Here is a 219,793-nt window from a genome sequence, read left to right on the forward strand (position 1 = left end):
CGCCGTACCGTGCGCTGCCTTCGGTGGCCGTGGCCTGCGTGACGGTGAGATGCGCGTCGACGCGGGGATGCACCCACAGCCGGTGCGGTGCCGGATCGGTGAGGTAGCACACCGCGGGCGCGGTCAGGATGCCGTCCTCCTTCAGCATGCCCAGGCTCTGCGCGGCGAACGGGAAGGTGGTCACCACCACGTCGTAGCCCTGGCCGACCCAGTCCGCCATGTCCCGGCATGCCAGTCGGCACAGGTGCATGGTGAGCGTGCGCACCGTCGAGTCCCGTTCCTCGCTGCGGAACAGCCAGTCGAAGACCCGCGGCGCGCGGCTGGCGCTGAACGCGTAGCCGTCCCGCAGCACACGGCGGTAGGCGCGCGGCAGGGTGTCGAGGTAGTCACGGTACGTGGCCTCGACACCCTGTGCCTCCAGCCGCCGCACCAGTTCCGTGGCGGCCCCGTTGTGGCCCGCGCCGACACTGCCTGTTATGACCAGTGCGCGCAGCGGCCGTTCCGGGGGGCTGGCAGGTGGCTCCGCGCCCGAGGCGCGGTTGGGGGTGTCCTGGGAGGCATGTTGAAGGACGTCCATGATCTTCCGCTCGACGAGAGCGCCCGGCCGCGTACGGCATGCGGCGCTGTCCGGTTGAAGGGGCACTGCGGCGAGTACAGCGAGCCCCTCGTGCTTGCGCCGTACCGTAGGAGCTACCTGCCCCGGTCCGCCGCTCGCCCGCGTGAGCGGCAGGAGGCGGCTTGGTGAACTTCACCCCATGTCCGGGCAGGCGGCCGGGCGGAGCGGGGAGCGCCGGGCCAGGACGGCCGCCGGTGCTACCAACTCCAGCCGTGACCGCCGCTGTTGTGACAGAAGGCGAGGACGGACGTCGTCAGGATCAGCCAGCGGATCAGTGGGGTGCGGGGGAGAAGGGCGGCCATGGCCCAGATGGTGGCGGTGTACCAGGGCATGGACCAGGGCGCCATCAGGATCCAGGCGAAGCCCAACGCGAAGGACCCCGAGACGGCCAGTGGAGCCCTGGACGGGATCCAGCGGTGGATCAGCCAGGCGAGGGCGAGCATCAGGACGGGCCACGCGATGCTGATGACGGCGCTGGTTGCGGCAGGGCCCACGGTGGCCTGGCCGAGCTGTTGTACGGCCGCCCACAACGAGGGCACGGAAACCAGGTGCGACGCCGCCGACAGCGGGGCCAGCGCGTGCAGTCCGTACCAGCGGTAGCCAACGAGTGAAATGAGTGCGAAGGCGGATATCTGCCGGGTGATCCGCCACCAGGCACGTTCGCGCAGCAGCGGCCACAACAGGCCCAGGCCCAGCAGAACCGCGCTGATCTTGATACCGCAGGCCAGCCCGACGAGCAGGCCCGCCAGCAGGTCGTCACGCGCCCCGGCGGCTCGGCGGGCGCAGTACACCGCGCAGACCGCCAGAGCGGCGATGAGGGTGTCCAGATGGCCACCCGCGACGAGCAGCACGATCAGCACCGGATTGGCGACCCACATCAATCCGGCGCGGACCGGGTCATCCGCGGTACGTATCAGAAAATATCCGGCGGCAAGGAACGCGGCACCGTTCACCAGCATCAGCAGCCAGATGGTCAACCAGGGCCGGTGACCGCCAACCTGTGCCGCCGCGGCCTGCACCCAGGTCGCGACCGGTCCGTACACCGAGGGCGTGCGCAGCCATACGTCGCTCACCAAGTGTGCGTAGGCGCCACCCAGTTGTCCGGGCGTGGTCACATAGGGGTCGCCGCCGAGAGCGGCTATCCGGCCATAGGCGGCGTAACTGGCCGTATCGGAGGAACCGACCGGCGTCAGGTTGGCGACGACCGCCACGGTGGCGGCTCCTATGCCGAACAGTCTTCGAGGACTGGGGCGCCAGCCGTGGCTGTTGGCGCCGAGCAGTCCGACCAGCCCCAGACAGCACAGCGCGATGGAGACGTAGACGGCCACCGTGGACGCGCCGCCCGGCATGGGGGCCAGCAGCGGCAGCGGAAGGGGCGCCCGCAGGGTGTGGTTGTTGGGTGCGCTGGCGCCTACGAGCACCAGCAGCACGATGCCGGCCGCCGATATGGACACCGCGACCTTCGGCCGGGTGAGCGCGCTGTCCTTGAGACGGTGGAACAGCGCGCCCCCGAGGACCCCGGGGGAGACCGTCGCGGATACCGGCGCACCGTCAAGGGCGACCCGTGGTGCCGGCGGCATCAGGGTTTTCGTCGCCGTGGCCCGTTGGTGCGCACCGACCGCCACCCTCCTCTGAACGGCCTTGCGCGTCTGGCCGGCAGTCGGAGAGAGGGTCGATGTTCGGTCGTCGGTCGTCACGGTCGCTCTCTGAGTCGCGTACGGGGGGACGGGCAGCGCAACATCTGGCGCGGATCACCGCGGAAGCCGGGCTCATCGCGTCGCCTGGCCGGTCGTCGCCATCCTGCTCACCGCCTCTCCGCGCTGCCTTACCGCGCCCGCCAGCGCCCGCACCAGCGCGGGCCCGGGACGGGTACCGCGCGCGAGGTAAGCTACTACAGCGCGTAGACGACCGCATGCGTGCCCCTTCGGCGAGTCCGCTGAACGGTCTCGCGCGGCGGCTCATCGCCGGCAACGTCACGGAGGCGCAGACGTGTTCGTGCGGTGCTCGGCCGATACCCGTGATGACCGTGGCGCCCACTCCTCCCGTGACGGGTTATGACGCGCTCCGCCGCACGGTGTTGAGTGAGGCGGTGGCGGAATCGCCGCCGGTGGGATGGGCGTCGGGAGGGGGCATGGAGGGCCTTTGGCGAGCTCGACGTGGGCGGTGGAGCGGCGGCAGCCGCGGACTGGACGCCGTCAGTGTCCCAGGTATCGCACCGTTCGGTGGACCCCAGATGGCCAGTACTGAAACAGACGTTGTCGCTACCGCGAGTTATGCGTGAGTCGACGACTGCCGCTGCGGGGCTCGTCACGCCGGTGCGTTTGTCACCCTCACAAGTCCGCCCGTGTGCAGGACGTCGGAAGCGTCGTCGTTGACGATATCGTACATGGTGGAAATGTCGGTCGGCACGGCCTCAGCGCGCGGTGCGGTCCAGGATGAGTGAACGCAGGTGCCGCAGACCCCGCTCGACCGACGGGCGCAGCGCCGGAACCAGTGCACGGGCGTCGGCGCGCAACTGGTCCACGGCACCGGGCCCGTGGGCTTCCGTAACGTCTGCCACGAACGACGGCTCGGCGAGCCAGTCGTCCAGCAGACCGATGGTGATCTCCAGGTGGAACTGCACTCCCCATGCCGCGGGTCCGGCGCGGAACGCCTGACACGGCGTGCTCTTGGTACTGGCCAGCAGATGCGTGTCCGCCTCCGGTACGATGCGGTCCCGGTGCCAGTGCAGAAGGCCGGGGGCATCCGCCAGCGGCCCGACGACCGGGTCGCGCCGGTCGACATCGCGCAGCGGCGCCCAGCCGAGTTCCCATTCCCGCGGGTCCCCAGCGCCGCTGCGTACGGTCAAACCCCCGGCTCGGGCGAGCAGTTGGGCACCCAGGCAGATGCCCAGTGTCGGCACCTCGGCCCGTAGCGCTTCGGACAGCAGGTCGAGCTCCGACCTCAAGGCGGGGTACCCGGCCGTGTCGTTGGCGTTCATCGGCCCACCCATGACCACCAGCCCGGCCAGGTCGGCCGTCGACGGAAGGTCGTTGGCCGAGGCGTCCGGAGTCGCCAGCAGGTTCCGAACCTCGACATCGCAACCGTGAAGTGCCTCCAGAACCAGGCCGGGCTTCTCCACCTCGGCATGCTGCAGGACCAACACCGTACTGGTGGGCATGCTCATCTCAATCTGGTGCGGTGAGTCAACCTCTGGCGGGCAGTTTCGCATGACACGGCATACGTGTGCTTCGACTGGTAGAGACGTTGAGATGTCCGGCGCCCGGTGTAGGCTGCGGCGCGCACCGGTGCGTACTTCGACCGCTCGGGACACGTCGCTGACGTCATCACGCTTTGGGGGAACAGGTGTTGGCGGTCCAACGGGTCACTTCTCGCAACGCCCGGTTCCAGCAGTGGCAGTCCCTGCTCGCCAACCGCAACAAGCGGCAGCGCGCCGGGAAGTTCCTTGTCCAAGGCGTGCGGCCCGTTTCGCTGGCGGTCCAGTACGGCTGGCCCATTCACGCGCTGATCTTCGACGGTGAGCGGAAGCTGTCCCAGTGGGCCGGTGAGCTGCTGCGGGAGGTCAGGACCGAGCACATCGCCATGGCTTCGGACATGCTGGCGGACCTCGGTGAGAAGAACGAGTCCGCGCCCGAACTGATCGCCGTGGTGGGGATGCCCGCCGACGACCTCGACCGGATCCCGGTCGGGGGCGACTTCCTCGGTGTGCTGTTCGACCGGCCGACGAGCCCGGGGAACATCGGCAGCATCATCCGCTCGGCCGACGCCTTCGGCGCGGGCGGGCTGATCGTGGCCGGGCACGCTGCCGACGTCTACGACCCCAAGTCGGTACGGGCCAGCACCGGTTCCCTGTTCGCACTGCCCGCCGTCCGGGTTCCGTCGCCCCGTGAGGTGATGGACTGGGTGGCGGCCCGGCGCGCGTCCGGGCAACCGGTGGTGATGGTCGGTACGGACGAGCACGGAGACTGCGATGTCTTCGACTTCGACTTCACCCAGCCGGTCCTACTGCTGGTCGGCAACGAGACCAGCGGGCTCAGCAACGCCTGGCGCGAGCTGTGCGACCACACCGTGAGCATCCCGATGACCGGCGCGGCGAGTTCCCTGAACGCGGCCAACGCCGCGACGGCCGTCCTCTACGAGGCGTCCCGGCAGCGGATCGCCGCCGGAAGGCGCACCTTGACGGGGCGCGCGCCCGAAGGTTCCCCGGCCGCCGCCCGCACGTAGCAAGCGCGCCCGGCGCACCGACGAATGGCCCCACGCCTCAGCCGCCCTGCTCGCGGTCGACCACATGGGGAGTCGGACGCACATACTGTCGAAGCGTCAGGACCACCTATTGGCGCCCCGCCGACCGGATGAATCGCTGTCGCCCGGTCATGCCATTGACCCGCGACAACGGCGCGGGGCTACTCCGGCCGGGCGACCCGAGACGCCGGTTGGATCGACATCTCAAGCTGCGACATGCGCCGAATGCTCTTTAGCTCGTAACCAGGGTGCGGATCTTCCGACGCTCAGCAGCCACTCGCCTGCGTCCGCCGCCCGAGGAGGTCATTCCCATGAGCCCTCGCATGTGGGCCGCCGCTCCGCTGGCAGGAGCGGTCATCGCCCTGGCCGCTCCGACGGCGGCTGACGCAGCCACAGTGACTGTCGCGGCGCGGCCTGCGGTCGGCGCCACGGGCGACAGCCTGCGTCACGACACCGCCGCGACCCCGTTCCGGGCCCACGACCGGCGTCAGCCGCTGGGCGGCGGCTTCTTCCCTCACTGCCCCTTCCGCAACCTGGTCATCGGCGAGGACCTCAGAGCGATCCTGACGAACTGCAGGCGCGGTCCGAGAGCGGTCATCAAGTCGATCAAGACCAACGAGATCCTGACATATCTGGACGTCAACTTCCCGGTCAACTCGACCCGGAGCTTCCAGCTGCGGATCGTCGGCTTCTACCGGCGCCACCCAGCACTGCTGGTACAGAATTTCGGCCGCCGCCCCCGGTGGTTCTACTTCCTGCCCAGCCGCTACCACTACCGCTGACCGTCGCATCGCTCCAGCGCGGTGGGCCGGTACACAACCCGCCGTTTGACGAGTTCGGGCCGCCGAGCAACCGACGACCCGAGCTACTTGGAAATCAAAGCTCACTTGACCATCGGTGACGTTTACAGGGCAAGGCACTGATCGCGCGCCCATAGTGGGTCTCGTGTCCTTGACGGCGTCGTTCACCACGCCACTGGGGCTGCGGCATCCGGTCGCACTCGCGCCCATGGGCGGTTCCGCCGGTGGGGAGTTGGCGGCCGCGGTGTCGAATGGCGGCGGATTGGCGCTGGTCGGCGGCGGGCGAGGGGACCGCGACTGGCTCCGACGTGGCGCCGGTTCCCGTACTCGCGGCGGGCGGAATCGCCGACGGGCGGGGAGTCGCGGCGCCGCTCCGGTCCTGGGCGTGGCTGGCGCCTTCGCCGGTGAGGATCTGACCTCGGGGACGTGAGGGCGAGGGGAACAGCACCGAGGCGGCGGTGCCGGATCCGGCCCCGGCAGCGGAACCGCGCACTTCGGGCTGCCCGCCGCTCGGCTGGCCGTCGGCCACGGCGGGCGTCACACTGGTGTGACGGCGCGCCACCGCGGCGCCCCAGGGCGCGTCCAGATGGCCGGTCTGCATGGCCGGTCTGGTCCCGCGTCGGTCGACGCGCGGCGGGAATGACCTGCGCGAGGTGGGCCGCTGTGGCTACGGTAGCGGCAGTCGTGGCTGCGAGGGGACGGTGTCGGATGCGTGGAATGTCGTGGCTGCGGGTCGTGATCGCTGCACTGGTCATCCTGACCGCGTTCCCCGACACCGCCAGTGCGTCCCCGTCGGGCAGGACGCCGGTCGTGCTGTTTCCCGCGTTCCACCTCACCAAGCTCAAGGTCAGGGTCCATCACCAGACAGCGGCGCCGGGATGTCCCCGGTCGGGCGGTTTCGAGGACTGGTACCGCAACGATCACCCGAGCAGGCTGTTCAGTCAGGTCTGCCAGGACAAGCTGCTGACGCTGCGCTATGACGCGAACCCGTCGAAACCGATGGCGTCGCGCTTCTCGAACCAGCCCGGCGTCGACGTGCGGATCGTCGACTACGGCCGGACGGACAGCGCGCCGTTCTACGAGCCGCTCTACCGGGCGCTGGAGGCCCACGGCTACCGGCGGGACGCCGACATCCGCGTCGCCGGTTACGACGCCCGACTCACTCCGGACATGGGCGGCTTCCCGCAGCGGACCCGCGCACTCATCGAGGACACCTACCGGGACAACGGCAACCGGCCGGTTCATCTGATCGGCCACTCGAACGGGCCGCTCTACGCGCAGTACCTGCTCACCCACATGTCACGCGCCTGGCGCGACAAGTACATCCACGGTTTCACCCCGATCGCCGGCAACTTCCCGGGGCAGGGCCTGCTCTACCCGGTGCTGTTCACCGGCCTCAACGTCCAGGACTTCGGCTATCCGACGACCGGGGACAACGCCGAGAGCAGCGCGCGTATGTACCTGAGCGCTCCGTCAAGCTACATGAGCGCCTCCGACCCCAAGGTTTTCCGGAACCGTGAGGTCGTCGTCCAGAACACCTCGACCGGCCGCAGGTACACGCCGCGCGACTACCCGGAACTGTTCGCCGACGCGGGCCTGCCGGTGGCCAAGGCGATCGCCGACCACTACGTCGGTTTCGTCAGGTTCACCGACGCCCGGTCCTTCCCCGACGTCGACGTGTACGCGGAGAGGGGATCCGGACTCGCCACGACGGTGGGCGCGCGGCTGGCGAACCTGACGCCGGGGCAGATCGTCAAGCCCGGCCAGTTCCTGAACCGGGACGGCGACAGCAACCAGGAGGACATCACCAACGAGGCGGTTCTGGCCTGGCGGGCAATGCCCTGCCACCGCTTCAGCCTCACCGACAACCGGGGTGTGGACCACTTCTCGCTACCTGGCAGCCAGCATGTCCTCGACCGCCTGCTCGCACACCTGGGTGAGCCGCGCTCACACTGCCCGGGCACGTAGGCAAGCCGCGCTCACACTGCCCGAGCCCATGCCGCTGACCGCGCCCGGTGCCGGGCTACGGCGGGAATCGCCGGACGCGCGGTGCCGTGCGAGGTGCCCCTGTCCCCATCCGAGCCGTGCCCGCACTACGCTCAGGGGCGGAACAGTGCCACTGACCTGGCAGAAGTGATCTGGACGGGGATTACCCATGCGCTACCTGGTACGCGATCGCATGCTGGCCTTTCACGAGGAGGCCTGGATCGAAACCGAGCACCGGGAGAAGGTCTTCAAAGTCAACAGGAAACTGCTGCGGCTCCGGCGCACCTTCACCTTCGTGGACGCTCAGGGCAACCACGTGGCCAGCATCGTCAAGAAGGCCCTCACCTTTCACCACACCATCCTCATCATGCGGGACGGCCAGCTGGAAGCCCGGTTCAGCAAGCGGACGTTCAAGATCTTCGGGGATCGCTTCAAGGCCAGCCTGCGGGACGGCCGACGGCTGCGGATAGTCGGCAACTTCTGGGACCGGGAGTTCGACATCCAGCACGACGGCAACACTCTCGCGCACATCTCGCGGCGCTGGTTCTCCATCCGGGACGCCTACGCGGTCGATGTGATGAGCGAGCGCGACGCGACCCTCCTGGTCATCCTGGCCGTGTGTGTGGATCACACCCTCCAGGACATGAAGGGCGACAAACTCACCAACTTCTAGAAGCAACGCCGACGGCGTTGCTTCTAGAACCCGCCTTTCCTGGCGCCGAGTTCGTCCTCGGCGCCGGGACGCCGCTCGTGGTGACCGCCAGCCCCGCGCGGGCCGGGGGCTGGCCCGGTGCTGACATGACCGGGCGGCCCGGTGCGTCAACTCGCCGTGCTGGCAGGGGCGTTGGCGGGGTGGGCGGGGTGAGAATCGGATCTGCACCGGCTCGCGGTGCAAGGCTGCGTTGGCCCTGCGGCGCCGGATGGCGCAAGACCGACTTGTCGTTATGGATCAAGAGGAGGCATCGTACATACGGTTGCCTTGGGCAACCCTATGGACTCAAGGAGGAGTTATCGATGTCTGCCGATGCCGGCGATTTCCGTACTTACGTGGAGGAGAACCTCGACGCCCTGGGGACTGACCCCGGGCGGGAGACTCTGGTCCACGAGGGGCGGCGCATGACCGCGGGAGAACTCCGTGAACTTGTCTACCGGATGGCGCGGGCACTGCAGGCCCAAGGGATAGGCCGCGGTGAGACGGTCACGTTGCTGTGCGGGAACCTTCCGGAGACCATCGCCGCACGCTATGCCGCCAATCTGATCGGTTGCCGGGTCAACCACCTCTACAACAAGCTGTCGGCCGAGGTTCAGGCCGCGATCGTCCAGGACGTCGAGACCCGAGCGCTGATCGTCGACCCGCGTCTCGCCGAGCGCGCCGCTGAGGTGACCGATCGGACGTCGGTCAAGGACGTCCTCGTGCTCGGTCCCTCGGAGATCGGTTCGGACCTCCTGGCGCTGGCCGCCGAGGAGTCCGCGGAACCGTTCGCCAGCCAGGCCGATCCGCAGGACATCTGCACCATCCGCCACACCGGCGGCACCACCGGCCATCCCAAGGGCATCTGCACCTCCTTCGAGCAGACGCGGGGCCTGCGTGGACGGCTGCCGGAGACCCGGGACGACATGCACCGGCAGTTGGTGTGCACCACCTTGGCCCACGCCGCAGGCCTCCTTGTCGACGACACCCTCAACTCGGGCGGCGTCGTGGTGCTCCTGGAGGACTTCGACCCCGCGGCCGTGCTGGCCACGATCGAGCGTGAGCGCATCACCCACCTGTTCCTGCTGCCGCCGCTGCTCTACCAGTTGATGGACCATCCGCACGCTGCCCGCACCGACACCTCCAGCCTGAGCAGTGTGGTGTACGGGGGCTGCCAGTCGTCCCCCGCCCGGATCGCCGACGCCGTGCGGCGCTTCGGCAAGGTGCTGCTCCAGTTCTACGGGCAGAACGAGGCCGGTGGCATCAGCGTGCTCACCACCGAGGATCACGATGTGGAGCGTCCGGAGCGGCTGCGCTCCGCGGGCAAGGTGTTGGACGATGTCGAGGTCGCCATCCGCGACGAGTCCGGCCGCGACCTGCCCGCGGGCGAGCACGGCGAGATTTGCGTGCGCTCCGACCAGATCATGACGGGGTACTGGAAGCAGCCCGAGTTGACCGCCGAGGTGCTGCGGGACGGCTGGCTGCACACCGGTGACATCGGCTACCTGGACGACGAGGGATATCTGACGATCGTCGACCGGCTCAAGGACATGATCGTCGTGGTGGGCGGCCATGTGTACACCACGGAGCTTGAGGACCTGCTCAACTCACACCCGCAGGTGCTGCAAAGCGCCGTCTTCGGCGTCCGGGACGACGACCGGATGGAGCGGGTGCACGCGGCCGTCGTACGCGTACCGGGCAGCGCGGTCGACGAGCGGCAGCTGCGCGAGATGGTGCGCGGGGAGCGCGGTGCGATGTACGAGCCCGCCCGGATCACGTTCGTCGAGGCCTTGCCGTTGACGGACGCGGGCAAGCCGGACAAGAAGCGGCTGCGCCAGGAGGCTGAACGGGCGCACGCTCTGAGCTGACCCGACCTCACTGAAGAATCGTTACTCCCCAGACGTTGGGGCGCAGCCGCACGTGGTCGGCGTGCGCTGCCTGACGACCTGCCAGGTGTGGCGCTCGTCCTGTGCCGCTGCGGTCGTGATGCCGCGAGGCCCCACCGGGCTGACGTCCGGTGGGGCCTCGCGATGTCGATCGGGAGATCTCCGTCAGCCATTCCCCGTTACCGCGACGAGTGCTCGGCCGGCCGGGTGCTATCCGGCGTTCTGGTGCGCTCGCGCCGCCAGATGGGCCGGGACCGGTATGTCGTCGGGGAGTGTGGGGTCGGGTTCGAGGGCGCCCCAGCTGGCGTGGAGGGGGAGCACGCCCGCCCAGACGGCGCGTTCCGCGTCGGGGATGTCACCGTCGTCCGGCGGACCGGTGCGGATCTTCACGGACGCTTCTTCGAGGGACAGGGCGAGCAGAACGGTGGCGGCGAGTTCCTTGCGGTTGGGCTGGCGGGCGTAGTCCCACTGGCCGGGGACGATGTGTTCGGTCAGGCACCGTAGACCGGCGAGTTTCTCCTCCGGGTCGGTGAGCGCCCGCGGCACGCCGTAGATCATCGCGCTGCGGTAGTTGACGCCGTGTTCGAACACGGAGCGGGCCAGCACGAGTCCGTCGACGTGAGTGACCGTGACACAGACCGTGGTCCGGGGCGAGGCGACCAGACTGCGGCTGGCGACCGAGCCGTGGAGGTACAAGGTGGTCTCGTCGGCGCCGTAGACGGTCGGCACGACCATGGTGTGTCCGTCCACGACGACACCGAGGTGGCACAGGAAGCCGACCTTCAAGATGGCGTTGAGGTCCGCCCGGTCGCGGCTGCCCTGCTCGCGCAGGCGCCGGTGGCGGGTGCGTTCGGTCTCCGGCAGGACATGGCTCGGCGTCTGCTCGCTCATTCGGTCTCTCTGTCGGTACGGCGACTGTCGGTACGGCAGCGCGAGCCGGTCAGCGGCACCCAGCCTGCGCCGTGGCGCAGGCTGGCGCTGCGGCCAAGTGGAGGACGCGTCGGTGATGATCGAAGACTAGCGATCTGCTTTGTGTATGACCATGGTCTCAACCGAATCAGTTGTCGGTTGGAGAGATCGCAACGGATATCATGTCGAAGCCGCCTGTGACGCAGTGGAGCCACATGGCGTCGGCTGAGCACGGGCGGCCCGGCGGCCCCCCTCAGCCCAGGCGTCGTACTTTGACGGAGCCGTCCTTCCAGGTGGTCAACTGGCCGTCGGGGCCGGTCTGGACGCGTTCATGCTCCTCCTTGACCAGCACTTCCCACTGCCCCTCCGGAAGGTCCAGGTCTTCGATGACCTCGTCCGGCGTGGGCAGGCGCATCTCGGAGTGCGGGCTGTGTTCGGATGTGGGGAACGCCGTGTGTCCTGCGATGAGGAGCACCCCGCCCGGCGCGACGGCCGAGGCGGCGGTGTGCAGGATCCTCTCCCGCGGCAGGTCGCCGGGGGAGTGCAGGAACTGGGCGGAGACGAGATCGAAGGTGCCGGAAGGGAAGGACGCCGCGAGGTCGTACTGCTGCCAGTCGATCCGGTCGCGGACACCTGCGGTGGCCGCGTGCTTGGCCGCTCGGTCCAGGGCGACACGGGAGATGTCGACCGCGGTGACGCGCCAGTCTCGCTGCGCGAGCCAGATCGCATCGGCCCCCTCACCGCATCCCAGGTCCAGCGCCGTGCCCGGCGTGAGGTCGGCGGCTTCACGGACCAGGACGCTGTTGGGGTTTCCGCTCCAGATCTGGTCGCTCTGGGCGTAGCGGGCATCCCAGAACTGTGCTTCCGAGACGGTTTCGTCGGCCATCGGCGTGTCCCTTCCGGTGTGGTGGTCTCGGGCGCGGTCGGTCACCGGTCACTTCGGCGGTGGGGGTGCTCGCGGAATGCCCCGTACCGGTACCGAGCGTCGTGCCGCGCCCGGGCCTGCGTTCACTGGAGAGCGTCGGCCAGCGCTCGGCAGTTTGACAAATATTTTTGCTGCGGCGGCAAATGGGGGCATGGCTGACGATGACCTCGCAAGTGTGTTGACCGCCGTGGGCCCGCGCCTGCGGGCACCGCGACGCGACCGCGGCGCCACCTCGGCCCAGCTGAGCGAGACGACCGGCCTCCCGCTGAGCACCCTCTCGCGGCTGGAGTCCGGGCAGCGTAAACCGACCGACCCTGGAACTCCTCTTGCCGCATGCAGGTACGCGCCCGCCCCGCCAGCACATGATCCGCCCGGCAGGACTTCTGGAGCACAGCACCAACGGATGCGCGCCACGGGGGTACAACCATCCTGCTTCCCGCATCAGTTGACCATCGCCGCTGCCCGAACACCACCACGCACCCCCGCCCAACGAGTTCCGTCCGCACTCGTGCGGTCATACCGACAGCAGCAACCAGCCGGCTGACCGTCACCGTCCCCTCGGCCCAGGCCACCGGCACGGTCTCCGTCTACGTCACCACGATCGGCGGGGTCTCCGACTCGCAGCCTTACACCTACGAGTGGTCGGCTCCGTCGCGCGGACCTAGGGCCACCGAGGGTTCCCGGCCGACGGGTGTCCCCCAATCCGTCAGACCGGGCAGTGCGTCCTGGTCGACGTCCCCGCGGGCAGGCCTTGGAGCACTACGTTCCGCGAGCTTGGCGCGGCAGCCGTCACCCAGTCCCCACAGGCGTGCCTCCCGGCCGGTCAGGGGCCGCCCGCACAGGCGGCAGGTGACCCGGCGGCCTTCCTCCGGCTCGCCGTCCTCGTCGAGCGGAAGGGGCGTGTGGGGCGCGATCACCGGACGGGCCTGAAGTGGACGAGGATCCGGCCCGGGTTGTTCGGGTCGGCTTCGACCCGGTCGTACAGCTTCCTGATGTGTTTCTGGCCGAGGAACGCGAGGGTGCGCTGCTTGAGTTGCCCTGACCCCTTGCCCGGGATGATCTCCACGACGGTCTCGCCGGTTCGAGCGGCCTTGAAGATGGTCTGCCGTAGGGCGAGTTCGATGTCGCGGTTGTTCCGGAAGATCGGGTGTAGGTCGAGGGTCAGCAACTGGACGCCTCCTGTCGGTTCCGGTGTCGAGTAGCCCGAGTGTGCCACGCCGTGGTCAGGACAACACCCGGCGCGGTGCGCTCGGCCTGTGACGGCCCGTGTGATGTGGCTTTGCGCCGCGCGGTCATCGGCACTCCGTCCGGAACGTTGCCTCCCAGTTTCTGCATGTCTATGCCAATCGTCCGGGTTCGGTCTAGCGTGCTCCCGCTACGCCGCGCAGGGCGGCGGATCACGGTCCCGGGCCTCGCCCGGGGGCTGGGGGGAACAACCATGCGCAATCGAACGCTGCTCGCTGTCCTGGCGGCCTCGGCCGCGATCGGCCTGGCGACTTCCGGTTCCGCGCACGCGGGTGTCGGTGCCGCCTCGGCCGGACCCCGCGTGATCGACGTGACGTCGATGGCGCAGATCCCGACCGTGCACAGTCACCTCAACAGACAGGCGGTGCCGAACCAGGTCTACCGGCTCACCATGACCAACAACGACCGTGGCGAGTGCCTTGACGGGGACACCAACACCATCCCCGCCAACGGCGCCAAGGTCCAACTGTGGGGCTGCAACGGCTGGACCAACCAAACCTGGATCTGGGCACCCGCGGCAGGACAGCCGGTCGGCTACTACACCATCCAGAACGCCGACGGCAGCGAGTGTCTCGACGGGGACACCAACACGATCCCGGCCAACGGTGCCAAGGTCCAACTGTGGGGCTGCAACGGCTGGAACAACCAGATCTGGCAGTGGCACGGCGCCACGCTGACCAACAACGACCGTGGCGAGTGTCTCGACGGGGACACCAACACGATCCCGGCCAACGGCGCCAAGGTCCAGCTGTGGGCCTGCAACGGCTGGACCAACCAGAACTGGACGCTCCACTGAAATCCCGCACCGCTCCACACGGGCCCGCCGACCACCAGGTCGGCGGGCCCCCTCAACGTCCGGACCCGCGCCGATGGATCGGGGGGCGCGCACGACCACGAGAAATTCGGGGGCTCCTCGATGCCCACCGTCGATAGTGTCGATGGCCATGCGCATTCTCGTTCTTGGCGGTACGTCATTCGTGGGCCGCGCCATCGTGGAGGACGCCCTACGCACCGGGGCCGAAGTGACCCTGTTCGGCAGGGGCAGGACCGGGACCGAACTGTTCCCCGAACTGACCCGGCTCATCGGCGACCGGGACACCGGCGACTACACCGCGCTGCGCGGCGGCAGTTGGGACGCGATCGTGGATGTCAGCGGCTACCTTCCACGACACGTCGGGCAGGCGATGGACGCGGTGGGTGACCGCGTCGGCCGGTACCTGTTCATCTCCAGCCATGCGGTGTACCAGCGCACGGGGTTGGCGCCGGGCTCGACCGAGGACACGCCGCGCCGTCCGCCCGTTCGGGACACCGAGGAACTCAACGACGACACCTACGGTCCGCTCAAGGTGGCCTGTGAGGACGATGTGCTGGCCCGGTACGGCACGCGGGCCACGATCGTACGGCCGGGGAAGGTGGCCGGGCCGTACGACCCGTCAGACACCTTCACCTACTGGGCGCGCCGGGCCGCGCGCGGTGGGCGGGTGGCGCTGCCTGCCGACCCCGAGCAGCCGGTGCAGATCATCGACTCGCGCGACCTGGCCCGCCTGGTGGTCCAGCTGCTCGTCGACGACCGTCCAGGTGTGTTCCACGCAGTGGGACCGGCCGAGCCGATCACGTTCGGCGGGCTCATCGAGACCTGCGCACGGGTGGCGGGCACCCGGGTGGAGATCGTGCCGGTGTCACCCGAAACGCTGCCGCCGCTGTTCCCGCTGGTACGGCCGAACTGGCCGACGCAGCAACGCAGCTCGGCGCGCGCCCGGGCGGCGGGTATGCCCTCGACTCCGCTGGAGGTGACCGCGGCCGACGTCCTGGCCTGGGACCGCGAGCGCGGTGAGCCGCCGCTGCGGCGGGGCTTCTCGCCCGAGGAGGAGCGAGCGCTGCTCGCGCGGCGGGACGGCGGGGCCCTGGCCGACTGACAGCCACCACGTGCGCCAGTGGTGTGAGACGGCCGTGCATCGGTTTGGCGCGGGCTCGGAACGGTTAGCCCGAAACGCTGTGCCGATGTGCTGATCCACCCAAAACGCGCGGGAAGACGCGGAGGGCACAGCAAGGCACGGGAAGGAGACGCGCCATGGGGGCCATGACCGCGGTCACCCTGCACATCAACGGCGAGCGGTTCTCACGCGAACTCGACAACCGCACCACGCTGTTGGACCTGCTGCGCGAACACGCGCATCTGTCAGGGGCGAAGAAGGGCTGCGACCACGGACAGTGCGGGGCCTGCACCGTCCTGCTCGACGGCCGCCGCGTCAACGCGTGCCTGCTGCTGGCGGTCTCCATGGACGGAACAGACGTCACCACCATCGAGGGGCTGTCGGACGGGAACGCCCTGCACCCGCTCCAGCAGGCGTTTCTCGACCACGACGCGTTCCAGTGCGGTTTTTGCACCCCGGGCCAGATCTGCTCGGCGGTCGCGGCGATCGCCGAGGCGCGGGCAGGGTGGCCGAGCGTCGTCACGGCCCAGGACGAGCCCGAGGGCCCGGTCGAGCTGACCGCACCCGAGGTCCGTGAGCGCATGAGCGGCAACCTGTGCCGCTGCGGTGCGTATGTGAACATCGTCAGCGCGGTACGGGAAGTGGCCAGGTGAAGGAATTCCGGTACGAACGGCCCGCCGACGCGGATGCGGCCGTCGCTCTGTTGACCGACGCTCCCGGTGCCGCCTACCTCGGCGGTGGCACCAACCTCGTCGACCTGATGAAACTCGGTGTGGCGGCCCCCGACCTGCTCGTCGACGTCAGCCGACTGCCGTTCGAGGAGGTCACGGAGACCGACGGCGGCGGCCTGAGCATCGGCGCCGCCGTACGCAACAGCACGCTCGCGTCCCGCGGGATCGTGCGCGAACGCTATCCGATCGTCTCCGAGGCACTGCTGTCCGGTGCCCCGGCGCAGTTGCGGAACGCGGCCACCGTCGGCGGCAACCTGCTGCAGCGGACCCGGTGCCTGTACTTCCAGGACGTGGGCAAGCCGTGCAACAAACGTCAGCCCGGCTCCGGCTGCCCCGCTCGCGAGGGCGTCCACCGGGACCTGGCGATCCTCGGCGCCTCCGAACACTGCGTCGCCACCAACCCCTCCGACCTCGCCGTGGCACTGGCCGCGCTGGACGCCATGGTGCACCTGGTCTCCGCCGCGGGACCGCGTTCGCTGCCGCTGACCGAGCTGCACCGGCTGCCGGGCGACGAACCACACCGCGACACCGTCCTCAGACACGGCGAACTGATCACCGCCGTGGAGCTTCCGCCGCCGGTGCCGGACGGCCGCTCGGCGTACCGCAAAGCCCGCGACCGCGCCTCGTTCGCCTTCGCGCTCGCCTCCGTCGCGGCCGTCCTCCAGGTGCGCGGAGGCCTTGTGCACCACGTGCGGATCGCCTTCGGCGCGCTGGCGGCCAGGCCGTGGCGGGCGCGGGTCGCCGAGGAGGCGCTGCTGGGCCAGCCGGCCACCGAGGAGGCCTTCGGGCAGGCCATCGACCGTGAGCTGGCCGCGGCCCGGCCGCTGCGGGACAACGGCTACAAAGTCCCCCTCGCCCGACGCCTGGCCGTGAGTGTGCTGGCCGACCTGGCGGCTCCCGAGCACGGAGGCCCGCGATGACCACCACCCGGCCCCTCCTCGGCTCGCCCATGACCCGGCTGGAAGGCCGCGAGAAGGTGACCGGCACCGCCCGCTATGCCGTCGACTACCCTGTCGACCGTGTGGCGTACGCGTGGCCCGTCCCCGCCGCGGTCGCCCGCGGCGAGATCACCGCGGTCGACGCGACCGCGGCCCTCGCCGACCCGGCCGTCCTGGCCGTACTCAGCTATGAGAACGCTCCCCGGCTGCACGACACCGACGACCGGACCCTGGCCGTACTGCAGAGCCCGCACATCGCCCACCGCGGCCAGTTCGCCGCGCTCGCCGTCGCCACGTCCCTGGAGGCCGCGCGGGGCGCCGCCGCCGCGATCCGCGTGGCCTACGCACCCGAGCCGCACGACGTCATCCTGACCCGCGATCACCCGGGGCTCTACAAACCTGACGAGGTCGACGAGGGCATGCCGACCGACCGTGAGCACGGTGACTTCGACACCGTCTACGCGCGGGCTCAGGTGCGGCTCGATGCCGTCTACGAGACTCCGCCGCTGCACAACCACCCCTTGGAACCGCACGCGGCCACCGCGATGTGGGACGGCGACGACCTGACGGTGTACGACTCCAACCAGGGGGCCACCGCCGTCCAGCACGTGCTGGCGGAGCTGTTCGGACTGGCGACCGGCAAGATCCACGTGATCAACGAGCACGTCGGTGGCGGTTTCGGCTCCAAGGGCACCGCGCGACCCCATGTCGTACTCGCGGCGATGGCCGCCCGGGTCGTACGCCGTCCGGTCAAGCTCGCCCTGCCGCGCAACCAACTCGCCGCGGTGACCGGGCATCGGTCCCCCACGATCCAGCGGATCCGTATCGGCGCCGACACCGAAGGGCACGTCCAGGCCCTCGCCCATGAAGTCACGACACAGATCTCGGCGCTCGACGGGTTCGTCGAGCCGGCCGCTGTGGTCAGCCGCGTCATGTACGCGGCTCCGAACAGCCGCACCACCCATCGGGTCACCCGGCTCGATGTCCCCACTCCCTCATGGATGCGCGCGCCGGGGGAGTGTCCGGGGATGTTCGCCCTGGAGTCGGCGATGGACGAGCTCGCCATCGCCTGCGGAGTCGATCCGATCGAACTCCGGGTACGCAACGAGCCGACCGTCGAGCCCGACTCGGGGCTACCGTTCAGTAGCCGCCATCTCGTGGAGTGCCTGCGCGAAGGCACCCGCAGGTTCGGCTGGCACGACCGCGACCCGCGGATCGCGGGCAAGCACGAGGGCCGCCTGCTGATCGGCAGCGGCGTCGCCGCCTCGACGTACCCGGTGTACGTCATGGCCTCGCACGCCGAGGCGCACGCCGGTCCCGACGGGAGCTACGAGGTACACGTCAGCGCCAGCGACATCGGCACTGGCGCCCGTACCGTGCTGACCCAGATCGCCGCCGACGCCCTCGGCGTCCCGCTGGACAGGGTCCGGGTACGCGTCGGCAGCAGCGATCTGCCGCCCGCCTCGGTGGCCGGCGCGTCCTCGGGTACGGCCTCCTGGGGCTGGCCGGTGCACAAGGCCTGCACGGAACTGCGGCAGCGCCTGGAGGCACTCGGCCACTCGGTTCCCGAACAGGGACTCACCGTCGCCGCGGACATCGCGGAGGACCTCGACGACCGGGAGGACTACGCACGCCACGCCTTCGGCGCGCAGTTCGCCGAGGTCCAGGTCGACACGGTCACCGGTGAGACACGGGTACGACGCCTGCTCGGCGTGTTCGCGGCGGGCCGGATCCTCAACCCCCGCACCGCACGGTCGCAGTTCATCGGCGGAATGACAATGGGCCTGGGAATGGCGCTACTTGAGGGCAGCACCATGGACCCGGCCTTCGGCGACTACGCGGAACGCGACCTGGCCTCCTACCACGTGCCCGCCTGCGCGGATGTCCCCGAGATCGACGTGCACTGGATCGAGGAGGAGGATCCGCAGCTCAACCCGATGGGGTCCAAGGGCATCGGCGAGATCGGCATCGTCGGCACCGCGGCGGCGATCGCCAACGCCGTGCACCACGCCACCGGCGTACGGATCCGTGCCCTGCCCATCCATCCCGCCGTGCTGATGCCCCCGCTGGCCGGTGCCCGACAGGCCAGCCCCTCGTAGACGCATCCAGACAGCTAGTCCCTCGTAGACGCCCCGAGGCCCCGGCGAGCGGCCCCGCCAAACGGAACAAAGTGACCACAGAGCCACAAGGTGTACGGGAAGCGTAGTGGGGGCAGGTGTCACACCAGGACAAGAGCTCACCCGGCGGTGAGGAGGGTCCCATGTCCGACGAGGTGTGGGCCAACGAGGTCTACCAACCCGATGGCTCGGAGGTCCAGGACGACGCCGGCGTCCTCGACCCGGAGGACACGCTCGATGACCGTGGCGTCACCCCGGCCATCGACGAGGGATATTCGCCGCCGGAAAGGCCCCTGGAAGTGGAGCGCACCGGCATCACCGTGAGCGAGCAGCGCCGAGGGGAGACGCTCGACCAGCGGCTGGCGGAGGAGGAACCCGACGTCGGCGAGGCCATGGGGGACGGGATCGGGGACCTGCCCGGTGGCAACGGGGAGCTGATCGACCGCGAGGTCGGCGATGCGCGGTCGGGGCGACTGGTGGCCGCCGACGAAGGAGTGCCGCACGGCTTGGAGCAGGCGGACGACACGGCGGCCTTCGACGCCGGAATCGCCGGCGGGGCCGCGTCCGCCGAGGAGGCGGCCGTCCGCATCGTCGATGAGCTGGAGGGGCCCGAGCCCGAGGACATCTGATCGGCACCCCCGAGGTGCCGCCGCGCCGACAGGAACTGCGTCATGGCTGGACAGTTCGAGATACGCCCCTTGGGCGGGCACGAGTATCTGCTGCGTACCCGCTCCACCAACCAGATGGTCGAAACCCGCCTGCAACTCACGGACGACGACCTTGAGCAGCTGGGAGTGGCATCGGCGGACGAAGCCCGTGTCGTAGCGGCGACCACGGAATACCTCGCGGAGCGCGAACCAGAGCTCGACATGCCGGGTCTGCTCGATCTGCACGACATCGCGGAGACCCACCAGGACTTCCCCGAACGGCTGCGCCAGCGGATCACCTCAGGCCGTTAGCGGGACTCCGGTCGGTCCCATCCGCGGCGGCCGCTGGGACCGGCGCGCAGCCTGGTACCGCCGGTCCCAGGAAGAACGATGCACTTCCTGCCCGTCGACCTCGGAGCGAGGCTGACGGGCATGACGACAACACTCATCACCGGAGCCAACAAGGGGCTGGGCCTGGAGACCGCACGCCGTCTCGTCGCGGCGGGGCACACCGTCTTCCTGGGGGCACGTGATCCCCAACGCGGGCAGCAGGCAGCAGAGCGGATCGGCGCCCGCCCGTTGCGGATCGATGTCACCAGCGAGGAGTCGGTGCGGGCGGCGGCGGACGTGGTACGCGAGGAGGCGGGCCTGCTCGACGTACTGGTCAACAACGCCGGGATCAGCGGCGGCTCGAAGCCGGTCGGCGAGGTCACCGCGACGGAACTGGAGACCGTCTACGCCACCAACGTGTTCGGCATGGTGCGCGTCACCCGCGCCTTCCTGCCGTTGCTCAGCGTCAGCGCCCATCCCGTGGTGGTGAACGTCAGCAGCGGCCTGGGCTCCCTCGCCCGGGTATCCGATCCCCAACGGTTCGAGTCGGCCTGGCCCGTTCTGACCTACGCCTCCTCCAAGAGCGCGGTCAACATGCTCACCGTCCAGTACGCCAAGGCGTTCCCCGAGATCAGGGTCAACGCTGTCGATCCCGGGTACACCGCGACCGACCTCAATGGCCACCGCGGAACCCAGACGGTCGAGGACGGCGCTGAAATCATCGTGCGCATGGCCACGATCGGCGCCGACGGTCCGACCGGCGGCTACTTCGCGGCCGACGGTCCGGTGCCGTGGTGACGGTGGTGGACAGGCCGACCGCGAACCAGGCCGTTCGGAGGCACGCGGCCAGGATCGACTTCGCCAGGACCGGCGGGCCCGGCTGGGGCTCGTACGACCTGGACTGCCGGGCCGGTCAGCGGTCCGACACGGCCTCCTGGCCGATCTGATGGGCACGGTTGATCTCGGCCATGTGTTCCTCCGCCCAGGCCCGCACCATCGCCAGCGGGACCTCGAGCGACAGGCCGAGATCGGTGATCCGGTAGTGCACGCGCGGCGGGACGGTCGGCTCCACCCGGCGGCTGACCAAACCGTCGCGTGCCAGGTTCCGCAAGGTCACGGACAGCATCTTCTGCGAGACACCGGCCATCCGGCGCTGGAGTTCGGCGAAGCGCACCTCGTCAGGGGAGGACTCCGCCAGCACCTTGATCGCCATAGACGTCCACTTGGTGCCGATCCGGTCCAGCAGTTGTCGGGTCGGACATTGCGGATCGAACACATCACCGCGCGCGCCGTCGGAGGTACGCGCCGCCGAGGAGGTCACCTGGAACTCACCACCTGTCGCGAGAGTGCGGTCTTGGAACGCCCACCTTAGTTACCTAACGTTGTGTTGTCACCATTGGTAACTGCATCGGAGGCGTCGTGTCCGTCCCCCCATCCTTCTTCGCCGATCCCCGTCCCGGTGCGATCGAGCTGCGCCGGGTCGCGACCAACGGCGTCGAGCTGAACGTGGCGCTGGCGGGGGACGGCCCCGCGGTCCTGCTGCTGCACGGATTTCCGCACACCTGGCAGCTCTGGGTCGAGGTGATCGGCAAGCTCGCCGACCAACACCGGGTCATCGCACCGGACTTGCGCGGACTCGGCGCCAGCCCCCGGGCGGCGGACGGCTACGACGCCGCGAACCTCGCCGCCGACGCCGAAGGCCTGCTGACCGCGCTCGGGGAAAGCTCCGCGGCGGTGGTGGCGATGGACGCGGGCACCCCGCCTGCCTTCCTGCTCGCGATGCGGCGGCCGGACCTGGTCCGGCGACTGGTGGTCATGGAGTCGCTGCTGGGCAGGCTGCCAGGCGCCGAGGAGTTCCTCGCCCCCGGTGCGCCGTGGTGGTTCGGCTTCCACGCGCAGCCCGGCCTCGCGGAATCCGTACTGACCGGCCATGAGGCGGAGTACCTCGACTGGTTCCTCAACTCCGGCACCCACGGCCGCGGCGTGCGCGCCGACATCCGCGACGCCTTCGTCAACGCCTACACCGGAGGCGAAGCCCTGCGCTGCGCCTTCTCGTACTACCGCGCCCTACCCACCAGCGCACAGCAGATCCAGGACGCCGTCGACACGGCCCGACTCACGGTCCCCACCATGGCGCTCGGCGCCCACCCCGTCGGCACCGCACTCGAACAGCAACTGCGGCCAGTCGCCGACCATCTCGAAAGCCATCTCATCGAGGACTGCGGCCACATCATCCCGCTGGACCGCCCCCAAGCCCTGCTCGACCTACTGAAACCGTTCCTCGCGACGGACCCGGCCAACTGACCGTCGATGCAACCGAAGCCCACCGCTGCGGACGGTACGGATCGGCCACCGTCACGCCGCTGACCCCCGGTGGCCGGTTCGGTCCGGTGAGAAGTCCGCGGGCCGGGCAGGGCGTAGGGCGCTCCGGCGTAGGGCGGGGGCGGGCACTACCAGTACCGGACAGTACGCCTTGGCCAGCACGTGATGGCGGACCGTGCCGCAGCCGACATGTGTCAGCAGGCCGTGTCGGCCCACGCCGATCACCCGCAGATCGTCCGCATGGCCCGCGATGCTGCACGGCGCGTGCCCGGGGCCGCTACGTACCAGTCGCATTTCGGTGCGTGTGATCGGCTTCCAGCAGCTGCTTGAGCTTTGCCAGGTCCTTGTTGTTCGCGCGGCGGATCGCGGCGGCCATGACGGGTGCGGTGAACCTGGCGAAGCCGGCGGCTTCACCGCGGTTGCGCAGCGTCATTCGAGTGTGGGTGGGATCGACGGGTTCCCAGGTGTAGGTGGTCTCCATGGGGAACGGCCCTTGGGCGGTGCGCATGACCAGCCGATCGGGGGCGTACTCGGCCACCTCGTAGGTGTAGGTCAGGGTGCGGCCGAGGAACTGGGCGACGAAGTCCAACTTCGTGCCCACGGCGAGCGGCGGTGGGGTCTGCCATCGGACAGAAGTGATGTTGACGTACCACTCAGGAGCGTTCGACGGGTCGCTGGCGTAGGCCGCGACCTGCTCGCATGGGCGCGCGATGACGATCTCGGTCAGCACGTCAACGGACACAGTTCCTCCCGGGAAGGTTTCAACGCTGTCGCATTGTGCCGGGTCGTGCGGCCCAGGACGATGGACACGCGGCCGGCGAGGGGCGTCCGTCAGTCAGGTGGGTCCGCGCTTCAGGGAGCACTGGCCACGTCGACGGCAACCTCCGGCCCTGAGCGTCCCCGCCCGAGGCATCGCTCACGAGTGACAACCGTTCCCGGGCGACGTTCCACGAAGCTCTCCGCATCGGCTAACATCGGGCGCTTGAGTCCGGTGGCTCAGCAGCATGGCACGAGGCACCGACAAACCCGTGGGTGTCCGCGGTTGGCGAGCGGCGAAGCCGACGCGAGGGGCTCCGGGGCGCCCCTATCGCACCGGCCGCGAGGTCAGTTGCCGTGGACGAGCGGGATGGTGCGGGTTACCAGGTCCTCGTAGCCCCGCTCCGACCAGGCGCCGAAGTGCACCTGGACCGACTTCAGTTGCCTGGCGGCGGTGGCCGCGATCGAGAAGCGGAACAGGAATCGGGTGTTGTGACCGCTGGGCAGATCCTGCAACAGGAAGCCGGTGTTGGCGCCGATGACCGGGTCGCAGCCGGTCGACAGGCCGAGCTTCTGCCAGCGGCCCTGGTGGTAGACCTCGACGGTCACATCCTTGGGCGCGAGGGAGACCGCCTTGCCGTTGCCGCGCTGGTCCGGGTTGCCGACCGGAGTCCAGGCGTACAGGCCGAGCGTGGGGCGGACGCTGTCGAACGCTGCGCCCGTGCCGTTGTAGATCATCCCTCCGATCTTCGCCCTGGGGCCTCCCGCGAGAACCTCCTTCGGTATCGCCAGCGGGTCGAAGGTGGCCTTGGCATGGCCGTGATGGACCGCGGCCGACGTCCGGGCGGTCCGGGTGGTGGCGGGTTGCACGTGCGCGGCATCGGCGTTGACGGACGCGGTGTCCGGTGTACCGCAGACGGCGGCGGGGGTGGCAGAGGCCAGCAGCGGAACGGCGGTGAGCATCAGCCCGGTGACGGTTCCGGCGGCGGCGGTACGGTCCGGGCGAACTCGGCGGGGCCTTCTGGTGAAACGGCGTGCCAGGTTCCTGCTCATGATGATCCCCCAGGGATGGCGTCGCGGATGTGTGTTTCGCGTACGAACCGGTGGACGGCCCTCGCAACTCGCTTCCGGGGCCCTCGCTTTCGGGGGCCTATGTCGTCAGCGGTGAAACCATGATCCTTCCGCGAGATCGCCGGGCGGTGGGGGAATCGCCAACGCCGGGTAACGGCGGACTTGCCCAGGACGGCAACCGCCCCGCCGTACGGCTGGCACCGCGACGGCTACGGCACTGATGGGCGCACCCCCCCATGTCACCGCACGGTGACCATGGCCGCCCAGCGTCGGACGACATGCGGGCAGAGATGGCCGGGGTCGGGGACGCACCGCTCGAACGAGTCGATGGCCGTGCTGCCCTCGCCTGCAGCCCGGAGGGCGGCCCTGGTGACGCCGCCTGGTGACGTGACCGTGCCGGTGCGCCGGAGGACTCGGCCGTCGGCGGCGCTCGGCAGGCTCCAGGTCCAGGTCAGCCCGTTGTGATGGGAGCCGGTGAGCCGGACCGTGATCACGCCCCCTCGGTGGACGGTCACCGCGCGGCCGTCGTCACTGTTCGACAAGGCGAGCTCGACGGCCTTCTCCGGCCGGTCCCTGTGCGGGGCGGCAGACGCAGGCACGGGGACGCAGATCGCGGTGGCGGACAGCGCCAGCCCCGCGGCGAACCCGGTAACGGTGAACCTGGCGCTCCTCATGTTCATCACCTCGGCAGTCCGGTGCAGATATGCGGATCTGTCTCCACTGTCGCCCCTCGGTGGCACCGCTCGGCCCCGGTCACCGTCCCATTCACTCCTTCGAGAACTCCACAACGGCCACCGTGACGACCCGTACCCGTCTTGCGCCTGCCCGCCGCCCCTGCCCAGGCCGGGAGGAGCCCGCGGCGTCGAGTCTCAGCGGAGGAAGCGCTGCGCGGTGGCAGTGGTGAGCGGGTACCGTCCAAGAACGAGGCGGCGCTTACCGCTCGGGATCAACGACCGCCCGAAGCACGGAACTCACCGGCGCCGCCAACAGCAGGACCGCCTCCTGAAGCACGACGACTTCCTTACCGACCGCGCGGTGTCCCAGCGGGTACGCGCGTTCTGCCGCACAGGGGAGACGGTGCGCTGACCCCTGCGACGGCCCCCGTCACGGTGGCGGTCCCTCGTCCGGGCAAACCGTTGTGCCCCGGGGGAATTGAACCTCGATCCGTCGTCGTACGTGTGGAGGGCGGCTCGGGTTCGCCGCTGACTGACGAAGCCGTTCGGAGGCGAAGCCGGCTCAACAGGACAACACCTCGCCAGTGGCCGCTTACCGCCCGGGGCAATGCACCCGGAGTGCGGGGCGGGCCAGCGATGGGCGAGGGAAGATGGGAGCTGGATTCGTGTCGCACATACGCACAGAGAAATCCCGTCGGTCGTTGCGACGGCAACGGGTACGCCGCCGAAGGTTCTCCAAGCTGACGCTCACGCTGGCGGGCGTACCGCTGATCACGGGCGTACTGGCAGGCTCCGTGTTCGCCGCGGTCGGCGGCCAGCACCACCGCGCCGGTACCGCAGCCGCGTCCCCCGGTGCGAACGCCAACGGCGCCGCGCAGGCGGCCGCGGCGGCGAACCCGAACTGCACCTTGGTCGTGCCCGCCAACCCGTTGAGCGCCCAAGGACTGGCCACCCCCTACCAGTTGACCGCGACCAACCCGGCGATGGGGCCGTGCAACGAGGCCAACGCCAACCAGTCGGCGTTCGTCGAGGCGGCGGTCATGGGCAACAACGGCCAACTGACGTTGTACGACCCGCTGGTCATCGACAAGGGCACACAACCGGCCGCGGCCCCCGCCCCCGCACAGGTCCCCGCGGGATCGACGGTCGGCATCTGGTTCGGCTTCAACGGCACCAACCTGACCTTGCAGTCGGCGGCGGGCGCCAACAGCCTCACCCAGGGAAAGTGCGTCAACGGCCAGAACGGATCGATCTTCGGGCAGTTCGCGCAGTGCAACGCCCCGGCGTTCTTCCAGGCCGCCAACGCCCAGATCACCCAGAACCAGTTGCAGGTCCCACCGGTGGGCACCGCCAAGGACGGCATGCCCTGTCCCACCACCCGCGACTTCTCGGTGGTGGACCAGGACCCGAGCGACAACGTGGTCACCCACTACCTCGCCAACGCCAAGGGACAGACCGCCCAGAACAACGCCGCGGGCAAGGCCGCGGTGCCGAACGCCACCGACCTGGCCAACGGCAGTGACAACCTCCTGCTGACCAAGTTCATCGACCCGGCCCTGGGCTGCACACCGTTGACCAAGCCCGACCAGGCCACTGACGGTCAGCCGAGCGCCGCGCTTCCGCTGGACGAACTGTCCGCCGCGGCCAACCAGAAGGCCCCGATCGCCCTCGTACCGCTGAACGACCCGATGACGCTCAACAACGCCAACGCCAGCCCCGCCAAGGCCAACCTCTACCGCATGGGAGTCGACCAGCCCGCGATCGGCGCCGCCGACAACGGCAACGGCACCACGTTCTGCCAGAACATGTTCAACAATCCGGCAGGCATCCAGCGGGTGTTCAAGGACCAGGCGATGTTCGCCAACGCTCCTTCGGTGGACGCGGCGATGGCCACCAACCTGTTCACCTTCCTGGCGATGCGGGCGAACCAGAGCTTCACCAACCTGGGCTGCGGCAAGCTCCTGAACGCGGCCAACCCGGTCACCCTGACGACCAACGGCAACGGCGTGGTCACCGCCGCCACCCTCACCCCGTTGGGCAAGATGCCGCCGCCCGGCGCGCCGATGCCCAGCGCCCCGGCCAACCCGAGCGCGCCCGCCGGCACCGGCAGCATGCCCCCCACGGCGACCGCCCCTGCACCGGCGCCCAGTGCGAGCGCCAGCGCTTCCGCCCCGGCGGGCGGCACCAACGGCAACGGCCCCACTCCCGCGCCCAGCAAGTCCTGCCGACCGCCCAAGAAGGTCCATTGGTAGACGGCCCGCACCGGCCACCAAACGGCCGCGGGTACGCGCCTGAGGCTAGTCGCCGTCGCTGTCCTCGGCAGCCGAGTGGGGCGTGGTGAAGCGGTATCCAGCGGCGATGAGGCGAGGAAGGTAGGTGCGCACAGCCGCCAGCGTCTGGGAGCGGTCGCCGCCACCGTCGTGGTTGATGATGATCGACCCGGTGCGGGTGCGACTGAGCACGGTGGCGGCTATGCGGGCACTGCCCGGACGGGACCAGTCACGGGGGTCCACCGACCACGCCAACGGCTGCAGGTCGTACGCCGAGCAGGCGGACAGCACCGCAGGGGTGAACGTCCCGAAGGGGGCACGGAAAAGCCCTGGGCGTATGCCGCCGGAGGCCGATTCGATGGCGTCGGCGGCCTGTTCGATCTGCTCGCGGATCTTGGCCGGGCTCAGGGGCCGTAGATTGGGATGGGACCAGGTGTGGTTGGCCAGGGTGTGTCCTTCGTCGACGACACGGGCCACCAACTCCGGGTGCTTTGCGGCGTGTTCACCGATCATGCAGAACGTGGCGGTGACGCCGTAGCGCCGTAGCGCGTCCAGGATGTCGGGCGTGTACCGGGGGTCCGGCCCGTCATCGAAGGTCACGGCTATGGTCTTGGGCCCGGCATCCACGTGGTACTGGGGCCCGCGCTGCTCCCCGGTCGTGGCGGGGCCGGGGGTGGGGAATCGGGACCGTGACTGTGCCCCAGCGGCCGAGTGCCGCCAGGGGGGATCGGTCAGGAGTTCCCATCCACCCACGGCCGCCACCATCAGACCGGTGGTGTACAGCACAGCCCGCCGAGGCATGCTCACCGACACCGGACATCGTCTCCCTCGAAACGGTTGCCCCCACTTCACGACGCACGGGCTGGGCCCGCTGCTGCGTACACCGTCAGCGTGACATCAGGCATCGGCCGTGGCAGGCGGGAGTACTCCATCAGACTGACGGCCCGCCTTCGCCGCCACCCTCGTCGGAAGGGGCGAGGACCGCGTACGGAACCGTGCGGACGGGCCGCGTTCAGGCCCGGCCGTGCGACTTCTGGGAGTGGCGTGACAGCGAGTCGAGGACCACGGCGGCGAGCAGCACACCACCGGTGATCATGTACTGCACCGTCGTCTGGATGCCCAGGAGCAGCATGCCGGAGGCGATCGACTGGATGACGAGCATGCCGAGCAGCGCGGACCAGGGTCTACCGCGCCCACCGAACAGGCTGACGCCGCCGATGACGGCCGCGGCGATGGAGTTGATCATCAGGATGCTGGAGCCCGCGGTCTGGCCCACCGAGGCGACCCGCGAGGCCAGGAACAGCCCGCCCAGCGCGGCTAGTGTTCCGGATACCGCGAACACCGAGACCCGTACCCACGCCACGTTGATGCCCGCGCGCCGGGTCGCTTCGACCCCGCCGCCGATCGAGAAGATCTTCCGGCCGTACTTCGTGCGGCGTAGCACGAAGTCGAGGCCGACGACGACGGCCAGGAAGATCAACAGGGCCAGCGGCAGACCCTCGAACTGGTTCAGCACATAGGCGACGGCGAACGCGATCACCGCGACCGCGCCGGTGCGCATGGCGATCTCGGTCAGTGGCCGTGCCAGCACCTCGGCGGCCCTGCGGCGCCGCGCGTCGTGGTACGAGGTGACGAAGAACGCCACCGTGCCGAGCGCGGCCAGTCCGTACGCCGCCGCGGTGTTGTGGAAGTAGTGGTTGGTCAGGCCGTAAACCAGTCCCTGGGGGCGCAGGTTGATGGTGCCGCTCGCACCCAGAACGTGCAGCATCAGTCCGTTCCAGGCCAGCAGTCCCGCCAGGGTGACGACGAACGCGGGGACGCCGATCGTGGCGAAGAAGAACCCCTGCACGGCACCGATCGCCGCGCCGACGAGCACCGCGGCGATGACCGCCAACCACTCCGGCACGCCGTTGTTCACGTTGAACACGGCGAACACGGCCGCGGAAAGCCCGCTGACCGAGCCGACCGAGAGGTCTATCTCGCCGAGGAGCAGTACGAAGACGATGCCCACCGCGATCAGTCCGGTGCCGACGATGTCCACGCTGAGGTTGGACAGGTTGCGGGGGGAGAGGAACTGATGGTCCAGGATCTGGAACACCGTCCAGATCACGACGACGCTGAAGACGCCCGGAAGCGCGCCGAGTTCGCCGCTGCGCAGCTTGCGGGTGATCTCGCTGACGTAGCCCCTGAAGCCCTGTTCGCCCTCGGCCGACTGGCGCCGGTCGGCGGCGGGCCCGGCGCGGGCGGTGCCGCCGCCTGCCCTGGTGGTGTTGAGGTCGGATGCTTCGGACTTGTTCACAGCATCGCCTCCCACGCCCACGCCTTGCGATGGGTGATGGCGTTGTCGGTGGCGCCGGTGATGGAGGAAACGATCTGTTCCTGGGATGTGGTCAGCACGTCGAAGAAGCCGTTGTTGCGGCCGAGGCGCAGCACCGCCACCTGGTCCGCGACGGCCTTGACGTCGCCCAGGTTGTGACTGATGAGCAGCACGCCGATGCCGCGTTCCCGCAACCGCTCGATGAGATCGAGGAAATGGGCGGTCTGCTCGACGCCCAGCGCGGCGGTGGGCTCGTCGAGGATGAGGATCTTGGGATCGCTGAGCAGCGCGCGGGAGATGGCAACCGTCTGCCGCTGGCCCGCGGAGAGGGAGGCGACCGGGACGCGCACGCTGGGGATGCGGATGGACAAGGTGTCCATCAGTTCCAGTTCTCGGGTGCGGCGCTCCATGGCCACCTCGTCGAGGACGCCGGCCGTGCAGATCTCATGGCCGAGGAAGACGTTCCCGACGACGTCGAGGCTCTCGCACAGCGCGAGGTCCTGGTAGACGCCCGCGATGCCCAGGGTCTGGGCGTCGTGGGGGCGATGGATCCGGACGGGCCGGCCGTTCCACTCGATGACGCCCTCGTCTGCGGGACCGACACCGGTGATCACCTTGACGAGGGTCGACTTGCCGGCGCCGTTGTCGCCCACCAGGGCGACGACCTCACCGGCGTGGATCTCCAGCTCGACGTCCGTGAGCGCTCGGACGGCGCCGAACCGTTTGCAGATTCCGCGTAGCGCCAGCACGGGCGTGGTGGACACGTGGACCATCTCCTTTGCCCATCGCCTTCTGAGCGGCGGTGATGTGGTGCGCCTTGTGGGAGATACGGGTGGCGGCTCGACCCGGACGGCCTCCGCGAAGGCCGGTCCTAGCCGAAGAGTCCGGCTTTCTGGCAGGCGGACTTCAACTTCGGTGTGCAGATCTGGCTGACGGTGTACGGACCGTGGTTGACGATGGTTTGCTTGACGGTGCCGATGGTCACCGGCACGAGGGTGCCCAGGACGGCCGGAATCCGATTGCTGGTGTCGTTGCTGACCCGGTCCTTGGCGATGGCGTTGATGCTCTCGCCACGGCCCAGGGCGACAGCCATCTCCGCGGCGGCGTCGGCCTCCGCCACGAAGGACTTGTAGACGGTGACGCACTGCTCGCCGGTGAGGACCCGCCGCACCGCCGCGAGGTCGGCGTCCTGGCCGGTGATCGGCGGCAGCGGCTTGATGTCGGCGGCCTTGAGGGCGGACAGCGCGCCGTATGCGAGGCCGTCGTTGGCGGACAGGACGCCGTCGATCTTGCCCGCGCCCAGCCCGGCGATGGCGGCGGACATGTTGCTGAAGGCGTTCTCGGGTATCCATCCGGCGGTGTAGTAGGCCATGCCGATCTTCGTCTTGCCCTTGAGTACGGAGAGCGCGCCGTTCATCAGGGCTGCCGTGTTCGGATCGGTGGGGTCTCCGTTCATCATGACGATCTGCGGGGCCTTCGCCCTGTGCCCCATGGCGGCGAGCAGCGCTTGGGCCTGGATCTTGCCGATCTGCCGTGAGTCGTAGCTGGAGTAGGCGGAGATGGGGCCCTGGGCGAGGCGGTCATAGGAGACGACGGGTATGTGCGCGTCGTGCGCCCTGGTGACCGAGGAGCGGAGCGCCTTGTAGTCGACCGGATCGAGGACCAGCACCCTGACCCCGTTCGCGATCATGGAGTCGATCTGCTGCTGCTGGGTTGCCACGTCCGCCGAGGCGTTGGCGTACCGCACCGTGCAGTCGCGGCACAGTTGCTTGACCTTCTTCTCGACCAGGGGCCTGTCGGAAGTCGCCCAGCGGGCGGTGTGGGTGTCGGGGAACAGCAGGCCGATCGTGAAGCCGCCGTGGGCGGAGACACTCCCGCTCGGGGTGCCGGGCCCGCGCGCGGCCCCGCACGCGGCGAGGCTGACGGCCATGGACACCGCTGTCACCGCAACGGCAGCGCGACCCAGATTGCTCTTCATCCGCGGGCACTTCCTGCCACGTCTGTCGGCGCCCGTTCGCCGCCGGGGGGCGGACCGGTCGCACGCGGTCGAGGCGTTGCGCGATCGCAGGGCACTCGCGAACAGGCCGTGTTTTCTTCAAACGACAATAGTCGCAATACGCGAAATTTCGATCCGGGAGGCCGGGGGACAGCCTGTCCCGCTCCGAGCCGCCACGAGTTCCGGGTGCACGCGGCGGCCCGGCCCTGGCGCATGAGCTGACGCGAATGTCTCCTCAACTCCCAGTGCGTCAGAGCTCGCACGACGGGAGGATGATCTCACCCCACACCTGTTTGCCACCGCTGAGCGGCACCGCGCCCCAGGACCCCGACATCGCCTCCACCAGCAGAAGGCCCCGGCCGCCGGTGACTTCCCAGTCCACACTCGTCGGCTTGACGGGGGCGCGCGGCGACGAGTCGCTGACCGCCACCCGCAGGCGCTCTCCGGCGAGTGTGAGATCGAGGCGCACCTCGCCCTGGGTGTGCACCAGGGCGTTGGTGACCAGTTCGGAGACGATCAGCAGGACCGCGTCCGTCTCCTGCGTCACGTTCCAGGTGCGCAGGGTGCGCGCGGTGAACCGGCGGGCGTGCATCACGGCGTCGGGAAGCCGCCACACCGCCCAGCCCGCCCGTAGCGGTCGGGCGCGCAGCCCGTCGTAGCGCAGGAGCAGCAGCGCCACGTCGTCGTCACGTTTGTCGGCACCGCTGATCAGCGCGTCGGCCATCCGGTCGGCGTCGGACGGGTCGGTGGCGGAGAGCACCTCGCACACGCGGCGCAGGCCGTCTTCCAGACGGAGGCTGGAGGACTCCACCAGGCCGTCCGTCAGCAGGGTGAGGACCGTTCCGGCCGACAGCCCGACCACGGTCAGGGGGAACTCCGCGTCCGCCAGCACTCCCAGCGGGGGCCCGCCCTCGGCCGCCACCTCGCAGGTGCTGCCGTCGGGATCACGCAGCAACGGCGGCAGGTGCCCCGCCCGGACGAACCAGGCGTCGCCTTCCTCGGTGTCCAGGGCGACATAGCAGCAGGTGGCGAAGGCGTCGGTCTCCATGCTGACCAGCAGCCGGTTAGCGTGCGAGACCACCACATCGGGCGGGTGGCCCTCCAGGGCGTAGGCCCGGATCGCTGTGCGTATCTGGCCCATGATCGTCGCGGCCTCGGCGCTGTGTCCCTGCACATCTCCGATGACCAGCGCCACATGCCGATCGGACAGCGGGATCACGTCGTACCAGTCGCCGCCCACCTCAAGCCCGGCCGTAGCGGGCAGATAGCGCGCGACAGCCGCACAGCCGGGCAGCGAAGGAAGCTTGCGGGGCAGCAGACTGCGCTGCAGCATCGCGGCGAGCTCGTGCTCGGCGTCGAAGGCGCGGGCTCGAACCAGCGCCTGCCCCACCAGGCCCGCGGTCGCGGTCAGCAGCGAACGTTCCTCGGTGCCGAACTCGTGAGGTTCGTCCCAGCCGAGCAGGCACGCGCCGACCAGCCGCCCATCGGCCGGGAGCGGCAGGACGGCGAGACCGCCGCGTCCGACCGCCGCAAGACCGGGCTCCAGGCCGGTGCTGGTGGTCCAGAGGCTGGCCCGGCCCTCGCGTAGGGCGGCCTGCAGGGTGGGCAGGGCACGGGCCGGGGCGTCCGGCCACTCGGACCGCCACTCGGAGCGCCAGATCTCCGGCCATGCCGAGGGTTCCGGCGGGTCCAGGACGGTGACCACCAGTCGGCTGGCGTGCAGTTCGGAGAGCGCCACCCGATCGGCTCCCAGAGGCTCCCGCAGGGCGGCGACCACGCCGCGGCTGACGTCGCGGACGGTCATCGCGGTGGCCAGGATGGCGGACAGCCGCTGTACCCGGGAGACCTCGTCCGTGCTGGGGCGCAGATGCGAGGCTTCGGCGACCACGCCCAGCATCCGCTCCGGCTTGCCGTCGGCGTCGGCCAGCACCCGGCAGCGCAGCCGCAGCCAGCGCAACTCTCCGGTGGGCCAGCGGATACGGAACTCCAACTCCCGCCCGCCGGGCGTCATATGGCCCGGCTCGACGACGGACATCAGCGCGGGCAGGTCCTCCGGGACGGTGTGCGCGAGCAGTGTCTCCACGCGTCCGTCGAATTCGTCCCGGTCGATGCCCGCGAGTTCCAGCACCTGCGCGTCCGCGTCGATCCGTCCCGTCTCGAGTACCAGGGTGAACGAGCCGACGCGCATGTACCGCAAGGGGGAGCACGGCGCCCTCCCGGGCTCTGCGCCGCCAACGGGCCCACCGCCGCCCGGTTCGTCGCACGCTTCGAGCAGCGCGGCGACCTGGTCCGCATACAACTCCAGAAAGTTGCGCCGCACGGTGTCAAAGCCGTCCCCGCCGTGGTCCACGACGACCAGGCAGCCCAGCCGCCTGCCATCGGCGCCCAGTGGCAGGGCGCCCAGCGAAACATCGGCTGCGGCTGCCTCCGCGCGGCCGTCGCCGTGCGCGGTCACCTCCGCCGGTGTCAGCCACAGGGGTTGGCCGCTGCGGAAGGCGTCGGCCACCGGTGAACGGCCGGACAGGGGGTAGCTCGACGACAGCCCGTACACGGTGCCGGGGCAGTCCCCGACCGTCTCGGCCTGCCGCAGCTCGTCAGTGTTCTCGTCCAGCACGTAGACGGCGGCGAGCGCCGCCCCGGCGAACCCCACCACCCTTGTCGTCACAGCCAGCAGCACCCCTGTAGCAGAGAGTCGACTTCATGTGCCCCGGCCGCCAGGTTTCGCGGCATCAGGGCCGCCCTCACTCTGACCTTTTATCATCACATATTCCCCTTACGGGCGTGACTGTCGCGGCTCTGTGAGTGACCTGTCGCGCTGCCCGCAGGGCGGGGGTGCTGGCGCCGTGGGGCCTCAGGTGCGGTCGATGTGGACGTTGGTGGACTTCACGCGGGCGGTGGCCTGGACGCCGACCTCCAGTCCGAGTTCCTCGACCGCCTCCCGGGTGAGCAGGGAGACCAGCCGGTGGGGGCCCGCCTGGATTTCGACCTGGGCGGCCACGTCGCCGAGCTTGACCGCGGTGACGATGCCCGGGAAGGCGTTACGGGCCGTGGTGTACGAGGCGTCGTCCTCTCCGCCCGCGCTCTGCGCCAGTTCCACGGAGAAGGCGGCCAGATCCCGGCCGTCGATGAGACGTCGGCCTGCCTCGTCGCGATGTGTGGGGACCCGGCCGCCGTCCGCCCAGCGCCGGGCGGTGTCCGGACTGACGCCCAGCAGCCGCGCCGCCTGGCCGATTGTGTAGGACTGCATGTCCCTCAGATTAGGACCGCATGCCTTGCATTTGCAATCGTCTTTCGTCGCTGAGCATCGCAAATGCGAGGGTCGGCGGAGGTCTGCCGAGGCGCCCGGACGGTGGCGTCCCCCCGTTCGCCAGGTGGTGGCTCTGGTCTGCCAACTGGTGCGCAGGCAACGCCTGGCGTTTACGAGGGGTTGCCGCCACGCGGTGTCGGCGCTGGTTAATCTACCTCTGCCGCTAAGGAGCAAGTGGGAAATTCCGCACGATGGACTTGAGGTGGCTTCCATGAGCCTGAGCATTCGCAATCAGCTTCCCGGCACCGTCGTCTCCGTGACCCCCGGCACGGTCATGGCCACCGTGAAGACACGCCTGAACGGCGGTCAGCAGATCACCGCCGCGGTGACCCTGGAGGCGGTCAAGGACCTCGGGATCGCCGAGGGCAGCGCGGTGCGCGCCCTGGTCAAGTCCACCGAGGTGTCGTTGGCCACCGGCCCGGTGACCGGTCTCACCATCCGCAACCAGATCCCCGGTACCGTCTCGTCGGTCGCCACCGGCGACGCCATGGCGACGGTGAAAGTGGCCGTGGAGGGTGGGGAGTTGACGGCTGCCGTCACCAAGGACGCCGTCGACGACCTCCGGCTGGCCGAGGGATCCTCGGTCGTCGCCCTGATCAAGTCGACCGAGATCTCACTCGCCGCCGCCTGACAGCACGAGCGCGGCCATCTGGTGGCGACGTCACGGCTGTGCCGGGGCCTGCCGGCCACCGGGCCGTCACACGTCGGCCGTCGATGTCGCTACACCTGGTGTTCTCCGCTCCCCGGCGGAAGATAGGCGCCGACCCAGATACTGGTGATCGCGCTGACGTAGCGTGCCCCGCACGCATCGCCGGGCACGACGAGCTGGCTGCCCTCCGCGTCGAGCGGATGCCCGTCCAGGCTGGTGGCCAGCAGTACGGGAGAGTCGCCGAACTCGGCGTCGATCTCCGGCCAGGACAGCACCGCCCGATGACCGTCACCGCCGAAGACCGCTATCAGGAAGTGCGAACGGTCCTTGCGGCGGCGCACATCGAACGTCGGTCCCGCCTCGGCCACCACATCACGCAGCAGAGGCCCGGCGAAGACATGGTGCTGGGCGCCGTTGGCCGCGCAGTCGAAGACCACTTCGGCCTGGTGGGTGGGCCAGCGTCGCAGCTGGGCCACCGACAGGTTGACGGGGCGTTCGAGGTCGCCGTACAAGCGCAGCGTCCGAATACGGACAGTCGGCATCAGAGGCGGTGCTGTGATGCGGCTCATCGGCGTCCCCTCATTCCCCTGTGAACCCGAGTGCGTCGAGGTGTCCGGAGAACGTGATGCCCGCCCGCGAAGATCAGGAACCGAAAATGCCGCACCTTTCGGCCAGTCAGCCTTGCGAATGTTTGGGGTGGATGAGTGAACCCCTGTCAGATGCGTAACTCTCCATGCCCACCGCTAGGCATCTGCCTGCCACTGCCATCGCATTCACCGGCGGCGGTCGACGTGCACGCTGGTCGACTTCACCCGGGCCGTAGCCGCGACCCCCACGGCCAGCCCCAGATCCTCCACCGCCTCGCGCGTCACCAGCGAGACCAGCCGGTGTGGCCCAGCCTGGATCTCCACCTGTGCCACCACACCGTCCGTGTGGACAGCGGTGACGATGCCCCGGAACCCATTGCGCACCGACGTCGGGACCTCGGCACCCGCACCGTCGACCCCCGCCGCCCAATCGACTGCGAACGCGGCGAGACTTGCCCCGTCGATCACCCGGTTCCCGGCGTCGTCCCGCTCGGTGGCCACACGCCCCGCATCGGCCCACCGCCGGACAGTCTCCCCACTGACCCCCAGCAGGCGGGCGGCCTGGCCAATGCTGTAAGACGGCATACCCGCACTCTAACGACCGCGCACCGTCACAACCGCGCTGCAGGCCACCGCGGATGGGGCGGGCATTCGGTCCGCTGATCAGTAGATGTCGCGGAGGTAGCGCTTGTCGGCGGCGAGCTGCTTGACGTACACGGTCGCGGCGTCCTCGCTCAGGCCGCCGTGGACTGTGGCGATGTCACGCAGCGCCTGGTCGACGTCCTTGGCCATACGGGATGCGTTGCCGCAGACGTAGAAGTGCGCGCCGTCCTGGAGCCAGGACCACAGCTGGGGGCCGTGCTCGCGCATCCGGTCCTGGACGTAGACCTTGGCCCGCTGGTCACGGGAGAACGCGGTGTCGAGACGGGTGAGGGTGCCGTCCGCGAGGTGGGCGGCCAGCTCGTCCTCGTAGTAGAAGTCGGTGGCGCGGTGCTGTTCGCCGAAGAACAGCCAGGCGGGGGAGCGCTGGCCGAGGGCGCGGCGCTCGTCGAGGAAGCCGATGAACGGGGCGACACCGGTGCCGGGGCCCACCATCACCATCGGGGTGGCGGGATCCGCCGGCGGCCGGAAGTGCGGGGAGCTTTGGACGAAGACCGGCACCGGGCTGTCGGGTGCGGAGTCGGCGAGGAAAGGCGAGCAGACGCCGCCCCGCGAGTGGCCGCGGGGATTCTCGTACCGGACGACGGAGACGGTCAGCGAGATCAGGTGCGGGTCGCTGAGCGGGCTGGAGGATATGGAGTACCGGCGCGGGTGAAGGTGTTTGAGGACCGTGGACCACTCCTGGGCGGTGGCGCGGACCGCGTGCTCGGCGATCACATCGACGGCCTGGCGGCCCCAGCACCACTTCGCCAGTTCGCCCTTGTTGTCGGGGCGCAGCAACTTCTTCAGCAGGCGGTCGCCGGTGCGCTCGGTGACGAAACGCAGTAGGGCGGGGGTGATTCCGGTGATGTCCAGGTGCCGGTGCAGGGCCTGGTGCAGGGGGACCTCGCCGATGCCCTCGACCTCCACACCGGTCGCCGGGTCGAGGCCGGTGACGGCCAGCCATTCGGCGACCAGCTGGGGCGAGTTGACGGGGCGGACGCCGAGCGCGTCCCCCACCTGGTAGGCCAGCGGCGTCTCGCTGTCGCGGGTGTCGAAGGTGAACCGGCGCACCTCCTTGCCCGCCCCCGGGCCGCTGAGCAACCGGTTGCCGGTCAGTCGAGCGGCTACGGAGGCGGGCTTCCGGGAACTCGGGGCCAGGGCGAGGGCGGATGCCGGAGCCGTCGCGGTCTCGCAGGCCAGGGCGGTGAGGACCTGGTCGAGCCAGGCGTGGGCGGAACGCTCGTAGTCCGGTTCGCAGTCCGTGCGCGGCGCCAGCCGCATCGCGCCCAGTTCGTCCAGGCGCTCGTCCAGTCGGCGGCCGTGGCCGCAGAAGTCGTCGTACGAGGAGTCGCCGAAGGCGAGGACGGCATACCGCACCCCCTCCAGGCGCGGGGTGTCGGGCGCGGCCAGGGCGTCCCAGAAGCCGGAGCCGTTGTCGGGGGCGCCCCCGTCGCCGAACGTACTGGTGATCAGCAGGAGGTCGGCGGCGGTCGGCAGCGCGCCGGGAGTGGTGTCGTCCATGCCGACCAGCGTCGCCTTGTGGCCGTTGGCGATGAGCCGTTCAGCGGTGGCCGCCGCGAAGTCCTCGGCGTTGCCGGTCTGCGAGGCCCACAACACGAAGACCTGGTCGCCGCTGCCGCCGCGGGCTTCGGTCTGCGGGGCGGCGGCCCGGGAGTACATCCCGGCCAGCACACCGTTCACCCACAGCGCGTGTTCCGGGCTGAAGGGCGCCGACGGCGGCAGCACCGGCACGCCGGGCGCGCCCACTTGGAGTCCGGCCAAGAAGCCTGCCAGGTAACGGCGTTCACGCTCGGCCAGTAGGGGTGGGGGCGTGCTGGCTATGCCCAGTTGCTCCCAGGCCGAACCGGCGGTTGGTGCCTCGTCGGCGGCCTGCGGGGCGGCGGGCGGGTTGTGCCCGCCCCTTCCGCCCTGCGCGACGTCCGCCCACGGCCGGGTGGCGGGGGCCGAGACTCTCGTCAACGACACCGCGCAGACCTTGAACTCCGGCTGGAAGGAGATCGGGTCCACCGCATCGCTGGTCACGGCGTTGACACTGAGGTACTCGCCGAACAGGTCGTTCCAGTGGAACGGCGCGAAGCAGCACCCCGGCCGCACCCGGTCCGTCACCACCGCCGGGAGCACCGCGCGGCCCCGCCGCGAGGCGACCTCCACCGAGTCGCCCTCCGCGATGCCCAACTCCCCTGCGTCCTGCGGATGCAGCTCCACGAACGGCCCCGGATTGCCCTTGTTGAGCTTGGCTACCTTCCCCGTCTTGGTGAGGGTGTGCCACTGGTGCTGCAGCCGACCGGTGTTCAGCACGTACGGGAAGTCGTCGTCCGGCATCTCGGCGGCTGTCATGAACGGCCGAGCGTGGAACACCGCCCGCCCGCTCGCTGTGGGGAAGACCGGGCCGTCGCCGCTGGCGTCCATGTACCGGATCGGATTGCGGTCCGGGCCGTCCTCGGCGGGCGCGGGCCACTGCACGGGCATGGCACGGAGCCGCTCGTAGGTCACCCCCCGCAGGTCGTAGCCGGTCTTCGGATTCCAGGCGCGTTTGATCTCCTCGAAGACCTCCTCCGCGCTGCCGTACGAGAACCCGTGCTCGTATCCCATCTCGCGGGCCACGGCCGCGATGATCCGCCAGTCCGCCAGTGCCTCTCCAGGAGGATCCACCGCCTGCTGGGCAAGGGTGAGATCGCGCTCGCTGTTGATCAGCACGCCCTCGGCCTCGACCCACATGGCGGCGGGAAGCACGACATCGGCGTAGGCGTTGGTCTCGGTCTCGGCGAAGACGTCCTGTGTGACGACGAACTCGGCCGCCTCCAACCCCTCGATGACGGTCCTCCGGTTGGCCACCGAGGCCACCGGGTTGGTGCAGATGATCCAGCAGGCCTTGATGGCACCGTCCACCATCCGCTGGAACATCTCCACGGTGCCCTGGCCGACACCGTCCTTGCGAAGCGTCCCCGCGGGCAGCTCCCACAACTCCTCGACGAACGCCCGCTCCTCGTCCACCAGCACCGACCGCTGGCCGGGCAGACCCGGGCCCATGTAGCCCATCTCGCGCCCGCCCATGGCGTTGGGCTGGCCGGTGAGGGAGAACGGGCCGCTGCCGGGACGGCAGATCGCGCCGGTGGCGAGATGGAGGTTGACCAGCGCGTTGGTGTTCCAGGTGCCGTGGGTGGACTGGTTGAGGCCCATGGTCCAGCAGCTCATCCACTCCCCGGCCTCGCCGATCAGCCGTGCCGCCCGCCGGATGTCCTCCTCCGGTAGGCCGGTCAGCTCGGCGACGGCGGCGGGGGAGAAGTCCTGGAGGAACTCCGGCATCACCGCCCAGCCCTCGGTGTGCCGCTCGATGAACTCGGGATCGGTGTGCCCGTTCTCGTGCAGCAGGTACAGCAGCCCGTTGAGCAGCGCCAGATCCGTCCCCGGCCGGATCTGCAGAAACAGATCCGCCTTGTCGGCGGTCGCGCTGCGGCGCGGGTCGACGACGATCAGCTTGGCGCCCGCCCTGACCCGGGCCATCAGACGGAGGAAGAGGATCGGGTGGCAGTCGGCCATGTTCGAGCCGATGACGAAGAAGACGTCCGCCTTCTCGAAGTCCTGGTACGACCCGGGCGGGCCGTCCGCGCCGAGCGACAGCTTGTAGCCGCTGCCCGCACTGGCCATGCACAGCCGGGAGTTCGACTCGATCTGGTTGGTGCGCACGAAGCCCTTGGCCAGCTTGTTCGCCAGGTACTGGGCTTCGAGGCTCATCTGTCCGGACACATAGAACGCGACGGCGTCCGGCCCGTGTTCGTCGATGACGGCCCGCAGCCGCCGGGCGGTCTGGCCGATCGCCGCCTCCACGGGGGAGGGCGCCGGCTCCGCGCCACGTTCGGCGCGGGTCAGCGCGGTGGTCAGCCGCCCAGGGGCGGCGAGCATGTCGGCCGTGGTCGCGCCCTTGGTGCACAGTCGCCCGAAGTTGGCGGGGTGGTCCTTGTCGCCGGACGCCTTCAGGACGGTACGCCGCCCGTCCGGGCCGAACCCGATGTCGAGGACCATCCCACACCCCACACCGCAGTACGAGCAGACCGTCCGCACCTGTGCGGTGTCACGGATACCCGGCTCCTGCACGGTCGTCACGGACGGCCCCCCTTGTGATCGGCTTGTGCGCGCTCAGCGTAAGGAGTGCCCGTTGCGCGGTCGTCACACGACTTGACCATGGCGGTTACGTCAGCTCGACAGCCGCCGCGGGGGCGTGTGAGATGCCGCAGGGCCGTACATATGCGACGTGAAGTGTGTTACCGGATGGGGGCGATTTCCGGTGCGCTGGACTCCCTTTGATGAAAATGAAAACCGATTGCGTTAAGCTGGGGTCATGCTGGTCCGCTATCCCCGAACGCGATACCCGATCCGCCGAAACTGCCTCTACCAACAGCCGGTTCGAGACCACCGCGATGCCCGGCCCGCGCAGGAACCCCTTCCGCGGCCCACGCCACCGGCGCAGGGCCTCGTCATCGACCGGGAGCGGCGCACGGCGTCGATCGACGGACGGTTCCTCACCCTGACCTACCTGGAGTTCGAACTCCTCGCCCACCTCGTCGCACATCCGCGACGCGTCCACACCCGCGCACAGTTGACCAGCGAAGTCTGGGGGCAACCGCCCGTCGGCGACACCCGCACGGTGGACGTCCACATCGCCAGGCTCCGACGCAAGCTCGGCCCGGAGCGCCGGGCCCTCATCGTGACCGTCCGCCAGGTCGGCTACACCTACGCCCCGCCGCGAACGGAACGCGCCCTCCCCGGGTGCATGGGCTGAGCCAGCGGTGCCCCAACGAGCGTTCGGACTACCCGTTTCCGGCCGCGAGGCGCTTTACGCCCCCTTCGCCCAGGGGCCTGATGTCGGCGGTGGTCCGAAACATCATGTAGACATGGAAGTCATTTTCATTTAGCCTCGACGGCATGATCGGCGCCGACTCTCAAGGGAGGTGATCCGCCGTGGGCGGCCGCACAGCCGACAAGCCGCCGCGTGGTCCGGCGCAGGTCCGGACGACCTGGCAGCGGACCGCGGTGCTACGGGTGCTGGCGGGCTGTCAGGACTTCGTCTCGGCCCAGGAGTTGCACGGACTGCTGGCCGCCGCCGGGAGCGGGGTCGGGCTGACCACCGTCTATCGCGCGCTGCGGGACCTGGAGACGGCCGGGCGCGTCGACGTCGTACGCGATGACGCGGGGGAGCGGCTCTACCGGCGGCGGGTCTCGGACGGTCATCGCCACTACCTGATATGCCGCTGCTGCGGTCGCAGCCAGCCGGTGGCCTCCGAGGTGGTGGAGGAATGGGCGGACCGGGTCGGCGAGGGCGCGGGGTTCGCCGCGGTCCAGCACACGGTCGAGCTCACCGGCATCTGCGCCGACTGCCTGCCCACCGTCGACAACGGAGAGCCGCCCTGCCGCTCGGCCCCCACCCGCCACGGCGACTACCGAACCCACTCGAACCGCGAAGAAACCTGACCCAACAGGTCGTGTTCATCGGCGCGTTCGGGCTGGCATTGACCCGCCGGTGAGCTCAGCTGTAACGAGCTCAACCAGTGGCCCGATGGCCTGTTGCGCGCCAAGGGTGCTGATATCTTCCGGTCAAAGGGCATCCCCGGCATCGCGGGTGAGCCCAGGACAGTACGTCTTCCAGGGGGGCAGATGCTGTTGGACGGCGCGTCCGGCCGCGGCTGGAACGACGGCGAAACCCAGGGCAATCGAACTGACTTCATCGAACCCGACCTCGACCGCGACGGCCGGGTAAGGGCCCATCATCTGTCCTCCCGGACGGCTCTGTGAGCGGCCGAATGGTGATCGGTGCCGCCCGCAACCGCCCGTGCACGGTGATGGTGTGCCGGGGCTGCTGCTGCGGCGACTCCCGCAAGCACCCCGGTACCGACCACCAGTGGCAACTGGAGCGGCTGCTGGCCGCCGCCACGCAGTCCGCGGGTCGGCTCGCTGTCCGGACGACGGACTGCCTGGGCCCCTGCGGTCAGGCCAACGTCATCGTGGTCCAACCTTCCGGCGAGGGAAGGCGCAATGGCGGCCGGGCGACCTGGATCGGCTGGGCCCTGGACGACGACTGCACCGACGACATACTGCGCTGGGTCGCCGACGGTGGCCCCGGCGTCAGCGAACCGCCAGCGACCCTGGAACTCCAGTTCATCCCACCGGCGGGCGAAGCACGGGCACGAGCCCGCGGCCGCGGCCGTGCACGAGGGTAGGGGCACGGGCCGACCAGCCCGCGTCCCGCCCGCGGGGCTGCACGACGACCACGTCGCCCAACTCCTCAACGAGGCCGTCTACCACATCGAGCACCTCAAGATCGAACACTCGGCGATCGGTGCCCCGGACAAGGCCTGAATCCGGACAAGGTCGGATTCCAGTCGACAAGTGTCACTCGGGTGCAATCCCGATCGCAGGGTGACAGGATCGAAGACGAAGTACACGACGACGCGGGGCAGACTGACGTAACCGAAGGGAAAGAGGGAATCACTATGGTGACCGCCACGCACGCTCCCCACACCAACCACACCCACCAGCACGGTGCTGGTTGCGGCCATGTGGCCGTCCCGCACGGCGACCACGTCGACTACGTCCACGACGGGCATCTGCACCGCGCTCATGAGGGCCACACGGACGAGTGCGAGCCCGGCGGTCACACCGTCCACGCCAGCCACACCCACCAGCACGGTGCTGGTTGCGGCCATGTGGCCGTCCCGCACGGCGACCACGTGGACTACATCCACGACGGCCACCGCCACGCCCCGCACGACGACCACTGGGACGACCACTGACCGCTGTCCCCGCCGCATCAGCGAAGGTCGGCGCCTCGGTCCGGGACCGAAGCGCCGACCTTCGCTGTTCGACCGCGCCTACTTGCCGGTCGCCTTGGCCAGGGCCTGCTCGATGCCCTGCAACTGGCTGGTCTGCCACTGCTGGAAGCTGGCGTTGGCGGGGGCGAGCGTCTCGGTCACGGTGGTGACCGGAATGCCCTGCGCCTTGACCTCCTTGACCTGCGCCTGCACGTCCGGCGTGGAGTTCTGGCTGTTGTAGACGTAGATCTTGATCTGCTTGTTCTTGATCTGCTGGTCGATGGTGGCCTTGTCCTTGGCCGTGGGGTCGGAGCCCTCGCTCATCGCGTCCAGGAACGTCTCCGGCGTCATCATCTTCAGCCCGAGGCCCTCGGCGAGCGGGGTGACGATGGACTCCGAGGCCCCGATCGGGGTGCCCGCGTACTTGCTCTTGATCTGCGATATCAGCTGGTTGTACTGGGTGAGAGTCTTCGTCTCGAAGGTGTTCTTCTGCTGGTCGAAGTAGGCGGCGTCGGCCGGGTCGATCTTCTTGTAGTCGGCGGTGATCTTCTCGATGACCTGGTGGACGTTGTCGGGGGAGTACCAGCGGTGCGGGTTGCCGCCCGGCTTGACGCCCACCAGATCGCCGACCTTGAGCTCGGTGCGGTCGCTGCCGGAGTTGCTGGCCAGCAGCTTGTCGGTCCAGGCGTCGTAGCCGATGCCGTTGACGATCGCGTACTGGGCGGAGGCGACGGTGCGGCCGTCGGCGGCGGTCGGCTCGTAGGAGTGCGGGTCGGTGTCCGGGTTGGTGATGACGCTGCTCACCTTCACATGGCTGCCGCCGAGTTGGGCGGCGATGCTGCCCCAGAAGTTCTCCGCCGCCACGACCTGGATCACTTTTCCGGACCCGGAACCGCCAGCGCTGGACGACGAGTTGCCCGTGCCCGAGGACGAGGTGGAACAAGCGGTGGCCGTGGCGGCGGTCAGCGTGGCGACGGCGGCGACCAGCGCGAGCCGGGCAGGCCGGTGACCGGCGGAACGGGGGACGGACGACATGGGCGACTCTCCTTGCGATGACCTTCCGGACCCACGACAGGGCCCGGCGATGAGGCTTCACCCAAGATAATCGGTAATGATTTTCATATCATCCAGGCATGACAATCGTTACCGTCTCTTGATGGGGAGTGTTGGGGTCCACTGGAACTGGCGGCGTGCGGCCGAGGCGCCCCCCCCGTGATGAAAATGAAAACCAGTTCCGTGTACGCTGTCGTCCATGGCTCGCAACGAACTACGCCCGATCATCAAGCTCAGGTCCACCGCCGGAACCGGCTACACGTACGTGACCCGCAAGAACCGCCGAAACGACCCCGACCGGCTCACCCTGCGCAAGTACGACCCGGTCGTCGGGCGCCATGTCGACTTCCGAGAGGAGCGCTGACCGTCATGAAGCCCGGCATCCACCCCGAATACCGGCACGTCGTCTTCCGCGACCGCTCAGCCGACTTCGCCTTCCTCACCCGGTCCACCGCCACCAGCGACAGGACCATCGAGTGGGCGGACGGCAACACCTACCCCGTCATCGACGTCGAGATCTCCTCCGCCAGCCACCCCTTCTACACCGGCAACCAGCGCGTCCTGGACACCGCCGGCCGCGTCGAGCTCTTCCAGCGCCGATACGGACGGAGGTCACGGTGAGCTTCGCCGAGCGCCGACTGCCGGTGGCGATCGTCGGCGGTCTGTACGCCGATGCGCGCCGCGCCGCGGTCGGCGACATCCTGCGCACCGTGCCCGGCACGGTCGTTCTGCACCACGACCTGTCCGCGGCACCCGACGGCACGGTGTACCGCACCATCCGCGACCTGAGCGGACCGGTCAGCGATGGCCACACCCCGCTGGTCAACGACTGCGCCTGCTGCGCCCTGCGCGAGGACCTGGTCCCCGAGTTGCTGCGGCTCGCCCGGGCCGGGACGTACCGGCTGGCCGTCGTCGAGCTGTGGGACTCCGTCGAGCCGCAGGCCATGGCCGCCGTCATCGACGCGGCGGGCGCTCCGCTCGAACTGACCGGTGTGGCCACCGCGGTGGACCCGGCCCTCGTCCTGCCGTACCTGGCCAACGGCGACGACCTCGCCGAGGTCGGCCTGGCTGCCGCACCCACCGACCAGCGCACCGTCGCCGACACCTTCGCCCGGCAGATCGAGTACCCCACCGTGCTCGCCATCGCCGAAGGCGAGGAGCGGCCGGAAGACGCCGATTACGCGCTGCTGGCCCAAATCACCCCCACCGCACGGCGGTTGCGGGTCGGCGAGGGCGCTCTCGGCCCGGCACTGCTGACCGGATTCGACCTCGGCGCCGCGGCAGCACGGCAGCACCCGTCCTGCGCGCTGCTGCCGCAGGAGGCCGATGCCCACGGTGTGACCACTGTGGCCTGGCGCCGGGACCGCCCCTTTCATCCGCAACGGCTCTACGCGGCGCTGGAGGATCTGGCCTGTGTCGCCGCTCGCAGTCGCGGCCGGTTCTGGCTCGCCGACCGCCCCGACACCCTGCTGTCCTGGGACGCGGCGGGAGGCGCGCTGTGCGTCGAGTCCACCGGGCCGTGGCTCGCCGCGTTGCCCGAGGCCGCCTGGGAGATGGTCCCGCCCGAACGCCGGGCCGCCGCCGCCCTCGACTGGCACCCCGAACACGGCGACCGCTGCCAGCACCTGACGTTCACCTCTCCCGGCCTGGACCGTGAAGGCCTGCTGCAACTCCTCGACTCCTGCCTGCTCTCCGACGACGAGTACGAGGCCGGCCCTGCCGTGTGGCAGCACCTACCGCACACCTTCGACGAGTTCCTCGACCCCGTCTCCTGACCCCTTGGGGTCCGCTGTCCCCCGTTGGAAAGGTCCCGGCCATGTCCCGCCGCGTGTACACCAAGACCACAGACCGCCGCCGTAAGCAGCGCGTCAACCCGCTCGAAGCCGCAGGCATCACCTACGTCGACTACAAGGACACCGACCTGCTGCGTAAGTTCATCTCCGACCGAGGGAAGATCCGCAGCCGCCGTGTCACCGGCGTAACCCTTCAGCAGCAGCGCCAGTTGGCCCAGGCCATCAAGAACGCCCGCGAGATGGCCCTGCTGCCCTACGCCGGTCGATAGGCACCGGCATCTCAGAGAACAAGGCGTTCAGCCTCCGTCAGCCGCACCCGGCCGACGGAGGCTGCTTCATGAAGCCTTGGGATTGACCTGTTGCGACGTCAAGTGCGTCTGCCCGCGATCGGTTGAGGTGAGCTCGGATGGGGAGGCGAGCCGATGGGCGGGCCCGGGTGCTGCCCACCCCTATGATCGGGTCGCGGATCGCCGATTCCCCTGCTGAGCAGGTGAGTTGGACGTCCACGTACATTCGGCCGTCCCGTTTCGGTCGGAACGACCCGCACTGAGGGAAATGAGGAAGCGCCGTGCGTGAAGAGTTCTTCGAGCGCGAAGAGATCATCGAGCGGGACGGGTTCTTCGGCGAGGAGGAGATCATCGAACGCGAGACGGTTGTCGAGCACGACGGCTTCTTCGGGCGCGAGGAGGTCATCGAGCGGGAGGAGATAGTCGAGCGCGACTTCTTCTGACAGCCGGCGCCGCCGGGCCTCGGGCCCGGCGGCTCCCATGACGGTGAAGGACTTCACCAGCGCAGTGCGCTGATGCGGTCCTCGACCTCCCCGGGCCAGTACGGGTTCGGCAGACCGACGTTGGCCATGTGCTCCCGACGCCACAGGCCGGGCCACAGGTCCTTCTCACGCGGATGAAGGTAGTGCGGCTGGCCGCAGACGCAGGAACGCAGTAACGCCCCGCAACCCCGGCAAAGGTCGATGAACCCATGGCCGGTCGAACGGGACACGCCGGACCGCAGGCCGCCGCTGCGTGCGCAACCGGTCAACGCCGCGCCGTTCGCGGACGGAGTGTCGCCCGCACGGATCCGGCTGCCGTGGACCCTGCACCAGGGCCCGCGCGTGCTGGCCATCCCCGGCACCGGCAACCCGGATCACCTCGCCGACACCGTGGCCGCCGGCGCGCTGCGGCTCACGGCGGAGGACATGGCCCTCCTCGACTCGCTCGGCCACCACGCGAACCGAGCGAGGCGCCCGCGACGTCCCGGAGCAGCCGACATCAGGGGGCGCCTTACTGCCGCCAGACGAGGGATGACCGCGTGCCTAGCGGCGTCACCCGCGCTCCGGAGGGCAATGCGTCGTTCATGGACGCCGTCACCGCGCTGGATCGCATCGCGTTCCTCCTGGAGCGCCGCCACGAGCCCACCTACCGGGTGCGTGCCTTTCGCAACGCCGCCGCCACGATCGCGGCCCTGCCACCCGAGGAACTGCGCGCCCGGACCGCAGCGGGCACACTGACCGCCCTACCGGGCATCGGCCCGGTCACCGCACAGGTCATCAGCGAAGCCACGGCCGGGCGGGTACCGGGCTACCTGGCCGAACTGGAAAGGACGTCCGCGCAGCCGCTGACCAGCGGTGGGCGACAACTGCGCAGCGAGTTGGTCGGCGACTGCCACATGCACTCCAACTGGTCAGACGGCGGAAGCCCGATCGCGGACATGGCATACGCCGCCCGTGACCACATCGGGCACCGCTGGGCGGTACTGACCGACCACTCGCCACGACTGACGATCGCCCGAGGCCTGTCCGCGGACCGGCTGCGGGAGCAACTGGACGTCGTCGCCGAACTCAACGCGGAGCTGACCCCGTTCCAACTGCTCACCGGCATCGAGTGCGACATCCTCGACGACGGCTCACTGGACCAGGAGGAGGCACTGCTGGACCAGCTGGACGTTGTCGTGGCATCGGTGCACTCCAAGCTCCGAATGGACCCGGTGGCCATGACCCGACGGCTTGTCGCGGCGGTCCGCAACCCCTTGGTCGATGTGCTCGGCCACTGCACCGGACGCATCGTCGCGGGGCGCCAGCGGCCGCCCTCGCTGTTCGACGCCCCGGCCGTGTTCGCCGCGTGTGCCGAGTCCGGAACCGCCGTGGAGATCAACAGCCGACCCGAACGCCTGGACCCGCCACGGGACCTTCTGCGCTTGGCCGTGGAGTGCGGCACGCTGTTCGCCATCGACAGCGACGCACACGCACCGGGCCAGCTCGACTGGCAGATCCACGGCTGTGCCCGTGCCGAGGAGTGCGGCGTCCCCGCCGATCGGGTGGTCACCACCTGGCCTGTCGAACGCCTTCTGGCGTGGACCCGGAACCACGCGGGCTAGGGGTACGCCCATCGAGGGCGGGCGGACGTCGATGTGATCACCGTCTGGTGACCGCCGTCCGTCACGTCACCGCCTCCTCGCCCAGATGGCCGACAGCACCGGACTCCGCCAGCCGCGGGTACTGGTCGGGCCCGCCGATCCACCGGGCCGTGACCGTCGGGCTGCTCCCCGACGTGGCTGACGCGGCATTCGACTGCGCACCGGCCTCAACGCCTTGTATTCTCACCGTAGTTCCGCCAGTTCCTCCCCACAGCTTCGTTGGCAGTGACGCCAGCGAGGGCCCTGTCCTTCGGGGCCTGTTCGGAGGGGCGAGGAGGAGCGATGGACGATCAAGACGAGGGCGAGACGAACGACCACTGGACCACCCCTGAAAGGTGGGATGTTGTGATCAGGGTCCTGGGTCTGCTCGTGGCGATCGTCGCCTGTGTGGGGCAGTTCGCGCGTTAGCGCGTTCGGGCGCCGCATCGGAGGTCCGGACACGGCCGGTGCTCGCTGATAGAGCGAGTTCGGTCAACGGGAGAGTGTCCGGCCACTCCGTCATCCCGACCCCGGCATCCGCCAGGTGCCTCGTTTGCCCGCTACCAGGGACCCCTCACGCGACGGCGCGCGCTCGTCGTTTGAGGCGCGCTGTCAGGCAGGACGCTGATGCACCGGCCACATTCCCGGCTGCTCCGCGCGGCGGGCGAGGAAGTGCAGGCGGTCCGCTCCACTCAGGCCCGCGCGGCTGTGCGGACGTTCGGTGGTGGCGCGCTCGGCTCCCGCGGCGTACGACGCGGCGTCGTCGGGGAGCCAGTTGCCGTGGAACCCGGCCGGGACGCGGCGGGGCAGGTGGATGGTGGCGACCGGGGGCCCGGCCAGGTCGTCCGCGTCGAGGATGACCAAGTCGCTGCGGTCGGTTGCCGCGTCGTGGACGTAGGCCATCAGCCAGCCGGGCCCGCCCGCAGTGTCATCGGCGGGGGCGAAGGCGGCCTCGCCGGGTGTGCGGCCCTGGCCGAAGACATGGCTGGTGACGGTACCGTCCCGCAGGTCGTAGCGGTGGATCGCGCCGCCGTCCGGGCCGTGCCCGGTGCTTGCGTGGCCGTGCCGGCAGGGAAGGCCGGTGAGGCGGTCGTCGATACGCGGGAACTCGGCTCTACGGTCGTCCAGTTGTTCCTCGCGGACCGTCCCCGCCGAGAGGTCGATGGTCCACCGCCACAGTGAGCCGTGCCCGTTGACGTCCACGCCGTCGCCCAGCGTGTCATACCGGATGACATGCAGGACCAGGCGCTGTCCGGCGGCCTCCTCGTGGCCGCCCAGGGCGTGGAAGACGTAGCACGGCTCGATGTCGAACCAGCGCACCGCGCCGTAGGGGTCCGTACGGCGTAGGACGCCGAGCCGGGCGCCGTAGTCGGGGGCCCAGGTGTAGGGCAGGCCGACACCTGCCATGGCCTTGGACCGGTCGAACACCACCGGCAGGTCCATGAAGACCACATGCCCTGAGGTGAGCTGGAAGTCGTGCATCATCGTCAGCGCGGGCACGTCGATGGGCCGGCTGACGGTGAGTTCGCCGCTCATGTCGGCGCGGTGATAGGTCAGATAGGGAGCGGTGGGGCCGCCGTAGCCGAAGAAGTGCAGTTCGCCGGTACGGGGACAGGTCTTGGGGTGGGCCGTCATGGGCGTTCGCAGGCGTCCGTTGAAGTCGTGGGCCCCGATGGTCTCCAGCTCGTGGCCGGGCTGGCAGTTGAGCTCGTAGGGGTAGGAGGACTCGACCAGGGCCAGCGTACGTCCGGCGTGGCGCACGACGTGGGTGTTGGCGACACCGGCGGTCAGATCGAGGTTGCCCTGTTCATCGCGTGCGCGGGCGCCGCGGGTGAGGGTGGCGGTCTGCACCCAGCGGTTGCGGTACGAGACGGCGGTCCCGCCTTCCAGCCGCACCCCGTGGACCATGCCGTCGCCCAGGAACCAGTGCTGCGAGGCGGCCTCGCGGGGGTTGGGGCCGTTGCGTAGGTACCAGCCGGTCAACTCGGGCGGTATGGAGCCGGTTACCCGCAGTTCGGTGACGGTGAGTTCGTCGGGGACGGGCGCGAAGTTGCCCAGCAGATGAGGTGCGGTGGTGGTCATGGCGGGCTCCGTGAGCACGGTTGAGGACGGTGGGGACCCGAAGCGTGGCGGGGGCTTCAGCGGGTGGGTTGGCCACCCGAGGCGAGGCGGGCCTGGATGATCGCGCGGTAGCGGTTGGTGAACGCGGCGGGGGCGAGGAAGCCGACGACCTGGCAGGCGGTCGTGGCCAGCGCACTGGTGTGTGTGGCGTCGCAGGCGGCGATGGCGGCGGCGGTCAGGGCGAAGGAGGTGGCCCAGACGGTGGTGATGACGGTGTTGATGCGCAGGAACTGCGGGGTGTGCCACAGCTCCTGCGGGGTGCTGCGCCGGGCGATGCCCAGGGTGAACGGGCGGCGGACGGCCAGCGTGCTCCAGGCGGTGGCGGCGAGCCAGGTGAAGGACAGCGCCCCGACGTAGTGCTCGACCGGCGAGTGCGGGGCGGCGAACGCGAAGGCGGTCAGGGCGGCGAAGTAGGCGATGGTGCTGGCCTCCAGGATCAGCGCATCGAGAGCCACCCCCGACCTGCGGTCCTTGATCAGCAATTGCAGGCCGATGAGCAGTCCGGCCAGCGCTCCCCACTGCCAGCCGACGGTGGAGATGACGGCGAAGGCGATCCACGGGATGAAGCCGCGCAGGTAATTCATGACAGGTCCCCCTTGGCGCAGGCTCGGACATTCCAAGACTGACATGTCGAACATAGAACCTCATGGATCGACCTGTCAAACCTGGAAGGTAGAATCGTTCGTATGAGCCTTCGCCACGCAGTCCTCGGCCTCCTCGTCGACAAGCCCGCCAGTGGGTACGACCTGATGAAGCTGTTCAACACCTCGCTGGCCAATGTCTGGCCGGCCACGCAGAGCCAGGTCTACGGGGAACTCGCCCGCCTCGCCGCTGGCGGACTGATCGACGTTGCCGCCGAAGGCCCGCGCGGACGCAAGGAGTACGCGCTGACAGACGACGGCCTGGCCGAACTGCGTCGCTGGCTGGCCGAGGCCCAACCCGGGCAGCAGCGCAGCGCCGCCCTGCTGCGTGTGTTCTTCCTCGGCGTGCTCACCCCGGAGCAGGCCGTGCACCACCTGGCCGAGGTGGCCGAGCAGGCCGCCTCTGACCATGCCCGACTGCGGCAACTCCAGGACTCCCTCGACTGGGATGAGGAGGGCATGCTGACCGCCAACGGCCGACTCGCGCTCGAATACGGGCTGCGTCTGCACGCGATGCGGGAGGAGTGGGCACAGTGGGCCGCCCAGCAGCTCACTGCCACGACCGAGTGAACCGGCTTCCCGCATTGGACCACCGAGATGTTCACCGAGTGGCCCATATGTCGGGCCAACCGGCCGGTTACCGTCGCTGTGTGACCAAAGATCATCAGAGTCTGTCGGCGGCGGCGGTGAATACCGCCGCAGCCACGCAAGCGACCACCGTCGACTTCTACTTCGACTCCGCCTGCCCCTTCGCCTGGATCGCCTCCCGCTGGATCCTGGAGGTCGAGGCACAGCGCGACGTCGACGTGCGGTTCCACGCAATGAGCCTGTTCCTGCACAACGTCGGCAATGAACTTCCCAGCTGGTACCGCGAGTTGGTCGACAAGTCGATCGGCCCGGCACGGGTGGCCGCGGCCGTGGCGCAGCACCATGGCGAGGAGCGACTCCGCGACCTGTACACGGCCTTCGGTACCCGCATCCACCAGCGGAAGAACGACGACTTCGACGCGGTGATCGGCGAGTCCCTCGGCGAGCTTGGCCTGTCGGCAGAGCTCGCCGGCGCCGCACACAGCACCGAATACGACGAGGCGCTCCGGGCCAGCCATGACGCGGGCATGGATCCAGCGGCCGGGGCGTATGTCGGCACCCCCACCCTCCACATCGACGGTGTCGCGTTCTTCGGCCCGGTGCTCAGCTCCATACCGCGTGGCGAGGACGCGCTCCGGGTCTTCGACGGCGTACGGCTGCTCGCCGGGTACCAGGACTTCTTCGAGCTCAAGCGCACCCGTACGGGCTCCCTGGACGTCAACTGAAGCGTCTGGCGCGGCCGTCGGCGGTGCGATGAACTCGACGGGCGGGGCTGCCGTGGCCCCATGCCGACGCACGCACGTCGGGGGCGGCGTGGAGCCGCCGGAATGCCGCTTCGTCGCGGTCAGCGACCGCGGAGAGGAGCTCGCGGCGGCTGCGAGTGGCCAAGGCGGTGTCCAGGTCCACGCGACTGGTGATGTCGGGATGCCGCAGCTGCACGGGTGGTGCACACAGTCGCCGGTGACGACGGCTGACCGGCCGGCGCCGCGCAGTTCTTCGGCGACCTGCCCCGGAGTGCGGCCGGGTGTGGGCAGCGGGCGGATGCCGGGGGCCACTTCGGTACCCGTTCGCGGTACGTCGGTCCGGTCGAGCAGACCGGCGTCGTGGATCGGGTGGACCGAGTCCCGGAACATCTGCCGTCGGCGAGCCGTGCGGGGGCGTGGTGTGGGTCATCTGGGTCTCTCCCCGGGGAACACGGCGTTCGCGGGCGGCGGGCGAGAAGTGCGCAAGCGGTGGGCAAGGGGCAGGGCACCTGCCTCCCGAGCAAGCTAAAGCACTTTATTTGCGTTAGTGGACCGCATGTCATACGCTCCACTAACACAAACGTTCCGCTTTTGCAGTTGGATGGACACCGCGAGCTCTGCGTCCAGAGAAGCTCCATGCCCAGAAGCTCCGTGTCCAGGAAGGGCGCTCTCATGACCACCGCAGATCTCTCCCCGGACGAGGCGGCCCGATGGGCTCTCCGGGCCGGGCTGCCACTTGAAGCCGGGCGGCCGGACACGGTGGCCGCCACCGCGAACCACATCCAGAACGTCATCGCCGTCCTCCGGGAGCTGGACTTCGGGGAAACCGCTCCGGCAGCGACGTACCAGGCCGCGTATGCCGCAGACGCTCTGCCGGATGCCGTAGCAGGAGCAGAGGAGCGGGCCGATGCGGCCGTATGAGCTGACGCTGGCCGACGCGGCGAAGGCGATCGCGTCAAGAGAACTCTCGCCCGTGGAACTGACCGACTCGGTGCTCGGGCGGATCGAGGCGGTGGAGGGACGTCTGGGAGCCTACGTCGCGGTCTTCGCGGACGCGGCACGCCACACGGCCGCGCGGGCGGAACGGGACATCGCCGCAGGTGGGTACCGGGGGCCGCTGCACGGCGTCCCGATGGGTCTCAAGGACCTCATCGACGTCGCGGGCCTGCCGACCACGGCGAGTTCCCGGGTGCGCGAGCACCATGTGGCCGTCAGGGACAGCGCGGTCGCGGCGCGGCTCCGGGACGCGGGTGCGGTCCTGCTGGGCAAGACCCACACCCATGAGTTCGCCTATGGACTGACGACTCCTCAGTCCCGTAACGCGTGGGCCGCGGACCGGGTGGCCGGTGGATCGAGCGGCGGTTCGGCGGTGGCGGTCGCGGCGGGTGCGGCGACCTTCGCCCTGGGCACGGACACCGGCGGCTCCATCCGGGTTCCCTCGGCGCTGAACGGCGTCGTGGGCCTCAAGCCCACCTACGGGCTCGTCTCCCGACATGGTGTGACGTCGCTGTCCTGGTCCCTGGACCATGTCGGCCCCATCACCCGTACGGTGGCGGACGCCGAACTCGTACTCGCCGCCCTCGTCGGGCCCGATCCGAGCGACCGGGCCGCGCTCGGTGAGCCGCCGACCGGCCACCCGCGCCGCACGGATGCGGACCTGACCGGGCTGCGGGTCGGCGTCCCCCGGAACTACTACTTCGAGCGGGTCGCACCCGAGGTGGCGGAGGCGGTCCACAGCGCCATCGTGCACCTGGGCGAACTCGGGGCCGAACTCGTAGCCGTCGACATACCGATGACCAAGTACATCCAGGCCACCCAGTGGGGGCTCATGGTTCCCGAGGCCACCGCCTACCACGAAGGAACACTGCGCTCGTCGCCCGAGCTGTACGCCCCCGACGTCCGCGTTCTGCTGGAGGCCGGCGAACTCGTCCTGGCGGGCGACTATCTGCGCGCGCAGCGCTCCCGCACGCTCATGCGGCGCGCGTGGGCGGAACTGTTCACCGCGGTCGACGTCATCGCCGCACCGGCCGTGACCTCCACCGCCGCCCGCAGCGACCAGCAGACGGTCGAATGGCCGGACGGAACGATGGAGAGCGTCTCCGACACCTACGTCAGGCTGTCCGCCCCGGCGAACATCACCGGCCTACCGTCGCTGTCCCTGCCCGTCGGCCTCGACAGCGCCGGGCTGCCCATAGGCATGCAACTCATCGGCAGACCGCTCGGCGAGGCCACGATCCTGCGCACCGGTCGCGCCTACGAGACGACCCGGGAGAGCGTCTCGCGGCTCGCCCCGATCGCGGTCTGACCTCGGTTCGACCGTCGATCCAGCCCCTGGCCGGATGCGTCAGGCCAGGGGCGGAGGGACCGCAGAGCCAAGCAATGATTTTGCGTTAAGGTGAGGGTATGAGCCCCAGACCATCCGTACGCCCAGGAGGACGCAGCGCCCGCGTTCAGCAATCGGTGCACACGGCTGTGCGCGAGCTCCAGGCCGAACGAGGCCGCCCCGACCTCACCGTGCCCCTGATCGCCGCGCGCGCCGGTGTCACCCCGTCGACGATCTACCGCCGTTGGGGAGACCTGAAGGAACTGCTGTCGGACGTCGCGGTGGAGCGGCTGCGCCCCGAGGCGCCCCCGGCCGATCTCGGCAGCCTGCGCGAGGACTTGGAGCACTGGGCCGTCTCCTTCCTTGAGGAGATGTCCTCGCCGGCGGGCCGCTGCTACATCCGCGACGCCCTCGCGGGCGATCCGGACGGAAGCAACGCCGGGCAGTGCTCCGCCTATGCCATCGAAGCGGTCGAGACCATCCTCGCCCGTGCGGCGCAGCGCGGCGAGCACGTACCGCCCACCGACGCCGTCATGGACCATGTCGTGGCGCCCATGATGTACCGCATCCTGTTCCGCCAGGGGCTCCTTGACCCGCAGTACGCCCGCGATCTGGTCGCCACCGTCTTCTACCGCCTGATGCCTCTGCCGTGAAACGGGAATGCGCCTCTCGGTCACGAGTGGGCGCACTTCCGCATAGCTCCTCACCGCCCGACGGCTAAGGGAGGAGCTGCGCCCTGAGGCGCTCGAACGCGGTGGGAGCCGGTCGCTGTGGCAGGAAGTCCCTGATCCGCCGAGCGCACTTGGCGGCGCTGGCGGTGGTGGTGTCGCACTCGATGTCGTACAGACCGTGGGCGTGGACCTGTGCCAACTGGCGTGCCGCAAGGCCGATCGGACGGTCGCCGCGCAGACGCTCGCGCCGCTCCAGCTCCTGGCGCGAACAGCGTACGCCGACCAGGACGACATCCTCGGGAGGGAACAGCCCAAGGCAGTCCAGCAGACGCCACTGCTCGCTCAGCACATGGTCCACCACCACGTGATTGCCGCCCGCGGCCATACCGGCGACCGCGCGGTGGAATCCCATCCACGTACGCCGAAGCACATCGGGCAACTGGTCCGGGGCCAACTCACGGCGAGACCGCATGGCGTGGAAGGCGTCCACGGGCAGATGGAAGTACGGCTCGTCCAGAACCCGGAGCAGTTCCTTGGCGATACTCGACTTCCCGGAGCTGGACGTCCCGTTCAAGAAGATGATCTGGCCGCGCTGATGCACCGCGGAGCCAGCTTCGAACTCGGCCCGACCGAGGGCGCTTTCACCGACTCCAGGCATCCTGGCTCCTTCGCGGTTGGCCGAACGATGCTCGATCATCGCGCAATTCGCGGGAGCGTGACCCGCACGGACGGCTTCCCCGTGGCCAGCGGGCCAGTGGCGTGGACGACTTGATCGTCCCGCCGGACAGGTGCTCATGCCCTTACAGCACGTCTTCCAGTTCCTTGCGCAGACGCCGCTTGGGCCTGGCGCCGACCATCGACTTCACCGGCTCGCCGCCGCGGAAGAGGATGAGCGTGGGCGCCGACAGCACACCGTACGCGATCATCGTCTCGGGATTGGTGTCCGTGTCGATCTGTACCACCTTGATCCGGTCGCCGTTCTCCGCAGCGAGCGCACTCAGCACCGGAGCCAGCTGCCGACACGGGCCGCACCAGTCGGCGGTGAACTCCACCAGCACTGGAAGGTCCGCCTTCAGCACCACGTCGGCGAAGTTCGCGTCGGTGACCTCGTCCAAACCTGCTGCCTTGATCATCGTCATCCTCTCAGTTCGCACCGCGGCTCCGGCCCACCCGGCAACTCCGCCTCGGCCCTCAACAACTGCGCACCCACTTGGTCGCGCACCGCCCCCAACTCACCTATCAGCACATCGAGTTCGGCAAGCTTCCTGCGGTACACATCGAGCGAGGCCGGACAGGAGTCCCCGGCCGGATGTCCCGCCTGCAGGCACTCCACAAACGGCCGGGTCTCCTCAAGGCCGAACCCGAAGTCCTGCAGCGTGCGGATCTGCCGCACGAGCCGCAGATCGCCGTCGCCGTACACGCGGTATCCGTTGACCGCACGACGGGCAGGGAGCAACCCACGGGACTCGTAGTAACGCAGAGTCCGGGTGCTGACCCCTGCCCGCTCCGCAAGTTCGCCGATGCGCATGGCTCTGACGCTAGACCTTGACGCCTACGTCAAGGCAAAGAGGGCTCGCACGGGGCCCGTAGGTGAGCAGCGGATGGAGGCAGAGCGCCCACGCCCGAGTTCGGCCGCGCACTCCGCTGCGGCACGAAGGTAGTTCCGCGGATCTCCTCAAGAATCTCGGAGTTGACGGATACCTACCGCGGCGACGTCACCAGCCAGTGTGGGAAGGCAGCGAAAAGCCGCTGGTGTGGCCGCGTTGATTCAGACAAGCTGCGGCGCATGGACTGGATGCCACTGCTCTCCACACTGACCGGTGCCCTTATCGGAATCACCGCCACCTTGACCGCCGATCGCAACCGATGGCGGCGCGAGGAGTCCCGTCACGCGCTGGAACTGCGGCGCGAGGTGTACACGGAGTACGTCTCCGCGCTGAAAGCGACCGGTGAGGAGATCCGGGCCGTCGCATTGGGCGATCACATGTCCGAGTCGGCGCGTGACGCGGCCGTGCGGGAAGCCTTCCGCAGCACCGGCGTGTACACGGCCAGCGAACGCCTTTGGCTCGTAGGGCCGCCGCAGGTCGTGGCGGCCGGAAACGAGGCATTTCACGGCCTGCGCCGGATACGCGACGCATACGCCCGGGGGGTGGCTGTCGGCTCCGACGAGGATGCCCCTCTGATCGCACAGCGTCGCACGGCCATGGCGCGGATGCGCGACCTCATGCGTGAGGACCTGGGCATCGGGCCGCTTGGGATCGAATGACCGTACGGCTCCGTTGGAACGGAACGGTGGTTCTTCGTCGGCCCGCATCCGTTGGTTCGTAGCTCAATTGGTAGAGCAACGGTCTCCAAAGCCGTGAGGGGCAGGTTCGAATCCTGCCGAGGCAGCCGGCACCCGGTGCGGCGACCATGCTCGTCCGCACCACGCGCCGCACGCTGCCGCCCGGGGCACGCCGGCAATCGTGGCAACCAGCTACCCGATGCACCTTCCACCACCGCACTACGCCTACGGAATTACCGTCTGGCGACCGACGAGAGCGGTAGGACCCCGACTTTGCGAGGTGCCGCATGCGCCGAATCGCCGCGATCGGTCTCGCGATTTCCGCCTTGCTCGGCATGGGCGCCGCGCCAGCGCGAGGGGCGTCAGCACGGCCTGGCTTCCACCTGATCTTCGCTGACGGTTTCAACTCGCCCACGAAGCTGGGCTCGTTCTCCGGCTGTGACAACAACGTGGACACCCCGCAGGCCTATTGCTCCGGCCTCACCGGGGCCATGCGGGAGAACTGGTGGGCGTACCCGGCGGGTTGGCCGGACACCGCTACGCAGCGGGGCTATCCGGTCGGCGGATACTACGACCCGGCCGCCACCTTGTGGGTGAGCCCCGGTCCTTGGGGCGATGGCCAGTTGCACATCCGAATGTGGCGCGGCGCCGCCGGACCCGTCCACTCCGCGGCGGTCGTTCCCAAGCGGCTCATGGGGCTGCGGTACGGCAAGGTCGAGGAACGCTTCCGCGTGTCCACAGCAGCGCCGGGCTACAAGTCCGCGCACCTGCTCTGGCCGGACAGCGCCACCGCCTGCCCGAACTGCGAGGAGGACTTTCCTGAGGGCAACTGGAACGGCGCCATCTACGCCTTCGCCCATCACAAGAACAGCATCGGCGGCGACCAGGACGCCTACAGTTCGGGCGCCACGTTCATGTCCTGGCACACCAGCGACATCATCTGGCAGCCGGGCAGTGTCACCTTCGAACTCGACGGCAAGGTGATCGGCCGTTCGACCACCGCCGTTCCGAATGCGGACATGTCCTGGATCATCCAGAACGAATCCGCGCTGGGTGGGCCATCCGCCGCCCCCAACACCTGGGCGCAACTGGACGTGACGTACGTCAAGGGGTGGTCCTGGCCGTGAACGGCCTTGGCACGACGAGCCGTTCCGTCGCCGCGGCGCTGGTGGTCGCTGTCCTGACGGAGCTGGTCGGCTCGTTGGGTTATGCCGTCGACGCGGGCCGCGAGGTCGGGGTGGCCGTGCTGCGGATGGGCGCGGGCGTCGGCCAGGGGGCCGATGAGGTTGGCGGCGTCGTCGTCGGCCTGGGCGCGGGCCAGGCTTCCGATCGGGGCGCGAGCCTCGGCGGGGACGTCGGTCAGGGCGGTGATCTGGCCGGCGAGTCGGCGCAGCTCGGCCGCGTTGCCGCGGGCCCATGCGGTGACGGTGCGGTCGTCGGCTCGTCGGCTCGGCGGTCCCGGGTGGCCTTGACGCGTTGTTCGGCCGTGGTGCCGACGTCGCCCGGGCGTAGGCGCACGTAACGGCGTGCTGCGGCCTGACGGCTGGTGACGCCGAGGGGGTGAGCTGGGTCCGCCCGGCTGGCGCCCGCTGCGCGAGCCGCCTCGATCAGGGTCGGTTCCCAGCCGGCCAGCGGGTGGCGCACCTCGCGCAGCAGGAGAAGGGCGGCCGGTGCCTGCTCACGGCTGCTGGCGTCGGCGCCAGGACGCTCATCGGCCTCCGCCGTGTGGGCGGCGCTGACGGCATGGTCGATGGAGCTCGGCGCCGCGCCGGCGGCGAGCAGGGACACGGGGGTGGGCTGCGCGGGCCGACCTGCCCGGCGTGTCCCCGGACGCGAGCGACATCGACGTCGAGCGGAACATACTGACCGTGAAGGCGGAGCGCCCACCGGTCGCCAAGGCGGACAGCGTACAGATGGAGCTGTCCGAACGTCCTCTCGGTGTCTGCTCCCGCCGGCTCGTGCTGGCCGATAGCCTCGATGTCGACAACATCAAGGCCGAGTACGACGCAGGTGTCCTGACTCTGCGCATCCCGGTCGCCGAGCGCGGCAAGCCCCGCAAGATCGCCGTTGGTGCTGGGACCACCGCGCACGAGCAGATCAGCGGCTGAGGCAGGCCCCCGCCCGCACAGCACGCGGAGGGCGGCAGTCCCCTCCCCTTCGGCCCGCCCTCCGCGCACCATGAAGGGGGAGCGCGATGCATCTGACACAGGAGGCGTTCCTGGCAGCGGTCCAGGAGCGTGGTGAGTACCCCTCGCAGCAGGAAGCGGAACGGGCAGCCCGAGTTGTCCTCGCCCTGCTGGGCGCCCATGTCGTCGGCCAGGAGAGAGCCGAGCTCGCGGCCCGGCTGCCCGAAACATACGCCCTGATCCTGCTCAACCCGCTGCAGGCCGCCGAGCCGCTCGGTCCCGAGCGGTTCGTCCGAGCCACTGCGGCATGGATCGAGGGGGCCACTGAGGAGACGGCCAAATGGGACACCGGTGCGGTGCTGAGCGTGGTCGCCGACGCCGCCGGTGAAGATCTCATGCACCGCGTCCTGCTTCAGCTACCCCCCGGCTACGACCTCCTCTTCGGCCACCCCGACCGGCATGAGGCCGACAGTCGGCAACCCGGGGAACGAGGGGCTTAGGCAGCCCAGGGAATGACGGGAGCGGCAGCCCGAAGGATCGGCGGGAGCCGCGGTAGGTCCCGCCGATCCTCGCGTTCGCTTGGCGAACTTGCCTTACCTGCCGCGGGGCTCGTCGCGGGGCGGCCAGTTGGCCTGGCGTAGTACGGCGACGGCCTGGAGCAGATCGGGGGTTCGGGTGACGTGGACGCCGCGGGTGGTGTGGACTTCCCATGTCCCGGTGTCGTTCGCTCGGGCGGTTCCCAGCGGAACGGGATGGGTGATGTCGGTGAGGTCGCTGATGGCTATCGTGCCGTCCGTCGCGGCGGTCCCGTAGGTGCGGCCCATGCACTTGACGGTGGTGGCCAGCGGCGTCATCCCGGTGTGCCTGCGGACTTTGGAGGGCGGTTGGCGGCGGTGTTCCCGGCGCGGATGAGGCAGATCATCGCTCGGCCATGACTTTCGGTCGTCACGTGAATTCGCACAGTGACTATATCACTGCCGGTTGGGGGAGTTCCTCGTGGTTCAGGTCTCGGTGGTGAGGCCCGGTCTGGGGGGAGACGACGAAGGGGGCCGATCGCTACAGGTCGAGAGAGGTGCCGAAGATGGGCGAGCGGTTCACGGGCAAGGTGGCGCCGGCGACCGGGGGGAGCCGCGGGATCGGCGCGGCGGTCCCCACTCGCCTGGCACAGGAGGGCGCCTCGGTGGTGATCGGGTGCCGGGACAACCGGGCCGCGGCCCATGAGTCGGTGTCCCGTCTGACCACGGACGGCGCCCGGGCGGTCGAGGTGCAGGCGGATGTGGCCGATCCCGAGCGGTGGACCGCCACTGGCATGGCCGCCGAGAACGCCGAGTCGTACCAGCGTCCGGGGCTGGAGCTGCCGACCGGCAAGTGGCTGGAGGCGCAGGTGGCGTTGGGGCGGTTTGCGGAGCCCGCCGAGACAGCGCCCGCGTTCGCCTTCCTGGCCAGTGACGACGCCTCCTCCCGGGCCGCACCCTCGCCGTCGACGGCGGCTTCTTCTAGGCGCCGGGGCGGCTGCCCATGGCGGCGGTCACCAGCGCCCTGGCCTCTTCCTGGACGCGGCTGAGGTGGTCAGGGCCGAGGAAGGACTCGGCGTAGATCTTGTATATGTCCTCGGTGCCGGAGGGGCGGGCGGCGAACCACGCGTGCTCGGTGGTCACCTTGATACCGCCGATCGGCGCGCTGTTGCCGGGTGCCTTGGTGAGAACGGCGGTGATCGGCTCGCCCGCGAGGGTGTCCGCCGTCAGTTGCCCGGGGGAGAGTCGGGAGAGTGCGGCCTTCTGCTCGCGCGAGGCGGGCTGGTCGATCCGGGCGTAGGCGGGCGCTCCGAAGCGTCCGGTGAGCGTCGCGTAGTGCTGGGACGGGGACTTGCCGGTCACCGCGGTGATCTCGGAGGCGAGCAGAGCGAGGATGATTCCGTCCTTGTCGGTCGTCCATACCGATCCGTCACGGCGCAGGAAGGAGGCACCGGCTGACTCCTCGCCGCCGAAGCCGAGCGAACCGTCCAACAGACCGTCGACGAACCACTTGAAGCCGACCGGCACTTCGACGAGCTCGCGCCCCAACTCCGCGGCCACACGGTCGATCATGCTGGAGGACACCAGGGTCTTGCCGACGCCCGCGGTACGGGACCACTGCTCGCGGTGCGAGTACAGGTACGAGATGGCCACGGCGAGGTAGTGGTTGGGGTTCATCAGAGCGGCATCCGGGGTGACGATGCCGTGCCGGTCGGCGTCGGCGTCGTTGCCGGTGGCCACCTGGTACGCGTCGCGCTGGTCGATCAGTGAGGCCATCGCATGGGGCGAGGAGCAGTCCATGCGGATCTTGCCGTCCCAGTCCAGCGTCATGAAGCGCCAGGTGGGGTCGACCAGTGGATTGACCACGGTCAGGTTCAGCCGGTGGCGCTCTGCGATCCGGCCCCAGTAGGCGACCGACGCGCCACCCATGGGATCCGCGCCGATGCGCACGCCCGCCGAGCTCACGGCGCTGACATCGACCACGGCGGGCAGGTCGTCGACGTAGCGGTTCAGGAAGTCGTATCGGCCGGTCGCCGGCGCGGACAGGGCGCGGGCGTAAGGGATCCGCCGTACGCCCTTGAGGCCGCCTGCGATCAGTTCGTTGGCCCGGTCCTGGATCCACGCTGTCGTCGCCGAGTCGGCCGGGCCGCCGTTCGGCGGGTTGTACTTGAAGCCGCCGTCCGCCGGCGGATTGTGGGACGGCGTGACCACCACACCGTCCGCGAGGCCGCCGGTACGGCCGCGGTTGTGGGTGAGGATGGCGTGTGAAACGGCCGGTGTGGGGGTGTAGCCGTCGGCGCTGTCGATGAGCACGGTGACGTCGTTGGCGACGAGTACCTCCAGGGCGCTCACCTTCGCCGGCTCGGACAGTGCGTGGGTGTCGGCGCCGAGGAAGAGCGGGCCGTCCGTACCGCGCATTGACCGGTAGTCGCAGATCGCCTGGCTCGTCGCTGTGATGTGGTCCTCGTTGAACGCCGTGGCCAGCGACGACCCCCGGTGGCCTGAGGTGCCGAAGACCACGCGCTGGGATGGTTCGGCGGGATCCGGATGCAGGGCGTAGTACGCCGTCACCAGCCGTGCGACATCCACCAGGTCTTCCGGCTGCGCGGGCTGTCCGGCTCGTTCGTGCGGCATCTCGGCTCCTCCCGATCCGGCCCTCTCATCGCGACGTGTACGTGCGGTGGCGCCCGGCCGGGCCGGAGCCGTGTCCATACTCCACCCCTGCCGGACCCGGAGCGACCAGTTCTGGCCTTCTGGCCTTCTGGCCGACTCCGTTCTCGGGACCGCCGCTGCCCTCAACGGAGCAGGTCGAACAGGCTGAGGACCTGCTCCCGGTACGCAGTGAGCGGGTGAGTGCGGTCCGGAGCGACGACCCCCCCGCATCCGGAGTCGCCCGTGGATCAGGTGTAGGCCATCGCGCCCTCGCCGATGGCGGAGGCGCACGGCGTCACCGCTGCCCATGACGGCTCCCTCGCGCCTGTCCGGTGCTTGGCGGCTCACACGAACGCCTCATGCGTGTAGCACCAGCGCCAGTTCTCCCCCGGTTGCAGCGAACGGACGATGGGGTGTCCGATGGCGGCGGCGTGCCCCCTGGCGTGCTGCCCCGGCGACGAGTCGCAGCAGCCCACATGCCCGCAGGTGAGGCAGAGGCGCAGGTGCACCCAGTCCATGCCTAGCCTGAGGCACTCCTCGCATCCGTTCGGAGTCCTCGGAACGACGTTGCGCACCAGGCTCAGATGGGGGTCGTGAAGGACAGTCATGGTTGCCTCCGGGTGTCATGCGGGCTGGGTGCGGCCGGCGAGGGTCTTCTCCACCCAGTCCCGCAGTATGTTGGGTGGTGCGGCGCCGGTCTGCCGCGAGATCTCCTTGCCCCGGTCGAGGATGAGCAGGGTCGGTATCGCCTGTACACCGAACCGCTGCTGCAGTTGCGGGGACTTGTCCACGTCCACCTTGACCAGCTTGATCCGGCCGGCCATCTCCCGCGCGACCCGTTCCAGCGCGGGGCTGACCATCCGGCACGGGCCGCACCAGGTCGCCCACAGGTCCACCAGGACCGGGAGCGTTGACTGTTCGGCGATCTCGGCGAAGTCCTGGCTGTCGGCGTCGGCGATCCACGGCAGCGGCTGGTGGCAGTTGCCGCACCTGGGACTGCCCTGCGCGGCGGCTGGAATCCGGTTGGCCCTACCGCAGTTCTCGCAGCTGACGGTCTGCGTCCGTGTGCCGCTCATGACACCTCCTGACGACCGCGATCACGCGGCCCTGGCTTGTTGCCGCGTGGCATCGGGGATCTCCACCACCAACTCGCCGTCGCGAGCGGTGACCACCACCGTGACCCCCTCCCGGATCTGGCCGCGGATCAGGGCACGGCCGATCTTGGTCTCCACCTCATGCGAGATGAAGCGGCGCAGTGGCCGGGCTCCGAAAACGGGGTCGAAGCCCTCCTGGGCGATGAGGCGGCGGCCCTTCTCGGTCAGCTCCAGGGAGATCTGCTGGTCTGCCAGCCGCTTGCGCAGCTCGTCGAAGAGCAGGTCGACGATCCGTTCGATCTCGGGGAGGCCGAGTGGCCGGAAGAGCACCACGTCGTCCACCCGGTTGAGGAACTCGGGCCGGAAGTGGGCGTGCAGCTCGGCCATGACCAACTCCCGCACCTCGGGCTTGATCTCGCCGCCCGCGGTGGCGTCCTGCAACAGGTGCTGGGAGCCGAGGTTGGAGGTCATGATGATGACCGTGTTGCGGAAGTCGACGGTGTGCCCCTGGGAGTCGGTGATCCGGCCGTCGTCCAACACCTGCAGCAAGGTGTTGAAGACGTCCGCATGCGCCTTCTCGATCTCGTCGAAGAGCACCACGGAGTACGGCTTGCGGCGCACCGCCTCGGTCAGCTGGCCGCCCTCCTCGTATCCGACGTAGCCGGGGGGCGCTCCGAGCAGGCGGCTGACGGTGTGCTTCTCCTGGTACTCGCTCATGTCGAGGCGGATCATGGCGTCCTCGCTGTCGAACAGCGCGGCGGCCAGCGTCTTGGCGAGTTCGGTCTTGCCCACGCCGGTCGGTCCCAGGAAGATGAACGAGCCGATGGGCCGACGCGGGTCGCGGATCCCGGAGCGGGCCCGGATGACGGCGTCGGCGACCAGCTGTACGGCCTCGTCCTGGCCGATGACCCGCTCCCGCAGGATCTCGTCCAGACGCAGCAGCTTCTCCCGCTCGCCCTCCTGCAGCCGGGCCACCGGGATGCCGGTCCAGGCGGCGACGATCTCGGCGATCTCGTCCTCGGTGACCACCTCGGGCAGCAGCCGCTGTTCGCCCTGTTTGGCGGCGAGTTGCTGCTCCTCGGCGGCGAGTTTGCGTTCCAGTTCGGCGATCTTCCCGTAACGGAGTTCGGCGGCCCGGTTCAAGTCGTAGTGCCGCTCGGCCTCTTCGGCCTCGTGACGGGCCTGTTCCAGCTCCTGGCGCAGTTCCTGGACGCGCCGGATGGCCTGCCGCTCGGCGTCCCACTGCGCGTGCTTGGCGTCCGCTTCGGCCCGCAGATCGGCCAGTTCGCGGCGGAGTTCCGCAAGCCGGGCCTTGCTGGCCGGATCGTCCTCCTTGGACAGTGCGGCCTCCTCGATCTCCAGCCGGGTGACTCGACGGGTGAGCTCGTCCAACTCGGCCGGCAGGGAGTCGATTTCCGTGCGCAGCCGCGCGCAGGCCTCGTCGACCAGGTCGATCGCCTTGTCCGGGAGGAACCGGTCGGTGATGTAGCGGTGGCTGAGGGTCGCCGCGGCGACCAGGGCGGTGTCCTGGATCTTGACGCCGTGGAAGACCTCAAGGCGTTCGCGTAGCCCCCGCAGGATGGAGATGGTGTCCTCGACGCTGGGTTCGTCCACCATCACCGGCTGGAAGCGCCGCTCCAGTGCCGCGTCGGACTCGACGTGCTTGCGGTACTCGTCCAGTGTGGTGGCGCCGATCATGTGCAACTCGCCGCGGGCCAGCATCGGTTTGAGCATGTTGCCCGCGTCCATCGCGCCCTCGGCCGCGCCCGCTCCGACCACGGTGTGGAGCTCGTCCACGAAGAGCAGGATCCGGCCCTCGGCGGCCTTCACCTCCGCCAGTACCGCCTTGAGGCGCTCCTCGAACTCGCCGCGGTACTTGGCACCCGCCACCAACGACCCCATGTCCAGCGCGAATATGGTCTTGTCGCGCAGGCCTTCGGGGATGTCCCCGCGCACGATGCGCTGTGCGAGGCCCTCGACGATGGCCGTCTTGCCGACGCCGGGGTCGCCGATGAGGACGGGGTTGTTCTTCGTCTTGCGGCTGAGGATCTGGATCACCCGGCGGATCTCCGCGTCACGGCCGATCACCGGGTCGAGTTTTCCTGCCTCGCCCTCGGCGACGAGGTCCCGGCCGTACTTCTCCAGCGCCTCGTACGCGCCTTCCGGAGTCGCGGAGGTCACCCGCTGGGCGCCGCGTACCTCGGTCAGCGCGGACAGGAAGGTTTCCCTGGTGACGTTGTGCTCCTTCAGACGGCGCCCGGCCTGGGTGGATGTGCCCTCGTCGATCATCGCCAGGATCAGGTGTTCCACCGAGACGTACTCGTCCTTCAGCCGCTTCGCCTCGCGGTCGGCGGCGTCGAGCAGCCGGGCGAGCCGCTGGGTGACGTACACCTGTCCCGGCGTGGCGCCCGGGCCGGTGACCTTGGGGCGCTTCTTCAAGTCGTCGCGTACATCTGCCGGCAGCGCGTCGAGGCTGGCGCCGCACCGCTCCAGCAGGCGCGGTACGAGGCCGTCGACCTGGGTGATCAGGGCGAGCAGCAGATGTTCGCCGTCGACCTCGGTGTGGCCCATCTCCGTCGCCGTGGTCTGTGCTTCCTGCAGCGCTTCCTGGGACTTCTGGGTGAGACGGTTCATGTCCACGGCGGTCCACTCCTTGGCTGTCCGATGGGCGCGTCGGCCTGGGGATGGGCGGCGTTCGCGCGGCGCAATGCGGCCTCCAACGACTCGATCCGGTCCAGGAGGTCCATGACCAGCCCGATCGCGGCGTAGTTGAGGCAGAGCCCGGTTCGTAGTCGTTGGACGCGGGCGATGGCGGCGGGCGCGCTCGCGGTGAACCAGAGTTCTCCGGAGGCGTCCCGGGCGGCGTCCACCAGGCTCAGTGCGACGAACCGGCGGACGAGGTCGGGGTGCAGGCCGCTGCGGCGGGCGACGACGTCCAAGCTGAGCCGGTACGGGCGGGTCAGCGGGTAGTGGATCGCTGCCGCCTCTCGTGCGCGTTGCGCCGCGGCCGGCGTGGGGCGCAGGCCCATCTCAATGCCTCCTCGGGTCGAAGGTCGATACGGCGGCCAGCTCCTCGAGCAGCTCCTTCTCCCTGGGAGTCGGCGAGGGCGGGACCACTATGCGGATGTGGGCGTACAGGTCGCCTGGGGTGCCCTTCGGGTTGGGCATGCCCTCCCCGCGCAGTCGCAGTTGGCGGCCGCTGGAGGAACCGGGAGGGACGGTGACCTTGGCGGTGCCGCTCGGTGTCGTCAGCGGCACGGTCGCGCCCAACGCCGCCTCCCACGGGGCCACCGGCAGGTCGACGTGGATGTCGCGTCCGGACAGCCGGTACCGCTTGTGGGGGAGGATCTTCACCCTCAGGTAGAGGTCGCCCGCGGGACCGTCGCCCGTGCCTTGTCCGCCCTGTCCGGCGAGCCGGACCCGCTGGCCGTCGACCACACCGGGCGGAATGTTCACCTCGTAGGTGCGCGGGTGGTCCGGGCCGCCGAGGGGCACCCGCCGCTTGCCGCCGCGGTGCGCCTCCTCCACAGTGAGCCGGAGCTCGGCCTCCTGATCGGCGCCGGGCATCGGGCCAGGCGCGCCGCGTCCGCCGAACATGCCGCTGAACAGGTCCTCGATGTTGATTCCGGCGCCTTCGAAGCCTTCGCCACCGGTCCAGACCCGAGCCCCGCCCCCGCCGGGCGCGCCGCCGGTGGACCAACGGACCCGTCCGCCGCGGCCGCCACCGAATCCGGCGCCTGCGGCGACCCGCTCGTCGTAGTCTTCCGGGATCTGCCGGAAGTCCGGACCGAAACGGTCGTACCGTGCGCGGGTCTTCGGGTCGGACAGCACCTGGTACGCCTCGTTGATCTCCTTGAACCGCTCTTCGGCTGCCGGGTCGCGGTTGATGTCCGGGTGGTGCCGGCGGGCGAGCTTGCGGAAGGCCTGCTGGATCTCGTCCGCGCTCGCATTGCGCGACACACCCAGCACCTCGTAGTAATCGCGCGCCATGCCGTCACTCCTGTTTCCGGCTCACGGCCACGGCAGCCGGCCGAAGCTGCTGCCGATCGGGGTCGCCGTATCCGGGCCGCAGCACACGAACCACGGTGCCCGGCGCGGTGCCCGGCTCGTCGACCACGGTGACCACCTCGTGCCGAGCGGGGTCGAACGGCACATCCGTCTCGTCGTGCCGCGGATAACCGAGGTCCCGAAGGATCTGCACGGCCAGGTCGCGCACCGCCCGTACTCCCTGGACTACGGAGCTCGGGTCGGCCTCGGCGTGCGAGAGCGCCAGTTCGAGGTTGTCGACCACCGGCAGCCAGGCGGCGGCGAGCCGGCCGCGTTCGGCCTCCCGCACCTGATCCAACTCACGGATGTGGCGCTTGCGTTGGTTGTCCAGCTCGGCCATCGCCCGCCGCCAGCGGTCGTCCAGCTCCTCGACGGTGGGGGTGGCAGCCGAGCCCTCGTCCTGGCCGGTCGGCGGTTCCACTGCCGGTTCGTCCGGCCGGTGCTGGTCCTCGTGCTGGGACATGGCGTTGCCTCATCCCCGGTCGAACTCGGCGTCGATGACCTCTTCGTCGGGCCCCTCACCGGTGGCCGGTCCGCCCTCCGCCGCCGGACCGCCGCCTGCTGGCGGTGTGCCGGGCTGGCGGCCGGCGAGGCCGTGGTAGATCTGCTGCAGTTCGGAGGTGAGGCCGCGGACCCGGTCCAGTGGCGCTTCCTCCTTGACGGCTTGACGGGCCTCGGCGACCAGAATGTCGGCGCGCGACTTCTCGTGTTGCGGGACCGAGTCGCCCAGTTCACTGAGACGCCGCTCCACCTGGTAGGCGATGGCGTCGAGTTCGTTGCGGGCGTCCACCGCCTGGCGCAGGGACTGGTCCTCGGCGCGGTTGCGTTCGGCCTCGGCGACCATCCGCTCGACGTCGCCGCGGTCCAGGTTGGAGCTCTCGCTGACGGTGATCCCCTGCTCGGCGCCGGTGTCCTTGTCCTTGGCACTGACGTTGAGGATGCCGTTGGCGTCCACGTCGAAGGTCACGTCGATCTGCGGCTCACCGCGCGGCGCCGGGCGGATGTTCTCCAGCCGGAAGCGGCCCAGAACCCGGTTGTCCGCGGCTCGTTCGCGCTCGCCCTGCAGCACCACCACGTCGACCGCGGGCTGGTTGTCCTCCGCCGTGGAGAACGTCTCGGCGCGCCGGACCGGGATGGTCGTGTTCCGCTCGATGATCTTCGTCATGACACCGCCGCGCGTCTCCACACCGAGGGACAGCGGGGTCACGTCGAGCAGCAGTACGTCCTTGACTTCGCCCTTGAGCACTCCGGCCTGGATGGCCGCGCCGATCGCCACCACCTCGTCCGGGTTGACGCTCATGTTCGGTTCCTTGCCGCCGGTGAGCTTGCGCACCAGCGCCTGCACCGCCGGGATCCGGGTCGAGCCGCCGACGAGGATGACCTCGTCGATGTCGTTCTCGGTCACCTTGGCGTCGCTCATCGCCTGACGTACCGGGTCCAGGCAGCGTTCCACCAGGTCGGCGGTGATCTGCTCGAACGTGGAGCGCCGGATCGTCTCGGTGAGGTGCTTCGGGCCGGAGGCGTCCGCCGTGATGAACGGCAGGTTGACCTGGGTCTGGGTGACCGAGCTGAGCTCGACCTTGGCCTTCTCGGCCGCTTCGAACAGCCGCTGCAGCGCCTGCGGGTCGCCGCGCAGGTCGATCCCGTTCTCCCGCTGGAAGGCGTCCGCCAGGTAGTCCACCAGCCGCCGGTCGAAGTCGTCGCCACCCAGGTGGGTGTCACCGGCCGTCGACCGGACCTCCACCACACCGTCGCCCACATCCAGCAGGCTGACGTCGAAGGTGCCGCCGCCGAGGTCGAAGACCAGCACCGTCTCATGGACCTTCTTGTCCAGCCCGTACGCCAGTGCCGCCGCGGTCGGCTCGTTGATGATGCGCAGCACCTCAAGGCCGGCGATCTTCCCGGCGTCCTTGGTGGCCGTGCGCTGGGCGTCGTTGAAGTACGCGGGCACGGTGATGACCGCTTCGGTGACCCTTTCGCCCAGGGTCTTGCCAGCGTCCTCGGCGAGCTTGCGCAACACCAGGGCGCTGATCTCCTCCGGCGCGTACTGCTTGCCGCGCACCTCGAAGCGGGCTTCCCCGTTCGGTCCCTCGACGATGTCGACGCCCACGGCTTTGGCCTCGTCGGCCACCTCGTCGAAGCGTCGGCCGATGAAGCGCTTCGCCGAATAGATCGTGCCCTTGGGGTTGAGGATCGCCTGCCGTCGGGCGAGCTGCCCCACCAGGCGTTCCCCGGTGTCCGTGAACGCGACCACGGAGGGCGTCGTGCGCGAACCCTCGGAATTGGGGATGACCGACGCCTCACCGCCTTCCCAAGCGGCGATCACCGAATTCGTGGTACCCAGATCGATCCCGACTGCCTTGGCCATCTGGCACTCCTAGATCGTTGCTCCCCCCTGGGGACGGCGCGATCCATCGGGTCGGGTTCTCATCGCACCTTCTGCCAGCGTGCGCGGGCGGGTAGCCGCTGACATGGCCCCGAGGGGACGAATTACGTCCTCCGTACCGACCTGCCAGGTCGAGGCGGAGCGCTGACCTGCCGCTTTCCGGTACTCGTACCGGGGTTGCCCCAGGTAGTGGCGAGGTCGGATCCGCCCCGACGGCCTGCCCGGCTCCCGCCCGGGATCGGGGCAGTTCGCTGCTCGGCCGCTCAGCGGAACCGGGCGGTGACCGCGGAGAATCGGTCCAGCTGCGCCAGCGACTCCCGCTCCGGCATCGTCTCCAGGTTGAGCAGCACCCGGTCCACCCCCACCTTGCGGAAGCCCTCCAGCAACTCGGGATCCGCGGGCGTGTAGGCCATCGTCACCGTCACATCACGGTGTGCCATGCCGTGCAGCCGCTCCATCCGCCGGCGGAGCTCCTCCGGAGGCATCACGTTGGCGATCCAGGCGTCGCCGAGCTCCGCGATCCGGGGGAACGCGGCCTCGCCTCCTCCCACGTAGATGGGCGGGTGTGGGCGCTGTACCGGCTTGGGCCAGCTGTACACCGGGTCGAAGTCCACGAACTCCCCGTGGAACTCGGCCTTCTCCTTGGTCCACAGCTCCCGGATGGCGCGCAGCCGCTCGTTGACCAGTCGGCCGCGAACGGCCGGATCGGTGCCGTGGTTCTCGATCTCCTCACGCAGCCAGCCCACGCCCACGCCGAAGATGGCCCGGCCGCCCGAGACCAGGTCAAGGGAGGCGACCTCCTTCGCCGTGATGATCGGATCCCGCTGCACCACCAGGGTGATGCCGGTGCCGAGGAGCAGCCGTTCGGTGACCACCGCCGCGGCGGTCAGCGCGACGAAAGGGTCCAGGGTGCGGTAGTACTTCTCCGGCATCTCCCCGCCGAAGGGGTACGGCGTACGGCGCTCCACCGGGATGTGCGTGTGCTCGGCGATGAACAGCGAGTCGAATCCGCGCTCCTCCACGGCCGGCCCCAGTACGGTCGGCGTGACGCCCTGGTCGGTGACGAAGGTCGAGATCCCGAACTTCATGGCAACTCCTCGGCTCGATGGTGGGACGCGTTGGCCCGCGGCCGTTGCGGCGCCGGGCACTCGGCCGCGTCCGTCTCGCAACGATCATCAGGCCCGCGGGCACTCGGGCACCCGCGGCACGCCCCGCGCCGGTCGTCCGCGGCAACCTCTCTTGCCGGAAGTGTTCGGCGCGGGCGACCCGGGCGACACGGCAGGATCTCCTGTCTTGTGTCAGCCTGCTCTTGTGTCAGCCTGCCGGGGCGGGTATCCCAGGACATGGGCCTGGGGGGACGAATTGCATGCATCGACTCACCCCCGCAGGCCGAGGGCTCCTGTCTGACCTGTGCTTTCCGGTGGCGCGGGGGAAGCCCCGATCGGCCTGCGGTGCGGAGTCCGCACGGGCCCAGCGGCCCGCGCGGACACGGCGGCGGTCTTCGGGAAGGAGGCGGCATGGATGCCATCCCGGTGAAGGGGGCGCCGCCGGACATGCGGACCCAGAAGTGTCTGGGGAGGATGGCCAGCCTCTGCGAGCTGACTACCACGATGTTCGACAGCCGGGACGAGAACGACGTCCTGAAGCTTGCCGCCTCCTGGATCGCCTCGCTGGGAAGCTCGCTGACCGCTGTGGGGTACTTGCAGCGCGATGGGCGGCTGCTGCGCGGTGGGACCTCCGCGCCTGAGCCCGAGGACCGGGCCATGGATTCCCGGGTGCGGGCGCTGAGCGGCAAGGACACCGCGCTCGACCTGCCGGGATTCGCCTGGGCCTGGGCCCTGGCGCTGACGCACCGGAGCGCCTGCCTCGGCTACCTCGTCGTCAGGTCGCCCGCGACCCCGGCCGATGACGAGACGTACCTCGCCACCCTCCTGGCACGTCAGACGGCCGCCGCTCTGGATCATGTCCAGGCAGGTGAAGGCCAGCGCGAGCGCGTGCGGCAGCTGCGCCTGCTCAACCACGGCGTGACCGCGGTCAACGAGTGCCTGCGGACCGAGGTGGCCGAGCTCCAGCGCCGCATGGTGATAGCCGAGGTGCTGAACCGGGTCTCGTTCTCCGGAGAGGGCGAGCAGGGCATCGTTCGGGCGCTGCACGAGCTGACGGGCTTCCCCGCACTGGCCGAGGATCGCTTCGGCAATCTGCGGGCCTGGGCCGGCCCCGACGGCTCGGAGCGGCCCGCCGCAATGGCCCCCGGGCACAGGGCGGCGGTGCTGCGGCGCGCCGAGCGCGAGCGCAGGCCGGTGCGCGACGGGGACCTGCTGGTCCGCGTGGTGCGACCGCACGGCGAGGTGCTGGGCGTACTCGTACTGGCCGACCCGGAGCACCAGGTGGGGGAGACCGAGACGTTCGCGTTGGACCAGGCCGCCACGGTACTCGCCCTCGAACTCTCCCATGAGCGCGGCCTGGCAGACGCTGACCTGCGCATGCAGTGCGACCTGGTCGAGGACCTGGTGACCGGCACGGATGAGCAAAGTGCGTTCGCCCGGTCCGAAGCGGTCGGCCACAACCTGCACGGTTCCCACCATGTGGTGGTCGTCAAGTGGACGGGGCCCTGGGGCGACGGAACGGTCACCGTGGCGGTCGGGCGGGCCGCCGCGGCAAGTCGGCTCGACTTCCTGCTGGGGCGCCGGTCAGGGGCGGCGATCCTCATCGTTCGAGGGCCGGCCGTCGGGGACGAGTTCTACGACGAGGTGTCAAGGGAACTCGGCTCCGCGGACGGTGTGATCGGGGTCGGAGGCCAGTGCGATGCTCCGTCCGACTTCTCGCACTCCTATCAGGAGGCACTGCGAGCCCTGGAGATCCGGCAGAATTCCCTTGACCCCCATGGCTTGATCGCATTCGACCGGCTCGGTCTCTACCGGGTGCTGCGCACCAGCGATCACGACGCGCACACCGAGCAGTTCGTGCGCGAGTGGCTTGGCCCCCTCATCGACTACGACCAGGCGCACCACGGCGAACTCGTCGCGACGCTCACCGCCTATCTGGAGAACAGCAGCTACGACGCCACCGCGGCGATGCTGGCGATCCATCGCAGCACGCTCCGGTATCGGCTTCGTCGCATCCGGGAGATCTCCGGACTTGACATCACCGATGTCGAAGTCCGGCTCAATCTGCATGTGGCGGCCCGCATCTGGAACGTGATCACCAGACCGCTCTGAGATGGCGTGGAGTCGGACAAGCCGAAGCCGGGATAGTCCGGGGCGACGACGTGGTAGCGGTCGGCCAGCGCGGGGATGAGGTTGCGGAACATGTGCGAGCTTGCGGGCGTCCCGTGCAGCAACACCGACGGCGGTGTGCCCGGATGACCGGCCTCGCGGTAGAAGAGCCGGTGGCCGCCGACGTCGAGGAAGCGGTGGTGGACGAGCATCGTCATGTCCAACTCCCCTGGTTCCGACTGCTGCGGTGGGAACTGATAGTCAGACGCTGGCCTCCGTATCCAACTTCCGCCCTGGTTCAGGTGGCGCGCGATAAAGGAGATGCCTCGCCTGACGCCCGTGACGTAATGTGCGCTCCCGGCAGGTGTCTCTTACCTCGGGAGGGCTTGATGGTTCCGGAACTTGTCAGGACGTGGGTGTCCGGTTGGGTCGTGTCACGGCGCAGGCCCGCTCCGGTCGAGAAGCCCTGGGGGCTGTATGTCGAGGTGGGCAGGCCTGACCAGGTGGGGCGGCACGTACTTCCGGACGCAGTCGAGACCGCGGTGCGTCAGGCCGCCGCCTCGGTGACCGTGCCCTGCACCTGGCTCAAGGTGCCGATGGAGCCTGAGGAGACAGCGGCGTGGCTTCCCCCGGGCTGGGTGGTGGACATGGACGAGGCGGGCCATCTGATGGCCGCGGAACTGCGGGCCACGGACCCGGTGCCGCCCGGGGGTTACACCCCGTCAGTGCAGACCCGCGACCGCGTCGTCTACGTCCGGGTGCACGATGCGGCGGGCGAGCTCGCGGCGAAGGGGCAGATGGCACTCCTCGGGCAGGCAACGGTCGTTGACTGCGTCACGACCGAAGCGGCCCACCGACGCCGCGGCCTGGGTGCCTTCGTGATGCGCACCCTCGCCGACCACGCCGTGGCCGAGGGCGCGACTCTCGGTGTCCTCGGTGCGACCGACGAGGGGCGCGCGCTGTACGAGACGTTGGGCTGGAAGGCGCATGCTCCGCTGGCGGCGTGCATCTACCGGCCCTGAGCCGTACTGATCGGGACCGGCACCCGGCCTCGCGGGTAGGCACCGAGCGGCTCACCAGCATTGGGGGGAAAGGGAGTTGTCGTCGGGGAAGCCGCGTACCAGCATGGTGCCCATGGCTGACGATCTTTGCGAGAACACGTTCCTGCCCCCTGACCAGTGCGACCACTGCCGCATGGCCGCTTCAGGGTTGTCCGCGCAGGTCCATACCACCAAGGGCGGCAGCGTGTACCACCGCACCCCGAACTGCGCGGGGCTCAAGGACGGGCAGGCGTACGCCCGGCGGATGCGGCAGGAGATCCACGACGTGAACGCTGTCCCGCGCAGCGATGCGCGGGCCCGGCTCGGACCCTGCGAGGTGTGCCGCCCCGACCTGCCGCCCACCACCAGTTAGCCGGGTGGCGCCGTCGTACAGCAGCGGCGGCCCACCGGTCACTTCACGGCGGGGATCGTCGGGCCGCCGGGGGTGGGGGGAAAGGTTCGGTGCCGGTGGCGTCGGTCCGGTGTGATGGGGCGAAGGCGGATGACGGCGTCGAGGCCGCCGCCCGGGGCGGGGCGCAGGTCGATGTCGCCGCCGCACGCGTGCGCCAACTGCTGGGCGATCGCCAGGCCCAGTCCCATACCGTCGGAACCGGCGTTGGGGGAGCGCCAGAAGCGGTCGAAGGCGTGCGCGCGTTCGACATCGGTCATCCCCGGCCCCTGGTCGGTCACATGGAGCTCGACGCGCGGCTCGCCGTCGACCCCGCGCCCCGGGGCGAGAGCGCGGGACAGGGTGACGGTACTGCTGGGCGGGGCTGCTCGTAGCGCGTTGGCGAGGAGGTTGTCGACGATCTGCTCCAGTGCGCCGGGCACCGCCCAGACCTGGCCGACGCGGTGGCCGGTCAGGCTGATGGCGATGTCCCGGTCGGCGGCGAAGGCGGCCCAGGTGCGTGCCCTGTCGTCGAGGATCGCATCGGGGTCCACGGGCTCCGGGGTCGTCTCCGCGCTCTCGGCGCGTGCGAGGGCGAGGAGCCCCTGCACCATCCGGACCAGCCGGTCGATCTCGGAGAGGGCATGGTCGAGATTGTGCTGGGCGCGGGGGTGGAGGTCGGGTTCGAGGTTCTCCAGTCGCAGTCGCAGGGCCGTCAGCGGTGTCTTCAGCTGATGAGAGGCGTCCGCGGCGAACCGGTGCTGGGCACGCAGCAGGTGTTGCAGCCGCCCGGCCGTACGGGTGAACGAGTCGGCCAGCCGCCGCAGTTCGGGAGGACCGAGGTCCGTGGCCGGCGGTTCGGTCAGGGAACCGTCGGCGAGTTGGGTGGTGGCGCGTTCCAGTTCGCGTACCGGACGGGTGATCCAGCGGGCGAGGGCGAGCCCTATCACGGTCATGGCACCGAGCACACACAGCCCGCAGACGGCCAGTACGGTCCACGCGGTACGGATACGGGCGACCGTGTCGGCGGTGGGTGCGGTCAGCCGCACCGCGCCGCGCATCAGGGGGCCGGATGCCGCGGGGGCGGTGGCGTAGTAGGCGTCCCCGTGCAGCACGGGGTCGTTCATGGTGCCGTGCGCACGCTCGTCGTGCAGTGCGCTGACGATGTCGGGGGCGCGCGCGAGGCTGCGCCCGGTGCTGACCGCTCCCGGGGAGGAGTCGGCGAGCACGTTGCCGCTGCGGTCGACGACGGTCACATGTGCGTTGGAACGCCGGGTGTAGCTGCTGATGACCGCGGGCAGTTCGTGGGTGTCCCCGGTCTCGATGTCCTCTTCGACGAGTCCGGCGAGCACCACCGCGTCCCGTTCCAGCGCGGTGGACAGCGTGGAGGTCGCACTGTGCGCGTAGACGATCGCGAACGGGACCTCCAAAGCGAGCAGGACAAGCAGCGCCAGGGTCAGGTAGCTGAGCAGCAGGCGTCTGACCATGGGCGCGGGATCACTGTCGGGCCGCGCCGTTGGGCACGGTGAGGCGGAAGCCGACTCCCCGGACGGTCTCGATCCAGGCCGGGCGGTCCAGCTTGCGGCGCAGCGCTGCGATGTGTACGTCGAGGGTCCTGGTCGGGCCGAAGAAGTGCGGGTCCCATACCTTGTCCAGGATGTGCTGACGCGAGTACACGGCGCCGGGGTCTTCGGCGAGCATGGCGAGCAGGTCGAATTCCTTCGGGGCCAGCGGGATGTGCCGTTCACCGATGCGGACCTGTCTGGTCCGCCGGTCGATGACCACGTCTCCGACGTGTTGCGGTGCCCTGTCCGCCCCTGGTGCCGCCGTGTCGCTGGGCGGCGCGGCGGCGGGGCGGGTGCGGCGCGCGACGGCGCGGATCCGGGCCACCAACTCCCGGAGGCCGAAGGGCTTGGACAGGTAGTCGTCGGCGCCGAGTTCGAGTCCGACCACGCGGTCGGTCTCGTCGTCGCGAGCGGTGATCATGATGATGGGTACGTCGGACCGGCTGCGCAGTGCCCGACAGACGTCGATGCCGTCCATGTCGGGGAGTCCGAGATCCAACAGGACCATGTCCGTGGGGGCGGCGGTCAGGGCGCACGTGCCCGTGGCGACTCTGTTGACCGCGAAGCCGTAGCGGCCCAGACCTTCGGTCAGCGGCTCGGCGATTGTGTCGTCGTCCTCGATGAGCAGCACCCGCACAGGGGCAGAATCACACATATCGGAAGTTGGCTGGGACGGAGTCACGAAAGCCTCCCCCTTTCGGGTGAACGCCGAGCCGCCTGGCCGGCCGACGTGCCAGCGCCCTAGTCATCGCTGTCCGGTGGCGGAACGCGGGGCAGGGTCGGCGGACGCCGCGGGCCGCACCATGAGGAGCCCGGGCACGGCTGAGAGCCGGATGACGGCCGTGGCCATCAGGCAGGCCAGGCCGCTGAGGACCAGGCTGTAGCGGGCGCCGAGGGTTTCCGCGACCCAGCCGACGAGCGGAGCGCCTACCGGCGTGCCGCCGAGAAGAACGAGGAAGTAGACGGCGAGCACGCGCCCGCGCATCCCGGGATCGGAGTTGAGTTGCACCATGGCGTTGGCCGTGGTGGTCACCAGGACGGCGGCGATGCCGGTCGCCACCAGCAGGACCGCGAACGCGATGGGAGAGGGCATGAGGCCGACCGCGGCCTCAAGCACCCCGAACACGGCAGCCGCGCCGAGGAGTTGACGCAGGGTGGGCGGCCGGGCTCGGTCCGCGCTGCGGAGCGCGCCGAGGAGGCTGCCCGCGGCGTAGGCCGAGGACAGGGAGCCGAAGGCCGCCGCTCCGGAATGGAAGACCGTGGTGGCCATGAGGCAGATCGTCACCTGGAAGTTGAGGCCCAGGGTGCCGATGACACCGGCAAGCGTGATCGGCAGCAGCAGACCCGGGGTGCACCTGATGTGCCGCAGGGCGTCGGCCAGACGCACACCGTGAGGTGCGGGGGGAGGTGGCGGGTGGAGTTCGCTGGTACGCAGGGTGAGCAGCGCGGCCAGCACCGCCAGGTAGGAGGCGGCGTTCAGGAAGAAGACCGGTCCGGTGCCCACGGAGGCGATGGCCAGGCCGGCGGCGGCCGGGCCGAGGAAGCGCGCGGCGTTGAACTGGGCCGCGTTCACACTTACCGCACTGGGCACCCGGTCGCGTCCGACCATGTCACCGATGAACGCGTTACGGGCGGGGCTGTCCACGGCGGTGGCGGCGCCGAGGGCCACGGCGAGGACGTAGACATGCCAGATGCGCACCGTGCCGTTGACCGTCAGGACACCGAGCAGGAGCGCTTGCAGCGCCATGAGGCTCTGGGCGAGCACCAGCAGCCGCTGCCGGTGGTAACGGTCGGCGATGACGCCGCCCCAGAGCCCGAAGAGGGTCTGCGGGACGAACTGCAGGGCGGTGACGACGCCGACCGCGGTGCCGCTGTGGTGGGTGAGCTGCAGCACCAGCCAGTCCTGGGCCGCCCGATGCATCCACATGCCCACGTTGGACACCAACTGCCCGATCACATAGCGGCGGAAGTTGCGGTTGCCCAGGGTGCGCAGCGCCTGCCGGCCGGGCCGTGGCGACCTGGCCCGGGACTGCTCAGCAGCTGTGCCGGACAAGGCGGCCTCCTGCGCCGTCCGTTGTCTTCCGGACGTCTTCGACGGCGGCCAGGCTCGTTGGCGGCCGCTCGTCGTCCAGGTAGGAGAAGCGCGGCTCCGGGTGCATGAGGAAGCCATGGTGGGAGATGTTCCATGCGTACGCCCCCGCCATCGCGAACGCCACCCGGTCGCCGGCGCGCAGCCGGTTCACCGGGATCTGTCGGGCCAGGACGTCCTTGGGTGTGCACAGTTGCCCGACCAGCGTCGCCGGCTCCCGATGTGCCTCGCTCCTCGTCCATGGCCACGGCCAGGTGTCCGATGGGATGATCTCGAAGGGCTGGTCGTGCCCCTTGGCGGCCGGGGTGCGCAGGTGGTGGGTGCCTCCGCGCAGCACGGCGAACGCCTCGCCGCGGCTTCGTTTGACGTCCAGCACCTGTGTGACGTACCAGCCGCAGTACGCGCTGATGGATCGGCCGGGTTCGATGCGTACCGTCAGTGCGGGGTGGTCGGCAAGGACACGGCGTAGGCCGGTGCCGAACGCCGACCAGTCGAAGATGCGTTCTGGTTCGGTGTAGTCGACACCCATGCCGCCCCCGACGTTGACCTCGCTCAGGTTCAGCTGGTGTTCTCCCGCCCAGCGGTCTGCCCAGGCGATGACCTGTTCGACGAGGGCAAGTTGGTCGGGCGCGTCAAGGCCGCTGGCCAAATGGGCGTGGATGCCGCGCAGCCGGATCCTCGGGTGTGTGGCGAGCAGCCGCAGGCAGCCATCCAGGTGGGCGGGGTCCATGCCGAACGGACTGGGCCAACCGCCCATCACCAGCGGCAACTGGCCCAGCGAGAACGGAAGGTTGACCCGCAGGAGCACGTCCACGGTGCGTTCGCCGACGAGTTCCGTCAGGATGCGCAGTTCGTGTTCGCTTTCCAGATGCAGGCGCTCAACGCCCTCGTCCAGCGCCTGAGCCAGCTCGACAGCGGACTTGCCCGGCCCGCCGAACGCGATTGAGGCCTTCGGGAGCAGTTGGCGGACATGGCGCAGTTCGCCCGCGGAGGCCACCTCGAACCCATCGACATGCTCGCCCAGCACGTGCAGCAGCCTGGGGTCGGAGTTCGCCTTGGCCGCGTAGAACAGATCCACCCGATCGGGTAGTAGGGCCCGGATGGCACGGCTGTGTCTGCGCAGCGCCGCCAGGTCATAGACATAGGCGGGAAGTTCGGCATCGGCCAGCCCTCTCAGGTGGCGCAGCATACCCGGCCTCACAGTGCTGCCTCCTGCGGGAAGTCGGCGGCGAGCGGGCTGGGCAGCGGTACGTAGGTCGCATGCCGGTCCGCCTTGCGTGCCCAGCGAAGCAGGAGATTGGCCTTGGCAGGCAGCGGCACGCCGGAGAGCAGGGCCCGCAGCCGCGCCGGGTCGCCCTCGGCACGCGCGAAGCGGTCGAGGTGGTCGCGGACGAGCCCCCACAGGGCCGGCTCCAGGGCCGGGTTCAAGTCGGCGAGCGCGCACAGCACTTCGGCGACATGGTTGACCAGCAGGCAGTAGATCACCCGGTCCCAGCCGCGCTCGGCGCTGTAGCTGAGCGGTCCGCGCACCTCCTCGTCCAACGCGGCCAGGGCCTCCCGGTGGTGGTCCGGAACCAGCTTGGTTCCCTCCAGGTCACGGAAGATGACCTGGGCGGGCCACCCGTCACGCCGTACCCCGACGAGAACGTTCTGCAGATGGGGTTCCAGCACGACGCCGTGCTCGAAGTAGGCCGCGAGCGCCGGCGGCAGCAGGAGGCCCAGATAGGCGTCCCACCAGGCCAGCGGATCGGCGCCGGTACGGGCGAGCAGATGTGAGACATGCGCCGGGCTGGTCGGGTACTCGTCGGCGACCGCCGCACCCAGCAACGGGGTGACGCCGGGCAGCAGATGCGTACCCACGCCCTCCCGTACGATCACGCCGAAGCCTTCCAGCACGTCCCGGTCGTCCTGGCCGATTCCGAGGCCGAGACTGCGGTACCCGGGCTCGGCCAGCAGGGCGCAACCGGGGTACCGCGTCGCCAGCCTGGCGAAGATCGGCCGCACGATCCGGTTCAGGGCGACGGCCCCGGACAACTCGTAAGCGGCGTTCTTCCGGACACAGTTGGTGATCCGCACGTTCAAAGAGAACTTCAGGAACACATCAGTGTCGGGCTCGTACACCGTGCGCACCGAGGAGGTGGACACCACGGGCGGCCCACCAGAGCCGAGATCCACGACATCACCGCAGGCCAGTGCCGCCCGCAGCGCGGCGTTCTGCGACATCATCCGGTACTGCCAGGGATGGGCGGGCAGCACCCGGAACTCCGGTGCCGCCGAAGAACACAGCCGGTCCAGAGCGCTGTGGTCACCTTCCGCCCGCAGCAGATCAGCGCGGACGGCGAGGTAGTGCAGCGGAAACCGTGAGCGGGTCTCCGGCCCGTACACCAGCCAGTCGCGGGTGTCCCCCTCCCGGGCCTTGGGCGCGGGGTGGAAACGGTGTCCGTAGACCAGGGACTGCTCCGACGCGATGTACGAGCAGGATGGCGGTTCCTGGTTGCCGCGAGACTCCAGCACGGCGCGGACGGTCTCGTGGCTGGCCGCCACCTGGTCCAGGAACTCGTCGTTGTCCACGCCGGTGCGCAGGGCCAACTCGTCGCGGATCAAAGCGGCCAACTCGTCCCAGCGCAGGGCGACCCACACTTCGCCGTCCTGGCGCTCGGCCGGTGCGCCGAAGCGGTGCGCTCCGATCATCGAAACGCGGCGCAGTGGAACTCTCAGCAGGACACCGCACCGTGGCAGGCGTACCAGCAGGTGCTCGCCCGCGATGGTGACCTGCCGCTCGGGCGAAGAGACCTCGCGGATCAGACAGTTGAGCAGGGTGTGTGCGGTCACGGTGTCCGCGGCCTGCGCGGGCGCGCTGGACGGTGCTTCGACGGACGGGAGGTTCATCGGACGCGTCCCTCTCTGTCACGGAGGCAGGTTGTTGCGGCCAGTGGATTGGGAACTCGCACCCACTGGGCCCTTCCCGGGGTGTCGGCCAGCCGCATCGCCGTGGTCGCCTTCAGCGGAAGGGTGTCGCCGAAGAAGGCGTCCTCGTCTTCGCCGCCGGGCCGTAGACCGGCGTAGACCCGCCGTGCGACCCCGGCGACCGCGGCCCACAGCTCCTCGGGCTCGGCCCGATGTCCACGGGAGAACACCGCCACCAACTCACCGAAGACCCCGCTCAGCAGAGCGCCGAACAGCTTGGTGCGCAGCGGCTCGTCCTCCTCACAGGCCCGGTCGCCGACCAGCGGCGGCAGCTCGAAACCGTGCGCCGCCAGCCGCCGCCGGCTGACCCGTACACCGTCCAGGTCCCGGTACAGCACCCGCACCGGCCGCCCGTCACGCAGTACGACCAGTGTGTTCTGCCCGTGAGCCTCCAACGCGATCCCCATCGACAGCAGTGTCAGCGCGGGCGGCAACACCAACTCGGCGAACTCCACCAACCAGGTCACGGGGTCCCCTGCCGCCCAACTGGCATCGGTGTCGTAGACAGCGGTGATCGGTGCCGCGATCTCACCAGGGCCCACGAACCGCTCGCAGGACTCCCGCACCATCACGGCCAGACTCGGACAGGCCCGCCCGGCGATGCGTACCGCACCGCCACCCAGCTCGCGCAGGATGCCGAGGCAATCGCCGTAACCCGCCTTGTCGGTGACCGCCGCCACCAGGTCGGAGAGCAACGGACCGTCGGCGACCTCCGCGGGGGAGATGGTGCGCCGGTAGTTGGTGACCTGGACGTCCAACGCGGTCTTGATGTGATGGCCCGGCAGCGCCTCCAGGGGTGCCAGGGAACGCAGCGACAGCAGCGGACGGGCACCGATAGACCGGTCTGCCACCGTCAGGCCCGGGTACTGGGGCAGCACATGATCGCGCTGCCAGGGATGCAGCGGCACCAGCACCCTGTTGGCCTCCCGCAGCTCCTGTGGCCAGCTGCCCGCCTGCTGCCAGCAGTCAGCCGACACGGCCAGCAGCGCGAGGTCGACCACAGACCGGTGCTCCGGGGCGTAGGCGAGCACCTCCGCCACTGACAGCCCGGTGCGGGTACGGCAGCACGGATGTTGCGGATGACCATCGACCACCGCCTGCTCGGCATCGATGGAATCCCGCACCCAGCGCGGTGAACACCGGGCCGTGGCCCGGGCCAGGGCGAGGTTGACGACGCTGTTGTCCAGTTCGCCGGCCAACTGCCGTGCGCCCGGCGTACACAACTTCAACGTCGCGAGCAATCCCACCGGCTCCGTGATCGGCCCTGCGGGACCGTCCACCGCGAAGTCCGGCGGCACCTGAGCGAACCGCTCGGCACACGATGCCGCACCTTCAAGCCGTCCGCCGTCTTCCAAGGACACCGTCAGCGTGCCACCCTGACGGCCTGGCCTGCCGACACCCGGCAGGGGCTCGCGCGTGAACGCGCCCCACAATCTGCCGAGGACAGCTGCCCGCGCCCCTGCCAGCTCCGCGGAGAACGCCGCGGCCAGCTCAGGGCGCACCGTGCGCACCTCTTCGAGCACCGTGTCCCGTACATCCGACCGGTGTCCGTTTGGGGATCGATCTGCCACTGATGACATGGCAGCGACGCTATGCGGAGCCGGTTGAGCAATCGGTTAGCAAGGGGCCAGGGCACCGCCAGCACGAGACCAAGAATTCGCCGACCACTACGTGTCCGGGAACAGTCCCGCGCCCCCCACCATCGTTGGCCCGAGGTGCGACTGATGGTGCCGAAGGTTGGGCTCTTGTGTAGCGTCATGAGTTGGCGGTGACTGTCGGTGGCCTGTGCCAGAGTGGGCCGCATGCTTGCGATCACGGTGGAGACGGAGAACGGGCGGCGGCACATCCGGGCAACCGCCCAGGAACTCGCCGGACTTGTCCGCCGGATCGGTGCCGAGGACGACACGTTCCTGGTCGTCCAGCGGATACCCGATCTCCCCGATGTCTTCATCCAGGTGTGGCACGGGACGGGGGGCGACTACACGCTGGAGCACCGCGACGGCGGGCACGACCGGCACTTCCGGGTGATGCTCGACGGACCGGAGGCGGTGATCGAGGCGATGACCGGCTGGGCGCGCCTGGAACCCGGCTGGGACACCGGGCTGGACTGGGCACATCCGGAGCTGGGACCGGCCCCGGATCCGGTGCCCCCACTTGGGCTCGACGAGGACGACCGCGAGGAGCTCGAAGAGCGCCTCCGTGAGGTGCTCGAAGGCGGTTACGCCACGCGGGCCGAGCTGGCCGAGGTAGCGGAGGATTACCTGGTTTCGGGGGACGATCGGCCGGTCTCGACCGAGCAGGCGTGGCGGCTGGTCAACGAGATGTGGTTGGCGCGCGTCGCGGAACAGGCCGCCTGGGAGGGCGAGACGGATCCGGAGCGACTCGCTCGGGCCTTCACAGCACTGGAGACGGCTGGCATAACCGCCCGGGAGAACTTCGCCTGTTGCCGTGCCTGCGGTCAGTCGGAGATCGGCGGGGTGGGCTCACCGGACGCGCGTGGTTTCGTGTACTTCCACACCCAGTGCACGGATTCGGCCGCGGCCGGGTACGGACTGACGCTCCTGTACGGCGGGTTCGACGGTTCATCGGAGACCACGACGGCGATCGGACGGGAAGTCGTCGCGGCGCTTGCGGAGACCGGGCTGTCGGCGGAGTGGAACGGTGATCCCGGGCAGGCCATCACGGTCACGCCCCTGGAGTGGCGAAAACGGCTCGTCGGCTAGGACATCGCCAAGGGCCCCGGAGATCTCTCCGGGGCCCTTCCTGCTACGGGGATGTGGTTGCCGACCGCTTACTCGTCGTCGTCACTCGCCTTGTGGTGGTGACGCACCACGTGGTGATGGTGCGACCTGTGGTGGCGTGCCTTGTGGTGGCGGTGGTGTACGGATCCCTGCTGCTTCTTCTCCACCTTGCGGATCTGGACACTGCCGCCCTGCGACGTGACGTTCGCACGGTTGCTGTTGTTGGCGTTGCTGGTGCTGCTGCTGTCGTTGTAGACGATCACCGTCAGGGAGATCTGCTTGCTCGCCTGGCCGCTCTCGGCGAGTTCGATGCCCGCTCCGTGCTTGTCGTGCCACCCCTTCAGCCAGTGGCCGTGGTGCCTGTGGTGGTCGCGACGCAGCCAGTGCTCGTGGTGCCTGCGATGTCCGTGATGGCGGTGATGGCGAACGTGGTGCCGATGGTGCCTGGGGTATTCGCTGTCGTCATCACTGTCCCTGTTGATGGCCACCACCGCGCGGGTCTGGGCCTTCCCGGGGGCCGGAGTCGCGATGTGCGCGGACCTGATCGCGGCCGGAGCGGCGGGGGCGAATGTGGCCGCAGCGGATGCGGGCGTGCCGTGACGGAGCGAGGTGTGGCAGTGGGCGGATGCAACCGGGGCGGTCACGGCGAGGACGGTCGTCCCCGCGAGGGCCGCGGTCGCTATATGCGACAGACGCATACGAAACCTCCGTGGTTGGAGCGCAGCCCCTGGAGTCATTACGTGATGTGTTCACGTGGCTGCGCCGTGTTACCTCGACCGTAAGCGGGCTGCTTGCCGTTTTCCACGCGAGTGCGCCATCCGACTCATGCCACGGCCTTCGCCAGTCCGAAGGCCTTCCGCCTCTCGGGCGAAAGGGTGTTCGATCTGCGGCTGCTTGGTCACTGCCCGACCGCCGGGCACACTGATGGCGCGCAGCGGCTGCGCTCGGTGGGCTGTCAGGGGAGGATCCATCTATGGCACTACGGCTGGGTCTGGGATTGCCGCAGATGAAGCGGTACGACATGGCATGCGATGTCACGCAGGTGGCGCGTGCCGCGGAGCAGATCGGCTACGACAGCCTGTGGGTCTTCGAACGGGTGCTGTTCCCCGAGCGGCCGACACAGGGCCTGTACGGAGTTCCCGGACTGGCCTGGCCGGATGCCTATCGATCGGTGGCCGACCCGTTGGTGGTGTTGCCGCTGGCCGCCGCGGTGACCGAGCGGGCCCAGCTGGGCAGCAGCGTGCTGATCGCTCCGTTGCACGTACCGATCCAACTCGCCCGTACGCTCGCGACGTTGGACGCGGCCAGCAACGGCCGGGTGATGGCGGGGCTCGGCACGGGCTGGTCACATGATGAGTACGCGGCCGCGTCCATCGCACCGTTCGAGCAGCGCGGGGCGGTGCTGGACGAGATGCTCGATGTGTTCGCGGCGGTCTGGGGACCGCATCCGGTCTCGTACCAGGGAACTTGGACCGTGATCAACGAGGCCGAGGTCGGGCCGAAGCCCGCCCACCCGATCCCGGTGTATCTGGCGGCAACCAACCGGAAGGCACTGGACCGCGTGGCCCGCCGCGCCGACGGCTGGTTGCCCACAGGAGTCCCGGCTGAGCAACTGGCCGCCCAGTGGCGGCAACTGATGGAAATTGCCGCCTCGCACGGCCGCGACGCGGACGCGCTGAAGATGTGCGTACGGGCGAACGTGGAGCTCACCAAGGCTCCCGTGGACGACGGCAAGCGCCGACCGTTCGTGGGCACGGTCGAGCAGATCGTGCGGGACGTTGCCGCGCACGCGGACGCGGGCGCCCACGAGGTGCTGCTGGACCTGCAGGGCAACGCGCGCGACGCCAGGGAACTCACCGATCTGGCCGCCCGCGTCTACGCGGAGGTACGCGCGGCGGGGATCCAGTGAGCTGAGCCGGAGATCCGCTGGCAGCGGGGATGTTCTCGTTGCAGTGCCCGGACGGATCGGTCCACTTGGAAACCCCCGTGGTGTGGCGGACTTACGGTGGAGTTGACGGGTTGCCGGGGGCGGCAGTCCCCGCCTGGCAGGCACCCGCTGAAAAGCAGGTGTGCACGGCCTGTGCTGCTGTCAGGCTGCGCCGGTGAACCATGAACAGATCTCCAGGCTCGCCCATGCCGGTCACCCGATCGCTGCTCCGCTCGACGACGACTCGGTGCGCCGACTACTGGAACACGGCATCCCGCGCGGTGACGAGCGGGTACTCGACCTTGGCTGCGGCGGAGGGGAGTGGCTACTGCGCGCCCTGGCCACGCGTCCGCACCTGTGGGGCGAGGGCGTCGACATCAGCGAGGTGTCCCTGACGCGCGCCCGCGATGCGGCGAGCACCCTCGCCGTCGAGGAGCGGCTCGTTCTCCACCACCAGGACGCCATGGACTTCTCCTCCGCGCACTCGTTCGACCTGGTGCTCAGCGTTGGGGCCGCACACGCCTTCGGCGGCCTGCTCCCCACGCTCGCGGCGGCCCGCAAGCACCTCGCCCCTGGCGGCCGCGTCCTGATCGGAGACGGATTCTGGGAGCGCGAGCCCTCTCCGGCGGCCGTCGAGATGCTCGGGGACTTCGCCGACCTGCCCACCACCGTGGACCGCGTCGTCGCCGACGGATGGACACCCGTGTACGGGCATGTCAGCACCCGCCAGGAGCTGGACGATTACGAGTGGGCGTGGACGGGATCGCTGGCCTCATGGGCCCTGGACCACCCTGCCGATCCGGACAGTCCCCAGGGGCTCGCGGTGGCCACCACCCACCGCTCCGAATGGCTGCGCGGCTACCGGGACTCCTGGGGCTTCGTGTGCCTGGTGCTGCGTCAGACGTCAGACCAGCCAGCCGTCCGGTAATCCGACTTGCGGGGCGAGCGCGGTTGGGATCACCGCCCGGTCCGCCCGCGAGTGATGTGGGATCGGATTGGATCGCGCCCCAGTCACCACTTGATGGGGTGTCACTTTTTCAATCCTCATGGTGCTGTGAGCTGCGTCACGTCGCTGATGTGGTGTGCGCAACCCTCCGACTTCCACTGAGGTTCACACGAGTCGTCCATCGCGTGGAACCCGCAGATCAGCGCGGTGTGCCCAGCCAACAGGGCGGTATACACGGCGAGTTCAACAATGCGGCTGGTGTGGACCGGCGTTCAGGCGTCGGTGATTTTTTCCACCGTGCGGATGCACGGATGAGCATTCTGGGACGCCATCCAGTACAGAGGACGCACACCGTGTCCTCGCCGGGGTCGGGGGCCCCAGCCCAGCGAACGGAGGACCTGAAGCCTCGTGTCCCATCATGTCAATGCCTTGGCGGTGGCCGGACTCGCACTACGGGTGTTCGGCCGTGATCTGGTCGCGCTGCTGCGCCGGTGCGCCGCCGCGGGGGTCCGCGTGGGCATATGTGAGCTGCGCCGCACCGCGAAGGAGGAAGAGCGGTGACTCAGGAAGAGTTCCTGGCGCAGCCGCCCGCCCCGCCCATGACGCCGATGCCGCTCGACCTCGCAGCCTTCCACCAGACGCACCGCCCGGCGTACGTGCGGTGGTCGGAACGGTATCTGGGCAGTCGGCAGGATGCTGAGGAGGCCGTCGACCAGACCTTCGAGGAACTCGCGCGCACATGGAACAGCGTGCTGTCGAAGGAGAACCCGGCCGCCTACGCGTGGACGATGATGAAGAACCGCACCATCGACTACGCCCGCGCCCGCGGTCGCCGTCCGGTGCTGTGCGAGGCCGAGGTCTTCGACACCGTCGGCCTGCGCACGGCCATCGACCCCATGGAAGCCATCCAGGACAACCTCAGCCTGACGCAAGCCCTCAACAGCCTTTCCGACCGGCAAAGGGATGTCTTCTTCCTCCGGCACCGCGAAGGCTTCTCCGTTGCCGACGTCGCTTCCCACCTGGGCATAACCAAGGCTGGCGTCCGTTCGATCGACCGATACGCCAGGCGCCATCTGCGCCAGGCCCTCGCCCCGGAGCGGGAAGGAGAACACCCCTGATGGAGTCCCTCGACCGTCTGCTGGCCAACGCCCGTCTCGTCCCGACCGCCCCCTACACACAAGCCGACATCGACGCGGCGCAAGCGCGGATCGTTGCCCGCCTGGAGCAGGCCGTCACCGGCTGGCGTGATGAGGCCGGGACCTCGATGCCGGAACGGGAACGATCCGCGGGCAGCGCCGCGCTGGATCTCAACGCGCTCTGCGAGACCGTCCTGACCCAGCCGGACGGCGTCGACCAACTCCGGCAGTTCGTCGCACGCTGCCTGCCAGAACCGGACGGGGCCCGCATTCTGGGCTGCATCCTCAACCTCGCTTCCTGCCCCGACAGCGCCCGCTTCTGGTGGCAGTACGCCGCCGGAGCGGGCGATCAGCCGGCGACCTACTGCCTGGCGCTCTATCACCGCGCCCACGGGGAAGACCACGAAGCCGACTGGTGGCACACGCAGATGGACCTTCCCGCTTCGGACGCGGACGGTGACGAGCAGAAGCCCGCGTCCACCGCCACTGTCCTGCGCGTTCTGCGCATCCTCAGACATGGCCGTCCGCCGTCCAGGCTCGCCAGCACCTTGATCAGCTATGTGCCCGCCGCGGTCGGCTTCGTCGACGACGACCTCGAACTCCCGCTGCCCGACCCGGACTTCACCGCTCGTCTCGGTACCCTCATCGCCCCGCCCCCCGAGCCCGAACCGGACCGCCGGCAGCAGTCGGTGAAGCCACTACCCGAACGCGAACCGTTGCGCTGGGTCGACGCCTTCGCCCCACGCCAACCGGCGGTTGCGGCTCGGTAGCCGGGCTGTTGACCGATTGCCCGCGTCCGCCGCGCCGGTCGGTCAGTCTCCCGTCGGCAGTTCCGAGGAGTGGTGGTTGACGATGAGCCACTTGCCACCACGTAGTTGATAGACGTACGTGTAGCGGGCGTTGACCTTGGTCGTCTCCCCGTCCTTGCCGGTCAGCCTGAACTGGTAGAGGCCGGTGTCGATCGCGGCATTGCGGCCAAGAATGTTGATGTACCGCTTCTGGATTGTGCCCACGGGCTTGTTCTCAAGGAAGTGTTTGAAGTAGTCGACGATTTCCGCCCGGTTGGTGCGGATCCTGGCGGACACGGTCGGCAGCAGTACGGCGTTCGGGGCGTAGAGGTTCGCGACACGGTATGCGTTGCCGGTGGCCAAGGCCGCGTTCCACTGGTCGAAGAGGGCTGCGATCTGCCGTTCGGTGGGATAGTGGGTGGCGGCCGCCACGGCCGGGTTTCCTGCGAGAGGCTGGCTGCGGGTGCCGATCGCGTGCGTGGATCCCGTGCTGGTGAAGAGGACTGCGGTGGTGGCAACCGCAAGCCCGGCGTAGTACTTGCGTCTCATCAAGGACACCTCCTGTGGCTTCCGCTGTGGTGCGGCTCAGCTGTACCAGCAGCATCTCCCATCACATGCGATTCGGCATGCGGAGCGCCCTGCGGATGCCAGCAGCCATGTCCGATCGGCGATCGATTCCGGTAGTTGAAACGGCATCGGCAAGCGTCGACTACGGGTGGGCAAGGGGTCCATTCCGGTGACAATCAGTAGTTCCGCACCGCCGGGGTGACCTGCGCTCATGGCGCCGGGCTCACCGCGGAGCAGGGCGAGACCGGCGGTGCCCGTTGCGGTCTGCGCTTCCGCGCCGAGCCGCGGCGCGCGCAGCGGTGACGACGCCCCCGGACGTGCCGGATCCCCGCAGCACGGGTGGCCGGATCCGCTCCTTGGGGCGGGAGTGACTACTGTTGGGGCGTCGAACACGAATGTGAGAGCTGGAGAAGAGGGCGGTGTCGGACTCGGTGACAGGGGCGGAGGCGGACATAGGTCAGCTGGTCGCCGGGCGGTACCGCCTCCTGGAGCGGATAGGCCGCGGCGGCATGGGCACGGTCTGGCGGGCCGAGGACGAGTTGCTCGGCCGACAGGTCGCCGTGAAGCGCGTGCACGCCCCACTGCACCTTTCCGACGAGGAGATCGCGACGCTGCACGAGCGCACCCGGCGCGAGGCGCGTAGCGCGGCCCGCATCACCCATCCCGACGTCGTCACCATCCACGACGTCGTCGAGGACGCCGGTGCGCCGTGCATCGTCATGGAGTACGTGCCCTCGTCGACCCTCGGAGAGCTGCTCAAGCGGCAGGGCACCCTCTCGCCGGGCGAGGCCGCCCGGATCGGGTGCCGCATGATCGCGGCGCTGAGGGCGGCCCACGCGGCCGGAGTGCTGCACCGCGACGTCAAGCCCGCGAACGTGCTGCTCGGCGCGAACGGGCGGGTCGTGCTCACCGACTTCGGCGTCGCCCAGTCCATCGGGACGTCCACGCTGACCCGGACCGGGGAGTTGGTCGGCTCCGTCGACTACCTCCCGCCCGAGCGGGTCAGGGGCGGCAGCCCGAGCCCGGCGTCGGACTTGTGGGCGCTGGGCGCGACCCTCTACCAGGCACTGGAAGGGCGGCCTCCGTTCGCTAAGGACACCGCTGTGGAGACGGCGTACGCCATCGTGGTGGACCCGCTCGAACCGCCGCGCCATGCCGGCCCGCTGGCCGAGCTCATCGAGACGCTGCTCGCCAAGGAGCCCGAGCACCGGCCCACCGCCGAGGTCGTCGAACGGAGCCTGCGCGAGCTGGCGGCAGAAGTGCGGACGCCAGGCATCACGGAGTCGACAGTGCCGCAGTCCGCCCCGGCGTCGATGCCGGAAGCATCCCCGGCACCGGCCACGCGCACCACCACGCCATCGCCGACCGTGGCGGTCGCCGGACGGGAGCCGCAGCCGCCTACGGCATCGGCGCCGGAGCGCGCTCCGCAGCCCCGCGCGAAAGCCAAGGGCAGCGGTCACCGCGGCCGTGCGTTCCTGTTGGGCGCGTTGGTCGTCGTCCTCGCGGCCGGTGGAGGGTACTTCCTCCTCGCGCGCGGCGGTGCCGCCCAACGCACCGCCAACCCCGCCCCCACCAGCCAGGAAATCAAGCCGACCCAGTCGGAGCCGCCCACCGCCCACGGCACCGCGCCATCCGTGCCACAGGGCTACCACCTGGTCAAGGAGGACCAGCTCGGCGGCTCCTTCCCGGTGCCCGACGGCTGGCAGCGCCAGGTGAAGTCCGGCACGGAGATCCAGTACCTCAAGCCGGACGGCCTCGTCGGCCTGACGATCGACACCCTCGACTTCGCGAGCGCCACGCCCCTTCAGCACTGGCAGCAAATCGAGCCGCAGGTCAAGGGCAAGCTGTCGGACTACAAGCTGCTGAGCATGACGGACACCACCTACCTCGGGCAGCCCGCCGCCGTCTGGGAGTTCACCTTCCAGGGCCGGGCACGCCAGTTCCGGGCCATCGACCTCGGCTTCGGCCACAAGGGCGGCAACGAGCACGCCATCTACCTCTCGGCCCCAAGCGCCGACTGGAACCGGTACCGCCCCATCTATGACACGGTGCGCGACGGCTTCCGCGAGTCGGGCCAGGGGTACTGATCACTCGACGTCAGAGGGGGCCTCACACTCCGATCGCTCCGTCGATCCGCTCGCGGAGTAGGTCGGCGTGTCCGTTGTGCCGGGCGTACTCCTCGACCATGTGGATGAGTACCCAACGCAGCGACACCGTCTCGCGCCAGGAGTCCGCACCCTCGATGTCGAGTTCGGCGCATCGGCGACAAGGCGCTCGGCGAAATCCACCTCGGTACGCCAGGCATCCCACGCCGCCGCGACGACCGCGGGGTCGGACGCCGCACCGTCGAAGTCCCCGTCGGGGTCGGCTGCCGAGGAGAACAGCGGCGGCGCGTCCTGACCGGCCAGCACCCGCCGGAACCACCGGCGCTCCACATCGGCGAGCTGCCGGACCAGACCGAGCAGCGAGAGCGTGGACGGCTCCACGGACCGCCGGGACAACTCCCCGTCCACGCCTGCGCACTTCAGCTCCAAGGTCGCTCGCTGCGCCCTGAGGAAGTCGACGAACATGCGCCGCTCGTCGCCGGTCGCCGGACCGCTGAACCGACGATCGGGCTTGGCGGTGGCGAAGATCTCCGCTCTTCTACGTGGGTTGGTCATACCCGCAATGATCGACCAGGAACGCCTCGACCCGGAACCCGCGGCCAGTGCCAACTCACCACCGAGGCGGCCCGATCCCCGTGCCGCTTCGGCGTGGTCATACGCTGGGCGCGGGCGGCGGTGTGAAGCAGTCGGGCGCACCGCCCGCACCCGGCCACAGACAGACCCGAGCCTTGCGGGGGACCTTGGTGGCCGTCATCACGGTCGACAGGTAGACCTCCGTGTCCCGCTGGTTCGTCGCCCTGATCTCCTTGGTGACGGCGCCCGGCAGGGACAGTCGGACCCGGTCGCCGAGGCGCAGTCTCATGGCCCGCACCCACACGGCCCCACACTGCTCCGAGTACCGGATGTCCAGCCGTTCACCACCGACCGCCCGGTGGGTGACGAGCGTGGCCGCCATGCCCTGCACACCGCACCCCATTTGGGCGGGATCCGCTCCCTCGCACTCCTTTTCCCGGCAGCCGGGGGCAAACGACTGCGAATAAGCGGGCGTTGCCGAGGCACCACCGGACGCCCCACGGTCGGACCCGCGCCCTCCGGCGGTGAGAAGGAGCAGCGCCGCGATGACGGCCGCTGCGACGGCGGCGGCACCGGACACCACGAACGCCCGCCGGGCACGGCCGGTCGCCTTCCGCTCGCCATCCGGCGCGGCCGTGCCGACCTCCTTCCCGGCGACCGCGGTCCCGGCCCGCCCGCTCCACGCCTGTTCCGCCAGCTCCCACAACGCCAGCAGCCTGCCGACCGGTTCGTCCGCCAGTCGGCACAGATCGTCGACCGCCTGCCTCGGCGGCAGCTTCTTGCCGTTGAGATAGCGCTCCCAGGACGACTTGCTGTACGGGGTGTGCTCGGCGAGAGCGGCCAGGCTCAGCCCCGTACGGCGCCTCAACTCGCGTAGTTCCTCGGCCAGTCGGGCGCACTCCACCGGAAGGGGGCGTTCATCGCTCATCGGCGCAGTTCCTTCCAGGTGTCCGGCCCCACGATGCCGTCGACGACCAGGCCGTGGTCGCCCTGAAAGCGCTTGGCGGCGCCTTTGGACCGCTCGCCGTAGGCGCCGTCGGGGATGCCCGGGTCATAGCCGTGGTACTTCAGAAGGCACTGCGCCTCCAGGATCTCCCAGCCCGTGCTGTTGACGTCCATGAGCATGGTGCGGGTCGTGCTGTATCCGGCGCGCAACTCGCCTTCCTGGCGCTTCACATCGCACGGGTGGGCCCGGCCCGGTACGTAGACGAACGGGGTCTGGCTGCTGCCCTGCACTGCCTCGGGCCTGACGCCCTCGCCCTGCCACGGTCGGGTCACCAGCAGTACCGTGGCCAGGACGGCCGACAGCACCGCGACCGCACCGAGGAGTACCCAGGTCCGCCGGACGGCTCGCCGGTGGGTGGTGGTCCCGGCGCTCTCCTCTTCCTCGGGGCCGTCCTCCTCCGTCGCGTTCGGCCACGCCGCCGCCGCGAGTTCGTGCAGCACCAGCAACCGGGTCGGATCCGCGCCGCACACCCGCGCCAGTTGTTCCACCGCCTCGCGCGGCGGCAGCTTCTTCCCGTTGAGATAGCGCGCCCAGGAGGAGCGGCTGTAGTGCGTCTTGGCCGCCAGCGCGGCGAGGCTCAGCCCGCTGTGGTCCTTGAGTCTTCGCAGCTGTACGACGAGTTGGCGCACTCGCTGATCCAGTGAGGCGGGCAGTTCCTTCCAAGGCGGCATGTTCCCCCCATAGGCGTCGTTCTCCCCGCGGACGCGGGGCCTCCCACTGCCGCACATGATGGCGACGCGCAGACACCGAGTCCCCTCGCGCGTCGACGGGGACCACGATTTCCGGCCACCTCGTCACGACCTCACCGTCCTATCAGGCACAGCATGCACGCCCAGGCGGACCTACCACCAGCAGGCCGACCACGGACGCGGTGGCCCGCCATCCCGGGGGAGGGGGACGGGCCGCCGCCCTGCGACTGCGTCACCGGCAGCAGGCCTGGCCGCTCTGCGACGGTTCGCGCGCGCTCAGTCCAGGTCGTAGTCAAAGGTGTAGGGGAAGGACGATTCACCGTGCTTGGCGACGAAGTCGCCGGTTCCACATAGCCCGATGAGCTCGCCGGTGCCGGTTCCCGGCACGACCTCGAAGGCGCAGTGCACGGTGCCGTCGGCGTCGAAGGAGCCGCGCTGCTCGACGACAAAGGACCCCTCGCGGCCGTCGACATGGCCGACCAGCGCCTCCATGCCGGTGAACGTACCGGTCTTCTCGGTGACGTACACGATGGTGTACTCGCACGTCGTGTCGGCGGCCTCGATGCCACCGGCGAAGGTGTTCGTGACGGAGGCATGGGCGAGTTTCGGGCTTGTCCCGCTCGGTCCCACCGTGCGCTCTTCCCAGTTGGCGAAGGTGAAACTGCCAGTGGTTCGGGTATGCATGGCTGTCCTTTCGACCGGCCGCACGGTCTCCTCCGCGCGGCGTGTGATCAGCCTGACGCCCGTACCTGACACCCTCTGTCAGGTACGACGGGACAATGGATCGATGCGCGCCGACCGGCTACTTTCCTTGCTCCTGCTGCTCCAGAACCGCGGGCGGATGACCGCCCCCGAGCTCGCCGCGGAACTGGAGGTGTCCGTTCGTACGGTCTACCGGGACATCGAGGCGCTGGGCGGGTCGGGCGTCCCGATCTGTGCCGATCGTGGGCCCAACGGCGGCTATCGCCTGATGGACGGATACCGTACGCGGCTGACCGGGCTCACCGGCGCCGAGGCTCGGGCCCTCTTCCTCGCCGGAGTACCGGGACCAGCACATGATCTGGGCCTCGGCGCGGTCCTGGCCACCGCTCAGTTGAAGCTGCAGGCCGCCCTCCCGGTTGAACTGGCAGAGCACGCCCGGCTCATCCAGGACAGGTTCCACCTGGACGCGCCGGCGTGGTTCCGGGAAGCCGACCCTGTTCCGCAGTTGGCACCGGTCGCTCAGGCAGTGTGGGAACAACGTGTACTGCGGGTGCACTACCGGCGTTGGGGCGGTGAGGTGCGGCGCGACCTGCACCCCCTCGGCACCGTCCTCAAGGGCGGTATCTGGTACCTGGTGGCGAGGGCGGACGCGACCGTACGGACGTACCGGATATCGCGGCTGCTGGCCGTGGACACCACCCAGGAGACCTTCGAACGCCCCGCCGGATTCCACCTGGCCGCCTACTGGGAGGAGTCCACACGACGGCTGGAAGCCGCGCTGCACAAGGGAACCGCCCGACTGAGGATCTCGCCCCGGGGGCAGCGGCTGCTGCCCATGCAGTTCGGTGCGGTCGGCCAACGCGCTCTGGAGGAAGCAGGGCCGCCCGACGCCGACGGTTGGGTACACGTGGAGCTGCCTGTCGAGGCGCAGGCTGTGGCCGTCGGCGACCTGCTCAGGCTCGGCACGGAGGCCGAGGTACTCGCCCCGCCCGAACTGAGGGAAGCCATCGCCGAAGCCGTGCGGACCCTGGCGAACCGCTACGCGGAGTAACCCGGTTCTCGGGGTCCGGGAGGGTGCCCTCATGATGCGTGAATCCGATGTGGTCGACGTGCTGGACCTCCTGGCCGGCGCGGGGGCGACCGCGTGGGTGGACGGCGGTTGGGGGTGGATGCCCTGACCGGTGAAACCACACGCGAACATTCGGATCTCGACCTGGTCGTACTGCTCGACCAGGTCGACCCGGTCCGAACGACGCTGGAACAGTCCGGATCCGGCCGCCTCCTCCGGGACTGGCTGCCGACGGCGTTGGCGGTGGGCGCGGGGTGGTGGACGCTGCGCAGGCGGGACGTGTGAGGCGGAGCCGTAGGCGTGCGGGCTGGGCGCCCAGGTCGCGCCCGGCGAGCACATGGTGGGTCACCAGGTCTCTATGGCGTAGGCGACGCCGGGGTCGGCGGTCTGAAGGCTGACCTTGACGTCAGCGTTGGTGAGGTTGACATCGACGGTGCCGCCCGCGGCGGTGACGGCCACGGTGGACTCGCGCCAACTCGTGCCGTTGTGGACGGCCACGCGGACGCTCGCCCGCGCGGCCGGGTTGCCGACCTGATCCATGCCCAGGTGCAGGGTGCGGTTCGGTGCGGCGGACCACGCGGTCCCGTGCGGGACCAGGGCAACGGTGGGCTCGGCACCCGGTGTTACGGGGCCAGTGATCCATTGAGGCATGTCGGTCTCCCAGGGCGGAGGCTGGGCGCCGGTCGCCCAGGCCATGAGTTCTGCGGTGGAGCTGAAGTTGGCGACGTCCCGGTCGATGCCACCGGAGTCGGAGTACTGGTGGAAGGTCCACGGATGTTGAACGCGTGGCCGTCCTGCGGTGGTGATGTCCGCGATCCACAGGCCGTCCGCACAGTCGCTGGTGGTGTCCAGGCTGGCCCAGAAGTAGGTGTTGCAGTAGAGGACGAGCCGGTGGCCGGGCCTCAATTGCCTGACCGCGGAAAGGAACGCGTCCTTCTGTGCGCCGGAGACCGAGGTTTCCTCCCAGTCGCAGGCGAGGATGTCGCCGGTGCGGCTGCCGCACTGGCTCACGAAGTACTGGGCTTGGGCCTGCATGCTCGCCGACGAGTCCAGGTAGTGATAGAAGCCGACCACCAATCCGGCGGCACGGCCGTGTGCCGCCTGTCCCGCTTGGAGCGGGTTGACATATCCAGTGCCCTGCGTGGCCTTTACGAACACGAACGACAGGCCGCTCGTGTCGAAGTCGACCGGCTGGTACGAACTGACGTCAACGCCCTCAATCATGTGATCAGCCCCTTCACGATGTGCTGGGCCCGCAAAGCCGGAGGCCGCTGACGGGCGTGCCTCCGCGAGAGCTGTGGGCGAACCGGGTCAGCTGGGGGAGCGGTTCCAGTTTCTCGGCCGACTCCACTCATGCCTCACCTCCGCTCGCGGTTCAAGACCCCGCGGTACTGGTCTTCGAACAGAGCGCGCTCGACGGCCGAGCACGGGCTGAAGTTCCCCGCGGTGCTCGGTCGCCCGGTGGTGAAGCGGAAGTCCCTGTAGCGAGGGTCGACCCCAGGGGCCTCGTACGCCAGGTAGTGAAGCTGATAACTGCGAGAGATCTGTTGAACTTGCGCTTGGCCGAAGTACCCCTGATCTCCCCTTGCGGTCTGGGCCGATTTGTGCTCCGCCATGGCGTTCCCCGGGCTCGGCCGGCGGCTGGACTCGGCGAGTCAATCGCCGTCGGCGCGGCGGCGGCCCACGCGGCCAGGCGACGAACTGGCCGCGTCCGTCCCGGTGGTAGCCACGCCCTCTGCCGTACCCGGGCGGCAGGAGCAGACGTTGGTGAAGTAGTGAGGATCTATGCGCCGTTCTCGACGGCCGCGTTGGAAGAACACTGGACGGCGCGCCGAGCGGGCTGTTCAGCGCACATTCGACGCCATCGCGACCACGCTCCTGCATCAGTTGAAGGGCGATCAGGCCAGGACCCAAGAGTGCCTTGAGCGGGCCGCGGAGACGGCAGCGGAGACGGCACCACCGGCGATCAGGCAGCGGGTGTGAGGCATGGGTCGGCCTCTTGCCGGTGGCGAGGTGGCGGGCCAGCAGCCCGGCAGTGAACAGAGCGAAGGCGGCCAGCAGCGTCTGGCCGCAGCCACCTCGCGCTCCCGTGCCCAGAGGCCGAGGAAAGTCCAGCAGGGTGAGGCCGCCGACGCCCGAACCACATGCCGGGAACCGGCGAGAGGCCCGCGCCGGGAGGTTCACCAGAAGGGGACCGGAACTGAAACTCACTCGGATGGGGTCGTGCATGGCGCGCCGGTTGGGGCACACGCATATCAACCCTTTCGGAGACGGTGAAGAAAGGAGGGGGACATTGGACTCCTGCGAGACCTTCGCGCACCGGGGTGGCTGCCCTTCAGGGCGGATAGCGCGGCCCACCACCGCGACAAGAGGCGAATCTGGATAAGCCGGCTTAAGGAGTCGGCTGGATCTCTCCGTCGGGAGGGAGGTGGCAGAGCAGGAGAAGACACCGCGCTTCGTGTGTCCACCTGTCCTGTCGGATGGCGAAGCAGCGGTCTCGGCGGGGACACGAGCGGCCCTCGGGGAAACGTCGGAAGGCTCTGTGTCCCCGCCGAGCCACCCTCGTCTCGTGTTACCAATGCCGTCCGCCACGCCCGTAGCGAAGTCAGTGTCACGGTCACCACCGACGGTCCCGCCACCGCACTTCTGAAAGTCGCCGACGATGGACCTGGCATCCCGGCTGCCGACCGCGAGCGAGTCTTCGACCGCTGCGTCCGCCTCGAAGCCGCCCGCACACGCCGGCGCGGCGCCACCGGGCGGGCGGGATCATCGAGACATCCGTCAGCCCTTCGACGACCATCTCCGCACCTGCCAGGAGATGGGCGACCATACGCAGGTCGGCAGAGTGGCCGAGTTCGACCTCTCCCGGGGCCGGGAACGGCCGACGGGCATACCAGCCCACGACATTCCGTGAGACCGCCGCCAGGACCACTCGCCACCCCGACCGTCGCACCGCCAATTGGTCCGCGCTCTCTACCCCGTTGCCTCGCGCGGTCCCTCGGCGGAGACCAGTTCCACGCTCACCGCGCCGCCGGAGGCGGTGCCGCCCGCGTACAGCACTTCGTAGGGGGCGACGACATCGAGCGGATCAAAGCCATCGAACAGGACGATCTGGGTGTGCATGTACGTTCCTTCGGGTTGCCGTAGGGCCCGGTCTGTGCTCAGGTCGTTCCCGACGCTAACCAGCCGACGGCCTGCCTCCCAGTGGCGTTGGAGCCAGCATCCAGCGGGATATTGCCAGGAGCCCGCTGTGTGGTCATGAACTGGGCAAACTGTGGATCTCATGGTTCGCTGCGGAGAGGATAAGCCGCGGCGAGCGGGTATCTTCTGGCCATGCACACCGTCGCCGTCCTCGCGCTCGACCGGGTGATTCCGTTCGACCTGTCCACACCGATCGAGGTCTTCACCCGCACCCGCCTCCCGGACGGGCGACGCGGCTATCAGGTCCGTGTGTGCGCGGAGAAGCCGGAGATCGACGCGGGTGCCTTCATCCTGCGCGCGCCGTGGGGGCTGGAGGGACTCAAGGGCGCGGACACGATCATCGTGCCCGGTACCGATAACCCCGTGGCTCCTCTTGCGTCCGCCGTCCGCGATGCCTTGCACGCAGCTGCTGACGACGGCACGCGCATCGCCTCCATCTGCACGGGCACCTTCCCGTTGGCCGCCGCCGGTCTGCTCGACGGGCTGCGGGCCACCACCCACTGGATCGCGGCCGGCCAACTTGCCGCCGCCCACCCCGACGTCGACGTCGACCCGGACGTCCTGTACGTCGACAACGGCCAGATCCTCACCTCCGCGGGCGCCGCCGCCGGACTGGACCTGTGCCTGCACATGATCCGCCGCGACTACGGCGCGGCGGTCGCTGCCGACGCCGCCCGCCTGTCCGTCATGCCCCTGGAACGCGAGGGCGGACAGGCGCAGTTCATCGTCCATGACCACACCCCCACCCCCACTCCCCAGGGCTCCGCCCTCGACCCCCTGCTCGCCTGGTTGCGGGACAACCTCGCCCGCGACCTCTCCCTCGCCGACATCGCCGCCCATGCCGGAACCAGCACCCGGACGCTGATACGCCGCTTCCGCGAACAGACCGGCACCACCCCGCTCCAGTGGCTGCACCGCGCCCGCATCCGGCAGGCCCAACACCTCCTGGAGACCACGCCGCACTCCGTCGAACGCATCGCGGCTCAGGTCGGCTTCGGTTCACCCACCGCCTTTCGCGACCGTTTCAAGCGGACCACCGGCGTCAGCCCGCACACCTACCGGCGCAGCTTCAGCTGACACCCGGCGCATCGCACACCAACTCGCCGAACTGGAACAGGTCAGTTGGCGGCCTTCAGGATCGCCGCGACGATCGGGCCGGCGAACTTGTAGCCCTCGCCGCTGTTCGGCACGGTGGCCGCCGCCGCCACGTCATCGCGGTACGCGACGAACCAGCTGTTGGGTTTGCTCTGCCCGTCGACCTCGGCCGTTCCGGTCTTGGCCCCGATGTCGCCGCTGAGCCCGGCCATCGCCGGGGCGGCCGTCCCCGACTGCGCGGTCAGCCGCATCATGGAGCGGACCTGTTCGGCCACCGAGCCGCTCAACTGCCGCGGAGCCTGGGCGAGGGTTCGGCCGTCGACCGACGGCGGGACGATGAACGGCTGATGGAATCCGGCGGCCTTGACCGTCGACGCCACGGACGCCATGGCCAGCGGGCTCATCAGGTCATTTCCCTGGCCGATGTACGACATGGCCTTCATCGCTCCGGAGGCGGCAGGCACGCTGCCGCTGTACGCGGGCACACCGACGCTCCAGTTGAGGCCTATGCCGAAGACGTCGTGCGCCTCGTTGGCGACGGCGTCATCTGGCATGAACGTCGCCGTGGAGATGAAGGCCGTGTTGCAGGACTGTGCGAAGTCCTGGGCCATCTTGGCGTTTTGCAGCGAGAAGTTGTCCACGTTGTGGAAGCTCGCACCGCCGTACTGATAGTTCTTCGGGCAGTCGAGCGGCTTGTCGGGGGAGACCTTGCCGGTTTCCAACGCCGTCGAGGCAGTGATCAACTTGAAGGTCGAGCCGGGTGCGTACGTGCCGCTCAGCGCCTTGTCCGGGCCGGACGCGGGCTGGTTGGCGACGGCCAGGATCGCACCGGTGCTCGGCTGCATCACCACCGTCGCCGCGTCGGGTCCCTTGCTCTTGACCGCCTGCTCGGCCGCCGCCTGGAGATGGCCGTCGATCGTCGTCGTCAGCGGCTTTCCCGCCCTGCCCTGGGAGAGTTGGTGCAGCACCGGGCCGAGCTTTCCGTCAGCGCCCTCGACACGGATCTCGGTGCCCGTGGAGCCACCCGTCGCGGTGCCGTAGGCCGTCTGCAGTTGGCTGATGACCGAGTCGAGCGAGGGGTACTTGGCGGTGGTCAGCGCATTCCCGTTCCGGTCCAGGATCGTGAGCGCCGGTGCGGCCGAGTGGTCGGCCACCAGCTTGTCGCCGTCGCCGAGTGTCGGATACAGCACGGAGGGCGCCCACTTGACCACCGGGCGCCCCGAGGTGTCGCGTGTGACCGCCAGCGTCGAGCGGTAACTCCAGTTCGACTGCTGGCCGTCGGCACTGAACCGGGCGCTTACCGAGAACGGCACGGTTGTGCCCTTCGCCGACTGGTCGGTCAGCGTGAGCGAGGTGGCGTGCAACCGGGTGCGGAATGCGGCGAGCTGGTCGGCGGAATGCTTCGCGTCGTCCGTCAGACCCGCGGCTTTCGCCGTGTCGCCGGACGACCACGCCGCGAGGAAGTCGCTCGCGGTGTGGGACACCTCGGTGGCCGACAGGGCAGCGATCGCCTTCCGCGTGGTCAGTCGCTTCAGGGTGGGAGTGGTGTGCCCCACGGGCTTGCCGGCCGATGGGTCCTGGAGCAGGGCGTAGCACCCGTAGCCCGCCGCGCCGACCATGACCGCGCAGGCCCCACCTATGAGGGCGCCCTTGACGCCTCGCTGCGTAAGGACGTTCGGCCGGGGGCGCTGATGCCGCCCCGATCCTTGACGTCCGCGGCGGCCGGGAGCTGTGTGTGGGACGCCGTCCGGCGGGGCGACGTACGGGCCGGACCCTGGCGGGATGGACGGAGGTGTTGACGGGGGTGGTGGTGCGGGGAGCGCTCCGGGCAGGGTGGGGCGGCCGCCGTCGTTCGACTGCGGCGGCTTTGGCCGGTGCTCGCTCATGCTTCCAGCTCCTCGGACAGGCGGTTTCGCCTGAAGGTGGCGATGGACATCCGTACCCCCGGATGTGGCCCGTCCGGGCCACGCAGCACAGGGACCATGACGTCCCTCCGGCCCCGCATGGTTCCTGACGATGTCCGCGTCGAGCAAATATCGGACTGCGAAATCCGGAGGAGAGGGTAGGTATCCGAGTGAAACGGGCAGGGGAATTGGCGCGCCGATGTGCCTTATTGGTGAGGTTAACGCCGAATCATTCCGAAAATTCAGGCCCGTTACCCTTTCGTCCTTGGTGATCGCGACTGCGCCTTCCTCGCCAAGCGCGTGAGCGAGGGCCCGGTAGACGACGGGCCCGCGCGTCGGACAGAACTTCCGGCAGTGGTGGGCCGATCGGAGGCCTCGGGCGGCGGCCTGTACGTCTTCGTTGGTCGGCGCTGCGAAGGTGCCGTGCCGTAGAGACATACGCGCTTGGCATGGCCAGTCGCGACCGCGCGGAAGCTATCAGCCTGTTTGATCGACCGCCGGTCGGTGTTGTGCCGCTTGCCGAAACCGGGCCTTCGGCTGCCGGTGCTTGCGTGGGGCATGCGGCATCGGGGTCAGGGCTCGCCACCGCATCGACCGGATCCGCTGAAGCCGGGACGACCAAGCCGTCCTGGCCTGTCCGAGTGAAGTGCGCAGAAGCGTTACGCGGTTGCGGTCTGCGCCGTAAGACGGGCATGGGCTGGTGCGGCCGGTTCGGCGTCCGGAATCGGATGCGCCGGGCCGTGCGCCTGAAGGTGCACCGTCCCCGCCTCGGGTGGGGCGGTGTCGGCGTAGGTGATGAGGCGTTCTGGCAGGTCGTGGCGGGTGTCGGTGGCGAGCTCTATGCGGTAGTCGTGGCCGCGGAACGCGCAGGCGACGACCTGGGCCTCGACGGTGTGCGGACCGGAGGCGGCGGCCAGCCGGAGCTGGTGGGGCCGCAGCAGTACGACGCCGTCTCCAGTGGGAACGTCGGCGGTGAGCGGCAGGTTGCCGAACGCGGTGATGGCGTGGTCGTCGGCGAGTTCCGCGGGGAGCAGATTGGTCTCGCCGAGGGTGCGGGCGACACCGACGTCGGCGGGCTGGTGGTAGAGGGTGTGTGGTGCATCGGCCTGGACGATTTGGCCGTCGCGCATCACGGCGATGACATCGGCGAAGGCGAGGGCCTCGTCCACGTCATGGGTGACCAGGATCGCGGTGGCGCCCGCACGGCGCAAAGTGGCGGCGACCTCGGTCCGCAGTTCGGTGCGCAGGGCCGCGTCCAGGGCGGCGAACGGCTCGTCCAGCAGCAGCAGTTCGGGCCTGGGGGCCAGCGCACGGGCGAGCGCGACACGTTGTTGCTGGCCGCCGGACAGCTGGTGCGGATGCCGATCGCCGAGGCCGTTCAGGCCGACGAGGTCCAGCATCTCGGCCACGCGCTCACGGCGTTCGGCGCGCGGCAGCCCGAAGCCGATGTTGGCGGCGACGGTCAGGTGCGGGAAGAGGGCGCCGTCCTGCGGTACGTAGCCGATGCGCCTGCGCTCGGCGGGGATGTGCGTGCGGTCGTCGTTGATCACGCGGTCGCCCACGGTGACCGTGCCGCTGACGGGGTGGTGGAAACCCGCGATGACCCGCAGCAAGGTGCTCTTGCCGCACCCGGAGGGGCCCAGCACACAGGCCAACGCCCCGTTGGCGACGGTCAGTTCGAGGTCGCGGAGCACGGCGGTGTGCCCGTGCGTCGCATGCAGCTTGCTGATCGACAGACCGCTCATCTCATGCCTTTCGAGGGTCGAGGGGTGCCGAGGGTGCGGCGGGTGAGCAGGACGACGGCGGGGATGGACAGGGCGGTCATCACGGCGGCGTACGGCGCGGCGGCTCCCCAGGCGAGATCGGTGGTGTAGATCCAGAACTGGGTGGCCAGCGTCTCGGTACCGGTCGGGCGCAGCAGCAGCGTGGCGGTCAGTTCCGTGCTGGCGGTCAGCGCGACCATCGCGAAGGCGGCGCCGAGGCCGGGCAGGATCAGCGGCAGTGTGACACGGGCCAGTACCGCGAGCGGCCGGACGCCCAGGGAGCGTGCGGCGTCCTCGACCCCGTGCGGTACGTGGGCGAGCGAGGCCCGTACCGCGGTCAGCGCCAGTGGGAAGAACAGCATCGCGTATCCGGCGACCAGCAGCGGCGGCTGCTGGTAGACCGGCTGTGCGTAGCGGATCGCGAAGAAGACCACGGCCAGCGCGACCGCGATGCCGGGCAGCGCCCTGGTCAGGTAGACGGCGCGCTCCACGGCCCGCGCCAGGCGGGTCGCGCGCCGCCAGGCGTAGAGCGCCACCGGCACCGCGGCGGCGGTGGCGATCGCCGCTGCCCCCAGCGCGTAGCCCAGCGTCGCCGCCGTCGCCGACAGGATCGAAGTCGACGGCAGGGTCGAGGAGTTGCCACGCATCGTCCAGTAGACGAGCGCGTACACCGGCACCCCGAGCGTCGTCCCGACGACCCCGGCCAGCCCCGCCACCGCGGGTGCCTTCCAACGGCCCAGCGGCTGCGGTGCGCAAGGGCGTGCGGTGGTACCTTCGCGCACCACACGGCCGCGTCGCGCGGCCCGGGCGTCCAGGGAGACAACCAGCAGGGCGAGGGCCACCAGGACTAGGGTCAGAATGCTCGCCGACTCCGTGTCGAAGGCCGTCTCGTACTCGGTGTAGATGGCGGTGGCGAAGGTGGTGAACCGCAGCATCGCGAACGCCCCGTACTCACCGAGCAGATACAGCGACACCAGCAGCGCGCCACCGGCCAGTGCGGGCCTGGTCTGCGGCAGCGTCACCCGCCACAGGGTCGCCAACCGGCCGTGGCCCAGGCTGCGGGCCACCTCTTCGGCGGCGGCGTCGGAGTGCCGCAACGTGGCGGCCACCGGGAGGAACACCAGCGGGTACAGCGAGGAGGTCATCACCAGCACCGCCCCCCAGTAGCCCTGCACCGACGGAATCAGCGACACCCAGCAGTAGCCGTGCACGAACTCCGGTACGGCCAGCGGCATCGCCAGCGCCACGGTCCAGGCCCGGCGGCCGGGCAGGTCGGTGCGCTCCACCAGGTAGGCGGCGGTGAAGCCCAGTACGAGCGCGGCGGCGGTGACCGCCGCAGTCAACGAGACGGTGTGCCACAACAGGGTGCCGACCAGCGGGCGTTCCAGCAGGCGGCCTGCGCTGTCCCAGCCGGACCGCCCGGCCTGGAGTCCGATGAACACCAGCGGGCAGGCCACCACCAGCGCTACCAGCCCCGCCACCAAGGGCAGCGCGCGGCCGGCCCGCCACCGGAGCACCGGTGGCAGGCTCGGGCGCACCAGCGGACGCAGGGTGCTCACGACAGCAGACCCACGCTCTGCAGCAGTTGCAGCGCCTGCTTGCCGTCACCGAGGTCGCTGGCCGGTACCACCGCTCCGACGTCCTTGAGCGGACGGTCGACCTTGGTGTTCTGCACCCCGGCGGCCAGCGGGTACTCGTAGCTGTGCGAGTTGGCGATGATCTGCTGGGCGGGCTTGCTGGTCAGATAGGCCAGGAGCGCCTGCGCTGCTGCCTGGTGCTTGCTGCTGGACAAGATCCCCGCTCCGGAGACGTCCACCAGCGAGCCGGGGTCGCCCTGCTTGAAGTAGCCCAGTGCGCTGTGGACGCCGGACGCACCCTGCTCGTCCCGCAGCCGGTACCAGTAGTAGTGGTCGATCACACCGCCTTCGACCTCGCCCCGGTTCACCGCGGCGACCAGGTCCTCGTTGCTGCCGTAGACCTTGCTGTTGGCCTTCAGGCCTTCCAGCCAGGCCTTGGCCGCACCTTCTCCCTCCGCCTTGATCACCCTGGTCACGATCGGCGCGAAGTCGGTCTCGCTCGGCGCGATGCCCAACTTGCCCTTCCAGGCCGACGACGCCAGGTCCTTCACCGAGGTGGGCGTCTGCCCGGCCTGGAGCTTGCCGGTGTTGTAGACGAACGCCGCCTCGCGCGCCGAGACCCCCACCCAGTCGCCCTTCGGTGAACTGTCGCCCGACGGCACCGCCGCCAACGTGGACGCGTTCGCCTTCGTCAGCAGACCCTTTTGCTCCAGCGTGGTCAGCGCCGGAGGGTTCTCCGCGAGGAACACATCGGCTGGAGATGCGGAGCCCTCGGTCAGCAGCTGGTTGGCCAACTCCGCCTCGTCGCCCGAGCGGACGTTGACCTTCACCCCGGTCCGCGACTGGAAGTCCTTCACCAGCGCGTCCACGGTCTGCGCATGCTGGCCGCTGTACAGGGTTATCGACTGCCCCTTGATCGAACCCCCCGACGCGGACGACGAGTTTCCCGTCGCCTGCGAACTGCCGCACCCTGTCAACACCGACGTCGACGCGGCAATGGCCGCCAGCACCGCCGCGGACCGCTTGGCGGACCGTAGAGCAACGACAGACATGGGACCTCCGATAGAAGACACAAACGGGCTGTCGACCGACAGCACCGCCTGGGACTGCGCCGCGACCCCAACCGCTCACACGGACTCCCCGCCCGCGCGGCACACACCCGAACCAACAAAGCAAGGCGTACCTTACTTAGGCAAGCCTTGGCTGAATACCTACCCTCCAGGTGTCCTCGCGGCGACCTCCGGCCGTCATCGGACCTAAAAGCGGCCCTTCGCCCGGTTTTGTTGGGCCCGTACTTGACCACTTCATGACCGCTCCTACACCTCGCCATCCAGCAACCGTGACCCAAGCGTGACGACGGAAGGCCAGGTGAACTGGTGGGTGCGGGTGTTCGGCAGCGGCGTGGTGTGTTCGTTCAGCGGCGCCTGGGCGGTTCGACCGGCGCGTCGGCGCTGGTGGTGACAGAGCGCCGGTTGCGCGGGAGTAGCGGTGAAGAACCCGCCACCCGTCCGACCGATCGTCGGCACGGTGGGGAGTGGCCGCGGTGAGGCGGGTCGTCTGGGGTCTGCCCGGCGCCGGACAGACCGAGGAGCCTGCACGGACAGTGCGGATGCGAGTGCGCACAGCTCCGGCGATTTGACAGCAGAAGGTACCTTTGTCCACGGACCGTAGGCGCGCCGATAACGAGGACGGACTCCCGAGAACGACTCTCCATCCGCACTCGCCCGGCATTTCGCCTCGCTGGAGACTCACCGGCGCGCCCTTCAGGAACTGTGCCGCGCTTCCGGGGATCACCGCACCACCGTTCAGCTGACCATAGGGGCTCTTCCTTGGCCGAAAAGATCATCCATGACCGTGCCGTCGGGCGCGATCGCGACATAGCCCAGGCCGCCGACGCGACCGGGAAACGAAGCGTTCGCGTGGGCGTGCTCGTCACCGCGCTGCTCACGGCCTGCATAGCCTTCCAGCTCAACGCCAGCATGCTGAGCCCCGCGCTGAAGAGTATCCAGAACGGCCTCGGCGCGACCGCCGCCGAGGTGGGGCTCACCCAGACCGCGTTCTTCACCTCGGCGGCCCTGTTCTCGCTCTTCCTGCCGCGGCTCGGTGATGTGATCGGCCGCCGCAAGGTGCTGGTGGGGATGCTGGCCCTGATGGCGGTCGGGTGTGTGGTCGCGGCGCTGGCGACGAGCGTCCCCATGCTCTTCGTGGGCCGGATCCTGCAGGGCGCGTCCGGGCCCGCGGTCCCGCTGTGTCTGATCATGCTGCGGGTCGAGGTCACCGAGCCGAAGCGCTACGGCACCCTGCTCGGCGTGATCACCGCCGTCAACGGCGGTGTCGCCGGTGTCGACTCCCTCGCCGGTGGGTTCCTCGCCGACAAGCACGGCTTCCAGGCCGTCTTCTGGGCGATGGCCGCCGTGGCGGCCATCGCCACCGTCATGGCCGCCACCATGACGCCGGAGAGCAGGGTCACCGACGCGAACCGGATGGACTGGCCGGGCGTCGGCCTGCTCGTCGTGTCCGTCGGGTCGCTGCTCGTCGCGCTGAACGAGGCCGGGAAGCTGGCCGCGGCCCGCTGGTCCCTCGTGGCCGGGCTCACCGTCGTCGCCGCGATCGCCTTCGGTATGTTCTGGCGGACCGAAGGCCGCAGTGCCCACCCGCTCGTCGCCACCCGGCATCTGAAGCAGCGCTCGACCTGGGCAACCCTGCTGACCACCGTGCTCACCATGACCGGTGTGTTCGCTGTGATGAACGGGCTGATCCCGGCGTTCGCGCAGGACGCGAAGGCGGGCCTCGGTATGACCGCCGAGCAGTCCGCCTGGTGGACCCTCACCCCGTACGCGCTCGCCGGTCTGGCCATGGGACCGCTCGCCGGGCGGCTGGCCGCGATCTTCGGATACGGCCGCATCTTGCGGCTGGGGCTCGTCGGAGCCGTGGGGTCGGTCGTGCTGATGATCGTCACGCTGCCCGCCCACTCGCAGGTCCTGCTGCTGGCAGGCTCGGTCCTGGTGGGCATCACATACGCGGGTGTGGCGAACATCGTGCTCAACGGACTCGGCATCGTGCTGTCACCGAACGAGAACCCGGGCTTCCTGCCCGGCCTCAACGCGGGCGCGTTCAACCTCGGTGCTGGGCTCAGCTTCGCGGTGCTCTTCGCGGTGAACACGGCCGCGATGCCCACTGACGCGACATCATCCGCCGGGTACTCGGCCAGCATGATCGCCGGTGTGGCCGTTCTGGCGGCGGCCATCGCGACGTCGTTCCTGATTCCGAAGCCGGTGTCGGCGGAGGCGGACGACTGACCGTCGCCCACTCCGACAGGGAGGGACCCCGGCCGATCGCGCCGGGGTCCCTCCCTTTTGCCGTACCGCGGTAGGCACGTCCGGAGCGTTCGGGCACCGATCGCTCCTGCGCGCAGACAAACGCGACCACCCGCCGCGCGAGGGTTGGCGGACGTAGGAAGGTAGACGGTTCCGGTCCCGGAGCCTCGCGGAGCCTGATCGTACGCAGAGGCGCGTGACTTCAAGAGTCGACGCAGTCCGTGATGAACCAGCGGTGGCCATTCCCGGCTCGCCCATGTCCACCTGACAGGTTCGCGAGGTCAGACGGAGCGCCGACCTTCATGCTTGCGGACCAATCGCCCAATTGGGCGGTCTTCAGGCCCCCTTGACCGGCGATTGGCATAGACCACATACTGCGAAGGCGGAGCGCGAGGCTCAGTTGACTGGGTTTCACTTCGTGTACGCACAACGCAGCGCTACCGGGCTCCGTCCGCCCGGCTGCCGGGATCCCACCGTCGCCGCGTCGACGACGTCCGGACCGAAAACGAACCTCCCGTTGCGGGTGTCGTCCTGCCTGAACGCGGCGACGCACCTCTCGATGCGGCGGTCACCGGTGACCTGGTGTGGCGGTCGATGGATCTTTGGGAGCCGCAGATGACATCAGCTATCGCGAGACCTCGCGCGCCTCGGGGCGTGCGCTCCTTCGTCAGACGCTGCCGCCGGGAAGCGGCACTGGTCACGGTGGGCCTGCTCGCCGTCTTCATGGCCTTCCCGACCACGGCGGACGCCGTGTCGGTACCCGCGCCGCCCTCTGGTTGGAGCACGGTCTTCAGTGACGACTTCTCCGGATCGGCAGGCAGCCCGCCGTCCTCGTCGAACTGGACGTACGACACCGGCCCCGGCTCCAACTTCGGGACCGGCGAGATCGAGACCATGACCAACTCGACCAGCAACGTCTATCTCGACGGCAACGGTCATCTGAACATCACCGCGCTGAACGACGGCGGCAACTGGACCTCCGGGCGAATACGCACGACGGGCGCCAACGTCGGCGCTCCGGCCGGAGGCAAGTTGGAGGTCACCGCGTCGATCCAGCAACCGAATCCGGCAAGCGGTGCGGGTTACTGGCCCGCGTTCTGGATGCTGGGGCCCGGCCAGTGGCCGGAGAACGGCGAAATCGACATCATGGAGGACGTCAACGCGCTCTCCAACGTTGCCGGGACCATCCACTGCGGCACCTATCCGGGCGGCCCGTGCAACGAAGGCAACGGCATCGGCAGCGGCTTGCGTTCCTGCCCCGGCTGCCAGTCCGGCTACCACACCTACTCGATGATCCTCGACCGCACGGACACGTCGAACGAGTCCATCACGTTCTACCTCGACGGCAGCCAGTACTTCAGCGTGAGCGAGGGCCAGGTCGGCACCTCCACCTGGCAGCAGGCGTTCGACCACAACATGTCGATCATCTTCGACCTCGCCATGGGCGGCGGATTCCCGAACGGCCAGTGCGGCTGCACCACACCGAACGGTTCCACCACCTCCGGTGGGACGATGAGCGTCGGTTACGTCGCGGCGTACACGACCAACGGTGGTGGCGGTGGCACGGGGCCGGGTGGCCAGATCACCGGGTACGGCGGACTGTGCCTCGACGACCGCTCGGCCAGTACCGCGAACTACAACCCCGTCCAGGTGTACACCTGCAACAACTCCGCCGCACAGCAGTGGACCTTCGTGCAGGCCGGCACCACGCTGCACGTGCTGGGCAAGTGCCTGGACGTCTACGCGGCCGGTACCGCGAACGGCACACCAGTGGACCTGTACGACTGCAACAACACCGGATCCCAGGTCTGGATCCCCCAGTCCAACGGGTCCTTGTACAACCCGCAGTCCAACAAGTGCCTGGACGACACCAATTGGTCCACCACCCCGGGCACCCAGGTGCAGATCTGGGACTGCACCGGGGCCGCCAACCAGGTCTGGAAACTGCCCTCTTGATGTGAGCGGGGATCCTTGGGTGCAGCGCGACGTGACCGGCCCGGATTCGGGCCGGTCACTGGCGCCAGGGTGCCCCGGGGGGCCGTTCAATTGACCATCTTCACCATGTCATCGACCGCCCCGACGACGACATCCGGACGATCGATCGGGATCTCGTGTGAGCTCCGTTCCGCCACCACAAGCCGCCGGTTGGGTGCCGTCTTCACGAACTGCTGATTGGCGTCCCGCCACAGCTGCGCGTCCTGGGGTGTATCGAAGGCCTGATGACGACCTGTGATGCGTCCGCTCGTCGGGCGGCCACCATTACAGTCTGACGGAACTCGGTGTCAGCCTGGCTGGACCGCTGACCGATCTCATCCGATGGTTCGGCCAGCACGGAGACGAGCTCCTCGCCGCTCAGAAGCACTACGACAGCCAGCAGGCGTGAGCCCTTGGGACCTGCCGATAGGTGCCTCGGTGTCGTCAGGGGCCCAGCGCCGGGGGGGGCGACCGGAGCCGCGAAGCAGCAACGCCTTCAGCGGCGAGACGGCCGTCGTACCCCCTCCGGGGCATGAGGGCCGCTGACCACCCTTGGCGCCGGTTCTCGTTCCGATGTTCCTCGACCCCCGTCAACCCGCGTGCGCCGCAGTGCACTTCGCGCCCATCAGGGCCGCGGAGCCTTCACCGAGTGGGGGATCAGGGGCTGTGACGGATCCAGCCTGTCGGCGCGGACTGCTCGCGAACGTGCCAAACCGGCACCACAGGCCCGCTCCGAAACCCGGGCAACGGCCCCATACGGAACGGTGGACGCCATCGCGGCAATGGAAGCAGCACCGTGAACGACGGGTGTCAGTCCCCGCCAAAGTGACGTGCGCGAACAGTGCCACGACGCGATCCGGAGCTGTCACCGCCGCCCGGCGGCGCTGCCGTCGGCGGGGTCGTTGGAGTGCAGGGCAGCGCGGGTTAGGGTCTTCGCGGTGTGTACAGCGCTGGCGATGGCGTCTTCGGGGTCGAGTTGGTACAGGTCGGTCAGGCAGAACAGGGCTTCGGCGCTGACGACGACGCCGAGGTCCCGTTTGAGCTGCGCCAGGGCAGCGGGGTCGGTGGCACCGAGGGTGTCGTCCAGGGGCGTGAGTGCGTGGTCGATCAGCCCGAAGCGCAGGCCGGGACGGGCGGTGGCGGTTTCAGGGCGGGTGATGGTCGCCGCGATCATGGCGCGGGTCGCTCCCTGGTAGGCCAGGACGGTGCGCATCAGGTGCTCGGTGGCGGCGGCGATGCGTTCCACCGGATCGGGGGAGTCCGCGACGTCTTGGAGAGCTTCGGCCGGAGTGGGCATCTGCCCCGCCAGGGCCTCCTGCAGCAGGCTGGCCAGGTCGGGGAAGTGCCGGTAGGCCGTTGCCTCGGACACCAGGGCGGCCTTGGCGACCTCGAGCATGGTCACCTCGCGGCCGGTGCGCATCAGCTCGGCCGCGGCCTGCAGGATCGCATTGCGCGTGCGCAGCTTCTGGTTGGCCCGGCCGGTAGTGCTGCGCGGTGTCATCGGTTCGACGTTCTGCATGCAACAAGAATAGCAAGCTAACCCTGATAATGAGAGTCTGCTTGCATCAAACTATGGAGGTGGTCTCCAGTCATGAGAGTACCCTCTCGCTAAGGAGTAGGCCGTGAACGACGTCTCGATCGTTGCCCCGGACGGCGGCGAGGTGATCGAGCTGGGACCGGCACGGGTGCGCATTCTGGAGGACGGCGGAACGACCGCGCACCGCCTCGGGATCTGCGAGATCACCCTCGCCCCGCACAGCGACGGGCCGCCCCAGCACCGTCACGCCCAGCACGACGAAGGCTTCTACGTGGTATCCGGCACCGTCCGCTTCACCGTCGGAAACACCGTGCGTGACGCGCCGGCCGGCACCCTGGTGATGGTTCCCCCTGGCGCGCCGCACACCTTCGCCAACCTTGGCGACCAGCCGGCCGTGATGGTCAACACCTTCACCCCGGACCTGTACGTGGAGTACTTCCGGGACCTGCGCGACATGATCGCGAAGGGCCAGGAGATGACGGCGCAGAAGACAATCGAGGTGATGAGCCACTACGCCACCACCCCGGCCACCGACTTCGCCTGACGCTCCCTCCGGCGGCCGTCCAAGCCTGCGCCACCGCAGGCGAACTCGTCATCCGCAAGCAGCCGGGCGCCTCATCGAGCGGTGAGATCACCACTACTGGAGGCAGGGACAAGTTCACCGCGTTCACCGACTGGCTCGCGGCCACCACCGCGAAACCCCGCCAGGCACCCACGGCGTCGCCGAGGGCGTCAACACCACGTCCAAACGTCATCAGGGGGAGACGGTCACCCAGCCTCTCCCCGGGGGAGGTTCGGTCTGCCGCGTGCCGCCGGCCATGCCGATGCTCCGAACATGACCGCCGAACGCGAACCGACCGAGCCTCGCTGGAACGCGACCCGCGCCCGCGCACCACCGGCTCACAGGCACCAACGAGAGCACCACCAGTCGGTCGCACGCGCGACGGGCCCGAGTCGGCATCCTCCTGCCCGACAAGGGCCGGGTGACCTGGGACGGCGCCGATCTCGCCGCCGTCGATCCGAGCAGTGTGTGGGCGGCCTGCGGGCTGGTCCCACAGATCTTCGCCCAGTGGCCCTTGCGTGCCCGGGAGAACGTCACGCTCGGGCAGCCCCGCACCTTCGACGACGATCCGGTGTGGTCGGCCGTCGACGCCGTCGGCATGCGGACCGCGATCGAGGAGCTTCCCGAGCGACTGGACACGCTGCTGGCCCGCGAGTTCTTCGGCGGTACGGAACTGTCCGGTGGGCAGTGGCAGCGGCTGGCCTGCTCCCGGGCGCTGTACCGGCGCTCCCCGCTGCTGATCCTGGACGAGCCGACCTCGCAGATGGATCCTCGCGGGGAGCACGACATCTTCGGGGAGATCAAGAGCATCGCCGCCGACCGCATCACCATCGTGGTCACACACCAGTTGGAGAACACCAAGGTCGCCGACCGGATCATCGTCATGCAGAACGGTCGGATCACCGAACAGGGCCGTTACGAGGAACTCGCCAACGGCGGTGGGCTGTTCGCGGAACTCCTCGCCCTGGCCAAGGACCGATGACGAAATCCCGGCCCTCCGCGCCGAGGGCCACCCCGCACTCGTACCGTTCGCCTCACTGACCGCCCCGCCGAGGAAGGAACCGCACCGTGATGGCACAGCGCGCCGCGACGCACTGGGAACCGTTGTGGCAAGAAGGCCGCCGCTATCGGCCTCTCGACCCCTGGGAGGAAGAAACCCTCGCCCACCAGGCGGGCCTGGGGCGAGGCCGACCAGCGCTCGACGTCGGCTGTGGCGAGGGCGCGCTGGCCTGGCACCTGCACCGCTCCCTCGGCTACCAGGTCACCGCACTCGACTGCTCGCCGACCGCCCTGGCGAACGCCGCTGCCGTCCACACCGGCGGCGGCGTCGACTTCCGCCTCATGGACTTCGAGACCGATGACCTCGACCAACTCCCATACTCCGGGTACGCCCTCATCGCGTGTCGGCTGGTGTACCGGTGGGTCCCGGACAAGTCGGCATTCCTCAGCCGCATCCGCCAGCTCCTGGCGCCGGGCGGCGTCTTCTGGGTCGCCACTTCCCTGCACCACCCCCAAGGAGGCGAAGCCAAGCCCTGGGAGCTTCCCGAAGGGGATACGAAGCTGCTGACCACGGGCTGGTCCGAAGTCCACACCAGGACAGTGGGGAACTACTGCTGCTACGCCCTGCACCTATGACGACCGTCCACACTCCGGGCGGGATGCAATGAACGCCGGTACTGCTGATGCTTCGGGCTATTGGAGGTTGCGGAATGAGTACCGCATCGAAGCCTCGGAGGCCCTTGTCGTCGCAGCCGATCGGGTCCCGAGCTGCCTGCTGTGCCAGACCGACCGTGGCTGGGGAATGGGGAGCGCTGGGCCGTGGCCGGCGGACCATTATGCTGGGCCCGTGACACCGAAGGCCGAGCAGGGGACAGGGTTGCGGGCGGACGCCGCGCGCAATCGCGCCCGGGTGTTGCAGGTCGCCCGCGAGCAACTGGCCGCCGGTGACGACTCGCTCCAGCTGAACGCCATCGCCCGGCTCGCGGGAGTGGGCGTGGGAACCGTGTACCGACATTTCCCCAACCGTCACGCGCTGTGGGAGGCGCTGTCGGCGGAACGCTTCCAAGAGCTGGTCAGCGAGGCGCAGGCCGCGGCCGCCGATGAGGATGCCCTCGCAGGTCTACACCGCTTGCTGCGGTTCGCTCTCGGGCGCGCGTTGGACGATGCCGGGTTTGCGGCCGTGCTCGAGTCCGCCAGCGACGCCGAGGCCCAGACCTCGGCGATGAAGGCCGAGCTTGACCGGGCCGTCGCGGAACTCCTTGACCGCGCCCGCCGCGTCGGCGCCATCCGGCGTGACATCGAGGCGGACGACGTACGCCGCCTGCTCTGCGGCATCGAGCATGCTGTGCGCTCCGGCGACAGCGACCCCACGCGTACCGAGGTCTACCTCGACGTCCTTCTTGAGGGGCTGCGTCCCGCGCGCTGACAGCAGCGCGGCAACTGGCACCAAGGAAGTCGGCTGCCTTACCCCAGATTCACTAACCGGATGCCTATCCGGTTGTGTTAACGTGCCTCCATTGAACCGGATAGATATCCGGTTTCGGTAATCGGCAACGTAATGACGGAGGGCAGACCCGTGGACCAACGGGCAGTAGTAACGGCGGGGACCGGGGGAATCGGCCTTGAGACCGCGATGGGGCTGGCAGCGCGCGGGCTCGCCGTCACCGTGGTCGGCCGCAACGCCGAGCGCGGCGCCCACGCGGTCGAGCGGATCGCAGCGGTCGCAACCGGAGCCGAGCCGCGGTTCGTGGCAGCTGACCTCGCATCGCTCGACAACGTACGAGCGCTCGCCGAACAGCTCGCTGCCGAGGGGCCGCTGAAGGTTCTGGTCAACAACGTCGGTGCGATGTTCGCGGACCGGCAGCAGACCGTCGACGGAATCGAGGCGACGTTCGCCGTCAACCACCTGTCGCCGTACCTGCTGACCGAACTGCTGCTTGAGCAGCTCCGGGCCGCAGCGCCGAGCCGGATCGTGAACGTGACCTCCGGCTCGATCCGGGTCGCCAAGCGCACCTTCGACGCCGTCGAGCCACCGGGTGGCTACTACGGCTTCCACTGGTACGGCCGAGCCAAGCTCGCCAACCTCGCCTACACCCTGGACCTGGCAGAGCGCCTGCGCAGCACCGGCATCTCGGTCTTCGCGGCTGACCCCGGCGGCGCCGCGACCGAGATGACCAATGACACCATGCGCTCACCCCAGATCGTCTCGCCGGGGCTGCGACTGCTGTGGCCGCTGGTCCGGCGGACCTTCGAACGCTCCACCTCCGGCCCCGCGTCCGTGGCCGCCCGGCCGTCTGTCTTCGCCGCCACCGATGTCTCACTCGACGGGCGGACCGGCCTGGTCATCGGGCCCCAAGCCCACCCCGTCCCGGCCTTTCGCGGGAGCACCGACACCCGGACGGTCAACGACGTCCTCAGGCTCAGCCAGCAGTTGGCGCCCCTTGGTGAGACGTCGTGATTCCTGCCTGCTAATCCACGCCGGGCGAACCCTCGCGCGCCTCAACGAGCTGGGCGAGGTTTGCCAGGGCCATGCGTGTGCCCGTCTCGCTGTCCGCGACGGGTACGTCGTCGGGAATTCCCTCGTGCACAATGAGCACATCAGTGCCGCCGTCCACATCAGTGAGTGTGGTCGTCATCGTCATCACGCTGCGAAGTGCGGGATCCGCGCTCTCGAACTCAAGTACTTCGACCACCTGCTCGTTCGGCACAAGCTTCATGAAGTGGCCGTGAAACGTGTCCGTATGCGGGCCCGACTTGCCCGTGCCAACCGGCAAGTCGTAAGTGAGCGAGACGCGGAATCTCCCACCTTCGCGGGGATCGAACTCGTGCACATGGCTGCTCATGCCGACCGGCACCCGCCATTTCGCGATCGCGTCCGCATCGAGGAGGGCTCGGTAGACAGCCGGACGCGGGGCATTCACGTGCCGAGCAACTTGGGTCGAGTACACGGAGCCAACGTAGCGCTCAATGCCCGTGCGCCTCTAGGTCGACCGTCTCCCTTCCCGCCACGAACCGCCCGTCAACTGATGGCGGGCGCCTCTCCGACTCCCCCGGCCGTGTCACCACGGCCGGGGGAGTGGCGTGCACACTGCTGGCCTTGCGGCGGGCGACTGTCGGCCAATGCGTGGAGTCATGACGTCGATGAAATGTTCGAGTCCAGGACCGAGGCGGCCGTCAAGCAGTTTCAGTGGCGCGAAGGCCTGTCCCAGGAAGGGAAATTCGGCGTGCAGACCTGGGCGACTCTGTGCGGACGGTGGGAATGACGGCCTGCTATGACCGCAGCCATCGGCGCCCGGCGCGCCATGCTGACTGAGAATCAACACGAAGGAGCAGTCGCTGTGAATCGTCGATCTTCTCTTCGCGCAATGGTGGCGACCGTGGCCATGGTTGCGGGCACCGTGATCGTGGGCACCGGCCCTGCCCTGGCCCAGGGACGGCCTGTCGCCACGCGGCTCGCCCCGATGAGCAACTTCGGATGCGGTTACTACTACGGCAATGAGCTGACCGTCCAAGGAAACACCGGCGCCCGCGTCCTGCAGGTCCAGTGCCTTCTGTCCAAGTGGGACCTGATGGATTCCTCGCAGATCGATGGCGTGTTCGGACCGCAAACCCGCAATGCCGTCAAGGATTTCCAGGAGACCGTGGGCCTGCCTCAGGACGGGAGGGTGGACATCAAAACCTGGGCCAGACTGCGCTGCAAAGGGGGTTGCTGACGAAGGTTCCCGCCGGACGCCCTGACGACGCGCACCGAGAGCGGCTGCATTCCATGGAGCTTCCACGGATGGAGCGCTGTCCCGGTGGCCATGGCCCGCAGCTCCAGGCCGCTTACCTGGAGCTGCGGGGCCATGCGTGATGCGCGCGCCTCGTCGGCCGAGCGTGGCGCGTCCATGGCCAGATCGTCGGATTCGCCGCAACCTTGACCGGGAACTCCAGACGTAGCCGGCCCTCCCGTTCGCCCCTCCTGTGCGCAAGTCGACCGAGTTATCGGTATGCGCAGAGAAGTTTGATTCGGCTCACCCTTCAGAGGTAAGCGCGTCCCGTTTGGGGGATGTCGTGCGTGTCGTCTGCCATCCAGGGGATTTGTCCGGGTGGACACCCTGGGGAGGTCGCGCATGTTCAGCGCCGTCACCACCGGCCGCCACGCGGCCGGCAGTGGTGTGCGCGCTGCGCTGCTGGTCGCCCTACTGGCGTTCCTGATCACGACGTTCACCCCCGCCTTCGCCAGTGTGCCGCCGCCCGCTACCGGCAACTGCGCTGCCCTGCACCTTCCGCAGGCGTCGCCGCCGACGGTCGACGACGATGATGAGGACGACTGCGGGACCCCGCAGGCCGTCGCGTTGCCGGGCGGCGACCGCGGTGTGCACCGCGACGCACCTCATCACGGCGGAGGCCATAGGGCGTGCATCGTCTCGACCTGCCATGAACGGTCCCGCCTGGCGGTGTTCGGCTCGGACCACATCGTGCGCGATGGCCTTGCCTGTGTCACTGCCCCTGGCGCCCGAGGCCGCGCGCCCGCCTCCGCGCACCACGCTTCCGGAGGTCAACTCCCGCAGAACGTCGTCCTGCGCTGCTGACCGGCGCGGCCGGATCGCTGCCCCTACGCCCTACTCGGGCGCGGGGGGCAGCGGCACGGCCTGAGCGCGCTTCCCGCAACCGGTCCACACCGCAGGAGATTCGCCATGCCCTTCGACATCTATGCCGCTATCGCCGCTTGGGTTCGTGCCGAAGCCATCCGGCAGCCCCTCCCCCCGACGCCCTCGCCCGAACCGGCCGTCCCGGTCGAACCGGCTTCCCCGGCTGGCGCCGACGACGCCCCGACGGCCATCCAACCGCCGCCCGATGCGGACCGTCTGACACGGCGTTGTCAGCTGGCCCGCCTGATCCATGGAATGGCATCCGCCCTCCGCCGAAGTGCCGTGGCCGTGACCGCGGGACGGCGCCGGAAACGCTGACGGCTGTTCGCAGGGCGGTGCGCCACCGTGGGGCGCACCGCCCGGACCGGACGTGAGCCGGATCCGGCTTCCGGTGCGTACGGTGAAGTGGCGGCGCCGTACGCAGGCCGGCCGAACCCCGTCGGCGCATGGCCTGACTTGTCTCCCCGCATCGATCCAACTTCTCGAGCCGGGCCGCACATCAGCGGATCAAGCGGCCGATGACGGCGCGTTAGTATTCGGACCTCTGTGACGTTGATCACCGGCATGCCGTCTGGGTGTGGGCAACTGCCCGTATTTGATCGCTTCCGCCTGCACAGCAGTTGTGGTGTGCCAGAAAAAGACCGGCACAGGAACTTCACAGGGCTTTACGATCACGGCTTGCTGCACCGCGAGCCTCCCCCCACCACCGCGACGGCCTCTCATTCTGCCTTTCTGACCCAGAAAGAGGTCTCATGAAGTTTCGACGCGCTTTGATCACGGTCGCAACGACCGCAGCCATCGCCCCCGCCGCGCTGCTGACCGCCCCGTCGGCCTTCGCCGCCAGCGTCGCGCCCTCAGCCAACGCCAACATCGTGCCGTCGGCCCCGTCCGCCGCGCACCCGGCAGCGACGTCGTCGGCGTCCGGCCTGTGCATGACCGGGAACCCGAAGTACAAGCCTGTCCTGCACACCGCGATCAGCGGTCTGCCCAACAAGGTTGCCGCGGGCAGTGGTTGGCACGATTTCACGCTGACCATTGACAACCCGTCGCAGACCAAGGTCTCGAACGTTCACCTGTTCGCGGGTGTCAGCTCAACCGATGTCGGTTTCAAGGCGTTCCCGACCAGCCAGGTCTCGCTGCAGGCCTACTTCCCGAAGACCAAGCGGTGGGAGGACGTCACGGACACCGCCGGGCATACGGATGGCTACTTCGGCTGGGGCTGGCTGAACCCGCACGGCCACATCAACGTGCCGATGCGTATCAACGTCAAGAAGAACGCCCCGATCGGCAAGGGCATGGCTCTCGGCGCCGGGTTCTACGTAGATGCGACGCACAAGTGCACGGCGATCACTGCCGCTACCTACAAGATCCAGATTGCCGCTCCGGGTCGCCACACCCGCTGACCCAGCACACAGAAGTAGGGCCCGCACCCCGCCAGGGCGTGCGGGCCGCTACCGCGTCTGTCGCCCTCTGGCGCATATCGGCACCCAGCGATCCTCGATGTGTACGTCAGTCGACGAAGGGCAGGCGCGCCCCTGTCAACCGAAGGCATCGTCAAGATGTGCAGGCATGACGTGGGTGCCGAGGGCAAGGCCCGACACACCAAGGACCAGGTCCAGGGCAAGACGAAGGAAACCGTCGGCCGGGTGGCCGCCACACTCTTGCGTCGGCCACCCGGCCGTCTTCCCCGCGCCCGACGATGAGAGATCGGACTACCAATAGTGTCGTCGGCCGCCGACCGAGTGCCCGACCGCTCCCAGGATCCACAGGATCGCGCCGAGCACGAGCGCGATGAATCCGATCGTCCACAGAATGGCGATCTTGAGCAGGAACCCGACGATCAGCAAGATGATGCCCAGGATGATCACGGCGTTCCTCCGATCTGGCGGAAACGCTCCCCTTCCACGATGATCCCGGGCACCCCTGCGGCGACCTGGCGCCCACCGAGACTCATTCGTCAAGCTCAGACGGCCTGTCGGTACCGAAGGAGGTGCCGCCGAGCCGGTCCGCCCGGCGTATGTCCGCGTCGGCGACCCGGACGGCGCGGTCGTTCCTGGGGGAGGAGTGGCCTTCGCTTCGCCCACGGAGAGATGACTCGGGCCGAACTGGCCCGCCGCATCAGCGTGACCCTCCAGACCGAGACCGTCATCGCCATCGAACAGGGCCGCTGCTACTCGCCCTCGTTGGAGATGGACTTCCGCGGCCTTCCGTGTACTGACTCGGTTTCAGCACGATACCGCACGAGCGTGCCGCCGGTGGCTCGCTTTTCATTTACTGTGCCAGCTGGCGAAGCAGCTTTTACTGAAAGTGCAATTCCTGGCCCATGGTTGGTCAATTCGGAATAATCCCGTCCGGTATGTTCGTTGGTCAAGGAACTCTCGGTTTCGGTCGTGCGGAGCGCTTCGACGGAAAACGGGAGGTCGCCACTCTGGTTGCCGTCCACCGGTTCCCGTGCGCACCCGGGTGGCATTCGCTGTAACCGCTCGGGTCGGCGTGAACGACTGTTCGACGATTTGCGGCTGGTCTTTGCGAAAAACCTGGTGGCCGTCCCCGGCGAGTCTGTGCAAGTGGTGACGGGCGGCTCCGGTTCCGGAAGTCTGCGGCATTCGATTTCCGGTGGAACTTATCCCCAAAACCGCAAGTGAACGCCGTGATCCCATTCGAATAGCACACATGCGCGCGCAGTGCGGGGTCAGGGTAGCGACTCCTAGGTGGTGCGGCCAAACGAAAATAATGACCGAAATCGGCGTTAGCGGGAGAAACGACTGCCGTGACATGGTTATGAAAAGCAGCAGCTCCGGCCCGAAGGGAACCGAGATGGGGAAGTGGGATTCGACGCGGGTGGGTGAGAAGCGGACGGGTGCGCCGGATGTGGTCGTGGTGACGATTCCGTCGGCTCTTCCTGACGTTCCGGTGGCCGGGATGCTCCCGCCCCCGGGCAGTGTGGTGGTGTATGTCGGTGACAGTGACGCCCCCCTGTGGCAGCAGTTGCGCGCGGCAGCACTACGCGGCGACTGGCGGCGCATGACCGAGACGGTGGCCCCCGCGGTCGCGGATGCGGGCACAGCGCTCATCGCGGGCTCGCGCTACTTCGATGTGCGCTGCGCGGGGCGGGTGCTTCAGCACGACGTCGCCTTGCCGAAGGGAGTGCCGTTCCGGACGCTTTCGTTCGCCTATACCGGCGGTCCGTTCTCGGAGGACGACCTGGAGATCGTGGAACACTCCGGCCAGGTTGCCGAGTATGTCGCCACGAGCTACGTGATCGTCCGCCGTGCGCCCGAGCTGACCGAGGTGGAGCGGCAGCTGCTTGACGCCGTCGGCCCGGACCAGTTGACCATCCGGCTGGCCCACGACGAGCCCTGTGGCAACATCACCACGTTCGACGTGGTGTGCGAGGCGGTCGGACGGGCGGCAAGGGAAGCGGTCGCGGCGAAGCACGCGCGGGCCGGAGTGGCCAGCGCCGAGGCGTTGCCGTCCTTGTCGCAGGAGGCGATCGGTGAGATCGTCGGTCGGCCTGGTGAGCCGGCAGCCTCCATGACCAGGCTGCTGGCGCTGCGTCAGCAGCTGTCCGCTCGCTAGCGGACTCGGCCGTGGGACCCGTACTCGTGGCCATCGTGCTGGTGGCATGGGTGGCTTGCACCGTATTGGCGTCACTGCCCAAGATCGGCAAGGTGGTCCGGGCACGGATTCCCGCCTGGTTCTCCCCGCTGCTTCCGTCCTGGACCTTCTTCGCACCGAGCCCGGCGACGAAGGACCGGACGCTCCTCTACCGCGACCTGCTGCACAACGGAGTGGGGCCGCTGAGAGAGGTGTGGCCGCAGGGAGTACCAGGGGGCCGAGCTGCGAAGGCTGTGGCCGACGAGTCCTCGCATCTGCTGGAGATGGTGATCTCGGCCCATGATGACGACGACGGCAGCAGGACCGACCGGTCCAAGGATGCCGAACTCATGATGAGCACGGCCTATCTGCTGCTGCTGGGCCGGGCGGTGGCGGCCGAGCATGATGTGTCCGCCGTGGGTGTCCAGTTCGTCATCGCCCTGACCAGCTTGCGTGGCGAGCAGCCGCAGGTCCTCTTCATCTCCGCCGCACATCAGTTGGAACCGAGACAGGGCGCTCGGCCGCAGCCTGACGACAGCTCAGTAGCCGGGGTGCCGCCGAGCCCGAACGTGCCGAACATGGGGGTGCGGGCTCATGCTGGGTGAGATCGAGGCCGGGCAGGCGATCCTCGGTATCGGCGGAGTCGGGTTGGGCGTTGCGGCCGCCAGGGATCTGCGCCATCGCGCCGAGTTCGGCCCCGGCGGCGTACTGTCCTGGGCGGTGATCGGCGTGTCCCGGGCATGGCCGCTGCGGTCGCTGCTCGCCTGGGAGCGGTATCGGGTTGTCCTGGTGCTGCAGTGCGTAGCCGGGCTGGCCGCCCCGGTGGCAGCGGTGACGACCAGGGCGGGGGCCGCCGCCCTGGCGTGTGCGCTGGCGGCCGCCGCGCTCCTGACCTTGCAGCGCAGCGGATACGGTACGGACGGCTCCGACCAGATGTTCGCTCTCGGGATGGTGGCCGCAGCGGTCACCTTGACGCTGGGCGGCCTGTACGGGCGGCTGTTCCTCGCCTTCCTGGCCACCCAACTGCTCTTGAGCTACGTGATCGCCGGAGTCGCGAAACTGGCCTCATCCACCTGGCGGGACGGCAGTTGCCTCGCCAAGATCCTGACCACCGCATCCTACGGCTCGCCGCGCGTCGCGGCCCTGCTGGCCGCACGACCGGTCCTGGCGCTGGCGCTGGCCTGGGGTGTGATGGTGTTGGAGAGCGCCTTCTGGCTGGTGGTGCTCGTGCCGAGAGGGCTGATGTGGTGTCTTCTCGCCGCCGCCGCCGCGATGCATCTCGGCATCGCCTGCGTCATGGGACTGCGGACCTTCCTCTTCGCCTTCGTCGGCGCCTATCCGGCGCTTGTCTTCACCATCGCGTCGGTCATGGGGTGACGGCGGATGCGCAGACGTGGTGGCCACGGCGGAGGCCAGGAAGCGAACGACGGGGCGGCACCGCCGTCGGAGTCCGAACGGCTGCTGTTCGGCGGCTCCCTCCGCTACGACGTGGGCTGGTCCCAGCACGAGCAGGCGTTCATCGAGCTGACCGCGTGGTCGATGGTGACACGGCTGCCCCGGCTCCTCGGGTCCGGATTCCGGCTCGCTCTGCAAGCGGACCGTCGCGCCGTACACGCCCTCGTCGGCTCCGAGTTCGGCCGAGGTGCGGCCCAGGCGCTGAGTCTGCTCGCCATCAACAGGGTGCTGGCCGGCCTGGTGGCGGGCACCACGATCCAAAGCCGCCTGCGCGGCGTGATGCCCGCACTGATCGTGGTGACCGCCGCGATGACGATCTCCGCACTGCTGCGCGCGGTCTCCACCTACGCCACCGGGCGGTTGGAGCCGAAGGTCGAGCGAGTGGCCACCGAGGCGTACCTTGAGCGAGCCTCGCGAGTCGAGCTCGCCGCGATCGAGGACGACGAGTTCCACCGGCTGCTGGACTCCGCGCGGTTCGGCGCCTCGTCCGCCCGCAGGATGATGGACAGCATCAACCGGATCGTCAACGCGATGATCTCGTTCGTCACTGCCGCGGGTGTGCTGACCGTACTGCACCCGGTACTGCTGCCGTTGCTGGTGGCCATGACCGTACCCAGCGCCTGGCGCGCGCTGGTGACCGCCCGCCGCCGCTACCAGTCGTTCCACACCTGGACCCAGCACTCCCGGGCCGGCGCGCTGTTGAGCCAGATGCTCACCAACGTGGGTGCCGCTCCCGAAGTCCGGGTGCACGGCGTCGGACCGTTCCTGCTGCACCACTTCCGGGCACTCTCCGAGGCCGCCGAAGCCGAACAGGCTCGCTTGGCCCGTATCGAGGCGCGCACCGGGCTCATCGCCGCATCGGGTATCGGGGTGGCGACCGTGGCCACGTACCTGACCCTGGGGGGCCTGCTTCTCGGCGGCGCGATGGCGCTGTCCGTGGCCGGTACCGCGGTGATCGCCATCCGTACCGGATCGGGCAGCCTCAACTCCCTTGTGCTGGAGATCAACGGCCTGCACCAGGAGGCTCTCTTCGTCGGCGACCTGGAGCGGCTCTGCGCCGAGGCCGACCGGCGCGCCATTCCGACCGGGGGGAAATCACTGCCCCAGCAACCGGCATCCATCCGGTTCGACCGTGTCACGTTCCGCTATCCAGGCAGTGACGGGCCGCCGGCCCTGGACGACGTGTCACTCACCATTCCGACGGGCAGGATCATCGCCCTGGTCGGTGGCAACGGCTCGGGAAAGACCACGCTCGCCAAGCTCCTCGCCGGTCTGTACACCCCGCAGCGCGGGCGGATCCTCTGGGACGACGTCGATGCGACCGAGGCCGACCGGCAACAGCTCTCGGACCGGATCGCCATGGTCGCGCAGGACTTCACCCGCTGGAGCTTCACAGCTCGGGCGAACTTCGCCATCGGCCGACCCGAGATTCCCATCAGCGACGCGCGCCTGCGTGCGGCGGTGCGCCAAGCGGGCGCGCAAGAACTCGTCGCCGAACTGCCGCGTGGGCTGGACACCCTGCTCGCCCGCGGCTTCCGTGGCGGACACCAGCTCTCCGGCGGGCAGTGGCAGCGCATCGGTATTGGCCGTGCCTCCTACCGCCAAAGCCAGATCCTCATCGTCGACGAGCCGACCGCCGCTCTCGACGCCCGCGCCGAGATCAAGGCGTTCGACGAGATCCGGGCCCTCGCGGACGGCGGCCGAACGGTCCTGCTCATCACCCACCGCCTCGCCTCGGTCCGGCACGCCGACCTCGTCCATGTCCTCGACCGCGGCCGCATCGTGGAGTCCGGTGCCCCGGACGAACTGCTCGCGGCCGGTGGTCTCTACGCCGAGCTGTACGAACTCCAAGCCAGCCAGTTCGCGGTGGGTCCGCCACGCCAGAGCCTGCTGTAGGGCCGCGATTCCCTGAGCACCATCGGCCCACCCCGTCGGCATCAGCCGACCCTCTTGTCCTCCTCGGGCGCCCACACCTGACCCAACAAGGCGCCGCCGAAGACCACGTAGCCGACACCGATCAGCCATGACTGCACGACCAACACGGTGCCCAACGCGCCGTAGCTGATGGCGTTGCTGACGATCAGCGGGGCGAAGACGAGGACCGAGAACCCGCGTAGACCCACCAGGCCCACCATCGTCGCCGCGGCGCCCGGCAGCAGCGCGCGCCAGTGCACCCGGCCGCCGATCAGGAACCACTGCCCCCACCAGAAGAACAGCACACCGAACAGCAAGGTCAGTGTCACCCGGAGCGACGACGCCGCCCAGCCGCGCTGCAGCACCTGGCCGCTTTGCACCTCCGCGTACAGATAAGCGGTCAGGGCGGCCAGCCACACCGCCTGACGCCAGACCTTGTGCCAGGGCCCGCTGGGCAGACCCCAGATCTTCTCGTAGCCGGTCTGCACACTCGCGGCGAAGGTCAGGCCGAAGACCACCAGCGCCGGAACACTGAACACACTCGTCGCGCTGAGCACCAGCCCCGGCGCGGCGAACAGGCGTTGCACCGAATGGGCCGAGCTGCCCGACAATCCCATCCCGTCGACCACCCACAGCGCGAACCCGCGCCGTTTGAACGGATCGGCGGCGGCCACCAGGATCAGCAGGGGAGCCAGGGTGACCACGGCCAGAGCGGCGAAGCCCATGGCTCGGTGCATGAGTTCCACTTCCTTGCCGCTCCGCCACAGCTCCTCTGCCCTGGAGCGCTCCCACACGCCGTGCAGGCGCCTTCGCATGGTGGTCACCGCAGGCCTCCCCGAATGACCGCGGGTGGGATGGCAGTGGTCACGGCGCCTCCTGGTCCGGGAGCACGGGTCGGCTTCGGGTGCCCGGTCCGCCGCCGAAGCCCGGTGCGGTACCGCGATACGGCAAACGGTCCTCGTCGCAGCTATGCCTACCCGCCGGGTCCGTCACCGGCGTCGTGGGCCTCCCAATGGGCGCGACTCGCCCAGCGCTCGACCAGGACGAAGCGGCCGGGATCCTCGTGCGACTGGTACGCCTCCCAATTGACGCAGCCGTCCTCGGCCAGACACAGGGGACGCATCCGGGCCACGGTGTCGGCGACCGAGTCGATGTCTGTGGTCTCGGGGACCCGGAGGATGACGATGAGGTCGAACATCAGCGCTCCTCAGGAGTGGGGTACTGCTCCGCGGCGGCGCCGGCGAGCTTGGGGAGCCACTCACCGACCGGCGTGCACCCTTTGGCTGGGGTGTCCTCTCTGCAGGAGGTGCGCGAGGACAGATGATGTCGGCAACTGTCATCATCGGCGCACCGATGACAGCTGCTGCCATCAGCCGTGTATGATCGAGGCATGAGCCGGTGGGAACCCAACGCACGCGGCCGCCTTGAGCAGGCGGCGCTGGAGCTGTACGGCGAGAGCGGGTTCGAGAGCACCACCGTCGCGGAGATCACCAAGCGCGCGGGACTCACGGAGCGAACGTTCTTCCGGCATTTCGCCGACAAGCGCGAGGTCCTGTTCGCGGGTGCGGGCGCACTCCAGGAAATGCTCGTGAGCAAGGTCAACGACGCGCCCGCTTCCTTGCCCCCGATCGAGGCGATCGCCACGGCTCTCCATGAGGTCGCCGATGCCGTGTTCGAGGAGCGCCGCGAGTTTGCACGACGGCGCCAAGCCGCCATCGCCGCGAACGCCGAGCTTCAAGAACGCGAGCTGATCAAGCTCGCCTCACTCTCCTCGGCTCTCGCCGACGCGCTGCGAGAGCGTGGCGTGGCGGACCCGGCCGCGAGTCTGGCTGCCGAGGCGGGGATCGCCGTCTTCAAGATCGCCTTCGAGCGCTGGACCAACGACACTGGCGAGCGAGCCCTGTCGCAACTCATCCGAGAATCCATGGACGAGCTGAAACTCGTGACCGGCGGACAGCCGCTGACTACTCGTCGCTAGCTCCAGGCGAATCTGTTCGGGAAAGGCCCGCCGTTCTTTGGTGAGCCCACCAACCTGCGGATGCCTCGTACAACCGGCATGCCGGGGCGATCAGCGGCTGTCGGCCCCTGCGGCAACACGGTCGCCCCGCACGGTGTGCGCGTCAACACCATCTCCTCGGGCTTCGTGCAGACCATCGTGGCCGACGACCTCGTCGACCGGATCGCACACGGCGCCGGTATCACTCACGAAGCGGCACTGCGGCAGCCGATGGACTCCCTCGGCGGCATCCCGCTCGGGCGCCCCGACCGGCCCGAGGAGGTCGCCGAGCTGGTCGCCTTCCTCGTCTCCGACCGCGCTTCTTCCATCGCCGGCGCCGAGCACGTCATAGACGGCGGCACCACCCCGACCGTCTGATCCGCCCCCCTTCACCGTCAGGAGCGCCATGAACGACAACCAGCCCCGTAGCATCGCCCCAGCCGCGCTCCCCGACGCGGTCACCCGCGATCTGAAGGCGCACGGGCGCATGACACCGACACAATGATCACCACGTTCACCGCCGACGCGACCGTGGTCGACGACAACAAGACGTACGAGGGCACCGCGGCGATGGAGCACTGGCTGACCCGCTCGGCCAGCGAGTACACGTACACCATCGAACCCACCGGCGCACAGCAGACCGACGCCACCCACTACACCGTCACGCACCATCTGGCGGGCAACTTCCCAGGCGGCACCGTCGACCTGCGCTACCAGTTCACCCTGCGCGACGGCCTCATCGAAGGCCTCGTCATCGAACCGTGAGACGCGGTGCCCCCGCACCGCGGATGGGCCGCTGGCACCGGACGCCCGGTGTGACCACGTCGAAACAGCGTGCGGGCAAGGCCCCGATTGCGAAGTACGCCGTGGAGATTAGCGTGGCAAGAGCCGGGGTGTCGCCCACTGAAGGAGATGGGCACATGGCCACTCTGCTCTCCGTGAACGTCGGCCTGCCCAAGGACGTCCGCTGGCATGGCAGGACGACACACACCGGAGTCTGGAAGCAGCCCGTCACGGGGCCCCGGACGGTTCGGCGGCTCAATGTGGACGGCGACGGCCAGGGCGACCTCGCCGGGCACGGTGGCGAGCAGCGCGCCGTGCTGGTCTACCAGATCGACTCGTACCGCTACTGGCAGGAACAGCTGAAGCGAGACGATTTCACCTTCGGCCAGTTCGGCGAGAACTTCACGGTCGATGGACTACCCGATGACGAAGTGTGCATCGGCGACCGCTACCGCATCGGAAGCGCGGTGTTCGAGGTCACCCAGCCCCGTGTGACCTGCTACCGGGTGGGGTTGCGGATGGACGAGCCGCAGATGGCCGCTCTGCTCGTCGCTCATGCGCGTCCGGGCTTCTATTTCCGCGTACTCACCGAAGGGGAGGTCGAGGCGGGCGACGAGATCGTCAAAGTCGCCTCCGGACCTGGGCAGATGACCGTCGCGGAGATAGACGCTCTGCTCTACATGCCAGGTCACGAGCGATCGCAAGTCGAGCGTGCCCTGCGCATCCCGGCGCTGAGCCCGGGATGGAAGAGCTCGATGCAATCCCTGCTGGAGGAGGCGGACCGCCAGCCGGGCGCGACCGCGGGCAACGCCGGACTGACCTCGGCCGCCGTCAGCCCGCCGCCGGCATGGCCGGGATTCCGTTCGCTGAAGGTCTCCCGCATCGACCCGGAGAGCAGCAGCATCTTCTCCATCACCATGGCCTCGACCGATGGCTCGCCGCTCCCGGCGGCACTGCCCGGCCAGTTCATCACGGTGCGGCTACGCCCGGACGCGAACGGTCCGCCCTTGATCCGCAGCTACTCGCTGTCCGGTCGGCCGGGCGCCGCGGAGTACCGGATCAGCGTGAAGCAGGAGCCGCACGGCGCCGCGAGCACCTACCTGCGCGAGCACCTGGCGGTGGGTGACGTGCTCGAAGTGGCGGCGCCGCGGGGAACGTTCACCCTGGCCCGAGGCACCGTCCCCGTCCTGCTGCTGTCCGCCGGAGTCGGCGCGACTCCGGTGCTCGCCATGCTCCACGCGCTTGCCGACGCGGACTCCCGACGCCCGGTGTGGTGGCTGCATGGGGCACGCGACAGCCGCAATCACCCCTTCGCCGACGAGACGCGTGCCCTACTGGCCCGACTGCCGAACAGCCGCGCCTACATCTCGTACAGCCGTCCGCGCGACGGTGACCGGGCAGGCATCGACTACACCACCGCTGGGCGGCTCTCGGCGGAGAGCATCCGTGGCCTCGATCCCCCGCAGGACGCGGATGCCTACATCTGCGGACCGACCGCGTTCATGGAGGACATGACCAACGCCCTGGGGGCGTGCGGGCTTGCGGCCGACCGCATCCGCACCGAGGCCTTCGGCGCGCTGTCGGCGATCACCCCCGGCATCGCGCCGCAAGCCGGCAAGGTCCCGCACCAGCCCGCTCACCCACCCGGCCAAGCGCCGGGCCCCACCGTCTCGTTCGCCCGCAGTGGCCTCGCCGTGCCATGGCATCCCGGCTACGGGACACTGCTCGAACTCGCTGAGGCCTGCGACATTCCGGTGCGGTGGTCCTGCCGCACCGGGGTGTGCCACACCTGCGAGACCGCCGTGCTCTTGGGCCGTGTCGACTACTCGCCGGAGCCGATCGAGGCACCGGCCGAAGGCAACGCCCTCATCTGCTGTTCGCGTCCGTCGGCGGACCTGGTGCTGGACATGTGACCACGGCCATGGTCCACCGGGCCACCAGAGGCTGCGATGGTCCAGGCCGGTCCAGCGCGGAGGGAAAAGAACCGCGTCCGCGGAACGCGATCGATACGCTCGCGTCCATGCCGGGAGACGATGGCGAAGCCTTCCTCGACCACATCACGCAACAGCTCGCGGCGTTGCCCTGTGTGCAAGCAGTCGCGCTGGGAGGCTCACGTGCCACCGGGACACACGGACCGGACAGCGATTGGGACTTCGCCATCTACTACCGAGGGGCGTTCCGCCCCGACAGTCTGCGCGCCCTCGACTGGCAGGGACAGGCGTGCGACATCGGCGGATGGGGCGGCGTGTTCAACCGCGGTGCCTGGCTGCACGTCGACGACCGGCACATCGACGTGCACCACCGCGACCTTGACGACGTCGAGCACCAACTCGCCGAGGCGCGCGAGGGCCGCTTCCGCGTCGAGAGACTGCTCTTCCACCTCGCCGGTGTTCCGACCTACATCGTCGTAGCCGAGCTGGCCGTCAACTCGACGAAGCGACCGCCCTGCTGGAGCGCGCGATGAACGAAGCCTGATCGGCGGGGCCTGCCCGGCGTCGGGCAAGGAACATCGGGCGATGGACACCCTGATGACCCCCGGCTCACCCAGAGCCACGCCCACCGTTCGGCGCAGAGTGGCGAAGAAGGAGCTACGGGGTGTGGCAGACGGCTTCCACAACTGCCGCGGACTTGTCCCCGATATCCGACAGGACTACTTCACCGCGCCCGCCATGATGCCGTTGACGAACTGGCGCTGGAAGGCGAAGAAGACGGCCAGCGGGATCACCATGGACAGGAAGGCGCCCGAGGACAGCACGTCGATGTTGTCGCCGAACTGGCGGGTCTGCTGCTGGAGCGCGACGGTAAGCGGTGCGGAGTTGCTGTTGGCGAAGATCAGCGCCACCAGCATGTCGTTCCACACCCACAGGAACTGGAAGATGGCCAGCGAAGCGATGGCCGGGCCGCCCAGTGGCAGCACCACCCGGGCGAACAACCGCAGTTCGCCCGCACCGTCCAGCCGCGCCGCCTCCAGTAGTTCGCGCGGGATCTCGGCGAAGAAGTTGCGCAGCAGGAAGATGGCGAACGGCAGACCGAAGGCCGTGTGGAAGAGGATGACGCCGAACAGGCTGCCGAAGATACCGAGTCGGGCATACAGGTCGGTGACCGGTATCAGCGCGACCTGCACGGGGACCACCAGCAGCCCGATGAGCAGCAGGAACAGCCAGTCCCTGCCGGGGAACTCCAGCCAGGCGAAGGCGTATCCGGCCGCGGCGCCGATGACGACGACGAGGAGGGTGGCGGGGACGGTGATCAGCACGGTGTTGAGCAGGGCGTGGGTGATCGCCGAATTGCCCATCAGACTCGCGTAGTTGTGCAGAGTCAGCTGCGCCGGGCTGGTGAAGACCTGCCACCATCCGGAGCTCTGGATGTCGGTGGGGCCGCGCAGCGACGAGACCAGCAGCCCGAGGGTGGGCACCAGCCAGAACAGCGCGACCAGCAGCAGCGCCAGCCGCATCGCGCCACCGCCGAACCGGGCGGTCAGACGAGCGGGCAGACTGGGGATGGGCCGGGGGGAGTCGACGGCGGTCACCGGGAGCGCTCCTTCCGGAAGCGGCGGATGTTGAAGAACATGGCGGGCAGTACGAGGAGCAGCAGCACGACCCCGAGGGCGCTGCCCACTCCCTGGTCGTTGCCGCCGCCGAAAGAGGAGAGGTACAACTGCAGGGCGAGCACGTTGGCGTCCTGCTGGGTGGGTCCGGGCGCGATGACGTACACCAGGTCGAAGACCTTGAGCACGTTGATGATCAGCGTGACCAGGACCACGACGAGCACCGGGGCCAGCAGCGGCACGGTGATCTTCCGGAAGACCTGCCATTCGCTCGCGCCGTCCACCCGGGCGGCCTCAAGCAGCTCCCGTGGCACTCCTGCCAGCCCGGCCGCGATGAGCACCATCGCGAAACCGGTCCACATCCAGATGTACGAGCCGATGATGGACCAGGTCACCAGGGTCGGGCCGAGCCAGTTGACGCCCCCGTACTGCGCCGTGAAGTTGGACTCCGGCAGGCTCAGCCGCACCGGGCCCCCGGCGACACTGGACGCCGGAAGGACGAACGTGCCGTCCTTGGCCGAGGTGGCGGTGGCGACCGTATGGCCGTCGCGTACCGCCTGGATCCGCATGCCGGACAGGGCCTTCATACCCGGCTCGATCTTGCCCGGTGTGCCGCCACCGCCCGGCTTGAAGTCCAGCCACACCGTTCCGCACACCGCACCTGACGGGCAGTGGGCGGGGACGGCGGCCTGCTGCGCGCCGTGCAGCGTGGTGGGCGCGATGCCGACGAGCGGCAGCATTGCCGGGGTGCCGGGGGAGACGGCCGCGGTGGTGGTGTAGCCGCCGTCGTCGGAAGCGGCCAGAGCGCTCCCGGCCCGCGGATGCGCCCCCGGATAGGCGGAGGCCTTGAAGAAGGTGTCGTGCACACCGACCACCACCGCGTTGGCCACGCCCTTGGCCGGGTCCTGGTCGTAGACCAGGCGGAAGATGATGCCGGCCGCCAGCATTGAGATGGCCATCGGCATGAAGACCACCAGCTTGAAGGCGGTGCCCCAGCGGATCCGTTCGGTCAGTACCGCGAAGATCAGCCCGAGTGCGGTGGCCAGGGTCGGCGCCACCACGACCCAGATGGCGTTGTTCTCCAGCGCGGTGAGGGTCTGATGGTCGGTGAAGACGTTGACGTAGTTGCCCGGCCCCACGAAGCGCGCGAAGCCGTCGGCGCCGAACAGGCTGCGCACCACGGTCCAGCCGATGGGGTACGCCACCAGTGCGCCGAGCACCACGAGCGCTGGCAGCAGGAAGCAGGCGGCGGCCCAGGGCCGGGCGCCGATCAGCGAGCGCGGGCGACGCGGAACGCGTCCGTTGGGTGTGCTGGGGCGGGCCGGAGCGCCCTGGGGGGCGCTCGCGGCCACGGTCTGGCCTGCCAACTCCGTCACCTCAGCCCGCGTTGCCGTAGGCCTTGGCGGCGTCCGCCTCCAGCTTGCCCTGCGCCCCGGCCACGTCGGACGGGTTGGCGAGGAAGTCCTGGAGGTCCTTCCACTCACCCTGCCCCTTGGTGCCGCCGAAGGCCGCCGGTGCCTGGTCGGACATGTCGAAGCGGAAGGTGTCGCCGGCCTGGATCACCGACTGCGCGAGCGCGCGTTGGGTGGCGTTCGGGTACACGGACAGGTCCAGCGCCTTGTCGGGGGAGATGAACCCGCCCTGCTGGACCGCGATCCGCGCCGCGTCGGGCGACGCCAGGTACTGCAGCAGTGCCTGCGCACCCGCGTTGTCCTTGAGCGCCACCGCCACGTCGCCGCCGGAGACCAGCGGTGCCTTCCCGCCGTCGACAGCCGGGAACGGGAAGAACTTGGCGTCCGTGCCGAGCTTCGCCTTGGTGTCGCTGGCGATGTTGGTGGCCACGAAGTCGCCCTCGTAGACCATGGCGGCCTTCGGCGGGTTGGCGAAGGTCTGGTCGACAGAGGTCGGGAACTCGGTCTGCAGCGCGCCGCGATTGCCGCCCGCGATCAGCGAGGACTTGCCGAACAACTGGCCGAGAGTGGTCAGTGCCTTGGCGACCGAGGGGTCGGTCCACTTGTTCTGGTGCTTGGTCAGCTTGTCGTAGAGGTCGGGCCCGGCCTGGCTGAGATAGATGTTCTCGAACCAGTCGGTGAGGGTCCAGCCGTCGGCCCCGCCGACGGAGACCGGCGTCGTACCGGAGTCCGAGATGGTCTGCGCGTCTTTGAGGAACTCGGCCCAGGTGGTGGGTGGTTGGGCGATCCCGGCCGTCTGGAAGGCGCTGGTGTTGTACCAGACCGTGGACTTGTTGGCGGCCTTGAAGTAGACGCCGTACTGCTTGCCGCCGGACGCGCCGAGGTTCTTCCAGCCGGAGCTGTAGTTACTGGAAAGCTCCTTGTCGACGGCCGAGTTGACCGGCTTGAGCCAGCCCGCCTTGGCGAACTGCGCCAATACGCCCGGCTGCGGCAGGAACGCCACATCAGGGGCCGCGCCGCCCTGGATCTTGGTGCCCAGGAAGGTCGAGACATCGTCACCGGTGGGTACGAAGCTGGTCTGCGCCCCGGTCAACTTGTCGAACTGCTGGATCACCTTGAGGAAGTTCTGCTGCTCCGGGCCGGTCCACACCGCCGCGACCTGCAGATGCTGCCCGTGCAGATCGGGCAGCTTCACCCCTGACGAGGTGGCGCCACCCGCGGCGGTGGAGGACCCGCCGCCACCGCATGCGGTCGATGCCATCGCCAGGGCGACCGTTGTGATGCCGATTGCCAGTCTGCGGTTCATGGTGTTCCTCCTGGTTGAGTGAGTGCTGTCAGTTGTGTGGCGAGTGGGTAGGGCGTTCGCGGATCAGGCCGTGAGGTGGTCGCAGACCCACCAGGCCGCCGTGTTCCCGGGCAGTACGCCTGGTGGGCAGGCCCGGCTGGCGAGCAGTGGGATGCCGTCGACGGGTGCGGCCACCGGCAGGTCGCCGAAGTTCACGGCGCACACCAGGCCCTCCCCGCGGACGAAGGCCAGGACCTGCGGCGGCGAGTCCAGCCAGCGCACCGCGCCCGCTCCGAGTTGCGGCAGGCTGCGGCGCAGATGGATTGCGTCGCGGTACAGGTGCCAGAAGGACCCGGTGTCGGCCAGCGCCCGCTCCGTGGTGTGGTTGGCGAACCATTCCGGTTGCGGAAGCCACGGCTGCACCGGCGCGTCGCCCGGGGTGAAGCCGAACGGTGACGCCTGGCCGGACCACGGCAGCGGGATCCGGCAGCCGTCGCGGACCTTCAGCCGGCTGCCGGTCCGCCGGAAGATCGGGTCGGTGAGCACCTCGTCGGGCAGGTCCACGACCTCGGGAAGGCCGAGTTCCTCGCCCTGGTAGACGTAGGCGGCGCCGGGCAGCGCGAGCATCAGCAGCGCCGCGGCCCGCGCTCGGGCGCCGCCGGGATCGGGCAGATCGCTCCCGTCAGCGGGGGTGGGCGCGGCGTAACGGGTTACGGCCCTGATCTGGTCGTGGTTGTTGAGCACCCAGGTGATCGTCGAACCGGTCCCGGCGATGTCTTGCAGCGCCTCGGCGATGACGCGCTGGAAGACCTCCGCGTCCCAGGGCGCGGTCAACAGGTGGAAGAAGAAGGCCTGGTGGAGTTCGTCGGGCCGTACGTACCGGGCCTGATCGGCAGGGGTCGGCACCGACACCTCGCCCACCAGGAGGCGGTCGCATCCGTCCAGCGCCGTGTACTCCTCGCAGATCGCGCGCCATTCGCGCCACACCTGGTGCACCTCGGGCTGGTTCCACGCCAGGGGGTTGACCGAGTCCCGGGTTCGTTCGTCGGCTTCGGGGTCGGCGGAGTCCGGCAGTTCGGGGTGCTTGAACAGGCCCGCGGCCACGTCGATGCGGAATCCGTCGATGCCGCGGTCCAGCCAGAAGCGCAGCACCTGCTCGAAGTGGCGGCGCACCGCGGGATGGCGCCAGTTCCAGTCGGGCTGCTCGGGGGTGAAGAGATGTAGGTACCACTCGCCCGGGGTGCCATCGGATTCGACGATCCGAGTCCACGCCGGACCGCCGAACATCGCCCGCCAGTTGTTGGGCGGCAGTTCGCCGTGCGCGCCGCGCCCCGGGGCGAAGTGGAAGCGGGAGCGCGCGGCGCTGCCGGGGCCGTCGGCGAGCGCCTGGCGGAACCAGGGGTGCTCGCTCGAGCAGTGGTTGGGGACGATGTCGACCAGGCACTTGAGACCCAGCCGGTGCGCATCGCGCACCAGTCGGTCGAAGGCCGCGAGGTCGCCGTAGAGCGGGTCCACATCGCAGTAGTCGGCGACGTCGTACCCGTGGTCGTGCTGCGGCGACGGATAGAACGGGGTGAGCCAGATGCCGTCCACCCCGAGTCGCTTGAGGTACGGCAGTCCGGCGCTGACTCCCGCGAGGTCGCCGATGCCGTCACCGGTGCTGTCCAGGAAGCTGCGGACATAGACCTGGTAGATCAGCGCGTCCCGCCACCACTGGCGGGGCACGCCCGGGGCGTTCCCCGCTCTCGGCCCCGGCACCGGTGCCGTGCGCACCGTGCTTCCCGCCGAGTCGTCGTACACCGGAGCGCCGATCATCCGTCACCGTCCTGGTCAGGCGTGTGACCCGCACACGCGAATAGCTCTGTTGTTCGATCGCCGACGCGGGCCACGGCCGGTTCGGCTGGCTGGCGTGTCGGTGGGGTCTGCCCGCGGTGCGGCGTACGGTGCCGGAACCTCGGGGCCTTGCTGACGCCCCGGGGCGAGGTGCATGCATGTTATGTATAGCCGTCGAGTATGTGTCAACGGTGAGAACAGATATTTCCGCGCCGGGGTGATGTCCCTGCTCACGCGCTCGCCGGCTCGGATGCATGACGGGCATGTGTCAACGGCGTTGCGGGAGGCCGACGCGGTACGAACCGGAAGCAGGCATGCCGAAGCACCGGCAGTGCCGTAGGACTGCCGGTGCTACCCGGAGGTGAAGGGGTGGGCCGCCGCCGTCAGGGACCGCGGACGATGGTGCCCAGTTCGTCCGCCAGCCGGGCCGTCGCCTCGTCCGGCGAGCGCCGCAGCGTGAGGGCGTCGTGCGCCGCCTCGGCCACCGCGAGGCTCACCTGGTCGTAGTCCGGAGTCTTGGGACGGGGCTTGGCCGACAGGATGCTCTGCCGCAGCACCGGCAGATACGGATACCGCCTGACCAGCGCCGGATCGGTGTACAGCTGCGCCCACACCGGCGGCAGCGAGCCCTGCAGCAGCACCTGGCGTTCGTTGTCCAGCCCGGTGAGGAACCGGATCAGCGCCCGCGCCGTCTTCTGGTGCCGCGAGTAGCTGCTCACGGCGAGGTTGGAGCCGCCGAGCGAACTGGAACCCGGCCCGTCAAGACCGGGCAGCGGCACCACGCCGAACCTGCCCGCGATCGGCGAGCCCTTCGCCTCGCCCAGGTCGTACGCGTACGGCCAGTTCCGCATGAACAGGTAGCGGCCGTCCTGGAACGCCTGGCGGGACTCCTCCTCCTTGAAGGTCAACGCCTCCTGCGGGATCCAGCCCTCGCGTACCCCGCGCACCAGGAAGTCCAGTGCCTGCCGGGCCGCGGGCGAGTCGACGGCGACCTTGGTGCCCTCGCCGGACAGCAGCTGACCACCGGCGGACTGCACCGCCTCCGCGTAGTTGACGGTGAGCCCCTCGTACGGCAGGAACTGGCCGGCGTAGCCCTTGAGGCCGTAGCGAGGTGCCACCGTCCTGGCGTCCCGCTCAAGGTCCGCCCATGTCCGCGGTGGCGGCAGATGCTCGCGGTCGAGGATGTCCTTGCGGTAGTAGAGCACTCCGGCATTGGTCACATAGGGGACCGCGTAGAGCCGGTCACGGAAGGTCGCCGTGTCGACAACGGGCTTGAGGAACTTGTCGAGCGGGAACTGATGCGTGTCCAGCGGACTGATCCATCCGGCGGCGGCGAACTCCGCGGTCCAGGAGACGTCCATGTTGAGCACGTCGTACCGCTCGCTCTTCGCCTGCAGATTGCTGATCATCTGGGCACGTACGTCGTCGGCGGCCTCGGGCAGCTCGATCAACGTGGCCTTCTGCGTCGGGTGGGAGGCGTTCCACACCTGCAGTCGACCCCGCAGATAGCCGGTGAGGTCCCGCCCGGTGGCCAGCGTTACCGGACCGGTACCGTCGGCGCCGGTGCTGACCGCCGAGCTGGCGGGCGAGCCGCACCCGGAGAGCAGCAGCACCCCGGTCACCACCCAACGCGCCACCATGGACCAGCGCATGTGTTCCTCCCAGCGCACCGCCTACGGTGGTGCCAGCGTTAACATGGCGGTTATATATACCCCCTATCCATGAGGGTGGCCAGGGAGTGAACGGGGGAGCGGGCGGGTCCCGAGCCGCCCGCCCTGTGGCATTTGAGCATCCAGGGAGGAGGCGGGCCCCGTGCGCCTGGCGCTGCTGGCGCTTCTCGCGAAGGAACCCGCGCACGGCTACGAGCTGAAGCAGGCTCTTGAACAGACCTTCGGTGCAGCGTACCCTCAGCCGAACATCGGACAGATCTATGTCACTTTGAGTCGTCTTGAGCAGAACGGCCTGATCCAGGGACAGGACGTCAACCAGTCCAGGCGACCCAACAAGCGGGTGTACGAGATCACCGAGGCCGGCCGCGAAGCACTCGCCGGGTGGGTCGCCGAGCCGACCGAGGGCCCGCGGGTGCGGGACGAGTTCTTCATGAAACTCGTCCTGGCTCCGGCGACCGGTGTGACGGACCGGCTCGCGCTGATCAACAAACAGCGCCGCCACTACCTCAACATCATGCGGGGTCTGTCGCGGCTCGCCGCCGCGGAGGACCGGAACAACCGCGTCGCACAACTGCTCATCGAGGGAGCCATGCTGCACCTGCAGGCCGACCTCGACTGGCTGGAGCGCTGTCAGGAGGAACTCGATTGAGCCGCCCCGGCCCATCCCCGGCCAGCACCGCGCCCGAGCAGGCCATGCTTCAGGTCAAGGACCTGGTCAAGGCATACCGTGCCGACGGCGCCACCTCATGGGCGGTGCGCCATGTCGATCTGCGCGTCGACCGGGGCGAGTTCGTCGCGATCATGGGCCCGTCAGGTGCCGGCAAGTCGACCCTGCTCCACCTGCTCGGCGGCCTTGACCGCCCTGACAGCGGCCAGATATGGCTGGACGGCCGACGAGTCGACGACCTCCCGGAGTCCCGCTGGGCCGTGCTGCGCAGGCGGTCGATCGGGTTCGTCTTCCAGTTCTCCAACCTCGTCTCCAACATGACCGCGGCCGACAACGTGGAACTGCCCGCCCTGTTGGCCGGGACACCGCCGCGGCAGGCCCGGGAGCGCCGGGAGGAACTGCTCACCGAACTCGGACTGGAGCACAAGGCCCGCAGCACACCCGCCGCACTGTCCGGCGGCGAGCAGCAACGCGTGGCCCTTGCCCGGGCGTTGATCAACGAACCGAGCCTGCTGCTCGCCGACGAACCCACCGGCAGTCTCGACAGCCGCAACACCCGCGACGTGCTGCGCCTGCTGTCCCGCTGCCACGAGCGCGGTCAGACGATCCTGCTCGTCACCCATGACGCCCGGGTCGCCAGCACGGCCGATCGCGTCATCAGCCTGTTCGACGGCGAGATAGCCGACGACTCGGCGGTCTCCCTGCCCGCGAACGGCGGCGGCACGGTCGCCGACGTAGTGCAGTTGAAGGGCTGAGCGATGCGCGCGGTCCTTCGCTGGGAGTTCGCCGATCTGCGTGCCCATCGCGGCCAGGCCGCACTGATGGTCCTGGTCACCGCCGTCATCACGGTGTCCCTGATCCTCGCCAACGCCCTACTGCAGAACGCCGGAAACCCCTGGCAACGGACCTTCGGGCAGTCCAACGGCGCCCACCTGTGGCTGCATGTGCGCCCCGGCGTGGACACCGCACCGCTCGCCCGGCTGGACGGCGTCGCGGCGGTCGCGGGCCCGTACCGGACCGCCCCCTCGACCCTGGTCCGCAGCGCGGAGAAGGTCCCGTTGGAGCTACGGGCCGTGGGTCCGGCGCTGCCGAAGGTCTCCCGCCCGTTGATGCGTTCCGGGCGCTGGCTGGACCCGTCGGTGTCCAACGGAGTCGTACTGGAGAGCTCGTTCGCCCGCTCGATGTGGGCGGCCGCCGGAGACTCCGTCACGGTCCGAGGCCTCGACGGCGCCACCCACACCATGCGGGTGCTCGGCGTCGCCGACACCGCCGACCAGGGCGCCTACCCGAACTGGACGCCCGGCCTCGGCTGGGTGCTGCCGAGCACCCTGGGCCGGATCGAGCCTGACCCCAGCCACACCGCGCAGACCGTCGGACTGCGCCTGCGCGACCCCGCGACCACCGACTTCACCGCTCAGCAGGCTGTCACCGCACTCGGCAGCGACCAGGTGACCATGGTGTCCACCTGGCAGCAGGTACGCAGCTCCATGAACCTCGACAACCGGCTGCTGGGGCTGCTGCTCGCGGTGTTCGGACTGGTGGCGCTGCTGGCGGCCGCGCTGGCGGTCGCCGGTGCGGCGGGCAGCCGGGTACTGGCACAGGTCCGGGACATCGCCATGCTCAAGGCGGTGGGATTCACCCCGGCCCAGCTCGTCCGCATGTTCCTCTACGAGCACAGCGCGCTTGCCGTGGTCGGCATCGTCCTGGGAACGGCGGCGGCCAGCGGGATCGGGCCGCTGCTGCCCAGCCCGCTCGGCGAGGCCATGACCTTCTGGCAGGCCCAGCCCGACCATCTCGGCGCTCTGCTGGCCACCGGCGTCGGCGCGGTGCTGACCATCGCCCTGGCCACCGCGCTACCGGCCTGGCGGGCCGGACGGGTACCGGCGGTACCCACCGTACGGGCCGACCGCCCGGTACGCCGGATGTCACTGCTGGCCCGGCTCGCACTGCTGCTGCGGCTGCCCCCGGCCCTGGTCCTCGGCGCACGGGACGCCTTCTACCGTCCGCTGCGCGCCGGACTCACCATCGCACGGCTGGCCATCCCGATGCTCATGATCACTGTGGCGCTGGGGAGTTGGGCCACGCTGGACGGCTTCCGGGACCACCCCGAACGGGTGGGACTCGCGGCCACGCTCACCGCCAAGCCCAGTGGCATCGACGCGGCGTCCGCCAGCCGTCTGCTGAGTCGGCAAGCAGGTGTGGCCGCCGCCTATCCCGGGGTCGAACTCCAGGCGCTGGTGCCCGGGCAGACCACGACGATCACCGTCCGCGGCCTGGGCACCGTCGCACGGCCCTACCCCTTCGCCTTGGCCGAAGGCCGCGGAATCCAGGACACCGACGAGGCGGTGGCGGGGCAGGGCGCACTCGACCAGATGCATGTCAAGGTCGGCCAGTGGGTGCGCGTGATGACCGGCGGGACCCCGCGCATCCTGCACATCGTCGGGCGCAGCATCGAGCCCGACCACAACGGCGAAATGCTCTCCGTGGGAATGGAAGCCCTCGAAGGTCCGGTCGGCCTGCCCCAACCCCAGTACTACGCCCTGGTGTTGCGGCCCGGGGCGAGCCCGAGCGGGGTGCGGGCCGGTCTTCTCGCCGCCTCGCACAACCAACTCGACGTCCAGCTGACCACCAATCCGGCGGACCAACTGGGCGCGGTCCGTGGGGTGGTCATCGGGCTCGTCGTGGTGCTGGCACTGATCGGACTGGCCGAACTCGTCACGGCCACCGGTTCCGGGCTGCGCGACCACATCCGCGACCTGGCTGTGCTGCGCGCCATGGGTCTGACGCCGAGGCAGGTGACGGCGGTCATCGTCACCAGCACCAGCCTGCTGACCACGGTGGCGGTGCTCGCCGGGACCGCCGTCGGTGTCCTGGTCTCGGACCGACTGATCAATCTGCAGGGACACGCGAGCGGTGTCGGTGCGGGCATCGCCCAGATGCCTCCGCTCGGAACGCTGCTGCTGGCCGGAACCATCGCGGTCGTCGTGGCTGCCTGCGTCTCCGTCGTCCCCGCCGCCAGGGCCACCCGTGCTCGGGTGACGACGGCACTGAGCCAGTTCTGACCCGCCGACGTCCCGGCGGCTGCGCTCGTCCCGTATGGCGGTGCTTCCGGGCGCCGCTGAGTGAACGCCGTCCCGCCGTTCCGTGATGCGGTCGACCGAGGTCGTCCCAGGTCGTAGGCCTTCCTGCCGGTGATCGTCTGGGGAACCGGCGCTAGTCATCGCCGAGCGGTGGGCGCATGGCTCCCTTGTGAAACGACGGCGTGCAGCGCGGCACCTCAGTAGGGTCTGGCCATGGCATATACCTTCCAGGTGACGGTTGACTCGGCCGACCCGCACACGCTTGCCGACTGGTGGGCCGATGCCCTCGGCTGGGAAGTGGAGCCCACTGACGATACGTTCATCCGCCGGATGATCGCCGAAGGCCATGCGAGCGAGGACGACGCCACCACCCACCACGGCGCCCTCGTATGGAAGGCAGGCGCCGCGATCCGTCATCCGGAGGGCCTGGACCGCGCGCCGCGAATCCTCTTCCAGCTTGTGCCGGAGCCCAAGACGGCAAAGAACCGTGCGCACTTGGACGTGCGCACCGGTGCCGACGACGCCCAGGCCGTGGTTGACCGGTTGATCGCCAAGGGAGCGACCTTCCTCCACCACGGCAGGCAGGGACCCCACACATGGATCACACTCGCTGATCCGGAGAACAACGAACTCTGCGTATCGCAATGACCCTTCAGGGGCACAACCGAGCGGCACCCGCAGCTCACCAAGCCAGTCATCTCCGCGTCAGCCACGGCTGTCCGCCGAGCGGGTCTGCATCGCCAGACGGTCGGGGCCGGGGCCGGGTGGTCCGGGCCGGGGGCAGGCCGGGTGGTCAGGCGAGGGAGACCAGTTCTCGATACCCCTCGCTCCACAAGTGCTCGTCCGCGTCCGGCAGGAGCAGGACGTGTTCGGGGCGCAGCGCGTCGATGGCGCCCTCGTCGTGGGCGACCATCACGATCGCACCGTACCGGCGGGGTACGACACTCCAGCCGCCGCAAACGGGCGCGCAGTTGCGGCTCTCACCGGCCCGCCATGCGCCGGGCGTGTCAGAGCGGGGTGTAGATGGAGAGTTTCAGTGCCGGGTGCTCGTTGGCCTGGAAGGTCGTGTAGCTGAACGTGCGGACGCCTTGTTCGGGGTGGTGGAGCGTCTTCTGGCCGTTTCCGCTGGTCAGGATGGAGTGCTGCTCCCACCATGCGGCAAATTCCGGGCAGTTGCGGCGCAGCCTGGTCGAGAGGTCGACGAAGGCGGGGTCGGCTGACCACAGATCATGGGTGGTCCGGAACTGGGCCACGACGCGCTGGGCCTCCGCAGACCATCCCGGACCGAACAGGCGCCGCGCCTGAGGGTCGAGCAACAGGTAGACGAGGATGTTGCGGTCCTCGTCGGGCAGACGGTCGCAGCCGATGAACAACTCGGCTGCCGCGTCGTTCCAGGCCAGCAGATCCCATCGGCGGCCGGTGACATAGGCGGGCTGGTCCAGACTCATGATCAGGTGCTGGATGGCCTCGGGCACCCGCTCCCGGACGAAGGGGCGGTGGCGGGGGCCGCGCGCCAGGGCCCGCAAGTGATCCTTCTCGACGTCGTCCAGGCGCAGGACGCGGGCCAGGGCGTCCAGGGTGGCGACCGAGGGACTGACGGCTCGTCCCTGCTCAAGCCGGATGTACCAGTCGACACCGATGCCCGCGAGCTCGGCCACCTCCTCGCGCCTGAGTCCCGGTGTGCGCCGACGTCGCCGGTCGGGCACCCCGACCGCCTCCGGGCTCAGTTTCTCCCGGCGGGATCGGAGGAACTCGCCCAGTCCGTTGCGGGTCGACTCCGGCATGATCAGCTACTTCCCGTGCTTTCCACGAACGCGGCGGGCCGGTGTGTGCCACGAGGGTGGGTCCGCACAGTCCCAGGATGGTACTAGGCCTGGATGGGGTCCAGCGGCATGCGCACGATGGCGTCGCGCCACGTCCAGTGGCTCCGTCGAAAGGAGCGAGGCCGCGATGAAAGCCGCAGTCCTGAAGCAGTTCGGATCTTCGTTGACCGTGCAGACCGTGCCCTCTCCCGTCCTGGGGACGGGAGAGGTCGTCGTGGATGTGGTGGCGGCCGGCGTGCTGCCCTACGCCGCGGAGGTCTTCAGCGGAGAACGGCAGTATCTGCTCACGCTGCCGGTGACACCCGGAGCCGGGGCAGTGGGCCGGGTGCGCGCCGTGGGACCCGACTCGACGCGGCTTACCGTGGGCGACTGGGTTCTGTGTGACCCGACTGTTCGCTCCCGGGACGACGCGCTGACTCCGGACATCACGCTGCAAGGACTGAGCGCACGCGGCCAGGGTGGGCTGCGCCTGCAGGAGCACTTCGGCCAGGGCTCCTTCGCCGAACAGTTGCTGGCCCCCACCGAGAACGTCTTCCCCATCGGCGCGATCGAACCCGGGGACGCCGGGGCGTGGTGTGCGCTCTCGCTCCTTCTCGTGCCCTACGGCGGCCTGCTGGCGGCCGGTCTGCAGGCTGGCCAGACCGTGCTGATCAGCGGTGCCACCGGGCACTTCGGCAGCGCGGCCGTCGCGGTGGCCCTGGCCATGGGAGCCGGCAGCGTGATCACGCCAGGGCGGAACGAGAAGATGCTCGATGAACTCCAACGCCGGTTCGGTTCGCGCATCCGGACGGTGCGGTTGTCCGGCGAGGAGGACGCGGACCGCGAGCGGATGCGCGGGGCGGCGCCGGGCCCGATCGACGCCGTCCTCGACCTGCTCCCGCCCTCGGCCGGAACGACACCGGTACGGGCCGCGGCGATGACGGTCCGGGAGTACGGCACGGTCGTGCTGATGGGTGGCGTCGGCATGCTGGGCGGCGACGACCTGGGGCTGCCGTATCCGTGGATCATGAGGAACAACATCACGATCCGTGGACAGTGGATGTACCCCCGTGAGGCCATCACCCGACTCATCCAACTGACCAGGTCCGGACAACTGGATCTCCGCCAGTTCGACATCACGGCGTTCGACCTCGACGACGCCAACGCGGCTGTCGCACACGCCGCCACCGACGGGCGTCACTTCAGCCTGACGGTCATTCAGCCGACCACACCACGCTGAGCGTCGTTGGTGGGCCGCCCCTGTCGGGGGGGGCGCCCCACCAACGCGCGCCTGCCCACGGGCTGATCCGCCCGGCGAGTTCGCGGCAGGCGTCGGTCATGACACGTACCCCGGTCAGTCCCGCGTCCGCGGCGGCCGACGCAGAAGGAACACGGCCACGCCGGCCGACAGCAGCATCACGCACCCCGCGAAGACCAGACCGGCGCCGCGCAGCCCCAGAGCCAGGGTGAGGGCCCCGACTCCGACCACCGGCAAGGAGATTCCGACATAGGCGACGACGAAGAAGGCGGAGATCGTCGCGCCACGGTGCTCGTCCGGAGCCACCGCACTCACGCTGGTCAGGGCCGCGCGGAAACCCAGTCCTTGGCCGAGGCCGCCGACCACCGCGCCGACCACCAGCACCGGCAGGGACTCCACCAGGAGGGAGGACGCCACCAGGGCAATGCCCAGCGTCAGCACCAGGCAACCGGCGGGCAGCGCGCGCCGCACGCCCACCCGGGGCATCAGAAGCTGTCCGGCTGTTGAGGAGCAGAACACCGAGAAGACGATCACGCCGGTAACCGCCAGATTGCGATCCCCCAGGGTCTGGGCGACGAAGCTCGGCGATACCGCGGTGAACAAGCCCAGCAGGGAGAATCCGGCGAAAGCGGCCAGCCCAGCGGGCGCGAACGCCTCGCGCGTCTGCTCGGGTACGACCATGCCCTGAGGGCGCAGCGGCGGCCGGGGAGTGCGACGCGCCACCGTCTCCGGCAGCGCGCCGGTGACAGCGATGGCCACCACGAGCAGCGCGATGTGTACCAGGAAGGGCAGCCGAAGCGGCCACGGCGCATACTGCGCCAGGAACCCCGACAACAGTGGACCACAGCCCAGGCCGCCCATGTTGGCGGCCGTGGCGGCGAATCCCGCACGTCCGCGCTGCTCCTGGGCAGCCAGCTCCAGTACGGCAGCCGTCGCGGCCCCGCTGAAGAGCCCCGCGGCAAATCCGGAAAGCAGCCGTCCCGCGAACAGCAGCGGCAGCCCGCCCTCATACAGGAAGCACACCGCACTCAGGACCGACAGCCCCAGAGCGAACAGCAGCACCGGGCGTCGGCCCAGGACGTCGGAGAAGTCACCGGCGACCAGCAGCGTGGCGATCACGCCGAGCGCGTAGACCGCGAAGACCACCGTCACCATCAGTTCGGAGAACCCGATCTGTTCCCGGTAGAGCCCGTACAGCGGTGTCGGCAGTGTGGTCCCGGCCATGCCGACCGCGAACACCCCTGCGGCCGCGAGGTACCAGCCCTGGGCAGGACGTTCCCGTGTGTCTTGAGCGATCACGTCTCAAACCTAGCTGGCGGGCCTGACCAGCGGCTGTCTCGAATCACCCGCCCGACCCACTCCTGATCCGAAAGCGCGCCCCGCCCCACGCCGACCGCATTGAAGCGTAGGCGGTGCCGTTCACACGACCCGTCGGACAGGCCCTGGACCTGGCTGGAAATGCCCAGGCCCGCCGTCGAGTTGGCGGACGGACTGTCGACGCTCGATCCAGGCCCTGCCACGAGCCCGCGCCAACTTCCGCGGCCCATAGGAACCTGCCGAGCCCCGGGGCTCGTGTGGCGTTGGGTCCGGCGTCCGCTCCACGCGGCTGCCGGGCCGTCAATTCGCCCGTTGACGCGGCGACAGTCGAAACGGGCCATCGTCACAACCGGCGAACCACCACGAAAGATCTGGGCTCGCAACGCTTCCGGCCGTGTGTTTCTTGGTTCTTCTGCGAACCCTGGGCGGTTGCCCTTACTGTCTGTCCCCGGAAGAGCACTTCACGTGCGCTGGGGAGCCACGTGGAGCGAAATGGGGACTTGCTGAGCGCGGCCAGGGGGGTCTGAGCCGCCGTAGGCCGTAGTTGGGTCGACATCATGTACTGCCGCCGTTGTGCGCGGCGGGTCCGAGGGGGGACTTTGCTTGCTTGTTTCCGTGTTCGTCACCGCTGTGTCGCTGACGCTGTTCTGGATGGCGGCGTTGACGCTGTGGTGGCAGATGCATGCGTGGCGTACGCCGGAGACTCTGGCGGCGACACGCTTTGACCAGCCTGACGGGGATGCCGGGTGCTCCTTCTCGCTGCTCGTGCCCGCCCGGCACGAGCAGGCCGTGCTCGAACACACCGTCACACGCCTGTTGGAGTCCAGCCACGGCTCCTTCGAGATCCTGGTGATCGTCGGCCATGACGACCCGGAGACCACCGAGGTCGCCGAGAAGGTAGCGGCGGCGGCACCGTACAGAGTGCGGGTCATCGTGGACACCCACGAGGTGAAGAACAAGCCGAAGGCGCTCAACACCGCGCTGCCGCAGTGCCGGGGAGAGATCGTCGGGGTCTTCGACGCAGAGGACCAGGTGCACCCCGAACTGCTCGCGCACGTCGACCACGCCTTCCGGTCAACCGGCGCCGACGTGGTGCAGGGCGGAGTCCAACTCATCAACTTCCACTCCAGCTGGTACAGCCTGCGCAACTGCCTGGAGTACTTCTTCTGGTTCCGCAGCCGGTTGCATCTGCACGCGCTGAAGGGGTTCATTCCACTCGGCGGCAACACCGTCTTCGTCCGGACCGCCGTACTGCGCGAGGCCGGCGGCTGGGACCAGCAGTGCCTGGCGGAGGACTGCGATCTGGGGGTACGGCTGTCCAGCGCGGGCAGGCGAGTCGTCGTCGCGTACGACGCGAACATGGTCACCCGTGAGGAGACCCCGGGAACACTGGTGAGCCTGCTGAAGCAGCGCACCCGCTGGAACCAGGGATTCCTGCAGGTCTACCGCAAGCGTGACTGGACGCGCCTGCCCACCCTCGGTCAGCGGATGCTCGCGCGCTACACCCTGAGCACCCCCTTCCTCCAGGCGTTCTCCGGAGTGGTGATCCCGGTCAACGCCGCCATCGCGATCTTCCTCGACGTGCCGGTCGGCATCGCGGTGGTGACCTTCCTGCCCGCCCTGACCGCGCTTGTCACCTTCGTGTTCGAGGTTGTCGGCCTGCACGACTTCGGCAAGCAGTACGGACTGCAGGTACGCCTCTCGCACTACGCCAAGCTCCTCGTCGGCGGCCCCTTCTACCAACTGCTCCTCGCCGGAGCCGCCATACGCGCGGTGTGGCGGGAGAGCAAGGGACGCAGCGACTGGGAGCTCACCGAGCACGTCGGCGCGCACCTCACGACGCGAGAGGACGTGCTCCAGTGACAGCGACCGTACCCGCCGCGGTCCCGTCCGCCGCAGACCCGGTCCGACCGTCCGCGGCACCCGTGGCGCGGTTCCGCCGCGCCCGGCCCGATCTGCTGGTCTGCGCCCCGCTGTTGGCCGTGATCCTGCTCGTCCAGGGCTGGAACATCACCGCCTTCCCCGCCCTCAGCGACGACGAGGGAACGTACCTGTCGCAGGCATGGGCGGTGCAGCAGGGCCAGGGGCTGGCCCACTACACCTACTGGTACGACCATCCGCCGCTCGGCTGGATCCAACTGGCCCTGGTCACCTGGGTGCCCTCGGCCATCGCACCGCCCAGCATGGCGGTGGGCTCGATGCGCTGCGTGATGCTTCTGGTCACCGCCGTGAGCGCGGTCCTGCTGTTCGTGCTGGCCCGGCGGCTCGGACTGCCGCGCTGGGCGGCGGCGTTGGGCATGGCGCTGTTCGGCCTGTCCCCGCTGTCCGTGGTGCTGCAGCGGGAGATATTCCTGGACAACATAGCGGTGATGTGGATGCTCCTGGCCTTCGTGCTGGCCGCGTCCCCGAGCCGTCATCTGTGGCACCACTTCGGTGCCGGAGTGGCCGCCGCGACGGCCGTGTTGTCCAAGGAGACGATGCTGGTCGTACTGCCCGCGCTGCTGGTGACGATGTGGCGGCACAGCCACCGGGACACCCGGAAGTTCGCCGTGACGGGAGCGGTGACGGCGTGCGTCCTGATCGGACTGTGCTATCCGCTGTACGCCTTGCTCAAGGGCGAGTTGTGGCCCGGCCCCGGGCATGTCTCGCTGACCGACGGCATCCTGTTCCAGATGCGGCGGACCGGTTCCGGCAGCATCTTCTCCGCGCACTCCGGCGCCCATGCGGTACTGAACTCCTGGCTGTACTACGACCGGGTGCTGCCGCTGGGCGGGCTGGCCGCCGTCGTGCTGCTGCTCCTGACCGCGTACTGGTCGGGTACCGGGCGGGCGGTGTTCGGGCCGGTGCTGGCCGCCGCGCTGCTGGCCGCCGTGGCGATGCGCCCGACCGGCTACCTGCCGGCGATGTACGTCATCCAGGCACTGCCCTTCCTGGCCCTGTCGCTCGCCGGACTGGCCGTAGCCGGAACCGGCCTGGCCGAGCGGGTGGCGCGCCGGGTACGACGGGTGGCGGCCGCTCGGCTGCTGCGCTGGTCGGCGGTCGGGGCGCTCGGCGCGCTGACGGCGGCTGTCGTAGTGCCCAACTGGTACGACGGCGACCGGTCCGTGGAAACCATCGACGCCAACGCCGCTTACCGCTCAGCCGCCTTGTGGATGGCCACCAAGGCGGGCGACCCCGCACGGACCCGGGTGCTCGTCGACGACGCGCTCTGGCTGGACCTGGTGCACCAGGGCTACCGGCCCGGGACCGGTGTCATCTGGTTCTACAAGGCCGACCTCGACCCCGCCGTCAGCAAGACCATGCCGCACGGCTACCGGGACATCGACTATGTGGTCGCCACCCCCACGGTGCGGCGCGACGCCGTCAACCTGCCCACCGTACGCGCTGCCTTGGATCACTCCGAGACGGTCGCCGCGTTCGGCAGCGGCGACAACCGGATCGAGATCCGCCGGGTGCCCAAGGAAGCGGACGGCCACCCCCGTGTGCCACAGAGTCCGAACTCCAGCCGAAAGGATGGGTGATGACACCAATTCCGCGCAGACGCGACCGCGTTCGCGAACGACGCCGGTCGGCAGGTGCCCTACTGCTCGCCGTCGTCACCTCCATGGGGCTGCTGCTGTCCGGGTCCCCAGCGGCACATGCGGGGTCCAATCTGCTGGTCAACCCCGGTTTCGAGTCCGTCGGACCCGACGGGATGCCAACCTGCTGGGAGAAGTCCGGCTGGGGCGACAACGACTTCACCGCGCAACTCACCGACAAGTCGCACAGCGGCAGCAACGCGATGGCGCTGACCGTCACCCGCATCACCGGCGGCGACCGCAAGGCGATGATGCTGGAAAGCACTTCGTGCGCACCGGATGTGACTCCCAACCACCAGTACGACCTGTCGGTCTGGTACACGAGCAGCACACCCAACGCCGCGATCACGGTCTTCCGGCATGACGTCCAGAACGGCTGGCAGTACTGGACCGACCTCAAGACACTCCCGGTGAGCCCCGACTACCAGCACGCCGAGGTGCGTACCCCCGTGGTGCCGCCCAACACCGACCAGATCACCTGGGGCGTGTCCGTCTACGGCGTCGGGACCGTCGTCACCGACGACTACGACATGGAGGACGCCACCCAGCCCACGCCGGGCGACGCCTGCTCCGCGGGCGCCGCGTGTACCCAAGGGTCATGGCAGGTGATGCCGTTCAAGAATCCGGTCCGCAGCATGCACGCCGTCGTGCTGCGCAACGGGAAGGTGCTGCTGGTCGCCGGTTCCGGCAACAGCCCGGAGCTGTTCCAGGCGGGCACCTTCACCTCCGCCGTCTACGACCCGAAGAACGGATCGTTCGTCACGATCCCCACACCCGTTGACATGTTCTGCGGCGGCCACGTCCAACTCTCCGACGGCCGGGTGCTGATCCTCAGCGGCACCAAGGCGTACTCCGACAGCAGCCACGGCTACGAGGGCATCAAGGACTCCTACATCTTCGATCCGGCGACCAACAGTTACACCAAGACGAACGACCTGCACGACGGCCACTGGTACCCGTCGGCCACCGTGCTCGGCAACGGCGATGTGATCACCTTCGGCGGGTTGAAGGAGGACTCCTCCGGCAACGTCACCACCGAACGGTTCTCCCAGGTCCAGCAGCAGTGGCTGCCCACCAACCAGGTCAATCAGACGTGGTCGTTCTGGGGCCTGTACCCGTCGATGATCCTGATGCAGGACGGACGGCTCTTCTACTCCGGCAGCCATGTCTTCGGCAACGGCACTCCGGGCACCGGCGCGTCGATCTACGACACCAATGCCAACACCGTCACCGACGTACCCGGCCTGCAGGACAAGGACCACCGGGACCAGTCGGCGAGCGTGCTGCTGCCTCCGGCCCAGGACCAGCGCGTGCTGACCATGGGCGGCGGCAACATCGACTCCAACCCCGACGCCAACCGCAACACCGACATCATCGACCTCAAGCAGCCCAATCCCCAGTACGTCCCCGGACCGCCGCTCCCCCAGGGCACCGTCGACCAGGGCGCGGGCCCGGTCCCGGAGACCGGCGCGCAGGGCAAGATGTACGTCTCGGCGGTACTGCTGCCCGACGGTAATGTGCTGGAGACCGGCGGAGGACTGCACAACCGCGCCGACCCGGTCTACGAAGCGTCGATGTTCGACCCCACGACCAACACCTACAAGCCGGGGATGGCCACCGATCCCATCCCGCGCTCCTACCACTCGGCCGCGTTCCTGCTGCCCGACGCCCGGGTCATGACGGTCGGCGACAACCCCGGCAACGGCACCTTCGACGAGCATGTGTCGATCTACACCCCGCCGTACCTGTACAAGGGGCCCCGACCGCAGATCACGTTCACGGCCAACAGCCAGTGGACATACGGCAGTACGCAGCGCATCACCGTCGACCGGCCGATCGTGAAGGCCGAACTGATCCGCCCGGCCGCCGTCACCCACTCCTCCGACCCCAACCAGCGCTTCGTCGACCTGCCCATCGGGGTGAACGGCAACTCCGTCGACCTGAACGTCACCAGCAACCCCAACCTGGCACCGCCCGGCTGGTACATGCTCTTCGCCGTCGACGCCGCCGGGGTACCCTCGGTGGCCTCCTGGGTCCACCTGGGCACCAGCCCGGCCAACACCGGACCCTCGGCCATGGTCCACAACTTCGCGCACTCACCGGAGAACCACGCCAAACAAGCCGGCCGGCCGCGCACCGCGCAGCCGATCAGCCCCCAACTGTCCGGCTGCGACCGCGACTACGGCGGCGCCGACGTCTGCGTCCCGACCGTGTTCCCCAAGGGAGTGCCCAACACCACCGCGGGCCGCTGCACCTGGCTCCACCACCACGGCTACGCCCGGCTGCGGCTCACCGGCAGGAAGGACCCACTGGGGCTTGATCCCCATCACGACGGATGGGCCTGCTGACCGCGGAGTCAGGATCGGAAGGGAAGCCTTTCTCCAGCTGATCCCGGGTCCGGCCCGGGCTGCGGCCGGGATGGTGAGTCGGGACGCCCCGGCGCACCATCCCGGCCGTACCGTGTCGGCCGCAGGCCTGGCGCGCGACGGGCTGATCGCCATGGCCTGGGGGAAAATGGTCGGGAGGTGACCGTGATGACGCCCTGGCGACTTCGGGATCTGGAGGAAGGCGACCTGGACCAGGTGGTGCGCATCTGGGAGGAGTCGCGCGACACGGCCGCGGACCCCGCGGTGAGCCTCGCGGAGGTGGTCAGTGCCCTTCGCATGGACACACCGGCCGTGGTGGCTGTGGTGGGGGACCAGGTCGTCGGTGCCGCGGTGTCCTCGACGTCGCAGGAGCGGGCCTGGGTGCTGCGGCTGGCCGTCACCCGTCAGTGGCGCCACCACGGCATCGGGTCGGCACTGCTGACCGCCCTTGAGCGCCGTTTGGCGCCCATGGGCGTGCAGCGCATCGGGGCGCTGCTGCCGGCGGGGGAGATGGGCGAGCGGGCCTTCAAGAACTCCGGATACACCAGTCGGCCGGACCTGGGTTACTTCGAGAAGCTGCTGTCCGCGGATTCGGCGGAGGCCACCATCCTCGAACAACTCGGCGGGGTGGTGCCGGAGGACGGTCTGTGGGCGCAGATCGCGGGCATGAGCGCGGAGAAGACGCTGATCGAGCGGCGGCTGGTGCTACCGCTGGAGAATCCGGAAGCTGCGGAGCGTTACCATCTGACTCCGCCACGTGCCGTCGTGCTGTTCGGTCCGCCGGGCACGGGCAAGACCACGTTCGCGCGGGCGGTGGCCTCCCGGCTGCGGTGGCCGTTCGTCGAGGTGTTCCCCTACCAGCTGTCCGAGGACGCCCACGGGGTGGCCAACGGGCTACGTCAGCTGTTCTCGCGCGTCGAGCACCTCAAGCAGGTCGTGCTCTTCTTCGACGAGGCGGAGGAGATCGCCTCCGAACGGCAGGATCCGACCTCGCTGGCCCACCGGGTGACCAATGAGCTCCTCAAGCTCATCCCGCAGTTCCGGCGCGGGCAGCGCAGGCTTCTGATCTGCGCGACCAATGTGGTGCGTTCCCTGGATCCCGCCTTCCTGCGGCCGGGGCGCTTCGACTACCTGATCCCGGTCGGCCCACCGGATGCCGAAGCCCGCAGGGCCATCTGGGTCCGGTACATCGGGCCGGACAGGGCAGCCTCCATCGACCTGGAGGCGTTGGTCCATGCCAGTGACCGCTTCACACCCGCGGACATCGAGTACGCGGCGCGCACCGCCGCGCAGGCTGCCTTCGAACGGCACCTGGCAGCTGGCCCGCGGCAGGTCGAGGACGTGACCGAACTGACCGGCGACTACCTGCAGGCCATCGCCAACACCCGCACCACCCTCACCGAAGAGGACATCCGCGCCTTCGACCGCGACCTGCGGACAGCCGCCCGCGTATGAAAGCCGAATCGCCCCGAGAGCATGTGGCGATATCCAGAACAGCGGCGTCGCCGCAGGTCCGGGATAAGTAAATGTGTGTGACAACGGAATGCTGAAGTAATGGCCGGCCGATGGCCGTTTGACGGTCAACTCCGGTCGCCACGGCTTCGTTGTGAGTGTTAACGCCACCGTCACGAAGAATCAACAAGCCGGGGATGGAGAACCCGGGGTGTCATGGTTATGTTCATGGGGTGGATCCTGCGCGTAATTGTGTAAAATCCGCCCGACTCTGACCTTGTGCTGGCGAGTCTGCTCAGTATCATCTGCCGCTTGCCCGGGCGTACTTGATTCGCTGCTCATGGGTGGGGCGGTCCGGCTTCTGATGTGCGTTGCGTAGGTTGACTCTTCGCATTGATGTCGCTACCTTCGGCACCGCCTCAATTCGAACGTCCATCCGGGGTCTGGAGCCCGTATGGCCATTCCCTCATGTCCTGGTTGCTTCCTTTGCGCCGCTAATCCCCCCAATGCGTCATCAAATCCCCTCCGGAGAGCACATGACGTCCGCTGCGCGCTTAGACGACATTGTCATAGGCATCAGTCCCCTCGGTGAACCGGACGCCAGACTCACCTCGGCGGTGAGTCGCGCCGGGGGACTCGGAGTGCTCGATCTGGGTACAGGGGGCCGCCGGGCGCGGGAGGCGCTCGCTGACACAAGTCGCTGGACGACGGGCGCCCGGTACGGAGTCCGGGTGGGCACTGCCTGCCAACTCGCGCCCACGGACGTCGAGGCCCCCGAGGGGGCGGGCCCGGACACCGTGGTCCTTGGCGTTGACGCGCCCTGGCGGACAGGCGAAGTCGCCGGCCGCTACCGGGTGTTGGTGGAGGTGACCGACCTGAACCAGGCCCTGGAAGCTGTCCGCTCCGGGGCACACGGCCTGATCGCCCGGGGCAGTGAGAGCGGCGGCCGGGTCGGGGAGCTCAGCACGTTCGTCCTGCTCCAGCACCTGCTTGCCGAGCCCGCGGTGTCCATCCCCGTGTGGGCCTGCGGCGGCATCGGGACGCGTACGGCAGCCGGTGCGGTGCTCGGCGGGGCGGCCGGGGTCGTTCTGGACACCCAACTGGCGCTGCTCGCCGAGTCCGGCCTGCCGCAGGAGGCGGTTGCCGTGATCCGCTCCATGGACGGTTCCGAGACCGTCGTCATCGACGGTCACCGGGTGCTGCGCCGCGGTCCCGTTGCCGTACCGGGCGTCGAGGACACCGCTCGCGTCGCCGCCCGACCCGGCGTGCACGATCCGCGCACCCAACTGCTCCCGGTGGGTCAGGACGGCTTCCTCGCCAGCCGCTTCGCCGAGCGTTGGCACGATGTCGGCGGGGCCGTCCGGGCCGTCACCGAGGCCATCCGCAAGGCCGTACGGGACGACTCGGCAGCCGCGGCGTTACGCCCCGGGTCGGCGATGAGCAGCACACTCGGTACCCGACTGCCGGTCGTACAGGGCCCGATGACCAGGGTCAGCGATCAGTCGGAATTCGCCGCCGCCGTCGCCGACGAGGGCGCGCTGCCCTTCATCGCGCTCGCCCTGGCGGGGCCGGAGCGAGCGCGCGAGGTGCTGACAGAGGCCAAGTCCGCGCTGGGGGGACGGCCGTGGGGCGTCGGCCTACTCGGCTTCGCGCCACCGGAGATCAGACGAGTCCAGCTCGAAGCCGTACGCGAACAGCGCCCAAGCCATGTGATCATCGCGGGCGGGCGGCCGTCCCAAGCCGAGGCGCTGGAGCGGGACGGGATCACCACCTTTCTGCACGTTCCCTCGCCAGGGCTGCTCCGCCAGTTCCTCCAGGCCGGTGCCCGCCGGTTCGTCCTCGAAGGATCCGAATGCGGCGGCCATGTCGGGCCGCGCAGCAGCTTCCCGCTCTGGGAGGCCCAACTGGCGGTGATCGAGGACTACTTGGACGGCGCCGGGGAGACGAGAGACCGCGTCGAGGTGCTCTTCGCCGGCGGAATCCACGATGAACGGTCAGCCGCGATGGTGGCCGCGCTGACCGCCCCGCTCGTCCGCCAAGGCGGCGCCGTCGGCCTGCTGATGGGCACCGCGTACCTCTTCACCAAGGAAGCGGTGGAGCGCGGCGCCGTCCAGCCGCTCTTTCAACGCCAGGTGGCGGCCGCACGGCGCACCGTGCTGCTGGAGACCGCCCCAGGCCACGCCACCCGGTGCGTGGCCAGCCCCTTCGCCGACGGCTACCCCGCCGTCAAGGAGCGGCTGCGGGCAAGTGGCGTCCCCGACCGGCAGATGTGGGAGGAACTGGAGCGGCTCAACGTCGGCCGGCTGCGCATCGCCAGCAAGGGGCTGGAACGAGACGCGGACGGCGAACTGCTGCCGGTCACCGAGGAACGCCAGCTCGCCGAGGGCGTGTTCATGGCTGGACAGGTCGCGGTGCTGCGCTCGGCCACCACCACGATCGGCGCGCTGCACCACTCGGTCTCCCACGGCGCCGCGGACTTCCTCGCCGGACGCGCGGCCTCGCTCCAACAGCGCCTTGGCGTCACACAGGCTCAGCGGTACGCCGAACCGGAGGCGCCCGCGCCGTTGGACGTGGCGGTGGTCGGCATGGCCTGCATGTTCCCGCAGGCGCCCGACCTCGCCTCGTTCTGGGCCAATGTACTGGGCGGCGTCGACGCGGTCACCGAAGTGCCCGGAGAGCGATGGGATCCCTCGGTGCACCACGCACCGACCAATGACGGCGACACCGGCGCCAGAAGCGCCACCGCCTCCAAGTGGGGTGGATTCCTGCCGAAGATCCCGTTCGACCCTCTTCGGTACGGCATCCCGCCGACCGCGCTCGGCAGCATCGAGCCGGTGCAGTTGCTCGCCCTTGAGGCCGCCCGACGCGCCCTGGACGACGCCGGATACGGCGACCGGGGCCGGGCGTTCGACCGGTCCCGTACCGCGGTCGTCTTCGGCGCCGAAGCCGGCAGTGATCTGTCCAACGCCCATGCGCTTCGTGCGGTGCTGCCGTCCTACCTCGGCACGGTACCGGAGGCACTCGCGGAGCAACTGCCCGAGCTGACCGAGGACTCCTTCCCCGGCATGCTCGCCAACGTGATCTCCGGGCGGATCGCCAACCGGCTCGACCTCGGCGGCGCCAACTACACGGTGGACGCGGCCTGCGCGTCGTCACTGGCCGCCGTGGATGTCGCATGCAAGGAACTGGTCGCGGGCACCAGCGACATCGTCTTGTGCGGTGGCGCCGACCTGCACAACGGCATCAACGACTATGTGCTCTTCTCCTCGGTGCACGCCCTCTCGCCGACCGGCCGCTCGCGCGCCTTCGACAACTCGGCGGACGGCATCGCGCTCGGGGAGGGCGTGGCCTGCGTCGTACTCAAGCGGCTGGCCGACGCGTCGCGGGACGGCGACCGGATCTACGGCGTGATCAAAGGGGTGGGCAGCTCCAGCGACGGCCGGTCGCTCGGCCTGACCGCGCCACGCCCCGAAGGCCAGCGGGCCGCCCTGGAACGCGCCTACCGCAACGCCCGTGTCTCACCCGCCGATGTCGGCCTGATCGAGGCCCATGGCACCGGGACGGCCGTCGGCGACCGCACCGAACTGGCCATCCTCAGTGAAGTGTTCACCAGCGCCGGTGCCACACCAGGGGGCTGTGCGCTCGGCTCCGTCAAGTCGCAGATCGGGCACACCAAATGCGCCGCCGGACTGGCCGGACTCATCAAGACCGCCCTGGCGCTGCACACCGGTGTCAAGCCGCCGACCCTGCACATCACCCGCCCGAACGACGCATGGGAGCCGCAGCGCAGCCCATTCGTCTTCCACACGGAGGCACGGCCGTGGGCGGCACCGCCCACGGAACGGACCGCGGGGCTCAGCGCGTTCGGATTCGGCGGCACCAACTTCCATGTGGTGCTGGCGGCTCATGACAGCGGTGCGCCGCCGGCTCACGGGCTCGACGCCTGGCCCGCCGAGCTGTTCACCTTCCGCGGTACGGACCGCTCCGCCGCGTTGCGCGAGGTAGCGGAGACGCTGGAGCTGGCTGCCGGGAACGACCGCTCCGGGCGGCCGTGGCGGCTGCGCGACCTCGCGCTGGCCGTGGCCCAGCGCTCGGATGCCAGCCGTGAGCCGGTTCAGGTGGCCGTGGTGGCCAAGGACTTGGACGGTCTGGCCGGGCAGCTGCGCCGGGTACTCGCGGGCGAACACGACCCCGCGAACGGGATCCATATTTCTGATAGGTCGTCAGAAATCGGGGTTCCGGCTTCCCCTCAATCGCCGAGTCGGGGAAAGGTCGCCTTTCTCTTCCCCGGCCAGGGCAGCCAGCGGCCCGGCATGTTCGCGGACATATTCGTCGCCTTTCCCGAACTGCACCGCTATCTCGAACTCGGCCGGGCCCACGCGGACGTTCTCCATCCGCCCACCGCCTTCGACGAGACCCGGCGCGTGGCACAGCAACAGCGGATCGCGGACACCCGCGTGGCACAGCCGGTTCTCGGCGTGACGGGTCTGTCGGCGTACGCCCTGCTCACGGCCGCCGGCATCCAGCCGGACATGCTCGCCGGACACAGCTACGGGGAACTCGTCGCCCTCTGCGCGGCGGGCGCCCTCGATCCGCGAACCCTGCTGGAGTTGAGCGCCGAGCGTGCGACCGCCATCCTCGAAGCGGCCGGGGACGAGCCGGGTGCCATGGCCGCGGTGACGGCAGGAGCGCAGGACGCCGAGCGGATCCTGCGCCAGGCGGGGCTGGTCGGGAAGGCCGTCGTCGCCAACCACAACGCACCGCGCCAGACGGTGCTCTCCGGACACACGGACGCGGTGGACGAGGCGATGCGGCTGTTCCGGGAGGCCGGGTACGGCGCCCGGCGGCTTCCGGTGGCCTGCGCCTTTCACAGTCCGCTGCTCGCCGGTGCGGGGGAACGGTTCGCCCAGGCGCTCGCGAGGCGCCGGGTGCGAGCCCCCGAGCTGCCGGTCTGGGCCAACCGCACCGCCGCCGTCCATGGCACGGACCCGGACGAGATTCGGTCGGAGCTGGCCGCCCAGATCGAAGCGCCGGTCCGCTTCGCGGCGCAGATCGAGGCCATGTACGAGGCGGGCGCCAGGGCGTTCGTCGAGGCGGGCCCCGGCACGGTGCTCACCCGGCTGGTCGGCTCGATCCTGGGGGACCGCCCGCACCGAGCGATCGCCTTTGAGGGCGGCGGTGCCGGCGCCAACGGCCTGCACGCTTTCCTCGACGCGCTCGCCCAACTCGCCGTCGCCGGGCTGCCGGTGCGCACCGGCTGGATGTTCCGCGGCCGAGACGCGGTAGCGGCCGACCGCAAGGCGCCACCGACGCGGCCCGGATGGACGGTGGACGGCCACCTGGTGCGCACGGCGGACGGCGAACTCCTGCCCGGTGCGCTGGCGCCCGCCCGACGGATCCGGGAAGCGACGATCAGCGCGCCGGACCGGCCGGACGGTGTGCAGGCGGAACGGGACGAGCTGGTCCGCGAATTCCTGCGCGGCAGCCGGGAAATGGTCGCGGCCCAGCGCGATGTGCTGCTGGCCCACCTCGGTGCCGAACCGGGCACCCGGTTCACCGCCCCTGTCGCACCCGTCGTGGCCGAACCGCGGCGGACGGCGGCGACCGCCGCGGTCCCCGCCGATGCTCCGCACGGCACCGAAGCCGCCCCCACTCCGGCCGCGCGCACCGCCGCCGACGTGTCGCGGGTGGTGTCGCAGATCATCAGCGAGCGCACGGGCTACCCCCTCGACATGATCGCGCCCGACCTCGACCTGGAAGCCGACCTGAGCATCGACTCGATCAAGCGCGCCGAGATCGCGGGCGAACTCGCCAAGCGGTTGGGGATGAGCGGCGAAGGCGCGGCGGCGCTCGGCGACGAGGAACTGGAAGATCTCGCCAAGGCCCGCACCACGGCGGCTGTCACCGCCTGGCTGACCGGGCGACTGACACCGCTCGACGGATCCGGCACGCAGGCATCGTCCGAACTCCAAGTGCCACTATCAACAGATGAGTTGGGGTCCGATGCGATCCGGCAGCGGCTCCCGTCCGTAGCCGGAGAAGCACCCAAACGGCTTCTGCTGCGCCCTGTGCCGCTCGGCGAGCCGGACCCCGCAACCGACCCCGCCGTCCTGCTGACCGGTAAACGCTTCGTGCTGCTGGGCGGCGGTGGCGGCGTCGCCGGGACCGTCTCGGCTCGACTCGCGGCACACGGCGCCGAAGCCGTGACCCTCGGCGCCGGCCATCTGCTCACCGACCGGGACGGGCACGTGGACGGCGTGATCCTTTTGGAGCCCTTGGCCGACGCTGGCACTCCGGTGCTGCCCGAGGCGTTCCCGGTGCTCCAGGCCGCCCTGCGGCGCTCACCGCGCTGGCTGCTGGCGGTGCGCAGCAGCGATCCGCTCGACCTGCGCGCTGCCGGACTGCACGGGTTCTTCCGCACGGTGGCCAAGGAGTACCCGGGGATTGCGGCACGCGTCGTCGACATGCCGTCGGCAGACCCCGGCGCCGCATCCGCTCACGGCTACGGTGGTGAGGAGCCCGGGGCCGTAGCGGACGCGCTGCTCGGCGAGTTGCTCGCCCCGGACGGTGCACCGGTGGTGCTGCGGACCGTCACGGACAGGCACGGGCTGGAGCTGGTGGAGACCCCGCTCGGGAGCCTGGCCACCTCGGGCGCCGGACCCGCAGGTGACGGGGCGGCGGAGGCCGCCGCCATCGGCCTCGACCGCGACAGCGTGGTGGTACTGGTCGGCGGGGCACGGGGCATCACCGCACGGTTCGCCGCCACGCTCGTCGCCGCCGCACGCTGCCGTATCGAACTGCTCGGCCGGACGCCCGAGCTGACCGGGCCAGAGGACCCGGTCACCGCCGACGCCCGCGATCCGGCGTCCCTGCGCGCGGTGCTCGCCGTCCAAGGCCACCGGACACCCGCCGAGATCCAGCGGGAAGCCTCCCGAATCCTGGCCCAGCGCGAAGTCGCCGCCACCTTGGACGAGTTGAGGCGCCTCGGCAGCCAGGTGCGATACCGCTCCGTGGACTTCCGGGAGACCGATGCCGTACTCCAGGCCGTCAAGGAGATCCACGCCGAGCACGGCCGACTGGACGGCGTCGTGTACGGCGCGGGCGTCATCGAGGACCGGCTGATCGAGCAGAAGTCCGCGGAGTCCTTCAAGCGGGTCTTCGGCACGAAGGTGGACGGGGCGAGCGCCCTGCTGGACGCGCTGGAGGAACTGCCGGTCGGCCCCGCCCTTCTGGTGCTGTTCGGCAGCATCTCCGCGGTGCTCGGCAATCCCGGCCAGGCGGACTACGCCGCGGCCAACGACGCGCTGGAGACCCTCGGCCAACGGTGGGCGGCTCGCACGGGGCGCCGGGCGCTCACCGTGCACTGGGGTCCCTGGGCGCCCACCGGGGCGCACGCGGGCATGGTCACCCCGGAACTCGCCCGTGAGTACGCGCGGCGCGGCATCCCACTCATCGACCCGGAGGAAGGCGCACTCGCGCTGCTGCGCGAACTCGCCTGGCAGAGCGAGCCGACCGCCTCCGTCGTCGTCACCGCGTCGCAGTGGTGACCGTGGCGCGCGAAGACAGCGTCCACCGCGGGCCAGTCGGCAGGTCGTACCCGGTCGCCATCGTGGGGATGGCCGTGTTGCTGCCCGGCGCGCCGGACCTGGACACCTACTGGCGCAACCTGGTGAACGGCGCGGACGCGATCACCGATGTGCCACCAGGGCGGTGGGACAGCGACTTCTACCACCCGGACAGCGCGGGCGGTCCGACCGCGCCCGACCGTGTGTACTGCCGACGGGGCGGATTCGTGGACGAGTTCGCCGAGGTGGAGGTCACCCGGTTCGGCATCATGCCCGCCTCGGTGCCGGGTGCCGAGCCCGACCAACTGCTCGCCCTGAAAGTGGCGGCCGCGGCCGTCGCGGACGCGGGTGGCGAGGACCGGCTGCCCGACCGGCAGCGGGTGGGCGTGGTGCTGGGCCGCGGCGGATACCTCACGCCCGGACTCGTCCGGCTCGACCAGCGGGTACGCACCGCACGCCAACTGGTGTGCACCCTCGGCGAGTTGTTGCCCGGCCTCCGCGCCGATCAGTTGGAGCGTGTGCACGCGGCCTTCACCGAGCGCCTCGGGCCCGACCGCCCCGAGGCGGCCATCGGACTGGTGCCCAACCTCGCCGCCTCACGCGTGGCGCACCGACTCGACCTGCGCGGGCCCGCCTACACCGTGGACGCCGCCTGCGCCTCGTCACTCGTGGCGGTCGACCAGGCGGTGGGGGAGCTGGCCTCCGGCCGGTGCGACGTGATGCTCGCCGGTGGAGTGCACCACTGCCACGACATCACCTTGTGGAGCGTCTTCTCCCAGCTCGGTGCGCTCTCCCCGAGCCAGCGCATCCGGCCCTTCCACCGCGCGGCCGACGGCATTCTGATCGGCGAGGGCACCGGAGTCGTGGTACTCAAACGACTGGCCGACGCGCAGGGGGCGGGCGACCGTGTCTACGCCGTCATCCGGGGCACCGGGGTCGCCAGCGACGGCCGCGCCGCGGGCCCGGTCAACCCGGATCCGGCGGGCCAGGCGCGCGCCGTGCGGCAGGCGTGGCGAACGGCTGGCCTGGACCCCCGGGACCCGGACGCGATCGGGCTGCTGGAGGCACACGGCACCGCCACGCCCGCCGGAGACGCGGCCGAACTGGTCACGCTGGCCGATGTGTTCGGCCCGCGCGATCCCGGCGGAGCCGACGACCGCGCCGTGATCGGGTCGGTGAAGTCGATGATCGGCCACACCATGCCGGCCGCCGGGGTGGCCGCACTGGTCAAGGCCGCCCTCGCGGTCCACCACGGCGTACTGCTGCCCACCCTGCACTGCGACGACCCGCACCCCGCTCTCGCGGCGACCCGGTTCCGTACCCTCGACACGGCGCAGCCGTGGGAAACCGGCCCCGGGCGGCCCGTACGCCGTGCGGCGGTGAACGCCTTCGGCTTCGGCGGCATCAACGCCCATGTGGTGCTGGAGCAGCCGCCAACGCCTGCTTCGTCCGTCGCCGCGACCGCTCCACGGGCCGTCGTGGCCGAGCCGGAGCGAGTCCTGGCGCTGTCCGCGGCCACCCCGGAACGACTCGCCGAGCTGCTCGCGGCGGACGACTCCGCCGTGCGCGCCGCGGGGGCAGTACGCCCCGCCGGGTCGGGCCGCAGCAGGCTCGGCATCGTCGACCCGACCGCCAAGCGGCTGGCGATGGCCAGGCGCATGGTCGCCAAGGGACGCTCCTGGCGCGGTCGGCACGACATCTGGTTCGTCCCCAGTCCACTGCTCGGCAGCGGCACCAACGGGATGCCGGGGAAGCTGGCCTTCGTGTTCCCCGGCCTTGAAGGCGAGTTCGAGCCCCGGGTGCACGGCGTGGCCGAGCACTTCGGGCTCGGCCGTGCGGCGGTACGCAGCGGTGGACCGGCACTGGCCGAAGACGTCGGCCGACGCGGAACCGATGTCTTCGGCGTCGGCCGCCTGCTGGACGCCGCGTTGCGGCACATGGGGATCGCGCCGGACGCGGTGGCCGGGCACAGCGTCGGCGAATGGACCGCGATGGTGGCGGGCGGCATGTACGCGGGCAACGCGGTCGACGCCTTCCTCGACTCCTTCGACCCGGACGCGCTCCGTGTGCCCGCGATGGCCTTCGCGGTCCTCGGCGCCTCCGCGGAGCGGGTAATGGCCGCACTGCGGGAGTGGTCGGACGACGGGATCGTGCTGTCCCACGACAACTCGGCGCACCAGTCGATCGTGTGCGGTCCTCCGGCTCCCGTCGCGGAGTTCGTCCGGTCGCTGCGGGCCGACGGGGTGATAGCGCAGGTCCTGCCGTTCCAGTCCGGCTTCCACACCCCGATGCTCGCCCCCTACCTGGGGCCGATCGAAGCGGCCGCGCACCGTTTCGATCTGCTCCCGCCGACCGTCCCCGTCTGGTCGGCGACGACGGCCGCGCCCTATCCACCGGACGAGGCCGCCGTACGGGAGCTGTTCGTACGGCACCTGCTGGAGCCCGTGCGCTTCCGGCCGCTGACCGAGGCCATGTACGAGGCGGGCTTCCGCGCCTTCGTACAGGTCGGTACCGGTCAGCTGGCCTCGCTCATCAGCGACACCCTGCACGACAGGGAACACCTCGTGGTCGCCGCCAACTCGCCGCACCGCGACGGCCTCGCCCAACTCCGGTGCGTGGCCACGGCGTTGTGGGCCGACGGAGCCCGCGTGGACCCATCGCTGCCGCCCGCGTCTGCCGCGCACAGCGGGACGGGACACACCGCGGCGTCCCCCACGGCGTCGGCCCCGCATCAGCCGGTGCGGCTCGACCTGGGCGGTCCACTGGTCCGACTGGACGCGGGTGAACTAGCCGAACTGCGCCGCGAGTTGGCGCCCGCAGCCGATCCCACCGGCCACCTGGGCAGCCCCGCCGCGGCACTCGACAACGCGGCCGAACGCTTCCCGCTTGCCGCCGAACTCGGCGCGCTGCTGCGGGAGACGGCCGAGACCGCCGCCGAACTCATCGCAGCGGGAGACCGGACGGCGTCACCGCCGTCTCTCCCGCCCACAGTCGGCGCGCAGCCGCCGCCGCACACCCTGGAGACGCACACCGTGCTGCGGGTCTCCACGGACACCATGCCCTATCTGCTCGACCACTGCTTCTTCCCGCAGCGGCCCGACTGGCCCGACGCGGCGGACCGTTGGCCGGTGGTACCGGCCACCACGATCGTCCGGCACCTCATGGAGGCGGCGGAGCGGGCCGCCTCCGGGCAGTGCGCCGTCGCGGTGCACGGCGCCCGCTTCGACCAGTGGGTGACCGCCGCACCACCGGCGGACGTGCCGATCACCACGAAACCGTCGCCCGACGGCCCGGGCAGGATCCGCGTCACCTTCGGCCGCAGCGCGCACGCCACGGTGGAGGTGGCGTCCCACTACCCCGCGGACCGCCCCGAACCATGGCGGGCCGACCCCGCCGATGAGCGCGTTCCCGGCCACACGGCAGCCCAACTCTACGACGAGCGCTGGATGTTCCACGGTCCGCTGTTCCAGGGCGTCACCGATATCACCGCGATCGGCGAGAAGCACGTCCGCGGCACGATCGCCACGCCTCCGGCGCCCGGCGGTCTGCTGGACAACGTCGGCCAGCTCCTCGGCTACTGGATCATGGCGACCCGCACCGAGCGGACCGTGGTCTTCCCGGTCGGGATTCGGCACCTGCGCTTCTTCGAGCCGCACCCGCGCCCAGGCATCGAGCTGGAGTGCCTGGTCAGGATCGTCTCACTGACCGACACGGCACTCGAAGCCGACGTACAACTCGTCGCTGACGGCCGGGTGTGGGCCGAGCTGACCGGCTGGCGGGACCGCAGGTTCGACAACCACCCGGAGACCAAGGCGGTCGAGCGCTTCCCACAGCGCAACACGCTCTCCAAGGCGCAGCCCGGCGGCTGGGTCCTCCTCCACGAACGATGGCCGGACCTCGCCTCCCGTGATCTGATCATGCGTAACCACCTGGGCGGCGCAGAGCGTACCGAGTACGAGCGCCACCCGCCGCACGGGCGCAGACAGTGGCTGCTCGGCCGGATCGCGGCCAAGGACGCCGTACGGCAGTGGCTTTGGGACCATGACGAGGGCCCGGTCTTCCCCGCGGAGATCCGGATCCACAACGACGAACACGGCCGCCCGTACGCCACGGGCGTACACGGACGTACCCTCCCGGCCCTGGATGTCTCGCTGGCGCACCGGGCCGAGACCGGCGTGGCACTCGTGGTAACGCGACGATCGCAAGGGCGCGCGGACAGTCCGGCTCCCGGCATCGACATCGAGGAGATCGCCGACCTGACCGAGCAGACCCTCGCGGTCGCCTTCGGCACGTCGGAGCACAAGCTGATCGCCGCGTTGCGCGCCGCGACCGGCGAGGCCGAGGCGTGGTGGGCCACGACGTTCTGGGCGGCGAAGGAGGCCGTCGCCAAGGCGGAGGGCACCGGTTTCCGCGGCAGACCGCGGGACTTCGCCGTGGTCGAGGCGGACGTGAGGGCCGCACCGGTGCGCCTCGTGGTCGAGGCTGCCGCGCCCACCGGTCGGCGGCGCCGCTATCGGGTGCACAGCACGGGGGTGGCCAACCCGCCGGGGTTGCCGCCCAGGGAATACATCGTGGCCTGGACGAACGGACCGGCGGACGACAACGAGGAGATCGATCAGTGACCACCAGTGAGCAGACCCCTGCGGTCTCCGTGGTCGACGCGCGGACCGTCCTCGCGGAGATCACGGAGATGCTCCGCACCGTACTCGACGAGTACGGCCTCGACGACACCGAGATCACCATGGAAAGCCGCTTCACCGAGGACCTGGAGCTGGAGAGCATCGACCTGGTCACCCTGGCGGGCGAGTTGGAGGCACGCTACGGGCGGCAGGTCAACTTCGCCGAGTTCGTGGCCGACTTGGAGCTTGGGGAGATCATCGGCCTCACCGTCGGACGTCTCGTCGAGTACGTCGTGCGGTGCCTCAACGCCGAGGGGAGCTGATCGATGGCGATGATCCGGACAGCCGACGGACCGGATGGCATCACACTCCATGTACAGCGGCTCGCTCCGCCGGACGGTCGCCCGCCCACCGCCACCGCCGTGCTGCTGCACGGCCTGCTCACCGACAGCCTGGCCAGCTACTACTTCACCGTGGCCCCCGCGCTCGCCGCCGCCGGGATCGACGTGGTGATGTACGACCACCGCGGCCACGGTCGCAGCGAACGCCCTTGCGCCGACTACCGGTTGGCCGACTTCGTCCGCGACCTGGAGCGGCTGCTCGACCGGTTGGAGATCACCGGCCCCGTCCACCTGGTGGGCAACTGCTTCGGCGGAACGGTGGCCTTCGAGTACGCCGTCCGCCACCCGGATCGGGTCGCGGGTGTCTCGCTGATCGAATCGAATCCGGCCACGGAGTCCTGGGCCAAGGAGATAGCCGATATCTTCCGGCGTCTCGTCACGGAACTGGTCGAGCACGAGGCCGAGGCGCTGGCCTGGGTCAACGCCAACGAGGGCGGACACACCGCCAGGTTGGCGAAGTCGGCGGCCCGGCTGATGCGCTCCACCAGCATCGCGACGGACGTTCCGGCGAGCCGGGTGCTCAGCGAGGAGCAGGTCCGCTCGGTGCACTGCCCGGTGCTGGCCGTCTACGGCTCCGACTCCGAACTCGCCGGGCAGACATGGCGGCTGGAGTCGCTGGTGCCGGGCACGCGATCGATCGTCCTGCCCGGCCAGGGCCACTCCGTGCTGGCGGAGGCACCCGGGCTCGTCCTCGATCTGCTCCTGTCCGGTATCCGCGAGCCCGGCGGCACGCCGCCGGTGCCGGTCCCGGCCGAGGGCGACGCACGGTGAGCCGCTTCCTGTTCGTCGTGCCGCCGCTGGTCGGCCATGTCAACCCCACAGTGGGAGTCGGGGCTGAACTGGCCGCCCGCGGACACCAGGTGGCCTGGGCCGGAATGCCCGAGGTCGTGCGACCGCTGGTCGGCGACGGCGCCGCGGTCTTCGTCTGCGGCGGTCCGCGGCTCGGCGAGGGCGGCGCCGTGCGCCCACCGGACGTACGCGGCCCGAGCGCGCTGAAGTTCCTCTGGGAACGATTCCTGGCGCCGCTCGCCGAGGAGATGACCCCTGGCGTGCGTGCGGCGGTAGCGGACTTCCGCCCGGATGTGCTGGTCGCCGACCAGCAGACCGTCGCCGGAGGTCTGACCGCCGAACTGCTCGGCGTACGGTGGGCCACCTCCGCCACCACCTCGGCCGAGTTCACCGGCGCGCTCGACGGCATGCCCAAGGTCGACGCCTGGCTCGACGGGCTGCTGGGCGACCTGCGCCACTGCACGGGCGACCCGGCCGGGACGGCGGATCCGCGGTTCTCACCGCACCTGGTGCTCGCCTTCACCACCGAGGAACTCGCCGGACGCCCGGTGCGGGCGCGGGACCGGATTCGTTTCGTCGGCCCGTCGATCGCCCACCGCCCGACCCCGCACCACTTCCCCTGGCGCTGGCTCGACCCCGCGCGCCCCTCGGTACTGGTCACCTTGGGCACCGCCAACGCCGAGGCAGGCGCACGCTTCCTCGCCGAATGCCGCGAGGCCGTGCGCCGCCGAACCGACCGCCTCCAAGCGGTGATCGCCGACCCCGCGGGCTCGCTCGGTCCGCCCACTCCGGATGACAAGGACGTGCTGGTGCTGCCATACGTTCCCCAACTCCCGCTCCTCGAAAGGGTCGACGCCGTCGTCTGCCACGCGGGACACAACACCGTCTGCGAATCCCTGTGGCACGGCGTCCCGCTGGTCGTGGCACCGATCCGCGATGACCAACCCGTCGTCGCCGCCCAGGTGGTGGACGCCAGGGCGGGCATCCGCGTCAGGTTCGGCAGAGTCACGGCGTCCAGGCTCGGCGACGCGCTCGACGCCGTGCTCCACGAGCCCGGCTATCGTGCCGCGGCCGAGCGAGTCGGGGCGTCCTTCCACGCGGCGGGCGGAGCCGCCGCGGCCGCCACCCACCTGGAACGGTTGGCGGACGAGCCCGCGCCCATCCCCGAGGTGAAGAAATGAGCGGCGGCCACACTCCCGGAACGGCAACGAAGCGGAACCGCGCCGCGACCGTCGCCCAGCTTCGTCCGCGCTACCAGGCCGATCTGGCCCAGGGCACCGCGCAGTTCTTCGACCAGCGCCGCGCCGACTGCCCGTGGTGCGGCTCGACCCGGCTGCGGCAGCGACTGCGGACGCCCGACCTCTTCCAGCACAAACCCGGCCACTTCAACCTCGACAAGTGCCAGGAGTGCGGCCATGTCTTCCAGAACCCCAGGCTGAACGGCGCGGGTCTGGAGTTCTACTACCGGGACTTCTACGACGGACTGGGGGAGAAGGACCTCGAAGGCGTCTTCACCGGACCCGGCCGGGAGAAGATGTACCGACGTCGCGCCGAGTCCCTGAAGCCCTTCGCCCGCTCCCCGAAGAGCTGGCTCGACGTCGGCACCGGCCACGGGCACTTCTGCGCCACTGCCCGTACCGTCTTCCCCGGAACCTCGTTCGACGGACTGGACTTCAGCTCAGGTATCGAACTGGCCGAGCGGGCCGGCCGGATCGACCGCGGATTTCGCGGCAGCTTCACCGAGTTGGCGCGCGGGGAACTCGTCGGCGGATACGACGCCGTCAGCATGTATCACTACCTGGAACACAGCACCGACCCGCGGAGCGAACTGCGGGCAGCCCGGCAGGCGCTCCGCCCGGGAGGGCATCTGCTGATCGAGGTGCCCGATCCGCAGAGCCGCCTCGCCGCAGTGCTCGGCCGCTGGTGGCTGCCCTGGCTGCAACCACAGCATCTGAACTTCGTGCCCGTGGCCAACCTCCGCGAAGAGCTGACCGTCCTCGGCTTCACCGTGGTCGCCGAGGAACACGCCGAGCCGCATGACACGGTCGACCTGCTCGGTGCCGTATGGCTGTCGCTGAACGCCATCGCCCCACCCGAGGACGCTCCCTGGCTCGCCAAACCGACCGACGGCATCCATCGCCTGCTACGCGCCGCGATCTTGTTGGCCGGGGTTCCCGCACTGCTCGTGGGCACCACGCTCGACCGGCTGCTGGTCAAGCCGATCGCCCACCGGCTGGGCCTGAGCAACGCCTACCGGGTGATCGCCCGGCGGCCTGAGGCGCCGCCCGGGTAACGCCCGCTCCCGGCGGTCAGCGCGGGGCGTGCCCGCCCGCCGCGGCGCGTACACCGCAGGAGGCCCAAGGTGGCGCACATCGCAGCTGTGCATATGGGGCCCTCGGAGTACAACCGCCGCGGACGGCGATGTTGCCGGCGGGCAGGCGTGAGCGCGTCACCCGGTCGCGGCCCGGTCGGTTCTCGCCTTGCCCGCGCGGGCTGACGACAATGCCCTGGGACGCTGCACGGCTGGCGCGATGAGTGAGGGCGGTGTTGATGGGTGACCTGACGGTGCTTCCGCTCGCGGTCACCATGATGATGGGCCCGCAAATCATCACGGCCGTCATCCTGGTGACGACGCCTCGCCCGGTGCGGGCCTCGCTCGCGTTCGTCGCCGGGGTCATCGTCGCGGCGGCGGCGGGTACGGCGGCCGCACGAGGACTCGCCGCGCTGCTGAGCCACGCGATCGGCCTGGGCGCTCATGCGGATCGAGGCTCGGCGGGCAACGTCATCCAGTACATCCTGGTCGCGTTGCTGCTGTTCCTGGCCTTGCGGAGTTACCGGGGCCGCGCGACCGCCGAGCCGCCGAAATGGCTGGGCACACTGCTGACCGCGGGCCCCGGCAAGGCCTTCAAGGCGGGATTGCTGCTGGTCCTCCTGATGCCGTCGGACATCGTGATCATGCTGACGGTGGGCGCCAACCTCGCCTCGCGCCGCGCGGACTTCGGCTCGGCGATCCCGTTCCTGGCGGCCACAGCACTGATCGCGGCGCTTCCGCTGCTGATCTACCTGCTGTTCCGGCCGCTGGCGGCAAAGGCGATGCCCAAGGTCCGGGACTCGTTGACCAGCCACAGCTGGCTGGTCAACGTGGTCTGCTGCCTGGTCTTCGTCGTGCTCATCCTGTCCGGGGTGTGATCCCGGCTACGCCTCCACGGGCCTGCCGCCGTAGGCGCACAGCGCGTAGATCGCCACGATGTCGAACACGATGATCACCAGGGACCAGAACGGGTACGCGGACACGACCCACATATGAGCGAACGCGTTGACGGACAGCACCGCCACCCCGAACCAGCGCCCTGTCTGACCGCCCGCCAGGACGCTGAACCCTGCCACGGCCTGCAGGATGGCGAGTGCCAGCAGGGTCCAGCCCCACGCCCGAAGATCGCCGATGACGATGTGCGCCCCGGCAACGAAGACATGCGACTGGACGATGGCGGCGATGGCCTCAAGGCCGTTGAAGAACGCCAGGATGAACAGCATGACGGCCGCGAAGGTCACCATGCCGCTACCGGGGCGCATACCCCTGGCAGGCGCTCCATGCGCACCCGCTGCTGATGAGGCATGAGAAACCATGACACACCTCCCATGAGGTCTCGCTCATCCACCGTCTCACGGGACGGAGTACTGCTCCACCGCACCGGCCGCCGACCGCTCTCCTACCGCTTCGTGGCTGCGAGCGTGACGGCTGGTTCCCCGATGGCGCGTCACTCATGGGGCCCACCTCCGGTCGCCAACCCGGTGTCGCGCGGTTTGTCTGGACGCGGTGGCCGCGCGCTACGGCACTCCCACTCGTCGAGTGCGTTCCCGTGGAAGCGTCGGGCCACCGCACAGGGAGCGTGAGATGGCGCCTAGTGAGCCGGACGGCGGCCAGGGACCGCCGGGTCCGCGGGAAGGGGAACCGGGCGAGCTGGAGGCGCTGCGGCGCCGCATTTCCCGGTTGGAAGCCGCCGCCCCACCCGCTGCCGTCCATCACCGCCTGCGCACCACCGGCTCCGTCCTGCTGATCACGCTCGCCTCGGTGCTCTCGCTGTTGGCCGTACTGTCCGTGTGGGCGAGCAACGAGGTCGCCGACACCGACCGGTATGTCGCGACGGTGGCGCCCCTGGCGGGCAACCCCACGGTGCAGGATGCGGCCACCAATCGGATCACCGGCGTCGTCCTGCACCAGATCGATGTGAACTCCCTGGTGAACCAGCTCGCCCAAGCGGCCGGTGAGCGGGGCGTGCCACCACGGGCCGCCAGTTTGATCAAGGGACTGTCCGGGCCGATCGCCAAGGGCCTGACCAGCCTGATCCACGATGTGGTCCACAGGGTGGTCACCAGCAAGCAGTTCGCCACGATCTGGGCCGACGCCAACCGGGCCGCGCACAAGGCGATCGACAAGGCCCTGACCGGCAAGGGCGGCGGCAGTGTGCGACTGGTCAACGATCAGGTCGCGATCGACGTAGGCCCGGCCGTGGCCCGGGTCAAGGACGAACTGGTCAGCTCGGGTTTCGGCGCCGCTGCCAAGATCCCCCCGGTGCACACGCGGTTCGTGGTCTTCTCGTCGCCCGACATCGCCAAGCTCCAGACGTACTTCCGCCTCCTGGAAATCGCCGGCGACTGGCTTGCGGTGGTCGCGGTCCTCATCGCCGCGATCGGTGTCCTCATCGCCGCGAACCGCCGCCGGGCGCTGATCGGGGCCGCATTGGGCGTGGCCGCCGCCATGCTGGTGCTCGGTCTCGCGCTCGCCGTCTTCCGGGCCTTCTACCTCGACCATCTCCCTCCGGAGGTGTCCCAGGCCGCGGCGGGCGCGGTCTACGACGCGCTGGTGCGGTTCCTACGGCAGGCGGTGCGCGCCGTGGGGGTCCTGGCGCTGGTCGTTGCGATCGGAGCATTCCTCATCGGGCCGTCCCGGGCCGCCGTCGCCATTCGCTCCGCGGGCAGCACCGGGATCGGGGGCGTACGCGGTGTGGCCGACTCGCTCGGGTTCCGGGCGGGCCCGGTGGAGTCGTTCGTCAGGCGCTACAAGCGCTGGATCGGGGCGGCGGTGCTGCTGATCGCCGCCGTCGTGTTCATCTTCTGGAGCCATCCGACAGCCGTGGTCGTCTTCTGGTTCGCGGTGGTCGTCCTCGGCGCGTTCGGCATCCGGGAATTCCTCGCCCCCGCGTCTGGCCATACCCCGACGAAGGGTTAGGCCGCGATGCGGTGGAACGGGAACCTTGCCGGGGCCGGCGGTATCTCGGCGCGTCGGCCGGGAGTGGGTCAGGACTGCTGGTTGGGGCATGCTTCGTCGGGCCCGATCGCGCTGTTGACGCGGTGGCCGATCTCCCGCAGCTGCCGCTGCTGGGCCTTGGTCAGCGGGTCGAAGAGCAGACGGCGTACCTCGGCGACATGGCCCGGGGCGGTCGCCACGACCTTCTCCCAACCGGCGTCGGTGAGAACCGCGAGGGTGTAGCGCCCGTCGGCCGGATCCGGGGTGCGGTAGACCCAGCCCCGCTTCTCCAGCCGCTTGATCACATGGGACAGACGGGAGAGCGACCCGTCCGCGAACAGTGCCAGCTCGCTCATCCGCAAGGTGCGCTCCGGCGACATGGACAGCCCGGACAGCACCTGGTACTCGAAGTGGCTGATGCCCGCATCCCGCTGCAGCTGGGTGTCCAGCGCGGCCGAAAGCCGGATCAGCATGCTGACCAGCGCCAGCCAGGACTCGCGTTCCTCGTCGTTCAGCCAGCGGGGCTCATCTGCGCTCATCCACTCACCCTAACTTGATCCATCAACTCGACGACCGGCAGGAGACGCTTGAACCGTCAAGCGACAACATGCCCCGATTCACTTGACGCTTCAAGTTGGATGGGCCTATCGTCAAGTTGAATATTCAAGTTATCGAGCAGGAAGTCCCCCTGATGAACATCACCCTGTGGATCATCGCGAGTGTCCTCGCCATCGCGTTCTTCGCTGCCGGTTTGATGAAGATCGCCCAACCGCGCGAGAAGCTCGCCGCCTCCGGCATGGCCTGGGCAGGGGACTTCTCGCCGGGAGCCATCAAGGCGATCGGCGCCGTCGAGATCCTCGGCGCCCTCGGCCTGATCCTTCCGGCCGCGCTGAACGTCGCTCCCGTCCTGGTCGCGTGGGCGGCCGTGGGTCTGGCGGTGGTCATGCTGAGCGCGGCCGTGGTGCACGCGCGCCGCAAGGAGAACCAGGCGGTCCCGGTCAATGTCGTACTGCTCGTGCCGGCCGTACTCGTGGCCTGGGGCCGCTTCGGCCCGCACTCCTTCTGACCTGCCCGGCGGCGGGCCCTCCCGCCAGGTCGGCGCCGTGCTCTGGAACGCCTCTCCGGACGACGGAGGCGAGCTGCGGTGAGTGCGCGGGCGCGTCGGTCGTCAGACGAGGAAGGCCGTGGCTTCGAGGTTTTCCGCCGCGACGGCAAGGGCTGTCTGTGCGTAGGCGGCGACTGACCGGCTCCGTGTGTCGCGTCGATAGGCAGGTGCCACCGTCGTGGCGCTCAGATCCGACACCGGGATCGACGGAGCGCGCTGGCCGCCGTCGCGCTGGTAGCGCTCGTTGACAGCGCGCAGCAGTCGCCCATCGCTGCCCGGCTTGACCGCGATGACCGGCGGGCGGTCACCCTGCCCGGCTCGCAGCGCACGGGCCTCGGCGGTGGTGATGGCGTCCAGCGCGACCGTCGCGTCCTCCAGCAGGACCGAGCCAGCCGTGGTCAGGCGGATGTGGCGGGTGGTGCGCTGCAGCAGGGCCACTCCCAACTTGGCCTCCGGCGCGCGGATGGCGCGGGGAGCGCGGTTTGTGCCATGTGCAGGCGCTGCGCGGCCCGGGTGAGGTTCAACTCCTCGGCCACCGCGACACAGTAGCGAAGAGCCCCCGAGTCCGGGCGATTCATGCGTAGCCCCGGTGACGGGGGCGAATCGCGGCATCGGCATGGAGACGGCGGCCCAGCTCGGCGAGTTGGGGTTCCATGTGGTGCTCGGGGCCCGCGACATGGCCGCGGCGATCGCGCCGCGTCGGATCTACGCGGCCGTGGCCTCAGCGCTGCGGCACTGGCACTGGACGTGCTGCTGACGTCACATCAACTCGCCGTGCGCGGGCAGCGGTCAGGGTGTCCCCGATTCAGGTGTGACACCCCGATGACTTTGCGCGCCCGACACGATTTGTCGACTGGACACCGCGGTACGAGCCAGGGCCAAGACCGCCATGTCGTCCTGGATCCGGCCGCCCGCCCAGCGGGATACGTCCTGGACGAGAGCATCCACGAGCTGGCTCGGATCGGTGTACCTGCCAGGGGCGAGTTGTGTGCAGGGATCGTAGAACGTGCCTTCCTTGTTGCGTGCTTCCGTTACACCGTCGGTGACCAGCAGAAGCGAGGCGCCGAGCCGCAGCGGAAAGACATCCCCGTCCGACGCGCGGCCGGACTTGGCCTCTGGAAGTCTCAGCCCCAGCGGCAGCTCGTGATCGGTGGGTTCCAGCCGGACCGTGGCTCCGTCGTGGACCAGGAAAGGCGCCGGATGCCCTCGGTTGATCAGCCGGACCGAGCTCCCGTCCGGAGGGATCTGGACCAGCACGGCGGTGGTGAAGTCCTCAGCGCCGGCAACGGTGTTCCGGCGGTCACTGTCCCGAGACAGCGCCCCGTCCAACTGATCCGCGAGCTCAGCCAAGGTGGGAGCGTGCTCGGCTTCCTGGCGAAACGCGCCGACGATCACGGAGACGGACGAGACCGCCTGCAGCCCCTTGCCCCGGACATCGGCGATGATCGCTCGCACCCCGAACGGGGTGGACTGCACGGCATACAGGTCCCCACCGATCCGGGCCTCGACCTGAGCCGTCTCGTACCGGGCGGCTACCGCGACCGGCCCCGCACGGCGCGGCGGATCCGGCAGTACCGCCCGCTGCGCCGCCTCGGCCACGTCGCGGGCCAACGCGAGATCGCGCCCTTGCCGGCCCACCATGCTGTTGATCAACAGCGCCAGGACACTGGTGACGATGACGACGGCCAGGTCGACGAAGAGTGCCATGGGCGGGCGTCGGACCTGCAGATCCACCACAACCGAGACCGCGCACGCCGTTATGGCGAAGGAAAGACTGATACGAAACGGCAGCAGGGCGCCCGCGACCAGCGGAGCTGCGGCCAGGAGGGGCAGCCCCATGTACGGCTGGAGTCCGAAGAGGTCGGCCGCCGCGCCTCCGAGGAGCAGCAGGGTGACGGCGGCACCCCGGAGTCCAAGCGGTCCAGCGCGGATCTTCTCCATTGCCTCTCACTCGGCCGTGGGGCTCGTCCGGGCATTGAGTGCCAACCGGTCATCCGGATCATTCCGGTAAACCTTAAATAAATTCTGCCATATCGGCTATTCGCTTATGTGACGAGGTCGGCGGGCGCCTGCGGTGTCGCGTTCAGTGCTCCAGCGCTCGGGCGATGGGCAAGGTGTCGGACGTCTGGCGCAGTTGTGTGATCTTCCCCGCGCGCAGGGTGAAGAAGTGGGCGAACCGGGAGGCGAAGTCATTGCCCTTTGCGGTGATGCCGATGTAGCGGCCGAGCACGATGACGTGGTCCTCGTCCTCGTAGAACTCGTCGCCGACGCAGCGGAATTCCTGGAAGTCGCCGAGGAAGCGGAAGAAGTCGTTGACGATGTGTTCCAGGCCGTCGTAGACGCCCCCGTTGGGGAAGCCCTCGGCAACGTCCCACTGTGCCTCATCGGCCACCACGGACCTGATGACCTCCAGGTCGCCCTTGGCGTTGTAGAAGCGGCGGACGACGTCGATCTGCGGGGAGTCGGTCATGGTGCGCGGTTCTCCTCTCGTCGGTGGTGAAGTGGTAACAGCCGGCTTGCGCGGGCCGCCACGTCAGGCTCGTCGAGGATGCCCGACAGTTGGGCTCCCGCGCAGCCGCGCTTTCGGCCTTCCGGCAGGTGCAGGTAGGCCAAGCCTGTGGGCGCCACCTCTCCGGGCGGGGTTCGGCATCATGCGGGGGAGGCCGCACAGCTGGTTTGTTATTCATTCAACTTTCGTCGGCGATCAGTACGCACTCGGAGGCTGCTGATGAACGCGAGCACCGCCGCCCGCGTCATCAGTGACAACTGTCGGTCGTCTGATCCCCACACGCCTCGAACAACCAGCGTTTCGGCGCCCGCGAAGGTGTCCTACCCAGGGCCCTGCGGGAGGAGTTCGTCAGCACGACGCCGCCGTCGGCTGCGCCTTCGTCGTCGAGCAGGATACGGATGGACCCGTTCGACCACGGGCGAGTGGGTTCCTGTCAGAAGGAGTTTTCACCCTTGAGCGATGATGGGTGTGTCGGCTATGCAGGTTCTGTGCGTGGCAACCGCTCGGTGGCTACCGTTCTCGCATGATCAACGGTGCTCACGTCATCATTTACAGCCAGGACGCGGTTGCGGACCGAGCCTTCTTTCGGGATGTCCTTGGCTATCCGCATGTCGATGCAGGCGATGGCTGGCTCATCTTCAAACTGCCTCCGGCGGAGGTCGCGGTGCATCCGTCCGACGGGCCGTCACACGAGTTGCTCCTCATGTGCGATGACGTCCAGGCGACGGTGGATGAGCTGACAGCCAACGGCATGGAGTTCATCGAGCCTGTCACCACAGTGGGATGGGGGGCGAAGGCCGTGTTGCGGCTCCCTGGCGGGGGTTCGTTGGGACTCTACGAGCCACGCCACGACGTGGCCTATGAGCTTTGACCGGTCCTGTCGACAGGAACCACTCGATCAACTCCCGTTCATCATCGGTGAGTTCCACGCGCGTCACGCTGGCGTTCTACCAGCTCGGACCAGCTCCCCGAAAACCAGATGGGGGGACGCCGTCGGCCAGGGGCCCGCCACCTTGGCACACCCGAAGGATCGCGCAGCCGCCCCACCATGCACCCCACCGGCGTTCCGTGGACTCAGGGATGCCTAGCGTTCCCATCCGCCCGCGCCGCCCGGACTGGTCATGCCACTCCAGCCGTTGTCGAGGAGGGCGAAGATCCGGTCGAGGGCTGTTTCGGCGTCCGGTCGTCCGTGGACGAGGGCGACGGCGTCGAGGGCGAAGTGGGCCAGTGCCTGGCAGCCGGGGTCGTCGGCGGGCAGGCCGGCGTCGGTGCCGATCGCCGCCGCCAGCGCGTTCTCGTGGCGGAGCCACATGCGGCGGCCGTACTCGCGCAGCGGTGGAGTGGTGTCGATGAGGTGGAGGAAGTCGGGGAAGCCGGGATCGGCGCGGACCTGCCGGGAGCGTTCCTCGTGCAGGAGTCCGCGCAGCGCCTGGGGGACGGTCTGGCCGACGGGGCGGTCGCGGACGGCGGCGACGAGTGCGGCCTCGCGGTCGGTGTCCTCGTCGAAGACCAGTGCTTCCTTGCCGTCGGGGAAGTGTTTGAACAGCGTGGTCACCGAAACATCGGCGGCCTCGGCGACGTCCCGCACGCCGACCGCGTCATAGCCGCGCTCCAGGAACAGCCTCAGCGCCGCGTCCGCCAGTGCCTGGCGGGTCGCGGCCTTCTTGCGCTCGCGGCGCCCCATCTCGGTCATACCACTACACTAGCACATCCGATCACTAAGTTTATCGGTTGCGCTTTTTTATCGACTTCACTTATGGTGATGGTGTCCGGCCGCCCGACCGGGGCCGGCCAGAGGACGAGCCGCCGCGGCGGACGACCACTCCAGACAGAAAAGGGATCTCACCCGTGACCACCACACCCCGCATCGCGATCATCGGCGGCGGACCCGCCGGACTGATGTGCGCCCGCATCCTGCAACAGCACGGCACCGAGCCGACCGTCTACGACGCCGACGCCGCCGTGAACTCCCGTGACCCGGGAGGCACACTGGACCTGCACGCCGACGCCGGCCAGATCGCCCTGGAGGACGCCGGCCTGATGGACGCCTTCATGGCGCTGGCCCGCATCGAGGGTCAGGCAATGACCCGCCGGGACCACCACGGCAGCGTCCTGGCCGAATACATTCCGGCCGAAGACGACACGGCAGCCCCCGAGATCGACCGCGGCCAGCTGCGCACCCTGCTCTTCGAACACCTCAAGCCCGGCACCGTGCGATGGGGGCACAAACTGCTCCAGGTCACCCCGGCCGGTGACGGGACACACCACCTGGAGTTCGCCAACGGCACCCGCGTGCAAGCCGACATGGTCATCGGGGCGGACGGAGCCTGGTCGAAGGTCCGTCCCCTGCTCACCGACGCGGCGCCGCAGTACCTCGGGGTCTGCTTCCTCGACGTCCGGTTCGACGATGTCGACACCCGCCACCCCGAGATCGCCGCACTCGTCGGTGATGGCCACATGTTCGCCAACGACAACGACGGCCGCGCGGTGATCGTCCAGCGCAACAGCAACAACATGGTCCGCGGCTACATCGCCTTCCGCGCCAAAGCCGAATGGCACACCGAAGCCGGCGTGGGCCTCGCCGACCGTGACGCCGTCCGCGCCTTCCTCCTGCGGGAGTTCAGCGGTTGGTCAGCGACCATGCGTCCGCTGCTCACCGACAACGACAGCGACTACATACCCCGCTCTTTCTGGGCCCTGCCCGCACCCCTGACCTGGAGTCACCTCCCCGGCGTCACCCTCATCGGCGACGCCGCCCATCTGATGGCGCCCTTCGGCGGACACGGCACCAACCTCGCCCTCCTCGACGCCGCCGAACTCGCGCACGCCATCGCGAAGGAGGACACCATCGACAAGGCCATCACACGCTACGAGGCAACGATGTTCCCTCGGTCCGGCGAACTCGCCACCAGTTCCAACAACGCACTCCGGGGCTTCTTCGCCACCACGTCCCCGGACGCCCCGCACCTCCCCCCGGACCACGCCCAGGAGCACAAGAACTACATGGCCAGGGCAGCCGAATACCGCCGCCGGCAAGCCGAAGCCGATCACGCATAGGACATCGGCACACCTCACGCACCAAGAGCATCGCGTCGACCACGGGGTGAAGCGAACCCCGGGCCGCGCCTTGCCCGCCGCGACCACGAGGCGCGCCACCGACGTCGACAGCCGACGGCTCGTCCTCGGCACCCATTGCGCCCGCGGGCAACGGCAGTTCACCGAACCGCCACACGTACACGCGGCCGCGGGCGCAGTTCGAGGGCGTGATCTGGCGGTTCCGCACGTCGCGCTGCTGACGGATCCCGAGCGCGCCTGTCTTCGCTGTCACACGTCAGATCACCGGGCGGCTGTCCTGCGCTGCGGTCCGCGCCCACCCCGACCGGATCCACCCCTGCGGCCCACCGGCCAGGCGAGCGTCGCGCCACGACGAGCCGAGAACCGACCCACCCGCCTGACCCGCCACAGATCAGGCTCTCGGACGGCTATACCGGGGGCACTCACCCTTTTGGCGTATATGCGGCGGTAGGCCTGGCTGCTATTGATGGAGCATCCGCAACTGACCAGCCTGGGTGGGGGGATCGGCGTGATCGAAAAGGACCGTTCGGATTCCGAGTCGCAGGAGCTCGGTGAAATCTCCAGCAGTGCCTGTGCGCGGCTACTTGCGATGCACACCCAAGAGGTGTGCGCGATCAACGTAACGGCCGGCGGCGACAGGTACCCGGACTTCTTCGTGGAAGGTCCCGGGAATCCACCCGGATGGCATGAGAGGTTCGGAGACAAGGGGCCGCGCCCCTTCCATGGAGATGACCTCGCTGCCAACTCCGGTGCGCGGGTGCACACAGCACCTCACATTCCGGTCGCCCAGGCCTACTTGCGTCTGCGATCGAGCCTCGACAAGTAGGTGAGCACCCACGCGGAACAACACGGCCACGACAAGCAGGCCGCCAGCGCGCTGACGCCGCCGTACCTGCAACTGGTGGTCAAGGTTTCGAAGTTCTGCAACCTTCGCTGCCGGTACTGCTACGAGTATCCTTCGCTGGGCGACCGGACCGCCATGAGCCTGCCTGATGTTCGGAAGATGATCCGGCACGTCGCAGAGTGGCTGGCAGGCCAGAACAGGTCGGCGGACTTCGTGTGGCATGGCGGCGAACCGCTGTTGATGCCACACGGCTTCTATCGTGAGGTCAAGCGGATTCAGGAGCAACTCCTTGGCTCCGCTGGCATCCCTTACAGCAACTCCGTCCAGACGAACCTCTTTCGGCTCACCGATGGCGACATCTCATTGATGAGCGAAGTCTTCGACGAGGTCGGTGTGTCCCTGGACCTGGTGGGCGGCCAGCGGGTCACGGTAGCCGGTCGCTCCGCGCAGCCGCGCGTCCTGGCGAACATGCAGCGTCTCATGAATGCCGGAATTCCCTTCGGCTGCATCACGGTGCTTTCCCGTGCCACGGCACCTCATGTCGCGGCGATCTACCGTTTCTTCGAAGACGCGGGCTTGAGCTTCCGCCTCCTGCCGATCTACCGAACGGGCTACCCAGGACAACAGGCGGACCACGAGCTGACCCCAGCCCAGATCGTCCGTGCCCTCAAGACCGTCACCGACCAGTGGTTGCGTTCGGACAGTTTCCTCAACGTCGAGCCGATCCAGAGCTATGTGGCGAATGTCGTCCATGCGCTGTCGAGTGGCGCGAGTCCGCGTTTCTACGACAAGGAGCATGGCGAGACCATTCTCATCATCGACACGGACGGGTCTGTTTACTCCAACGCAGACGCCTATGACCCGACCCTGTGCCACGGCAATGTCTTCACCGATTCCGTTCAACAGCAGCGCCGCTCCGCGCCTTTCGGCGAGGCGTTGCGCCAGTCGCGGCACCGGGTCCAACGGGTGTGCACCGGCTGCCGGTTCCACGGCTCGTGCTCCGGATTCTTCGCCGCGGAAGCCACGCCGGAGCAGCGGTGGCGAGATCCCGTGTCCGGCGTGCCCTTCTGCGGCGTCGCGCTACCCATACACTGCTACATCGAAGAGCGCCTCACCGCGCTCGGCCTGGTGGACAGCGTGACGCATCGCCTGGACCGGTCCCTGCTTGAACGGGGGGCCGTCGCCTGACCGCATCCGGTCGCACCAGCTGAATCCCGAGTACCGCCGCGTCTCCGACGTGATCCGCACTCACTCACGTCATCGTGGCGAAGGCATCGACGCCGGTGAGTTCGGCCGACAGTTTCCACAGCCGTGCGGCCCGCTGCGGATCAGTGGCCCACGCACTCACTCCGCGGCCCAGGACGGTGTCCTCAGCGGCGGGCTCGGCGATGTCGCAGTCCTCGCAGTACACGCCGCCCATGCCTGCCAGTTGTGGTGAGGTCGCTGCCCAAACCTGTGTCGCCGCGCCCTGTTGGGGTGTCTTCCAGCCGCTGTTCGTCGGACTGGTGCTGATCGTCGCTGCCAGCTCCGCCAGTTCCTCCTCGGACATATGGCGGGCCAACTGTGTGCGAATCGTGCCCGGGTGTACCGAGAACGCCCGTACCTCAGCATCCCGGCCCAGCGCGTCCAGATGCAGCGCGAACAAGGCATTGGCTGTCTTCGCCTGCCCATAAGCCTGCCACTTGTCATAACCGCGCTCGAAGCGCACGTCGTCCCAGTGGATGTCCGAGAGCTGATGCCCGTTGGAGGACACCGACACCACGCGGGCACCCCCTCGTGCGATCGCCGGCCAGAGCCGGTTCACCAGCGCGTAGTGGCCGAGGTGATTGGTGGCGAACTGGGCTTCCCAGCCGGGCCCGACACGCGATTCCGGACACGCCATGATCCCGGCGTTGTTGATCAGTATGTCGATGCCGCGGCCCGAGGTCAGGAACCGATCGGCGAAGGTGCGCACGCTGTCCAGGTCGGTCAGGTCCAGCTCTTCCACCTCCACGCCGTCGATCGTGCTCACCGCCTCCTGGGCAGTGGCGCGCCGCCGGGCGGGGACGACGACGTGGGCTCCCACGCTGGCGAGGGCCCGCGTCGTTTCCAATCCCAGTCCCGAATAACCACCGGTCACGATCGCCAGCTTGCCCGACAGGTCGATGCCCGCCAGTACGTCAGTGGTGGTGCTTTGAGTGCCGAACCCTGTGTTGATCTCGCGTTGCGGTGTGGTCATGCACCGAATCTACGGATTTGAGCGCGCTCGAAGGCAACCTCGACCCGGCCTTTACTGAACATCGACGACAGGACGAAGGCCTGCGATGCCCCGCAGCATGGGTACGGTCGGCATGACCGTCGTGGCACCCCGCTCGTCGGCCGCTTGCTCCGACGGCTGGGAGTACGGTCCCCACTCGGCGTCACCCGGCGGTGGCGCCCAGCGCGCTGAGCCAGGTCTGGATCGCCCCCGCCGTCGTGTGCGCGTGGTCCTCGTTCACGGTCCAGTGTTCGCCGGGGACGTCCACGGTGTCGTACGGCTCCAGCCAGGAGGTCCGCCGCTCCTCGTCCCCCGCGCGGTATCCGCCGCGGAACCGCATCTGCGGCGCCGGTTCCGTGGCGCGGACCAGCAGCGTGGGGACGCCCACCGGTTCCGGGCGCCAGCCGCGGGCCATGCGGGTGTAGGCCCCCAATGCGGCCATGGACATGTCGTCCACGACGGCGTCGAATTGCCCGCCCATCTGAAGAGGGACGCGTGCGGGCATCGCGAGCAGCCATGGCTCGTCCTCGCGGTCCGGGGTGACGTGATGGGCGTCGACGATGATGAGGCCGGTCGGCGGTGGGGAAAGCGTCCAGGCTGCCGCCGATGGCGGCGAGGAACTCGGCGCCCAGGGTCGCTCCAACGCCGGGCATGGAAAGGATAATTTCGGCGAGTTCGTGCTCGCGAAACCGGCCCTCGATGAGCTTGTCGGTCTCGGCGATCTTCTCGTTGGGGGCCATCACCTCCTTCGCGAGGGTGTGCACCATCTTCGCGATAGCCTGCTCACCCGCGACGGTGGTGTGCTGGCGCCCGGCGGCCTCGACCGCCTTCGCAGCAAGGGTCTCGGGGCTGCGGACACCGCCCGGCGCAGCACGCTGATCGCCTGGTCGCGGTCGCGCGGGACAGCGTTGGCGATGAGCGCTTCGCCGGTCTCCCCGGCCCCCACGCGCCCGGAGAAGCCGAGTGGTGCTCAGCCCGCCAGGGGCTGCGCCTTGCCGTCGCCCCCGAGTACACGCTCGACCTCGGCCTGGGATGCTCCGTACTCGGCGAGCACGTCCGCCACCACGCCGGGTCCGGCTGCGAGCGCCAACAGGATGTGCTCGTCGCCGATGTGGCGGTCGCCGCGGGCCAGCGCGGCCCGCAAGGAGCGCTCCAGTACGGCTTTCGCCTCGCGGGTGAAGGGCCGATGCCCGGCGGACCACCAGTGCCTGGGCCTCCGGCCGGTGGCCAGGGCGCCGCGCCCGTGGGCGTCCTCGACGCGGGCGACGATCTCCGTGACGTCGATGCCGAGACCGGCCAACGCCTCGGCGTCCACCCGGGAGATCCCGCCCCGGCGCCGGGCCTCGCCCAAGGCCCGCTCCAGGAGCTCGCGACGCTCGGTCACGCCCAGGGCGTTCAGTACGAAGGCCGCCTTGGTGCCCTCCCGCTCCAGCAGCGAGAGCAGTAGGTGCTCCTCGGCGACGGTCTCGGAGACGACGCGCTCGGCGTGCCCGACCGCGCCCTCCACGACATCGCGGGCGCTCTTGGAAAACCTCTCGAACATTGTCAACGCCTCCCGTACTTCTTGTGAACGGCCTGCCTGCTGACGCCGAGTTCGTTGGCGATCTCCTGCCATGACCAGCCCTGGACCCGGGCGCTTCTGACTTGTACGGCCTCAAGCTGCTCCAGCAGCCGCCGCAGCGCGGCGACGGCCCGCAGCCCGACCCGCGGGTCACGGTCGCCCGCCCGCTCGGCGAGATCGGTTGCATCGCTCATACCTGTCAACTTACGTTGACGTTCCAGTTGGTGTCAACTGTGGTTGACAGGGGGTCCGTGACTGCGCAGTCCGTACTCGGCGGCTTGGGTCTGCCTAACTCGTCGTGCTGGCGGGACGCAGGCCCCGGCGAACCGCACAGGATCGAGTGCGTCGCCCCTGATCAAGCCGTGGAATCATCGGGCATCCGGGGCAGACGGACGGCTTCGTGGAGGGTGGAGGCTGGAAGTGGTTGACGGTTGGGAGTGGGACGAGACCTTGTTCTCGGGAACAGCCGCCCATTACCAGCATGGGAGGCTGCCTTACGCCCCTGGGCTGGTGGAAGCGCTCGCCGAGGTTCTGCAGCTCGACGGGCGCGGGCCTCTCATCGACGGGGGATGCGGACCAGGCACCCTTGCCGTGAACCTGGCGCATTTGTTCACGCCGGGCCGCCGAGGCGTCAACGACCGGGAAGGCGCAGTGGGTGCGGGCCCGAGCCGAGGATCTTCCGGCAGGCCGTGGCGCGTTCACTGTGGCGGCCTTCGGCCAGTCCTTCCATTGGATGGATCGCGACCTGGTGGCGACAACCATCCGAGACATGCTCCAGCCCGGCGGGGCGTTGGTACACATCTCGGACTTGAAGACCGAGACCCGCAGCGTTGACGACCCTCCGTATCCACCGGTGCCCTACGCAGCGATGGATGAGCTGGTCAAGCGCTATCTGGGACCGGTTCGGCGAGCCGGCCGCGGGGTGCTGCCGCGGGGAACACCCGGGGACGAGTCGGCGGTGTTTGCCCGGGCCGGGTTCTGTCGCCCCGAGCGGCATGTGGTGCCCGGCGGGCAGGCGTTGGAACGCAGCTGTGATGATGTCGTCGCGTGGGCGTTCTCGATGTCGTCCTCGGCTCCTCGGTTGTTCGGCGCGTGCCGCGAGGACCTCGAGGCGGACCTGCGTCGACTGCTGCGGGAGGTTTCCCCGGCGGGCCGGTTCTCCGAACGCCAACCGAGCACCGAGGTCTTCCTCTGGCGGAGGCCGTCTTCCGAGTCGTGATCAAGCAGCCATTGGCATGTGACACGGCCTTCCCCGTTCACGGGTGAGCCGACGGGTCATGAGCGGCTGCCTGCGCGTCATCCGGGCATGTGGCTGCCGTTCTCGGTTGCTCACCCCCACCTGCCGGGAGTGCTGCTCATCCTCGGGTTCTTTGCTGTGGTGACCGCCTTTGTGGCGAGCGTCTCGCTGCCCTCCTGGCACTGAAGACGGCTGGCCGGCCGAGAGCCGTGTGACTTGCGAAGAGCCTCGCCAGTATGTTGTCAGAACCACGTGGAGCGGCTGCTGTCGAAACTCGGCTTCACTTCGCGGTCGCAGATCGCCGTCTGGGCCCACGAGCGGCGGCTGGTGCTGTGACCGGGAACATTCGTCGGGTGGGACGGAGGGCGGGTCCTCGGAGGGGTTCAACCTCGTGACAGCGGCATACCGCGGACTGCTTCGCCTGAGCATCCATCGGAAACGGTCCGTCTACGACTCGGGGCCCCGGTTCCCCGGTCATCAACAGCCTGGAGATCATCGGGGGAGGGTCTGGGTGACACGCCACAGGCGACGGGGCAAGTCACCTTCCTCGAACGCGAACACCTCGTCCAGACTCCATCCGACGGCGAGGTCGTCGACGAGGTCGCGGGGGAAGAAGTGCACGGCGAACCCGCCGTGTTCCCATATGTCGTCTCCGTAGGTGGTGCCGACGCCGTAGTGGGCGTCGCCGGTGTGCCGGACGGTGTAGACGAACACCCCACCGGGCCGCAGGACGCGGCGGACCTCGCCGACGAGGGCGTGGATCTGCTTCGTCGACAGGGCCATGCACAGCAGCATGTGGGCGAAGACCGCGTCGGTCGAGGCATCCGGCAGCGGCAGCGGCTCACGCACGTCGTGCACAGCGCAGGCCACCCGCTCCTCGACGTCCCACGCGCGAGCGGCCGACCTGAGCTGTTCCAGGCCGACGGAGCTGAAGTCGGTGGCTTGGACGGCGAAGCCCTCGCGGGCGAAGAACAGGGCGTCGCGGCCGTGTCCGGCCCCCAGCTCCAGCACGTCTCTCGCTCCCGCGGAGCGGAACACCCCAACAGCGTGGACCGCGGGTGCGGAGGGCCGCTCGCCGTACATCCCCGGGTGGGCGGTGTAGGTGTCCTGCCAGTGCCCTCGCTGAATGCCTGCGAGGTCCTTCTCCTCTGCCATGGTTCCCCACTTCCCAGATCAGCCTACCTACCGGACGACGTGGGTCTCGCTGCGTACGGCGTCGCGTCGTCCAACCGAAGCACTCACCGGCCGCGCATCTTTCGGGGGGCCGGGGATGAGTGTGGTCTCCAGTGCTGTGATCCCCTTTCCCGCTCCTGCTGTGTCAGCGGTGGGGCGTGGGTTTCCTCCCGCTACGCCTGGGGTTCGGGCGGATGAGTTGCGTGTTGTGGGGCTACGAACGGTGCGCCGGATGCGCTGTGGGAAGGCGCGCGCCGCACCGTCGGCGCGACCTGCCCGATTTGGAGCTGCTACTGCTCCACCCGCAGGGCCCGCCCCGATTTCAGACCCCGACTTCAGACCCCGACTTCAGGCCCCGGCGGTGCGCCCTGGCCGGGTGGGCCACCGGCTAGTCGCGTGCAAGGTCGACGGCGGGCGGCTGTTGGTCGGCGGGGTCGGCGAGCGCGCGCAGTTCGTTGGCGTAGGTGGCCCAGGCGTCGCGGGCGAGGAAATGGCCGACGTCGGGCACGGTGCGCAGACGGGCGCCGGGGACGGCGGCGGCGATGTCGCGCGCGGCCGTCACGCGTAGCAGCGGGTCGCGCTCGCCGTGCAGTACCAGGGTCGGCGTTGTGATCTGGGCGAGCGAGCCGCCGTGCCATTTCACGCCGATCTGGCGGCTCTGCGCCTTCTGGTCGCGGAAGCTGGCGACGTGGTGTGTCGCCTCCTTGTCCACGAACTCGCGCACGTCGTTCTCGTCGAGGTGCTGGTGGGGCGCGGCCAGGATACGAGCGACGGCCACGGCGAGGGCCAGGTCGCCTTCCGGGGTCTTGGGGTAGTGCAGCCGGGCGAAGCGGGCCAGGGACGCCAGGTGCAGGTAGCGCAGGACGCTCAGTCCCTTGGCGTCGCTGGGCACTGCCGAGGAGGTGGTGGTGCTCAGCACGCGCTGCGGGTGCCGGATCGCGATGCGCTGCGCCACGAGCCCGCCCATGGAGTGGCCGAAGACATGGGCGCGCTCCCAGTTGAGGGCATCGAGAACGGCGACGGCGTCGTCGGTCAGGTCTTCGGCGCTGTAGGCCGGGATCGAACGGCGCAACAGGGCCTTGATCGGCGGGCCGACGCGCTGGTCAGGCAGGTGGGTGGACTGACCGGCGTCGCGCTGGTCGTAGGCCACCACGTGGAAGCCACGGCGCACCAGTTCGCGCACCAGTCCGTCAGGCCACCAGAACCGTGAAGTTCCCAGTCCCATGACCAGCAGCAGCGGGTCCCCGCCCGCCCCTCCGAGGTCCTCGAAGGCGATCTGGATCCCACCGTTGTGCGCGAAGCGCGGCATCGCGACTCCCTTCTTTCGCATACAGCGTTCGCGAACATCGTATGCGAATGGATAGGCTGGCGGCAACATGGGAGGTGGCAGTGGCTGGACGGCAGGAACCCGTGATCTGGATGCGGCCGGAGCAGGCCCGGATCGGGCGCCCGGCTGAGCGCAGCCGTGCTGAAATCACCGCTGCCGCAATGGACTTGGCGGACCGGGAAGGCCTGGAGGCGGTCTCCATGCGCCGCGTCGCCGCGGCCTTGGGTACCGGCGCCGCCTCGCTCTACCGCTACGTGGCCACCCGCGACGACCTGCTCGACCTGATGACCGACAGCACCGCGGGCGAGTACGACCTGCCCGCCCCCAGCGGCGACTGGCAGGCCGACCTGCTCCAACTCGCCCACCAGGCCCGGCAGATCATGCGACGCCACCCCTGGCTGCCGACCCTGGTCATCACCCGCCCGACTCTCGGCCCGTACGGGATCGACCTGCTCGAGCACGTACTCGACGTACTCGCCGACCACCCGGCCGACCCCGCCCGCAAACTTGAGGCCTTCGCCCTACTGAACGCCCTGACCGCGCTGTTCGTCCAGAACGAACTGGCCACCGCAGACCCCGACGCCCAGCGCCAGACCGCCTACCTGCGCCACGTGGCCGCCGCGGGCGACCACCCGCGTATCGCCGCTCTGTTCGCCGCCACCGCACCCGAAGGTGAGCCCCGCGACCGGTTCGCCACCATAATTCGCCGCACCTTGACCGGCGTGCTGGGCTGACGCCGCCCGAGCTCCGGTTCCCCGCCCACCGGCCCGGCGCTCCCTCGGCCGCCACGGCATCACGGCCAGCGCCGCCCCCAACTCGGCGCTCGCCGCCGATATCCCCAGCCCGCTCCTCGCCGACCTGGCCGACATACACCGGCACACCGCCGTCCGCTGGGTCGCCTACGCCAGGCGTGACTGGGTCGAGTACCTGCTGTCCGGGCTGCGGGCAAATCTGGAGAAGTCGATCCAGCCATCGACTAGCCTTGCGAGTTTGTTCTTCGCACCCAACGTGAGGAGACCGTCATGGCCCCGCCGTTCCCGCCTATCGAGCCGTACGCGCACGGCTTCCTCGATGTCGGTGACGGCAACCAGATCTACTGGGAGACGAGCGGCAATCCCAATGGAAAGGCGGCCCTGTGCGTGCACGCCGGCCCCGGCGGCGAAGGGCGGCGGGCCAGCCGCAACAGGTTCGATCCCGAGACCTACCGGATCGTCTTGTTCGATCAGCGTGGCTGCGGTGAGAGCCGGCCGCATGCCTCCGACCCGGCCGTCAGTCTCGGCCTGGACGAGATCCTCCGGCCCGATGTCAGCCCGCCTGTGTTCGGCCGGACCATGGCCGTGCTCGCCAGCGACTTCGCCAACTCGGAAGTCGCTGGCGGCACGCAGTTCAGGCACGTCGCCGCCCGATGCCTTGCCAACCGCTGGACTCACGGCTACATGGACAAAGGTCCCGGCTGGGGGAGTTGAGGGCACCCGGAACCTGCGGCGGTGCTGCCCTCGCCCGCAAGGGCCGTTCGCAAACGATCGCACACGTCGACCACCTGGCCCTGGTCCGGAACGCGGCCCACGTTGAACATCGCCATTTGCAGTTCAGGTCCATAGGCGTTGTGCTGAGCAAGATCGTCCTTGCGAGCGGGCTGCACAACAAAGTGGATGTGTCCAGGCGCTCCGCCAGCGTGCGACCAGAGACACACATACACCTGCTCTGGCTCCGTTACCTGGGTAACGGCGTCGCTGACACGCTGCAGCAGTGGCCCGAGCTCATGCGTTTCGTCCGCCGCCAGTTCCGCGACGTGCACCACATGCCTGATCGGCTTGACCACCACGGTTCCCAGGCCCAGTGGCCCCACGCAGTGCTCGACGACCCAGTTGGCGGTCCGGAGAATCGTCCCGCCGGGCAACGGCGCAGTCCCTTCGATCAGTTCGCACGCCAAGCACCCGCCCTCGGTGGACCCACCCTCGGTCGACATTGGCATCCCCCACGTCTCAGAGTCACTTCAGGTCGGCCATTGCATTGGATCATCCAACTGCCATAGCCGGCCATCGTTAGGGCCCTACTTCGTGACCATGCCCGCAGCGCGCCCGAGCCGGGTGCGCACGGCGGTACCGGCGCAGGCGATCACGGTGATACCGCCGAGAACGGTGGGCCAGGTGATCTGCTCGCGCAGGATCAGCGCAGCCCAGCAGATGCCCAGCACCGGCTGAACGAGCCGTATCTGGCTGACCTGGGCCATCGGGCCGATCGCGAGTCCGCGGTACCAGGCGAAGAAGCCGAGGAACATGCGCCGAGGCGAAGCGCGAAGACTCCACTGGAGCGACGTCCACCTCAACGACAGCGTGCTCTACGCCCGCTACCCCCTCCCCGTCTTCGTCACAACACCTCGGCCTCACCTCGCCCCCCAGACCCGATCCACCAAGAGCTGGGGCTGCAAGAGCCGCGGCGTCTCGGGCGGAAGCGGTGTCCAACGTCAAAGTGACTTACCGACCGGTCGGACCGTTAGGAGAGCTGTCAGCCGCGGGCGCGGAGGCTGGCTTCTTCGAGGTCGAGTTCGCGCTGGATCCGGCGCCGGGTGGCATTGCTGATCTTGTTCGCTTCGTAGAGGCGCTGGAGCTCGGCCGCCTCGATGGCGATGAGTGTCCGGCGTATCTCGCGGTAGGCGTCGGCAGGTCGGGCGTCTGGGTCGGTGTAGTGGGCATCTTCGGCCTGGTGGATGCGCGCTTCCAGCTGGCGACGGGCCTGTTTCAAGGCGGCCTCCGCGGCGGCACCCAGATCGGCGAGCTGATCCAGATCGCCAAGCTGTTTGAGCTCTTCGAGAGCGGCGCGGGCAATGTGTCGGCGGGTCCGGGACTCCTCGCGGGCGGTGTGCTCTGGTTCCACAGCGATGCCGGAGCGGCGGACGACAGGGGCGAGGGTGAAACCCTGGAAGATAAGAGTGAGCGCGATGGTCCCGGTGGTGAGCGTGAGGATGAGCGCCCGGTGCGGCAGCGGCGCCCCTGTGTGGGTGGCCAGGGGGATGGAGAGCGCGGCGGCCAGCGGCATGACGCCTCGGGTGCCTGCCCAGGACAAGACGGCCGGAACGCGCCAGGAGAGGCGACGGTCGCCCTCCCCGTGCCGGTACTGGATCAGGGCGGACAGCGGGAAGATCCACAGCAGGCGGATCGCCAGCACAGTGAAGGCGATGACCGGCACCCACAGCGGCCAGCCGTGCTCGTCGTGCGCGAGCTGACGGACGGCGGAGGGGAGCTCGAGGCCAATGAGGGCGAAGACGACGCTCTCCAGCAGGAAAGTCACGGTGTCGTAGACGGCGTGGACCTGGAGGCGGATGGGGGCGTTGCTGAGCTTGCGGCCGGTGATGCCGAAGGCGACCCCGGACACGATGACGGCGGTGACGCCGGAGGTGTGCGATTGCTCCGCGATGACGTACGAGGCGTACGGAGTGACCAATGCGATGACGGTCTCCAGCACGGGGTCCTCGGTTCGTCTGCGGATGAGCGTCACCACTGCGGCGACCGCCGCGCCGATGAGGGCTCCTCCGCCTGCAAGGATCAGGAACTGCTCGATGGTCCCGGGCACGGTGATGGCGCTGCTGGAAACCGCGGTGACCACGGCGACCTTGTACAGGACCAGGGATGTGGCGTCGTTGAACAGGCTTTCCGCCTGCACCATGGCCTGTACGCGCGGTGGGAGAGACAGGCGCCGGCCGAGCGCGGTAACGGCCACGGGGTCGGTGCTGGCTAGGACAGAGCCGAGGATGAACGCGGTCGCGGCGGTGAGCGGGGTGATCGCTCGGGCGACGTACCCGACGGCGATGGCCGAGGCGAGGACCAGGCCGAAGACCAGGCCGGTAACAGGGCGCCACACCGTGCGTAGGTCGCGGACGGAGATTTCCCCGGCCGAGGCGAAGAGCAGTGGCGGCAGCACCAGCACGTTGATCACGTGAGGCGGCAGGCGAACCTCCGGAACCCAGGGCATCAGCCCAACGATCAGACCGGCAACCACGAGGAGCGAGGGCGCGGGCAAGCTCCAGCGCCGGGCACCGGTCGCCACGGCTGTGGCCAGGACCACGAGCAGCAGGATGACGGTCAGGCCGGTCATGGAGTGTCCCCGGTGGGTTGCGGCTTGTTACCCCCCTCTGACCAGGTGCTTTATCAACGTAACCGACCTCGGGCGGTGATGCAGCCGATGGAGCCGCGACCGTCCGGGGCGCGGCAGTCGTTGCGGCGGCGCACCCTGCCCATGGTTCAGGCCCGCGTACAAAGCGTCGTGCCCCCCGGCGGTGTTCTGCGGCCGGGGCCGGCCCGACGAGTCTTCACCGGCCCGTCCGCGCAGAGCACCGCGTCGGTGAGACCGAACAGTTCGTGTGCACGCGAGGCCAGGCACGCGTACAACTCCGCAGGATTCTGTAGTTCTGATCCGGGTTCTCACGCGGGACACGCCTGCTCATCATGAACGAGCGACACCTACGCGCCGTGCTGGACACCCACACCGACCACTACAACCGGCATCGCCCCACCAATCCCTCCACCAACGACCTCCCCAAGCCGCGGAGCCTGGCCAGGCAGCCCTCGTGATCTCACCCGGAAGCCGCATCCGCTCCGGCGTAGGCCTTCAGGTCCCGAGCCTGGCTGAACCAGGTGCGGTCGTCGCCGATCTCGATGAGTATCCGGGCGCCGGTGAGCGTGGCAAGGCCGGGGAAGCTCGTGGTGATCTGTGCGTCGGGGTGCTGCGGGAACAACTCCCCGACCCACGAGGCCAATTAGGCGTACAGCTCACGCCAGAACCGCCGTTACCCGCGGCGATGGCAGATCCGGCACACGATCCCCGAGCACCGGGACCAGCGGGCTGACCGCGGAACGAAGTCGAGCGGACCAGCAACGCGCTCAAGGGCTCTCGAGCCGTGGCCACCCGGTACGAGAAGGCGTTCGTCTTTCACGGCACGGTCACCCTCGTCGCGATCCGGCTGCGGCTGCGTTGATGATCCGCCGCGCACTCCCTAGCGTCGTACCGCGAGCATTGCGGCCAGCACGGCCACCAGCCCTGCGGTGACGGAGACCAGGCCCAGCAGCGTGGCGACCCAGCGCATCCTCAGCGATCGGTGGCGCAGGGCGCATTGATGCTGCTGCTCGTGGTTGCGGGAGGCGGTGCGGTGCATGAGGTCCAGCCAGTCGGCCGTGTAGTGGCCGATGACGTCCTCCCGTTGCCGGGAGGTCAGCCACGGCAGCCGGTTGGCGAATCGCGCGGCATTCTTCTGGGCTTCGCTGATCTCAGCCTGCCAGGACAAGTACGACGCGATCTCGTCCATGTCCGGGGCACACGGCGAGCCCTCTCCAGACGGCCCCCCATATGCCTTGCCGACTCCGGGGCTCACCGATCGGATCCTTGTGGGCTATCGCCCGGTTCACTCCCGCCCTGTGGCGCGCCGCTAATAGGGGGAGGCTGGAGTTGACGCTCTACTTCGTAGGCGGCGATGTCGGGGTGGTGCAGGTCGAACGCCGGGGATTCGGAGCGGATACGCGGCAGCGTGAGGAAGTTGTGCCGCGGTGGCGGGCAGGATGTCGCCCATTCCAATGACCGTCCGAAGCCCCAGGGGTCGTCAACTTCCACCTTTTTGCCGTACTTCGCGGTCTTCCAGATGTTGTAGAAGAAGGGGAGCGTCGAGCCGCCGAGCAGGAAGGCGCCGATGGAGGAGACCGTGTTGAGCGTGGTGAAGCCGTCGACCGCCAGGTAGTCCGCGTAGCGGCGCGGCATTCCGATCACGCCCAGCCAGTGCTGGACGAGGAAGGTGCCGTGGAAGCCGATGAACAGCGTCCAGAAGTGGATTTTCCCCAGGCGTTCGTCGAGCATTTTCCCGGTGAACTTGGGCCACCAGAAATAGAACCCGGCGAACATGGCGTAGACGACGGTGCCGAAGACCGTGTAATGGAAGTGCGCCACCACGAAGTACGAGTCCGAGACGTGGAAGTCGATCGGCGGCGCGGCCAGCAGCACACCGGTCAGGCCACCGAAGAGGAAGGTCACAAGGAAGCCGATCGACCACAGCATCGGTGTCTCGAAGCTCAGCGACCCCTTCCACATCGTGCCGATCCAGTTGAAGAACTTCACACCGGTCGGGACCGCGATCAGGAAGGACATGAAGGAGAAGAACGGCAGCAGCACGCCACCGGTGACGTACATGTGGTGCGCCCACACCGTGATGGACAGACCGGCGATGGTGATGGTCGCGGCCACCAGGCCGATGTAGCCGAAGATCGGCTTCCGTGCGAAAACCGGGATGACCTCGGTGACGATGCCGAAGAACGGCAGCGCGATGATGTACACCTCGGGATGGCCGAAGAACCAGAAGAGGTGCTCCCACAGCAGCGGACCGCCGTTGGCCGCGTCGAAGACGTGTGCCCCGAACTTGCGGTCCGCCTCCAGCACCAGCAGCGCGCCAGCCAGCACGGGGAAGGCCATCATCACCAGCACCGAGGTCAGCAGCACATTCCACGTGAAGATCGGCATGCGGAACATCGTCATGCCCGGAGCGCGCATGCACACGACCGTGGCGATGAAGTTGACCGCCCCCAGGATGGTGCCGAAGCCGGAGAGGGCCAGCCCCATGATCCACATGTCTCCGCCGACACCCGGAGAGCGGACCGCGTCGGTCAGCGGAGAGTAGGCGAACCAGCCGAAGTCCGCCGCACCCTGGGGGGTGAGGAAGCCGCCCACCACAATCAGCCCGCCGAACAGGTACAGCCAGTAGGCGAACATGTTCAGCCGCGGGAACGCCACGTCGGGCGCGCCGATCTGCAGTGGCATGATCCAGTTGGTGAAGCCCGCGAACAGCGGCGTCGCGAAAAGCAGCAGCATGATCGTGCCGTGCATCGTGAACGCCTGGTTGAACTGCTCGGTCGACATGATCTGCAGGCCGGGACGGGCCAGCTCGGCGCGCATGAGCAGCGCCATGATGCCGCCGATGATGAAGAAGCCGAACGACGTCGCCAGGTACAGCGTGCCGATCGTCTTGTGGTCGGTGGTGGTCATCCACTTCACGACCGCGTTGCCCGGCTGCTTACGCCGCACCGGCGGCAGCTCGGTGGCTCCGCCCACGGCAGCACCCTGGGGTTCGTTGAGGATGCTCACTGCGCCACTCCTGTATTGCCACCAGCTGCCGGAAAATATCCGAACCACCTTCCCATTCGGGGCCATTCAGGGTGAATGACCGGGCAGTGGCGGCGCGTCGAATTGAGCCTTCCGGCTCACTCTTACGACCGCGCCTCGGTCTCGTTGAGCGCCGAGTATGACGAACATGTGGTTGTGAGATGAGTTCGAAATGGTGACGGTCCCGCCCGGGAACGCCGGCGTCCCCCTCACCATCCGAGCTGGTAGGGCTTCTTCCTGCTTGGGCTCTTCGTGGTCGCGGGGCTTGTGAGGCTGGTGTCCCGACGGGGCAGATCAACGTTCCGCAACCTCTGGCGGCCAGTTATCTCCCCAACAACTGGCACGCCAAGGGAATCTGAAGTGGCCGCTGACATCTGACCTATCGGATACGCCCTGGTGCTCCAGCAGCGCTTTGTCCCTACCGGGCCTCCCGCGCTATCCCCGGAGGCGTTTCCGACGCCGAGGTCGCCGCCTGTATCCGGGCGGCGGCCAGCACGTTCTGGCATCAGTGCGGAACGGCCCGGATCGGTGTCGACGGCGACGCCGTCGTCGATTCCGAGCTGCGCGTCAGGGGCCTGGAGGGCCTGCGCGTTGCCGACGCATCGGTGCTGCCACGCGTGACCTCCGGGAACACCATGGCCCCGTGCGTGGTCATCGGGCACCGGGCGGCCAGTCTCATCCGCGGCTGAGTGCCGGGCGCGCTCGTCCGGCGGGGGCATCGGGGGTGGGGTCAGGCTCGCGCAGATGTGGGCGGCATTGCCCGGGCGGCTCTCCAGCGGGCACGCTGAGGGCACTCCGCGGTTGCCCTGTCGAGGGAGCTGACTTGATGGACCCGTATGTCCGAACAGCTGGCCTCGACGAGGCCGATCGTGCCCTGATCAACGACTCCCTGTCGCTCGTCCGGTCGGCGGACGCACGTGCTGTCGTGCGGGACCTGCTGCCCCGGCTCACGGAGAGGGAGCAGGAGTCCGTGGCCGCTCACTGTGACGTGGCCCATGCTGCCGCGCTGGTGTTTCCGCCCTCGCTGGACGGGCTGATCGCTGGTCTTCGGGCCGACGGCTTCACCGTCGGCGAAGCCGTCCCCAGCGTGGTGGTACGCGAACGGCTGAGCCGGCGTTACGGTGTGCCGGTTACCGCGCTGGAGGTCACGATCCTGCACGTACAGGTGCCTGCCACCGGTCAAGGGCCATGCGAGATCGAGCTCTTCGTCCTGGAGACGGCGCCGGGTACGGAGCTGCGCGCGATCGCCGCCAGGGAACGTATGGAACGCAACGAGTCCCACCTCGCACTGGAGGTGAGGGCACCCGACGGCGTGGTCATGGCGGGATTGCGTGCGCTCCTGGCCGACCATGGCGGACTGGCTGCCGACGGTGGGGGCTACAACTCCCTTGAGAACTGCACCGTGTTGTACTTCCTCAGTGCTGCCGCCGACGGCCGGGACGGGCTCTCCGCAACCGGCCCGGCGCGTTCCAGGCGCCTGGAGTTACGGGCCCGTGGCCACCACCCGGCGGTCCTGGCCGCCCACCGGGGGGCCGAGCCGGGTGATCCGGCGAAACGTCTGCTGGAGCTGATGACCGGGGCCTGGACGACCCAGGCGATCGCGGTGGCTGCCAGGCTGGGCCTGGCCGACCAGTTGCCCGGTCCCTCCGTCCGATCCACGCGCGGCACCGAAGCCGCGGCAGCAGCCGGTTCCGTTGCCGAGCTGGCCGGCCGTCTCACTGCCGATCCGGCCGGCCTGGTCCGCCTGCTGCGCTACCTCGCGGCCGTGGGAGTGGTCACTCCTGTCGGCGACTTCTACGCGCTGACGGAGCTCGGTGCGCTGCTCCGGGAGGACTCCCGGCACTCGCTGCGCTCGCTGGCACTGCTCTACGGCGGGCCCTTCTACCAGTCCTTCGGGGAACTGGCCCATTCCGTCCGTACCGGAAGGGAGGCGTTCAAAGCGCTCTTCGGGAAGGGACACTTCGACTATTTCGCCGAACGGCCCGGCTTGGCCAAGCTGTTCGACTCCGCGATGGCCGCCAGCGCAGCGATGTTCGAGCCGGTACCCGGCCTCTTCGACTTCTCGGACGCCCGCGTGGTGGTGGATGTCGCCGGAGGCAACGGGCAGTTGCTCGGCCTGCTCCTGGCTCGCGCGCCTCATCTGCGGGGCGTGCTCCTGGAACGAGCGCACGTGCTGGAGGGTGCACGCCGGCACCTGGCCGGTGCGGGATGCGCCGACCGTTGCTCCTTCGTAGCCGGTGACTTCACCCGTGCCGTGCCAGAGGGCGGGGACGTCTACCTGCTGTCACGCGTCCTGCACGACTGGGACGACGAGCGGTGCCTGACCATCCTGCGCCGCTGTGCCGAGAGCATGCACGAGAAGTCCCAACTACTGCTTGTGGAGCGGCTGTTGCCCGACACCGAAGAGCGAATGCCCAGGGCTGCGCCGTCCCTGGCGGTGGCCTGGGACCTGCACATGATGTGCAACGTGGGCGGCCAGGAGCGGACCACCGGCCACTATCAACGCCTCCTGGCTACGGCCGGATTCGAGCTGCTCTCGGTCCGGGGCCTGCCGCTCGACGGCAACCTGTTGCACGCCCGACGACGGGGCTGACAAGCAGTACCGGTGCGGGGAAGGATTCATGCATGGCGGTTACGGTCCACGACTATCTCGTCGCCCCCTCGGACGCCACCACCGAGGGACGCAGCCGTACGACACTGCCGGAGATCTTCGCCGCGGCCGCCGACGCGCACGGCGATGCTCCGGCCGTCGTCGGTTGCGGCGAACCGCGGTCGTGGTCGCAGTGGCGCGCCGAGTCCCAGGACTTGGCCGCGGGCCTGCAGGGCCGCGGAATCGGTGTGGGCGACGTGGTGGCCGTCCACCTTCCGAACTGCTGGGAGTTCGTGGTCACCCACACCGCGGTGGCCGAGGTCGGCGCGGTGCTCCTGCCGCTCCATCTCACCTACGGTGAGCGGGAGCTGCTGACGTTGATGCGCCGGGCGGGGGCCCGCGTGCTCGTCCTGCCCGCAGGTTACCGACAGGTGGACGGTGTGGCGCTGGGCCGGCGGCTGCTGGCCCGGCTGGACGCGCTCGAACTCGTGCTGGTCGTCGGGGAGGCCCGGCCGACGGCCCTGGCGGAAGGAGGCCCGGCACGGCGGGACGCCCACATGGCCTGGTACGACGCGCTCGTCGACGAGCACCGTCTGACCTCACCCCGACGCGTGGAACTGACGGCCGAGCTGCCGCTCGCCCTGCTGCCGTCGTCGGGCACCACCTCGAACCGCCCCAAGCTCTGCCTGCACAGCCATGGCACGCTGTTGTCGAACGCCGCGACGGTGGCCCTGGACGGCGGCGCGAGCGAAGGCGACACCATCGTGAGCGCCAGCCCGTTCACCCATCTCTTCGGCCTGCTGTCGGTGCACCTGGCGCTCCTCACCGGAAGCCGGCAGGGTCTGCTGCCGCAGTGGGATGCCGGGGCCTTTCGCGCGCTCGCCGACCGTACCGAGGCGAGCGTGCTGTTCGCGGTGCCGGCCCAGCTGCGGGATCTGGTGGCGACACTGCGCGGTGACCCTGCGACGGGCAAGCTGCGCCTGCGCGAGGTGCGCACGGGCGGCGCGGCGGTGCCCGGGCCGCTCGTGGCGGACCTGCGACGGGTGACCGGGGCATCGGTGGTCGTCCAGTGGGGCATGTCGGAGCTGGGCGCGGGCACCGTGACCCGGCCCGACGACCCGCCAGAGGTCGCTGTCGGAAGCATCGGCCGCCCGCTCAGCGGCTGCGACGCGCGCGTGGTGGACGACACGGGTGCCGTCCGCCCCGATGGCACCGTCGGTGAACTGCAGTACCGGGGGCCGCACTTGTTCCTCGGCTACCTCGGGGATCCCGAGCGGACCCGGGAGGCCTTCACCGCCGACGGCTGGCTGCGCACCGGAGACCGGGCCCGCCGGAACGCGGACGGCACCTTCACCTACCAGGGGCGCGACGCGGAGGTGATCAACGTCGGGGGAGTGAAGGTCAGTGCCTCGGACATCGAGACCATGCTCAGCGATCTGCCGCAGTTCTCGGGGCTGGCCGTCACCGCCCGCTCCGACGCCCGGCTCGGCCAGTACCCCTGTCTGGTCGCCGCCCTGCGGCCCGGGGCCGCCATCGGTCTGGAAGAGGTACGGGCCCATCTCGCAGGCAAGGGCGCAGCCGAGTTCCAGCAGCCGCTGGAGCTGCTCCTCGTCGACGAGATACCGCTCACCCCCACCGGAAAGATCGCCCGCGGTCGCCTGGCCGAGCTGCTCGCCCGCCCTTCGGAGACCGGAACGCGCCGACGAGCGGATCCGGCCGCCCTGCGGGGGCCAGAAAGCCTCCACGCCGCACGGGAGTTGATACGCCAAGAGGTCACTCGTGTCCTGCCCGCCGATGCAGCGGGCGACCCCGCACCGGACCGGACGTTCCGGGAATCGGGGGTCGGCTCGCTCGCCGCGGTGCGCCTGGCCGTGAACCTGTCGGAGGCGACCGGACTGGCGTTGTCGACGACCGTCGCTTTCGACCACCCGACCCCCGGGGAACTCGCCCGCCATCTGACCGACCTGGCCACCGGCCGCCGGCCGCAGCAGGAGACCGGCGGGGAGGAGCCGCACCCCGCACCGGAACCGGACAGCCGCGACCCGGTCGTGATCAGCGGCATCGGCTGCCGCTTCCCCGGCGACGTCCGCTCCGCCGAGGACCTGTGGCAGCTGCTCGTCGACGGCCGGGAGACGGTCGGCCCCTTTCCGGCCGACCGCGGCTGGGACCTCGACCGGCTCCGGCACCCGGATCCCGCCCACCCCGGGCGCTCCAGTACGCGCTACGGCCACTTCCTCGCCGGAGCCGCCGAGTTCGACGCCCGCTTCTTCGGGATATCCCCCCGCGAAGCGCTGGCCATGGACCCCCAGCAACGGCTACTGCTGGAGACGAGCTGGGAGGCGCTGGAGGGTGCGGGGATCGACCCCACGGCGCTGCGCGGCTCCGACACCGCGGTCTTCCTCGGCCTGATGGCGCCGGACTACGCACCACGACTGACCGAGGCCCCCGAGCGTTTCGACGGCCTGCTGCTCACCGGCAACGCGGCGAGCGTCGCCTCCGGACGCATCGCGTACACCCTCGGCCTGACCGGACCAGCGCTCACCGTCGACACCGCCTGCTCCTCCTCCCTGGTTGCCGTGCACCTCGCGGTCCAGGCGCTGCGCCGCGGCGAATGCACCCTGGCCCTGGCCGGTGGCGCGACCGTGATGGCGACCCCGGCCTCGTTCGTGGACTTCAGCCGCCAGGGAGCCCTTGCGCCGGACGGCCGGTGCAAGGCCTTCGCGGCCTCGGCCGACGGGGCTGCGTGGGCGGAGGGCGCGGGCGTGCTGGTACTGGAGCGGCTCTCGCGGGCTCGGCGGAACGGACACCCGGTCCTCGCCGTGATCGCCGGTTCGGCGGTGAACCAGGACGGCGCGAGCAACGGCCTGACCGCGCCCAGCGGGCTCGCGCAGCAGCGCGTGATCCGGCAGGCCCTGGCCGACGCCGAGTTGACCCCCAGTCAGGTCGATGCGGTCGAGGCGCACGGAACAGGCACACCGCTGGGCGACCGGATCGAGGCCGAGGCGCTGTACGCCGTGCATGGCGGCGACCGCGCTGAGGGGCGACCGCTGTGGCTGGGCTCGGTCAAGTCGAACATCGGGCACACCCAGGCCGCCGCCGGGGTCGTCGGCATCATCAAGACGGTCCAGGCGCTGCGGCACGGCCTGCTGCCGCGCACCCTGCACACCGACCTGGTGTCCCCGCCGGTGGTCGGAGAGGCCGGCGGCGTGCGGCTGCTGCTGACGCCCCAACCGTGGCCGCGCTCCGGCCGGATCCGCAGGGCCGGGGTGTCGGCCTTCGGGATCAGCGGTACCAACGCCCACGTGATCCTGGAAGAGGCCGCTCTCGAACAGCCCGTCCCGATCGTGGCCTCGGCCATGGACGAAGAGCAGGCGAGCGGTGACCAGGCGCTGCCCTGGGTACTGTCTGCCCGCAGCGCCCCGGCCCTGCGCGAGATGGCATTGCGGCTGGTACCGATCGCCGAGTCAGCCGATGTGTTCCAGGCGGGCCGGGCACTGGTCACCTCCCGGCCGTCGTTCGAGCACCGTGCGGTGGTCGTCGCACGTCAACGGGCTGAGCTGGTCGCCGGGTTGCGCGGTGTCGCCGACGGCACCCTGCCCGCCCATGCGGTCGGTGGCCTGGCCCGTCCCGAGGGCGGTGGCACGGTCTTCGTCTTCCCCGGACATGGCTCCCAGTGGGAGGGCATGGCAGCGGACCTGCTGACCGAGTCCGAGGTGTTCGAGCGGTCCTTGGCGGCATGTGAGGAGGCCCTCGCGCCACACATCGACTGGTCCGTGCGCGGTGTACTGCGCAGGGAGTCCGGTCAGCCACCGCTGAGCCGCGTCGACGTCGCACAGACGTCCCTGTTCGCCGTGATGGTCGCGCTCAGCGCCGTGTGGCAGTCGCTGGGGGTGCGTCCGGACGCGGTGGTGGGGCACAGCCAGGGGGAAATCGCCGCCGCCTGTGTGTCCGGCGCCCTCTCGCTGGCGGACGCGGCGAAGGTCGTCGCCCGGCGCGCCGCCGCCGTCCGGGAGCTGCCGGCCGGCCGGATGGCAGCCGTCGCCCGGTCCAGAGACGACGTGTCCGGTCATCTGGGCGCCGGGCAGGGACGGTTGTGGCTCGCGGCCGACAACGGCCCTCACTCGACCGTGATTTCCGGCGATCCCGGTGCCATCGGCGCCCTGCTCGACGAGCTCGGTGATCGGGGCGTACGAGCGACTGGCCTCGCGGTCGACTACGCCTCCCACAGCGCGCACGTGGACAGCCTGAGGGACCACCTGTCGAAAGCACTCGACGGCCTTGAACCCCGCCCCGCACAGATGCGCTTCTACTCCAGCGTCGAGCCGGGCCCGCTGGACACCACGCGGCTGACCTCGGATTACTGGTACCGGAACCTCCGCAGCCCGGTCGAGTTCCACAGGGCGGTCCGCGCGCTGCTGGAAGACGGCTTCTCCCACTTCATCGAAGTCAGCCCACATCCGGTCCTCACCTACCCGGTCCTGGAGACCGCCGAGTCGGCCGGACGGCCCGTCTGCGTGGTAGGAAGCCTCAGACGGGGCGAGGGCGACCAACGACGCTTTCTGCTCTCCGCGGCGGAGGCTTTCGGCAACGGAGTTCCGGTGGTCTGGAAGAACGTCTTCGCCGGGCGCGAAGCCCGCCACGTCGAGCTGCCTCGCTATCCGTTCCGGCGTGAGCGCTACTGGCTTCCGACCGGAGCCGCAGCCGCACAGCCGCTCCGGCCGCCCGAGCAGACATCCGGAGCCGCCACGGCCCGCCGGGTTGCCGACGAAATGCCGCTCCCGGACAGCGTGTCCGCGCTCCTGACGCTCATACGGGACCACACCGCAGTCGTCCTCGGCTTCCACGACGGCGGGCAGATCGGTTCGGACACGGCATTCGCCGAGATGGGTACGGGGTCGCTCGCCGCGGTCGAGCTACGCGCCCGACTGGCTCGCGCACTCGGTCTTCCCCTGCCCTCCACCGTCGTCCTCGACCACCGTACGCCCCGGGCACTGACCGAACACCTGTGGCGCCTCCTACGAGACAAGGCACACCCGGAGCCCGGTCGACGCCCCCCTCGCGAGGCGCCGGACACCCTCGATGCCCTGTACCGACAAGCCTGCCTGATCGGGGAAGGCCGGACCGCCGTCGAGCTGATCAGCGCAGCAGCCCGGCTCCGCCGCACGTTCGGCCCCGAGTCCGCACCGCAGAACGCGCCCCGGGCCGTCCGGCTCGGACCGGCGGGAGGCAGCCCGCTGCTGCTGTGCTTCCCTTCCCTGCTCCCGGCCTCGGGACCGCACGAATACGCCCCACTCGCCGAGGCGTTGAACGGCGACCACGAGGTGCTCGTGCTTCCGCAGCCCGGCTTCGCCGAGGACGAGCTGCTTCCCCGCGACATCGAAGCCCTGACCGCCGCGCACGCGGCGGCAGTCGGCCGGTACGCCGGCGAGGTGCCGTTCCTGCTGTGCGGCCACTCCTCCGGGGGGCTGATCGCGCACGCCGTCGCCACGCGGCTCGAGGAACAGGGCCGCTCCGCAAGCGGCCTGGTCCTGCTGGACACCTGGTGGCCCGATCGAACCTTTCAGGACGACGTGCTGCCCCGCGTCCTCGCCATCGCGGCCGTACGACAGCAGGCCTTCACGGCACACGGCATCCCCGTACACCGGCTCACCGCCACCGGCGGCCATCTCCGCGTACTGGCCGGTTGGCAGCCCGCGCCGGTCAGCACCTCCACGCTCCTGCTCCGCGCACGGCAGACCGTCCCCGAGTTCGCCGAGGACGACCGGTGGGCCCGTCCGTGGCAGCTGCCGCACACCGAACGCGCCGTCCCAGGCGACCACTTCACGATGCTGGACACCCACGCCTCCGCGCTGGCTGATGCCGTACGAACCTGGTGGGCCGAGATCGCAGACGCACCGTAGCCCCCGCGTTAACGCCCCGTATCAGGAGCATCCCCCGCGCCAAGGAGCATCGGACATGGCCCCCTACGACAGCGACCTCACGGAGTTGTTCACCGACGCGTTCTTCGCCCGAGCACACCGAGCTGACACGCCGTCGCCGGCCTCGCCCTACCTGGGGCTGCGGCACCTCCAGTCCCGACTCGGCGCTCAACGGCCACTTCTCGCGGACCACGCCCGGCTTCGGGCCGTGCTGGAACTGAGCGCCGTGACGGACCCGCGCCTGTTCTTCGCGATGTTCCTGCACCACTGCATGGCCGTCGGCGTCGCGCTCGACTTCGGCGCCCCGCCCGAGGACGTGGCCGACCTGGCTTCCGGGCGGTGGATCGGCGCCGCCCTGATGAACGAAATCGGCCACGGCAACAGCAGCTCCGCCATCCGCACCCGGGCGGTCTTCGACCCGGCAGCCCGCGAGTTCGTCCTGCACACGCCGACCCCCGAGGCAACGAAGCGCCCGGTCAACGTCGGCCTGGACGGCTTCGCCAGACTGGCCGTGGTGAGCGCGCTCCTTCGGGCCGGCGGCGCCGATCGCGGGACCGCGCTGTTCCTCGTCCCCCTGCGCGACGAGGACGGACCGTGCGAGGGCGTCACGATCGAGCCGCTCGCGCCGACGCCGCTCCTCCCCATGGACTACGCGAAGGTCCGGTTCGACCAGGTCCGGGTGCCGTACCGCAGATGGCTCAGCGACGGTGCGTCCATCGCCGCCGACGGATCCTTCCACGACCCCCTGGACGGGCCCGAGGCCCGTACGGGGCGCAGCGTGGGCATGAGCCGCTTCGCCTGGGGGGCGGTCACGGCCGGCCTGGCCGCAGTCGCGCGGGCGAGCGCGGCCCTCGCGCTCACCCACGCCCGGCACCGCCGGACCAACGACCGCCTCGCCGGCGACATCGCGGCCATCGCCCACCTCAACCAGCAGCGCCTCCTGTTCGGCGCCTCGGCCGACGCCCTGGCCACCACCGCGGTCGCACGCCGGGCGACCGCACGGAGCTGGCACATCCCTCCCGGCGGCGGCCTCGGCACCGGGCCTTCGGCCGCCGAGATGCGCACGCTGGCACTGAGCAAGGTCACCGTCGCCGTCCTCACGGACAGGGCCGTCTCCCGCTGCCGCACGGCATGCGGCGCACTCGGCTTCTTCTCGGAACACCAACTGATCGACTATCAGGCCCTGACCACGGCCTTCCAGTCCGCCGGCGGCGACAACCGGCTCATTCTGCTCGACGCCGCGTGGGCGATGGTCACCGCCGCGGACTACCTGCCACCGGACGAAGAGTCCGCACCGAGCGGCTGGCCACGCCTCTTCCGCGCCAGGGAACGCCTTCTGCACGCCGAGCTCGCCTCGGCCCTGCGCACGGACGACCAGGGCGGGGCCGTCCGCTTCGAGTCCTGGAACGCCCGGACCGAACTGGCCCAACGCCTCGCCGAAGCCCATGCCACGCGCACCACGGCCGAGGCCCTGCGCGACGTTTGGTGCGCCGCGGAGGTCCCCGAAGCCGCCAGACCCGTGCTGCACGACCTTTACCGGCTCCACTGCCTGGAGCAGACGGCACCCCACGCCGGCTGGTACCTTGCACACGGAATGCTCGTGCCGCAGCAGGTCCTCGCGCTGCCCGAGCGGATCAACAAGATCTGCCGCCGCCTCGTCCCCCACGTCGAAGCCCTTACCGAGCTGCTGGAGATACCGGCCGAGCTCCTCCGCGTTCCATGAAGAGGGCAGGAGGGGCCTTCACTTGGACCCTGACGAGTGCCTGGTCACCGGCAGGTTTTCCCGCCGCTTCCGGCAGCACGCGAACGGCCATCGGCGACGAGTCGCCGGAGCAGCCGGCCGGCGTCGAGGATGGGGATCCAACCTGGAAGGGCAACCCTCGCCCCCCCCGGGCGGACCAGGACTGTGCTCCTTGGTCCTCGGCTACCCACCTCAGGGTCTCGTCAGATCGATAGAGCGATGAAGAAGGGCGACGCATGACGCACGATAGATCGATCGATTACGGACACGAGTCGTCGGCCTCGTTCGCCGCACTCACTGATTCATTCAGGCCGGTGGCGCTAGCCATCGTGGACCGGCTGCCTGCTCTTACTCCGCATGCCCAGGTCGTGGATCTCGCTTGCGGCCCTGGGGAGCCCAGCCTGTCTGTGGTCGAGCGTTACCCGGAGGTGGAACTGCTCGGCGTCGACACCTCGGAGGACATGCTCGCGATCGCCCGTGCCCGAGCCGCCGGCAGGGCGAACGTCCGGTTCGCCAACATGGACATGGAGGAGCTGGACCTGCCGCCGGACAGCGTTGACGCCGTCGTGTCCCGATTCGGCTTTCTTGCTCTCGAGGACATCCCGCGTAGCGCCGCCGAGTTCGCCCGAATCGCACGACCTGGCTGCGCCTACAGCATCGCCATATGGGACCGGCTTGAGTTGAACACGGTGGCGTCCGCGTCCATCGAGTCGCTCCGTGGACTGGTCGACGACGCGCTGCTGCCTCCTCTCGACAAGCTCGACGCCAGGGCGGCAGAAGCGCTCCCCAAAACAGCCCTCACCCAGGTCGGCGTGACAGAACTGCGGACCGAACTGTTCAGCTGGTCAACCCCGGTCGACGGACTTGAACCGTTGTGGTCGATGCTCACCGGACCGGGCATTTGGCAGTCTGCTGTCTCATCGCTGGACGCCGGGACGGTCGCCGAACTGCGCCGCCGCTACTCGGCCCGACTCAAGGCCTACGCCGCAACGGACGGCACATACCTGATCCCGTCGACCTGCCGGCTGCTGTGGGGTCGCACATGAATGTGCTGGGATCAGGCGCGGTTTGCCGGTCTGGTGCCCGCCATCCCAGCCCTCGGGCACCACGTCGGCGTACACGCGAACGTGGCTCCGACAGGATTTCGTGACCGGAGGTCACCTCGGAGGGGTGAGCGGTCCGATAGCGGCGGGAGTAGATGTGCGATCAGCACGACCCGTTGACGCAGGAGCCGGATGCCTGCGTGACCGGCCGTGATCCGTTGTGGGAGTTTCACGACCGTGATGCGGCCCTCGTTGACGCCGGAGCTCAACGAGGTGCTGATCCCTTGGATGGCCGATGCCCGCTGTTCACGGGGCGGTCTCACCAGGTCGGCCAGGGCCGGGAGTTGGCATGTGGCGAGCTGGTCGAGCCAGTGTGGCGGTAGCCCTTGCCGGTCAGCTCCTGATGCAGCAGCTTGGCTTTGTGCTCGCCTTCGTCCCAGCGTTTCTGCAGGTAGTCCAGGTATAGGTCGATGCTGGACGGCCTGCGCGGACGACAACGGCGGACGCGCTCTTCCCCCGTGGCATCGGAACCGCAGAGAATGCGGTGCGCGGCAACGTAGTTCCACGCCATGTCGTGGCATACAGCCGATACGAATGAGGAGTTGCTGTGGACGGGAACCGATTCGCTGACAAGGTCGTCATCGTCACCGGCGGCGGATCCGGGATCGGCGCCGCCACCGCGTATCGCTTCGGGCGCGAAGGTGCGACGGTGATCGCCGTCGGGCGGACCGAGGACACACTGAAGAAAGCCGCCGCTGGCGCACCCACCGGTTCGACCATCGTCACGCGAGTCGCGGACGTCTCCGACGAGTCCTCGATCACCGCACTGATTGCGGGCGTGGCCGAGGAATACGGTCGGCTGGACGTGCTGGTCAACAACGCGGGCATCGGTGTGCCCGGAACCGTCGAGCACACCGACACTGCCACTTGGCGACACGTCTTAGCAGTCGATGTCGACGGTGTCTTCTTCGCCTCGAGGGCCGCGCTTCCCCATCTGCGTCGCGTCGGTGGCTGCATCGTCAACGTCGGCTCGGTGTCCGGGCTCGGTGCGGACTGGGGCCTGGCCGCCTACAACGCCGCCAAGGGGGCAGTGGTCAACCTGACCAACGCCATGGCACTCGACCACGGCCATGAGGGCGTGCGTGTCAATGCCGTGCACCCGAGTCTCACGCTCACCCCGGCGGTCGCGCCCTTTGTCGAGAACGAGGACTTCATCGCCGCATTCCGTCAGCGGATCCCGATGCAGCGCCCCGCCGAACCGGCCGAAGTCGCCGATGTCATAGCCTTTCTGGCCAGCTCCGACGCCCGTTTCGTCAACGGCGCCCACATTCCGGTCGATGGCGGGCTCGGTGCTTCCAACGGTCAACCGCACATGTTCTGATCTGTGCCGCGTGAAATCCTCGGTTCGCCGGGTTCGCGAAGCGGCCGCATAGCGGGATTGCGGGGCTGCACCAGGCCGGGCGGTTGGACTGTCGCGTGGCCGGTTCTGCGTTGGTGGTGGGCGGCGGCTCAGGGGCCGCGACGACCGTGGGCCGGCGAAGCTCGGCCGAGTAGCCGTCAGTCTGCCCACGGCGACACCCCGCTCCTGACGATGTTGGAACAAAAAACGGATGTTGTTTCGGTTTGGTAATCCATGGAGAGTGTGCGGGCATTTTGGGTGTTTTGCCGGGACTATTCCCTGTGTCGGCGATCGCCGACATTCACATCGCGATCGGCGAGCCTCTCGCCGCATCCCACAGCGAAGGGAACCCTGGCATGTCCTACAGAAAGCGCATCGTCGCAGCCGCCCTCATGGCCGGCGTCGTCGTCGGAGCGGGCGCACTTCCCGCCTCCGCCGCTGAGCTCGGCCACGAACACGGCTGCCACTACCGCCACGGCCACTGCGACGACGGTTGGCATCACGACCGCGGCTGGGGGCACGACCGCGACGGTTGGCGTCACGACCGCGGCTGGGGCCACGACCGCGACGGTTGGCGTCACGACCGCGGCTGGCGGCACGACCACGACGGCTGGCGATAGAGCCATCGTGACCTCGGTACTGCGCGTCAGGTCGATCTGAGGCGGCTGACGAGGTCGTAATGAACAGCGGCGACCGGCGCAGCGGTTGTCGACGACCATGGCCGATGGCTCTGGCGGTACGTCCGCCAGAGCCATCGCAGCTCAGGGGCAATGTCGCTACTCCGCACCGTCCATCTCATGCGCGACGCTCTGGCGCCCGTGGACGTGGCTCTGGCGGAGGGCCCGTGCCTCCCGCCTCCACCTCAAGCAGGAACAGGCGGCACTCCTTGGACAGTTCAGCCCCAAGCCGCCGCCGGCCACCACTTGGGCCGTGTTCTACGCGGTGAGTTGGGCGTTGGCCCGGTCATGGGGAAGAACGAGTGGGGTTGGATCTCCCGGACGGGTCATGGAGATCGCACGGCAGTTGCTGCCGCCGTCGTGGGTGCGTTCGCGAGGTGGCGGGACGCGGAACATGCTTCCCAATGATGGAGGCGTTGATTGCGTGCATCGGCCAGACCACCTCTTCGCCCGAGGCAGTCGGGGGCGACGTCGGGCGCGGCTCGAGATCGTGGGCCCGCGGTGCCGCCCGGAGGCCGGCCAACCCGTGGGCACACTCCCCGGCTCGCCGCTGGCTCGGCCATGACCCTCTCGACGTCGCGGTGGAGGCGGGCGACGTCGAAATCCCTTCGGACCGAGGACGTCCAGGCCGGCCGGCGTGGGCCGACCTGGACGTCATGATCAGACGAGGTCGAACCGGTCGAGGTTCATCACCTTGTCCCACGCCGCGACGAAGTCCTTCACGAACTTCTCCTTCGCGTCATCGCTCGCGTAGACCTCCGCGAGCGCGCGTAGCTCGGAGTTGGACCCGAAGACGAGGTCGGCACGGCTGCCGGTCCACTTGACCTCGCCCGTGGCGGCGTCGCGGCCCTCGAAGGTGTTCGCGTCCTCGGACGTCGCCTTCCACGTCGTACCCAGGTCGAGCAGGTTGACGAAGAAGTCGTTGGTCAGCGACCCCGGGGTTTCGGTGAACACGCCGAGCGGCGACTGCTGGTGGTTCGCGCCCAGGACGCGGAGGCCACCGACGAGGACCGTCAGCTCGGGGGCGCTCAGGGTCAGCAGGTTCGCGCGGTCGAGCAGCAGATACTCGCCCGGCAGCCGGTTGCCCTTCCCGAGGTAGTTGCGGAACCCGTCGGCGGTCGGCTCGAGCGCGGCGAACGACTCAACGTCGGTCTGCTCCTGCGACGCGTCCACGCGGCCCGGCGTGAAGGGGACCTCGACGTCGAAGCCGGCGTCCTTGGCGGCCCGCTCGACGGCCGCAGCACCGGCGAGCACGATCAGGTCGGCGAGCGAGATCTGCTTGCCGCCGGTCTGGGCGGCGTTGAAGGACTGCTGGATCCCCTCCAGGGTGCGCAGCACCGTCGCCAGCTGGTCGGGGTCGTTGACCTCCCATCCGCGCTGCGGCTCAAGGCGGATGCGCGCACCATTGGCGCCGCCCCGCTTGTCGCTGCCCCGGAAGGACGAGGCCGAGGCCCACGCGGTGGACACGAGCTGGGGCACGGAAAGGTCCGAGGCGAGGATCTGGCCCTTGAGGGAGGCGATGTCGTCGGTGCCGATGAGCTCGTGCGTCACCGTGGGGAGGGGATCCTGCCACAGCAGCGTCTCACTCGGGACCTCCGGGCCGAGGTAGCGCACGACCGGGCCCATGTCACGGTGGGTCAGCTTGAACCAGGCCCGGGCGAAGGCGTCCGCGAACTCCTCGGGGTTCTCCAGGAAGCGCCGCGAGATCTGCTCGTAGACCGGGTCGAACCGAAGCGCGAGGTCGGTCGTCAGCATCGTCGGGGCGTGGCTCTTCGACGGGTCGTGGGCGTCGGGGACGGTACCCGCCCCGGCGCCCTCCTTCGGCCGCCACTGGTGCGCACCGGCCGGGCTCTTGAACAGCTCCCACTCGTAGCCGAACAGGATCTCGAAGAAGCTGTTGTCCCACGTCGTCGGGGTGTTCGTCCACGTACCCTCGAGACCGCTGGTGATCGCGTCGCCGCCCTTGCCGGTGCCGAAGGAGTTCCTCCAGCCGAGGCCCTGCTCCTCGAGCGAGGCGGCCTCGGGGTCGGGGCCGACGTTGTCCGCCGGGCCCGCGCCGTGCGTCTTGCCGAAGGTGTGGCCGCCCGCGACCAGGGCGACCGTCTCCTCGTCGTTCATCGCCATCCGGCGGAACGTCTCACGGACGTCCCGGGCCGCGGCGAGCGGGTCCGGATTGCCGTTCGGGCCCTCCGGGTTGACGTAGATGAGACCCATCTGGACCGCGCCGAGGGGGTTCTCCAGCTCCCGGTCGCCGGTGTAGCGCTCGTCGCCGAGCCAGGTGGACTCCGGGCCCCAGTAGACGTCCTCCTCGGGCTCCCAGACGTCCGCACGGCCGCCGCCGAAGCCGAAGGTCTGGAAGCCCATCGACTCCAGGGCGACGTTGCCGGCGAGGATCATGAGGTCGGCCCACGAGAGGCTCCGGCCGTACTTCTTCTTGACCGGCCACAGTAGGCGGCGGGCCTTGTCGAGGTTCGCGTTGTCCGGCCAGCTGTTCAGGGGCGCGAAGCGCTGCTGGCCGGCGCCGGCGCCGCCGCGACCGTCGCTGATCCGGTAGGTGCCCGCGCTGTGCCACGCCATCCGGATGATGAACGGGCCGTAGTGGCCGAAGTCGGCCGGCCACCAGTCCTGCGAGGTCGTCAGCGCCTCCGCGATGTCCTGCTTCACGACCGCGAGGTCGAGGGTCTTGAACGCCTCGGCGTAGTCGAACTCCTCGCCGAGGGGGTTGGCCACGGCGGGGTTCGTGGCGAGGATCTTCAGGTTGAGCCGCTCCGGCCACCACTGGCGGTTTCCGCCGCCCTGAGTCGGGTGTGGGGCGCGCCCGTGCGCGACGGGGCAGCCGCCCGCGCCCTCCGACTGCGCGTCTACGACGATTGCATCATGGTTCTCAGACATGGGAATCCTTCCGGACCAGGCGGATCACGCTGCTCAGGAACTGCGGGCGGTGGAACACTCGGGGCACAGACCCCAGTTGATGACCTTGGCCTCCTTGGTCGCGAAGCCGTAGTCGTTGGACGCGGTCAGGCAGGGGCCTCGTTGACTGCACAGTTGACGTCAGCGACGACACCGCACGACTGGCACGCGATGTGGTGGTTGTCATCGACGCGGCCCTGGAACCGGGCTGGGCTGCCGACCGGTTCGATGCGGCGTACGAGTCCTGTCGCGGTGAGCGCGGGGAGGGCACGACTCGAAGAGAGGTATGGCCACCGCGTTGGCGCACCCCGGAGGCGATCTCCTCGACGCCGAGGCAGTGACCGTCCCGGACGGTCTCGAGCAGCACGCCGCGGGCGGCCTTCACCCCCAAGCCGGCACCGCGCAGCTCCTCGGCGGTGGTCCCGTCACGTCTCTGTCTCCTGCCGTACTTGAGTCTTCCCGTCCCTTGGCTATCGCCGGAACTGATCCTACGATGGACAGAATCCAAGTCAAGAAGCACGCCAAACCCATATCCAATCGGAGCCCGTAGTCCACAGGTAAACTTCGGACATCCCACCGAACCTGAATAGGTGAACCGATATGAGTGACCTGCTGGAGCGACTGCGAGGGCGTGGCTGGCGGATGACCTCCCAGCGGCGTGTCGTTGCGGAGGTCCTCAATGGCGACCACGTGCATCTCACGGCCGACGAGGTGCACGCCCGCGCGGCACGGCGGCTGCCCGAGATCTCCCGGGCGACCGTCTACAACACCCTGGGCGAGTTGGTCTCCCTCGGTGAGGTCATAGAGGTCTCCACGGACGGCCGCGCGAAGCGCTACGACCCCAACGCACACCACCCACACCAGCACCTGGTGTGCTCCAACTGCGGCACCATCCGCGATGTCCACCCGAGAGGCAATCCGCTGGCCGACCTCCCGGCGGAGGAGCGGTTCGGCTTCACCGTGTCCGAGGCCGAGGTCACCTACCGCGGACTGTGCCCATCCTGCGCCTAGGCAGCTGATGCGTATCGGCGACCTTGAAAGTGCGTCGCGGTCGCCGATGGCGCGGTAGGCCTGCCTACGTGTCGACGGCGGCACCACCATGACGCCGTGAACCCCGAGTCCGGGTACCCGGACCCGACGCTGCCGATCGGCGATCGCGATCGGCTCAGCCAGCAGGGCCCTGAGGTGACAACGGTTCGGCCTCCCGCCGCCGGGGGCGCCGCCCGGTCAGCGCGCCGCGACTCCGCGCCAGCCGGGTCGGTGATCCCGGCCATCCGCCCGGCTGTCACGGCGTCTGGATATTGCCGAAGTCGGCCGCGCGACTGACGATGGCCGTTGTGCCTGAGTTGGAACGGACGGAGACCAAGCCAGTGAGCCCCACCGACTTCGAACCGATAGCCGCCATACCGCCGATGTTCGCCGGACTCTGCGACGACGCGGCGCTGTTTCCGCCCGGCAACGCCGCGGCCGCGGATGCACTGCCGGCCCACACCCGCTACCGCGGCGCCTGGTTCGCGCCGTTGGTCGGCCCGTTCCTGGTCGGCGCCAACCACCTCGCCGTCGTCGCCGACGCACTTGAGCACGCTTCGGCCTCTCCGGACGCGGTGCTTGTCGTGCGCGGCGGACCGCCGGAGCTGGCCCCGTCCCTGGACGCCGCCCGTAGATGCGGGCTGCGTCTGGTCGGGGTGGAGCTGGGCTCCGCCCCCACCGGATCGCCGGCCGAGGCGGCTCGGGCCGCCGCTACCGCGCTTGCCCGGCTCCCTTTGGGCGACATGGGCGGGGTGGTAGAGGTGCGGCGGAGCAGCGACGCGGAGATGCAGGCAGCCCTCGACGCGCTCGCCGGTACGGGCTGCCGGGCCAAGCTGCGGACCGGCGGCACGGTCGCCGATGCGTTCCCTTCCGCAGCCGAAGTGGCTACCTTCATCGGTGGATGCGTGGCCCGCGGGTTGCCGTTCAAGTGCACGGCCGGGCTGCACCAAGCCGTGCGCCACACCGATCCGGTCACCGGCTTCGAGCACCATGGCTTCCTGAACATCCTCGCCGCCACCGCCTCGGTCCTCTCCGGTGCCGGCCCGACGGAGGTGACCGCCGTGCTGGAGCAGCGGGACGGCGCCGAACTGGCCGCGAACACCAGCCGAATGACGCCCCGTCAGGCATCTCTTGCCCGTGCCTCCTTCACCGCATACGGCACCTGCAGCATCACCGAGCCGTTGGAGGAACTCGCACGCCTCGGCTTGGTATCCCTTCCCACAGACCCACTGGACCGCGCATGACTCGCCGACCGATGGCGGCCGCCGCGAGCCGCCGCCGAGGTTCAGGCCGTGCACGGATGGGCCCGTATCCCGACAGGTCGCCCAGCCAGTCCGCACCCACATCCGGCATGTCCTGCGTCGGAGCGCTCACCGTCATACGCGTCGTGGTACGAGGGGACATACGCGTGGGCACCGGCACCGCCACGAGTTGACCTAGGCGGTTTCGTTCGGATCAGCTGAATGCGGGTCCGGGTAGGGCGTCGCAGACGACAAGGCGCACGCATCCGGCGAGACGGCGTACTGGGCCACACCCTCACCCAACGACCAGTCGATTGACTCGTTCTCCGTCAGCACGACGAACACATTGCGTGGCTCGGTTCCTGCGTATTCGTGGGCGAGCTGCGCGATCCGCCGGTACAGCGCTTGTTTCTGCTCCGGCGCGCGTCCGGAGCGCATGGTGATCGACACGTAGACGATGCCGTCGTCGCGGTGCACACCGAGGTAGTTGTCATAGCGCAGCGTGCCACTGATGCCATCGTGGCTCGCCAGGATCTGGAACCGGTCGTCGGGCGGGAAGCCAATCGTCTCGACCAGGGCGTCGTGCACTGCGCTACCGAGCGCCTCAAGCCGTTCGCGGTCGGCCCTCAGCGCGTCGATACGAACAAGCGGCATCAGCGTGTCCCCTCTTCGGGATCTCTTGGATTGGCGGCAGGTCTGGCCGTTAGAGCTGTGACGCAGGCAGCGCCTGCACAGGCTTGAGGCATCCACGCCTTCACCGCCGAGGCGTCGCTTGCCCAACCACGAGTGTACATACTAGTAGGTACAGAGGTGTTACCCCAGGACTTGGCGACCCACGGCTGTCCACGACGTTCGGCCGGTCTCCAGCGCGGCCACGATCGAGTACCGCCATCCCGGGACCATCTGGTGCTTGCCCTCACCCCGGCGAACGAGCGACGCCGGACCGCGGGTGGATCCCGCGGTCCGGCGGGTGTTGGGAGCAAGACCCCACGAGGGATCAGGCGAAGGTCAGGGACGCGGTTGCCGTGGAAGGCAGCAGGCCCGGACTTCCGGCGAATGTGGCGACGTACTCACTTGCGAGGATGACGGTCGGTGGTACGGCGATGTTGGTGAGAGTGGCCGTGCCGGTGGGCCCGGTTGTCGCGGAGCCCAGGTTCACCGTGCCGACCAGGGTCGGCACGGTGAAGGTGATCACCTGGCCGGGGATGCCGGCGCTGGTGGCCTGGTTGGTGAGGGTGGCGCTCACTACCGGGATGATGAACTGGCCGGTGAGGAGGAACTGGATCACGGCCGGGGTGGCGGTCAGATGGGTGGCCGCCGAGGCAGTGTTGACCACTTGGGTGGCGTTGCCCGACGACGTGTTGAAGTTTCCGCTGCCGCTGTAGTTGGCGTTGAGCGTGTGGGTGCCCACGCTGAGGGACGAGGTCGACAACGTGGCGACGCCGCTGCCGTTGAGGGGGGCGCTGCCGATCGGGGTGGCCCCGTCGAGGAAGGTGACGGTGCCGGTCGGGACACCCACGCCGGGAGGGACGGCGGTGACCGTCGCGGTCAGCGTCACCGTCTGCCCGTTCATCGACGGGTTCGGCGAAGAGATCAGACTGGTAACGGTGTTGGCCTTGTTGACGCTCTGGTTGTCCACCGCGGAGGCGGATCCGGCGAAGTTGACGTCTCCGCTGTAGCTGGCAGTCAGGGCGTGCGCTCCCACCGCCAACGTGGAGCTCGTCAGTGTGGCGACGCCGCTGCCGTTGAGGGGGGCGCTGCCGATCGGGGTGGCCCCGTCGAAGAAGGTGACCGTGCCGGTCGGGGTACCGGACCCGGAACTCACTGTGGCGGTGAGGGACTTGGCCTGGCCGAACACCGAGGGGTCCGGGGTCGACACCAGTGTGGTGGAGGTGGGGAAGAGCACTGCCGCCGTGACGGTGACGGAGGCGTCACTGTTGTTGGTGATGTAGAGGGTCGTCCCATCGGGGGTGACCGCCACCCAGAACGGCCCCGGACCGGACGGGATGGCGAAGGTGACGGTGTTGGTTCCGGTGGCGATGACACTCACCGTGTTGTCGCTGTTGTTCGCCACGTAGGCGTGGCTTCCGTCAGGGGCGATGACGACCCCTGACGGTGCGCCGCCGACCGTGATAATGCCGCTGACGGTGTTGGTGGCGGTGGCGATGACACTGACGGTGTTGTCGCCTTCGTTGGTGACGTAGGCACGGGTGCCGTCGGGGGTGATCGCCACGCCGACAGGGAGGGAGCCGACCACAGCCGTGGCGCTGACAGTGTTGGTCAGGGTGTTGATCACGCTGACCGTGCCGTCGGCGTCGTTGGTGACGTAGACGTGCAGCCCGTCTGGCGTGACCGCCACCCCCAGCGGGGCGCTGCCCACGGTGACGGCAGTGATGACCAGGTTGGTTGCCGTATTGATCACGCTGACATTGCCGCTGCCCGCGTTGGCGACGTAGGCACGGGTGCCGTCGGGGGTGATCGCGACCCCGAGAGGCGTGGTGCCCACCGTGACGGTCCCGGTGACGGTGTTGGTGGCGGTGGAAATGACGCTGACCGTGCCGTCGCCGGCGTTGGTGACGTAGACGTGCAGCCCATCTGGCGTGACCGCCACCCCGAACGGTGTGGTGCCTACGGTGACGGTCGCGGTGACGGTGTTGGTGGCGGTGGCGATGACACTGACGGTGTTGTCGCTTTCGTTGGCGACGTAGGCACGGGTGCCGTCAGGGGTGATCGCCACTCCGGCGGGCGAGGTACCGACGGTGACCGTCGGGTCCAGGAAGGCTGCAATGCCTCCCTTGCGGACCACGCTCCCCTGCATTCCGAGCAGTTGACGCCATTTTGACTGAGCGGCCTTGGCCATGATGCGGTCCCCTGTGATCTAGGTATGCCTGATCTGGATGGGCTGCTCAGGAGGTCCGCCATGCCGTGCCGGTCATGCTCGGAGGCAACGCGTAGCGGTGTTGGTCAGCGTGCTGAGGCGGGCCCATCTTGTCTGCTGCCGACCGGTGCTGGGCGCAGTCGGCGCTTATCGGTTACCGAGGGGGATGGGCAACCCGCCGGATTCAATAACACTAGTAATCCACCGCTGAGCAGCGGGGAACAGTGCGCCTCGTCAAACATCACTCCAATGGCCCAGTCGGCTCGTAGCGTACGAATGGGCCGCGACGACTACGTTCAGACCCCCGCTCGTCGGCGGTCATGAGACGGAGTTCAACGCGCGCGTGCTGGTGAGGTCGGCTCAACCGGCGATCGGCCTGCGGCGCCGACCGGTGCCGCCTGGTGCGCGCCGACCGACGTCGGTTGCCGGACCTCCAACTCATCTCGAACCGACCACAGTCACATGGTCGTACAACTGGGCCGTCGGGGTGGTGCTTGATGGGTGGGCTACCCTCCATACACCGCCAGTGCGTTAATGGTCTTATCGAATCCGGCGGGTTGCCCATCCCCCTCGGTAACCGATGAGCGCCGACTGCGCTCAGCACCGGTCGGCAGCACACAAGATGGGCCCGCCTCAGCACGCTGACCAACACCGCTACGCGTTGCCTCCAAGCATGACCGGCACGGCATGGCGGACCTCCTGAGCAGCCCATCCAGATCAGGCATACCTAGATCACAGGGGACTGCATCATGGCCAAGGCCGTTCAGTCAAAATGGCGTCAACTGCTCGGAATGCCGCGGAACGGGCTTCGGTCCGTCATCCTCACGCCTTTGTCGGATCCGACCGTGCCGGTAGGCACTTCACCGACCGGCGTGGCCATCACACCTAACGGAGCGCGCGCCTACGTCACCAATGAGAGTGACCACACCGTCAGCGTCATCGACACCGCCACCACCAGCGTTGTCGCCACCATCCCGGTGGGCAACACCCCGTTCTGGGTGGCGATCGACCCTGTCGCCGGGGCCGAGGCCTACGTCACCAACTCCAGCGACAACACCGTCAGTGTCATCGCCACCGTCACCAACACCGTCATCGGAACATTCGCTGTAGGCACCACGCCTCTCGGGCTCGCGGTCACCCCCGACGGCCTCAGGGCCTACGTGACCAACATGTCCGACGGCACGGTCAGCGTCGTCAGCGTCCCCCTCGGCGTCGGGATCGCGGTGGTCCCCGTGGGGCTGAACCCCTCCAACGTGGCGATCGCCCCCAACGGCACCCATGCCTACGTCACCAATGCCGGAGACGGTACGGTCAGCGTCATCGACACGGTCACCAACACCGTCAGCACGACGGTGACCGTGGGTACCGCCCCCTTCGGCGTGGCGGTCAACCCCGGCGGGACGCATGCCTACGTGGTCAACAGCGGAGACGGTACGGTCTCCGTCATCGACACGGCCACCAACACCGTCAGCGCCACGGTCGCCGTGGGCACGAACCCCGAGGGCGTGGCCCTCGACCCCGGCGGGACCCACGCCTACGTGGCCAACAGCGGGGACAACACGGTCAGCGTGATCAACACCAGCAGCAACACGGTGACGTTCGCCATCCCCGTGGGCCCGGGTCCGTTCGACGTGGCGGTCACGCCGAACGGCTCAGCACTGTACGTCACCGACAACAGCGACGCGTCTGTGACCATCACCGAAACGGTGCCCTTCCCGACCACGACCGTGCTGGTCTCCACTCCCGAACCTTCGGTCTTCGGTCAGACCAAGACCCTCACCGCCACGGTGACCTCGTCGGTCGGTACACCAACGGGGACGGTCACGTTCTTCGACGGCGGCACCCCCATCGGCAGTGCCACCCTCAACGGCAGCGGCGTCGGCACGATCACGACCTCCACCCTGGCGGTGGGGACCCACGCCATGACTGCCGGCTATGGCGGCGACACCAACTTCGCCCCATCCACTTCGGCGGTCGACAACCAGACGGTGAACAAGGCGGATACGACCACCGGTCTGACGTCGACGCCTGATCCCTCCGTCTTCGGTGAATCGAAGACTCTCACCGCCACGGTGACCGCCACCCTGCCAGGCGACGGCACGCCGACCGGGACCGTCAGCTTCTTCGATGGGCTGACGTTGCTGGGTACCGCGCCCCTTTCCGGCGGCGTCGCCACGTTCACCATCAGCTCATTGGCTGTCGGTGCGCACGCCCTCACCGCCACCTACAACGGTGACGGCGACTTCAACAGCTCCACCTCGCCGGTCGACAACCAGACGGTGAACAAGGCGGATACGACCACGAGCCTGGTGTCGGTGCCTGATCCTTCCGTTTTCGGGCAGGCCAAGACTCTCACCGCGACCGTCACCCCTGTGAGCCCCGGTGCGGGTACCCCGACGGGCACCGTCACTTTCTTCGATGGCGGTACTCCGATCGGCAGTGGCACGCTCAACGGCAGTGGTGTTGCCACCCTCTCGATCTCCACCCTGGCTGTCGGTGCGCACGCCCTGACCGCCACCTACAACGGTGACGGGGACTTCAACGGTTCGACGTCGGCGGTGGACAGTCAGACGGTGAACAAGGCGGGTACGACCACGAGTCTGGTGTCGGCGCCTGATCCTTCGGTGTTCGGTGAGGCGAAGACGCTGACGGCGACGGTTGCTGCTGTGAGTCCTGGGGCGGGTACTCCTACCGGTACCGTGGATTTCTTCGATGGCGGTACCCCCATCGGCAGTGCCACCCTCAACGGCAGCGGCGTCGGCACGATCACGGTCTCCAACTTCGCTGTGGGTTCACATGCGTTGACTGCGACGTACAACGGCGACAGCGGCTTCAACGGTTCGACGTCGGCGGTCGACAACCAGACGGTGAACAAGGCGGACACCACTACCGGTCTGACTTCGGCGCCCGACCCTTCCGTTTTCGGGCAGGCCAAGACCCTCACCGCGACCGTCACCCCTGTGAGCCCCGGTGCGGGTACCCCGACGGGCACCGTCACTTTCTTCGATGGCGGTACCCCGATCGGCAGCGGCACTCTCAACGGCAGTGGTGTTGCCACCCTCTCGATCTCCACCCTGGCTGTCGGTCCGCACGCCCTCACCGCCACCTACAACGGCGATGGCGACTTCAACGGTTCGACGTCGGCGGTCGACAGTCAGACGGTGAACAAGGCGGGTACGACCACGAGTCTGGTGTCGGCGCCTGATCCTTCGGTGTTCGGTGAGGCGAAGACGCTGACGGCGACGGTTGCTGCTGTGAGTCCTGGGGCGGGTACTCCTACCGGTACCGTGGATTTCTTCGATGGCGGTACCCCGATCGGCAGCGCCACGCTCAACGGCAGCGGCGTCGCCACGGTCACGGTCTCCAACTTCGCTGTGGGTTCACATGCGTTGACTGCGACGTACAACGGCGACAGCGGCTTCAACGGTTCGACGTCGGCGGTGGACAACCAGACGGTGAACAAGGCGGGTACGACCACGAGTCTGGTGTCGGCGCCTGATCCTTCGGTGTTCGGTGAGGCGAAGACGCTGACGGCGACGGTTGCTGCTGTGAGTCCTGGGGCGGGTACTCCTACCGGTACCGTGGATTTCTTCGATGGCGGTACCCC

The 219,793-nt window shown here is 69.3% G+C and carries 193 protein-coding genes, 1 tRNA gene and 18 pseudogenes (1 of these 212 running past the window's edge); 115 read left to right on the plus strand and 97 right to left on the minus strand.

Going from position 1 to position 219,793, the window contains the following annotated elements; genetic code table 11:
- The 3 genes from P2L57_RS13220 to P2L57_RS13230 form a co-directional block, all read right to left on the minus strand.
- On the minus strand, window positions 1–577 hold the 5' end (the start) of the coding sequence (locus tag P2L57_RS13220) for an MGDG synthase family glycosyltransferase (protein ID WP_275813233.1). It extends 755 nt beyond the left edge of the window; 577 of the gene's 1,332 nt are visible here — the first part of the coding sequence; the start codon lies at window positions 575–577; the stop codon falls past the left edge of the window.
- Window positions 578–813: 236 nt separating this feature from the next.
- Entirely contained in the window at window positions 814–2,196 is a 1,383-nt protein-coding gene (locus tag P2L57_RS13225) for an MptA/MptB family glycosyltransferase (protein ID WP_275813236.1), read from the minus strand.
- A gap of 833 nt (window positions 2,197–3,029) precedes the next feature.
- Entirely contained in the window at window positions 3,030–3,776 is a 747-nt protein-coding gene (locus tag P2L57_RS13230; RefSeq protein ID WP_275813238.1) for a type 1 glutamine amidotransferase, read from the minus strand.
- Between the two features lie 188 nt (window positions 3,777–3,964).
- Here P2L57_RS13230 and P2L57_RS13235 point away from each other — a divergent pair, with 188 nt between their 5' ends.
- From P2L57_RS13235 to P2L57_RS13260, 6 genes are all read left to right on the plus strand, one after another.
- Window positions 3,965–4,840 (plus strand): RNA methyltransferase, encoded by an 876-nt coding sequence (locus P2L57_RS13235; protein ID WP_303656233.1) that lies wholly within the window; start codon window positions 3,965–3,967, stop codon window positions 4,838–4,840.
- Window positions 4,841–5,169: 329 nt separating this feature from the next.
- Window positions 5,170–5,640 (plus strand): hypothetical protein, encoded by a 471-nt coding sequence (locus tag P2L57_RS13240; protein ID WP_275813241.1) that lies wholly within the window; start codon window positions 5,170–5,172, stop codon window positions 5,638–5,640.
- A gap of 163 nt (window positions 5,641–5,803) precedes the next feature.
- On the plus strand, window positions 5,804–6,088 hold the full coding sequence (locus P2L57_RS40185; protein ID WP_308292466.1) for a hypothetical protein: 285 nt from the start codon (window positions 5,804–5,806) through the stop codon (window positions 6,086–6,088).
- A 278-nt stretch (window positions 6,089–6,366) separates the two neighbouring features.
- A complete protein-coding gene (locus P2L57_RS13250) occupies window positions 6,367–7,626 on the plus strand; it encodes a lipase/acyltransferase domain-containing protein (protein ID WP_275813245.1) in 1,260 nt (419 codons plus the stop codon).
- A 187-nt stretch (window positions 7,627–7,813) separates the two neighbouring features.
- Window positions 7,814–8,317: an LURP-one-related/scramblase family protein gene (locus P2L57_RS13255; protein ID WP_275813248.1), complete on the plus strand. Its 504-nt coding sequence runs from the start codon at window positions 7,814–7,816 to the stop codon at window positions 8,315–8,317.
- 341 nt (window positions 8,318–8,658) lie between these two features.
- Window positions 8,659–10,203, plus strand: a complete 1,545-nt coding sequence (locus P2L57_RS13260) for an AMP-binding protein (protein ID WP_275813251.1) — start codon at window positions 8,659–8,661, stop codon at window positions 10,201–10,203.
- A 228-nt stretch (window positions 10,204–10,431) separates the two neighbouring features.
- Here P2L57_RS13260 and P2L57_RS13265 read toward each other — a convergent pair whose 3' ends face one another.
- Window positions 10,432–11,112: a pyridoxamine 5'-phosphate oxidase family protein gene (locus tag P2L57_RS13265; protein ID WP_275813254.1), complete on the minus strand. Its 681-nt coding sequence runs from the start codon at window positions 11,110–11,112 to the stop codon at window positions 10,432–10,434.
- A gap of 271 nt (window positions 11,113–11,383) precedes the next feature.
- A complete protein-coding gene (locus tag P2L57_RS13270) occupies window positions 11,384–12,016 on the minus strand; it encodes an SAM-dependent methyltransferase (protein ID WP_275813257.1) in 633 nt (210 codons plus the stop codon).
- Between the two features lie 190 nt (window positions 12,017–12,206).
- Here P2L57_RS13270 and P2L57_RS13275 point away from each other — a divergent pair.
- Window positions 12,207–12,425, plus strand: a pseudogene (locus tag P2L57_RS13275) (helix-turn-helix domain-containing protein); the annotation flags it as partial.
- Window positions 12,426–12,687: 262 nt separating this feature from the next.
- Here the strand turns inward: P2L57_RS13275 and P2L57_RS40190 are convergent.
- Together P2L57_RS40190 and P2L57_RS13285 are read right to left on the minus strand one after the other, a co-directional pair.
- Window positions 12,688–12,972 (minus strand): DUF6011 domain-containing protein, encoded by a 285-nt coding sequence (locus P2L57_RS40190; protein WP_308292467.1) that lies wholly within the window; start codon window positions 12,970–12,972, stop codon window positions 12,688–12,690.
- The gene (locus P2L57_RS13285) at window positions 12,969–13,223 is read right to left on the minus strand and encodes a Smr/MutS family protein (protein WP_275813261.1); all 255 of its coding nucleotides are present in this window, start codon (window positions 13,221–13,223) and stop codon (window positions 12,969–12,971) included. The genes P2L57_RS40190 and P2L57_RS13285 overlap by 4 nt, the downstream gene beginning before the upstream one ends.
- Before the next feature lie 270 nt (window positions 13,224–13,493).
- On the opposite strand from P2L57_RS13285, the gene P2L57_RS13290 reads away from it, so the two are divergent.
- The 8 genes from P2L57_RS13290 (at window position 13,494) to P2L57_RS13325 (ending at window position 20,795) form a co-directional block, all read left to right on the plus strand.
- Entirely contained in the window at window positions 13,494–14,096 is a 603-nt protein-coding gene (locus P2L57_RS13290; protein WP_275813264.1) for an RICIN domain-containing protein, read from the plus strand.
- 148 nt (window positions 14,097–14,244) lie between these two features.
- Window positions 14,245–15,216 carry an NAD-dependent epimerase/dehydratase family protein gene (locus tag P2L57_RS13295; protein WP_275813267.1) on the plus strand — a complete coding sequence of 324 codons (972 nt, stop codon included), beginning with the start codon at window positions 14,245–14,247 and terminating at the stop codon, window positions 15,214–15,216.
- A 155-nt stretch (window positions 15,217–15,371) separates the two neighbouring features.
- Window positions 15,372–15,887 (plus strand): 2Fe-2S iron-sulfur cluster-binding protein, encoded by a 516-nt coding sequence (locus tag P2L57_RS13300; RefSeq protein ID WP_275813270.1) that lies wholly within the window; start codon window positions 15,372–15,374, stop codon window positions 15,885–15,887.
- Window positions 15,884–16,885 (plus strand): FAD binding domain-containing protein, encoded by a 1,002-nt coding sequence (locus P2L57_RS13305; RefSeq protein WP_275813274.1) that lies wholly within the window; start codon window positions 15,884–15,886, stop codon window positions 16,883–16,885. The genes P2L57_RS13300 and P2L57_RS13305 overlap by 4 nt, the downstream gene beginning before the upstream one ends.
- Window positions 16,882–19,002, plus strand: coding sequence for a xanthine dehydrogenase family protein molybdopterin-binding subunit (locus tag P2L57_RS13310; RefSeq protein ID WP_275813277.1), 2,121 nt, complete (start codon window positions 16,882–16,884; stop codon window positions 19,000–19,002). The genes P2L57_RS13305 and P2L57_RS13310 overlap by 4 nt, the downstream gene beginning before the upstream one ends.
- 161 nt (window positions 19,003–19,163) lie before the next feature.
- Complete coding sequence (locus tag P2L57_RS13315) at window positions 19,164–19,649, plus strand: DUF5709 domain-containing protein (protein WP_275813280.1); 486 nt, start codon at window positions 19,164–19,166, stop codon at window positions 19,647–19,649.
- Between the two features lie 42 nt (window positions 19,650–19,691).
- Window positions 19,692–19,979, plus strand: coding sequence for a hypothetical protein (locus P2L57_RS13320; RefSeq protein ID WP_275813283.1), 288 nt, complete (start codon window positions 19,692–19,694; stop codon window positions 19,977–19,979).
- A gap of 120 nt (window positions 19,980–20,099) precedes the next feature.
- Window positions 20,100–20,795 (plus strand): SDR family oxidoreductase, encoded by a 696-nt coding sequence (locus P2L57_RS13325; protein ID WP_275813287.1) that lies wholly within the window; start codon window positions 20,100–20,102, stop codon window positions 20,793–20,795.
- A gap of 115 nt (window positions 20,796–20,910) precedes the next feature.
- On the opposite strand, the gene P2L57_RS13330 is transcribed toward P2L57_RS13325, so the two are convergent.
- The gene (locus tag P2L57_RS13330) at window positions 20,911–21,318 is read right to left on the minus strand and encodes a winged helix-turn-helix transcriptional regulator (protein ID WP_275813290.1); all 408 of its coding nucleotides are present in this window, start codon (window positions 21,316–21,318) and stop codon (window positions 20,911–20,913) included.
- Window positions 21,319–21,416: 98 nt separating this feature from the next.
- On the opposite strand from P2L57_RS13330, the gene P2L57_RS13335 reads away from it, so the two are divergent.
- Window positions 21,417–22,301, plus strand: coding sequence for an alpha/beta fold hydrolase (locus tag P2L57_RS13335; protein WP_275813292.1), 885 nt, complete (start codon window positions 21,417–21,419; stop codon window positions 22,299–22,301).
- Window positions 22,302–22,352: 51 nt separating this feature from the next.
- Here the strand turns inward: P2L57_RS13335 and P2L57_RS13340 are convergent, their stop codons facing one another.
- The 4 genes from P2L57_RS13340 to P2L57_RS13355 form a co-directional block, all read right to left on the minus strand.
- The gene (locus P2L57_RS13340) at window positions 22,353–22,613 is read right to left on the minus strand and encodes a hypothetical protein (protein WP_275813295.1); all 261 of its coding nucleotides are present in this window, start codon (window positions 22,611–22,613) and stop codon (window positions 22,353–22,355) included.
- The gene (locus P2L57_RS13345; RefSeq protein ID WP_275813298.1) at window positions 22,597–23,061 is read right to left on the minus strand and encodes an SRPBCC family protein; all 465 of its coding nucleotides are present in this window, start codon (window positions 23,059–23,061) and stop codon (window positions 22,597–22,599) included. The genes P2L57_RS13340 and P2L57_RS13345 overlap by 17 nt, the downstream gene beginning before the upstream one ends.
- 362 nt (window positions 23,062–23,423) lie before the next feature.
- Window positions 23,424–24,128, minus strand: a complete 705-nt coding sequence (locus P2L57_RS13350; RefSeq protein WP_275813300.1) for a hypothetical protein — start codon at window positions 24,126–24,128, stop codon at window positions 23,424–23,426.
- A gap of 257 nt (window positions 24,129–24,385) precedes the next feature.
- The gene (locus P2L57_RS13355; RefSeq protein WP_275813303.1) at window positions 24,386–24,820 is read right to left on the minus strand and encodes a hypothetical protein; all 435 of its coding nucleotides are present in this window, start codon (window positions 24,818–24,820) and stop codon (window positions 24,386–24,388) included.
- Between the two features lie 701 nt (window positions 24,821–25,521).
- Between P2L57_RS13355 and P2L57_RS13360 the strand changes: the two genes are divergently transcribed.
- Window positions 25,522–27,072 carry a hypothetical protein gene (locus tag P2L57_RS13360; protein ID WP_275813306.1) on the plus strand — a complete coding sequence of 517 codons (1,551 nt, stop codon included), beginning with the start codon at window positions 25,522–25,524 and terminating at the stop codon, window positions 27,070–27,072.
- 45 nt (window positions 27,073–27,117) lie between these two features.
- Here P2L57_RS13360 and P2L57_RS13365 read toward each other — a convergent pair whose 3' ends face one another.
- From P2L57_RS13365 to P2L57_RS13390, 6 genes are all read right to left on the minus strand, one after another.
- The gene (locus P2L57_RS13365) at window positions 27,118–27,903 is read right to left on the minus strand and encodes a polysaccharide deacetylase family protein (RefSeq protein ID WP_275813309.1); all 786 of its coding nucleotides are present in this window, start codon (window positions 27,901–27,903) and stop codon (window positions 27,118–27,120) included.
- 199 nt (window positions 27,904–28,102) lie between these two features.
- Window positions 28,103–29,389, minus strand: a complete 1,287-nt coding sequence (locus P2L57_RS13370) for a sugar ABC transporter permease (protein WP_275813312.1) — start codon at window positions 29,387–29,389, stop codon at window positions 28,103–28,105.
- Entirely contained in the window at window positions 29,386–30,180 is a 795-nt protein-coding gene (locus tag P2L57_RS13375) for an ATP-binding cassette domain-containing protein (RefSeq protein WP_275813315.1), read from the minus strand. The genes P2L57_RS13370 and P2L57_RS13375 overlap by 4 nt, the downstream gene beginning before the upstream one ends.
- A 98-nt stretch (window positions 30,181–30,278) precedes the next feature.
- The gene (locus tag P2L57_RS13380; RefSeq protein ID WP_275813318.1) at window positions 30,279–31,385 is read right to left on the minus strand and encodes a sugar ABC transporter substrate-binding protein; all 1,107 of its coding nucleotides are present in this window, start codon (window positions 31,383–31,385) and stop codon (window positions 30,279–30,281) included.
- A gap of 268 nt (window positions 31,386–31,653) precedes the next feature.
- Window positions 31,654–34,080 carry a SpoIIE family protein phosphatase gene (locus tag P2L57_RS13385; protein ID WP_275813321.1) on the minus strand — a complete coding sequence of 809 codons (2,427 nt, stop codon included), beginning with the start codon at window positions 34,078–34,080 and terminating at the stop codon, window positions 31,654–31,656.
- A 174-nt stretch (window positions 34,081–34,254) separates the two neighbouring features.
- Window positions 34,255–34,650 (minus strand): TOBE domain-containing protein, encoded by a 396-nt coding sequence (locus P2L57_RS13390; RefSeq protein WP_275813325.1) that lies wholly within the window; start codon window positions 34,648–34,650, stop codon window positions 34,255–34,257.
- Between the two features lie 271 nt (window positions 34,651–34,921).
- On the opposite strand from P2L57_RS13390, the gene P2L57_RS13395 reads away from it, so the two are divergent.
- Window positions 34,922–35,341, plus strand: coding sequence for a TOBE domain-containing protein (locus tag P2L57_RS13395; RefSeq protein WP_275813327.1), 420 nt, complete (start codon window positions 34,922–34,924; stop codon window positions 35,339–35,341).
- Between the two features lie 89 nt (window positions 35,342–35,430).
- Here P2L57_RS13395 and P2L57_RS13400 read toward each other — a convergent pair whose 3' ends face one another.
- The 3 genes from P2L57_RS13400 to P2L57_RS13410 all read right to left on the minus strand — a co-directional run bounded on the left by P2L57_RS13400 (window position 35,431) and on the right by P2L57_RS13410 (window position 40,632).
- The gene (locus P2L57_RS13400) at window positions 35,431–35,928 is read right to left on the minus strand and encodes a molybdopterin-dependent oxidoreductase (protein ID WP_275813330.1); all 498 of its coding nucleotides are present in this window, start codon (window positions 35,926–35,928) and stop codon (window positions 35,431–35,433) included.
- A gap of 204 nt (window positions 35,929–36,132) precedes the next feature.
- Window positions 36,133–36,531, minus strand: coding sequence for a TOBE domain-containing protein (locus P2L57_RS13405; protein WP_275813333.1), 399 nt, complete (start codon window positions 36,529–36,531; stop codon window positions 36,133–36,135).
- Window positions 36,532–36,609: 78 nt separating this feature from the next.
- The gene (locus P2L57_RS13410; protein ID WP_372515706.1) at window positions 36,610–40,632 is read right to left on the minus strand and encodes a bifunctional nitrate reductase/sulfite reductase flavoprotein subunit alpha; all 4,023 of its coding nucleotides are present in this window, start codon (window positions 40,630–40,632) and stop codon (window positions 36,610–36,612) included.
- A 316-nt stretch (window positions 40,633–40,948) separates the two neighbouring features.
- Here P2L57_RS13410 and P2L57_RS13415 point away from each other — a divergent pair, with 316 nt between their 5' ends.
- The 6 genes and pseudogenes from P2L57_RS13415 (at window position 40,949) to P2L57_RS13440 (ending at window position 43,397) form a co-directional block, all read left to right on the plus strand.
- The gene (locus tag P2L57_RS13415; RefSeq protein ID WP_308292469.1) at window positions 40,949–41,389 is read left to right on the plus strand and encodes a winged helix-turn-helix domain-containing protein; all 441 of its coding nucleotides are present in this window, start codon (window positions 40,949–40,951) and stop codon (window positions 41,387–41,389) included.
- Window positions 41,390–41,568: 179 nt separating this feature from the next.
- The gene (locus P2L57_RS13420; protein WP_275813339.1) at window positions 41,569–42,078 is read left to right on the plus strand and encodes a Fur family transcriptional regulator; all 510 of its coding nucleotides are present in this window, start codon (window positions 41,569–41,571) and stop codon (window positions 42,076–42,078) included.
- Window positions 42,079–42,153: 75 nt separating this feature from the next.
- A pseudogene (locus P2L57_RS13425) lies at window positions 42,154–42,399 on the plus strand (GTP-binding protein); the annotation flags it as partial.
- Window positions 42,400–42,407: 8 nt separating this feature from the next.
- Window positions 42,408–42,824 carry a (2Fe-2S) ferredoxin domain-containing protein gene (locus P2L57_RS13430; RefSeq protein WP_275813753.1) on the plus strand — a complete coding sequence of 139 codons (417 nt, stop codon included), beginning with the start codon at window positions 42,408–42,410 and terminating at the stop codon, window positions 42,822–42,824.
- Window positions 42,811–42,963 carry a hypothetical protein gene (locus tag P2L57_RS13435; protein WP_275813342.1) on the plus strand — a complete coding sequence of 51 codons (153 nt, stop codon included), beginning with the start codon at window positions 42,811–42,813 and terminating at the stop codon, window positions 42,961–42,963. The genes P2L57_RS13430 and P2L57_RS13435 overlap by 14 nt, the downstream gene beginning before the upstream one ends.
- 134 nt (window positions 42,964–43,097) lie before the next feature.
- A complete protein-coding gene (locus P2L57_RS13440) occupies window positions 43,098–43,397 on the plus strand; it encodes a hypothetical protein (RefSeq protein ID WP_275813345.1) in 300 nt (99 codons plus the stop codon).
- Between the two features lie 78 nt (window positions 43,398–43,475).
- On the opposite strand, the gene P2L57_RS13445 is transcribed toward P2L57_RS13440, so the two are convergent.
- Window positions 43,476–44,450, minus strand: coding sequence for a metal ABC transporter solute-binding protein, Zn/Mn family (locus P2L57_RS13445; protein ID WP_275813348.1), 975 nt, complete (start codon window positions 44,448–44,450; stop codon window positions 43,476–43,478).
- Window positions 44,451–44,667: 217 nt separating this feature from the next.
- On the opposite strand from P2L57_RS13445, the gene rpmG reads away from it, so the two are divergent.
- The 5 genes from rpmG (at window position 44,668) to P2L57_RS13470 (ending at window position 46,991) form a co-directional block, all read left to right on the plus strand.
- A complete protein-coding gene (gene rpmG / locus P2L57_RS13450; protein WP_026252351.1) occupies window positions 44,668–44,832 on the plus strand; it encodes a 50S ribosomal protein L33 in 165 nt (54 codons plus the stop codon).
- Between the two features lie 5 nt (window positions 44,833–44,837).
- Window positions 44,838–45,089: a type B 50S ribosomal protein L31 gene (locus P2L57_RS13455; protein WP_275813360.1), complete on the plus strand. Its 252-nt coding sequence runs from the start codon at window positions 44,838–44,840 to the stop codon at window positions 45,087–45,089.
- The gene (locus P2L57_RS13460; RefSeq protein ID WP_275813363.1) at window positions 45,086–46,243 is read left to right on the plus strand and encodes a CobW family GTP-binding protein; all 1,158 of its coding nucleotides are present in this window, start codon (window positions 45,086–45,088) and stop codon (window positions 46,241–46,243) included. The genes P2L57_RS13455 and P2L57_RS13460 overlap by 4 nt, the downstream gene beginning before the upstream one ends.
- 41 nt (window positions 46,244–46,284) lie before the next feature.
- On the plus strand, window positions 46,285–46,530 hold the full coding sequence (rpsR, locus tag P2L57_RS13465) for a 30S ribosomal protein S18 (RefSeq protein ID WP_275813366.1): 246 nt from the start codon (window positions 46,285–46,287) through the stop codon (window positions 46,528–46,530).
- Window positions 46,531–46,829: 299 nt separating this feature from the next.
- Window positions 46,830–46,991 carry a hypothetical protein gene (locus tag P2L57_RS13470; protein WP_275813369.1) on the plus strand — a complete coding sequence of 54 codons (162 nt, stop codon included), beginning with the start codon at window positions 46,830–46,832 and terminating at the stop codon, window positions 46,989–46,991.
- 53 nt (window positions 46,992–47,044) lie between these two features.
- Here P2L57_RS13470 and P2L57_RS13475 read toward each other — a convergent pair whose 3' ends face one another.
- Window positions 47,045–47,383, minus strand: a complete 339-nt coding sequence (locus tag P2L57_RS13475) for a hypothetical protein (RefSeq protein ID WP_275813785.1) — start codon at window positions 47,381–47,383, stop codon at window positions 47,045–47,047.
- Here P2L57_RS13475 and P2L57_RS13480 point away from each other — a divergent pair.
- A pseudogene (locus P2L57_RS13480) lies at window positions 47,313–47,471 on the plus strand (aldo/keto reductase); the annotation flags it as partial. The gene P2L57_RS13475 and the pseudogene P2L57_RS13480 overlap by 71 nt on opposite strands.
- 143 nt (window positions 47,472–47,614) lie before the next feature.
- Window positions 47,615–48,634 (plus strand): PHP domain-containing protein, encoded by a 1,020-nt coding sequence (locus P2L57_RS13485; RefSeq protein ID WP_275813372.1) that lies wholly within the window; start codon window positions 47,615–47,617, stop codon window positions 48,632–48,634.
- 61 nt (window positions 48,635–48,695) lie between these two features.
- On the opposite strand, the gene P2L57_RS13490 is transcribed toward P2L57_RS13485, so the two are convergent.
- Complete coding sequence (locus P2L57_RS13490; protein WP_275813375.1) at window positions 48,696–48,860, minus strand: hypothetical protein; 165 nt, start codon at window positions 48,858–48,860, stop codon at window positions 48,696–48,698.
- Between the two features lie 95 nt (window positions 48,861–48,955).
- Between P2L57_RS13490 and P2L57_RS13495 the strand changes: the two genes are divergently transcribed.
- Window positions 48,956–49,081 carry a hypothetical protein gene (locus P2L57_RS13495; RefSeq protein WP_275813378.1) on the plus strand — a complete coding sequence of 42 codons (126 nt, stop codon included), beginning with the start codon at window positions 48,956–48,958 and terminating at the stop codon, window positions 49,079–49,081.
- Window positions 49,082–49,264: 183 nt separating this feature from the next.
- On the opposite strand, the gene P2L57_RS13500 is transcribed toward P2L57_RS13495, so the two are convergent.
- Together P2L57_RS13500 and P2L57_RS13505 are read right to left on the minus strand one after the other, a co-directional pair.
- Window positions 49,265–50,734, minus strand: coding sequence for a carotenoid oxygenase family protein (locus P2L57_RS13500; RefSeq protein ID WP_275813381.1), 1,470 nt, complete (start codon window positions 50,732–50,734; stop codon window positions 49,265–49,267).
- 56 nt (window positions 50,735–50,790) lie between these two features.
- Window positions 50,791–51,357: a hypothetical protein gene (locus P2L57_RS13505; RefSeq protein ID WP_275813385.1), complete on the minus strand. Its 567-nt coding sequence runs from the start codon at window positions 51,355–51,357 to the stop codon at window positions 50,791–50,793.
- A gap of 102 nt (window positions 51,358–51,459) precedes the next feature.
- Here P2L57_RS13505 and P2L57_RS13510 point away from each other — a divergent pair, with 102 nt between their 5' ends.
- The 5 genes from P2L57_RS13510 (at window position 51,460) to P2L57_RS13535 (ending at window position 55,721) form a co-directional block, all read left to right on the plus strand.
- Entirely contained in the window at window positions 51,460–51,984 is a 525-nt protein-coding gene (locus P2L57_RS13510; RefSeq protein ID WP_275813388.1) for a PadR family transcriptional regulator, read from the plus strand.
- 80 nt (window positions 51,985–52,064) lie between these two features.
- Entirely contained in the window at window positions 52,065–52,727 is a 663-nt protein-coding gene (locus P2L57_RS13515) for a mycothiol-dependent nitroreductase Rv2466c family protein (RefSeq protein WP_372515697.1), read from the plus strand.
- A 690-nt stretch (window positions 52,728–53,417) separates the two neighbouring features.
- On the plus strand, window positions 53,418–53,666 hold the full coding sequence (locus P2L57_RS13525; RefSeq protein WP_275813391.1) for a hypothetical protein: 249 nt from the start codon (window positions 53,418–53,420) through the stop codon (window positions 53,664–53,666).
- A complete protein-coding gene (locus P2L57_RS13530; RefSeq protein WP_275813394.1) occupies window positions 53,653–55,050 on the plus strand; it encodes an amidase in 1,398 nt (465 codons plus the stop codon). Before P2L57_RS13525 ends, P2L57_RS13530 begins: the two co-directional genes overlap by 14 nt.
- 98 nt (window positions 55,051–55,148) lie before the next feature.
- Complete coding sequence (locus tag P2L57_RS13535) at window positions 55,149–55,721, plus strand: TetR/AcrR family transcriptional regulator (RefSeq protein ID WP_275813398.1); 573 nt, start codon at window positions 55,149–55,151, stop codon at window positions 55,719–55,721.
- Between the two features lie 64 nt (window positions 55,722–55,785).
- Here the strand turns inward: P2L57_RS13535 and P2L57_RS13540 are convergent, their stop codons facing one another.
- From P2L57_RS13540 to P2L57_RS13550, 3 genes are all read right to left on the minus strand, one after another.
- The gene (locus P2L57_RS13540) at window positions 55,786–56,397 is read right to left on the minus strand and encodes a chloramphenicol phosphotransferase CPT family protein (protein ID WP_275813402.1); all 612 of its coding nucleotides are present in this window, start codon (window positions 56,395–56,397) and stop codon (window positions 55,786–55,788) included.
- Between the two features lie 142 nt (window positions 56,398–56,539).
- Complete coding sequence (gene trxA / locus P2L57_RS13545; protein ID WP_275813406.1) at window positions 56,540–56,872, minus strand: thioredoxin; 333 nt, start codon at window positions 56,870–56,872, stop codon at window positions 56,540–56,542.
- A gap of 2 nt (window positions 56,873–56,874) precedes the next feature.
- Window positions 56,875–57,267: a MerR family transcriptional regulator gene (locus tag P2L57_RS13550; protein ID WP_275813409.1), complete on the minus strand. Its 393-nt coding sequence runs from the start codon at window positions 57,265–57,267 to the stop codon at window positions 56,875–56,877.
- Window positions 57,268–57,429: 162 nt separating this feature from the next.
- Between P2L57_RS13550 and P2L57_RS13555 the strand changes: the two genes are divergently transcribed.
- The 3 genes from P2L57_RS13555 to P2L57_RS13565 all read left to right on the plus strand — a co-directional run bounded on the left by P2L57_RS13555 (window position 57,430) and on the right by P2L57_RS13565 (window position 59,150).
- Window positions 57,430–58,005, plus strand: a complete 576-nt coding sequence (locus P2L57_RS13555; protein ID WP_275813412.1) for a hypothetical protein — start codon at window positions 57,430–57,432, stop codon at window positions 58,003–58,005.
- A gap of 52 nt (window positions 58,006–58,057) precedes the next feature.
- A tRNA-Trp gene (locus tag P2L57_RS13560) sits at window positions 58,058–58,130 on the plus strand.
- 180 nt (window positions 58,131–58,310) lie between these two features.
- Window positions 58,311–59,150: a glycoside hydrolase family 16 protein gene (locus tag P2L57_RS13565; RefSeq protein WP_275813416.1), complete on the plus strand. Its 840-nt coding sequence runs from the start codon at window positions 58,311–58,313 to the stop codon at window positions 59,148–59,150.
- A 32-nt stretch (window positions 59,151–59,182) separates the two neighbouring features.
- On the opposite strand, the pseudogene P2L57_RS13570 reads toward P2L57_RS13565, so the two are convergent.
- Window positions 59,183–59,811 (minus strand): annotated as a pseudogene (locus P2L57_RS13570) (type III effector protein); the annotation flags it as partial.
- A gap of 20 nt (window positions 59,812–59,831) precedes the next feature.
- Here P2L57_RS13570 and P2L57_RS13575 point away from each other — a divergent pair.
- Window positions 59,832–60,131: pseudogene (locus P2L57_RS13575) on the plus strand (Hsp20/alpha crystallin family protein); the annotation flags it as partial.
- 86 nt (window positions 60,132–60,217) lie between these two features.
- Window positions 60,218–60,649, plus strand: a complete 432-nt coding sequence (locus P2L57_RS13580) for a DUF2267 domain-containing protein (RefSeq protein ID WP_275813419.1) — start codon at window positions 60,218–60,220, stop codon at window positions 60,647–60,649.
- Between the two features lie 93 nt (window positions 60,650–60,742).
- Here P2L57_RS13580 and P2L57_RS13585 read toward each other — a convergent pair whose 3' ends face one another.
- Window positions 60,743–61,003: a hypothetical protein gene (locus tag P2L57_RS13585; protein WP_275813422.1), complete on the minus strand. Its 261-nt coding sequence runs from the start codon at window positions 61,001–61,003 to the stop codon at window positions 60,743–60,745.
- A 227-nt stretch (window positions 61,004–61,230) separates the two neighbouring features.
- Here P2L57_RS13585 and P2L57_RS13590 point away from each other — a divergent pair, with 227 nt between their 5' ends.
- Entirely contained in the window at window positions 61,231–61,713 is a 483-nt protein-coding gene (locus tag P2L57_RS13590; protein WP_275813426.1) for an SDR family oxidoreductase, read from the plus strand.
- Here the strand turns inward: P2L57_RS13590 and pgm are convergent.
- The 9 genes from pgm to P2L57_RS13635 form a co-directional block, all read right to left on the minus strand.
- Entirely contained in the window at window positions 61,646–63,298 is a 1,653-nt protein-coding gene (gene pgm, locus P2L57_RS13595) for a phosphoglucomutase (alpha-D-glucose-1,6-bisphosphate-dependent) (RefSeq protein WP_275813429.1), read from the minus strand. The genes P2L57_RS13590 and pgm overlap by 68 nt on opposite strands.
- 362 nt (window positions 63,299–63,660) lie before the next feature.
- Window positions 63,661–63,924, minus strand: coding sequence for a UBP-type zinc finger domain-containing protein (locus P2L57_RS13600; protein ID WP_275813432.1), 264 nt, complete (start codon window positions 63,922–63,924; stop codon window positions 63,661–63,663).
- Between the two features lie 15 nt (window positions 63,925–63,939).
- Complete coding sequence (gene trxA, locus P2L57_RS13605; RefSeq protein ID WP_275813435.1) at window positions 63,940–64,392, minus strand: thioredoxin; 453 nt, start codon at window positions 64,390–64,392, stop codon at window positions 63,940–63,942.
- Between the two features lie 21 nt (window positions 64,393–64,413).
- Entirely contained in the window at window positions 64,414–67,050 is a 2,637-nt protein-coding gene (gene clpB, locus P2L57_RS13610; protein WP_275813440.1) for an ATP-dependent chaperone ClpB, read from the minus strand.
- Entirely contained in the window at window positions 67,041–67,439 is a 399-nt protein-coding gene (locus tag P2L57_RS13615) for a chaperone modulator CbpM (RefSeq protein WP_275813443.1), read from the minus strand. Before P2L57_RS13615 ends, clpB begins: the two co-directional genes overlap by 10 nt.
- Before the next feature lies 1 nt (window position 67,440).
- Complete coding sequence (locus tag P2L57_RS13620) at window positions 67,441–68,400, minus strand: DnaJ C-terminal domain-containing protein (RefSeq protein ID WP_275813446.1); 960 nt, start codon at window positions 68,398–68,400, stop codon at window positions 67,441–67,443.
- Window positions 68,401–68,404: 4 nt separating this feature from the next.
- Window positions 68,405–68,920: a nucleotide exchange factor GrpE gene (locus tag P2L57_RS13625; protein ID WP_275813449.1), complete on the minus strand. Its 516-nt coding sequence runs from the start codon at window positions 68,918–68,920 to the stop codon at window positions 68,405–68,407.
- Window positions 68,921–68,929: 9 nt separating this feature from the next.
- Window positions 68,930–70,825 carry a molecular chaperone DnaK gene (dnaK, locus tag P2L57_RS13630; RefSeq protein ID WP_275813452.1) on the minus strand — a complete coding sequence of 632 codons (1,896 nt, stop codon included), beginning with the start codon at window positions 70,823–70,825 and terminating at the stop codon, window positions 68,930–68,932.
- Between the two features lie 281 nt (window positions 70,826–71,106).
- Entirely contained in the window at window positions 71,107–71,931 is an 825-nt protein-coding gene (locus tag P2L57_RS13635; RefSeq protein WP_275813454.1) for an LLM class F420-dependent oxidoreductase, read from the minus strand.
- Window positions 71,932–72,360: 429 nt separating this feature from the next.
- Here P2L57_RS13635 and P2L57_RS13640 point away from each other — a divergent pair, with 429 nt between their 5' ends.
- On the plus strand, window positions 72,361–74,061 hold the full coding sequence (locus P2L57_RS13640) for a PucR family transcriptional regulator (RefSeq protein ID WP_275813457.1): 1,701 nt from the start codon (window positions 72,361–72,363) through the stop codon (window positions 74,059–74,061).
- 14 nt (window positions 74,062–74,075) lie between these two features.
- On the opposite strand, the pseudogene P2L57_RS13645 reads toward P2L57_RS13640, so the two are convergent.
- Window positions 74,076–74,276 (minus strand): annotated as a pseudogene (locus P2L57_RS13645) (alpha/beta fold hydrolase); the annotation flags it as partial.
- Window positions 74,277–74,489: 213 nt separating this feature from the next.
- Here P2L57_RS13645 and P2L57_RS13650 point away from each other — a divergent pair.
- Both P2L57_RS13650 and P2L57_RS13655 read left to right on the plus strand, forming a co-directional pair.
- Window positions 74,490–75,080, plus strand: a complete 591-nt coding sequence (locus P2L57_RS13650) for a GNAT family N-acetyltransferase (RefSeq protein WP_308292471.1) — start codon at window positions 74,490–74,492, stop codon at window positions 75,078–75,080.
- Between the two features lie 112 nt (window positions 75,081–75,192).
- Window positions 75,193–75,471, plus strand: a complete 279-nt coding sequence (locus P2L57_RS13655) for a hypothetical protein (RefSeq protein ID WP_275813463.1) — start codon at window positions 75,193–75,195, stop codon at window positions 75,469–75,471.
- A 38-nt stretch (window positions 75,472–75,509) separates the two neighbouring features.
- Here P2L57_RS13655 and P2L57_RS13660 read toward each other — a convergent pair whose 3' ends face one another.
- From P2L57_RS13660 to P2L57_RS13685, 6 genes are all read right to left on the minus strand, one after another.
- Entirely contained in the window at window positions 75,510–76,973 is a 1,464-nt protein-coding gene (locus P2L57_RS13660; RefSeq protein WP_275813466.1) for a sensor histidine kinase, read from the minus strand.
- 10 nt (window positions 76,974–76,983) lie between these two features.
- On the minus strand, window positions 76,984–77,688 hold the full coding sequence (locus tag P2L57_RS13665; RefSeq protein ID WP_275813469.1) for a response regulator transcription factor: 705 nt from the start codon (window positions 77,686–77,688) through the stop codon (window positions 76,984–76,986).
- A gap of 108 nt (window positions 77,689–77,796) precedes the next feature.
- A complete protein-coding gene (locus P2L57_RS13670; RefSeq protein WP_275813472.1) occupies window positions 77,797–79,104 on the minus strand; it encodes an MFS transporter in 1,308 nt (435 codons plus the stop codon).
- Window positions 79,085–80,329 (minus strand): type III PLP-dependent enzyme, encoded by a 1,245-nt coding sequence (locus P2L57_RS13675; protein ID WP_275813475.1) that lies wholly within the window; start codon window positions 80,327–80,329, stop codon window positions 79,085–79,087. The genes P2L57_RS13670 and P2L57_RS13675 overlap by 20 nt, the downstream gene beginning before the upstream one ends.
- A gap of 8 nt (window positions 80,330–80,337) precedes the next feature.
- Window positions 80,338–82,029: an IucA/IucC family protein gene (locus P2L57_RS13680; protein ID WP_275813478.1), complete on the minus strand. Its 1,692-nt coding sequence runs from the start codon at window positions 82,027–82,029 to the stop codon at window positions 80,338–80,340.
- Window positions 82,026–83,678 carry an IucA/IucC family protein gene (locus P2L57_RS13685; protein WP_275813481.1) on the minus strand — a complete coding sequence of 551 codons (1,653 nt, stop codon included), beginning with the start codon at window positions 83,676–83,678 and terminating at the stop codon, window positions 82,026–82,028. Before P2L57_RS13685 ends, P2L57_RS13680 begins: the two co-directional genes overlap by 4 nt.
- Before the next feature lie 231 nt (window positions 83,679–83,909).
- Between P2L57_RS13685 and P2L57_RS13690 the strand changes: the two genes are divergently transcribed.
- Window positions 83,910–84,830: a DUF6891 domain-containing protein gene (locus tag P2L57_RS13690; RefSeq protein ID WP_275813484.1), complete on the plus strand. Its 921-nt coding sequence runs from the start codon at window positions 83,910–83,912 to the stop codon at window positions 84,828–84,830.
- 68 nt (window positions 84,831–84,898) lie between these two features.
- Here P2L57_RS13690 and P2L57_RS13695 read toward each other — a convergent pair whose 3' ends face one another.
- Complete coding sequence (locus P2L57_RS13695; protein WP_275813487.1) at window positions 84,899–85,546, minus strand: hypothetical protein; 648 nt, start codon at window positions 85,544–85,546, stop codon at window positions 84,899–84,901.
- A 275-nt stretch (window positions 85,547–85,821) separates the two neighbouring features.
- On the opposite strand from P2L57_RS13695, the gene P2L57_RS13700 reads away from it, so the two are divergent.
- From P2L57_RS13700 to P2L57_RS13720, 5 genes are all read left to right on the plus strand, one after another.
- Window positions 85,822–86,757, plus strand: coding sequence for an LLM class F420-dependent oxidoreductase (locus P2L57_RS13700; protein WP_275813490.1), 936 nt, complete (start codon window positions 85,822–85,824; stop codon window positions 86,755–86,757).
- A 193-nt stretch (window positions 86,758–86,950) separates the two neighbouring features.
- The gene (locus P2L57_RS13705) at window positions 86,951–87,703 is read left to right on the plus strand and encodes an SAM-dependent methyltransferase (protein ID WP_275813493.1); all 753 of its coding nucleotides are present in this window, start codon (window positions 86,951–86,953) and stop codon (window positions 87,701–87,703) included.
- Between the two features lie 426 nt (window positions 87,704–88,129).
- Window positions 88,130–88,282, plus strand: coding sequence for a hypothetical protein (locus P2L57_RS13710; protein ID WP_275813496.1), 153 nt, complete (start codon window positions 88,130–88,132; stop codon window positions 88,280–88,282).
- The gene (locus tag P2L57_RS13715; protein ID WP_275813499.1) at window positions 88,279–88,839 is read left to right on the plus strand and encodes a sigma-70 family RNA polymerase sigma factor; all 561 of its coding nucleotides are present in this window, start codon (window positions 88,279–88,281) and stop codon (window positions 88,837–88,839) included. The genes P2L57_RS13710 and P2L57_RS13715 overlap by 4 nt, the downstream gene beginning before the upstream one ends.
- Window positions 88,839–89,627 (plus strand): hypothetical protein, encoded by a 789-nt coding sequence (locus P2L57_RS13720; RefSeq protein WP_275813501.1) that lies wholly within the window; start codon window positions 88,839–88,841, stop codon window positions 89,625–89,627. Before P2L57_RS13715 ends, P2L57_RS13720 begins: the two co-directional genes overlap by 1 nt.
- A 42-nt stretch (window positions 89,628–89,669) precedes the next feature.
- Here P2L57_RS13720 and P2L57_RS13725 read toward each other — a convergent pair whose 3' ends face one another.
- Window positions 89,670–90,194, minus strand: coding sequence for an SgcJ/EcaC family oxidoreductase (locus tag P2L57_RS13725; RefSeq protein ID WP_275813504.1), 525 nt, complete (start codon window positions 90,192–90,194; stop codon window positions 89,670–89,672).
- A gap of 437 nt (window positions 90,195–90,631) precedes the next feature.
- Here P2L57_RS13725 and P2L57_RS13730 point away from each other — a divergent pair, with 437 nt between their 5' ends.
- Window positions 90,632–92,299 (plus strand): protein kinase domain-containing protein, encoded by a 1,668-nt coding sequence (locus P2L57_RS13730; protein WP_275813507.1) that lies wholly within the window; start codon window positions 90,632–90,634, stop codon window positions 92,297–92,299.
- Between the two features lie 22 nt (window positions 92,300–92,321).
- Here the strand turns inward: P2L57_RS13730 and P2L57_RS13735 are convergent.
- From P2L57_RS13735 to P2L57_RS13750, 4 genes and pseudogenes are all read right to left on the minus strand, one after another.
- Window positions 92,322–92,872: pseudogene (locus tag P2L57_RS13735) on the minus strand (DinB family protein).
- Between the two features lie 97 nt (window positions 92,873–92,969).
- A complete protein-coding gene (locus P2L57_RS13740) occupies window positions 92,970–93,818 on the minus strand; it encodes a helix-turn-helix domain-containing protein (RefSeq protein ID WP_275813510.1) in 849 nt (282 codons plus the stop codon).
- The gene (locus tag P2L57_RS13745) at window positions 93,815–94,567 is read right to left on the minus strand and encodes a helix-turn-helix domain-containing protein (RefSeq protein ID WP_275813513.1); all 753 of its coding nucleotides are present in this window, start codon (window positions 94,565–94,567) and stop codon (window positions 93,815–93,817) included. Before P2L57_RS13745 ends, P2L57_RS13740 begins: the two co-directional genes overlap by 4 nt.
- Before the next feature lie 294 nt (window positions 94,568–94,861).
- Window positions 94,862–95,269 (minus strand): DUF3224 domain-containing protein, encoded by a 408-nt coding sequence (locus P2L57_RS13750; RefSeq protein WP_275813516.1) that lies wholly within the window; start codon window positions 95,267–95,269, stop codon window positions 94,862–94,864.
- A 103-nt stretch (window positions 95,270–95,372) separates the two neighbouring features.
- Here P2L57_RS13750 and P2L57_RS13755 point away from each other — a divergent pair, with 103 nt between their 5' ends.
- Both P2L57_RS13755 and P2L57_RS13760 read left to right on the plus strand, forming a co-directional pair.
- Complete coding sequence (locus tag P2L57_RS13755; RefSeq protein WP_275813520.1) at window positions 95,373–96,338, plus strand: helix-turn-helix transcriptional regulator; 966 nt, start codon at window positions 95,373–95,375, stop codon at window positions 96,336–96,338.
- 114 nt (window positions 96,339–96,452) lie between these two features.
- Window positions 96,453–96,641, plus strand: coding sequence for a nucleotidyltransferase domain-containing protein (locus tag P2L57_RS13760; protein WP_275813523.1), 189 nt, complete (start codon window positions 96,453–96,455; stop codon window positions 96,639–96,641).
- Between the two features lie 60 nt (window positions 96,642–96,701).
- On the opposite strand, the gene P2L57_RS13765 is transcribed toward P2L57_RS13760, so the two are convergent.
- Window positions 96,702–97,580 carry a glycoside hydrolase family 25 protein gene (locus tag P2L57_RS13765; protein ID WP_275813526.1) on the minus strand — a complete coding sequence of 293 codons (879 nt, stop codon included), beginning with the start codon at window positions 97,578–97,580 and terminating at the stop codon, window positions 96,702–96,704.
- Window positions 97,581–98,816: 1,236 nt separating this feature from the next.
- Between P2L57_RS13765 and P2L57_RS13770 the strand changes: the two are divergent.
- Window positions 98,817–99,101: pseudogene (locus P2L57_RS13770) on the plus strand (ATP-binding protein); the annotation flags it as partial.
- Between the two features lie 240 nt (window positions 99,102–99,341).
- Here P2L57_RS13770 and P2L57_RS13775 read toward each other — a convergent pair.
- Window positions 99,342–99,479 (minus strand): annotated as a pseudogene (locus P2L57_RS13775) (DJ-1/PfpI family protein); the annotation flags it as partial.
- Between the two features lie 210 nt (window positions 99,480–99,689).
- Here P2L57_RS13775 and P2L57_RS13780 point away from each other — a divergent pair.
- Window positions 99,690–100,634 (plus strand): GlxA family transcriptional regulator, encoded by a 945-nt coding sequence (locus tag P2L57_RS13780; RefSeq protein WP_275813530.1) that lies wholly within the window; start codon window positions 99,690–99,692, stop codon window positions 100,632–100,634.
- 41 nt (window positions 100,635–100,675) lie between these two features.
- Here the strand turns inward: P2L57_RS13780 and P2L57_RS13785 are convergent, their stop codons facing one another.
- The 4 genes from P2L57_RS13785 to P2L57_RS13800 all read right to left on the minus strand — a co-directional run bounded on the left by P2L57_RS13785 (window position 100,676) and on the right by P2L57_RS13800 (window position 106,948).
- Window positions 100,676–102,538 (minus strand): penicillin-binding transpeptidase domain-containing protein, encoded by a 1,863-nt coding sequence (locus P2L57_RS13785; protein ID WP_275813533.1) that lies wholly within the window; start codon window positions 102,536–102,538, stop codon window positions 100,676–100,678.
- Between the two features lie 677 nt (window positions 102,539–103,215).
- Window positions 103,216–104,301, minus strand: coding sequence for an ABC transporter ATP-binding protein (locus P2L57_RS13790; protein WP_275813536.1), 1,086 nt, complete (start codon window positions 104,299–104,301; stop codon window positions 103,216–103,218).
- Window positions 104,298–105,878 (minus strand): ABC transporter permease, encoded by a 1,581-nt coding sequence (locus tag P2L57_RS13795; RefSeq protein WP_275813539.1) that lies wholly within the window; start codon window positions 105,876–105,878, stop codon window positions 104,298–104,300. Before P2L57_RS13795 ends, P2L57_RS13790 begins: the two co-directional genes overlap by 4 nt.
- Window positions 105,875–106,948 carry an extracellular solute-binding protein gene (locus P2L57_RS13800; protein ID WP_275813542.1) on the minus strand — a complete coding sequence of 358 codons (1,074 nt, stop codon included), beginning with the start codon at window positions 106,946–106,948 and terminating at the stop codon, window positions 105,875–105,877. The genes P2L57_RS13795 and P2L57_RS13800 overlap by 4 nt, the downstream gene beginning before the upstream one ends.
- 825 nt (window positions 106,949–107,773) lie before the next feature.
- On the opposite strand from P2L57_RS13800, the gene uriT reads away from it, so the two are divergent.
- Both uriT and P2L57_RS13810 read left to right on the plus strand, forming a co-directional pair.
- Window positions 107,774–109,195, plus strand: coding sequence for a uridine transporter UriT (uriT, locus tag P2L57_RS13805; protein WP_275813759.1), 1,422 nt, complete (start codon window positions 107,774–107,776; stop codon window positions 109,193–109,195).
- Window positions 109,196–109,867: 672 nt separating this feature from the next.
- Window positions 109,868–111,169, plus strand: coding sequence for a ricin-type beta-trefoil lectin domain protein (locus P2L57_RS13810; protein WP_275813545.1), 1,302 nt, complete (start codon window positions 109,868–109,870; stop codon window positions 111,167–111,169).
- 883 nt (window positions 111,170–112,052) lie between these two features.
- Here the strand turns inward: P2L57_RS13810 and P2L57_RS13815 are convergent.
- Entirely contained in the window at window positions 112,053–112,706 is a 654-nt protein-coding gene (locus tag P2L57_RS13815) for a TetR/AcrR family transcriptional regulator (RefSeq protein WP_275813547.1), read from the minus strand.
- A 103-nt stretch (window positions 112,707–112,809) separates the two neighbouring features.
- Between P2L57_RS13815 and P2L57_RS13820 the strand changes: the two genes are divergently transcribed.
- From P2L57_RS13820 to P2L57_RS13840, 5 genes and pseudogenes are all read left to right on the plus strand, one after another.
- Window positions 112,810–113,268, plus strand: coding sequence for a cupin domain-containing protein (locus P2L57_RS13820; RefSeq protein ID WP_275813550.1), 459 nt, complete (start codon window positions 112,810–112,812; stop codon window positions 113,266–113,268).
- 406 nt (window positions 113,269–113,674) lie between these two features.
- Window positions 113,675–114,268, plus strand: a pseudogene (locus tag P2L57_RS13825) (ATP-binding cassette domain-containing protein); the annotation flags it as partial.
- Between the two features lie 89 nt (window positions 114,269–114,357).
- On the plus strand, window positions 114,358–114,921 hold the full coding sequence (locus P2L57_RS13830; protein ID WP_275813553.1) for a class I SAM-dependent methyltransferase: 564 nt from the start codon (window positions 114,358–114,360) through the stop codon (window positions 114,919–114,921).
- Between the two features lie 211 nt (window positions 114,922–115,132).
- A complete protein-coding gene (locus P2L57_RS13835; RefSeq protein ID WP_275813556.1) occupies window positions 115,133–115,711 on the plus strand; it encodes a TetR/AcrR family transcriptional regulator in 579 nt (192 codons plus the stop codon).
- 150 nt (window positions 115,712–115,861) lie between these two features.
- Complete coding sequence (locus P2L57_RS13840; RefSeq protein WP_275813558.1) at window positions 115,862–116,743, plus strand: SDR family NAD(P)-dependent oxidoreductase; 882 nt, start codon at window positions 115,862–115,864, stop codon at window positions 116,741–116,743.
- Window positions 116,744–116,753: 10 nt separating this feature from the next.
- On the opposite strand, the gene P2L57_RS13845 is transcribed toward P2L57_RS13840, so the two are convergent.
- Window positions 116,754–117,233 carry an SRPBCC family protein gene (locus tag P2L57_RS13845; RefSeq protein ID WP_275813562.1) on the minus strand — a complete coding sequence of 160 codons (480 nt, stop codon included), beginning with the start codon at window positions 117,231–117,233 and terminating at the stop codon, window positions 116,754–116,756.
- Window positions 117,234–117,311: 78 nt separating this feature from the next.
- Between P2L57_RS13845 and P2L57_RS40730 the strand changes: the two genes are divergently transcribed.
- The 4 genes from P2L57_RS40730 to P2L57_RS13860 all read left to right on the plus strand — a co-directional run bounded on the left by P2L57_RS40730 (window position 117,312) and on the right by P2L57_RS13860 (window position 120,322).
- Window positions 117,312–117,548, plus strand: a complete 237-nt coding sequence (locus P2L57_RS40730; RefSeq protein ID WP_372515698.1) for a peptidoglycan-binding domain-containing protein — start codon at window positions 117,312–117,314, stop codon at window positions 117,546–117,548.
- 9 nt (window positions 117,549–117,557) lie between these two features.
- Window positions 117,558–117,998 (plus strand): peptidoglycan-binding domain-containing protein, encoded by a 441-nt coding sequence (locus P2L57_RS13850; protein WP_275813565.1) that lies wholly within the window; start codon window positions 117,558–117,560, stop codon window positions 117,996–117,998.
- 399 nt (window positions 117,999–118,397) lie between these two features.
- Window positions 118,398–118,859, plus strand: a complete 462-nt coding sequence (locus tag P2L57_RS13855) for a hypothetical protein (protein ID WP_275813568.1) — start codon at window positions 118,398–118,400, stop codon at window positions 118,857–118,859.
- Window positions 118,860–119,671: 812 nt separating this feature from the next.
- Window positions 119,672–120,322 carry a hypothetical protein gene (locus tag P2L57_RS13860; RefSeq protein WP_275813571.1) on the plus strand — a complete coding sequence of 217 codons (651 nt, stop codon included), beginning with the start codon at window positions 119,672–119,674 and terminating at the stop codon, window positions 120,320–120,322.
- 309 nt (window positions 120,323–120,631) lie between these two features.
- On the opposite strand, the gene P2L57_RS13865 is transcribed toward P2L57_RS13860, so the two are convergent.
- Window positions 120,632–120,787 carry a DUF6131 family protein gene (locus P2L57_RS13865; RefSeq protein WP_275813574.1) on the minus strand — a complete coding sequence of 52 codons (156 nt, stop codon included), beginning with the start codon at window positions 120,785–120,787 and terminating at the stop codon, window positions 120,632–120,634.
- A 949-nt stretch (window positions 120,788–121,736) separates the two neighbouring features.
- On the opposite strand from P2L57_RS13865, the gene P2L57_RS13870 reads away from it, so the two are divergent.
- Genes P2L57_RS13870 through P2L57_RS13885 form a run of 4 tightly spaced genes read left to right on the plus strand, consistent with a single transcriptional unit; the run spans window position 121,737 to window position 125,867 of the window.
- Window positions 121,737–122,498, plus strand: a complete 762-nt coding sequence (locus tag P2L57_RS13870; RefSeq protein WP_275813577.1) for a hypothetical protein — start codon at window positions 121,737–121,739, stop codon at window positions 122,496–122,498.
- A gap of 11 nt (window positions 122,499–122,509) precedes the next feature.
- Window positions 122,510–123,121 (plus strand): hypothetical protein, encoded by a 612-nt coding sequence (locus P2L57_RS13875; protein ID WP_275813580.1) that lies wholly within the window; start codon window positions 122,510–122,512, stop codon window positions 123,119–123,121.
- Complete coding sequence (locus tag P2L57_RS13880) at window positions 123,111–123,893, plus strand: HTTM domain-containing protein (RefSeq protein WP_275813583.1); 783 nt, start codon at window positions 123,111–123,113, stop codon at window positions 123,891–123,893. The genes P2L57_RS13875 and P2L57_RS13880 overlap by 11 nt, the downstream gene beginning before the upstream one ends.
- 6 nt (window positions 123,894–123,899) lie before the next feature.
- A complete protein-coding gene (locus P2L57_RS13885) occupies window positions 123,900–125,867 on the plus strand; it encodes an ABC transporter ATP-binding protein (RefSeq protein WP_275813586.1) in 1,968 nt (655 codons plus the stop codon).
- A 41-nt stretch (window positions 125,868–125,908) separates the two neighbouring features.
- Here the strand turns inward: P2L57_RS13885 and P2L57_RS13890 are convergent, their stop codons facing one another.
- Window positions 125,909–126,700 (minus strand): YhjD/YihY/BrkB family envelope integrity protein, encoded by a 792-nt coding sequence (locus tag P2L57_RS13890; protein ID WP_275813762.1) that lies wholly within the window; start codon window positions 126,698–126,700, stop codon window positions 125,909–125,911.
- Between the two features lie 158 nt (window positions 126,701–126,858).
- Window positions 126,859–127,083 carry a putative quinol monooxygenase gene (locus P2L57_RS13895; RefSeq protein ID WP_275813589.1) on the minus strand — a complete coding sequence of 75 codons (225 nt, stop codon included), beginning with the start codon at window positions 127,081–127,083 and terminating at the stop codon, window positions 126,859–126,861.
- Window positions 127,084–127,275: 192 nt separating this feature from the next.
- On the opposite strand from P2L57_RS13895, the gene P2L57_RS13900 reads away from it, so the two are divergent.
- The 5 genes and pseudogenes from P2L57_RS13900 to P2L57_RS13920 form a co-directional block, all read left to right on the plus strand.
- Window positions 127,276–127,863 (plus strand): TetR/AcrR family transcriptional regulator, encoded by a 588-nt coding sequence (locus tag P2L57_RS13900; RefSeq protein WP_275813592.1) that lies wholly within the window; start codon window positions 127,276–127,278, stop codon window positions 127,861–127,863.
- A 114-nt stretch (window positions 127,864–127,977) separates the two neighbouring features.
- Window positions 127,978–128,259 (plus strand): annotated as a pseudogene (locus P2L57_RS13905) (SDR family oxidoreductase); the annotation flags it as partial.
- A 123-nt stretch (window positions 128,260–128,382) separates the two neighbouring features.
- Complete coding sequence (locus tag P2L57_RS13910) at window positions 128,383–128,646, plus strand: nuclear transport factor 2 family protein (RefSeq protein ID WP_308292472.1); 264 nt, start codon at window positions 128,383–128,385, stop codon at window positions 128,644–128,646.
- A gap of 155 nt (window positions 128,647–128,801) precedes the next feature.
- Window positions 128,802–130,577 (plus strand): MOSC and FAD-binding oxidoreductase domain-containing protein, encoded by a 1,776-nt coding sequence (locus P2L57_RS13915; RefSeq protein ID WP_275813595.1) that lies wholly within the window; start codon window positions 128,802–128,804, stop codon window positions 130,575–130,577.
- Between the two features lie 107 nt (window positions 130,578–130,684).
- Window positions 130,685–131,104: pseudogene (locus P2L57_RS13920) on the plus strand (nucleotidyltransferase family protein); the annotation flags it as partial.
- A 210-nt stretch (window positions 131,105–131,314) separates the two neighbouring features.
- On the opposite strand, the gene P2L57_RS13925 reads toward P2L57_RS13920, so the two are convergent.
- The 5 genes from P2L57_RS13925 to P2L57_RS13945 form a co-directional block, all read right to left on the minus strand.
- A complete protein-coding gene (locus P2L57_RS13925) occupies window positions 131,315–132,193 on the minus strand; it encodes a carbohydrate ABC transporter permease (RefSeq protein ID WP_275813598.1) in 879 nt (292 codons plus the stop codon).
- Complete coding sequence (locus tag P2L57_RS13930; RefSeq protein WP_372515699.1) at window positions 132,190–133,578, minus strand: carbohydrate ABC transporter permease; 1,389 nt, start codon at window positions 133,576–133,578, stop codon at window positions 132,190–132,192. The genes P2L57_RS13925 and P2L57_RS13930 overlap by 4 nt, the downstream gene beginning before the upstream one ends.
- Window positions 133,579–133,588: 10 nt before the next feature.
- Window positions 133,589–134,929: an ABC transporter substrate-binding protein gene (locus P2L57_RS13935; protein ID WP_275813602.1), complete on the minus strand. Its 1,341-nt coding sequence runs from the start codon at window positions 134,927–134,929 to the stop codon at window positions 133,589–133,591.
- Window positions 134,930–134,992: 63 nt separating this feature from the next.
- Window positions 134,993–136,723 carry a glycoside hydrolase family 13 protein gene (locus P2L57_RS13940; RefSeq protein WP_275813605.1) on the minus strand — a complete coding sequence of 577 codons (1,731 nt, stop codon included), beginning with the start codon at window positions 136,721–136,723 and terminating at the stop codon, window positions 134,993–134,995.
- A 401-nt stretch (window positions 136,724–137,124) separates the two neighbouring features.
- Window positions 137,125–138,393, minus strand: a complete 1,269-nt coding sequence (locus P2L57_RS13945; RefSeq protein WP_275813607.1) for an ABC transporter substrate-binding protein — start codon at window positions 138,391–138,393, stop codon at window positions 137,125–137,127.
- Between the two features lie 160 nt (window positions 138,394–138,553).
- Between P2L57_RS13945 and P2L57_RS13950 the strand changes: the two genes are divergently transcribed.
- From P2L57_RS13950 to P2L57_RS13965, 4 genes are all read left to right on the plus strand, one after another.
- On the plus strand, window positions 138,554–139,060 hold the full coding sequence (locus P2L57_RS13950) for a PadR family transcriptional regulator (protein ID WP_275813610.1): 507 nt from the start codon (window positions 138,554–138,556) through the stop codon (window positions 139,058–139,060).
- A 44-nt stretch (window positions 139,061–139,104) separates the two neighbouring features.
- Window positions 139,105–139,833 carry an ABC transporter ATP-binding protein gene (locus P2L57_RS13955; RefSeq protein WP_275813768.1) on the plus strand — a complete coding sequence of 243 codons (729 nt, stop codon included), beginning with the start codon at window positions 139,105–139,107 and terminating at the stop codon, window positions 139,831–139,833.
- 3 nt (window positions 139,834–139,836) lie between these two features.
- Complete coding sequence (locus tag P2L57_RS13960; protein ID WP_275813612.1) at window positions 139,837–142,140, plus strand: ABC transporter permease; 2,304 nt, start codon at window positions 139,837–139,839, stop codon at window positions 142,138–142,140.
- A 231-nt stretch (window positions 142,141–142,371) separates the two neighbouring features.
- Window positions 142,372–142,806, plus strand: a complete 435-nt coding sequence (locus P2L57_RS13965) for a VOC family protein (protein ID WP_275813615.1) — start codon at window positions 142,372–142,374, stop codon at window positions 142,804–142,806.
- A gap of 145 nt (window positions 142,807–142,951) precedes the next feature.
- Here the strand turns inward: P2L57_RS13965 and P2L57_RS13970 are convergent, their stop codons facing one another.
- Both P2L57_RS13970 and P2L57_RS13975 read right to left on the minus strand, forming a co-directional pair.
- On the minus strand, window positions 142,952–143,074 hold the full coding sequence (locus P2L57_RS13970; RefSeq protein WP_275813618.1) for a hypothetical protein: 123 nt from the start codon (window positions 143,072–143,074) through the stop codon (window positions 142,952–142,954).
- Between the two features lie 91 nt (window positions 143,075–143,165).
- A complete protein-coding gene (locus tag P2L57_RS13975; RefSeq protein WP_275813620.1) occupies window positions 143,166–143,942 on the minus strand; it encodes a helix-turn-helix transcriptional regulator in 777 nt (258 codons plus the stop codon).
- Between the two features lie 166 nt (window positions 143,943–144,108).
- Here P2L57_RS13975 and P2L57_RS13980 point away from each other — a divergent pair, with 166 nt between their 5' ends.
- Complete coding sequence (locus P2L57_RS13980; protein WP_275813623.1) at window positions 144,109–145,200, plus strand: MDR/zinc-dependent alcohol dehydrogenase-like family protein; 1,092 nt, start codon at window positions 144,109–144,111, stop codon at window positions 145,198–145,200.
- Window positions 145,201–145,314: 114 nt separating this feature from the next.
- On the opposite strand, the gene P2L57_RS13985 is transcribed toward P2L57_RS13980, so the two are convergent.
- Window positions 145,315–146,442, minus strand: a complete 1,128-nt coding sequence (locus P2L57_RS13985) for an MFS transporter (protein ID WP_275813771.1) — start codon at window positions 146,440–146,442, stop codon at window positions 145,315–145,317.
- A 744-nt stretch (window positions 146,443–147,186) separates the two neighbouring features.
- Here P2L57_RS13985 and P2L57_RS13990 point away from each other — a divergent pair.
- The 11 genes from P2L57_RS13990 (at window position 147,187) to P2L57_RS14040 (ending at window position 170,494) form a co-directional block, all read left to right on the plus strand.
- Entirely contained in the window at window positions 147,187–148,398 is a 1,212-nt protein-coding gene (locus P2L57_RS13990) for a glycosyltransferase (RefSeq protein WP_486387820.1), read from the plus strand.
- Window positions 148,395–150,056: an ArnT family glycosyltransferase gene (locus P2L57_RS13995; RefSeq protein WP_275813630.1), complete on the plus strand. Its 1,662-nt coding sequence runs from the start codon at window positions 148,395–148,397 to the stop codon at window positions 150,054–150,056. Before P2L57_RS13990 ends, P2L57_RS13995 begins: the two co-directional genes overlap by 4 nt.
- Entirely contained in the window at window positions 150,056–152,461 is a 2,406-nt protein-coding gene (locus tag P2L57_RS14000; protein WP_372515700.1) for a galactose oxidase early set domain-containing protein, read from the plus strand. Before P2L57_RS13995 ends, P2L57_RS14000 begins: the two co-directional genes overlap by 1 nt.
- Before the next feature lie 186 nt (window positions 152,462–152,647).
- Window positions 152,648–153,934 carry an ATP-binding protein gene (locus tag P2L57_RS14005; RefSeq protein WP_275813633.1) on the plus strand — a complete coding sequence of 429 codons (1,287 nt, stop codon included), beginning with the start codon at window positions 152,648–152,650 and terminating at the stop codon, window positions 153,932–153,934.
- A 533-nt stretch (window positions 153,935–154,467) separates the two neighbouring features.
- Complete coding sequence (locus P2L57_RS14010; RefSeq protein ID WP_275813635.1) at window positions 154,468–161,478, plus strand: type I polyketide synthase; 7,011 nt, start codon at window positions 154,468–154,470, stop codon at window positions 161,476–161,478.
- Window positions 161,475–166,118, plus strand: a complete 4,644-nt coding sequence (locus tag P2L57_RS14015) for a beta-ketoacyl synthase N-terminal-like domain-containing protein (protein ID WP_372515701.1) — start codon at window positions 161,475–161,477, stop codon at window positions 166,116–166,118. Before P2L57_RS14010 ends, P2L57_RS14015 begins: the two co-directional genes overlap by 4 nt.
- Window positions 166,115–166,438: an acyl carrier protein gene (locus P2L57_RS14020; RefSeq protein ID WP_372515702.1), complete on the plus strand. Its 324-nt coding sequence runs from the start codon at window positions 166,115–166,117 to the stop codon at window positions 166,436–166,438. Before P2L57_RS14015 ends, P2L57_RS14020 begins: the two co-directional genes overlap by 4 nt.
- Window positions 166,439–166,441: 3 nt before the next feature.
- Window positions 166,442–167,287, plus strand: a complete 846-nt coding sequence (locus P2L57_RS14025) for an alpha/beta fold hydrolase (RefSeq protein WP_275813639.1) — start codon at window positions 166,442–166,444, stop codon at window positions 167,285–167,287.
- Complete coding sequence (locus P2L57_RS14030) at window positions 167,284–168,486, plus strand: glycosyltransferase (protein WP_275813641.1); 1,203 nt, start codon at window positions 167,284–167,286, stop codon at window positions 168,484–168,486. The genes P2L57_RS14025 and P2L57_RS14030 overlap by 4 nt, the downstream gene beginning before the upstream one ends.
- Window positions 168,483–169,598, plus strand: a complete 1,116-nt coding sequence (locus tag P2L57_RS14035; protein WP_275813643.1) for a class I SAM-dependent methyltransferase — start codon at window positions 168,483–168,485, stop codon at window positions 169,596–169,598. The genes P2L57_RS14030 and P2L57_RS14035 overlap by 4 nt, the downstream gene beginning before the upstream one ends.
- 257 nt (window positions 169,599–169,855) lie before the next feature.
- A complete protein-coding gene (locus P2L57_RS14040; protein WP_275813645.1) occupies window positions 169,856–170,494 on the plus strand; it encodes a GAP family protein in 639 nt (212 codons plus the stop codon).
- Between the two features lie 6 nt (window positions 170,495–170,500).
- Here P2L57_RS14040 and P2L57_RS14045 read toward each other — a convergent pair whose 3' ends face one another.
- Window positions 170,501–170,878: a DUF7144 family membrane protein gene (locus P2L57_RS14045; RefSeq protein WP_275813646.1), complete on the minus strand. Its 378-nt coding sequence runs from the start codon at window positions 170,876–170,878 to the stop codon at window positions 170,501–170,503.
- A gap of 322 nt (window positions 170,879–171,200) precedes the next feature.
- Here P2L57_RS14045 and P2L57_RS14050 point away from each other — a divergent pair, with 322 nt between their 5' ends.
- Window positions 171,201–172,535: a hypothetical protein gene (locus P2L57_RS14050; RefSeq protein WP_275813648.1), complete on the plus strand. Its 1,335-nt coding sequence runs from the start codon at window positions 171,201–171,203 to the stop codon at window positions 172,533–172,535.
- Between the two features lie 68 nt (window positions 172,536–172,603).
- Here the strand turns inward: P2L57_RS14050 and P2L57_RS14055 are convergent, their stop codons facing one another.
- Window positions 172,604–173,092, minus strand: coding sequence for a MarR family winged helix-turn-helix transcriptional regulator (locus P2L57_RS14055; RefSeq protein ID WP_275813650.1), 489 nt, complete (start codon window positions 173,090–173,092; stop codon window positions 172,604–172,606).
- Window positions 173,093–173,244: 152 nt separating this feature from the next.
- Here P2L57_RS14055 and P2L57_RS14060 point away from each other — a divergent pair, with 152 nt between their 5' ends.
- On the plus strand, window positions 173,245–173,619 hold the full coding sequence (locus tag P2L57_RS14060; protein WP_275813653.1) for a DoxX family protein: 375 nt from the start codon (window positions 173,245–173,247) through the stop codon (window positions 173,617–173,619).
- A 102-nt stretch (window positions 173,620–173,721) separates the two neighbouring features.
- Here the strand turns inward: P2L57_RS14060 and P2L57_RS14065 are convergent, their stop codons facing one another.
- On the minus strand, window positions 173,722–174,102 hold the full coding sequence (locus tag P2L57_RS14065) for a LysR family transcriptional regulator (RefSeq protein ID WP_275813655.1): 381 nt from the start codon (window positions 174,100–174,102) through the stop codon (window positions 173,722–173,724).
- A complete protein-coding gene (locus P2L57_RS14070) occupies window positions 174,057–174,236 on the minus strand; it encodes a LysR family transcriptional regulator (RefSeq protein ID WP_275813657.1) in 180 nt (59 codons plus the stop codon). Before P2L57_RS14070 ends, P2L57_RS14065 begins: the two co-directional genes overlap by 46 nt.
- 11 nt (window positions 174,237–174,247) lie before the next feature.
- Between P2L57_RS14070 and P2L57_RS14075 the strand changes: the two genes are divergently transcribed.
- Complete coding sequence (locus P2L57_RS14075) at window positions 174,248–174,415, plus strand: hypothetical protein (protein ID WP_275813659.1); 168 nt, start codon at window positions 174,248–174,250, stop codon at window positions 174,413–174,415.
- Between the two features lie 32 nt (window positions 174,416–174,447).
- On the opposite strand, the gene P2L57_RS14080 is transcribed toward P2L57_RS14075, so the two are convergent.
- On the minus strand, window positions 174,448–175,599 hold the full coding sequence (locus P2L57_RS14080; protein WP_275813660.1) for a PP2C family protein-serine/threonine phosphatase: 1,152 nt from the start codon (window positions 175,597–175,599) through the stop codon (window positions 174,448–174,450).
- A 142-nt stretch (window positions 175,600–175,741) separates the two neighbouring features.
- Window positions 175,742–176,128 carry a nuclear transport factor 2 family protein gene (locus P2L57_RS14085; protein ID WP_275813662.1) on the minus strand — a complete coding sequence of 129 codons (387 nt, stop codon included), beginning with the start codon at window positions 176,126–176,128 and terminating at the stop codon, window positions 175,742–175,744.
- A gap of 562 nt (window positions 176,129–176,690) precedes the next feature.
- On the opposite strand from P2L57_RS14085, the gene P2L57_RS14090 reads away from it, so the two are divergent.
- On the plus strand, window positions 176,691–177,038 hold the full coding sequence (locus P2L57_RS14090) for a VOC family protein (RefSeq protein WP_275813664.1): 348 nt from the start codon (window positions 176,691–176,693) through the stop codon (window positions 177,036–177,038).
- A gap of 213 nt (window positions 177,039–177,251) precedes the next feature.
- On the opposite strand, the gene P2L57_RS14095 is transcribed toward P2L57_RS14090, so the two are convergent.
- A complete protein-coding gene (locus P2L57_RS14095; protein WP_275813780.1) occupies window positions 177,252–177,851 on the minus strand; it encodes a TetR/AcrR family transcriptional regulator in 600 nt (199 codons plus the stop codon).
- A 164-nt stretch (window positions 177,852–178,015) separates the two neighbouring features.
- Here P2L57_RS14095 and P2L57_RS14100 point away from each other — a divergent pair, with 164 nt between their 5' ends.
- The 3 genes from P2L57_RS14100 to P2L57_RS14110 all read left to right on the plus strand — a co-directional run bounded on the left by P2L57_RS14100 (window position 178,016) and on the right by P2L57_RS14110 (window position 181,274).
- Entirely contained in the window at window positions 178,016–179,224 is a 1,209-nt protein-coding gene (locus tag P2L57_RS14100) for an FAD-dependent oxidoreductase (protein ID WP_275813665.1), read from the plus strand.
- A 484-nt stretch (window positions 179,225–179,708) separates the two neighbouring features.
- Entirely contained in the window at window positions 179,709–180,068 is a 360-nt protein-coding gene (locus tag P2L57_RS14105) for a hypothetical protein (RefSeq protein WP_275813666.1), read from the plus strand.
- Window positions 180,069–181,274, plus strand: coding sequence for a radical SAM protein (locus P2L57_RS14110; protein ID WP_275813668.1), 1,206 nt, complete (start codon window positions 180,069–180,071; stop codon window positions 181,272–181,274). It begins immediately after the preceding gene.
- A 64-nt stretch (window positions 181,275–181,338) separates the two neighbouring features.
- Here the strand turns inward: P2L57_RS14110 and P2L57_RS14115 are convergent, their stop codons facing one another.
- The 5 genes and pseudogenes from P2L57_RS14115 to P2L57_RS14135 all read right to left on the minus strand — a co-directional run bounded on the left by P2L57_RS14115 (window position 181,339) and on the right by P2L57_RS14135 (window position 184,077).
- Window positions 181,339–182,304, minus strand: coding sequence for an SDR family NAD(P)-dependent oxidoreductase (locus P2L57_RS14115; RefSeq protein ID WP_275813670.1), 966 nt, complete (start codon window positions 182,302–182,304; stop codon window positions 181,339–181,341).
- Window positions 182,305–182,485: 181 nt separating this feature from the next.
- Complete coding sequence (locus P2L57_RS14120) at window positions 182,486–182,965, minus strand: alpha/beta hydrolase family protein (protein ID WP_275813672.1); 480 nt, start codon at window positions 182,963–182,965, stop codon at window positions 182,486–182,488.
- Window positions 182,892–183,179 (minus strand): annotated as a pseudogene (locus tag P2L57_RS14125) (IS110 family transposase); the annotation flags it as partial. The gene P2L57_RS14120 and the pseudogene P2L57_RS14125, both read right to left, overlap by 74 nt.
- Window positions 183,180–183,292: 113 nt before the next feature.
- Window positions 183,293–183,865, minus strand: coding sequence for a Clp protease N-terminal domain-containing protein (locus tag P2L57_RS14130; RefSeq protein WP_275813674.1), 573 nt, complete (start codon window positions 183,863–183,865; stop codon window positions 183,293–183,295).
- 2 nt (window positions 183,866–183,867) lie between these two features.
- Window positions 183,868–184,077: an RNA polymerase sigma factor sigma-70 region 4 domain-containing protein gene (locus P2L57_RS14135; RefSeq protein ID WP_275813676.1), complete on the minus strand. Its 210-nt coding sequence runs from the start codon at window positions 184,075–184,077 to the stop codon at window positions 183,868–183,870.
- Between the two features lie 226 nt (window positions 184,078–184,303).
- On the opposite strand from P2L57_RS14135, the pseudogene P2L57_RS14140 reads away from it, so the two are divergent.
- Window positions 184,304–185,102 (plus strand): annotated as a pseudogene (locus P2L57_RS14140) (class I SAM-dependent methyltransferase).
- A gap of 510 nt (window positions 185,103–185,612) precedes the next feature.
- Here the strand turns inward: P2L57_RS14140 and P2L57_RS14145 are convergent.
- Entirely contained in the window at window positions 185,613–186,275 is a 663-nt protein-coding gene (locus tag P2L57_RS14145; RefSeq protein WP_275813678.1) for a class I SAM-dependent methyltransferase, read from the minus strand.
- Window positions 186,276–186,681: 406 nt separating this feature from the next.
- A complete protein-coding gene (locus P2L57_RS14150) occupies window positions 186,682–187,602 on the minus strand; it encodes an alpha/beta fold hydrolase (RefSeq protein ID WP_275813681.1) in 921 nt (306 codons plus the stop codon).
- 80 nt (window positions 187,603–187,682) lie between these two features.
- On the opposite strand from P2L57_RS14150, the gene P2L57_RS14155 reads away from it, so the two are divergent.
- Both P2L57_RS14155 and P2L57_RS14160 read left to right on the plus strand, forming a co-directional pair.
- Window positions 187,683–188,354 (plus strand): TetR/AcrR family transcriptional regulator, encoded by a 672-nt coding sequence (locus P2L57_RS14155; RefSeq protein WP_275813684.1) that lies wholly within the window; start codon window positions 187,683–187,685, stop codon window positions 188,352–188,354.
- 288 nt (window positions 188,355–188,642) lie between these two features.
- Window positions 188,643–188,897 (plus strand): annotated as a pseudogene (locus P2L57_RS14160) (prolyl aminopeptidase); the annotation flags it as partial.
- A gap of 155 nt (window positions 188,898–189,052) precedes the next feature.
- On the opposite strand, the gene P2L57_RS14165 reads toward P2L57_RS14160, so the two are convergent.
- The 3 genes from P2L57_RS14165 to P2L57_RS14175 form a co-directional block, all read right to left on the minus strand.
- Window positions 189,053–189,553, minus strand: a complete 501-nt coding sequence (locus P2L57_RS14165; protein ID WP_275813687.1) for an HIT family protein — start codon at window positions 189,551–189,553, stop codon at window positions 189,053–189,055.
- Window positions 189,554–189,673: 120 nt separating this feature from the next.
- The gene (locus P2L57_RS14170; protein ID WP_275813691.1) at window positions 189,674–189,901 is read right to left on the minus strand and encodes an EamA family transporter; all 228 of its coding nucleotides are present in this window, start codon (window positions 189,899–189,901) and stop codon (window positions 189,674–189,676) included.
- Window positions 189,902–190,128: 227 nt separating this feature from the next.
- Window positions 190,129–191,715: a Na+/H+ antiporter gene (locus P2L57_RS14175; RefSeq protein WP_275813694.1), complete on the minus strand. Its 1,587-nt coding sequence runs from the start codon at window positions 191,713–191,715 to the stop codon at window positions 190,129–190,131.
- A 350-nt stretch (window positions 191,716–192,065) separates the two neighbouring features.
- Between P2L57_RS14175 and P2L57_RS14180 the strand changes: the two genes are divergently transcribed.
- The gene (locus P2L57_RS14180; protein WP_275813697.1) at window positions 192,066–192,191 is read left to right on the plus strand and encodes a hypothetical protein; all 126 of its coding nucleotides are present in this window, start codon (window positions 192,066–192,068) and stop codon (window positions 192,189–192,191) included.
- A gap of 20 nt (window positions 192,192–192,211) precedes the next feature.
- On the opposite strand, the pseudogene P2L57_RS14185 reads toward P2L57_RS14180, so the two are convergent.
- Window positions 192,212–192,346 (minus strand): annotated as a pseudogene (locus P2L57_RS14185) (transposase); the annotation flags it as partial.
- A 34-nt stretch (window positions 192,347–192,380) separates the two neighbouring features.
- Between P2L57_RS14185 and P2L57_RS14190 the strand changes: the two are divergent.
- A pseudogene (locus P2L57_RS14190) lies at window positions 192,381–192,595 on the plus strand (IS5/IS1182 family transposase); the annotation flags it as partial.
- Between the two features lie 18 nt (window positions 192,596–192,613).
- Here the strand turns inward: P2L57_RS14190 and P2L57_RS14195 are convergent.
- Together P2L57_RS14195 and ctaD are read right to left on the minus strand one after the other, a co-directional pair.
- Window positions 192,614–192,922 (minus strand): hypothetical protein, encoded by a 309-nt coding sequence (locus P2L57_RS14195; RefSeq protein WP_275813700.1) that lies wholly within the window; start codon window positions 192,920–192,922, stop codon window positions 192,614–192,616.
- Between the two features lie 62 nt (window positions 192,923–192,984).
- The gene (gene ctaD / locus P2L57_RS14200; RefSeq protein ID WP_275813703.1) at window positions 192,985–194,742 is read right to left on the minus strand and encodes an aa3-type cytochrome oxidase subunit I; all 1,758 of its coding nucleotides are present in this window, start codon (window positions 194,740–194,742) and stop codon (window positions 192,985–192,987) included.
- Window positions 194,743–195,197: 455 nt separating this feature from the next.
- Here ctaD and P2L57_RS14205 point away from each other — a divergent pair, with 455 nt between their 5' ends.
- From P2L57_RS14205 to P2L57_RS14225, 5 genes are all read left to right on the plus strand, one after another.
- Window positions 195,198–195,449 (plus strand): GMC oxidoreductase, encoded by a 252-nt coding sequence (locus tag P2L57_RS14205; RefSeq protein WP_275813782.1) that lies wholly within the window; start codon window positions 195,198–195,200, stop codon window positions 195,447–195,449.
- A 137-nt stretch (window positions 195,450–195,586) separates the two neighbouring features.
- Entirely contained in the window at window positions 195,587–197,353 is a 1,767-nt protein-coding gene (locus P2L57_RS14210; RefSeq protein WP_275813706.1) for a methyltransferase, read from the plus strand.
- A 32-nt stretch (window positions 197,354–197,385) separates the two neighbouring features.
- Window positions 197,386–203,250, plus strand: a complete 5,865-nt coding sequence (locus P2L57_RS14215) for a type I polyketide synthase (RefSeq protein ID WP_275813709.1) — start codon at window positions 197,386–197,388, stop codon at window positions 203,248–203,250.
- A gap of 55 nt (window positions 203,251–203,305) precedes the next feature.
- Window positions 203,306–204,991, plus strand: a complete 1,686-nt coding sequence (locus tag P2L57_RS14220; protein ID WP_275813712.1) for an acyl-CoA dehydrogenase — start codon at window positions 203,306–203,308, stop codon at window positions 204,989–204,991.
- 332 nt (window positions 204,992–205,323) lie between these two features.
- Window positions 205,324–206,055, plus strand: a complete 732-nt coding sequence (locus P2L57_RS14225; RefSeq protein ID WP_275813715.1) for a class I SAM-dependent methyltransferase — start codon at window positions 205,324–205,326, stop codon at window positions 206,053–206,055.
- A gap of 316 nt (window positions 206,056–206,371) precedes the next feature.
- On the opposite strand, the gene P2L57_RS14230 is transcribed toward P2L57_RS14225, so the two are convergent.
- Window positions 206,372–206,623 carry a hypothetical protein gene (locus tag P2L57_RS14230; RefSeq protein ID WP_275813718.1) on the minus strand — a complete coding sequence of 84 codons (252 nt, stop codon included), beginning with the start codon at window positions 206,621–206,623 and terminating at the stop codon, window positions 206,372–206,374.
- A gap of 36 nt (window positions 206,624–206,659) precedes the next feature.
- On the opposite strand from P2L57_RS14230, the gene budC reads away from it, so the two are divergent.
- Window positions 206,660–207,433, plus strand: a complete 774-nt coding sequence (gene budC / locus P2L57_RS14235) for a meso-2,3-butanediol dehydrogenase (protein WP_275813722.1) — start codon at window positions 206,660–206,662, stop codon at window positions 207,431–207,433.
- 374 nt (window positions 207,434–207,807) lie between these two features.
- The gene (locus P2L57_RS14240) at window positions 207,808–208,071 is read left to right on the plus strand and encodes a hypothetical protein (RefSeq protein WP_275813724.1); all 264 of its coding nucleotides are present in this window, start codon (window positions 207,808–207,810) and stop codon (window positions 208,069–208,071) included.
- A 717-nt stretch (window positions 208,072–208,788) separates the two neighbouring features.
- Here the strand turns inward: P2L57_RS14240 and katG are convergent.
- Together katG and P2L57_RS14250 are read right to left on the minus strand one after the other, a co-directional pair.
- Entirely contained in the window at window positions 208,789–211,020 is a 2,232-nt protein-coding gene (gene katG / locus P2L57_RS14245; RefSeq protein WP_275813727.1) for a catalase/peroxidase HPI, read from the minus strand.
- 33 nt (window positions 211,021–211,053) lie between these two features.
- A pseudogene (locus P2L57_RS14250) lies at window positions 211,054–211,423 on the minus strand (Fur family transcriptional regulator).
- Window positions 211,424–211,638: 215 nt separating this feature from the next.
- Between P2L57_RS14250 and P2L57_RS14255 the strand changes: the two are divergent.
- Together P2L57_RS14255 and P2L57_RS14260 are read left to right on the plus strand one after the other, a co-directional pair.
- On the plus strand, window positions 211,639–212,049 hold the full coding sequence (locus tag P2L57_RS14255) for a Fur family transcriptional regulator (protein ID WP_275813730.1): 411 nt from the start codon (window positions 211,639–211,641) through the stop codon (window positions 212,047–212,049).
- 359 nt (window positions 212,050–212,408) lie between these two features.
- Entirely contained in the window at window positions 212,409–213,311 is a 903-nt protein-coding gene (locus P2L57_RS14260) for a hypothetical protein (protein ID WP_275813733.1), read from the plus strand.
- A gap of 192 nt (window positions 213,312–213,503) precedes the next feature.
- Here P2L57_RS14260 and P2L57_RS14265 read toward each other — a convergent pair whose 3' ends face one another.
- Window positions 213,504–213,962, minus strand: a complete 459-nt coding sequence (locus tag P2L57_RS14265) for a tautomerase family protein (RefSeq protein WP_275813736.1) — start codon at window positions 213,960–213,962, stop codon at window positions 213,504–213,506.
- 343 nt (window positions 213,963–214,305) lie between these two features.
- The gene (locus P2L57_RS14270; protein WP_275813739.1) at window positions 214,306–216,168 is read right to left on the minus strand and encodes an Ig-like domain repeat protein; all 1,863 of its coding nucleotides are present in this window, start codon (window positions 216,166–216,168) and stop codon (window positions 214,306–214,308) included.
- Window positions 216,169–217,058: 890 nt separating this feature from the next.
- Here P2L57_RS14270 and P2L57_RS14275 point away from each other — a divergent pair.
- A partial coding sequence (locus tag P2L57_RS14275) for an Ig-like domain repeat protein (protein ID WP_275813742.1) occupies window positions 217,059–219,793 on the plus strand: 2,735 nt, incomplete at its 3' end.

Source organism: Streptantibioticus ferralitis (assembly GCF_029223525.1).
GTDB lineage: Bacteria > Actinomycetota > Actinomycetes > Streptomycetales > Streptomycetaceae > Streptantibioticus_A > Streptantibioticus_A ferralitis.

Coding starts and splice junctions, on each gene's coding strand:
- P2L57_RS13940 (WP_275813605.1), bottom strand. CDS start 136,723: ATGATCGGCGCTCCGGTGTACGACGACTCGGCGGGAAGCACGGTGCGC.
- P2L57_RS14270 (WP_275813739.1), bottom strand. CDS start 216,168: ATGGCCAAGGCCGCTCAGTCAAAATGGCGTCAACTGCTCGGAATGCAG.
- P2L57_RS13270 (WP_275813257.1), bottom strand. CDS start 12,016: ATGGCCGACGAAACCGTCTCGGAAGCACAGTTCTGGGATGCCCGCTAC.
- P2L57_RS13660 (WP_275813466.1), bottom strand. CDS start 76,973: ATGGTCAGACGCCTGCTGCTCAGCTACCTGACCCTGGCGCTGCTTGTC.
- P2L57_RS13945 (WP_275813607.1), bottom strand. CDS start 138,393: ATGCGCTGGTCCATGGTGGCGCGTTGGGTGGTGACCGGGGTGCTGCTG.
- P2L57_RS14025 (WP_275813639.1), top strand. CDS start 166,442: ATGGCGATGATCCGGACAGCCGACGGACCGGATGGCATCACACTCCAT.
- P2L57_RS14130 (WP_275813674.1), bottom strand. CDS start 183,865: ATGTTCGAGAGGTTTTCCAAGAGCGCCCGCGATGTCGTGGAGGGCGCG.
- P2L57_RS13265 (WP_275813254.1), bottom strand. CDS start 11,112: ATGAGCGAGCAGACGCCGAGCCATGTCCTGCCGGAGACCGAACGCACC.
- P2L57_RS14255 (WP_275813730.1), top strand. CDS start 211,639: ATGAGTGACCTGCTGGAGCGACTGCGAGGGCGTGGCTGGCGGATGACC.
- P2L57_RS14115 (WP_275813670.1), bottom strand. CDS start 182,304: ATGACCACACCGCAACGCGAGATCAACACAGGGTTCGGCACTCAAAGC.
- P2L57_RS14045 (WP_275813646.1), bottom strand. CDS start 170,878: ATGCGCCCCGGTAGCGGCATGGTGACCTTCGCGGCCGTCATGCTGTTC.
- P2L57_RS13380 (WP_275813318.1), bottom strand. CDS start 31,385: ATGAAGAGCAATCTGGGTCGCGCTGCCGTTGCGGTGACAGCGGTGTCC.
- P2L57_RS14005 (WP_275813633.1), top strand. CDS start 152,648: ATGACGCCCTGGCGACTTCGGGATCTGGAGGAAGGCGACCTGGACCAG.
- dnaK (WP_275813452.1), bottom strand. CDS start 70,825: ATGGCCAAGGCAGTCGGGATCGATCTGGGTACCACGAATTCGGTGATC.
- P2L57_RS14195 (WP_275813700.1), bottom strand. CDS start 192,922: ATGGACGAGATCGCGTCGTACTTGTCCTGGCAGGCTGAGATCAGCGAA.
- P2L57_RS13785 (WP_275813533.1), bottom strand. CDS start 102,538: ATGAGCGAGCACCGGCCAAAGCCGCCGCAGTCGAACGACGGCGGCCGC.
- P2L57_RS13890 (WP_275813762.1), bottom strand. CDS start 126,700: ATGCGAAGGCGCCTGCACGGCGTGTGGGAGCGCTCCAGGGCAGAGGAG.
- P2L57_RS13600 (WP_275813432.1), bottom strand. CDS start 63,924: ATGACTGTCCTTCACGACCCCCATCTGAGCCTGGTGCGCAACGTCGTT.
- P2L57_RS14265 (WP_275813736.1), bottom strand. CDS start 213,962: ATGCCGCTTGTTCGTATCGACGCGCTGAGGGCCGACCGCGAACGGCTT.
- P2L57_RS13625 (WP_275813449.1), bottom strand. CDS start 68,920: ATGTCCCAGCACGAGGACCAGCACCGGCCGGACGAACCGGCAGTGGAA.
- P2L57_RS13680 (WP_275813478.1), bottom strand. CDS start 82,029: ATGAACCTCCCGTCCGTCGAAGCACCGTCCAGCGCGCCCGCGCAGGCC.
- P2L57_RS13860 (WP_275813571.1), top strand. CDS start 119,672: ATGAAGTTTCGACGCGCTTTGATCACGGTCGCAACGACCGCAGCCATC.
- P2L57_RS14000 (WP_372515700.1), top strand. CDS start 150,056: ATGACACCAATTCCGCGCAGACGCGACCGCGTTCGCGAACGACGCCGG.
- P2L57_RS14010 (WP_275813635.1), top strand. CDS start 154,468: ATGACGTCCGCTGCGCGCTTAGACGACATTGTCATAGGCATCAGTCCC.
- P2L57_RS13320 (WP_275813283.1), top strand. CDS start 19,692: ATGGCTGGACAGTTCGAGATACGCCCCTTGGGCGGGCACGAGTATCTG.
- trxA (WP_275813435.1), bottom strand. CDS start 64,392: ATGAGCGGCACACGGACGCAGACCGTCAGCTGCGAGAACTGCGGTAGG.
- P2L57_RS13990 (WP_486387820.1), top strand. CDS start 147,187: ATGGCGGCGTTGACGCTGTGGTGGCAGATGCATGCGTGGCGTACGCCG.
- P2L57_RS13750 (WP_275813516.1), bottom strand. CDS start 95,269: ATGCATACCCGAACCACTGGCAGTTTCACCTTCGCCAACTGGGAAGAG.
- P2L57_RS14085 (WP_275813662.1), bottom strand. CDS start 176,128: ATGACCGACTCCCCGCAGATCGACGTCGTCCGCCGCTTCTACAACGCC.
- P2L57_RS13540 (WP_275813402.1), bottom strand. CDS start 56,397: ATGCCTGGAGTCGGTGAAAGCGCCCTCGGTCGGGCCGAGTTCGAAGCT.
- P2L57_RS13910 (WP_308292472.1), top strand. CDS start 128,383: ATGATCACCACGTTCACCGCCGACGCGACCGTGGTCGACGACAACAAG.
- P2L57_RS13800 (WP_275813542.1), bottom strand. CDS start 106,948: ATGTCTGTCGTTGCTCTACGGTCCGCCAAGCGGTCCGCGGCGGTGCTG.
- P2L57_RS13590 (WP_275813426.1), top strand. CDS start 61,231: ATGGGCGAGCGGTTCACGGGCAAGGTGGCGCCGGCGACCGGGGGGAGC.
- P2L57_RS14215 (WP_275813709.1), top strand. CDS start 197,386: ATGGCGGTTACGGTCCACGACTATCTCGTCGCCCCCTCGGACGCCACC.
- P2L57_RS13915 (WP_275813595.1), top strand. CDS start 128,802: ATGGCCACTCTGCTCTCCGTGAACGTCGGCCTGCCCAAGGACGTCCGC.
- P2L57_RS13390 (WP_275813325.1), bottom strand. CDS start 34,650: ATGCAGTCCTACACAATCGGCCAGGCGGCGCGGCTGCTGGGCGTCAGT.
- P2L57_RS14240 (WP_275813724.1), top strand. CDS start 207,808: ATGTCCTACAGAAAGCGCATCGTCGCAGCCGCCCTCATGGCCGGCGTC.
- P2L57_RS13500 (WP_275813381.1), bottom strand. CDS start 50,734: ATGACCACCACCGCACCTCATCTGCTGGGCAACTTCGCGCCCGTCCCC.
- P2L57_RS13400 (WP_275813330.1), bottom strand. CDS start 35,928: ATGAGCCGCATCACAGCACCGCCTCTGATGCCGACTGTCCGTATTCGG.
- P2L57_RS13290 (WP_275813264.1), top strand. CDS start 13,494: ATGCGCAATCGAACGCTGCTCGCTGTCCTGGCGGCCTCGGCCGCGATC.
- P2L57_RS13635 (WP_275813454.1), bottom strand. CDS start 71,931: ATGAAGTTCGGGATCTCGACCTTCGTCACCGACCAGGGCGTCACGCCG.
- P2L57_RS13310 (WP_275813277.1), top strand. CDS start 16,882: ATGACCACCACCCGGCCCCTCCTCGGCTCGCCCATGACCCGGCTGGAA.
- P2L57_RS13965 (WP_275813615.1), top strand. CDS start 142,372: ATGGCATATACCTTCCAGGTGACGGTTGACTCGGCCGACCCGCACACG.
- P2L57_RS14055 (WP_275813650.1), bottom strand. CDS start 173,092: ATGAGCGCAGATGAGCCCCGCTGGCTGAACGACGAGGAACGCGAGTCC.
- P2L57_RS14105 (WP_275813666.1), top strand. CDS start 179,709: ATGGAGCATCCGCAACTGACCAGCCTGGGTGGGGGGATCGGCGTGATC.
- P2L57_RS13250 (WP_275813245.1), top strand. CDS start 6,367: ATGCGTGGAATGTCGTGGCTGCGGGTCGTGATCGCTGCACTGGTCATC.
- P2L57_RS13620 (WP_275813446.1), bottom strand. CDS start 68,400: ATGGCGCGCGATTACTACGAGGTGCTGGGTGTGTCGCGCAATGCGAGC.
- P2L57_RS13375 (WP_275813315.1), bottom strand. CDS start 30,180: ATGGTCCACGTGTCCACCACGCCCGTGCTGGCGCTACGCGGAATCTGC.
- P2L57_RS13935 (WP_275813602.1), bottom strand. CDS start 134,929: ATGAACCGCAGACTGGCAATCGGCATCACAACGGTCGCCCTGGCGATG.
- P2L57_RS13445 (WP_275813348.1), bottom strand. CDS start 44,450: ATGTCGTCCGTCCCCCGTTCCGCCGGTCACCGGCCTGCCCGGCTCGCG.
- P2L57_RS13960 (WP_275813612.1), top strand. CDS start 139,837: ATGCGCGCGGTCCTTCGCTGGGAGTTCGCCGATCTGCGTGCCCATCGC.
- P2L57_RS14070 (WP_275813657.1), bottom strand. CDS start 174,236: ATGAATCGCCCGGACTCGGGGGCTCTTCGCTACTGTGTCGCGGTGGCC.
- P2L57_RS13535 (WP_275813398.1), top strand. CDS start 55,149: ATGAGCCCCAGACCATCCGTACGCCCAGGAGGACGCAGCGCCCGCGTT.
- P2L57_RS13870 (WP_275813577.1), top strand. CDS start 121,737: ATGGGGAAGTGGGATTCGACGCGGGTGGGTGAGAAGCGGACGGGTGCG.
- P2L57_RS14135 (WP_275813676.1), bottom strand. CDS start 184,077: ATGAGCGATGCAACCGATCTCGCCGAGCGGGCGGGCGACCGTGACCCG.
- P2L57_RS14180 (WP_275813697.1), top strand. CDS start 192,066: ATGAACGAGCGACACCTACGCGCCGTGCTGGACACCCACACCGACCAC.
- P2L57_RS14050 (WP_275813648.1), top strand. CDS start 171,201: ATGGCGCCTAGTGAGCCGGACGGCGGCCAGGGACCGCCGGGTCCGCGG.
- P2L57_RS13885 (WP_275813586.1), top strand. CDS start 123,900: ATGCGCAGACGTGGTGGCCACGGCGGAGGCCAGGAAGCGAACGACGGG.
- P2L57_RS13700 (WP_275813490.1), top strand. CDS start 85,822: ATGGCACTACGGCTGGGTCTGGGATTGCCGCAGATGAAGCGGTACGAC.
- P2L57_RS13340 (WP_275813295.1), bottom strand. CDS start 22,613: ATGCGACTGGTACGTAGCGGCCCCGGGCACGCGCCGTGCAGCATCGCG.
- P2L57_RS13505 (WP_275813385.1), bottom strand. CDS start 51,357: ATGAATTACCTGCGCGGCTTCATCCCGTGGATCGCCTTCGCCGTCATC.
- P2L57_RS40730 (WP_372515698.1), top strand. CDS start 117,312: ATGGCGGGCGCCTCTCCGACTCCCCCGGCCGTGTCACCACGGCCGGGG.
- P2L57_RS14060 (WP_275813653.1), top strand. CDS start 173,245: ATGAACATCACCCTGTGGATCATCGCGAGTGTCCTCGCCATCGCGTTC.
- P2L57_RS13260 (WP_275813251.1), top strand. CDS start 8,659: ATGTCTGCCGATGCCGGCGATTTCCGTACTTACGTGGAGGAGAACCTC.
- katG (WP_275813727.1), bottom strand. CDS start 211,020: ATGTCTGAGAACCATGATGCAATCGTCGTAGACGCGCAGTCGGAGGGC.
- P2L57_RS14035 (WP_275813643.1), top strand. CDS start 168,483: ATGAGCGGCGGCCACACTCCCGGAACGGCAACGAAGCGGAACCGCGCC.
- P2L57_RS14080 (WP_275813660.1), bottom strand. CDS start 175,599: ATGGAGAAGATCCGCGCTGGACCGCTTGGACTCCGGGGTGCCGCCGTC.
- P2L57_RS13325 (WP_275813287.1), top strand. CDS start 20,100: ATGACGACAACACTCATCACCGGAGCCAACAAGGGGCTGGGCCTGGAG.
- P2L57_RS13765 (WP_275813526.1), bottom strand. CDS start 97,580: ATGATTGAGGGCGTTGACGTCAGTTCGTACCAGCCGGTCGACTTCGAC.
- P2L57_RS13295 (WP_275813267.1), top strand. CDS start 14,245: ATGCGCATTCTCGTTCTTGGCGGTACGTCATTCGTGGGCCGCGCCATC.
- P2L57_RS13815 (WP_275813547.1), bottom strand. CDS start 112,706: ATGCAGAACGTCGAACCGATGACACCGCGCAGCACTACCGGCCGGGCC.
- P2L57_RS13755 (WP_275813520.1), top strand. CDS start 95,373: ATGCGCGCCGACCGGCTACTTTCCTTGCTCCTGCTGCTCCAGAACCGC.
- P2L57_RS14145 (WP_275813678.1), bottom strand. CDS start 186,275: ATGGCAGAGGAGAAGGACCTCGCAGGCATTCAGCGAGGGCACTGGCAG.
- P2L57_RS13405 (WP_275813333.1), bottom strand. CDS start 36,531: ATGCCGTCTTACAGCATTGGCCAGGCCGCCCGCCTGCTGGGGGTCAGT.
- P2L57_RS13565 (WP_275813416.1), top strand. CDS start 58,311: ATGCGCCGAATCGCCGCGATCGGTCTCGCGATTTCCGCCTTGCTCGGC.
- P2L57_RS13350 (WP_275813300.1), bottom strand. CDS start 24,128: ATGAGCAGGAACCTGGCACGCCGTTTCACCAGAAGGCCCCGCCGAGTT.
- P2L57_RS13455 (WP_275813360.1), top strand. CDS start 44,838: ATGAAGCCCGGCATCCACCCCGAATACCGGCACGTCGTCTTCCGCGAC.
- P2L57_RS13695 (WP_275813487.1), bottom strand. CDS start 85,546: ATGCGTCTGTCGCATATAGCGACCGCGGCCCTCGCGGGGACGACCGTC.
- P2L57_RS13690 (WP_275813484.1), top strand. CDS start 83,910: ATGCTTGCGATCACGGTGGAGACGGAGAACGGGCGGCGGCACATCCGG.
- P2L57_RS13855 (WP_275813568.1), top strand. CDS start 118,398: ATGTTCAGCGCCGTCACCACCGGCCGCCACGCGGCCGGCAGTGGTGTG.
- P2L57_RS14170 (WP_275813691.1), bottom strand. CDS start 189,901: ATGTTCCTCGGCTTCTTCGCCTGGTACCGCGGACTCGCGATCGGCCCG.
- P2L57_RS14040 (WP_275813645.1), top strand. CDS start 169,856: ATGGGTGACCTGACGGTGCTTCCGCTCGCGGTCACCATGATGATGGGC.
- P2L57_RS13725 (WP_275813504.1), bottom strand. CDS start 90,194: ATGAGACGCAAGTACTACGCCGGGCTTGCGGTTGCCACCACCGCAGTC.
- P2L57_RS13415 (WP_308292469.1), top strand. CDS start 40,949: ATGCTGGTCCGCTATCCCCGAACGCGATACCCGATCCGCCGAAACTGC.
- P2L57_RS13410 (WP_372515706.1), bottom strand. CDS start 40,632: ATGGTCCTCGACATCGGGTTCGGCCCGGACGGGCGGCGTACCGTCCTG.
- P2L57_RS13675 (WP_275813475.1), bottom strand. CDS start 80,329: ATGCTGCGCCACCTGAGAGGGCTGGCCGATGCCGAACTTCCCGCCTAT.
- P2L57_RS14230 (WP_275813718.1), bottom strand. CDS start 206,623: ATGGCGTGGAACTACGTTGCCGCGCACCGCATTCTCTGCGGTTCCGAT.
- P2L57_RS14150 (WP_275813681.1), bottom strand. CDS start 187,602: ATGCCGCGCTTCGCGCACAACGGTGGGATCCAGATCGCCTTCGAGGAC.
- P2L57_RS13525 (WP_275813391.1), top strand. CDS start 53,418: ATGACCACCGCAGATCTCTCCCCGGACGAGGCGGCCCGATGGGCTCTC.
- P2L57_RS13830 (WP_275813553.1), top strand. CDS start 114,358: ATGGCACAGCGCGCCGCGACGCACTGGGAACCGTTGTGGCAAGAAGGC.
- P2L57_RS13355 (WP_275813303.1), bottom strand. CDS start 24,820: ATGAGGAGCGCCAGGTTCACCGTTACCGGGTTCGCCGCGGGGCTGGCG.
- P2L57_RS13255 (WP_275813248.1), top strand. CDS start 7,814: ATGCGCTACCTGGTACGCGATCGCATGCTGGCCTTTCACGAGGAGGCC.
- rpsR (WP_275813366.1), top strand. CDS start 46,285: ATGTCCCGCCGCGTGTACACCAAGACCACAGACCGCCGCCGTAAGCAG.
- P2L57_RS13655 (WP_275813463.1), top strand. CDS start 75,193: ATGGCTGACGATCTTTGCGAGAACACGTTCCTGCCCCCTGACCAGTGC.
- P2L57_RS13740 (WP_275813510.1), bottom strand. CDS start 93,818: ATGAGCGATGAACGCCCCCTTCCGGTGGAGTGCGCCCGACTGGCCGAG.
- P2L57_RS13550 (WP_275813409.1), bottom strand. CDS start 57,267: ATGCGCATCGGCGAACTTGCGGAGCGGGCAGGGGTCAGCACCCGGACT.
- P2L57_RS13900 (WP_275813592.1), top strand. CDS start 127,276: ATGAGCCGGTGGGAACCCAACGCACGCGGCCGCCTTGAGCAGGCGGCG.
- P2L57_RS13495 (WP_275813378.1), top strand. CDS start 48,956: ATGGACGATCAAGACGAGGGCGAGACGAACGACCACTGGACCACCCCT.
- P2L57_RS13720 (WP_275813501.1), top strand. CDS start 88,839: ATGGAGTCCCTCGACCGTCTGCTGGCCAACGCCCGTCTCGTCCCGACC.
- P2L57_RS13615 (WP_275813443.1), bottom strand. CDS start 67,439: ATGGGCCTGCGCCCCACGCCGGCCGCGGCGCAACGCGCACGAGAGGCG.
- P2L57_RS14095 (WP_275813780.1), bottom strand. CDS start 177,851: ATGGGGCGCCGCGAGCGCAAGAAGGCCGCGACCCGCCAGGCACTGGCG.
- P2L57_RS13640 (WP_275813457.1), top strand. CDS start 72,361: ATGGATGCCATCCCGGTGAAGGGGGCGCCGCCGGACATGCGGACCCAG.
- P2L57_RS13580 (WP_275813419.1), top strand. CDS start 60,218: ATGCATCTGACACAGGAGGCGTTCCTGGCAGCGGTCCAGGAGCGTGGT.
- P2L57_RS13510 (WP_275813388.1), top strand. CDS start 51,460: ATGAGCCTTCGCCACGCAGTCCTCGGCCTCCTCGTCGACAAGCCCGCC.
- rpmG (WP_026252351.1), top strand. CDS start 44,668: ATGGCTCGCAACGAACTACGCCCGATCATCAAGCTCAGGTCCACCGCC.
- P2L57_RS13475 (WP_275813785.1), bottom strand. CDS start 47,383: ATGGCCAGCACGCGCGGGCCCTGGTGCAGGGTCCACGGCAGCCGGATC.
- P2L57_RS13780 (WP_275813530.1), top strand. CDS start 99,690: ATGCACACCGTCGCCGTCCTCGCGCTCGACCGGGTGATTCCGTTCGAC.
- P2L57_RS13880 (WP_275813583.1), top strand. CDS start 123,111: ATGCTGGGTGAGATCGAGGCCGGGCAGGCGATCCTCGGTATCGGCGGA.
- P2L57_RS13955 (WP_275813768.1), top strand. CDS start 139,105: ATGCTTCAGGTCAAGGACCTGGTCAAGGCATACCGTGCCGACGGCGCC.
- P2L57_RS13225 (WP_275813236.1), bottom strand. CDS start 2,196: ATGCCGCCGGCACCACGGGTCGCCCTTGACGGTGCGCCGGTATCCGCG.
- P2L57_RS13315 (WP_275813280.1), top strand. CDS start 19,164: ATGTCCGACGAGGTGTGGGCCAACGAGGTCTACCAACCCGATGGCTCG.
- P2L57_RS13395 (WP_275813327.1), top strand. CDS start 34,922: ATGAGCCTGAGCATTCGCAATCAGCTTCCCGGCACCGTCGTCTCCGTG.
- P2L57_RS13790 (WP_275813536.1), bottom strand. CDS start 104,301: ATGAGCGGTCTGTCGATCAGCAAGCTGCATGCGACGCACGGGCACACC.
- trxA (WP_275813406.1), bottom strand. CDS start 56,872: ATGATCAAGGCAGCAGGTTTGGACGAGGTCACCGACGCGAACTTCGCC.
- P2L57_RS13430 (WP_275813753.1), top strand. CDS start 42,408: ATGGTGATCGGTGCCGCCCGCAACCGCCCGTGCACGGTGATGGTGTGC.
- pgm (WP_275813429.1), bottom strand. CDS start 63,298: ATGCCGCACGAACGAGCCGGACAGCCCGCGCAGCCGGAAGACCTGGTG.
- P2L57_RS13240 (WP_275813241.1), top strand. CDS start 5,170: ATGAGCCCTCGCATGTGGGCCGCCGCTCCGCTGGCAGGAGCGGTCATC.
- P2L57_RS14210 (WP_275813706.1), top strand. CDS start 195,587: ATGGACCCGTATGTCCGAACAGCTGGCCTCGACGAGGCCGATCGTGCC.
- P2L57_RS13530 (WP_275813394.1), top strand. CDS start 53,653: ATGCGGCCGTATGAGCTGACGCTGGCCGACGCGGCGAAGGCGATCGCG.
- P2L57_RS13895 (WP_275813589.1), bottom strand. CDS start 127,083: ATGTTCGACCTCATCGTCATCCTCCGGGTCCCCGAGACCACAGACATC.
- P2L57_RS14175 (WP_275813694.1), bottom strand. CDS start 191,715: ATGACCGGCCTGACCGTCATCCTGCTGCTCGTGGTCCTGGCCACAGCC.
- P2L57_RS13440 (WP_275813345.1), top strand. CDS start 43,098: ATGGTGACCGCCACGCACGCTCCCCACACCAACCACACCCACCAGCAC.
- P2L57_RS14220 (WP_275813712.1), top strand. CDS start 203,306: ATGGCCCCCTACGACAGCGACCTCACGGAGTTGTTCACCGACGCGTTC.
- P2L57_RS13985 (WP_275813771.1), bottom strand. CDS start 146,442: ATGGCCGGGACCACACTGCCGACACCGCTGTACGGGCTCTACCGGGAA.
- P2L57_RS14090 (WP_275813664.1), top strand. CDS start 176,691: ATGATCAACGGTGCTCACGTCATCATTTACAGCCAGGACGCGGTTGCG.
- P2L57_RS13850 (WP_275813565.1), top strand. CDS start 117,558: ATGACCGCAGCCATCGGCGCCCGGCGCGCCATGCTGACTGAGAATCAA.
- P2L57_RS13485 (WP_275813372.1), top strand. CDS start 47,615: ATGGACGCCGTCACCGCGCTGGATCGCATCGCGTTCCTCCTGGAGCGC.
- P2L57_RS13230 (WP_275813238.1), bottom strand. CDS start 3,776: ATGCCCACCAGTACGGTGTTGGTCCTGCAGCATGCCGAGGTGGAGAAG.
- P2L57_RS13585 (WP_275813422.1), bottom strand. CDS start 61,003: ATGACGCCGCTGGCCACCACCGTCAAGTGCATGGGCCGCACCTACGGG.
- P2L57_RS13975 (WP_275813620.1), bottom strand. CDS start 143,942: ATGCCGGAGTCGACCCGCAACGGACTGGGCGAGTTCCTCCGATCCCGC.
- P2L57_RS13300 (WP_275813270.1), top strand. CDS start 15,372: ATGGGGGCCATGACCGCGGTCACCCTGCACATCAACGGCGAGCGGTTC.
- P2L57_RS13745 (WP_275813513.1), bottom strand. CDS start 94,567: ATGCCGCCTTGGAAGGAACTGCCCGCCTCACTGGATCAGCGAGTGCGC.
- P2L57_RS13980 (WP_275813623.1), top strand. CDS start 144,109: ATGAAAGCCGCAGTCCTGAAGCAGTTCGGATCTTCGTTGACCGTGCAG.